The 229772-nt window shown below is 61.3% G+C and carries 213 protein-coding genes, 4 tRNA genes, 1 other RNA gene and 1 riboswitch (2 of these 219 only partly in view); of the genes, 98 read left to right on the top strand and 120 right to left on the bottom strand.

Annotated features, from left to right (window positions below):
* The 3 genes from TU75_RS05290 to TU75_RS05280 form a co-directional block, all read right to left on the bottom strand.
* Nucleotides 1-1060, bottom strand: the 5' portion of a protein-coding gene (locus TU75_RS05290) for an amino acid ABC transporter permease (RefSeq protein WP_004371888.1). It extends 38 nt beyond the left edge of the window; only the first 1060 of its 1098 coding nucleotides appear in the window; the start codon lies at nt 1058-1060; its stop codon lies beyond the left edge, outside the window.
* Between the two features lie 10 nt (nt 1061-1070).
* Complete coding sequence (locus TU75_RS05285; protein ID WP_004371890.1) at nt 1071-2252, bottom strand: amino acid ABC transporter permease; 1182 nt, start codon at nt 2250-2252, stop codon at nt 1071-1073.
* 72 nt (nt 2253-2324) lie between these two features.
* On the bottom strand, nt 2325-3356 hold the full coding sequence (locus tag TU75_RS05280; RefSeq protein WP_004371891.1) for an amino acid ABC transporter substrate-binding protein: 1032 nt from the start codon (nt 3354-3356) through the stop codon (nt 2325-2327).
* Nucleotides 3357-3702: 346 nt separating this feature from the next.
* Here TU75_RS05280 and TU75_RS05275 point away from each other — a divergent pair, with 346 nt between their 5' ends.
* Both TU75_RS05275 and rhlB read left to right on the top strand, forming a co-directional pair.
* On the top strand, nt 3703-4359 hold the full coding sequence (locus tag TU75_RS05275; protein ID WP_004371893.1) for an alpha/beta hydrolase: 657 nt from the start codon (nt 3703-3705) through the stop codon (nt 4357-4359).
* 96 nt (nt 4360-4455) lie between these two features.
* The gene (gene rhlB / locus TU75_RS05270) at nt 4456-5901 is read left to right on the top strand and encodes an ATP-dependent RNA helicase RhlB (RefSeq protein WP_173664770.1); all 1446 of its coding nucleotides are present in this window, start codon (nt 4456-4458) and stop codon (nt 5899-5901) included.
* A 137-nt stretch (nt 5902-6038) separates the two neighbouring features.
* Here rhlB and moaE read toward each other — a convergent pair whose 3' ends face one another.
* The 5 genes from moaE to TU75_RS05245 all read right to left on the bottom strand — a co-directional run bounded on the left by moaE (nt 6039) and on the right by TU75_RS05245 (nt 10174).
* Nucleotides 6039-6488, bottom strand: coding sequence for a molybdopterin synthase catalytic subunit MoaE (moaE, locus tag TU75_RS05265; RefSeq protein WP_004371896.1), 450 nt, complete (start codon nt 6486-6488; stop codon nt 6039-6041).
* Between the two features lie 2 nt (nt 6489-6490).
* Complete coding sequence (gene moaD, locus TU75_RS05260) at nt 6491-6733, bottom strand: molybdopterin converting factor subunit 1 (protein ID WP_004371898.1); 243 nt, start codon at nt 6731-6733, stop codon at nt 6491-6493.
* On the bottom strand, nt 6730-7203 hold the full coding sequence (moaC, locus tag TU75_RS05255) for a cyclic pyranopterin monophosphate synthase MoaC (protein WP_060548360.1): 474 nt from the start codon (nt 7201-7203) through the stop codon (nt 6730-6732). The genes moaD and moaC overlap by 4 nt, the downstream gene beginning before the upstream one ends.
* 104 nt (nt 7204-7307) lie before the next feature.
* Nucleotides 7308-8702: a PhoH family protein gene (locus tag TU75_RS05250; protein ID WP_004371901.1), complete on the bottom strand. Its 1395-nt coding sequence runs from the start codon at nt 8700-8702 to the stop codon at nt 7308-7310.
* Between the two features lie 347 nt (nt 8703-9049).
* The gene (locus TU75_RS05245; RefSeq protein WP_032870564.1) at nt 9050-10174 is read right to left on the bottom strand and encodes a polysaccharide deacetylase family protein; all 1125 of its coding nucleotides are present in this window, start codon (nt 10172-10174) and stop codon (nt 9050-9052) included.
* A gap of 398 nt (nt 10175-10572) precedes the next feature.
* On the opposite strand from TU75_RS05245, the gene yaaA reads away from it, so the two are divergent.
* From yaaA to TU75_RS05145, 20 genes are all read left to right on the top strand, one after another.
* On the top strand, nt 10573-11352 hold the full coding sequence (gene yaaA, locus TU75_RS05240) for a peroxide stress protein YaaA (protein WP_060548359.1): 780 nt from the start codon (nt 10573-10575) through the stop codon (nt 11350-11352).
* Between the two features lie 814 nt (nt 11353-12166).
* Complete coding sequence (locus tag TU75_RS05235) at nt 12167-13483, top strand: nucleotide sugar dehydrogenase (protein WP_004371908.1); 1317 nt, start codon at nt 12167-12169, stop codon at nt 13481-13483.
* 83 nt (nt 13484-13566) lie between these two features.
* The gene (alg8, locus tag TU75_RS05230) at nt 13567-15048 is read left to right on the top strand and encodes a mannuronan synthase (protein ID WP_162276117.1); all 1482 of its coding nucleotides are present in this window, start codon (nt 13567-13569) and stop codon (nt 15046-15048) included.
* Between the two features lie 36 nt (nt 15049-15084).
* On the top strand, nt 15085-16251 hold the full coding sequence (locus tag TU75_RS05225; protein WP_004371911.1) for an alginate biosynthesis protein Alg44: 1167 nt from the start codon (nt 15085-15087) through the stop codon (nt 16249-16251).
* Between the two features lie 8 nt (nt 16252-16259).
* Nucleotides 16260-17786 (top strand): alginate biosynthesis TPR repeat lipoprotein AlgK, encoded by a 1527-nt coding sequence (gene algK, locus TU75_RS05220; protein WP_268977512.1) that lies wholly within the window; start codon nt 16260-16262, stop codon nt 17784-17786.
* Nucleotides 17783-19270: an alginate export family protein gene (locus tag TU75_RS05215; protein ID WP_004371916.1), complete on the top strand. Its 1488-nt coding sequence runs from the start codon at nt 17783-17785 to the stop codon at nt 19268-19270. Before algK ends, TU75_RS05215 begins: the two co-directional genes overlap by 4 nt.
* On the top strand, nt 19270-20838 hold the full coding sequence (gene algG / locus TU75_RS05210; protein ID WP_032870568.1) for a mannuronan 5-epimerase AlgG: 1569 nt from the start codon (nt 19270-19272) through the stop codon (nt 20836-20838). The genes TU75_RS05215 and algG overlap by 1 nt, the downstream gene beginning before the upstream one ends.
* A gap of 11 nt (nt 20839-20849) precedes the next feature.
* Nucleotides 20850-22298, top strand: a complete 1449-nt coding sequence (locus TU75_RS05205) for an alginate O-acetyltransferase (RefSeq protein ID WP_015371218.1) — start codon at nt 20850-20852, stop codon at nt 22296-22298.
* An 8-nt stretch (nt 22299-22306) separates the two neighbouring features.
* Nucleotides 22307-23416, top strand: coding sequence for a mannuronate-specific alginate lyase (locus TU75_RS05200; RefSeq protein WP_004371922.1), 1110 nt, complete (start codon nt 22307-22309; stop codon nt 23414-23416).
* Nucleotides 23417-23652: 236 nt separating this feature from the next.
* Nucleotides 23653-25185, top strand: a complete 1533-nt coding sequence (locus TU75_RS05195) for an MBOAT family O-acyltransferase (protein ID WP_015371217.1) — start codon at nt 23653-23655, stop codon at nt 25183-25185.
* A gap of 11 nt (nt 25186-25196) precedes the next feature.
* Complete coding sequence (locus tag TU75_RS05190) at nt 25197-26375, top strand: alginate O-acetyltransferase (protein ID WP_060548358.1); 1179 nt, start codon at nt 25197-25199, stop codon at nt 26373-26375.
* Between the two features lie 16 nt (nt 26376-26391).
* On the top strand, nt 26392-27048 hold the full coding sequence (locus TU75_RS05185) for an alginate O-acetyltransferase AlgF (protein ID WP_004371929.1): 657 nt from the start codon (nt 26392-26394) through the stop codon (nt 27046-27048).
* A gap of 187 nt (nt 27049-27235) precedes the next feature.
* Nucleotides 27236-28687, top strand: a complete 1452-nt coding sequence (locus TU75_RS05180) for a mannose-1-phosphate guanylyltransferase/mannose-6-phosphate isomerase (protein ID WP_004371931.1) — start codon at nt 27236-27238, stop codon at nt 28685-28687.
* Between the two features lie 275 nt (nt 28688-28962).
* Nucleotides 28963-29427, top strand: a complete 465-nt coding sequence (locus tag TU75_RS05175) for a hypothetical protein (protein ID WP_060548357.1) — start codon at nt 28963-28965, stop codon at nt 29425-29427.
* A gap of 14 nt (nt 29428-29441) precedes the next feature.
* On the top strand, nt 29442-30254 hold the full coding sequence (locus TU75_RS05170; RefSeq protein WP_015371216.1) for an SDR family oxidoreductase: 813 nt from the start codon (nt 29442-29444) through the stop codon (nt 30252-30254).
* Entirely contained in the window at nt 30255-30656 is a 402-nt protein-coding gene (locus tag TU75_RS05165; protein WP_004371943.1) for a hypothetical protein, read from the top strand.
* 156 nt (nt 30657-30812) lie between these two features.
* Entirely contained in the window at nt 30813-32264 is a 1452-nt protein-coding gene (locus TU75_RS05160) for an efflux transporter outer membrane subunit (RefSeq protein ID WP_231982023.1), read from the top strand.
* A complete protein-coding gene (locus TU75_RS05155) occupies nt 32264-33394 on the top strand; it encodes an ABC transporter permease (RefSeq protein ID WP_060548355.1) in 1131 nt (376 codons plus the stop codon). The genes TU75_RS05160 and TU75_RS05155 overlap by 1 nt, the downstream gene beginning before the upstream one ends.
* 7 nt (nt 33395-33401) lie before the next feature.
* On the top strand, nt 33402-34154 hold the full coding sequence (locus TU75_RS05150; RefSeq protein WP_004371951.1) for an ABC transporter ATP-binding protein: 753 nt from the start codon (nt 33402-33404) through the stop codon (nt 34152-34154).
* A complete protein-coding gene (locus TU75_RS05145; protein ID WP_060548354.1) occupies nt 34151-35053 on the top strand; it encodes an HlyD family secretion protein in 903 nt (300 codons plus the stop codon). Before TU75_RS05150 ends, TU75_RS05145 begins: the two co-directional genes overlap by 4 nt.
* A gap of 200 nt (nt 35054-35253) precedes the next feature.
* Here the strand turns inward: TU75_RS05145 and TU75_RS05140 are convergent, their stop codons facing one another.
* Genes TU75_RS05140 through TU75_RS05125 form a run of 4 tightly spaced genes read right to left on the bottom strand, consistent with a single transcriptional unit; the run spans nt 35254 to nt 39913 of the window.
* Nucleotides 35254-36123: an efflux RND transporter periplasmic adaptor subunit gene (locus tag TU75_RS05140; RefSeq protein ID WP_060548353.1), complete on the bottom strand. Its 870-nt coding sequence runs from the start codon at nt 36121-36123 to the stop codon at nt 35254-35256.
* 10 nt (nt 36124-36133) lie between these two features.
* Complete coding sequence (locus tag TU75_RS05135) at nt 36134-36334, bottom strand: DUF1656 domain-containing protein (protein ID WP_060548352.1); 201 nt, start codon at nt 36332-36334, stop codon at nt 36134-36136.
* Nucleotides 36324-38459: an FUSC family protein gene (locus TU75_RS05130; protein WP_060548351.1), complete on the bottom strand. Its 2136-nt coding sequence runs from the start codon at nt 38457-38459 to the stop codon at nt 36324-36326. Before TU75_RS05130 ends, TU75_RS05135 begins: the two co-directional genes overlap by 11 nt.
* Nucleotides 38456-39913 carry an efflux transporter outer membrane subunit gene (locus tag TU75_RS05125; protein WP_060548350.1) on the bottom strand — a complete coding sequence of 486 codons (1458 nt, stop codon included), beginning with the start codon at nt 39911-39913 and terminating at the stop codon, nt 38456-38458. The genes TU75_RS05130 and TU75_RS05125 overlap by 4 nt, the downstream gene beginning before the upstream one ends.
* 182 nt (nt 39914-40095) lie before the next feature.
* Between TU75_RS05125 and TU75_RS05120 the strand changes: the two genes are divergently transcribed.
* The 5 genes from TU75_RS05120 to TU75_RS05100 all read left to right on the top strand — a co-directional run bounded on the left by TU75_RS05120 (nt 40096) and on the right by TU75_RS05100 (nt 44716).
* The gene (locus TU75_RS05120) at nt 40096-41064 is read left to right on the top strand and encodes a LysR family transcriptional regulator (RefSeq protein ID WP_004371963.1); all 969 of its coding nucleotides are present in this window, start codon (nt 40096-40098) and stop codon (nt 41062-41064) included.
* A 325-nt stretch (nt 41065-41389) separates the two neighbouring features.
* Nucleotides 41390-42364, top strand: a complete 975-nt coding sequence (locus TU75_RS05115; protein ID WP_060548349.1) for a 2-hydroxyacid dehydrogenase — start codon at nt 41390-41392, stop codon at nt 42362-42364.
* Nucleotides 42365-42475: 111 nt separating this feature from the next.
* Nucleotides 42476-43378, top strand: a complete 903-nt coding sequence (locus tag TU75_RS05110; RefSeq protein WP_004371965.1) for a chemotaxis protein CheV — start codon at nt 42476-42478, stop codon at nt 43376-43378.
* 3 nt (nt 43379-43381) lie between these two features.
* A complete protein-coding gene (locus TU75_RS05105) occupies nt 43382-43864 on the top strand; it encodes a GNAT family N-acetyltransferase (protein WP_060548348.1) in 483 nt (160 codons plus the stop codon).
* Nucleotides 43865-43972: 108 nt separating this feature from the next.
* A complete protein-coding gene (locus tag TU75_RS05100) occupies nt 43973-44716 on the top strand; it encodes a YkgJ family cysteine cluster protein (RefSeq protein ID WP_004371967.1) in 744 nt (247 codons plus the stop codon).
* A gap of 9 nt (nt 44717-44725) precedes the next feature.
* Here the strand turns inward: TU75_RS05100 and TU75_RS05095 are convergent, their stop codons facing one another.
* From TU75_RS05095 to TU75_RS05085, 3 genes are all read right to left on the bottom strand, one after another.
* Nucleotides 44726-45883: a transporter substrate-binding domain-containing protein gene (locus tag TU75_RS05095; protein ID WP_060548347.1), complete on the bottom strand. Its 1158-nt coding sequence runs from the start codon at nt 45881-45883 to the stop codon at nt 44726-44728.
* Between the two features lie 187 nt (nt 45884-46070).
* Nucleotides 46071-46898, bottom strand: a complete 828-nt coding sequence (locus tag TU75_RS05090; protein WP_060548346.1) for a transporter substrate-binding domain-containing protein — start codon at nt 46896-46898, stop codon at nt 46071-46073.
* A gap of 133 nt (nt 46899-47031) precedes the next feature.
* A complete protein-coding gene (locus TU75_RS05085) occupies nt 47032-47265 on the bottom strand; it encodes a hypothetical protein (protein WP_004371970.1) in 234 nt (77 codons plus the stop codon).
* A 216-nt stretch (nt 47266-47481) separates the two neighbouring features.
* Here TU75_RS05085 and TU75_RS05080 point away from each other — a divergent pair, with 216 nt between their 5' ends.
* The 6 genes from TU75_RS05080 to TU75_RS05055 all read left to right on the top strand — a co-directional run bounded on the left by TU75_RS05080 (nt 47482) and on the right by TU75_RS05055 (nt 56778).
* The gene (locus tag TU75_RS05080; RefSeq protein ID WP_004371971.1) at nt 47482-48648 is read left to right on the top strand and encodes an efflux RND transporter periplasmic adaptor subunit; all 1167 of its coding nucleotides are present in this window, start codon (nt 47482-47484) and stop codon (nt 48646-48648) included.
* Complete coding sequence (locus TU75_RS05075) at nt 48645-51731, top strand: multidrug efflux RND transporter permease subunit (RefSeq protein WP_060548345.1); 3087 nt, start codon at nt 48645-48647, stop codon at nt 51729-51731. The genes TU75_RS05080 and TU75_RS05075 overlap by 4 nt, the downstream gene beginning before the upstream one ends.
* Before the next feature lie 9 nt (nt 51732-51740).
* On the top strand, nt 51741-52418 hold the full coding sequence (locus TU75_RS05070) for a heavy metal response regulator transcription factor (protein WP_004371973.1): 678 nt from the start codon (nt 51741-51743) through the stop codon (nt 52416-52418).
* Nucleotides 52408-53772 (top strand): heavy metal sensor histidine kinase, encoded by a 1365-nt coding sequence (locus TU75_RS05065; RefSeq protein WP_060548344.1) that lies wholly within the window; start codon nt 52408-52410, stop codon nt 53770-53772. Before TU75_RS05070 ends, TU75_RS05065 begins: the two co-directional genes overlap by 11 nt.
* A gap of 105 nt (nt 53773-53877) precedes the next feature.
* The gene (locus TU75_RS05060; RefSeq protein ID WP_060548343.1) at nt 53878-55194 is read left to right on the top strand and encodes an OprD family porin; all 1317 of its coding nucleotides are present in this window, start codon (nt 53878-53880) and stop codon (nt 55192-55194) included.
* Nucleotides 55195-55281: 87 nt separating this feature from the next.
* On the top strand, nt 55282-56778 hold the full coding sequence (locus tag TU75_RS05055) for a sensor domain-containing diguanylate cyclase (RefSeq protein WP_015371202.1): 1497 nt from the start codon (nt 55282-55284) through the stop codon (nt 56776-56778).
* 44 nt (nt 56779-56822) lie between these two features.
* On the opposite strand, the gene TU75_RS05050 is transcribed toward TU75_RS05055, so the two are convergent.
* The 20 genes from TU75_RS05050 to rsmI all read right to left on the bottom strand — a co-directional run bounded on the left by TU75_RS05050 (nt 56823) and on the right by rsmI (nt 78815).
* Nucleotides 56823-57890, bottom strand: coding sequence for a hypothetical protein (locus TU75_RS05050; protein WP_231982025.1), 1068 nt, complete (start codon nt 57888-57890; stop codon nt 56823-56825).
* Between the two features lie 164 nt (nt 57891-58054).
* Nucleotides 58055-59071: a hypothetical protein gene (locus tag TU75_RS05045; protein WP_060548342.1), complete on the bottom strand. Its 1017-nt coding sequence runs from the start codon at nt 59069-59071 to the stop codon at nt 58055-58057.
* 257 nt (nt 59072-59328) lie between these two features.
* On the bottom strand, nt 59329-60240 hold the full coding sequence (gene lpxC / locus TU75_RS05040) for a UDP-3-O-acyl-N-acetylglucosamine deacetylase (RefSeq protein WP_003171886.1): 912 nt from the start codon (nt 60238-60240) through the stop codon (nt 59329-59331).
* Nucleotides 60241-60352: 112 nt separating this feature from the next.
* Entirely contained in the window at nt 60353-61549 is a 1197-nt protein-coding gene (gene ftsZ / locus TU75_RS05035; protein WP_004371979.1) for a cell division protein FtsZ, read from the bottom strand.
* Nucleotides 61550-61624: 75 nt separating this feature from the next.
* A complete protein-coding gene (ftsA, locus tag TU75_RS05030) occupies nt 61625-62887 on the bottom strand; it encodes a cell division protein FtsA (protein ID WP_004371980.1) in 1263 nt (420 codons plus the stop codon).
* A gap of 15 nt (nt 62888-62902) precedes the next feature.
* A complete protein-coding gene (locus TU75_RS05025; protein WP_004371981.1) occupies nt 62903-63772 on the bottom strand; it encodes a cell division protein FtsQ/DivIB in 870 nt (289 codons plus the stop codon).
* Nucleotides 63773-63775: 3 nt separating this feature from the next.
* Nucleotides 63776-64732, bottom strand: a complete 957-nt coding sequence (locus tag TU75_RS05020) for a D-alanine--D-alanine ligase (protein WP_004371982.1) — start codon at nt 64730-64732, stop codon at nt 63776-63778.
* Nucleotides 64729-66153, bottom strand: a complete 1425-nt coding sequence (gene murC / locus TU75_RS05015; RefSeq protein WP_162276126.1) for a UDP-N-acetylmuramate--L-alanine ligase — start codon at nt 66151-66153, stop codon at nt 64729-64731. The genes TU75_RS05020 and murC overlap by 4 nt, the downstream gene beginning before the upstream one ends.
* A 13-nt stretch (nt 66154-66166) precedes the next feature.
* Complete coding sequence (murG, locus tag TU75_RS05010; protein WP_004371984.1) at nt 66167-67237, bottom strand: undecaprenyldiphospho-muramoylpentapeptide beta-N-acetylglucosaminyltransferase; 1071 nt, start codon at nt 67235-67237, stop codon at nt 66167-66169.
* Nucleotides 67227-68450 carry a putative lipid II flippase FtsW gene (ftsW, locus tag TU75_RS05005; protein ID WP_004371985.1) on the bottom strand — a complete coding sequence of 408 codons (1224 nt, stop codon included), beginning with the start codon at nt 68448-68450 and terminating at the stop codon, nt 67227-67229. The genes murG and ftsW overlap by 11 nt, the downstream gene beginning before the upstream one ends.
* Nucleotides 68447-69793 (bottom strand): UDP-N-acetylmuramoyl-L-alanine--D-glutamate ligase, encoded by a 1347-nt coding sequence (gene murD / locus TU75_RS05000; RefSeq protein WP_060548340.1) that lies wholly within the window; start codon nt 69791-69793, stop codon nt 68447-68449. Before murD ends, ftsW begins: the two co-directional genes overlap by 4 nt.
* A gap of 5 nt (nt 69794-69798) precedes the next feature.
* Nucleotides 69799-70881, bottom strand: a complete 1083-nt coding sequence (gene mraY / locus TU75_RS04995; protein WP_004371987.1) for a phospho-N-acetylmuramoyl-pentapeptide-transferase — start codon at nt 70879-70881, stop codon at nt 69799-69801.
* Nucleotides 70881-72251 carry a UDP-N-acetylmuramoyl-tripeptide--D-alanyl-D-alanine ligase gene (locus tag TU75_RS04990; RefSeq protein WP_060548339.1) on the bottom strand — a complete coding sequence of 457 codons (1371 nt, stop codon included), beginning with the start codon at nt 72249-72251 and terminating at the stop codon, nt 70881-70883. Before TU75_RS04990 ends, mraY begins: the two co-directional genes overlap by 1 nt.
* Nucleotides 72244-73707, bottom strand: a complete 1464-nt coding sequence (locus tag TU75_RS04985) for a UDP-N-acetylmuramoyl-L-alanyl-D-glutamate--2,6-diaminopimelate ligase (protein WP_060548338.1) — start codon at nt 73705-73707, stop codon at nt 72244-72246. The genes TU75_RS04990 and TU75_RS04985 overlap by 8 nt, the downstream gene beginning before the upstream one ends.
* Nucleotides 73707-75449, bottom strand: a complete 1743-nt coding sequence (locus TU75_RS04980; RefSeq protein ID WP_163000907.1) for a peptidoglycan D,D-transpeptidase FtsI family protein — start codon at nt 75447-75449, stop codon at nt 73707-73709. The genes TU75_RS04985 and TU75_RS04980 overlap by 1 nt, the downstream gene beginning before the upstream one ends.
* Entirely contained in the window at nt 75449-75742 is a 294-nt protein-coding gene (gene ftsL, locus TU75_RS04975) for a cell division protein FtsL (protein WP_004371991.1), read from the bottom strand. Before ftsL ends, TU75_RS04980 begins: the two co-directional genes overlap by 1 nt.
* On the bottom strand, nt 75739-76686 hold the full coding sequence (gene rsmH / locus TU75_RS04970) for a 16S rRNA (cytosine(1402)-N(4))-methyltransferase RsmH (protein WP_004371992.1): 948 nt from the start codon (nt 76684-76686) through the stop codon (nt 75739-75741). The genes ftsL and rsmH overlap by 4 nt, the downstream gene beginning before the upstream one ends.
* Nucleotides 76683-77138, bottom strand: coding sequence for a division/cell wall cluster transcriptional repressor MraZ (mraZ, locus tag TU75_RS04965; RefSeq protein WP_004371993.1), 456 nt, complete (start codon nt 77136-77138; stop codon nt 76683-76685). The genes rsmH and mraZ overlap by 4 nt, the downstream gene beginning before the upstream one ends.
* A gap of 354 nt (nt 77139-77492) precedes the next feature.
* An RNA gene (rnpB, locus tag TU75_RS04960) (RNase P RNA component class A) lies at nt 77493-77846 on the bottom strand.
* A gap of 96 nt (nt 77847-77942) precedes the next feature.
* A complete protein-coding gene (gene rsmI, locus TU75_RS04955) occupies nt 77943-78815 on the bottom strand; it encodes a 16S rRNA (cytidine(1402)-2'-O)-methyltransferase (protein WP_060548337.1) in 873 nt (290 codons plus the stop codon).
* 207 nt (nt 78816-79022) lie between these two features.
* On the opposite strand from rsmI, the gene TU75_RS04950 reads away from it, so the two are divergent.
* The 4 genes from TU75_RS04950 (at nt 79023) to TU75_RS04935 (ending at nt 82469) form a co-directional block, all read left to right on the top strand.
* On the top strand, nt 79023-80834 hold the full coding sequence (locus tag TU75_RS04950; protein ID WP_015371195.1) for a penicillin-binding protein activator: 1812 nt from the start codon (nt 79023-79025) through the stop codon (nt 80832-80834).
* The gene (locus tag TU75_RS04945) at nt 80834-81205 is read left to right on the top strand and encodes a YraN family protein (protein ID WP_004371996.1); all 372 of its coding nucleotides are present in this window, start codon (nt 80834-80836) and stop codon (nt 81203-81205) included. The genes TU75_RS04950 and TU75_RS04945 overlap by 1 nt, the downstream gene beginning before the upstream one ends.
* 92 nt (nt 81206-81297) lie before the next feature.
* The gene (locus TU75_RS04940) at nt 81298-81891 is read left to right on the top strand and encodes a phosphoheptose isomerase (protein ID WP_007904374.1); all 594 of its coding nucleotides are present in this window, start codon (nt 81298-81300) and stop codon (nt 81889-81891) included.
* The gene (locus TU75_RS04935) at nt 81888-82469 is read left to right on the top strand and encodes a BON domain-containing protein (protein WP_004371998.1); all 582 of its coding nucleotides are present in this window, start codon (nt 81888-81890) and stop codon (nt 82467-82469) included. Before TU75_RS04940 ends, TU75_RS04935 begins: the two co-directional genes overlap by 4 nt.
* Before the next feature lie 68 nt (nt 82470-82537).
* Here the strand turns inward: TU75_RS04935 and TU75_RS04930 are convergent, their stop codons facing one another.
* Nucleotides 82538-83311, bottom strand: a complete 774-nt coding sequence (locus TU75_RS04930) for a YiaD family glycine zipper/OmpA-like lipoprotein (RefSeq protein WP_015371194.1) — start codon at nt 83309-83311, stop codon at nt 82538-82540.
* A gap of 373 nt (nt 83312-83684) precedes the next feature.
* On the opposite strand from TU75_RS04930, the gene TU75_RS04925 reads away from it, so the two are divergent.
* Nucleotides 83685-84155 carry a helix-turn-helix domain-containing protein gene (locus tag TU75_RS04925; protein ID WP_004372003.1) on the top strand — a complete coding sequence of 157 codons (471 nt, stop codon included), beginning with the start codon at nt 83685-83687 and terminating at the stop codon, nt 84153-84155.
* Nucleotides 84152-85423: a type II toxin-antitoxin system HipA family toxin gene (locus TU75_RS04920; protein ID WP_004372007.1), complete on the top strand. Its 1272-nt coding sequence runs from the start codon at nt 84152-84154 to the stop codon at nt 85421-85423. The genes TU75_RS04925 and TU75_RS04920 overlap by 4 nt, the downstream gene beginning before the upstream one ends.
* Here the strand turns inward: TU75_RS04920 and TU75_RS04915 are convergent.
* The 5 genes from TU75_RS04915 to TU75_RS04895 all read right to left on the bottom strand — a co-directional run bounded on the left by TU75_RS04915 (nt 85420) and on the right by TU75_RS04895 (nt 94374).
* Nucleotides 85420-88149, bottom strand: a complete 2730-nt coding sequence (locus TU75_RS04915) for a winged helix-turn-helix domain-containing protein (protein WP_060548336.1) — start codon at nt 88147-88149, stop codon at nt 85420-85422. The genes TU75_RS04920 and TU75_RS04915 overlap by 4 nt on opposite strands.
* Nucleotides 88150-88313: 164 nt before the next feature.
* Complete coding sequence (locus tag TU75_RS04910) at nt 88314-89678, bottom strand: DUF1329 domain-containing protein (RefSeq protein WP_004372014.1); 1365 nt, start codon at nt 89676-89678, stop codon at nt 88314-88316.
* Nucleotides 89679-89722: 44 nt separating this feature from the next.
* Nucleotides 89723-91582: a DUF1302 domain-containing protein gene (locus TU75_RS04905; RefSeq protein WP_004372017.1), complete on the bottom strand. Its 1860-nt coding sequence runs from the start codon at nt 91580-91582 to the stop codon at nt 89723-89725.
* A 331-nt stretch (nt 91583-91913) separates the two neighbouring features.
* Nucleotides 91914-93596: a fatty acid--CoA ligase gene (locus tag TU75_RS04900; RefSeq protein ID WP_060548335.1), complete on the bottom strand. Its 1683-nt coding sequence runs from the start codon at nt 93594-93596 to the stop codon at nt 91914-91916.
* Between the two features lie 145 nt (nt 93597-93741).
* Nucleotides 93742-94374 carry a LysE family translocator gene (locus TU75_RS04895; RefSeq protein ID WP_004372020.1) on the bottom strand — a complete coding sequence of 211 codons (633 nt, stop codon included), beginning with the start codon at nt 94372-94374 and terminating at the stop codon, nt 93742-93744.
* An 88-nt stretch (nt 94375-94462) separates the two neighbouring features.
* On the opposite strand from TU75_RS04895, the gene TU75_RS04890 reads away from it, so the two are divergent.
* The 3 genes from TU75_RS04890 (at nt 94463) to TU75_RS04880 (ending at nt 97298) form a co-directional block, all read left to right on the top strand.
* Nucleotides 94463-95425 carry a 2-hydroxyacid dehydrogenase gene (locus tag TU75_RS04890; protein ID WP_060548334.1) on the top strand — a complete coding sequence of 321 codons (963 nt, stop codon included), beginning with the start codon at nt 94463-94465 and terminating at the stop codon, nt 95423-95425.
* A 31-nt stretch (nt 95426-95456) separates the two neighbouring features.
* Complete coding sequence (locus tag TU75_RS04885; protein WP_060548333.1) at nt 95457-96455, top strand: methyltransferase; 999 nt, start codon at nt 95457-95459, stop codon at nt 96453-96455.
* A gap of 50 nt (nt 96456-96505) precedes the next feature.
* Nucleotides 96506-96626, top strand: a riboswitch (yybP-ykoY riboswitch).
* A gap of 87 nt (nt 96627-96713) precedes the next feature.
* Nucleotides 96714-97298 (top strand): TMEM165/GDT1 family protein, encoded by a 585-nt coding sequence (locus tag TU75_RS04880; protein ID WP_004372026.1) that lies wholly within the window; start codon nt 96714-96716, stop codon nt 97296-97298.
* 126 nt (nt 97299-97424) lie between these two features.
* On the opposite strand, the gene TU75_RS04875 is transcribed toward TU75_RS04880, so the two are convergent.
* From TU75_RS04875 to TU75_RS04860, 4 genes are all read right to left on the bottom strand, one after another.
* On the bottom strand, nt 97425-98243 hold the full coding sequence (locus TU75_RS04875) for a M48 family metallopeptidase (RefSeq protein ID WP_004372028.1): 819 nt from the start codon (nt 98241-98243) through the stop codon (nt 97425-97427).
* Between the two features lie 125 nt (nt 98244-98368).
* Complete coding sequence (locus TU75_RS04870; protein WP_004372030.1) at nt 98369-98989, bottom strand: SOS response-associated peptidase; 621 nt, start codon at nt 98987-98989, stop codon at nt 98369-98371.
* A 36-nt stretch (nt 98990-99025) separates the two neighbouring features.
* On the bottom strand, nt 99026-99286 hold the full coding sequence (locus TU75_RS04865; protein ID WP_004372032.1) for a putative signal transducing protein: 261 nt from the start codon (nt 99284-99286) through the stop codon (nt 99026-99028).
* A gap of 11 nt (nt 99287-99297) precedes the next feature.
* Nucleotides 99298-99480: a CPXCG motif-containing cysteine-rich protein gene (locus TU75_RS04860; RefSeq protein ID WP_004372034.1), complete on the bottom strand. Its 183-nt coding sequence runs from the start codon at nt 99478-99480 to the stop codon at nt 99298-99300.
* Between the two features lie 133 nt (nt 99481-99613).
* On the opposite strand from TU75_RS04860, the gene TU75_RS04855 reads away from it, so the two are divergent.
* Complete coding sequence (locus TU75_RS04855; protein ID WP_173664751.1) at nt 99614-100777, top strand: 1-acyl-sn-glycerol-3-phosphate acyltransferase; 1164 nt, start codon at nt 99614-99616, stop codon at nt 100775-100777.
* A 110-nt stretch (nt 100778-100887) separates the two neighbouring features.
* Here the strand turns inward: TU75_RS04855 and TU75_RS04850 are convergent, their stop codons facing one another.
* Nucleotides 100888-101145 (bottom strand): hypothetical protein, encoded by a 258-nt coding sequence (locus TU75_RS04850; protein WP_004372038.1) that lies wholly within the window; start codon nt 101143-101145, stop codon nt 100888-100890.
* 183 nt (nt 101146-101328) lie between these two features.
* On the opposite strand from TU75_RS04850, the gene TU75_RS04845 reads away from it, so the two are divergent.
* Nucleotides 101329-101538: a hypothetical protein gene (locus TU75_RS04845; protein WP_004372040.1), complete on the top strand. Its 210-nt coding sequence runs from the start codon at nt 101329-101331 to the stop codon at nt 101536-101538.
* Between the two features lie 60 nt (nt 101539-101598).
* On the opposite strand, the gene TU75_RS04840 is transcribed toward TU75_RS04845, so the two are convergent.
* Complete coding sequence (locus TU75_RS04840) at nt 101599-102186, bottom strand: YajG family lipoprotein (protein WP_004372041.1); 588 nt, start codon at nt 102184-102186, stop codon at nt 101599-101601.
* 181 nt (nt 102187-102367) lie between these two features.
* Here TU75_RS04840 and TU75_RS04835 point away from each other — a divergent pair, with 181 nt between their 5' ends.
* Nucleotides 102368-102601 (top strand): hypothetical protein, encoded by a 234-nt coding sequence (locus TU75_RS04835; RefSeq protein WP_004372043.1) that lies wholly within the window; start codon nt 102368-102370, stop codon nt 102599-102601.
* 729 nt (nt 102602-103330) lie between these two features.
* A complete protein-coding gene (gene mqo, locus TU75_RS04830; protein ID WP_060548331.1) occupies nt 103331-104830 on the top strand; it encodes a malate dehydrogenase (quinone) in 1500 nt (499 codons plus the stop codon).
* A 52-nt stretch (nt 104831-104882) separates the two neighbouring features.
* Here mqo and TU75_RS04825 read toward each other — a convergent pair whose 3' ends face one another.
* The 3 genes from TU75_RS04825 to TU75_RS04815 all read right to left on the bottom strand — a co-directional run bounded on the left by TU75_RS04825 (nt 104883) and on the right by TU75_RS04815 (nt 106264).
* Nucleotides 104883-105170 carry a PA4642 family protein gene (locus TU75_RS04825; protein WP_004372049.1) on the bottom strand — a complete coding sequence of 96 codons (288 nt, stop codon included), beginning with the start codon at nt 105168-105170 and terminating at the stop codon, nt 104883-104885.
* 65 nt (nt 105171-105235) lie between these two features.
* Nucleotides 105236-105703: a WbuC family cupin fold metalloprotein gene (locus tag TU75_RS04820; protein ID WP_004372052.1), complete on the bottom strand. Its 468-nt coding sequence runs from the start codon at nt 105701-105703 to the stop codon at nt 105236-105238.
* A 3-nt stretch (nt 105704-105706) separates the two neighbouring features.
* A complete protein-coding gene (locus TU75_RS04815; RefSeq protein ID WP_004372053.1) occupies nt 105707-106264 on the bottom strand; it encodes a hypoxanthine-guanine phosphoribosyltransferase in 558 nt (185 codons plus the stop codon).
* 164 nt (nt 106265-106428) lie between these two features.
* On the opposite strand from TU75_RS04815, the gene upp reads away from it, so the two are divergent.
* A complete protein-coding gene (gene upp / locus TU75_RS04810; protein ID WP_004372055.1) occupies nt 106429-107067 on the top strand; it encodes a uracil phosphoribosyltransferase in 639 nt (212 codons plus the stop codon).
* Nucleotides 107068-107069: 2 nt separating this feature from the next.
* A complete protein-coding gene (locus tag TU75_RS04805; protein ID WP_004372057.1) occupies nt 107070-108344 on the top strand; it encodes a uracil-xanthine permease family protein in 1275 nt (424 codons plus the stop codon).
* Between the two features lie 65 nt (nt 108345-108409).
* Here TU75_RS04805 and hisC read toward each other — a convergent pair whose 3' ends face one another.
* The 10 genes from hisC to TU75_RS04755 form a co-directional block, all read right to left on the bottom strand.
* The gene (hisC, locus tag TU75_RS04800; RefSeq protein WP_060548330.1) at nt 108410-109462 is read right to left on the bottom strand and encodes a histidinol-phosphate transaminase; all 1053 of its coding nucleotides are present in this window, start codon (nt 109460-109462) and stop codon (nt 108410-108412) included.
* 3 nt (nt 109463-109465) lie between these two features.
* On the bottom strand, nt 109466-110785 hold the full coding sequence (gene hisD, locus TU75_RS04795) for a histidinol dehydrogenase (RefSeq protein WP_004372061.1): 1320 nt from the start codon (nt 110783-110785) through the stop codon (nt 109466-109468).
* Between the two features lie 128 nt (nt 110786-110913).
* Complete coding sequence (hisG, locus tag TU75_RS04790; RefSeq protein WP_003188599.1) at nt 110914-111549, bottom strand: ATP phosphoribosyltransferase; 636 nt, start codon at nt 111547-111549, stop codon at nt 110914-110916.
* A 282-nt stretch (nt 111550-111831) separates the two neighbouring features.
* The gene (murA, locus tag TU75_RS04785) at nt 111832-113097 is read right to left on the bottom strand and encodes a UDP-N-acetylglucosamine 1-carboxyvinyltransferase (RefSeq protein ID WP_004372068.1); all 1266 of its coding nucleotides are present in this window, start codon (nt 113095-113097) and stop codon (nt 111832-111834) included.
* 23 nt (nt 113098-113120) lie between these two features.
* Entirely contained in the window at nt 113121-113360 is a 240-nt protein-coding gene (locus tag TU75_RS04780) for a BolA family protein (protein ID WP_003188597.1), read from the bottom strand.
* A 114-nt stretch (nt 113361-113474) separates the two neighbouring features.
* Complete coding sequence (locus TU75_RS04775) at nt 113475-113780, bottom strand: STAS domain-containing protein (protein ID WP_004372071.1); 306 nt, start codon at nt 113778-113780, stop codon at nt 113475-113477.
* The gene (locus tag TU75_RS04770) at nt 113777-114424 is read right to left on the bottom strand and encodes an MlaC/ttg2D family ABC transporter substrate-binding protein (protein WP_004372074.1); all 648 of its coding nucleotides are present in this window, start codon (nt 114422-114424) and stop codon (nt 113777-113779) included. The genes TU75_RS04775 and TU75_RS04770 overlap by 4 nt, the downstream gene beginning before the upstream one ends.
* Nucleotides 114425-114435: 11 nt before the next feature.
* Complete coding sequence (mlaD, locus tag TU75_RS04765; RefSeq protein WP_003171814.1) at nt 114436-114903, bottom strand: outer membrane lipid asymmetry maintenance protein MlaD; 468 nt, start codon at nt 114901-114903, stop codon at nt 114436-114438.
* Nucleotides 114903-115700 (bottom strand): lipid asymmetry maintenance ABC transporter permease subunit MlaE, encoded by a 798-nt coding sequence (gene mlaE / locus TU75_RS04760; protein ID WP_004372077.1) that lies wholly within the window; start codon nt 115698-115700, stop codon nt 114903-114905. The genes mlaD and mlaE overlap by 1 nt, the downstream gene beginning before the upstream one ends.
* The gene (locus tag TU75_RS04755) at nt 115700-116509 is read right to left on the bottom strand and encodes an ATP-binding cassette domain-containing protein (protein WP_003216128.1); all 810 of its coding nucleotides are present in this window, start codon (nt 116507-116509) and stop codon (nt 115700-115702) included. The genes mlaE and TU75_RS04755 overlap by 1 nt, the downstream gene beginning before the upstream one ends.
* Nucleotides 116510-116815: 306 nt before the next feature.
* Here TU75_RS04755 and TU75_RS04750 point away from each other — a divergent pair, with 306 nt between their 5' ends.
* The 10 genes from TU75_RS04750 to TU75_RS04705 all read left to right on the top strand — a co-directional run bounded on the left by TU75_RS04750 (nt 116816) and on the right by TU75_RS04705 (nt 123815).
* Complete coding sequence (locus TU75_RS04750; protein WP_015371180.1) at nt 116816-117790, top strand: KpsF/GutQ family sugar-phosphate isomerase; 975 nt, start codon at nt 116816-116818, stop codon at nt 117788-117790.
* Nucleotides 117791-118315 (top strand): KdsC family phosphatase, encoded by a 525-nt coding sequence (locus TU75_RS04745; RefSeq protein WP_015371179.1) that lies wholly within the window; start codon nt 117791-117793, stop codon nt 118313-118315.
* An 8-nt stretch (nt 118316-118323) separates the two neighbouring features.
* Nucleotides 118324-118896, top strand: coding sequence for an LPS export ABC transporter periplasmic protein LptC (gene lptC / locus TU75_RS04740; protein ID WP_004372088.1), 573 nt, complete (start codon nt 118324-118326; stop codon nt 118894-118896).
* Entirely contained in the window at nt 118883-119416 is a 534-nt protein-coding gene (lptA, locus tag TU75_RS04735) for a lipopolysaccharide transport periplasmic protein LptA (protein ID WP_032870591.1), read from the top strand. The genes lptC and lptA overlap by 14 nt, the downstream gene beginning before the upstream one ends.
* Nucleotides 119416-120141 (top strand): LPS export ABC transporter ATP-binding protein, encoded by a 726-nt coding sequence (gene lptB, locus TU75_RS04730; RefSeq protein ID WP_004372092.1) that lies wholly within the window; start codon nt 119416-119418, stop codon nt 120139-120141. Before lptA ends, lptB begins: the two co-directional genes overlap by 1 nt.
* Before the next feature lie 184 nt (nt 120142-120325).
* Nucleotides 120326-121819: an RNA polymerase factor sigma-54 gene (locus tag TU75_RS04725; protein WP_015371176.1), complete on the top strand. Its 1494-nt coding sequence runs from the start codon at nt 120326-120328 to the stop codon at nt 121817-121819.
* Between the two features lie 76 nt (nt 121820-121895).
* A complete protein-coding gene (gene hpf / locus TU75_RS04720) occupies nt 121896-122201 on the top strand; it encodes a ribosome hibernation-promoting factor, HPF/YfiA family (RefSeq protein WP_003171804.1) in 306 nt (101 codons plus the stop codon).
* Between the two features lie 9 nt (nt 122202-122210).
* A complete protein-coding gene (gene ptsN / locus TU75_RS04715) occupies nt 122211-122666 on the top strand; it encodes a PTS IIA-like nitrogen regulatory protein PtsN (RefSeq protein WP_004372099.1) in 456 nt (151 codons plus the stop codon).
* Nucleotides 122667-122668: 2 nt separating this feature from the next.
* Nucleotides 122669-123526 carry an RNase adapter RapZ gene (gene rapZ, locus TU75_RS04710; protein ID WP_004372101.1) on the top strand — a complete coding sequence of 286 codons (858 nt, stop codon included), beginning with the start codon at nt 122669-122671 and terminating at the stop codon, nt 123524-123526.
* A 16-nt stretch (nt 123527-123542) separates the two neighbouring features.
* Nucleotides 123543-123815 carry an HPr family phosphocarrier protein gene (locus TU75_RS04705; RefSeq protein ID WP_004372103.1) on the top strand — a complete coding sequence of 91 codons (273 nt, stop codon included), beginning with the start codon at nt 123543-123545 and terminating at the stop codon, nt 123813-123815.
* Between the two features lie 26 nt (nt 123816-123841).
* Here TU75_RS04705 and TU75_RS04700 read toward each other — a convergent pair whose 3' ends face one another.
* From TU75_RS04700 to pmbA, 6 genes are all read right to left on the bottom strand, one after another.
* The gene (locus TU75_RS04700; protein ID WP_015371175.1) at nt 123842-124735 is read right to left on the bottom strand and encodes a ZIP family metal transporter; all 894 of its coding nucleotides are present in this window, start codon (nt 124733-124735) and stop codon (nt 123842-123844) included.
* A gap of 33 nt (nt 124736-124768) precedes the next feature.
* Nucleotides 124769-125380 (bottom strand): superoxide dismutase, encoded by a 612-nt coding sequence (locus TU75_RS04695; RefSeq protein WP_004372107.1) that lies wholly within the window; start codon nt 125378-125380, stop codon nt 124769-124771.
* Nucleotide 125381: 1 nt separating this feature from the next.
* Nucleotides 125382-125810 carry a DUF2753 family protein gene (locus TU75_RS04690; RefSeq protein ID WP_060548329.1) on the bottom strand — a complete coding sequence of 143 codons (429 nt, stop codon included), beginning with the start codon at nt 125808-125810 and terminating at the stop codon, nt 125382-125384.
* A 27-nt stretch (nt 125811-125837) separates the two neighbouring features.
* Nucleotides 125838-127214: a class II fumarate hydratase gene (locus TU75_RS04685; RefSeq protein WP_060548328.1), complete on the bottom strand. Its 1377-nt coding sequence runs from the start codon at nt 127212-127214 to the stop codon at nt 125838-125840.
* A complete protein-coding gene (locus TU75_RS04680; RefSeq protein WP_060548327.1) occupies nt 127207-127602 on the bottom strand; it encodes a hypothetical protein in 396 nt (131 codons plus the stop codon). Before TU75_RS04680 ends, TU75_RS04685 begins: the two co-directional genes overlap by 8 nt.
* Nucleotides 127603-127751: 149 nt before the next feature.
* Nucleotides 127752-129098 (bottom strand): metalloprotease PmbA, encoded by a 1347-nt coding sequence (gene pmbA, locus TU75_RS04675; RefSeq protein ID WP_060548326.1) that lies wholly within the window; start codon nt 129096-129098, stop codon nt 127752-127754.
* Nucleotides 129099-129206: 108 nt separating this feature from the next.
* Here pmbA and yjgA point away from each other — a divergent pair, with 108 nt between their 5' ends.
* On the top strand, nt 129207-129728 hold the full coding sequence (gene yjgA, locus TU75_RS04670; protein WP_004372117.1) for a ribosome biogenesis factor YjgA: 522 nt from the start codon (nt 129207-129209) through the stop codon (nt 129726-129728).
* A gap of 45 nt (nt 129729-129773) precedes the next feature.
* Here the strand turns inward: yjgA and tldD are convergent, their stop codons facing one another.
* From tldD to mreB, 8 genes are all read right to left on the bottom strand, one after another.
* On the bottom strand, nt 129774-131216 hold the full coding sequence (tldD, locus tag TU75_RS04665; protein ID WP_004372119.1) for a metalloprotease TldD: 1443 nt from the start codon (nt 131214-131216) through the stop codon (nt 129774-129776).
* 16 nt (nt 131217-131232) lie between these two features.
* Entirely contained in the window at nt 131233-132081 is an 849-nt protein-coding gene (locus TU75_RS04660) for a carbon-nitrogen hydrolase family protein (RefSeq protein WP_060548325.1), read from the bottom strand.
* A gap of 46 nt (nt 132082-132127) precedes the next feature.
* A complete protein-coding gene (locus TU75_RS04655; RefSeq protein ID WP_060548324.1) occupies nt 132128-135943 on the bottom strand; it encodes a YhdP family protein in 3816 nt (1271 codons plus the stop codon).
* A gap of 76 nt (nt 135944-136019) precedes the next feature.
* On the bottom strand, nt 136020-137477 hold the full coding sequence (rng, locus tag TU75_RS04650) for a ribonuclease G (protein WP_004372126.1): 1458 nt from the start codon (nt 137475-137477) through the stop codon (nt 136020-136022).
* A gap of 70 nt (nt 137478-137547) precedes the next feature.
* Entirely contained in the window at nt 137548-138144 is a 597-nt protein-coding gene (locus TU75_RS04645; RefSeq protein ID WP_004372128.1) for a Maf family protein, read from the bottom strand.
* Between the two features lie 51 nt (nt 138145-138195).
* Nucleotides 138196-138684 (bottom strand): rod shape-determining protein MreD, encoded by a 489-nt coding sequence (gene mreD, locus TU75_RS04640; protein ID WP_004372130.1) that lies wholly within the window; start codon nt 138682-138684, stop codon nt 138196-138198.
* The gene (gene mreC, locus TU75_RS04635) at nt 138684-139778 is read right to left on the bottom strand and encodes a rod shape-determining protein MreC (RefSeq protein ID WP_080627528.1); all 1095 of its coding nucleotides are present in this window, start codon (nt 139776-139778) and stop codon (nt 138684-138686) included. The genes mreD and mreC overlap by 1 nt, the downstream gene beginning before the upstream one ends.
* 138 nt (nt 139779-139916) lie before the next feature.
* A complete protein-coding gene (mreB, locus tag TU75_RS04630; protein WP_002555108.1) occupies nt 139917-140954 on the bottom strand; it encodes a rod shape-determining protein MreB in 1038 nt (345 codons plus the stop codon).
* A gap of 210 nt (nt 140955-141164) precedes the next feature.
* Between mreB and gatC the strand changes: the two genes are divergently transcribed.
* The 6 genes from gatC (at nt 141165) to TU75_RS04600 (ending at nt 146394) form a co-directional block, all read left to right on the top strand.
* Nucleotides 141165-141452, top strand: a complete 288-nt coding sequence (gene gatC / locus TU75_RS04625) for an Asp-tRNA(Asn)/Glu-tRNA(Gln) amidotransferase subunit GatC (protein ID WP_004372213.1) — start codon at nt 141165-141167, stop codon at nt 141450-141452.
* 16 nt (nt 141453-141468) lie between these two features.
* Nucleotides 141469-142920 carry an Asp-tRNA(Asn)/Glu-tRNA(Gln) amidotransferase subunit GatA gene (gene gatA, locus TU75_RS04620; RefSeq protein ID WP_015371171.1) on the top strand — a complete coding sequence of 484 codons (1452 nt, stop codon included), beginning with the start codon at nt 141469-141471 and terminating at the stop codon, nt 142918-142920.
* Between the two features lie 10 nt (nt 142921-142930).
* Nucleotides 142931-144376: an Asp-tRNA(Asn)/Glu-tRNA(Gln) amidotransferase subunit GatB gene (gene gatB / locus TU75_RS04615; RefSeq protein ID WP_004372217.1), complete on the top strand. Its 1446-nt coding sequence runs from the start codon at nt 142931-142933 to the stop codon at nt 144374-144376.
* Nucleotides 144377-144537: 161 nt separating this feature from the next.
* Nucleotides 144538-144909 carry a septal ring lytic transglycosylase RlpA family protein gene (locus TU75_RS04610; RefSeq protein ID WP_004372219.1) on the top strand — a complete coding sequence of 124 codons (372 nt, stop codon included), beginning with the start codon at nt 144538-144540 and terminating at the stop codon, nt 144907-144909.
* Nucleotides 144910-144967: 58 nt separating this feature from the next.
* Nucleotides 144968-146014, top strand: coding sequence for a calcium/sodium antiporter (locus TU75_RS04605; protein ID WP_082630287.1), 1047 nt, complete (start codon nt 144968-144970; stop codon nt 146012-146014).
* The gene (locus TU75_RS04600; RefSeq protein ID WP_004372225.1) at nt 146011-146394 is read left to right on the top strand and encodes a carboxymuconolactone decarboxylase family protein; all 384 of its coding nucleotides are present in this window, start codon (nt 146011-146013) and stop codon (nt 146392-146394) included. The genes TU75_RS04605 and TU75_RS04600 overlap by 4 nt, the downstream gene beginning before the upstream one ends.
* 37 nt (nt 146395-146431) lie before the next feature.
* On the opposite strand, the gene TU75_RS04595 is transcribed toward TU75_RS04600, so the two are convergent.
* The 13 genes from TU75_RS04595 to rplM form a co-directional block, all read right to left on the bottom strand.
* Entirely contained in the window at nt 146432-147373 is a 942-nt protein-coding gene (locus TU75_RS04595) for an AEC family transporter (protein ID WP_060548322.1), read from the bottom strand.
* A gap of 162 nt (nt 147374-147535) precedes the next feature.
* Entirely contained in the window at nt 147536-149089 is a 1554-nt protein-coding gene (garD, locus tag TU75_RS04590; protein WP_060548321.1) for a galactarate dehydratase, read from the bottom strand.
* 11 nt (nt 149090-149100) lie between these two features.
* Nucleotides 149101-150465, bottom strand: coding sequence for an MFS transporter (locus tag TU75_RS04585; RefSeq protein ID WP_015371168.1), 1365 nt, complete (start codon nt 150463-150465; stop codon nt 149101-149103).
* 178 nt (nt 150466-150643) lie between these two features.
* Entirely contained in the window at nt 150644-152089 is a 1446-nt protein-coding gene (locus TU75_RS04580; RefSeq protein ID WP_060548320.1) for an aldehyde dehydrogenase family protein, read from the bottom strand.
* Nucleotides 152090-152143: 54 nt separating this feature from the next.
* Nucleotides 152144-153055: a 5-dehydro-4-deoxyglucarate dehydratase gene (gene kdgD, locus TU75_RS04575; RefSeq protein ID WP_015371166.1), complete on the bottom strand. Its 912-nt coding sequence runs from the start codon at nt 153053-153055 to the stop codon at nt 152144-152146.
* Nucleotides 153056-153373: 318 nt separating this feature from the next.
* Nucleotides 153374-154123 carry a FadR/GntR family transcriptional regulator gene (locus tag TU75_RS04570; protein WP_004372242.1) on the bottom strand — a complete coding sequence of 250 codons (750 nt, stop codon included), beginning with the start codon at nt 154121-154123 and terminating at the stop codon, nt 153374-153376.
* A gap of 158 nt (nt 154124-154281) precedes the next feature.
* The gene (locus TU75_RS04565; protein ID WP_004372245.1) at nt 154282-154701 is read right to left on the bottom strand and encodes a ClpXP protease specificity-enhancing factor; all 420 of its coding nucleotides are present in this window, start codon (nt 154699-154701) and stop codon (nt 154282-154284) included.
* A 17-nt stretch (nt 154702-154718) separates the two neighbouring features.
* Nucleotides 154719-155336, bottom strand: coding sequence for a glutathione S-transferase N-terminal domain-containing protein (locus tag TU75_RS04560; protein ID WP_004372247.1), 618 nt, complete (start codon nt 155334-155336; stop codon nt 154719-154721).
* Nucleotides 155337-155485: 149 nt separating this feature from the next.
* Nucleotides 155486-156265 carry a cytochrome c1 gene (locus TU75_RS04555; RefSeq protein ID WP_004372249.1) on the bottom strand — a complete coding sequence of 260 codons (780 nt, stop codon included), beginning with the start codon at nt 156263-156265 and terminating at the stop codon, nt 155486-155488.
* Nucleotides 156265-157476: a cytochrome b gene (locus TU75_RS04550; RefSeq protein ID WP_060548319.1), complete on the bottom strand. Its 1212-nt coding sequence runs from the start codon at nt 157474-157476 to the stop codon at nt 156265-156267. Before TU75_RS04550 ends, TU75_RS04555 begins: the two co-directional genes overlap by 1 nt.
* Nucleotides 157476-158069, bottom strand: a complete 594-nt coding sequence (petA, locus tag TU75_RS04545) for a ubiquinol-cytochrome c reductase iron-sulfur subunit (protein WP_060548318.1) — start codon at nt 158067-158069, stop codon at nt 157476-157478. Before petA ends, TU75_RS04550 begins: the two co-directional genes overlap by 1 nt.
* A gap of 268 nt (nt 158070-158337) precedes the next feature.
* The gene (rpsI, locus tag TU75_RS04540) at nt 158338-158730 is read right to left on the bottom strand and encodes a 30S ribosomal protein S9 (protein WP_003216038.1); all 393 of its coding nucleotides are present in this window, start codon (nt 158728-158730) and stop codon (nt 158338-158340) included.
* 14 nt (nt 158731-158744) lie between these two features.
* Nucleotides 158745-159173, bottom strand: coding sequence for a 50S ribosomal protein L13 (rplM, locus tag TU75_RS04535; RefSeq protein ID WP_003171742.1), 429 nt, complete (start codon nt 159171-159173; stop codon nt 158745-158747).
* A 249-nt stretch (nt 159174-159422) separates the two neighbouring features.
* On the opposite strand from rplM, the gene TU75_RS04530 reads away from it, so the two are divergent.
* Nucleotides 159423-160463 (top strand): NADP(H)-dependent aldo-keto reductase, encoded by a 1041-nt coding sequence (locus TU75_RS04530; protein WP_004372264.1) that lies wholly within the window; start codon nt 159423-159425, stop codon nt 160461-160463.
* A gap of 252 nt (nt 160464-160715) precedes the next feature.
* The gene (locus TU75_RS04525; RefSeq protein ID WP_169895159.1) at nt 160716-161636 is read left to right on the top strand and encodes a GlxA family transcriptional regulator; all 921 of its coding nucleotides are present in this window, start codon (nt 160716-160718) and stop codon (nt 161634-161636) included.
* A 137-nt stretch (nt 161637-161773) separates the two neighbouring features.
* Here the strand turns inward: TU75_RS04525 and zapE are convergent, their stop codons facing one another.
* From zapE to TU75_RS04510, 3 genes are all read right to left on the bottom strand, one after another.
* The gene (gene zapE / locus TU75_RS04520) at nt 161774-162868 is read right to left on the bottom strand and encodes a cell division protein ZapE (protein ID WP_004372268.1); all 1095 of its coding nucleotides are present in this window, start codon (nt 162866-162868) and stop codon (nt 161774-161776) included.
* A gap of 79 nt (nt 162869-162947) precedes the next feature.
* Nucleotides 162948-164303, bottom strand: coding sequence for a tryptophan--tRNA ligase (locus tag TU75_RS04515; RefSeq protein ID WP_060548317.1), 1356 nt, complete (start codon nt 164301-164303; stop codon nt 162948-162950).
* A gap of 24 nt (nt 164304-164327) precedes the next feature.
* On the bottom strand, nt 164328-164957 hold the full coding sequence (locus tag TU75_RS04510; protein ID WP_060548316.1) for an alpha/beta hydrolase: 630 nt from the start codon (nt 164955-164957) through the stop codon (nt 164328-164330).
* Between the two features lie 147 nt (nt 164958-165104).
* Here TU75_RS04510 and TU75_RS04505 point away from each other — a divergent pair, with 147 nt between their 5' ends.
* A complete protein-coding gene (locus TU75_RS04505; RefSeq protein ID WP_004372274.1) occupies nt 165105-165542 on the top strand; it encodes a Z-ring associated ZapG family protein in 438 nt (145 codons plus the stop codon).
* A 185-nt stretch (nt 165543-165727) separates the two neighbouring features.
* On the opposite strand, the gene TU75_RS04500 is transcribed toward TU75_RS04505, so the two are convergent.
* From TU75_RS04500 to TU75_RS04490, 3 genes are all read right to left on the bottom strand, one after another.
* Nucleotides 165728-167452 carry an ABC transporter ATP-binding protein/permease gene (locus TU75_RS04500; RefSeq protein WP_060548315.1) on the bottom strand — a complete coding sequence of 575 codons (1725 nt, stop codon included), beginning with the start codon at nt 167450-167452 and terminating at the stop codon, nt 165728-165730.
* A 98-nt stretch (nt 167453-167550) separates the two neighbouring features.
* Nucleotides 167551-168111, bottom strand: a complete 561-nt coding sequence (locus tag TU75_RS04495; protein WP_004372278.1) for a response regulator transcription factor — start codon at nt 168109-168111, stop codon at nt 167551-167553.
* Nucleotides 168104-169366, bottom strand: a complete 1263-nt coding sequence (locus TU75_RS04490) for an ATP-binding protein (RefSeq protein WP_060548314.1) — start codon at nt 169364-169366, stop codon at nt 168104-168106. The genes TU75_RS04495 and TU75_RS04490 overlap by 8 nt, the downstream gene beginning before the upstream one ends.
* A 248-nt stretch (nt 169367-169614) precedes the next feature.
* Between TU75_RS04490 and TU75_RS04485 the strand changes: the two genes are divergently transcribed.
* From TU75_RS04485 to TU75_RS04440, 10 genes are all read left to right on the top strand, one after another.
* Nucleotides 169615-170328: an SIMPL domain-containing protein gene (locus TU75_RS04485; RefSeq protein ID WP_015371160.1), complete on the top strand. Its 714-nt coding sequence runs from the start codon at nt 169615-169617 to the stop codon at nt 170326-170328.
* Nucleotides 170329-170419: 91 nt separating this feature from the next.
* Nucleotides 170420-172021: an ABC transporter substrate-binding protein gene (locus tag TU75_RS04480; RefSeq protein WP_060548313.1), complete on the top strand. Its 1602-nt coding sequence runs from the start codon at nt 170420-170422 to the stop codon at nt 172019-172021.
* A gap of 258 nt (nt 172022-172279) precedes the next feature.
* Nucleotides 172280-173908: an ABC transporter substrate-binding protein gene (locus TU75_RS04475; RefSeq protein WP_004372286.1), complete on the top strand. Its 1629-nt coding sequence runs from the start codon at nt 172280-172282 to the stop codon at nt 173906-173908.
* 305 nt (nt 173909-174213) lie between these two features.
* Entirely contained in the window at nt 174214-175818 is a 1605-nt protein-coding gene (locus TU75_RS04470; RefSeq protein ID WP_060548312.1) for an ABC transporter substrate-binding protein, read from the top strand.
* Between the two features lie 171 nt (nt 175819-175989).
* A complete protein-coding gene (locus TU75_RS04465; protein WP_004372289.1) occupies nt 175990-177384 on the top strand; it encodes an OprD family porin in 1395 nt (464 codons plus the stop codon).
* 79 nt (nt 177385-177463) lie between these two features.
* Complete coding sequence (locus TU75_RS04460; protein ID WP_004372291.1) at nt 177464-179059, top strand: ABC transporter substrate-binding protein; 1596 nt, start codon at nt 177464-177466, stop codon at nt 179057-179059.
* Nucleotides 179060-179135: 76 nt separating this feature from the next.
* The gene (locus TU75_RS04455; protein ID WP_003171721.1) at nt 179136-180146 is read left to right on the top strand and encodes an ABC transporter permease subunit; all 1011 of its coding nucleotides are present in this window, start codon (nt 179136-179138) and stop codon (nt 180144-180146) included.
* A gap of 10 nt (nt 180147-180156) precedes the next feature.
* On the top strand, nt 180157-181068 hold the full coding sequence (locus TU75_RS04450; protein ID WP_004372295.1) for an ABC transporter permease subunit: 912 nt from the start codon (nt 180157-180159) through the stop codon (nt 181066-181068).
* A 10-nt stretch (nt 181069-181078) separates the two neighbouring features.
* Entirely contained in the window at nt 181079-182047 is a 969-nt protein-coding gene (locus tag TU75_RS04445; RefSeq protein WP_004372297.1) for an ABC transporter ATP-binding protein, read from the top strand.
* Nucleotides 182047-183018, top strand: a complete 972-nt coding sequence (locus TU75_RS04440) for a peptide ABC transporter ATP-binding protein (RefSeq protein ID WP_004372299.1) — start codon at nt 182047-182049, stop codon at nt 183016-183018. The genes TU75_RS04445 and TU75_RS04440 overlap by 1 nt, the downstream gene beginning before the upstream one ends.
* A 102-nt stretch (nt 183019-183120) precedes the next feature.
* Here TU75_RS04440 and TU75_RS04435 read toward each other — a convergent pair whose 3' ends face one another.
* Both TU75_RS04435 and TU75_RS04430 read right to left on the bottom strand, forming a co-directional pair.
* Complete coding sequence (locus TU75_RS04435) at nt 183121-183366, bottom strand: hypothetical protein (protein ID WP_060548311.1); 246 nt, start codon at nt 183364-183366, stop codon at nt 183121-183123.
* Between the two features lie 344 nt (nt 183367-183710).
* Nucleotides 183711-185294: a peptide chain release factor 3 gene (locus TU75_RS04430; protein WP_004372303.1), complete on the bottom strand. Its 1584-nt coding sequence runs from the start codon at nt 185292-185294 to the stop codon at nt 183711-183713.
* Nucleotides 185295-185623: 329 nt separating this feature from the next.
* Between TU75_RS04430 and TU75_RS04425 the strand changes: the two genes are divergently transcribed.
* The 6 genes from TU75_RS04425 (at nt 185624) to TU75_RS04400 (ending at nt 193336) form a co-directional block, all read left to right on the top strand.
* Complete coding sequence (locus TU75_RS04425) at nt 185624-186340, top strand: ABC transporter permease (RefSeq protein ID WP_004372306.1); 717 nt, start codon at nt 185624-185626, stop codon at nt 186338-186340.
* A gap of 20 nt (nt 186341-186360) precedes the next feature.
* A complete protein-coding gene (locus tag TU75_RS04420) occupies nt 186361-187254 on the top strand; it encodes a glycine betaine ABC transporter substrate-binding protein (protein WP_004372308.1) in 894 nt (297 codons plus the stop codon).
* An 11-nt stretch (nt 187255-187265) separates the two neighbouring features.
* The gene (locus TU75_RS04415) at nt 187266-187919 is read left to right on the top strand and encodes an ABC transporter permease (protein WP_004372310.1); all 654 of its coding nucleotides are present in this window, start codon (nt 187266-187268) and stop codon (nt 187917-187919) included.
* Nucleotides 187916-189073, top strand: a complete 1158-nt coding sequence (locus tag TU75_RS04410) for an osmoprotectant ABC transporter ATP-binding protein OsmV (RefSeq protein WP_004372312.1) — start codon at nt 187916-187918, stop codon at nt 189071-189073. The genes TU75_RS04415 and TU75_RS04410 overlap by 4 nt, the downstream gene beginning before the upstream one ends.
* Before the next feature lie 447 nt (nt 189074-189520).
* Nucleotides 189521-190684, top strand: a complete 1164-nt coding sequence (locus TU75_RS04405) for a type III PLP-dependent enzyme (protein WP_004372314.1) — start codon at nt 189521-189523, stop codon at nt 190682-190684.
* Between the two features lie 126 nt (nt 190685-190810).
* Nucleotides 190811-193336, top strand: a complete 2526-nt coding sequence (locus TU75_RS04400; protein ID WP_060548310.1) for a PepSY domain-containing protein — start codon at nt 190811-190813, stop codon at nt 193334-193336.
* Here the strand turns inward: TU75_RS04400 and TU75_RS04395 are convergent.
* The 4 genes from TU75_RS04395 to ptsP form a co-directional block, all read right to left on the bottom strand.
* Nucleotides 193315-194889, bottom strand: coding sequence for an alkaline phosphatase D family protein (locus TU75_RS04395; protein WP_004372318.1), 1575 nt, complete (start codon nt 194887-194889; stop codon nt 193315-193317). The genes TU75_RS04400 and TU75_RS04395 overlap by 22 nt on opposite strands.
* Nucleotides 194890-195016: 127 nt before the next feature.
* Nucleotides 195017-196723, bottom strand: a complete 1707-nt coding sequence (locus TU75_RS04390; protein ID WP_004372320.1) for a PTS fructose-like transporter subunit IIB — start codon at nt 196721-196723, stop codon at nt 195017-195019.
* A gap of 11 nt (nt 196724-196734) precedes the next feature.
* The gene (gene pfkB / locus TU75_RS04385; protein WP_060548309.1) at nt 196735-197655 is read right to left on the bottom strand and encodes a 1-phosphofructokinase; all 921 of its coding nucleotides are present in this window, start codon (nt 197653-197655) and stop codon (nt 196735-196737) included.
* A complete protein-coding gene (ptsP, locus tag TU75_RS04380; protein WP_060548308.1) occupies nt 197656-200514 on the bottom strand; it encodes a phosphoenolpyruvate--protein phosphotransferase in 2859 nt (952 codons plus the stop codon). It lies immediately after the preceding gene.
* Nucleotides 200515-200808: 294 nt separating this feature from the next.
* On the opposite strand from ptsP, the gene cra reads away from it, so the two are divergent.
* Nucleotides 200809-201804 (top strand): catabolite repressor/activator, encoded by a 996-nt coding sequence (gene cra, locus TU75_RS04375; RefSeq protein WP_004372326.1) that lies wholly within the window; start codon nt 200809-200811, stop codon nt 201802-201804.
* A gap of 2 nt (nt 201805-201806) precedes the next feature.
* Nucleotides 201807-202583, top strand: a complete 777-nt coding sequence (locus tag TU75_RS04370) for a TatD family hydrolase (protein ID WP_004372328.1) — start codon at nt 201807-201809, stop codon at nt 202581-202583.
* Here TU75_RS04370 and TU75_RS04365 read toward each other — a convergent pair.
* The 4 genes from TU75_RS04365 to TU75_RS04350 form a co-directional block, all read right to left on the bottom strand.
* Nucleotides 202530-202967 (bottom strand): hypothetical protein, encoded by a 438-nt coding sequence (locus TU75_RS04365; protein ID WP_004372330.1) that lies wholly within the window; start codon nt 202965-202967, stop codon nt 202530-202532. The genes TU75_RS04370 and TU75_RS04365 overlap by 54 nt on opposite strands.
* 662 nt (nt 202968-203629) lie before the next feature.
* Nucleotides 203630-204466 (bottom strand): regulatory signaling modulator protein AmpE, encoded by an 837-nt coding sequence (ampE, locus tag TU75_RS04360; protein ID WP_060548307.1) that lies wholly within the window; start codon nt 204464-204466, stop codon nt 203630-203632.
* On the bottom strand, nt 204463-205026 hold the full coding sequence (gene ampD, locus TU75_RS04355; RefSeq protein WP_060548306.1) for a 1,6-anhydro-N-acetylmuramyl-L-alanine amidase AmpD: 564 nt from the start codon (nt 205024-205026) through the stop codon (nt 204463-204465). Before ampD ends, ampE begins: the two co-directional genes overlap by 4 nt.
* Nucleotides 205027-205101: 75 nt before the next feature.
* Nucleotides 205102-207252, bottom strand: coding sequence for a DUF1631 domain-containing protein (locus TU75_RS04350; RefSeq protein ID WP_060548305.1), 2151 nt, complete (start codon nt 207250-207252; stop codon nt 205102-205104).
* A gap of 235 nt (nt 207253-207487) precedes the next feature.
* Between TU75_RS04350 and nadC the strand changes: the two genes are divergently transcribed.
* Nucleotides 207488-208336, top strand: a complete 849-nt coding sequence (gene nadC / locus TU75_RS04345; protein ID WP_060548304.1) for a carboxylating nicotinate-nucleotide diphosphorylase — start codon at nt 207488-207490, stop codon at nt 208334-208336.
* A gap of 50 nt (nt 208337-208386) precedes the next feature.
* Here the strand turns inward: nadC and TU75_RS04340 are convergent, their stop codons facing one another.
* Entirely contained in the window at nt 208387-208692 is a 306-nt protein-coding gene (locus TU75_RS04340) for a DUF6388 family protein (RefSeq protein ID WP_004372341.1), read from the bottom strand.
* A 261-nt stretch (nt 208693-208953) separates the two neighbouring features.
* On the opposite strand from TU75_RS04340, the gene TU75_RS04335 reads away from it, so the two are divergent.
* Complete coding sequence (locus tag TU75_RS04335) at nt 208954-209949, top strand: hypothetical protein (RefSeq protein ID WP_169794342.1); 996 nt, start codon at nt 208954-208956, stop codon at nt 209947-209949.
* A gap of 10 nt (nt 209950-209959) precedes the next feature.
* Nucleotides 209960-210511 (top strand): LbetaH domain-containing protein, encoded by a 552-nt coding sequence (locus TU75_RS04330; protein ID WP_004372345.1) that lies wholly within the window; start codon nt 209960-209962, stop codon nt 210509-210511.
* A 10-nt stretch (nt 210512-210521) separates the two neighbouring features.
* Here the strand turns inward: TU75_RS04330 and TU75_RS04325 are convergent, their stop codons facing one another.
* Entirely contained in the window at nt 210522-211928 is a 1407-nt protein-coding gene (locus tag TU75_RS04325) for an O-antigen ligase family protein (protein WP_060548303.1), read from the bottom strand.
* 3 nt (nt 211929-211931) lie between these two features.
* On the bottom strand, nt 211932-212345 hold the full coding sequence (locus TU75_RS04320) for a pilin (RefSeq protein ID WP_060548302.1): 414 nt from the start codon (nt 212343-212345) through the stop codon (nt 211932-211934).
* 201 nt (nt 212346-212546) lie between these two features.
* On the opposite strand from TU75_RS04320, the gene TU75_RS04315 reads away from it, so the two are divergent.
* The 6 genes from TU75_RS04315 (at nt 212547) to TU75_RS04290 (ending at nt 217569) form a co-directional block, all read left to right on the top strand.
* Nucleotides 212547-213755 carry a type II secretion system F family protein gene (locus tag TU75_RS04315; RefSeq protein WP_060548301.1) on the top strand — a complete coding sequence of 403 codons (1209 nt, stop codon included), beginning with the start codon at nt 212547-212549 and terminating at the stop codon, nt 213753-213755.
* Complete coding sequence (locus TU75_RS04310; RefSeq protein WP_060548300.1) at nt 213752-214618, top strand: prepilin peptidase; 867 nt, start codon at nt 213752-213754, stop codon at nt 214616-214618. The genes TU75_RS04315 and TU75_RS04310 overlap by 4 nt, the downstream gene beginning before the upstream one ends.
* Nucleotides 214615-215238 carry a dephospho-CoA kinase gene (gene coaE, locus TU75_RS04305; protein ID WP_004372354.1) on the top strand — a complete coding sequence of 208 codons (624 nt, stop codon included), beginning with the start codon at nt 214615-214617 and terminating at the stop codon, nt 215236-215238. Before TU75_RS04310 ends, coaE begins: the two co-directional genes overlap by 4 nt.
* Nucleotides 215235-215435: a DNA gyrase inhibitor YacG gene (gene yacG, locus TU75_RS04300; RefSeq protein ID WP_004372356.1), complete on the top strand. Its 201-nt coding sequence runs from the start codon at nt 215235-215237 to the stop codon at nt 215433-215435. The genes coaE and yacG overlap by 4 nt, the downstream gene beginning before the upstream one ends.
* 55 nt (nt 215436-215490) lie before the next feature.
* On the top strand, nt 215491-216120 hold the full coding sequence (locus TU75_RS04295; RefSeq protein ID WP_004372358.1) for a DUF1780 domain-containing protein: 630 nt from the start codon (nt 215491-215493) through the stop codon (nt 216118-216120).
* Between the two features lie 150 nt (nt 216121-216270).
* Nucleotides 216271-217569: an NAD(P)/FAD-dependent oxidoreductase gene (locus TU75_RS04290; RefSeq protein ID WP_060548299.1), complete on the top strand. Its 1299-nt coding sequence runs from the start codon at nt 216271-216273 to the stop codon at nt 217567-217569.
* 190 nt (nt 217570-217759) lie between these two features.
* Here the strand turns inward: TU75_RS04290 and TU75_RS04285 are convergent.
* The 7 genes from TU75_RS04285 to rluD form a co-directional block, all read right to left on the bottom strand.
* A tRNA-Pro gene (locus tag TU75_RS04285) sits at nt 217760-217836 on the bottom strand.
* Between the two features lie 94 nt (nt 217837-217930).
* Nucleotides 217931-218006: transfer RNA gene (locus tag TU75_RS04280), tRNA-Lys, on the bottom strand.
* A 5-nt stretch (nt 218007-218011) separates the two neighbouring features.
* Nucleotides 218012-218088, bottom strand: a tRNA-Pro gene (locus tag TU75_RS04275).
* A 9-nt stretch (nt 218089-218097) separates the two neighbouring features.
* Nucleotides 218098-218173: transfer RNA gene (locus tag TU75_RS04270), tRNA-Asn, on the bottom strand.
* Nucleotides 218174-218469: 296 nt separating this feature from the next.
* The gene (clpB, locus tag TU75_RS04265) at nt 218470-221034 is read right to left on the bottom strand and encodes an ATP-dependent chaperone ClpB (protein WP_004372369.1); all 2565 of its coding nucleotides are present in this window, start codon (nt 221032-221034) and stop codon (nt 218470-218472) included.
* 131 nt (nt 221035-221165) lie between these two features.
* Complete coding sequence (pgeF, locus tag TU75_RS04260; protein ID WP_060548298.1) at nt 221166-221891, bottom strand: peptidoglycan editing factor PgeF; 726 nt, start codon at nt 221889-221891, stop codon at nt 221166-221168.
* Complete coding sequence (gene rluD, locus TU75_RS04255; RefSeq protein WP_015371141.1) at nt 221888-222850, bottom strand: 23S rRNA pseudouridine(1911/1915/1917) synthase RluD; 963 nt, start codon at nt 222848-222850, stop codon at nt 221888-221890. Before rluD ends, pgeF begins: the two co-directional genes overlap by 4 nt.
* 149 nt (nt 222851-222999) lie before the next feature.
* On the opposite strand from rluD, the gene TU75_RS04250 reads away from it, so the two are divergent.
* Complete coding sequence (locus tag TU75_RS04250; RefSeq protein ID WP_015371140.1) at nt 223000-224025, top strand: outer membrane protein assembly factor BamD; 1026 nt, start codon at nt 223000-223002, stop codon at nt 224023-224025.
* A gap of 127 nt (nt 224026-224152) precedes the next feature.
* Nucleotides 224153-224386: a PP0621 family protein gene (locus tag TU75_RS04245; protein ID WP_004372376.1), complete on the top strand. Its 234-nt coding sequence runs from the start codon at nt 224153-224155 to the stop codon at nt 224384-224386.
* Here the strand turns inward: TU75_RS04245 and thiO are convergent.
* The 5 genes from thiO to pilV all read right to left on the bottom strand — a co-directional run bounded on the left by thiO (nt 224373) and on the right by pilV (nt 227672).
* The gene (gene thiO, locus TU75_RS04240) at nt 224373-225482 is read right to left on the bottom strand and encodes a glycine oxidase ThiO (protein WP_060548297.1); all 1110 of its coding nucleotides are present in this window, start codon (nt 225480-225482) and stop codon (nt 224373-224375) included. The two genes, TU75_RS04245 and thiO, sit on opposite strands and share 14 nt — an antisense overlap.
* A gap of 62 nt (nt 225483-225544) precedes the next feature.
* Complete coding sequence (locus TU75_RS04235) at nt 225545-225946, bottom strand: type IV pilin protein (protein ID WP_004372380.1); 402 nt, start codon at nt 225944-225946, stop codon at nt 225545-225547.
* An 11-nt stretch (nt 225947-225957) separates the two neighbouring features.
* Nucleotides 225958-226488 (bottom strand): PilX N-terminal domain-containing pilus assembly protein, encoded by a 531-nt coding sequence (locus tag TU75_RS04230; RefSeq protein WP_060548296.1) that lies wholly within the window; start codon nt 226486-226488, stop codon nt 225958-225960.
* Between the two features lie 6 nt (nt 226489-226494).
* Entirely contained in the window at nt 226495-227202 is a 708-nt protein-coding gene (locus tag TU75_RS04225; RefSeq protein WP_060548295.1) for a PilW family protein, read from the bottom strand.
* The gene (gene pilV, locus TU75_RS04220) at nt 227199-227672 is read right to left on the bottom strand and encodes a type IV pilus modification protein PilV (protein ID WP_060548294.1); all 474 of its coding nucleotides are present in this window, start codon (nt 227670-227672) and stop codon (nt 227199-227201) included. The genes TU75_RS04225 and pilV overlap by 4 nt, the downstream gene beginning before the upstream one ends.
* Before the next feature lie 206 nt (nt 227673-227878).
* On the opposite strand from pilV, the gene TU75_RS04215 reads away from it, so the two are divergent.
* Nucleotides 227879-228460, top strand: a complete 582-nt coding sequence (locus TU75_RS04215) for a GspH/FimT family pseudopilin (protein ID WP_060548293.1) — start codon at nt 227879-227881, stop codon at nt 228458-228460.
* Here TU75_RS04215 and ispH read toward each other — a convergent pair.
* On the bottom strand, nt 228414-229361 hold the full coding sequence (gene ispH, locus TU75_RS04210) for a 4-hydroxy-3-methylbut-2-enyl diphosphate reductase (RefSeq protein WP_004372390.1): 948 nt from the start codon (nt 229359-229361) through the stop codon (nt 228414-228416). The two genes, TU75_RS04215 and ispH, sit on opposite strands and share 47 nt — an antisense overlap.
* Nucleotides 229362-229525: 164 nt before the next feature.
* Nucleotides 229526-229772: the 3' portion of an FKBP-type peptidyl-prolyl cis-trans isomerase gene (gene fkpB / locus TU75_RS04205; RefSeq protein WP_004372392.1), read on the bottom strand. 191 nt of this gene lie beyond the right edge of the window; only the last 247 of its 438 coding nucleotides appear in the window; its start codon lies beyond the right edge, outside the window — the gene reads right to left on this strand; the stop codon is at nt 229526-229528.

Below are 229772 nucleotides of genomic sequence, written 5' to 3'. Positions count from 1 at the left end.
GAATGGAATAGCGCGACATACCAAAACAGAAAATCCAGAACACCAGGGCGGCGAACACGTAGCCCTCGGTGGCCATACCCAACCATTTCGGGTCGGCGGCAGCTTGCTTGACGCTGTTGAGCAGGTCGAACAGGCCGATGATGATCACAAGGCTGGTGTCCTTGAACAACGCGATAAACGTGTTGACGATGCCGGGAATCACCATCTTCAGGGCTTGCGGCAAAATCACCAGGCCCATGCTGCGCCAGTAACCCAGGCCCATCGCCGCAGCGGCTTCGTACTGACCTTTAGGGATCGCTTGCAGACCGCCGCGCACCACCTCGGCCACGTAGGCCGACTGGAACAGGATCACGCCGATCAATGCCCGCAGCAGCTTGTCGATGCCCATGCCTTCAGGCAAAAACAACGGCAGCATCACCGAGGACATGAACAGCACCGTGATCAACGGCACGCCGCGCCAGAATTCGATGAAGGTCACGCAGACCACCCGAATCGCCGGCATGTTCGAGCGTCGGCCCAAGGCCAGCACGATGCCCAGCGGCAACGCGCCAGCAATGCCGACGGTGGCGATCACCAGTGTCAGCATCAGGCCGCCCCATTGGCTGGTCGCCACGTTGGTCAGGCCGAAAGCGCCGCCGTGCAGCAGGAAGAACGCAATGATCGGGTACAGCACCAGAAAGCCCAGGCCGTAGATCGCCTTGCGCGGAAAACGCGAGATGAACAACGGCGCCACGCCAACGATGGCCAGCCACACGGTGAGGTCCACGCGCCAGCGCAGGTCGCCCGGGTAGTAGCCATACATGAACTGCCCGAAGCGCTGTTGGATGAACACCCAGCAGGCGCCCTCCTTTGTGCAATCGGCGCGAGTCGTACCCACCCAGTTGGCGTCAAGGATGGCCCAGTTCAGGATCGGCGGGACCACCAGATAGATCAGGTAAAACGCCAACAGCGTCAGCAGGGTATTGAGCCAGCTGGAGAACAGGTTGGCGCGCATCCATGCCATCGGCCCGAAGACTTTGTTCGGCGGCGGCATATCAGGTTTGAACGTATGCGAACTCATGCAGGTTTCCTCACCGCTCGATCAGCGCAATGCGCTTGTTGTACCAGTTCATCAGCAGGGAAATGCTGATGCTGATCGCCAGGTACACGCTCATGGTGATGGCAATGACTTCAATCGCCTGGCCAGTCTGGTTGAGCACCGTGCCGGCAAACAGCGAAACCATTTCCGGGTAACCGATACCGGCGGCCAGTGACGAGTTTTTCGCCAGGTTCAGGTATTGGCTGGTCAGCGGCGGAATGATCACCCGCAGCGCCTGTGGAATGATGACCTTGCGCAGCGTCGGCCCAGGGCGCAGGCCCAGGGAGCGGGCGGCTTCGGTCTGGCCGTGGCTGACGGACTTGATGCCCGACCGCACGATCTCGGCGATGAACGCCGCCGTATAGACCGTCAGCGCCAACGTCAGCGCCAGCAGTTCGGGGATCAATACCCAGCCGCCAACGAAGTTGAAGCCTTGCAGTTTTGGCATTTCCCAGTGCAGCGGCGCGCCGAAGATCAAGGCGCACAACGCCGGGATCACGATGAACAGCGCAAGGCCGGCCCAGAACTTGTGGAACGGTACGCCCGTGGCCTCGAAGCGCTTGTTGGCCCAGCGCGCCATCAACACGATAGCAACGATGGCGAGCACCACACTGATCACGAACGGCCAGAACCCGTCGGCGGCCAGCGCCGCCGGCATGTTCAGGCCCCGGCTGCTGACGAAGAAGGTATCGCCGAAGTTATGGCTGTTGCGCGGCCCCGGCATGGTCAGGAACACCGCGAAGTACCAGAACAGGATCTGCAGCAACGGCGGGATGTTGCGGAACACTTCCACATACACCGTCGCCAGCTTGTTGATCATCCAGTTGGGCGACAGGCGCGCCACGCCGATGATGAAGCCCAGCAGGGTCGCCAGGACCACGCCGATCACAGTCACCAGCAAGGTGTTGAGCAAGCCGATCACAAACACCCGGGCATAGCTGTCCGATTCGGTGTAGTCGATCAGGTGCTGCGCGATGCCGAAGCCGGCACTGCGCTCAAGAAAGTCGAACCCCGAGGTGATGCCCCGGTGCTGAAGGTTGGTCTGCGTATTGTTGAAGAGGTACCAGCCCAGGGAGACCACCGCCACAATCGTGATGATCTGGAAGAGCCACGCACGCACTTTGGGATCGCTGAAGCTGAGCTTCTGCTTGGGTGCGCCGATTTGATTTTGCATGAAGTGCCCCGAAAAGAATGGAACAGAACATCACCCGGCGGTTGGCCCACCGGGTGACAGAACCATCAGCGATCAGCGCACAGGGGGTGCGTACTGGATACCGCCGTTGTTCCACAGTGCGTTCAGGCCGCGGTCGATTTCCAGCGGGGTGCTCTTGCCCAGGTTGCGCTCGAACACTTCGCCGTAGTTACCGACTTGCTTGACGATCTGCACGACCCAGTCTTTCTTCACTTTCAGGTCTTTGCCGTATTCGCCGTCGGCACCGAGCAGACGTGCAACGTCCGGGTTCTTGGTGGACTTGGCTTCAGCTTCAACGTTTTTCGAGGTGATGCCGGCTTCTTCAGCGTTGAGCATGGCGTAGCCAACCCAGCGCACGATGGCCAGCCACTCGTCGTCGCCGTTACGCACGACCGGGCCCAGCGGCTCCTTGGAAATCGTTTCCGGCAGAACCACGTAGTCCTTCGGCGAGGCCAGCTTGCTGCGCTGGGCGAACAGTTGGGACTTGTCGGAGGTCAGCACGTCGCAACGCCCGGATTCCAGCGACTTGGCGCTTTCATCGGAGGTGTCGAAGGTGATCGGGGTGTATTTCAGACCGTTGCCACGGAAGTAGTCGGAAACGTTCAGCTCGGTGGTGGTACCGGCCTGGATGCAGATGGTTGCACCGTCCAGTTCCTTGGCACTTTTAACGCCCAGCTTGTTGTTTACCAGAAAGCCGATGCCGTCGTAGTAGGTGATGAAGCCCGGGAATTTCAGGCCCATGCCCGCGTCGCGAGAGCTGGTCATGGTGGTGTTGCGCGACAGAATGTCCACTTCGCCCGATTGCAGCGCGGTGAAACGCTCCTTGGCATTCAACTGGCTGAACTTGACCTTGGTCGCGTCGCCAAACACGGCGGCGGCTACAGCACGGCAAACGTCAGCATCGATCCCGAGGATCTTGCCGCTGGCATCCGGTACCGAGAAACCCGGCAGGCCGTCACTCACGCCACATTGCACAAAGCCTTTCTTCTGCACGGCGTCCAGGGTGGCGCCGGCTTGGGCAAAACCACTGACACCCAATACAGCGGCCGCGGTCACGATAGCCAGGGTGGATTTCAATACCTTCATTCAAACCTCCAGTTTTGCTCTTGTTGTGTCGGAGCTCGAACCCCACCGCACCCTTTTGAGGCGACTTTGACCCGTGTTGGCTTTTTTTGGGGTCAAACGGTTTGAGGCTGTCGCTATAAGTCCAGTTGCTATCCCACAAGCGGCGTCACTGATAGTGTTACCGACGTGGAAGAGACCTGACATCGCTGTGTGCATAGCAAGCGCCGTACCAGAGTGACGACTGAGTCGATTCAGCACACGGTCAAGAGCAAAAGATTCAACCTTGCGACACTTTATTAACAAATCCACCCGTTACGCACCGTTCCGACGCACTCAATCGGAGCGCCCGCACATTTATGGAGCAGACATGACCGACCCCTTGATTCTTCAGCCCGCCAAGCCCGCAGACGCCTGCGTTATCTGGCTGCATGGCCTGGGCGCTGATCGCTACGACTTCATGCCGGTGGCCGAAGCGCTGCAGGAAACCCTGCTGTCGACCCGCTTTGTCCTGCCCCAGGCACCGACCCGTGCGGTGACGATCAACGGCGGTTACGCGATGCCCAGCTGGTACGACATCAAGGCCATGAGCCCTGCGCGCTCGATCAGCCTTGAAGAGCTGGACGCGTCCACGCACATGGTCACGGACCTCATCGAAGCGCAGAAGAGAACCGGAATAGACGCCTCGCGGATTTTTCTCGCAGGGTTTTCCCAGGGCGGCGCGGTGGTTTTTCACACCGCGTATCTGAACTGGCAGGGGCCACTGGGTGGCGTGATTGCGCTCTCTACCTATGCGCCCACTTTCGACAATGAGCTGCAATTGTCTGCCAGCCAGCAGCGCATTCCGGCGCTGTGCCTGCACGGTCAGCACGATGAGGTGGTGCAGAACGCGATGGGCCGCAGCGCCTTCGAGCATTTAAAGAGCCGTGGTGTCACCGTGACATGGCAGGAATACCCAATGGGCCACGAAGTGTTACCTCAGGAGATCCACGACATCGGTGCCTGGTTGCTCGCACGGCTGAGCTGAAGCCGGCGTTTATGTAGCCGTATGACAGACGCACTACGCCGCGCCCGATTCTTGCATTACACTGGCCGGCGTACATTCCTTAACCCATTTAATGAGATCACCGTGCTCAAAGCACTCAAGAAGATGTTCGGCAAAAGCGAGGCTGAGCCGCTCGCGCCAGTTGCCAGTGCGCCTGCCCCTGCCGCCCCCCGCCGCACCGAGGCTCAGCAGCCAGCGCGCAGCGCACCGGCTGCCCGGCCGCCTGAACCTGCCGCACCGGTGGAACCCGTCGCCGCTGCCAGGCCACCTCGCGAACGTGCGCCCAAGCCCAAACCGGTAGTGATCCCCTGGAAACTCGAAGACTTCGTCGTCGAGCCCCAGGAAGGCAAGACCCGCTTCCACGACTTCAAGCTCGCTCCGGAACTGATGCACGCCATCCAGGACCTGGGCTTCCCGTACTGCACGCCGATCCAGGCGCAAGTGCTGGGCTTTACCCTCGCCGGCAAGGACGCCATCGGCCGCGCCCAGACCGGCACCGGCAAGACCGCCGCGTTCCTCATTTCGATCATCACCCAGCTGTTGCAAACGCCGCCGCCCAAAGAACGCTACATGGGTGAACCGCGCGCGCTGATCATCGCCCCCACCCGCGAGCTGGTGGTGCAGATCGCCAAGGACGCCGCCGACCTGACCAAGTACACCGACCTCAATGTCATGACGTTCGTGGGCGGCATGGACTTCGACAAGCAGCTCAAGCACCTCGAAGCGCGCCACTGCGACATCCTTGTGGCCACTCCGGGACGCCTGCTCGACTTCAACCAGCGCGGCGACGTGCACCTGGACATGGTCGAAGTGATGGTGCTGGACGAAGCCGACCGTATGCTCGACATGGGCTTCATCCCGCAAGTGCGGCAGATCATTCGTCAGACTCCGCCGAAAAACGAGCGCCAGACCCTGCTGTTCTCCGCGACCTTCACCGAAGACGTGATGAACCTCGCCAAGCAGTGGACCACTGACCCGTCCATCGTCGAGATCGAAGCGCTGAACGTCGCCAGCGAAAACGTCGAGCAGCACATCTACGCCGTGGCCGGTGCCGACAAGTACAAGCTGCTCTACAACCTGATCAACGACAACGGTTGGGAGCGCGTGATGGTGTTCGCCAACCGCAAGGATGAAGTGCGCCGCATCGAAGAGCGTCTGGTGCGCGATGGCGTCAACGCCGCGCAACTGTCGGGCGACGTGCCACAACACAAGCGCATCAAGACCCTGGAAGGCTTCCGCGAAGGCAAGATTCGCGTGCTGGTGGCCACCGATGTGGCCGGGCGCGGGATTCACATCGACGGCATCAGCCACGTGATCAACTTCACCCTGCCGGAAGTGCCGGACGACTACGTGCACCGCATTGGCCGAACCGGTCGTGCGGGCGCCGCAGGCGTGTCGATCAGCTTTGCCGGGGAAGACGACTCGTATCAGTTGCCGTCGATCGAAACGCTGCTGGGGCGCAAGATCAGCTGTGAAACGCCGTCGACGCATCTGTTGCGAGCCGTCGAGCGCAAGCGCCCTTAAGCGTTGGAATGCAGTCAAAAATGTGGGAGCGGGCTTGCTCGCGAATGCGGTCTGTCAGTTAAAAATGTACTGACTGATCTACCGCTTTCGCGAGCAATCCCGCTCCCACATTTAGATCTCCATTGACCTTGAACCATTTACTTCCAGCGATCCGCTGCCGCGTGATCACTGCTGCGCCCTTCCACCCAGCGTGGCCCGTCCGGCGTGTTTTCCTTCTTCCAGAATGGCGCCCGGGTCTTCAGGTAATCCATCACAAACGCACAGGCATCGAACGCGGCCTGGCGATGGGCACTGGCGGCCGCGACAAACACAATCGGCTCGCCCGGCTCCAGCGCGCCAATGCGGTGCAGCACTTCCAGCTTGAGCAACGGCCAGCGCTGCTCGGCCTCCACGGCGATTTTGGCCAGGGCCTTTTCGGTCATGCCGGGATAGTGCTCGAGAAACATCCCCGACACGTCGCGCCCATCATTGAAGTCGCGCACATAGCCGACAAAACTGACCACCGCGCCCACACCGGCATTGGCCGCGTGCATCGCATTGACTTCGGCGCCCGGATCAAAGGCGTCGGCCTGCACACGAATCGCCATGTTCAGCCTCCCGTCACGGGGGGGAAAAACGCCACTTCATCACCGGCCTGCACGGGCTCGTCCAGCGAGCAGAGCTCTTCGTTGCGCGCACACATCAGACTGGACTCATTGAGCACTGCAAACTCCGGGTCACTGGCCAACGCCAGGCGCACTGCATCGACGGTGGCGAAATCACCTTCCATCTCCAGCGAATCAAAGCCCACCGCTTCGGCGTAGCGCGCAAAAAACAGCACGTTGATACTCATTGCTCCTCCGCCTTGAAGTGCCCGCTCTTGCCACCGAGCTTTTCCAGCAGGCGCACACTTTCGATGGTCATGCCGCGATCCACGGCCTTGCACATGTCGTAGATCGTCAACGCCGCGACACTCGCGGCGGTCAACGCTTCCATCTCCACGCCGGTCTGCCCGGAGAGTTTGCAGCGCGCCACGATGCACACGGTATCCACGCCTTCGGCGCTGAGTTCGACCTTGACGCCGGTGAGCATCAGCGGGTGGCACAAGGGGATCAAGTCACTGGTTTTTTTCGCCGCCTGGATCCCGGCGATGCGGGCCACGGCAAACACGTCGCCCTTGGGATGGGCGCCGTCGACAATCATTTGCAGGGTGGCCGGCAACATGCGCACCCGCGCTTGGGCCATCGCCTCACGGAACGTCACGGACTTGTCGGTGACATCGACCATATGGGCGCGACCTTGGGAATCGAGATGAGTCAGCACAGCGTTACTCCTGAACAGGAGCACCGATTGTAAACCTTACACACAATAAATGTGGGAGCCGGCTTGTGTGGGAGCTGGCTTGCCAGCTCCCACATTGACCGCGTTTATAGGTGAGATTCGGCGTATTCCGCCAGAATCGACCGTGGTACCCCTTGCAGCGCAATATGCACGCCGTTCGGGAAGTCCTTGAAGCGTTCCGTCAGGTAAGTCAGCCCGGAGCTGGTCGCGGACAGGTAAGGGGTGTCGATCTGTGCCAGGTTGCCCAGGCACACCACTTTGGAACCGGCGCCGGCACGGGTGATGATGGTTTTCATCTGATGCGGCGTGAGGTTCTGGCATTCATCGATCAGGATCAGGCTCTGCTGGAAGCTGCGACCTCGAATGTAGTTGAGGGATTTGAACTGCAACGGCACTTTGCTGAGGATGTAGTCGACGCTGCCATGGGTGTTTTCGTCATCCATGTGCAAGGCTTCGAGGTTATCGGTGATCGCCCCCAGCCACGGCTCCATTTTTTCCGCCTCGGTGCCGGGCAGAAAGCCGATCTCCTGGTCCAGGCCCTGCACACTGCGGGTCGCGATAATGCGGCGATAGCGCTTGGTGACCATGGTCTGTTCAATGGCCGCCGCCAGGGCGAGGATGGTTTTGCCCGAGCCCGCGGCGCCGGTCAGGTTGACCAGGTGGATGTCCGGGTCGAGCAACGCATACAGCGCCAGGCTCTGGTAGATGTCACGCGGTTTCAGGCCCCAGGCTTCCTGGTGCAACAGGGGCTCCTGATGCAGGTCGAGGATCAGCAGCTTGTCGACCTGAATCTCTTTGATCCAGCCCACAAAGCCCTGCTCGTCGACGATGAATTCGTTGATGTGCACGGAGGGCAGATTGTCGATCAACTGCACCTGGTGCCAGGTACGGCCATGATCCTGACGGGTCTCGACCTTGGCGACCAGGTCCCAGAACGAGCCCGGCACCGTGTGATACCCGCGCGAGAGCATCGAGACGTCGTCGACCAGTTGATCGGTGCTGTAATCCTCGGCCGCGATCCCGCATGCACGGGCCTTGAGGCGCATATTGATGTCTTTGGTCACCAGCACCAGGCGCAGGTCCTTGTCGCGCGCGTGCAGGTCGATCAATTGATTGATGATCTTGTTGTCGTTGAGGTTTTCCGGCAGCAGGCTGTTGGGCTCGCCGCGCTTGCTCATCAGGATCGACAGCAGGCCCTTGGGTCCGCTTTTGCCACGCTGGATCGGCACGCCCACTTCAACGTCTTCAGGCGAAGCTTCGCCCAGCGTCTTGTCGATCAGGCGAATGGCCTGGCGGCATTCGGCGGCCACGCTGTGGTGCCCGCTTTTGAGTTTGTCGAGTTCCTCAAGCACGATCATGGGGATGGCGACGTGATGTTCTTCGAAGTTAAGCAGTGCGTTTGGATCGTGGATCAGTACGTTGGTATCAAGCACATAAAGGATTGGCTGGTCGGAAGAAGGGTTACGTCCATGATCATCCATACTCGGTCACCTTTGTGGGAGCCATTCGACGCAATACCTGAGCGGTGCTGCGCCTCGATTCGACCACCGCACACACCTGAGTGACGTCAAGTGCATTGCCCACAGGAGGAGTCTTGGAAGACGCCACCTGTGTTGCAGGGTTCGGCGGTCTGACTTCGTAATACCGCAAAACCCATGACAGAAAAAAGCACTTTGACGTTTTTTTGAAGTTTATTTTTCAGGATGACGAATAGCACTAGCCGAGTGCCACCTACCCCGCTAAAGTCGGAAGTCCGCCTGCCTTGAAATGCTTTGAAAAATCGCCCCAAAAACGCCTGATCCCCAACAGGGCCGGGCACTTGCGCTTTTCAGCGAAACGCCTCCCGACAGTCCTGCCAGCCCAGCCCGCTCTGCGCCGTTTCATGCAGCAACATCGGCAATGCCAGCCGCGCCCGGTCCTGGGTGTCGTGGAATACGATCACGCCTTTGCGCCATAACAGCATCAGGGTGAGCACCCGCTGCGCGGACTCATCGGCCTTGAGCTTGCCCGGCTCGTCCTGGGAATCGATATCCCACAACGCCACCTGCAAACCCTGTGACTGGAAAAACCCCTGGCTGTCGGCACGGCGCTGCCCATAGGGCGGCCGGAACTGCGGCACATAGTTTTCCGGCATCAGGTTCTGCGCCAGCGTGGCGCTGCGGGTGATAGAGCTTTGCCAGTCGACCCAGTGACTGTGGGAACGGTACTGCCAACCCTGAGTCCCCACGCACTGCCCCTGATACAACGCCTGCACGTCGCTGGCCGAGCTGCGCTCCACACGGGTTTGCAGACTGCTGCCGAGCACGAAGAAGGTTGCGTTCATTTTCTGTTTGCGCAGGTAGTCGGCAAGCCAGTCGGTATTGCCGCCGACCGCAGCCGGCCCGCCATCGAAGGTGAGCAGGAACACGCGGTCGTTGAACTCGTCGCCATTGCGCTCATGGTCGCCGAAGCGCGCGACTTCGCTGCTGATCTGCGGGAACAGGGCCGCCTTGCGCAGCAGCTCGTCCAGGTAACGCTCATGGAAGGCATGGCTCGGGGCGGCCCACCCTATATAGAAGGAGTCTTCGCTGAGCTCAAGCTTGCCGGCCTGCTCGCGCAGGTCGTCCATGCTCTCCACCAGGTAGCAGAACGAGGCATCTTCCTCGCAGCTCTGCTGGGCGAAGATGTAGTTTGCCAGCAGGCGCTTCCACAGTTGGCGGCGCAGGTCGTCGATGGCGGCCAGGTTGATGATCTTCAAGCCTAGGCGCTGTTTGAGCGAGGGTTCGTCAAGGGACTCGCTGGCCAGCAGGCTGCGGGAGAACATCAGGATTTCGGCGCGTGAGGCTACGTCGAACAGCGCCGGGCTGCCGAGCTTTTCGGGCCAGGTGCCGCGGTCCAGGCTGGCAACGTCAGCGGGGGCAGCTTGGGCGTTCAGGCATAGCAGGCATGCAGACAATAAAAGTGCTAATCGCACAGGGGGACTCCCTTCCTGAATGGTTGGGCACTATAGCTGATCGACTCGTGGGATTGGGGTGGGCAGGCCGCTTGAGATCAAGATCAAAAGCCAGAGCAAAAGCAGTGTGATGTCCATCAGACAAGTGGAGATCCAAATGTGGGAGGGGGCTTGCTCCCGATGAGCTGGGTCAGTCAGCTTATTTGTAGCTGACCCACTGCTATCGGGAGCAAGCCCCCTCCCACATTTTGATAGCGTTCGGCAAACCATTCCGGTCGGCTTTAAGGCAGTCGCGCTCTTGATCTTGATCTGGGGCGCGCCGCAAGGGCGCAACCCATATCAGCCATTACCGCAGCAACGGATATACACCCAATCCCCTCAACCCCCTACAATCCTCCAACGACTATAGGAGCCAACCCATGCTGACGGTCATTTCCCCCGCCAAAACCCTGGACTTCGAATCCCCCCCGGCCACCCCGCGCTTCACCCAGCCGCAATACCTCGACCATTCCCAGGAGCTGATCGAACAACTGCGTGAACTGACACCGGCGCAAATCAGCGAGTTGATGCACGTCTCCGACAAGATCGGCGGTCTCAACGCCGCGCGCTTCGGCAGCTGGACGCCCTCCTTCACCCCCGAAAACGCCAAGCAGGCGCTGCTCGCGTTCAAGGGCGACGTCTACACCGGTCTCAACGCCGACACCTTGAGCGACGCCGATTTCAGCTACGCCCAGGACCACCTGCGCATGCTTTCAGGCCTCTACGGCCTGCTGCGTCCGCTCGACCTGATGATGCCGTACCGCCTGGAAATGGGCACTAAACTCGCCAACGCCCGTGGCAAGGACCTGTACGCTTTCTGGGGCACGCGCATCAGCGAGTGGCTCAACGAAGCGCTGGCCGCACAAGGTGATGACGTGCTGCTCAACCTGGCTTCCAACGAATACTTCTCTGCGGTCAAACGCACGGCTTTGAACGCCCGGATCATCAATACCGAGTTCAAGGACCTGAAGAACGGCCAGTACAAAATCATCAGCTTCTACGCGAAAAAAGCACGGGGCATGATGAGCCGCTTTGTCATCGAAGAGCGCATCAACGATCCGGCCAAACTCAAGCAGTTCGAGATGCAGGGTTATCGCTTCAATGCGCAGCAGTCCAAGCCGGACACGCTGGTGTTCCTGCGCGATCATGCACCGGAATAAAGCCTGACACACATTGAGCGCTCAAAGACGGGAGCGGGTACCTTCCCGCCCTCCTCCCGCATCTCCCGCCGCAAAAAACGCTGTCTTTTTGACGTCAAAAAAAATTCACATGAAATCCTGAAAAATCTTTCACTCGACATTCGTCGATTTTTTTCGTAGTGGCACCCATTTTCCAAAACACTAGTGGCACAAAACCATCTCCGCGCATGATCTCCCCACAACTACTGGCTTAGATAGCAAGTGCTATCAATATAATACCAGTGCCATCTTTTCTAATATTTCAAGAAATTTCCAGAAACAGGATGAGCGGCCAGGAACTTCATCTCAAAGCACCGCTCATACCACCGGTAACGAAATTCTATGTTTCTGTAGGAGATGACTTACATGGCAGACCAACGGAAGTAGCGAAGTTGTCTTAATAACTTTCGCTCAGGGGTCAGAACACCAACCCACTAGTTAAGAGCGGCGATAAGGATGCATTGCCACACACTATAAGGCCAAGGCCGAGCTTCCCCTGATGGGTCAGTGAGACAACCCAAGCCATTGATAATTAAAGGCTTATAGCCACTATCAAGGTCTTGCGGCACTGGCGCCACGTCCTTCTCCCAGGAAGGCTGGCTGCATTTGAGGGCAAGCCCCAATAACAAGGCCACGTTGCGCACAACTTGAGTGCAATAGTTAGTCACTCGTTATTCAACATGCCTGCATGCGGCAAGTCGGCGTCTATTCGCCTAACTTTCGCGGCATTAGTGACGCTTGCAAACATGAACTCCGGCCATCCAATGGCAATGATTTAAATACAGAGGTAATTGCGATGCGCATCAGCATATTTGGTTTGGGTTACGTTGGCGCAGTCTGTGCCGGTTGCCTGTCTGCCCGTGGCCACGACGTGGTTGGCGTAGACATTTCCAAGGACAAGATCGACCTGATCAACGCTGGCAAATCGCCCATCGTTGAGCCTGGTCTGGGCGAGCTGTTGAGCCAGGGTATCCAAACCGGCCGACTGCGTGGCACCACCAACTTCGCCGAAGCGATTCGTGACACCGACCTGTCGATGATCTGCGTCGGCACGCCAAGCAAGAAAAACGGCGATCTGGAACTGGATTACATCGAAGCCGTGTGCCGTGAAATCGGTCTTGTGCTGCGTGACAAGACCACCCGTCATACCGTGGTGGTGCGCAGCACCGTATTGCCAGGCACCGTGGCCAATGTGGTTATCCCGATCCTGGAAGACTGCTCCGGCAAAAAGGCCGGTGTCGACTTCGGCGTCGCGGTCAACCCGGAATTCCTGCGTGAATCCACTGCCATCGCCGACTACGACCTGCCGCCGATGACCGTCATTGGCGAGTTCGACAAAGCCTCCGGCGATGTCCTGCAATCGCTGTACGAAGAACTCGACGCACCGATCATCCGCAAGGACATCGCCGTTGCCGAAATGATCAAGTACACCTGCAACGTGTGGCACGCCACCAAAGTGACCTTCGCCAACGAGATCGGCAACATTGCCAAGGCTGTCGGTGTCGACGGTCGCGAAGTGATGGAAGTGGTGTGCCAGGACAAGACCCTCAACCTGTCCCAGTACTACATGCGCCCGGGCTTCGCGTTCGGCGGCTCGTGCCTGCCAAAGGACGTGCGCGCCCTGACATACCGCGCAGGTTCCCTGGACGTGGAAGCGCCGCTGCTCAACTCGCTGATGCGCAGCAACGAATCCCAGGTGCAGAACGCCTTCGACATCGTTTCCAGCCACGACAAGCGCAAAGTCGCCCTGCTGGGCCTGAGCTTCAAGGCCGGCACCGACGACCTGCGCGAAAGCCCGCTGGTGGAGCTGGCCGAAATGCTGATCGGCAAGGGCTACGACCTGAGCATCTACGACAGCAACGTCGAGTACGCCCGTGTCCACGGTGCGAACAAGGACTACATCGAAGGCAAGATCCCGCACGTGTCGTCCCTGCTCAACTCGGACTTCGACGACGTGATCAACAACTCCGACGTGATCATCCTCGGCAACCGCGACGAAAAATTCCGCGCCCTGGCGCAGAACGCACCGCACGGCAAGCAAGTGATCGACCTGGTGGGCTTCATGTCCAAGGCGACCTGCACGACAGGTCGTACCGAAGGCATTTGCTGGTAACAGCAACGGCAAGTTCCGCGCTGCACCTGTCCTGCTCCCCCAGCAGGTGCAGCCGGAGCCTTCTTCACCTTCGGATGACGCTTATGTCCAAGTTAAAACACGTACTGCTCCAATCCGCCGGCTGGCTGTTCTTTCTGAGCCTGCTGATGGGTCTCGCCCTGCTGTTGCCGGCGAGTACGTTCGACTCCGAGTCGAAGAATTTTATTTTCCTGATTGGCGCCGTGGGTATCTGGCGCTACTCGATGGGTGCGACGCACTTCTTTCGCGGCATGCTGTTTCTGTACGTGGTGTACCCGCACCTGCGCCGCAAAGTGCGCAAGCTGGGCAAGGCTGCCGACCCGTCCCATGTGTTCCTGATGGTCACCAGTTTTCGTATCGATGCGCTGACCACCGCACAGGTCTACAGCTCAGTGATCCGCGAAGCCATCGAATGCGGCTTCCCCACCACCGTGGTGTGCTCGCTGGTGGAAATGTCCGATGAGCTGCTGGTCAAAAGCCTTTGGGAAAAGATGAACCCACCCGAGCATGTGAAGCTCGACTTCGTGCGCATCGCCGGCACCGGCAAGCGCGACGGCCTGGCCTTTGGTTTTCGCGCCATCTCACGTCACCTGCCGGATGACCGCGCCGTGGTGGCCGTGATCGATGGCGACACCGTGCTGGCCGAAGGCGTGGTGCGCAAGACCGTGCCGTGGTTCCAGCTGTTCGGCAACGTTGGCGGCCTGACCACCAACGAATTCTGCGAAGTACGCGGCGGCTACATCATGAGCGAATGGCACAAGCTGCGCTTCGCCCAACGCCACATCAACATGTGCTCCATGGCCCTGTCCAAGCGCGTACTGACCATGACCGGACGCATGTCGGTGTTCCGTGCCCGCGTGGTCACCGACCCGGGCTTTATCGCCGACGTGGAAAGCGACTCGCTGCAACACTGGCGCCTGGGCCGCTTCAAGTTCCTCACCGGTGATGACAAGTCCAGCTGGTTCAGCCTCATGCGCCTGGGCTACGACACCTTCTACGTGCCGGACGCCGCGATCAACACCGTGGAACACCCGCCGGAAAAGAGCTTCATCAAGGCCAGCCGCAAGCTGATGTTCCGCTGGTACGGCAACAACCTGCGCCAGAACTCCCGCGCCCTGGGCCTGGGTGTTCGCCGCCTGGGCCTGTTCACCAGCGTGGTGCTGTTCGACCAGCGCGTGTCGATGTGGACCTCCCTGCTCGGCCTGACCGTGGCAATCATCGCCACCTTCAAGTACGGCGGCGCCTTCATCCTCGCGTACCTGCTGTGGATCGGCATCACCCGCCTGATCCTCACTCTGCTGCTGTCGTGCTCCGGCCACACCATCGGCCCGGCTTACCCGGTGATTCTCTATTACAACCAGATCATGGGCGCGCTGGTGAAGATCTACGTGTTCTTCCGCCTTGATCAACAGTCCTGGACCCGCCAGGACACCAAACTGACCCGCGATTTGGCCAGCTTTCAACGTTGGTTCAACACCTGGTCGTCTCGGACCATGACCTTCTCCGCCGGCAGCATTTTCGTCGCCGTGCTCTTGATGATGGTCTGACCCTGCCAAGCCTGAATTAACCTAGGAATTACACCGATGAATAGCCAAGTAAACGCCAACGTTGTCCACGAATCCGAAGCCCAGCGCCAACATGCCCGGGTCAAGATCCCGGCCAAGCTGCGCTTTTTCAACACCGACCGCACCCAGACCGAAGCACGGGTGATCGACCTGTCCGCCGGCGGCCTGGCGTTCACCGCCACCCAGCCGTTGACCGTCGGTGAGGTGCACAAGGGCCGTCTGCAATTTGTGATCGACAACCTCGGCCTGGCGATGGACGTGGAGCTGCAGATCCGCTCCTACGACCGCCAGACCGGCCGCGCCGGTTGCCAGTTCCAGAACCTCGACGCCCAGGATATTTCCACCCTGCGCCACCTGATCACCTCGCACCTGTCCGGCGACATCGTGACCATGGGCGACGTGCTCGCCACCCTGCAGCGCGACAACTTCACCAAGGCGCGCAAGGTCAAGGACGGCGGCAGCGGCATGACCGCGTTCGGTCGCCTGCGCGCCGTGGTGTTCAGCGCCGGTATCTTCATCGTCGGCCTTGCTGCGTTCGGTTTCGTCTTCAAATCGGTGTACGGCATGTACTTCGTCAGCCACGCCCAGGCCGGCCTGGTCAGCGTGCCCGGCATGAACGTGACCATGCCGCGCGACGGCACTGTGCAGAGCCTGCTCAAAGGTGACGCTGTCGCCGCCAAAGGTGCGCCACTCGCCACCTTCAGCACCAGCATGCTCGACGTACTCAAGGGCCATCTGGACGAAGACCAGCTGCAACCGGCCAAGGTTGAGGAACTGTTCGGCAAGCAGATGACCGGCACCCTGACCTCGCCGTGCGATTGCGTGGTTGCCCAGCAAATGGTCGCCGACGGCCAGTACGCCAGCAAAGGCGATGTGATCTTCCAACTGGTGCCACGCGGTGCCCAGGCCAACGTGGAAGCGCGCTTCACCTATCGCCAGTTCGGCGACGTGCGCCCAGGCACCCCGGTGACGTTCCAGGTGGCCGATGAAGAACAGGTGCGCACCGGCACGATCGTCAGCAGCTCCAGCCTGAACAGCGCCGACCTGTCCTCCGACATCCGCGTGCAGATCAAGCCCGATGCACCACTGGACAGCGCCTACGCCGGCCGCCCGGTGGAAGTCACCAGCGACCGTGGCCCGTCGCTGAACTGGCTGATCGACAAAGCCATGGCTCACGGTCTGTAAGCGAGGACATGCCTGTGAACCCTATTTTAAGAACAACACAGAACTCCGTGGGAGCCGGGCTTGCCCGCGATGCAGGCAACTCGGTGTCCCTGACAAACCGTGCCGATGCCATCGCAGGCAAGCCAGCTCCCACACAAAGCAGATCCCATTCCACTTTGGCCTACTGCGCTCTGGCACTGGCTGTCAGCCTCGCCGGTTGCGCGGGCCTGCCCGACCAGCGCCTGGCCAACGAAGCCCTCAAGCGCGGCGACACCGCCACCGCCCAGCAGAATTACCAGCAACTGGCCGACCTGGGTTACAGCGAGGCCCAGGTGGGTCTGGCTGATATCCAGGTGGGCACCCGGGATCCTGCGCAGATCAAACAGGCCGAAGCCACTTACCGGGCCGCGGCCGACACGTCGCCGCGCGCCCAGGCACGCCTTGGTCGCCTGCTGGTGGCCAAGCCCGGCGCCACCGAAGCCGAGCACCATGAAGCCGAAGGTCTGCTGAAAAAAGCCTTTGCCAATGGCGAAGGCAACACCCTGATCCCGCTGGCCATGCTGTACCTGCAATACCCTCACAGCTTCCCGAACGTGAACGCCCAGCAACAGATCACACAATGGCAAGCCGCCGGTTACCCGGAAGCCGGCCTGGCCCAGGTGCTGCTGTACCGCACCCAGGACACCTACGACCAGCATCTGGATGACGTCGAGCGCATCTGCAAGGCCGCGCTCAACACCACCGACATCTGCTACGTCGAACTGGCCACCGTGTACCAGAAACAGGCCGCGCCGGAAAAACAGGCCGAGTTGCTCAAGCAGCTGGAAGCCGGCTACAGCCGTGGCACGGTCACTGCCCAGCGTGTCGACAGCGTCGCCCGCGTCCTCGGCGATGCCACCCTCGGCACCCCGGATGAAAAAACCGCCCAGGCGTTGCTGGAAAAAATCGCCCCCGGCTACCCGGCCTCCTGGGTCAGCCTGGCGCAACTGCTTTACGACTTCCCCGAACTGGGCGACGTCGACCAGATGATGCAGTACCTGGACAACGGCCGCGCCGCCGACCAGCCGCGCGCCGAACTGCTGCTGGGCAAGCTCTACTACGAAGGCAAGTGGGTGCCGGCGGACGCACAGGCCGCCGAAGCGCATTTCGAAAAAGCCGTGGGCAGGGAAGTCGCAGCCGACTACTACCTCGGCCAGATCTACCGCCGTGGCTACCTGGGCAAGGTCTACCCGCAAAAAGCCCTCGACCACCTGCTGACCGCTGCGCGCAACGGCCAGAACAGCGCCGACTTCGCCATCGCCCAACTGTTTTCCCAAGGCAAGGGCACCAAGCCCGACCCATTGAACGCCTATGTCTTCAGCCAGCTGGCCAAGGCCCAGGACACCCCGGAAGCCGTTGAGCTGGCCACCCAGCTCGAAGCACCGCTGACGCCTGAGCAACGCGCCGAAGGCCAACGCCTGGTGCAACAGGAACTGGCCGCTCGCGGCACCCTGGCCCAGAGCACGTTGCAATTGCACGCCCTGGATGAAGAAGACGACGGCGAGGAATCCCTATGAAGCTCAACCCATTCGTCAAGGCCGGTATCGGCCTGACCTTCGCCCTGCTGTGGTCGTGCCCGACCCTGGCCGCGCTCACCGAAGCGAAGAACTTCGGCCTGGAAGTCAAAGTCACCGGCCAGTCCGAGGATGACCGCGACCTGGGCACCCAGAAAGGCGGCGACGTCAACGGTATCGGTATCGACCTGCGCCCGTGGATCTACGGTGAAAGCGGCAACTGGAGCGCCTACGCCATGGGCCAGGCGGTGGCCTCCAGCGACATCATCGAGACCGACACCCTGCAACAGTCGGCCGATGACGAGAACCAGCAAACCAGCAACAGCGACCGCAAGACCAAAAAAAATTACCTGGCGATGCGCGAGTTCTGGGTGGCGTACGGCGGCTTCACGCCCTACCCCGGCGAGATCCTCAAGTTCGGTCGCCAACGCCTGCGCAATGACGACGGCCAATGGCGCGACACCAACATCGAAGCGCTGAACTGGACCTTCGACACCACCCTGCTCAAGGCCAATGTGGGCGCCGCCGAACGTTTCAGCGAATACCGCACCGACCTCAAGGAACTGTCCCCGCTCGACAAGGACCGCCAACACCTCTACGCCGACGCCGCCTACCAGTGGACGCCGGGGCAGTGGATCGGCCTGCGCGGCCACCACACCCATGACAACGGCAAGCTCGACTTCCCGGAACCGGGCGTGGCCACCGACTCGCTGGACAAGCGCGAAAACGGCGACCTGACCTGGCTCGGCATCGAAGCCAACAGCGACGCCTATAACTGGCGCAACACTAACACCGTCAACTACTGGGCCAGCGTCACCGGCATGAAAGGCGACCGCGACACGGTCAACGCCCTGAACGCCGACGGCAGCCGCCCTGCCACCGCCAAGCGCAGCGACAACATCAGCGGCTGGGCCACCGACCTGGGCGTGCGTCTGCGCCTGGACCCGCAGTGGCAAGTGGGCGCGGCGTATTCGCGTGCCAGCGCCGAGTACGAGCAGAACGGCCTGCAGAGCAACCGTTCGAACTGGACCGGTACCCAGTCCCGCGTGCACCGCTTCGGCGAAGCGTTTCGCGGTGAGATGAACAACATGCAGTCCATGAGCCTGTTCGGTTCCTGGCAACTGCGCGAGGACTACGACGCCAGCCTGGTGTACCACAAGTTCTGGCGTGTGGACGGCAACAAGCCGGTGGGCAGCAACGGCATCGACGCGGTGCAGAACAACACCGATGACGTGACCGGCGCGATCCTCTCCAGCACCTCGCTGCCTCTGGAAGACGGCAAGAAAGACCTGGGCCAGGAGATGGACCTGGTCGTCACCAAATACTTCAAGAAAGGCCTGCTGCCGGCCGCGCTCAGCCAGTCGATTGACGAGCCGTCAGCGCTGGTGCGCTTGCGTGCCGGTGTGTTCAAGCCGGGTGATGCCTATGGCAGCCAGGTCGACTCGTACATGCATCGCGCCTTTGTCGACGTGATCTGGAAGTTCTGATGGGAGCCTGCGCAATGAATGCTCAAAGCCTACTCGTCGCGGCAATGCTGATGGCCAGCGCCACGGCCTTTGCCGACACGGCGGCCAAGGCGCCGACCATCGCCAAGGAACTGCAACAGGCCAAGACCTACACCATTTCCAGCCCGCCCACCGCGCCGCTGGAAATGGCCAAACCGGCGCTGCCCGACCTGTCGGGCTACACCGCAGCGGCGATGGAAAAGAAGATCGTGCGCAACAAGCCGGGCAAGGTCAGCATCCGCCGCATGATGCAGGAAGACGCGCTCAAGGACTTTATCGGCGGTGACAACAAGATGGCCGAATGGGTGGTGCGCCAGCACGGCATTCCCCAGGCGATCTTTGTCGACGACGGCTATATGAACCTCAAGGACCTGTTGGCCAAAGTGCCCAAACAGTACCTGAGCGAAACGTCACCGGGCGTATTCCTGGCCAAGCTGCCGATCGTGGTGGGCCGTCAGGGCATCCTTGAAATCGACGGCAAAACCCAGGAGCTGCGCCTGTCCCAGCAAGCCGGTTCGTTCCTGATCAACGACGGCCAGCTGTTTGTGCGCGACACGCGGATCACCGGTTGGGATGAGAAAGCCAACGGCCCGGCGCTGTTCAAGTCGCCCAAGGAATTTCGTCCGTTCCTGCTGGCCTGGGGCGGCACCCAGACCTACATCGCAAACAGCAAGATGGCCAGCTTCGGCTATGCCAACAGCAAATCGTACGGGGTGAGTATTTCCCAGTACACGCCGAACATGGCCAAGGTGCTCAAGCGCCCTCAACCAACCGGCTGGATCGTCGATTCCGAGTTCTCGGACATGTGGTACGGCTTCTACTGCTACGAGACCACGGGCTTCGTGATCAAGGGCAATACCTACAAGGACAACATCGTCTACGGCATTGACCCCCATGACCGTTCCCACGGCCTGATCATCGCGGACAACACCGTGTACGGCACGAAGAAGAAGCACGGCATCATCATTTCCCGGGAAGTGAACGACAGCTTCATCTTCAACAACCGCAGCTACGACAACAAGCTGTCGGGCCTGGTGATCGACCGTAACAGCGAGAACAACCTGATCGCCGACAACGAGATCTACCGCAACCACACCGACGGCATCACGCTCTATGAGAGCGGCGACAACCTGCTGTGGGGCAACAAGGTGATCGCCAACCGTCGCCACGGCATCCGCGTGCGTAACAGCGTGAACATCAAGCTGTACGAAAACACCTCGATGGCCAACGGCCTGACCGGCGTCTACGGCCACATCAAGGATCTGACCGACACCGACCGCGACATCGCCCTCGACCCGTTCGACGCCAAGGTGTCGCTGATCGTGGTCGGCGGTGAACTGGCAGGCAACGGCAGCGGGCCGCTGTCGATCGACTCGCCGTTGAGCATCGAGCTGTACCGCGTGTCGATGCTGGCACCGACCAAAACCAGTGGCATCAGCTTCTCCGGGATTCTCGGTGAACGCCAGGAAGAAATTCTCGACCTGCTGGTGCGCCAGCAGAAAGCCGTGCTGATCGACCCTGTCGAACGCCAGACCGAAATGCTGGACTGAGGATGACCCTTATGCACCCACACATGATCAAACTGCTGAGCCTTTCGGGTCTGACCCTCGGCCTGCTGGCGGCCAGCCAGGGCGTGCGCGCCGATGAAGTGAAGGCGCCGACCTTCACCGCCGAACCATGCTGCAGCCTGTGCCCGGCCGCCCATGACGCGAAGAACTACACCACGCGCTACCAGCAGAACTTCACCACCCTGGTGCAAGCCCAGGGCGACTGGCTGTTCCGTACCCAGGAAGACCTGCGCACCGAATTCGACACCAGCCCCGCTGGTTACAAGCGTCTGCAACAACTGCACGATGCGTTCAAGGCCAAGGGCGTGGAACTGGTGCTGGTCTACCAGCCGACCCGTGGCCTGGTGAACCGCAACAAGCTCAACCCGGCAGAAAAAGCCTCGTTCGATTTCGACAAGGCGCTGGGCAATTACAAGACCATGCTCGGCCGCTTTGCCAAGATGGGCTACGTGGTGCCCGACCTGTCGCCGCTGACCAATGAGCAACTGCCGGATGAATTGCCGGCCCACGATTTCTACTTCCGCGGCGACCAGCACTGGACCCCATACGGCGCCCAGCGCACCGCGAAGATCGTCGGCGCCAAGGTGCGCGCACTGCCCGAATTTGCCGATATTCCCCGCCAGGAATTCGAAACCAAGCGCTCCGGGCGCATGGGCAAGACCGGCACCCTGCACAACATGGCCGGCCAGCTGTGCGGCACCAGCTACGCGATCCAGTACATGGATCAGTTCACCACCGAGCCCAAGGGCGAAGCGGGCGACGGCGACCTGTTCGGCGATTCGGGCAACCCGCAGATCACCCTCGTGGGCACCAGCCACAGCGGCAAGAACTACAACTTCGCAGGCTTTTTGCAACAGGAAATCGGTGCCGACATCCTCAACGTCGCCTTCCCTGGCGGTGGCCTGGAAGGCTCGATGATCCAGTACCTGGGCAGCGAAGAATTCCAGAAAACCCCGCCGAAAATCCTCATCTGGGAATTCTCGCCGCTGTACCGCCTGGACCAGGAAACCATCTACCGCCAGATGATGGCGCTGCTCGACAACGGCTGCGAAGGCAAGCCCGCGCAGATGAGTGCCAGCACCACGCTCAAACCCGGCAAGAACGAACTGATGGTCAACAGTTCGAACAAGGACCTGCGTAACGTGAACCACCAGGTCGATATCCGCTTCGCCGATCCCTCGGTGAAAACCTTGCAAGCCACCCTCTGGTACATGAACGGGCGCCACGAGGACATCAAGATCGAGAAACCCGAAACATCCGATACAGACGGGCGTTTCGCCTTTGAACTGCGCACCGATGAAGACTGGGCCTCGCAGAACCTGCTGGCCGTGGAAGTGCAGGGCCCCGAAGCGGGCGCTGCTGCGCAGAAAGTCGAAGCGAAAATTTGCACACGCAACGTATTTCCAGGCGGTGGTCAGCAGACCGCCCAACTCGGGAAGTGAGGTTACTTATGCAAAAGTTATTGATTCCATCGTTGCTCGGCCTGGCGATCTTCGCCGGCGCTGCCAACGCCGCCGCGCCGCTGCGTCCGCCCCAGGGCTATTTCGCACCGATCGAAGCGTTCAAGACCGGCGACTTCAAGGAAAACTGCGACACCATGCCCGCGCCCTACACCGGCCCGTTGCAGTTTCGCAGCAAGTACGAAGGTTCGGACAAAGCACGCTCCACGCTGAACCTGCAGTCGGAAAAAGCCTTTCGCGACAGCACCGCCGACATCACCAAGCTGGAAAAAGACACCAGCAAACGCGTGATGCAGTTCATGCGCGACGGCCGTCCGCAGCAGCTTGAATGCACGCTGAACTGGCTGGTGTCGTGGGCCAAGGCCGACGCGTTGATGTCCAAGGACTTCAACCACACCGGCAAGTCCATGCGCAAATGGGCGCTGGGCAGCATGGCCTCGGCCTATGTGCGCCTGAAGTTCTCCGACTCGCACCCGTTGGCCAATCACCAGCAGGAATCGCAGTTGATCGAAGCCTGGTTCAACAAGCTGGCCGACCAGGTGGTGAGCGACTGGGACAACCTGCCGCTGGAAAAAACCAACAACCATTCCTACTGGGCCGCCTGGTCGGTGATGGCCACGTCCGTCGCCACCAACCGTCGCGACCTGTTTGATTGGGCGGTTAAGGAATACAAGGTCGGCGTGAACCAGGTCGACGACCAGGGCTTTTTGCCCAATGAATTGAAGCGCCAGCAACGCGCCCTGTCGTACCACAACTACGCCCTGCCGCCGCTGTCGATGATCGCCAGTTTCGCGCTGGTCAATGGCGTGGACCTGCGCCAGGAAAACAACAGCGCGCTCAAGCGCCTGGGCGACAAGGTGCTGGCCGGGGTCAAGGACCCGGAGATCTTCGAGCAGAAGAACGGCAAAGAGCAGGACATGAAGGACCTGAAAAAGGACATGAAATTCGCCTGGCTCGAACCCTTCTGCACCCTCTACACCTGCGCCCCGGACGTGATCGAGCGCAAGCACGGCATGCAACCGTTCAAGACGTTCCGCCTGGGGGGTGACTTGACCAAGGTCTACGACCCGGCGCATGAAAAAGGCAACAAAGGCAGCTGATACATAGCTCCCGGTTGGACTCGGTCCAACTGTGAGAGCTGGCTTTATGTGGGAGCTGGCTTGCCTGCGATGCAGACACCTCGGTGATTCAGACAATCCGAGTTGATCCCATCGCGGGCAAGCCCGGCTCCCACATAAGCCAGCTCCCACACTGAACGCGTACACCCTCCCGAAATCGTGGGGGGGTTTGGGGGGGCTTCGGCCCTTGACTGTTGGTTAAACATGGAGAGATCGGGATGGTTTTCTCGTCCAATGTGTTCCTGTTCCTGTTCTTGCCGATCTTTCTCGGCTTGTATTACTTGAGCGGGCAACGCTATCGCAACCTGCTGCTGCTGATTGCCAGCTATGTGTTCTACGCCTGGTGGCGAGTGGACTTCCTGGCGCTGTTCGCCGCCGTCACGCTGTGGAATTACTGGATCGGCCTGAAGGTCGGTGCCGCCGGCGTGCGCACCAAGCCGGCCCAGCGCTGGCTGCTGCTCGGCGTGGCTGTCGACCTGTGCATCCTCGGCTACTTCAAGTACGCCAACTTCGGCGTCGACAGCATCAACGTGATGATGAAGTCGGCGGGCCTGGAGCCGTTCATCCTCACCCACGTGCTGTTGCCGATTGGCATCTCGTTCTACATCTTCGAGTCCATCAGCTACATCATCGACGTGTATCGCGGCGACACCCCGGCCACGCGCAACCTGATCGACTTTGCCGCATTCGTGGCGATCTTCCCGCACCTGATCGCCGGCCCCGTGCTGCGTTTTCGCGACCTGGCCGACCAGTTCAACAACCGTACGCACACCCTCGATAAATTCTCCGAGGGCTGCACGCGGTTCATGCAGGGTTTCATCAAGAAGGTATTCATCGCCGACACCCTCGCGGTGGTGGCCGACCATTGCTTCGCCCTGCAAAACCCCACCACGGGTGACGCCTGGCTCGGCGCGCTGGCCTACACCGCGCAACTGTATTTCGACTTCTCCGGCTACAGCGACATGGCCATCGGCCTGGGCTTGATGATGGGTTTTCGCTTCATGGAAAACTTCAAGCAGCCGTACATCAGCCAGTCGATCACCGAGTTCTGGCGCCGCTGGCACATCAGCCTCTCCACCTGGCTGCGTGACTACCTCTACATCACCCTGGGCGGCAACCGCAAAGGCACACTGACCACCTATCGCAACCTGTTCCTGACCATGCTGCTCGGTGGCCTGTGGCACGGCGCGAACATCACCTACATCGTGTGGGGCGCCTGGCACGGCATGTGGCTGGCGATCGAAAAAGCCATCGGCCTCAACACCGCGCCGCGTAGCTTCAACGTGGTGCGCTGGGCCTTCACCTTCCTGCTGGTGGTGATGGGCTGGGTGATCTTCCGCGCCGAAAACCTGCACGTGGCCGGTCGTATGTACGGCGCCATGTTCAGCTTTGGCGAGTGGTCGCTGTCGGAACTCAACCGTTCCAGCCTCACCGGCCTGCAAGTGGCAACCCTGGTGGTGGCCTACGCAACCCTGGCGTTCTTCGGTCTGCGCGACTTCTACACCAACCGCCCTGCGGATAAAGCCAAACCGGCCGACCCGAGCCTGATCAAGGCCGTACCGGGCGACAACCCCGGCAGCATCCATCAGCCCGGTTTCAGCGTGGGTCGCGATGCGGCCGTGCAACCGGCCTACTGGACCGCTGACTGGCCACGCTACGCCATGCGTGCGGCGGTGCTGCTGCTGTTCGTGGCGTCGATTCTGAAACTGTCGGCGCAGAGTTTCTCGCCGTTCCTTTACTTCCAATTCTGAGGGAGCCGACCATGACCCGTTCATTACGCGTCCTCTATATCAGCCTGTTCCTGGCGCTGCTGCTGGCGCTGGGCGCCTGGTCGCTGCGCAGCTTCATGGGCTTTAGCACCAACGCCGATGCGACTGTGCTCAACGGTCGCTGGACCAAGGCCGTCGAGACCCATTACGACAAAGAGTTCCCGATCAAGCGCCTGGGCACCAACCTGTGGGCGGCGCTGGACTACAAGCTGTTCAACGAAGGCCGCACCGGCGTGGTACTGGGTCGCGATCACTGGCTGTACAGCGATGAGGAATTCAACGCCATCGCCAACCAGGACCAGAACCTGCAAGACAACTACGCGCTGGTCGAAGGCGTACGCCAGAAGCTCAAGGCCCGTGGCATCCAGTTGGTGATGGCGATTGTGCCGGCCAAGGTGCGCCTGTACCCGGAGCATCTGGACGAGGTGAAACCGGCGAGCATCCACGCCAACCTGTACCAGGACTTCCACGCCCGTGTCGCCGCCGACAAGATCGTCGCGCCGGACCTGCTGGAGCCGCTGCAACAGGCCAAGCTGACCGGCACGCAAGTGTTCCTGCGCACCGACACCCACTGGACCCCGGACGGTGCGGAAATCGCAGCCAAGCAATTGGCCAAAACCATCTCCGAGCAGACGCCATTGAGCGGCGAGCCGCAGCGCTTTGTCACCGAGGCGGAAAAAACCGAGCCGCACAAAGGTGACCTGCGCCTGTTCCTGCCGCTGGACCCGCTGTTCGAAAACCTGATGCCGCCCAAGGAGCCCCTGCAAAAACGCGTGACGCACCTGGCGCAGGACAAAGGCGAAGACGCCCTGTTCGCCGACAGCGAAACCCCGGTGGCCCTGGTGGGCACCAGCTACAGCGCCAATCCCAACTGGAATTTTGTCGGCGCGCTCAAGCAGGCCCTGCACAGCGACGTCATCAACTACTCCGAAGACGGCCACGGCCCGATTCTGCCGATGCTCAGCTACCTGAAAAGCGATGACTTCAAGAACACCCCACCGCAAGTGCTGATCTGGGAGTTTCCTGAGCGTTATCTGCCTGTGAACAACGAAATCGGCGACGCCGACCCCGACTGGGTTGCGCAGCTCAAACAAGCCGGTATGCGCCAGCAAGACCTGGCGTCGAACAACCCCCTTAAAAAATCCGAGACGCCCGACCGGGCGCACAACTGAAAGAGAGGTAACTCACATGACTTTCACTACAACTGCGCGCCATCTCACCAAGACTCTGGCCATCGCTGCCGGCTTGAGCTTCGTATCGATGTCCGCCTTCGCCGGTGGTGACGCCGCCCTGTACGGCCCCACCGCACCAAAAGGCTCAAGCTTTGTGCGTATCTACAACGCCAGCAACCAGGAAGTCAGCGCCACTGTGGGCAATACCAACCTCAATGAGGTTGCGCCACTGGCCAGCAGCGACTTCAGCTTCATGCCCGGCGGTGACTACAGCGCCAAAGTCGGCAGCCAGACCGTACCGGTCAAGCTGGCCGCCGACCACTACTACACCCTGGTCAACAGTGGCAGCGGCCAGCCGCAGCTGATCGAAGAGCCGCCGTTCAAGAACAAACAGAAAGCGCTGGTGCGTGTGCAGAACCTCAGCGACAAGGCCCTGACCCTGAAAACCGCCGATGGCAAGACCGATGTGGTCAAGTCGGTGGCCGCCAAGGGCCGTGGCGAGCGTGAAATCAACCCGGTGAAGGTAAGCCTGGCGTTGTATGACGGTGACAAGAAAGTCGGCGATGTGAAGCCGGTTGCGTTGGAACGTGGTGAAGCGGCGGTGCTGTATGTCACCGGTTCTGGTTCGAGCCTGTCGCCAGTGTGGGTGAAACGCCCCGTGTCGACCCGCTGATGATTTCCCTGAGTTGACACGCCCCCTTGTGGGAGCTGGCTTGCCTGCGATGGCGGTCTTGAAAACGCCATCGCAGGCAAGCCAGCTCCCACACTGAACGGGTTTCAGCTCAGGACCGAGACAAAAACAAGAGTGAAACGACAAACCTTCGTAGCTCTGACCCAAACTGATTCAAGGAGAAACACCCATGATCCCAGTAATCCTTTCCGGTGGTAGCGGCTCACGTCTTTGGCCGCTTTCGCGTAAACAGTTCCCTAAACAATTCCTGGCCCTGACCGGTGAGCACACCCTGTTCCAGCAAACCCTGGAGCGCCTGGTGTTCGAAGGCATGGACGCGCCGATTGTGGTGTGCAACAAGGACCACCGCTTCATCGTCAACGAGCAGTTGAGCGCTCGCAAGCTCGAGTGCCAGCGCATCCTGATGGAACCCTTCGGCCGCAACACCGCGCCGGCCGTGGCGCTGACCGCGATGATGCTGGTCAACGAAGGCCGTGACGACCTGATGCTGGTGCTGCCGGCCGACCACGTGATCGACGACCAGAAAGCCCTGCAACGCGCCCTGGCCCTGGCCACCGTGGCGGCCGAGCGCGGCGAGATGGTGCTGTTCGGCGTTCCGGCCACCCGCCCGGAAACCGGCTATGGCTACATCAAGTCCGCCAACGACTCGCTGCTGCCCGAAGGTGTCAGCCGCGTCGAACAGTTCGTGGAAAAACCCAACGAGAAGCGCGCCGTCGAGTTCGTCAAAAGCGGCGGCTATTTCTGGAACAGCGGCATGTTCCTGTTCCGCGCCAGCCGCTTCCTCGAAGAGCTGAAAAAGCACGATCCGGACATCTACGACACCTGCCTGCTGACCCTGGAGCGCAGCGAGCAGACCGCCGACACCGTGACCTTCGACGAAGCCACTTTCGCCTGCTGCCCGGACAACTCCATCGACTACGCCGTGATGGAAAAAACCCAGCGCGCCTGCGTGGTGCCGCTGAGCGCTGGCTGGAGCGACGTGGGCTGCTGGGCCTCGCTGTGGGCGGTCAACGATAAAGACGCCAATGGCAACGTGAGCAAGGGTGATGTGGTCATCCAGGACAGCCGCAACTGCATGGTGCACGGCAACGGCAAGCTGGTGTCGGTGATCGGCCTGGACAATATCGTGGTGGTGGAAACCAAGGACGCGATGATGATTGCCCACAAGGACAAGGTCCAGGGCGTCAAGCAGATGGTCAACACCCTCAACGAGCAGGGCCGCAGCGAAACCCAGAACCACTGCGAAGTCTATCGTCCGTGGGGTTCCTACGACTCGGTGGACATGGGCGGCCGCTTCCAGGTCAAGCACATCTCGGTCAAGCCGGGCGCGTGCCTGTCGCTGCAGATGCATCACCACCGCGCCGAACACTGGATCGTGGTGAGCGGCACCGCCGAAGTCACCTGTGACGAGAACGTGTTCCTGCTCTGCGAGAACCAGTCCACCTACATCCCGATCGCCTCGGTGCACCGCCTGCGCAACCCGGGCAAGATCCCGCTGGAGATCATCGAAGTGCAATCGGGCAGCTACTTGGGCGAAGACGACATCGAGCGCTTCGAAGACATCTACGGTCGCTCGACGCCGATTGAACGTGGCGTGTCGGTGAAAACTATCGCGCAGTAACACGGTCGTAGAACAAGCCCCCACCCGGCCCACTGCGTCCCCTATCCGCAGTGGGCCGGGTGGGGGCTTTTTTTCGGATGGTTGGTGGTGACTGTACGGGCCTCATCGCAGGCAAGCCAGCTCCCACAGTTGACCGCGCATCCACTTTAGAATGCGGTCGAACGTGGGAGCTGGCTTGCCTGCGATGGCGTCCGTGCGGCCCACACACTGCTCAAGGTAACCAATCCCACCTCAGCTTAAGTTAGGATGCTGGTTCCCTATTCGAGGTGGTCTCCATGTTCTTCGGCGTTCTCCTGATCATCACCTGGCTGATCCTGCTGGTGCGCTACCCGGCCAGGGCCTTGCCGGTGTCCCTGGCCGCCGCCGCAGGCCTGGGCCTGGTCGCGGTGTGGGTGGTGTGGCTCGACAACCGCGAAGCCTCGCAATTGGCGCGCCTTGAACTGCGCATCACCTACTCGCCTCAGGAATGCCCCGCCGACCGCCCACTCAAATTGACCCTGAACAACGGCAACGACGTCCCCCTCACCGAACTGCGCTGGCGCGTCGCCGCCTACGCACCGGGCGACAGCGTCAACCTGGCCGACAACGTCTACGCCGCCCCCCGCTATCGCGGCCCCGGCGAATTGCAGGCCGGTGCCACCTGGGACGATTGCCTGCCCACCCCGCCGCTGCGCCCCGGTTACCGCGCGCAAACCCTGGAATTTCGTGCCGAGCACCTGCAAGGCAGTTTCTCGGACTGACAAAGGATTGACCCATGCCCAACGTACTCATCACTGGCTGCTCCAGCGGCATCGGCCGCGCCCTGGCCGACGCGTTTAAAGACGCAGGTTTCGACGTGTGGGCCAGCGCCCGCCGCGCGGACGATGTCGCCGCCCTCGCCGCCGCAGGCTTGCGGGCCGTGCAACTGGACGTCAACGACAGCGCCGCTCTGCAGCACCTGGCCGAGCAACTGGGCGAGCTGGATGTGCTGGTCAACAACGCCGGCTACGGCGGCATGGGGCCGCTGCTCGACGGCGGCACCGAGGCCATGCAGCGCCAGTTCGAAACCAACGTATTCTCCATCGTCGGCGTGACCCAGGCGCTGTTCCCGGCCTTGCGCCGCAGCAAGGGGCTGGTGGTAAACATCGGCAGCGTCTCCGGCGTGCTGGTCACGCCGTTTGCCGGTGCCTACTGCGCCTCCAAGGCCGCCGTGCACGCGCTGAGCGACGCCCTGCGCATGGAACTGGCGCCGTTCGGCATCCGCGTGATGGAAGTGCAACCCGGCGCGATCGACACCCACTTCGCAAAAAATGCCGGCGCCCAGGCCGAACGCCTGATCCACGAACAATCACCCTGGTGGCCCCTGCGCGACGGCATCCGCGCCCGCACCCAGGCCTCACAGGACAAACCAACCTCCGCCAGCGTCTTCGCGGTGGATGTGCTCAAGGCCACGCAACGGCAAAAGCCCCCGCGCTTGCTGCGTTCGGGCAATGGCAGCCGGGCGTTGCCGCTGATGGCAGCGTTGTTGCCCAAGGGCTTGCTGGAGAAAGTGTTGAAGAAGCGTTTTGGCTTGAATGGGAGTTTATAAATGATCGACTACAGCGACTTTTTCGAAGAAGTGATCCAGACCCACATCGAGATCGAGCAATGGTTTGCCGGTGTGGCACCGGAAGGTACGCTGCAACAGTTGCTGGCGCGCTTTTCGCCGGAGTTCACCATGATCGCGCCGTCCACCGGCACGCGCATGAATGCGGCCGGGGTCAATTACCTGTTTACGCGGCTCGGCGGGCAGCGGCCGGGGTTGAAGATTACCTTGAGCGAGCTGACCGGCATTGATCGGCATGCGCGCGGGGCCATCGTCAGTTACCGCGAGCATCAGGTTGATGACAGCGGCACCCAGACAGACCGCCGTGCCACGGTGGTGTTCGAGAAGCTGGCCAGCGGCGCCCTGCTGTGGCGCCATTTGCACGAAACCTACTGCCAGGCCTGATCGGCCACCTTCCCCATGGCAGACGACTGCGCGTGCGGTCGTCTGCCCCTTCATTTGCCCGCAATACAATTTCGCAACAGAACTGAACGGACGCTATGGGTACAGTCGCGCCCTGAATCCTGACTCAGCATCCTCAGACCCCTATCGCGTTTGTCGTTGATCGTAGTCCGCATCGATCCCATCACGCCCTGGGTGACCCCTATCAAGCTTTTCAGCAGATCGCGCTCGTGTCGTACGCTGTGCACCCTGTCCCTGGTGTTGGTCGCCGGCTGTTCGGTAGCCCCGCTGCCCGCCTTGAAACCGTCCACGCCGCAGGCATGGCGCAATACGCCGGCTGCCCTGGCGGCGCACAAGCCCGATTTGAATCAGTGGTGGCACGCCTTCAACGATCCCGAACTCGATGCCCTGGTGGTGCGCGCCCTGCACAACAATCTGGAGGTCGGCGCGGCCATCGAGCGGTTGCGGGCCACCCGCGTGCTCAGCCGCAGCGCGCAGGCGCCCTACCTGCCGTCGCTGGGCGTGAAGACCCACGATGCAATCAGCCCCGACACCAGCACCTCATACTTTCTGATCGGCTTCGATGCGCAGTGGGAATTACCGCTGTTCGGCGCCCGGCAAAGCGCCGAGCGCCTGGCCCAGGGTCATGAAGCGCTGGTGCAGGCCGATGTGCGCAGCGTGCAGGTGTCACTGGTAGCCGAGGTTACCCGGCAGTGGCTGGAACTGCGTTCGGCGCAACAGGCAGAGCTCAGCCTGACCCGCCTGCGCGACACCCAGCAGGAAAAACTGGCGCTGCTGCGGGTGCGCGAGCACCTCGCCCTGGCCTCGCCCGCCGAAGTCTGCGCCGCTGAAGCGGAACTGGCGCAGGCCGAGATGAGCCTGAGCGCGCCGCGTCAGTTGATCAACCGCCACGGGCAACAGTTGGCGCTGCTGGCGGGCCAACCCGAACCTGACCCGCGCTGGCTGCAACCGCGACCGCCGCCTACCCTGGGCCCGTGGCAGCTCGGCACCCTGCCGGCGGACCTGTTGCGCACGCGCCCGGACATCGCCAGCGCCGAGGCCCAGGTGCTGGTCGCCGCCGGGGAGCTGGGCATGAGCCGCGCCGACCTGTACCCACGCCTGAGCCTGGGCGCGTCGTTGCAGTGGTCGGTGAACATCGCCAGCAACCGCAAACGCACGCCCAGCGGCAACGGCATTTTCTCGGCCGGGCCGGGCATCAGCATTCCGTTGTTCGACTGGGGCCAACGCGCCAGCGCCGCTCGCGCCAGCGACCACCTGCTACAAGCCGCCCTGCTGGATTATCGGCAGGCCGTTTTGCAAGGCGTCTCCCAGGTGGAAACGGCGCTGGGGGATCTGCAACAAACACGGCTGCGTGAGCAGGCGGCCCGCCAGGCACAGACGGCAACGCAAGCACGCCTGCACGCCTTGCGACAGCGCGCGCAGCTGGGGTTGATGAGCACGCTGGCGCTGGCGGACGCCGAGATGCGCGCGCAACAGGCCCTGCAACAGGCGGACGCTGCCAGTACGGAACGAGGTATCGCCTACATTGCGCTGTACAAGGCGCTCGGTGGCGCACCGTTGCCAGCGGGCGCAATCAAGGAAGCTGACTGATGGTCGCCCTTGCCCGCCTGACCCTGATCCATGAATGGCGCCGCTTCCTGCCGGCAATTATCGCCGTGGGCTTCGCCGGGTTGCTGCAATTGCTGCAGGCTGCGCTCGTGCTGGGCATCTTTGGCAGCGCCAGCGTGTATATCACCGGCTCCACGGCCGACCTGTGGGTTGGTTACCTCGGCACCCAGAGCGTCAACCTCGGCAGGCCCATCGACGCCGGCGTGGAGATGCGTTTGCGCATGGACGCCGATGTGGTACGGGTGGAACCGTTTCGCTGGGTCGACGCCGATTGGCGCGGCGCCCGGGACACTGGCGGCGTGTCGGTGTTTGTGTCGGGTATCGATGCCGGCCCGCAAGGCCTGATGTTTGAACGCGTGCTGCCGACCGCGCTGCGCGCACGCCTGGATGAACCCGGCGCAGTGATCGTCGACCGCGCCGACCTCGACAGCCTGGGCGTCAACCTGGGGGACGCCGCGACCATCAACGGCCATCGCGTGCGCGTGGTCGGCATCACCAACGGCCTGCGCGCGCTGGGCGGGGTGAACGTGCTGGCGTCGCTGGCCACCGCGCGACAACTCGACACCACCGCGCCCGCAGACCGCATTACCTACCTGGTGGCCAAGGTGCGCGACCCCGCCCAGGCCGAGGCGGTTGCCGCGCGCCTGGGCGACGGCGCCGCGTTCGGCAGCTACGCGGTATGGACGGCACAACAGTTCGCCCAACGCTCGCAGCTGTACTGGATGTTCGACACGGGCGCCGGGGCCGGCGTGCTGTTTCTGGCGGCGATCGTGTTTCTGGTGGGCGCCGTGATCACCAGCCAGACGCTGGTGGCTGCAGTCGTCGGCTCGATCCGCGAATACGCGACCTTGAACGCCCTGGGCGTTGGCGTCACGGCCCTGCGTAAAGTGGTGATGGAGCAGGCGTTCTGGGTCGGGGCCCTGGGCCTGCTGGGGAGTTCGGTGCTGGCCGGGCTGTTCTTCGCGCTGGCCGGCTACTACAACGTGCCGTTGCAGCTCTCGCCCATCGCAGCGCTGGTGTGCCTGCTGCTGAGCATGACCCTGGCCCTGGTGTCAGGCCTGGCGGCCATCCGCACCCTACGTCACGCCGACCCGGCGAGTCTTTTGAGATGAACCGTCCATGAGCGTTCTGACCTCGGCATCACCCATCACCCTGCACGCCAGCGGGATCAGCAAAGCCTTCACTTCGGGACGGGTGGTAACCCCCGTGCTGCACGACATCACCCTGGCGATACGCCCTGGCGAACTGACCCTGATCTCCGGCCCGTCCGGCTGCGGCAAAAGCACCCTGCTCGCGATTCTCAGCGGCCTGCAACGGCCAGACCGGGGCAGCGCCTGCGCACTTGGGCAAGACCTGGGCAGCCTCGACGCCCGCGCTCTGGAGCAGTTTCGCCTGCGGCACACCGGCTTTGTGTTCCAGGGCTTCAACCTGTTTCCGGCGTTGACCGCGCTGCAACAGGTGGCGCTGCCCTTGGGCTACCTCGGGCTGCCGGCCAGGGAAATCCGGCAACGCGCCATCGAAGCGCTGGAAGAGGTCGGCCTGGGTGCGCGCCTGAAACTGCGCCCGGCCGAATTGTCCGGCGGCGAAAAGCAGCGCGTCGCGATTGCGCGGGCGGTGGCCAAGGCGCCCGAACTGCTGTTCGCCGACGAACCGACCAGTGCGCTGGACGCCGCCAACGGCCACATTGTGATCGACATCCTGCACCGCATCGCCCGCACCCGTGGCACCACGGTGCTGTGCGTCAGTCACGACCCGCGCTTGATCAGCAATGCCGACCGGGTGCTGACCATCGAAGACGGCCGCATCCTCAACGACACCCCTTTTCCCTTCCAGCCGGCGACAACCGCCGGTGCCCAGGAACCCTGCGCATGAACCCACGTCTGTTTCGCCCCTGGCTGTTGTTGAGCAGCGCACTGCTGGTGCTGAGTGCCTGCTCCCGTGAAGACGTCCCGGCCAGGCCCGCTGCGGCGCCCCCGACCTACCTCGCAGTGGCGCGCGGCCGCATTGACGTGGAAGGCGGTTTGCTCAGGCTCGGTGTCACCCGTGACGGCGTGGTGGCCGAGATCAAGGTCAATGAAGGCGAAGCCGTCAAGCAGGGTCAACTGCTCGCCACACTGGACAGTGAACCGGCGCAACTGGCGGTGGCTGCCGCACTGGGTGAGCAGCAGCAGGTGGAGGTTCAGGCCAGGCAACTGGCCAGGCAGCTCACGTTCGCCGAGCAAACGGCCACGCGCCTGAGCACTGCTGCCGCCGCCGGTGCCGGCGATAGCCAGAGCGCCGACGAGGCCCGCGAGAGCGCCGCGCGGTTACGCGACGCGCTGGAAAAAAATCAGGGCGACGCCCAGGCCGCCGCAAGAAAGCTGACGGCGGCCCGCTACGAACTGACCCGGCGCAGTCTGCGTGCACCCATCGACGCCGAGGTGGTGCGCCGCCTGATCCAGCCTGGCGCCGCCGTCTCCGCACAATCGGGCGCGGCATTCGTGTTGCTGCCCAACCAGCCACGCATCGTGCGCGCCGAGCTGAATGAGTCATTCACCAGCGTGGTCGTCCCGGGGATGAAGGCCGAGGTCACGGACGACAGCGTCAACGGCTCCACGCCGCTGATCGCCCACGTGGTGCGCATCAGCTCAGTGCTGGGCAGCAGCACCCTGGAAGACGACCCCCAGGTCAGGGCCAATATGCGCACGGTCGAATGTATCCTCGCGTTCGACCAACCACCGCCAGCATCACTGCGGGTGGGGCAGCGCATGCTGGTGCGGTTTGGGCCGTAGCTATCGGCAAATGCTGCCCTGTGACAGGCGGGCTACTGTGGCAAGCCCGCTACTGTGGCGAGCAGGCTTGTCCTGCGTTGGGCTGCGCAGCAGCCCCAAAACCAGGCGCTGAGCCGTATCAGGTACACCGCATTTTGCTGGATTGGGGGTGCTTCGCACCCCAACGCGGGGCAAGCCCGCTCGCCACAAAAGCCCGCTCGTCACAGCCTGCTCGCCACAGGTGGCTTCACGATCACGGTGCAGGTGATCCCGGCCGCCAACAAAACACCTTCCGGTACCTGATCAATATGAATCCTCACCGGCACGCGCTGGGCCAGCCTCACCCAGTTGAAGGTCGGGTTCACATCCGCGATCAGCTCGCGACTTTCGGGGTTGTCGCGGTCATAGATGCCGCGCGAGATGCTTTCCACATGCCCCTTCAAGGTCTCGCCGCTCATCAATTGCATATCGGCGCTGTCGCCCACCTTCACATGGGGCAGCTTGGTTTCTTCAAAGAAGCCGTAGACCCAGAACGAGTTCATGTCCACCACGGCCATTTTGGCTTCGCCGATGCGCGCATAGTCGCCGCGATGCACGTTGAGGTTGGTGACGTAGCCGTCGACCGCCGCGAGCACTCGGGTGCGTTTGAGGTTGAGCTCGGCGGCGTCCAGTTGCGCCAGGGCGTGCTGGTAATCGGCCAGGGCCGCGTCGGCGATGTTGCTGGCGTCGTCGCGGTTTTCCCTGGAGATCACCAGCGCGTCGAGGTCGGCGCGGCGGTGAGCGTTGACTTTGCGCATGTCCCAGGTGGCTTTGCGTGAGGCCACCAGAGACTGCGCCTGCTTGACCGCAATGCGGTAATGCTCGGGGTCGATCTGCATCAGCAGGTCGCCTTTTTTGACCAACTGGTTATCGCGCACGGGCACCTCGACCACCTCGCCGGTCACGTCGGCCGCGACATTGATGACGTCGGCGCGCACACGGCCGTCGCGAGTCCATGGCGTGTCCATGTAATGCACCCACAGCGCGCGGCCAATCCAGATCGCCAACGCCAATACCAGCAAGGTGGCGAAGAGGCTGAAAAACTTTTTCATCGGGGCATTCTCAACGGTAAATGCAGAGCGCCAGGGCGCCGAACAGGCAGACGAACAGGCTCAGGCGCAGCAACGCCGGGTGCCAGAAAAAACGGTACAGATCAAACCCTGCGATACAGCGATCCAGCGCCCAGGCAAGGGTCGCCGCGATCAGGAACATCAGGGTGATACTCGGCAGGTAGAGGCCGTGGAACGCGATTTCACGAGGCATGCAACGGTCCTTGCGGGTCGAGCAATGAGGTGCGGATAAAGTGCAGGTAGCTTTTGACCCGACGCAGGGCCGAGGTGTCGAAGTGCGGGGCGAAGGGTTCGTCGGTGGCCTGCACGCGGCTGATCGCGTGGTCGACGGCGATCAACCCGCGCTCCAGGTTGCAGGCGTTGGGTTGCAGAAACAGGCGCATCAGCGCACGACCCATCACGCGGATGGCCTGGCGCCACGGCTGGGACTCGGCGTAGGCCGGGTGCACCGGCAGCATTGCCTGCTCGTTGCGCAATTCGATGATCGCGTGGCCGACTTCCTGCACCTGCAGCATCCAGCGCAACAGGTCGCGCTGCACCTGCGGCTGGGCGACGGCGAGGCCGTAGGCCTGGTGCAGGAGATCGCGTGTACGGCTTTCAAACCGTGCGGTCAGGCCCTTGAGCTTGCCGCCGATGGCATACACCACTTGTTCGCGCAGGTCCTGCTCCAGGCGCCGCCACAGCCAGCGGCTGTTGGGCGGCAGGATGATCGCCCCGGCCGCCGCGCACACCAGCATGCCGATCACCATGGCCAGGTAGTCGTTGATGAAGGTGTAGGGGTTGTAGACCGTGAGGTTGTCCGGCACCGAGCCGGTGCCGAAGAAAATCAGCAGGCCAAGCCCCACCCCGGCGTACTGCGGGCGTGAAGCGAGGAAGGTGCCAAGGACGATCACTGGCGCAAGCATCACGCACAGCAACGGAAAACCGTCGATCCACGGGAAGATGAAGAACATCTCGACAAAGCCCACTAGCGCGCCGAGCAAGGTGCCGCAGGCCATCTGAAAGGCCATGCGTTTGGGGTTGGGCGTAGCCGCGCAAAGGCCGACCGTCGCGGCGGCGATCAGCGTCATGGTTGCGCCGCTGGGCCAGGCAGTGGCCACCCAATAACTGCCCAGAACAATCAGGATGAACGCCGCGCGAATGCCTGAAGCGGCGCAGGCCAGCCAGTTGGTTTTCGGCGTGTAGGGTTCGTTCCCCTGCTCCCGCGCATGGCGGTGATCGGCCAGGGACGCGTGGGTGTGCGCGTAGCTGTGCAGGTCGTCGACGAAGCGATAGAGCAGCTCGCAGGCGGTATGAAAATCCAGGTGCTCGGCGCCGCCGGAACTGCCCTGCTCAAAGTGCGCGCGCAGGCTGCGCAGTGTGGTGGGCAAGTCTTGCCTATAGGCGCTCAGTTGCTCGGCAAGGTGTGCGGCGTCAGCGCTGGTGAGGGCGCGGTTCGAGAAACCATCGAGCAATTCTGCGAGGTCCTGCAGGCCCGGTTTGATCGCATCCGCCCCCTCATTGGCACCGCCCGCACGCAGTCGCACCAGCAACTGATGCAGGGCGTTAAAGCGCGTGGTGAGGCTCATGAATTCGCTGTTGAGGCGGTTGAGTCGACCGCTGCGCCGGCGCATGTGCGGGTCTTCGAACACCGTGACGCTGCGCAGCCCTTCCAGGCCCACGGCCTCGGCCATAAAACGCACGTTGGCGGCTTCGAACCCCTCGCGTTGACTGCGCCCGCGCAGGCCGTCGGTGACAAACAGCGCGAACACGCCAAAACGCTGATACAGCGCATTGCGCATCGCGGCGCTGGCGGTTTGCGGCAGGATCGCAGCGCTGACCAGCGTGGAACACACAATCCCCAGGGAGATTTCCAGCACGCGCCACACCGCCGCCATAAAGGCGCTGTCCGGGTGCGACAGCGCCGGCAAGCCGACCATCGCCGCCGTGTAGCCGGCCAGCACACAACCATAGGCGCGAAAGTTGCGATAGCGCGTCGCGCCCGCCGTGCACAGGCCCACCCAGATTGCCAGCGCACCGAGGAACAGTTCGGTGTTCTGCGCAAACAAGGCGATCAACAGCACCATCACCGCCGAGCCGGCCAGGGTGCCCAGCAAGCGGTAAAAACTTTTGGCCAATACCTGGCCGCTCTGCGGCTGCATCACGATAAACACGGTGATCATGGCGGTGCGCGGTTGCGGCAATTCCAGGCGCATGGCCAGCCACAGCGTGAGGAACGCGGCGATCAGCACCTTGAAGATATACACCCAGGTCACGCCGTCGCTGCGCGCCCAGTCGAAGAAGCCCCGGCGCCATTCAAGGGACTGCAGGTATTTCATTGCGGCACGTCCTGCCCGGCTTCGACGCCGCCGCCCAGTGCTGTCACCAGTTCGGCATGGGCACTCAGGCGTGCGGCCTGCACCTGCTGCTCGATCTGCTGTTGGCGAAACAGCAGCGTTTGCGTGCTCAGCACAGTGAGGTAGTCAGTGAGGCCGCGCTGGTAGGCGATGGTCGCGATGTCATGGGTTTTCTGCGCTGACGCCACGGACTGCGCGGCGAAAGAGGCTTGCTTGTCCATGGATGCGCGGCGGATCAACTGGTCGCTGATGCCCTTGAGTGCATTGACCAGAGTCTGGTTGTAGTGCGCCACGGCGATGTCATATCCGGCGCTGGCTTCACCCAGCTCGGCACGCAATCGCCCACCGTCGAAGATCGGCAAGCTGATCGCCGGCCCGACGTTGTAGTTGAATTTTTTGCCGGCCATGAAGGCCAGCAAGCCGCCGCCGGTGGCCATGTAGCCAAGGCCGCCGACCAGGTCGACATTGGGGTAAAAACCGGCCTGCGCGACATCGATGCCACGTGCCTGCGCCACGACCTGCCAGCGGCTGGCGACCACGTCCGGGCGCTGGCCGAGCAACTGCGCGGGCAGGCTCGATGGCAACTTCAGCGGCGCGGCGAGCGACAACGTCGGGCGCTGTAACTGCGCGCCCTCACCGGGTCCTTTACCGGCGAGCGCCGCCACTTGGTTGCGCCCCAGGGCGATGTCTTCGTCGAGCGCGTCCAGTTGGCGATGGGTTTCAGGCAATGAGCTTTCAGCCTGGCTGACCTCCAAATGCGTACCGATGCCGGCGTCCAGTCGCTTATTGGCCAGGTCGAGCATTTGCTGTCGCTGGGCCAGCGTGGCCGCCACGATATCGCGATTGGCGTAGTGCAACGACCACTGGATATAGGCGCGCACCACGTTGTTTTGCAACTCGAGTCGAGCCTGGCGCGCCTCGGCCGCGCGCATATGGGCCAGGTCGACGGCACGCTCGAAGGCCTTGCTTTCACGACCCCACAGGTCAAGGGGGTAGCTCAGGCTCAGGGATGAAGTGTTGTCCCAGGTGGTCGACCCGCTTAGCTCGCCGGGGCCATAGAACTGATCCTTCGGCCAATGGTGGCGCTTGAGAGTGTTGGCGCTGTTGATCTGCAGGGATTCGGCCGACTCGGCCATCCCGGCCAGCGCCCGAGCCTCACGCACCCTGGCGGCGGCCATGGCCATGCTCGGACTGCCTTGGGTGGCGAGCTCGACCCAGCGGTTGAGCTGCGGATCGCCATAGGCCTGCCACCATTGCGCGGTGGGCCAGTGCGCGTCTTGGGCGGCGTGCTGGATAGCCGCATCGGTGGCCAGGTTATTGGCATTCAAGGGCTGGCCTTGGGGGGCGATGCCGCCGGTTCCGATACAGCCGCTGATTGCTAACGATAAAGCCCAAACACTGAGAGTCTTCAGCTCTCTGCTGATGCGACGCGGCACGGCAAGCGAATTCCTGATGGGTAGGTGCGGGAGAGGCGGCGCAATTCTAGGCGGGGCGCTGGAGGAGGATAAGCTGGCATTCCTGTGAATCTTTGTTACCGTTCACGCGACAATCCGTTGGTAGGGATCACTGGACGGGGCCACTTTCTGTCACAATTTGTCATCTCCCCTGAGAACTCTCCATGGACACTTTGCAAAACATGCGCGCGTTCAGTTGCGTGGCCGAAGCCGGCAGCTTCACCGCCGCCGCCGTGCAACTGGACACCACCACCGCCAATGTCTCGCGCGCGGTCTCCAACCTTGAGGCCCACCTGCAAACCCGCTTGCTCAACCGCACCACTCGCCGCATCGCCCTCACCGAAGCCGGCAAACGCTACCTGCTGCGCTGCGAGCAGATCCTGGCCTATGTCGAGGAAGCCGAGGCCGAAGCCAGCGACGCCCATGCCCGCCCCGCCGGGCAACTGAAAGTGCACACCATGACCGGCATCGGCCAGCATTTCGTGATTGATGCCATCGCCCGCTACCGCCGCACGCACCCGGACGTGACCTTCGACCTGACCCTGGCCAACCGCGTGCCCGATCTGCTCGACGAGGGCTACGACGTGTCCATCGTGCTGGCTAGCGAGCTGCCGGACTCGGGCTTCGTCTCCCAGCGCCTGGGCATCACCTACAGCATTGCCTGTGCCTCGCCGGATTACGTCAAGGCCAAGGGCTGCGCCCATCGCCCCCACGACCTGCTCAACCACGCCTGCCTGCGCCTGGTCAGCCCGGTGATCCAGCTGGACAAATGGATCTTCAACGGCCCCGAAGGCCAGGAAAGCGTGGCGATCAACACCTCGCCGTTTCTGGTGAACTCGGCCGACGCGATGAAAACCGCCATCACCAGCGGCATGGGCATCGGCCTGCTGCCGGTGTATGCGGCCATCGAGGGCCTGCGCAACGGCACGCTGGTGCGGGTGATGCCCAACTACCGTTCCCAGGAGCTGAACCTGTACGCCATCTACCCATCGCGCCAATACCTGGATGCGAAGATCAAGACCTGGGTGGAATACCTGCGCGGTTCGTTGCCGGAGATTCTGGCGGCGCATCAGGCGGAGCTGGTGGCGTATGAGCTGAGTGGCAGCCTCAGCGGGGCGCGGCTGGCGAACTGAGCTGTCCGCTATTTCAGGTGCCCAGATCGCTGTGGCATAAGGGCCTGTTGTGGCGAGCAGGCTTGTCCTGCGTTGGGCTGCGCAGCAGCCCCAAAACCAGGCGCTGAGCCGTATCAGGTAAACCGCGCTTTGCTGGACTGGGGGTGCTTCGCACCCCAACGCGGGGCAAGCCCGCTCGCCACAATAAGCCCACACATTTTCCTTAACTGAACGGCATTGGGCTTGCCACAACAAAGCCCGCTCGTGCTGGCTGCGCGGCCTGACAATTGTCAGTGGGGATGTTAGCGTGCCTGGCATTCTTCCGTAGTCGATGAGCCCGCCTGCCATGAAAAAGACTGTCCTCGCCTTCAGCCGTATCACCGCGCCCATGATCGAACGCCTGCAACAGGATTTCGAGGTGATCGCACCCAATCCCAAGCTCGGTGACATCAACGCGCAGTTCAATGAAGCCCTGCCCCATGCTCACGGTTTGATCGGTGCGGGGCGCAAACTGGGCCGCGAGCAGTTGCAGGGCGCGAGCAAACTGGAGGTGGTGTCCAGCGTGTCGGTGGGCTACGACAACTACGACGTGGCGTACCTCGATGAGCGCGGGATCATGCTCACCAACACTCCGGATGTGCTGACCGAAAGCACCGCCGACCTCGCTTTTGCGCTGCTGATGAGCAGCGCACGCCGGGTCGCCGAACTGGACGCCTGGACCAAGGCCGGGCAGTGGAAAGCCAGTGTCGGCGCAGCGTTGTTTGGCTGCGATGTGCACGGCAAGACCCTGGGCATCGTCGGCATGGGTAACATCGGCGCCGCCGTGGCCCGGCGTGGGCGCCTGGGTTTCAACATGCCGATCCTGTACAGCGGCAACAGTCGCAAGACCGCCCTCGAGCAGGAGCTGGGCGCGCAGTTTCGCAGCCTGGAGCAACTGCTGGCCGAGTCGGACTTCGTCTGCCTGGTGGTGCCGTTGAGCGACAAGACGCGTCATCTGATCAGCACCCGGGAGCTGGCGCTGATGAAGTCCAGTGCCATCCTGATCAACATATCCCGAGGCCCGGTGGTGGATGAACCGGCGTTGATCCAGGCCTTGCAGAACCAGACCATTCGCGGCGCCGGGCTGGATGTGTACGAGAAGGAACCGCTGGCCGAGTCACCGCTGTTCCAGTTGAGCAATGCGGTGACCCTGCCGCACATTGGCTCGGCGACCGATGAAACCCGCGAAGCCATGGCCGACCGCGCCCTCGACAACCTGCGCAGCGCCCTGCTGGGCCAGCGCCCGCAGGATCTGGTGAACCCGCACGTGTGGAAGGGCTGACAGCACACCCTGTGGCAGGGGCTCCAGCAGACACAAAATCCGGTTAAAGCCTGGCTCTGCGAAGTCGATAACCTTCCATAGACTGTCTTCCCTGATCCACAGAAGGTTTTTATGCCCACCACCAAAGCCCGCGCAGACTCACTCTCACTTCTGCTCTTTACCTTGCGCAGCGGCAAGCTGATGGCGATCAACCTGCTCAAGGTCAGCGAAATCATCCCCTGCCCGCCGCTGACCAAGCTGCCGGAGTCGCACCCGCACGTCAAAGGCATCGCCACGCTGCGCGGTAACTCGCTGGCGGTGATCGACCTGAGCCGGGCGCTGGGTGAAATGCCCTTGGCGGACCCTGACGGTGGCTGCCTGATCGTCACCGATGTAAGCCGTTCCAAGCAGGGCCTGCATGTGCAAGCGGTGAGCAAGATCGTGCATTGCCTGACCACCGACATCCGTCCGCCGCCCTACGGTTCGGGCGGCAATCGGGCGTTTATCACCGGGGTGACCCAGGTGGAAGGCGGCCTGGTACAGGTGCTGGATATCGAGAAGGTGATCCACGGCATCGCGCCGGCACCCATTGAAGCGGCGCCCACCGACTTGACCATGGACGAAGCCGAAGTGCTCGGCAACGCCCGCATCCTGGTGGTGGACGACAGCCAGGTGGCCCTGCAGCAATCGGTGCACACGCTGCGCAACCTCGGCCTGACCTGCCACACCGCGCGCAGCGCCAAGGAAGCCATTGATGTGCTGCTGGAACTGCAAGGCACCGCCGAGCAGATCAACGTGGTGGTGTCCGACATCGAAATGTCGGAAATGGACGGCTACGCCCTCACCCGCACCCTGCGTGAAACTCCGGACTTCCAGCAACTCTACGTGCTGCTGCACACCTCCCTGGACAGCGCGATGAACAGCGAAAAAGCCCGCCTGGCCGGAGCCGACGCGGTGTTGACCAAGTTCTCCTCGCCCGAGCTGACCAAGTGCCTGGTGATAGCCGCGCAGGCCGTGGCGCAAAAGGGCCTGTAAAGGGTGACCGAGTATTACCAGTTACTGCGGCGCGACCTCACGGGCAACCTGCCCGCGCCGCAGTGGCCACAGGCTATTCGGTTGGAGCCTTACCGCGACGAGCTGGCGCCGGACATTCATGCGCTGTTGCGCCTGACCGAAGACCAGGGCGGTGGTCGTGTCGCCAGCCTGGCGCAATGGCGCCAGTCATTTTTCACCGATGCCGAGTTCGATCCTGCGTTGTGCCTGGTGGTCAGTCGCGCGGATTGCGTTCTCGGCGTGGCGCACTGCTGGACCAGCGCGTTTATCAAGAACCTGGCGGTGCATCCCGATGCTCAGGGGCAGGGGCTCGGTCGAGCGCTGTTACTGCACGCGTTTGCAGTGTTCAAGCAGCGCGGCGAACCCTGTGCCGATCTCAAGGTGCGCGAGAGTAACCAACGCGCCCGGAACCTGTATGAAAGCGCCGGAATGAGATTTGTCCTACGCGACGTGGTGCCTGACGTCTGACAATCACTGGCGCATAACTTGCTTTCAGAGAACCTAAACGCTGGGTAGCGGTAAAAAACCGCCGCCGTTCAAGAGCGCCCTCTGACCTTGCCTGGTGACAGATACGCCATGAACACTCACTTTTCCTGCGTCGGTTGCGGCAAATGCTGCAGCGACCATCATGTGCCCCTCACCCTCGCCGAGGCCCGCCAGTGGGCGGCCGACGGCGGCAATATCATCATTCTGGTGGAAGCTTTTCTCGGCAACGGCCTGGGTCTTCCCGTCAACCAGCGCGAGCATGCCGAACGCCGTTCGGTGGTGGTGCCCAGCGGCACGGCCGAGGCGTTCGTGGCGATCACCTTTGCCGCCTACAACGCCGGGCGCTGCCGGAATCTTGACGAAGACAACCGCTGCGGCATCTATGAGCGTCGTCCACTGGTGTGCCGCATCTACCCGATGGAAATCAACCCGCATATTCCGCTCAGCACCGCTACCAAGGACTGCCCGCCGGAATCCTGGGAACAGGGCCCGGCATTGATCGTCGGCGGTGAACTGGTGGATGCGCAATTGGCCGAGCTGATCAGGCGTTCACGCCAGGCAGACCGCGATGATGTGCAAACCAAGGAGGCGGTGTGCGCGCTGCTGGGCATCTGCACCACGGCGCTCAAAGGTGATGGATTTACCGCGTACCTGCCGGACATGAACGCCTTTGCTCAGGCGATCGAATTGGCGGTGCAGCAGCCGACAGCGAGCAACGAGTGGGTGTTTCATGTGTCTGCGATGGACGTTGCCGAACAAATGCTCGATGCCGGCGCCCGAATCGCCACCCAGGTGCCGGCCAATTACGCCTTTATTTCATTGCGCGCGTCCTAGCGCGCCAGTTCACAGCCCGGCCAGGCATTCGATTTCTATGCGGGCATTGTCCAACAGCTTGCCGGCGGCGAACGTGGTACGCGCCGGCAGGCGGTCAGAAGGAAAATAGCGGGTATAAACGCTGTTCATCGCCGAAAAATCGTTGATGTCGGCAAGAATCACCGTGCATTTGGCCACCCTGTCCATTCCCACGCCTCTGCTCTTGAGCGTGTTGCGCAAGGTCTCAAGGGCCTGGGCCGTTTCTGCGCGGATGCCGCCGCGCACGAGCTTGCCACTTTCATCCTGCCCCAGCAGCCCGGAGAGGTAGAGCGTTTGCCCCAGTTGCACGGTTTGCGAAAACGGCAAACCAGCGCCTGCCGGAACGTGAACCATTGTGGCCGGCTGTGGCTCTGCGGCCACCGGCGCCAGGTACGACTGGGTAATCGCCGCGTACTTGCCATTGTCTTTCAGGCGTTGCAGGGCGCGATTCAGGGCGGCCGTCAACGTGGGGTCGCTCTTGCGCGTGGCAATCGCAACGCCGCCGCCGAGCATTTCATCGACGATGCGGGGGCCCGCAAAGGCAAATGCAGCGCCTTGCGGGGTGTTCAACAAGGCTTCGGTGATTTCGATGGTGTTCTGCAGGGTCGCGTCCAGCTCGCCTTTCAACAGGCTGGCGATCAGCTCTGCATTGAGGTTGAAACTGCGTATCACCACGCCCTGGGGCGCCCAGCGTGCCTTGGCAAAGGCTTCGCGGCTAGTGCCGGCCAACACGCCGACACGCTTGCCCTTGAGCGATTGCGCCTCGGGCAGCAGATTGGCCCCGGTGCGGGCGACCAGGCGGCTTTCCAACGGATAGAGCAGGTCGGTGAAGTCGAGGTTTTCGCGTCGAGCCGGGGTCGGCGTCATCGGCATGATTGCGTCAAAGCGCCCGCCCTGCAGCGCCTCGATATTGCTGGCATAGGGCTGATCGACCCACACGCAGCGCGCGTTGAGCTCGGCACACAGCGCGTTGCCCAGTTCGATATCCAGCCCTTTGAGCTCGCCTCGCTCATCCCGGTACTCAAATGGTTTTACATCGGCTTCGACGCCAAAACGTATCTCGCTCCACGACGCCGCAGGCGGCGGGGGAACCGCACATCCGCTCCCGGCAAACAATGCCAGGCTAAGCGCCAGTATTCGTCTAGTCATACAAACTGTCCTGTGCAAAGAGGGTGGGAGGCGTCCCGACTCAATCACTCAAGCCCGACCGCACTCAACTTTCCAACAGGCCACTTTTTAGCAGGCACTCGACCCTGTCTAAGCGCGACATGTCCGCTTGGCGCGTAGGTAATTTCCCAAAGGCACTGAACGGTATGGGGCGTTTATCACAGATCGGTCAGCCATCACTGCGGGGAGCGAGCATATCCAGTCGGTAAGGCTGGACGATCCGCTGGTATTCGCCGTTGTGCATCAACTGCTCAAGCGCGCCATTAAGATCGCGCCGCAACGCGGTATCGGACTTGCGCACCGCGATCGCCACGCTGTCGCCAAGAAGGGGCGACGAGACGACTGGGCCGAGAAAATCGAAATCCTGGCCGACGGCGGTGTCGAGCAGCACGTCGCGAATTTCTACGGTGCCTTGCAATGTGGCGTCGATATCCCCCGCCACCAGTGCGCGAACCAGTTGATCGTTGAGCCAGTAGCTCTTGATCCGAACTCCCCTGGGAGCCCATTCGGCCAAGGCGAAGGCCTCGCGGTTGCTGCCCAGCAAGACGCCCACGCACTTGCCCCTGAGCGCGCGCGCGGTGGGCATCAGGCCGGAGTTTTTGCGCGCAACCAGGCGCGTGGTGAACGGATAGAGGTCGTCGGTGAAGCTCACCTCTCGGCGCCGCTGCGGTGTCGGGGCGATGCCCATGATCGCGTCGAATTGCCTGGCCTCAAGGCCCGAGAAATTTTCTGATAACACCTGGTCGACCCAGGTGCACCGCACATTGAGCTGCTGGCACAAGGCCCTACCCAGTTCAATATGCAGCCCGACCAACTGGTCCTGCTGATTGCGGCTTTGGAAAGGTGGAAATTGTGCGACGACGGCAAAACGGATTTCGTTTCGTGGCGAGTCATCCGCCAGGGCGAAGGGAAAAATACCAGTCGACAGCGCTAAGGCAAACACTACGCAGACGCGTATCTGGGCCACGGGAACGTCCTTTTCCAGAAAAATCGACATGGCCGACGGACCCTTTCAGAGGGGGCCGTGGGCGAATGCCGTGCAAGCTTTCAAGAAACGGACGTAGACCTACAAGCGGAAATATCAGCCAGCTTTGTAGGCAAAGGCCGATACAGCACTCAACTGAATACTCTCAACGTTTGCCCATTGACCGACGCGTACCCGGCGGCGCCATGCCCGGCGACTTGGTGTGACCGTTCCTGGCACCGTTCTTGTACCAGGGCTGGGCAGTTTGCTTCGCGCCAGCCAGTTCACCCGGTTTGAACGGGAATTTGAACGCCGCAATCTCGGTTTTTTCAACGCCGTCAGCGCTGGCCGGATCGGCGAGATCAGTCGCCTCAACAGGGGGTTGTGTCGGGGAAGTCATGAAAGCTCCGGCGCTGCGATGGGTGTGAGGGCGCCAGTATAGCGGGGCCGGAGGGGCGAGCGGTAAGCTTCAAGCGGCAAGTTGCAAGCGCCAGCTGTCACGGCTGTCAGTTTGACGTCACGCTGCTGACCGGATGCCACCGCTATAACGCTCACTATAACTATCCACTTGCAGCTTGCGGCGCCGCGCCCGCAACTGCGCTTCTGGCGCTCGCCCATGCTCATTCAACGCAAAACCGCTCTTATCGTTGGCGTCCTCGTGGTGCTGGCCGTTACCGCCTGGGCCTTGACCCGCCCGGCCAAAACCCGGCTGGCAGCGCCGAGCGCCATACCGGTGCGAGTGGTGAGCGTGGCGCAGCAGGACGTCCCGCGCTTTGTCAGCGGCATTGGCACAGTGCTGTCGTTGCACAGCGTGGTCATTCGCCCCCAGGTGGACGGCATTCTCACCCAATTACTGGTCAAGGAAGGCCAACGGGTCAAGGCCGGCGACCTGCTCGCCACCCTCGACGACCGCTCGATCCGCGCCAGCCTCGCCCAGGCCAGGGCGCAATTGGGCGAGAACCAGGCCCAGTTGCAAGTGGCGTTGATCAACCTCAAGCGTTACAAGGAGCTGAGCATCGATAACGGCGTATCGAAGCAGACCTATGACCAGCAACAGGCCCTGGTCAACCAGCTCAAGGCCACCGCACAGGGCAACCAGGCCGCGATTGATGCGGCTCAGGTGCAGCTTTCCTACACGCAAATTCGTTCACCGGTCAGCGGTCGCGTAGGGATTCGTAGCGTCGACGAAGGCAACTTCCTGCGCACAAGCGACACCCAGGGGTTGTTCTCGGTCACCCAGATTGACCCGATTGCCGTCGAGTTTTCCCTGCCGCAACAGATGCTGCCAACCCTGCAGGGCCTGATCGCAGCCCCCGACAAAGCCAGTGTCGACGCGTATCTCGGTGCCGACACCGACGGCCAGACCGGTGACCTGCTCGGCGCGGGCCACTTGAGCCTGATCGACAACCAGATCAGCTCCACCACCGGCACCCTGCGCGCCAAGGCCGAGTTCGACAACGCTGCACAACGCCTGTGGCCGGGTCAACTGGTGACCATCAAGATCCAGACCGCCCTCGACAAAAATGCCCTGGTGGTGCCGCCCACCGTGGTGCAACGCGGGCTGGACACGCATTTCGTGTACCGGGTCAACGCGGGCAAGGTTGAAGTGGTGCCCGTGCAAGTCACCTATCAGGACAGCGACCTCACTATCATCCAAGGCGTGCAGGCCGGCGACGTGCTGGTGAGCGACGGGCAATCGCGGCTCAAGGCCGGTGCCCAGGTGGACGTGCTCAAGGAGCCGCCGCAGGTGATCCAGACCGTCGATGCCAAGGTGCAGCCATGAAGTCGCCTTCGGCCTGGTGCGTCGACCACCCGGTCGCCACCCTGCTGCTGACCTTCGCCCTGGTGCTGCTCGGGATCATTGCCTTCCCGCGCCTGGCTATCGCCCCACTACCGGAGGCGGAATTTCCGACGATCCAGGTAACCGCGCAACTGCCCGGCGCCAGCCCCGACACCATGGCCTCATCGGTGGCGACGCCATTGGAGGTGCAGTTCAGCGCCATCCCCGGCATGACCCAGATGACCTCCAGCAGCGCATTGGGCTCAAGCCTGCTGACCTTGCAGTTCACCCTCAGCAAGAGCATCGACACCGCTGCCCAGGAAGTGCAGGCGGCGATCAATACCGCAGCCGGCAAGCTGCCCCGCGACATGCCCAACCTGCCGACCTGGAAAAAGGTCAATCCGGCCGACAGCCCGGTGCTGATTCTCAGCGTCAGCTCCGCCAGCATGCCCGGCACCGAACTGAGCGACTACGTGGAAACCCTGCTGGCGCGGCAGATCAGCCAGATCGACGGGGTCGGCCAGATCAACATCACCGGCCAGCAACGCCCGGCGATTCGCGTGCAGGCCTCGCCGGACAAACTCGCCGCCATCGGACTCACCCTGGCCGACGTGCGCCTGGCCATCCAGCAATCGAGCCTTAACCTGGCCAAGGGCGCAATCTACGGCAAGGACAGCGTGTCGACCCTGTCGACCAACGACCAGCTGTTTCAACCCGAGGACTACGCCCAGCTGATTGTGTCCTACAAAAACGGCGCACCGGTTCAACTGCGTGACATCGCCAAAGTGGTCAACGGCTCGGAAAACGCCTACGTGCAGGCTTGGTCCGGCGATACGCCCGGCGTCAACCTGGTGATCTCACGCCAGCCCGGCGCCAACATCGTCGACACCGTGGACCGCATCCAGGCCGAGCTGCCGCGTCTGGAGGCGATGTTGCCGGCGTCGGTGCAGGTCAGCGTGTTGACCGACCGCACCAGGACCATTCGCGCCTCGCTGCATGAAGTGGAAGTGACCCTGCTGATCGCAATCCTGCTGGTGGTGGCGGTGATGGCACTGTTCCTGCGCCAGCTGTCGGCCACACTGATTGTGTCCAGCGTGCTGGGCGTGTCGCTGATCGCCAGCTTCGCGCTGATGTACCTGATGGGGTTCAGCCTGAACAACCTGACGCTGGTGGCGATCGTGATCGCCGTGGGCTTCGTGGTGGACGATGCGATTGTGGTAGTGGAAAACATCCACCGTCACCTCGAAGCCGGGCTGGGCCAGCGCGAAGCGGCGATCAAGGGCGCCGGCGAGATCGGGTTTACCGTGGTTTCCATCAGCTTTTCGCTGGTGGCGGCGTTTATTCCGCTGTTGTTCATGGGCGGCGTGGTCGGACGGTTGTTCAAGGAGTTCGCGCTGACGGCGACCTCGACCATCCTGATTTCGGTGGTGGTCTCGCTGACCCTGGCGCCCACCCTCGCCGCGCTGTTCATGCGCGCGCCCACGCACGCGGCCCACGACAAACCCGGCTTCAGCGAACGCCTGCTGGCCGGTTACGCACGCAATCTGCGTCGCGCGCTGGCCCATCAGCGCAGCATGGCGGCACTCTTTCTGGTGACGCTGGCGCTGGCCGTGGTCGGCTACGTGTTTATCCCCAAGGGCTTTTTCCCGGTGCAGGACACCGGCTTTGTGCTCGGCACCAGCGAAGCAGCGGCCGACGTGTCGTACCCGGACATGGTCGCCAAGCACAAGGCCCTGGCCGAGATCGTCAAGGACGACCCGGCGGTGCTGGCGTTTTCCCATTCGGTGGGCGTCACCGGCAGTAACCAGACCATCGCCAACGGCCGCTTCTGGATCGCCTTGAAAGACCGGGGCGAGCGCGATGTGTCCGCCAGCCAGTTCATCGACCGTATCCGTCCGAAACTGGCGAAGGTGCCGGGCATCGTCCTGTACCTGCGCGCCGGGCAGGACATCAACCTCAGCTCCGGCCCCAGCCGCGCGCAGTACCAATACGTGCTCAAGAGCAACGACGGTGCGACGCTGAATACCTGGACCCAGCGCCTCACCGAAAAACTGCGCGGCAACCTGGCGTTTCGCGACCTGTCCAACGACCTGCAACTGGGCGGCAGCATCACTCACATCAGCATCGACCGCCAGGCCGCCGCGCGCTTCGGGCTCACCGCCACCGATGTCGATCAGGCGCTGTACGACGCGTTCGGTCAGCGCCAGATCAACGAGTTCCAGACCGAGACCAACCAGTATCAGGTGGTGCTCGAACTGGACACCCGGCAACGCGGCAAGACCGAGAGCCTGCACTATTTTTACCTGCGCTCGCCGCTGACCAACGAGATGGTGCCGCTGTCGGCGCTGGCCAGCGTCGACGCGCCCACCGTCGGGCCGTTGTCGATCAGCCATGACGGCATGTTCCCGGCCGCCAACTTGTCGTTCAACCTGGCGCCCGGCGTGGCCCTAGGCGACGCGGTGATCATGCTCGAGCAGGCCAAGAATGAAATCGGCATGCCGACCACGATCATCGGCAACTTCCAGGGCGCGGCCCAGGCGTTCCAGAGTTCGCTCGCCAGCCAGCCGTGGCTGATCCTCGCGGCGCTGGTGGCGGTCTACATCATCCTGGGGGTGTTGTACGAAAGCTTCGTGCACCCACTGACGATTATTTCCACCCTGCCGTCAGCCGGGCTGGGGGCGCTGATCATGCTGACGTTGATGGGCCAGGACTTTTCGATCATGGCGCTGATAGGCCTGGTGTTGCTGATCGGCATCGTCAAGAAGAATGGCATCCTGATGATCGATTTCGCCCTGGAGGCGCAACGCGTGCGCGGCATGGCGCCGCACGATGCCATTTACGAGGCCTGTGTCACGCGGTTCCGGCCGATCATCATGACCACCCTCGCCGCCCTGCTCGGCGCCGTGCCGCTGATGCTGGGCGCCGGCCCTGGCGCCGAGTTGCGCCAGCCACTGGGTATCGCGGTGGTCGGCGGGTTGCTGGTGAGCCAGGCACTGACGCTGTTCACCACGCCGGTCATATACTTGTACCTCGAAAGGTTTTTCCACCGGCCCAAACCAGCTGCCGAGCTGGCGACCACACGCTGAGGCGGTGCCATGCGCGTCCTGATTATCGAAGATGAAGAAAAAACCGCAGACTACCTGCATCGCGGCCTCACCGAGCAAGGCTACACCGTCGACGTGGCGCGCGAGGGCGTCGAGGGGTTACACCTGGCGCTGGAGAACGACTACGCGGTGATCGTGCTCGATGTGATGCTGCCCGGCCTCGACGGCTTCGGCGTGCTGCGGGCGTTGCGCGCGCGCAAGCAGACGCCGGTCATCATGCTCACTGCCCGCGAACGCGTGGAAGACCGCATTCGCGGCCTGCGCGAAGGCGCCGATGATTACCTGGGCAAGCCGTTTTCATTTCTAGAGCTGGTGGCACGCCTGCAGGCGCTGACCCGGCGCAGCGGTGGTCACGAGCCGGTACAGGTGACGGTCGCCGACCTGTGGATCGACCTGATCAGCCGCAAGGCCAGCCGCAATGGCGTGCGCCTGGACCTTACCGCCAAGGAGTTTTCGCTGCTCAGCGTATTGGCCCGCCGCCAGGGCGAAATCCTCTCCAAGACGGCGATTGCCGAGATGGTCTGGGACATCAATTTCGACAGCGACGCCAACGTGGTCGAAGTGGCGATCAAACGTCTGCGCGCCAAGCTCGACGGGCCGTTCGAACACAAGCTGCTGCACACCATTCGCGGTATGGGGTACGTGTTGGAGAATCGCAGTGTCGGTTGACTCGATTGCCGTGCGTCTGAGCGGACTGTTCACCCTGGTGGCGGCGCTGATCTTCCTGTTGATCGGCGGCGTGCTGTACCAGCAGGTGGATCGCGGCCTGGGCCTGTTGCCGGGGGCGGAGCTGGATGCGCGTTACAGCGTGCTGGAGTCGTCGGTCAATCGTTTCGGTACGCCGGAGCATTGGGTGAAAATCCGCGCCAAGCTCAAGCTGCTGGGAGAGGAAGACAAGCGCATCCGCTTCTGGGTGGTCAGCAGCGACCCCAACTACGAGTACGGCGAACCGGACGCGCAGATTCGCGCATTCGCCCAGGGCCCGGTCGGTAAACGCGATTTGCGCCTGCCTGACCATGCCTATCCGTTCAAGGTGCTGGTGAGCCAGTTCGCGGCCAAGGATCAGCGCCCGCCCCTGCGTTTCATGATTGCCATCGATACCGAGAACTTCCGCGCCACCCAGCATCACCTGCTGGTGGCCCTGGTCAGTCTTGCGCTGGTCGGCGTGGTGCTGGCCTCGCTGCTGGGGTTCTGGGTGGCGCGCATCGGCCTCAAGCCGCTGGAAAGACTCTCCGGCGAAGCGCGCAAGCTGGCGCCGCCCAAGCTCTCCGGGCGCCTGCAACTGTCGCCGTTGCCGCCGGAACTGAGTCAGTTCGTCAACTCGTTCAACGCCACCCTCGACCGCGTCGAACAGGCCTATTCACGCCTGGAATCGTTCAACGCCGATGTGGCCCACGAACTGCGCTCGCCGCTGACCAACCTGATCGGTCAGACCCAGGTGGCCCTCACACGCGGGCGCTCGGCCGAGCATTACTTCGAGGTGCTGCAATCGAACCTGGAAGAACTCGAGCGCCTGCGCTCGATCATCAACGACATGCTGTTCCTGGCCAGCGCCGATCAGGGCAGCAAGGCCACCAAGCTGATCGAAAGCTCCCTGGCCGATGAAGTGGCGACCACGCTCGACTACCTGGACTTCATCCTCGAAGACGCCCAGGTCCAGGTACGGGTACAGGGCGACGCCCAGGTGCAGATCGAAAAAGCCCACCTGCGCCGTGCACTGATCAACCTGCTGAGTAATGCGGTGCAACACACCGCGCCGGGGCAGATCATCGAGGTGACTATCGAGGTGCAACAGCAGCAAGTGGCGATTGCTGTGACCAACCCCGGCGAGGCGATTGCCGCCGAGCACCTGCCGCGGTTGTTCGAGCGCTTCTATCGGGTGGACGCGTCGCGCAGCAACAGCGGGGCCAATCACGGACTGGGACTGGCCATCGTCAAGGCGATTGCGTTGATGCATGCCGGCGATGTGTTCGTACGCAGCGAGGGTGGCGCGAATACCTTCGGCATTATCCTGCCGCGCTGACAACTGTTGCGGTTTTGGCAACAGTCATTATCTTGTTACACTCTTCGATTCTCAAAGCCGCCGATCATCAGCGGCTTTTTTTTGCCATCCATAAAGGAGCCACCGGTGCAGACCTCGCTCACCCCGTTATTCCTCGCCATTGCAGCAACGATCAGCCCCCTCGCCCACGCAGCCGACACCCCTCACACCGACGGTTTCGTCGAAGGCTCCAGCCTCAAGCTCAATGCACGCAACTACTACATGAACCGCGACCGTCGCGACATTCACACCGATGACAGCAAGGAGTGGGGCCAGGGCTTTCTCGGCACGTTCGAGTCCGGCTACACCCAGGGCCCCGTGGGTTTTGGCCTGGACGCCCACGCCATGCTCGGCCTCAAGCTCGACGGCGGTGGCGGCACTGACGGTTCCAGCATCCTTCCCTACGGCGGCGGCAACGGCAAGGCGCCCGGTGCGTTCTCGACCGCTGGCGGCACCCTGAAGATGCGCGCGTTCGACACCGAGCTTAAAGCCGGCGACCTGTTCCTCAACAACCCGGTGATCGCCGGCGGCATGACCCGCATGCTGCCCCAGACTTTCCGTGGCATCAGCCTGACCAACCACAGCATCGACGGCTGGCTGTTCGAAGGCGGCCAGGCCAGTTTCACCAAGCTCTATAACCAGAGTGGTCACCGGCGCATCGGCACCAGTTACGGCGCACTCCCACTCAATACCGACAGCCAGCACCTGAACTGGGCCGGTGTCTCGTTCAGCGCCATTCCCAGCGTGACCAGCAACCTCTACGCCTCCGAACTCAAGGACGTGTGGCAGCAGTACTACTACGACCTGGACTACACCTATGTGATGAACGAGATGATCAGTCTCAATCCCGGCCTGCACTACTACCACACCCAGGACACCGGGCAGTCGCTGCTGGGGGCTATCGACAACAACACCTACAGCCTGCACTTCACCGTTGCGGCCGGCCATCACAGCGTCACTGCCGCGTACCAGCGTGTCAACGGCAACACCCCGTTTGACTACATTGCCCAGGGCGACAGCGTCTTCCTCGACAATTCCCAGCAATACTCGGACTTCAACGGGCCCAACGAACGCTCGTGGAAACTCAAGTACGCCTATAACTTCGGCGGCCTGGGCCTGCCCGGCCTGACCTCGGCCGTGTCCTACATCAGCGGCCAGACTGACCTGACCAAAGTCGACCCGCAGAGCCGTGGCTACAGCGCGTGGTACAGCGCCGACGGCAAGGACGCCAGGCACTGGGAACGCGATATCGACTTGAAGTATGTGGTGCAGAGCGGCAAGGCCAAGGACCTCGCCGTACGTCTGCAATGGGCGACCCACCGAGGCAGCAACGGCTACTCGGCGGTGGATCGGGACGTGGACGAGTACCGCATGATCCTCGACTATCCATTCGAAGTGTTCTGACGCGCCAAATCTTTCTTTTTAGCAGGGCATTCACTTTTCATCGGGTAGAACTAAACTGCCAGCATCTGCGCTGCTGAAGTCTGCCCGATGAATAAACGCTCTGGTCGCACCCCGCCTGCCCACCCGGAACTGTTGCTGATGCTGGGCAGCGGTCTCACCGTCGCACTGATTTTGATCATCGTCACGGCGCTGTTGATCCGTGAGCACGCCAGCACGCTGCTGGCAGCCACGCGCTCGACCACCAACATTGCCCAGTTGATCAATGCCGATGTGTTGCGCAACGTCGAGCTGTACGACCTGGCACTCACCGAGCTGATCGAGACCGGGCAACGTGAAAACTTGTCCGGGGTGGCTGCGGATATTCGCCATCGGCTGCAGTTTGATCTGTCCACCGCCGCGCCCTACAAGGGCGAAGTCCTGCTGCTGGACGCCAAGGGCGACGTGATTGCGGACTCTTCGGCCCTCAAACCCACGCCGCGTAATTTCGCCAACCGTGATTATTTCCAGGTGCACGCCAATAACGCACAGGCCGGGCTGTTCATCAGCCGGCCCTTCAGGATTCACTGCAACTGCGAGCAGGTCTGGCGCATGGCATTCAGCCGGCGTGTGTCGGGGCCCAACGGTGAGTTCGCCGGCGTCGCGGTAGCGACCATGCGTCTGGCGTACTTCGACCAGCTATTCAGCAGCCTGACCATCGGCAACGGCAGCAGCATCAACCTGTTGAGCAGCAAAGGCATCCTCTTGGCCCAGCAGCCGCTGCTGGAGCGCGAAATGATCGACAAGGACCTGAGCGACCGGCCCAACTTCAAGCGAATGCTGCGTGAGGGCATGGGCAGTTTTCAGGCGATTTCCGCCATCAGCGGCAAGGAGCGTCTGTATACCTTCACCAACGTCGGTGCACTGCCGCTGATTGTCGTGGTGGCGCTGTCCAGAGAGGATGTCTTCGCCCAATGGCACCGCGCCGCGCTGCTGACCGGCGGGGCCACCGGCATATTGTGCATTGGCGTGCTGTGGCTGAGCTGGATGCTGCGCCGCGAACTGCGCCGTCGTCATCGCGCCGAGCGCGTGCTGTCGGAACTGGCCGCCACCGATGCACTGACCGGCCTGCCCAACCGCCGCATCCTCGATGAGCGCCTGCGCCTGGAATGGGACCGCGCGCAGCGCTCCACCGAGTCGCTCACGCTGCTGATGATTGATGTGGACCACTTCAAGGCCTTCAACGACCGGCATGGCCATAACGGCGGCGATGAGGCACTGCGCAACGTGGCTCAGGTGATCGGCAGCAACATACGCCGCCCCGCTGACCTGGCGGCGCGCTATGGCGGGGAAGAGTTTGCAGTGGTGCTGCCGCATACCGACGCCAACGGCGCCTGGGTGATTGCCGAGCACATCCGCAGTGGTGTGGAGCATTTGCCGAGGGTGGCCGAAGATGGTCGCCCCATCACCGTGAGCATCGGCTTGAGCACCTGGAACAAGCGCAGTCGAACCTCCCTGGAGGCATTATTGCTCAGTGCGGACCAGGCGCTGTATGAAGCCAAGCACACGGGTCGCAACCGGATTGTGGATGCCGCAACCCTGGGTTGAGAAACGCCTGCCCATAAAGACAGGCGTGGTTTGGGCGTCAGCGTTCAAACCGTATAGCTGGCGTCCGCCGAGACCCTGACATAGGGCTGAGCCCCCACGGATGCGCTGAGACTGACAGGCCAGTCGCGAGGCAACAGTGACGCGCCGATAGCGAAGGACCCGTCCAACCGAACGCCAGACGATACGGACACTTCGGTCTTGGGTGGCGTCTTGCTTGCGAGGTCAGTGCTCAATGTCACTTTGTACTTAACCGTGACACCCGGTAAGACACCGGCACCGGCACTGACAGTAAGCGGACCGGCCTGGGCATTCGCATTCACGGATGTGCGCGGCAGGAAGCTGTAACTGTTGGAGATGGACACCGTTTTATCGACATTCTGCGTTATCGTCGGCTTTGAGCCAGGAATCATTTCGAACTTGACGCCGGGGCCGCCGAGTTTGAATTCTTGCTGCGTCTGATGCGTAAAAGCCTGATCCACCCCAGCACCGGCCCCCAATCCCGAAGATGAAACACGGCCCTGCAATCCACCATTCAAGCCAATACGCTGAGTGGTCGTCAGGGCAGGATTGAGATGGGCGCTTGCATTGAATGAAAGGTCCGGATTCAGATTGAAGCGGGCCTCTGGAGCATTGAACGTAAACCACTTGGACGCACTGCCACCGCCCCTGACGCCAATGCCGGTCCCAAGGATATTGGGGATACCCGCCGTCAAATCGGCGTTCAGTTGGAGCTGCATCTTTGGCGTCACGCTGACATTGAGACCGCCGGCGTCGTTAGGGCGCAAGACGATATCAGGCAGGAACCGCGCGGTCGCGCTTGCACCCACACTCGGACCGCCAGGCAGCGGCGTGATTCTGGCCGCAATCGTGGCATGCGTAGCGGGCGTGAAGGTGACAGTGGGAATCGGTTGAAACTTGGCCTCACCGCCGAACACTTTGGCGGTATAGGGGGCAGTGAGGGCGCGCGGAGGCTGTCGTTTATTCACCTCATCGTTGTTTTGCGGTGGTGGGGTGGGCGAACGATACAGCGGATTTGCAGAAATCTGGCTCATAGCTAATACACTCGCTTTATAAGTTTCGTGCAGCGCTTCATGAATTGACGAATAAACCATTCGAACTTGGCTTCATCGATGCGAATATCGTCATTCAACGGCTTCACGCTGACTTTGTGGGACAGAGCGAAGTAACAGTTCCTACAAGTACGGCGTAGGTAGTTTCAACAAATGTCAGCGAAGGGAGGGTGTGCTCCCTTTCACTGACACGGCTGTTTCAACCATTAGAGGGTGTAGCGCCCACCACCGGACACGGACACGCCCGGATTGAAGCCGACCTCAGCCGATATATTCAAAGGTGATCCACTGGGAAGCAGGCTCACCCTGAAACCGAAAGAGCCATCGACACTTACGCCTGATCTGGCTGAAAACTCATGCCTTGGAGGCGCTTTCCTTGCAGGGTCGGTGTTGAAGATAACGTTGTGTTCTATGGTAAATGATGGCCCCGCTCCCAAACTCGCACGGGCATCTACCTGACCGGCACTGATTTGCCCATTCAAATTGGCCTTGGGCGAAAAGGTATAACTGTTCGAGATCGATACCGTTCTATCCCAGTTGGTGGATATCTTCGGCTGACCGGTGGAACTCAACTGAAACTGGACACCAGGCCCGCCCGCTTTTATCTGCTGGCCAAGACTATGGGAAAAACTTTGATTCGCACCGACGCTGATGGCTCCCACACCAAATCCCGCGCCAATATTCGCGCTTACTGTTTGCTCACTGCCAAGCGTGGGATTTAAATCAGCATGGGCGCTGAATACGCCATTGGGTTCGAGATTGGCGCTGAATTGCGGCGCACCAAAGGTAAACTTCTGTGCACCACCCAGCCCCCCATTCACGCCCAGGCCAGTATTGAAGATATTCGTCAGGCCTGCGCGAACTGCGCCGCTTAATTCAACTTCCAGCCGTGGGGTGAAACCCACAGTGACGCCGCCAGTGTCCGTCGGGCTAACCCTGATCAACGGATCGAATCGTATAGTCTTGCTGGCGCCTGCGCTGACAAGACCAGGAATGAGATTGGCTGTCGCACTGAGCGTGAGATAAGTTTTCGGGCGAAACGCAAGCGTGGGGATTGGCTGAAATGAGGCCTGACCGCCCAACACATTGGCGGTATAGGCGGCAGTCAAAGCGCGCGGCCTTTGGACGCTATTGGGTTCTTGTTGCTGCTTTTCCATGCCACTCTGACTTGGTGGCTGAATATCAACGGAACGATAAGTTTGAGCTGCAGATACGCCATTCATAGCAAAATCTCTTGAGAGTAATCAAATAGTTAGTTCTACATAAACCTTATCCAATATTCATACTCCGTTCGAACTTGCTCCCTACTCGCATATTGGAAACTCGACGAGCTTACCTCTAGCTTGTGGTGTACCTGGAAGCATCAGTTCCCACGACACAAACGTCGCCCGTTACAACACATGTCATTTGCGCCGAATTTTTGGCAAAAAAAAGGCTACCCGAAGGTAGCCTTTAAAAACTAAAGAAAGAGAGTTGTTACTTACACCGCCGCAACGGGACGCATGTAAGAGATCGGTGCGGTGCTGGCATCTTCGAAGGTCACGACTTCCCAAGCGTCTGTCTGCTCAATCAACTTGCGCAGCAGCTGGTTGTTAAGGGCATGGCCCGACTTGAAGCCTTTGAACTCGCCTATCAGGCTATTGCCCAGCAGGTAGAGGTCACCGATTGCATCGAGGATCTTGTGCTTCACGAATTCGTCTTCGTAGCGAAGGCCGTCTTCGTTCAGTACACCATCCGCGTCGACCACGATGGCGTTTTCAACGCTGCCGCCGAGTGCGAGGTTGTGCTTGCGCAGGTACTCGATGTCACTCATGAAACCAAAGGTACGGGCGCGGCTGACTTCTTTTACGAACGAAGTGCTGGAAAAATCCACGCTTGCACTTTGGGTGCGGTCACGGAATACCGGGTGATCGAAATCGATCTCAAAGCTCACTTTAAAGCCTTCGAACGGGACGAAGGTGGCGCGCTTGTCGCCGTCTTCTACTGTCACTTCCCGCAGAATGCGTATGAACTTCTTCGCTGCGTCCTGTTCTTCCAGGCCGGCAGATTGAATCAGGAATACGAAAGGTCCAGCGCTGCCATCCATGATCGGGACTTCGGACGCGGAGAGCTCGACGTAGGCGTTATCGATGCCCAGACCGGCCATGGCCGAGAGCAAGTGCTCCACCGTGTCCACCTTGACGTCACCGTTGACCAACGTGGTCGACATGGTTGTTTCGCCAACGTTTTCCGCGCGCGCAGGTATCTGCACGACAGGGTCCAGGTCGGCACGCACAAACACGATGCCGGTGTCGACAGGTGCAGGCTTGAGGGTCAGGTAGACCTTTTCCCCGGAGTGCAGACCTACACCTGTGGCACGAATAATATTCTTCAGAGTGCGTTGTTTAATCATGGCTTGGACCGCTTCAGCGCAAATTGCGAACTGGTATCAACAAAGGCTGGCGATAATAGCAGACCAGACCTTTGCTGAACACCAATCACCTTCATAGCCCTGATACATTCCATTAATCGGCCTGACGACGCAGGAATGCCGGGATGTCTAGGTAATCCAGGTCATCTTGCGGATTCGGGCTACGGGACGCAGCAGCACCGGCCTGAGCCTGGTTGCGCATCACGGTCGGACGATCCAGGTCACGGTAGTTCACCGACGGCAGTTCCTGGCGCGCAGGCGCTGGAGCGGCAGCCGACTGGCTCGCCTGGCTGTTATGCAGGGTGTTGTCGATGACCTTCACAGGCTTCTCGATTTTGGCACCCAGGCCGGTAGCAACCACAGTCACGTGCAATTCGTCGCGCATGTCTGGATCGATAACGGTACCGACTTTGACCATCGCGTGCTCGGACGCGAAGGCTTCGATGATGCTACCCACGTCGGAGTACTCACCCAGGGACAGGTCAGGGCCGGCAGTGATGTTCACCAGAATGCCGCGTGCGCCTTGCAGGTTCACGTCTTCGAGCAACGGGTTGCGGATGGCCGCTTCGGTCGCTTCACGCGCACGGTTCGGACCGCTGGCGCAGCCAGTGCCCATCATCGCCATGCCCATTTCGCTCATCACGGTACGCACGTCGGCAAAGTCGACGTTGATCATGCCTGGGCGCTTGATGATGTCGGAGATACCGCGCACGGCACCGGCCAGTACATCGTCAGCCTTGGCGAACGCGGACAGCAGGCTTGCGTCCTTGCCCAGAATGGTCAGCAGCTTCTCGTTGGGAATGGTGATCAACGAGTCGACGCTTTCAGACAGCAGACGAATACCTTCGTCGGCGATCTGCATACGCTTGCGGCCTTCGAACGGGAACGGACGCGTCACCACAGCAACGGTCAGAATCCCCATTTCCTTGGCCACTTCGGCAATGATCGGAGCTGCACCGGTACCGGTACCGCCGCCCATGCCGGTGGTAATGAACACCATGTTGGTGCCTTGCAGCACTTCAGCAATACGCTCGCGGTCTTCCAGCGCGGCTTGACGGCCGACTTCCGGGTTGGCGCCAGCGCCAAGGCCCTTGGTCACGGCTGTGCCCAATTGCAGGATGGTCCGCGCGCCGATGCTTTTCAGCGCCTGGGCATCCGTGTTGGCGCAGATGAATTCAACGCCTTCAATGTTGCTCTTGACCATATGGTTGACAGCGTTGCCGCCGCCACCGCCGACACCGATTACTTTGATAACCGGGCTAGCGGGGATGTTGTCTACGAGTTCGAACATGTTCCCTCTCCTTTCATTTTCTCTAGTTTTTTCGCCTACTGCTTGTTACGGGTGTTGCGGTGTCACGGTAAGTCTTTAGAAATTGCCTTTGACCCACGCCTGCAGCCGCTCGAACAACGGCGCTTTCGCTTCGTCGTCGCTGCGGTAGCTGTCGCGAATACTCGGGCCCGACATGGAGATGCCGTCGGTCTGCTTTTGCAGCCCATACAACAGCAAGCCCACACCGGTGGAATAAATCGGGTTGCGCACGACATCGCCGAGGCCTTTGACGCCATGGGGCAAGCCCAGGCGCACTGGCATGTGGAAGATTTCCTCGGCCAGTTCGACCGCGCCTTCCATCTTCGAGGTGCCACCGGTCAGCACGATGCCGGCCGGGATCAGATCTTCGTAGCCGCTGCGACGCAGTTCAGCCTGGATCAGGGTGAACAGCTCGTCGTAGCGCGGCTCGACCACTTCGGCCAAGGCCTGGCGCGACAATTCGCGCGGTGGACGGTCGCCCACGCTCGGCACCTTGATGGTCTCGCCGGCACCGGCCAGCTTGGCCAGGGCACAGGCGTAGCGAATCTTGATTTCTTCGGCGTACTGGGTCGGTGTGCGCAGCGCCATGGCGATGTCGTTGGTGACCTGATCGCCCGCAATCGGGATCACAGCGGTGTGACGAATCGCACCCTCGGTGAAGATCGCAATGTCTGTAGTGCCGCCGCCGATATCGACCAGGCACACGCCCAGTTCTTTCTCGTCGTCGGTGAGTACCGAATACGCCGACGCCAGTTGCTCCAGAATGATGTCATCGATTTCCAGGCCGCAGCGGCGCACGCATTTTTCAATGTTCTGTGCAGCGTTGACGGCGCAGGTCACCACGTGAACCTTGGCTTCCAGACGCACGCCCGACATGCCCAGAGGCTCACGCACGCCTTCCTGGTTATCGATCACGTAGTCCTGCGGCAGGGTGTGCAGCACGCGCTGGTCCGCCGGAATTGCCACGGCCTGGGCGGCGTCGAGTACGCGCTCAAGGTCCGCCGAGCTGACTTCACGGTCGCGGATCGCCACGATGCCGTGGGAGTTCAGGCTGCGGATATGGTTGCCGGCCACGCCGACGAACGCCGAGTGAATTCGGCAACCGGCCATCAGCTGCGCTTCTTCGATGGCGCGCTGGATCGACTGCACAGTGGACTCGATGTTCACCACCACGCCCTTCTTCAGGCCCCGGGACGGATGCGTGCCAATACCGACGATCTCGATCACGCCGTCTTCCCCGACCTCGCCGACCAGCGCCACCACCTTGGAGGTGCCGATATCGAGACCGACGATCATTTTGCCGCTTTGCACGTTTGCCATGGGTCCTGCCTCTTCTTAATTCTTCGCGACAGCGGGTTTGTCTGTCGTCGGCGCAGCCGGTTCACGCCAGCCGACGGCCAGGCCGTTGGCGTAACGCAGGTCGACGCTCGCAATGTTCGTAATCTGTTCTTTCAAGGTCTTGTCGTAGATGGCAATGAAACGGCGCATCTTCTCCACCAAGCGGTCGCGTCCCAGCAACAACTCGATACCCGGGCCGGAACTGCCTGCCCCGGTCGTCAAAAACCAGCTGCCCCGCTCACGCAGTTCCAGGCGTGCAATGGAGAAGCCCAGCGGCCGCAGCATCTGGCTCAAGGCCTGGTACTGCTGCATCACTTGCTGCTGCGCCCGCTGCGGCCCGAACAGCTGCGGCAGGTGCTCATAGTTGGCCAGCTCACGCGGGGTGAACGCCTGGCCCTGGTTGTTCAACAGCGCCTCGTTACCCCAACGCGCTACCGGCAGTTGCTCTTCCAGACGGATAGTCACCTGGTCCGGCCATACACGGCGCACCTCGGCGTGAGCGATCCACGGCATCTGTTCCAGCTCCGAGCGCATCCCGGCCAGGTCGATGGTGAAAAAGCTCGCCGCCAGGTACGGGCCGATGCGCTGCTGTACCGCCTGCTGGCTGATGTAGCTCAAGTCACCCTGCACACTGATTTTGGTGATCGGCCGGTCGGCATACGGCAACAGCCGCTGCGCACCTTCATAAGTGCCAAAGCCCAACACCACCAGCAGCACCGGCCAGAACAGCGCCTTGAGGAAACCAAAATTGGCTTTCGGCAGGCGCGCCGACATCGGCTCTTTAGCCACCATGCGGCTGGCACCCCGTGGCACCGGCTTGCGGCTCGGTGCTTGGGAGGGCTGATGACGAAGCGATGCGCCTTTCATGTCTTAGCCTCTTGGCTCAATACTTTCGGCAAGAATCGCCAGCACCAACTGCTGAAAATCCAGACCGGCGGCACGGGCCGCCATGGGGACCAGGCTGTGGTCGGTCATGCCCGGCGCCGTGTTGACTTCCAGGAACCAGAAGTTGCCCTGGTCATCCTGCATCACGTCTGCCCGCGCCCAACCGGCGATACCCAGCGCCTCGCAGGCCTTGGCCGTGAGGTCCATCAATAGCTGTTCTTTGTCTGCGTCAAGGCCGCAAGGGATCCGGTACTGAGTATCGGAAGCCACGTACTTGGCGTCGTAGTCGTAAAAGGTGTGGGGCGTGCCCAATGCGATGGGCGGCAATACCTGGCCACGCAGGGTGGCGATGGTGTACTCGGGACCCTGGATCCACTGTTCAACCATCACTTGCGAATCGTAGGTACTGGCCGCTTTCCATGCGTCGATCAATTCGGCGGCCGAGTTCACTTTGGCCATGCCGATACTGGAGCCTTCATGGGCTGGTTTGACGATCAAAGGCAGGCCCAGTTCCTTGGCCGCCGAAATACAATCGTCTTCGCTGCGCAGCACACTGTGACGGGGCGTTGGAATACCCAGGCTGTGCCACACCTGCTTGGTGCGCAGCTTGTCCATGGCCAGTGCGGACGCAAGGATCCCGCTGCCGGTGTAAGGAATGCCAGCGCATTCCAACAGGCCTTGCATGCTGCCGTCTTCACCGCCACGGCCGTGCAGGATGATGAAGGCACGGTCGATTTTTTCGGCCTGCAGACGCGCGAGAAAATCATCGCCGACGTCGATACCAAAAGCATTCACACCGGCGCTCTGCAGCGCTTGAAGCACCGCGTTGCCGGACTTGAGCGACACTTCGCGCTCGGCGCTCTTGCCGCCGAACAACACAGCCACGCGGCCGAAGTCGGCAGGCGTGATGGTGGAGAACAGAGACGCGTAGTCGGTGATCATTTCGACACCCCCTTCTGCGCGGCAAACAGCGGGCTGGCGAGCAACTTGGGTGCAAGGCCACCGATGTCACCGGCGCCCTGGCACAGCAGGATGTCGCCGGCACGCAGCAGCGGCTTTACGATCGGTGCCAGGTCCACGCCACGCTCGATGTAGATCGGGTCCAACTGCCCACGCTGGCGGATGCTGTTGCACAGCTTGCGGCTGTCGGCACCCGGAATCGGCTCTTCACCGGCTGGATAGACTTCCATCAACAACAGCACGTTGGCATCGGCCAAGACATTGACGAAATCGTCGTACAGATCGCGGGTGCGGCTGTAGCGATGCGGCTGGTAGACCATCACCAGGCGACGCTCCGGCCAACCACCGCGCACGGCCTTGATCACGGCGGCCACTTCGGTGGGGTGGTGACCGTAGTCGTCCACCAGCATCACGTCGCCGCCGTCCACCGGCAGTTGGCCGTAGACCTGGAAGCGACGCCCCACGCCGGCAAAGCGTGACAGGCCTTCGACGATGGCTTCATCGCTGACGCCTTCATCGGAGGCGATGCAGATGGTTGCCAGGGAATTGAGCACGTTGTGGTTGCCCGGCATGTTGACCGAGACATCCAGCGGCTCGCGGTCGGGACGCAGCACGGTGAAGTAGGTCTGCATGCCTTCCTGGCGCACGTTGATCGCCCGCACGTCGGCGTCTTCGCTGAAGCCGTAGGTCACGGTCGGACGCTTGACCTGCGGCAGGATTTCACGAACCACCGGATCGTCCAGGCACAGCACCGCCAACCCGTAGAACGGCAGGTTGTGCAGGAACTCGACGAAGGTCTTCTTCAACTTGTTGAAGTCACCGTCGTAGGTGGCCATGTGGTCTTCGTCGATGTTGGTGACCACGGCGACCATAGGTTGCAGGTGCAGGAAGCTCGCATCGCTTTCATCGGCTTCGGCGATCAGGTAGCGACTGGTGCCGAGCTGGGCATTGGTGCCGGCTGCATTCAGGCGGCCACCGATGACGAAGGTCGGGTCCAGGCCACCGGCGGCGAACACCGAGGCGATCAGGCTGGTGGTGGTGGTTTTGCCATGGGTGCCGGCCACGGCGATGCCGTGACGGTAGCGCATCAGCTCGGCGAGCATTTCGGCGCGCGGCACCACCGGAATGCGACGCTCAAGGGCGGTGGCCACTTCCGGATTGGAGGTGTTCACGGCGCTGGACACCACCAGCACGTCAGCCTCGGAAGCGTTCTCGGCACGGTGGCCGATAAAGATCTGTGCACCGAAGGTTTTCAGGCGGTCGGTCACCGGCGACTCTTTCAAGTCCGAGCCGGACACCTGATAGCCCAGGTTCAGCAGCACTTCGGCAATACCGCACATGCCTACGCCGCCGATGCCGACGAAGTGGATGCGACGGATGCGGCGCATTTCGGGTTGTGGCATGGCTTTCTGATTCTCAACCACGGGCCACCTCCAGGCAGATATCGACCACGGTGCGAGTGGCGTCAGGTTTGGCCAGGCGGCTTGCGGTGCTCGCCATGCTGTTCAGTCGTTCCGGTTGCATCAAAACCTCGGTCAGGCGTGCGGCCAAATCGGCGGCGCCAGTCGTTCTTTGCGGCAGCAGGAAGGCAGCGCCCTCCCCGGCCAAATATTCGGCGTTGCGAGTCTGGTGATCGTCGATGGCATGGGGCAAAGGCACCAGCAAGGACGGCAGACCGGCGGCGGCCAGTTCACTGACAGTCAGCGCGCCAGCGCGGCAGACCACCAGGTCGGCCCAGCCATAGGCTTGGGCCATGTCTTTGATGAAGGGCTGCACATTGGCGTCCACACCGGCTTCGCGGTAACGCGTGGCGGTGACTTCATCGTGGTTCTTGCCGGCCTGGTGGAAGATCTCCGGGCGCAATTCCTCAGGGAGTTGCGCCACCGCTTCCGGCAGCAATTTGTTCAACGGCTCTGCGCCCAGGCTTCCGCCCAGGATCAGCAGGTGCGCCTTGCGCCCGGCCAAGGCCTGGCGCGCGATGTCCATAAACAGCTCGGTGCGCACCGGGTTGCCGGTGGTGCGGCGCTTGTCCGAGGCGGCAAACGTATTCGGGAAGGCTTCACACACCCGCGCGGCCAACGGCACCAGCAAGCGGTTGGCGGTGCCGGCGACGGCATTCTGTTCGTGCACGATCACCGGCACGCCGGCGAGTTTTGCCGCCACACCGCCAGGACCGGTCACATAGCCGCCAAAGCCGAGCACGCACACCGGCTGTAATTGACGGATAACCTTGCGCGCCTGCCACACTGCCTTGAGCAACACCAACGGTGCCTTGAGCAGGGACAATTTGCTCTTGCCGCGCAGGCCGGTGACGTTGATCAGATGCAGCGGCAAACCGGCGTTCGGCACCAGCTCGTTTTCGATGCCGCGCGGTGTACCCAGCCAGTGCACGCTGTAGCCACGGTTCTGGAATTCACGCGCACACGCCAGGGCCGGGAACACATGGCCCCCGGTGCCGCCCGCCATGATCAGCACATTAGCGCCCATGGGTCGGCTCCTCGGCGAAGTCGCTTTCGCTGAACTCCATCTCTTCGCTGCCCAGGTGGGTTCGACTTTCCCACTCGATGCGCAGCAACAAGCCCAGGCACGCACAGCAAATCACCAACGAACTGCCGCCGTAACTGAGGAACGGCAAGGTCAGGCCCTTGGTCGGCAGCAGGCCGACGTTCACGCCGATGTTGATCAGGAACTGGCCGATCCACAGGAACGACAGACCGTACGCCACATAAGCGGCGAAATATTGTTTGGCCTTCTCGGCCCACAAGCCGATGTACATGCCGCGCACACACACGAACACGAACAGCGCGACGGTGCACAACGAGCCGACCACGCCGAGTTCTTCGGCAAGCACCGAGAACACGAAGTCGGTGTGGGCTTCCGGCAGGTAGAACTGTTTCTGCACGCTGTTGCCCAGGCCCACGCCCAGCCACTCGCCGCGACCGAAGGCGATCAGCGCCTGGGTCAACTGGTAGCCGGAGCCGAATTGATCGGACCAGGGATCGGTAAAGGTAATCAGACGCGCCATCCGGTAGGGTTGCGCCTGCACCAGCACGGTGACCGCGGCCACCGCCAGCACCACCATCAAGGTAAAGCGGAACAGACCGACGCCGCCGAGAAACAGCATCGCCGCCGCCGCGCCCATCATCACCACGGTGGCGCCGAAGTCAGGCTCCATCAGCAACAGGCCGGCCATCGGCAGCAGCACGATGAACGGTTTGAAAAAGCCCATCCAGCTCTCGCGCACTTCTTTCTGACGACGCACCAGATAACCGGCGAGGTAGATGACCACGAACACCTTGGCGATTTCCGACGGCTGCACGTTGAACGCGCCGAAGCCGATCCAGCGCATCGAGCCGTTCACCTCGCGGCCGATGCCGGGCAGGATCACCATGATCAGCAGGCCAAATGCACCGATCAGCATCAGCCAGCCCAGGCGTTGCCAGGTGGCGATGGGAATCATCATGGTGACGATGCACGCGCCGAGGCCGATCACCAGGTACACCAGGTGACGGATCATCATGTAGAGGGTGTTGCCCGACTGCACGGCGGCCACTTCGGACGATGCCGAGGTGATCATCACCAGGCCCAGGCCCAGCAGCGCGAGGCAGCCGGCGAGCATCGGGAAATCAAGGTCAATGCCGCGCCCGGTGATGATCGGCGACGGATATGGCTTGATGATGTTTCTCAGGTTGAGGCTCATGCCAAAGCCTCCACGGCGCGAGCGAACAACTGGCCGCGCTCTTCATAGTTCTTGAACATGTCGAAACTGGCGCACGCTGGCGACAGCAGCACCGCATCGCCCGATTGGGCCAGGGCCTTGCACTGGGCAATCGCGTCGTCGAGGGAAGCGGCACGTACTTGCACCACGTCGTTACCGAGGGCGGCGGCGATCAGGTCCGAGTCACGGCCCATCAACACCACGGCGCGGCAATGGGCGGCGACTGGCGCCTTGAGGTCCTTGAAGTCGGCACCCTTGCCGTCGCCACCGGCGATCAGCACCAGCTTGCCGTCAATATCGGCGCCCAGGCCTTCGATGGCTGCCAATGCAGCGCCGACGTTGGTGGCCTTGGAATCGTTGTAATAGCTCACGCCGTCAAGGTCGCGAACCCATTGGCAGCGATGCTCGAGACCGCCGAAGGTGCGCAGGCTCGCCAGCATGGCGTCGAACGGCAGGCCCACGGCATGCCCCAGCGCCAGGGCCGCGAGGGCATTGGACTGGTTATGGGCGCCACGGATTTTCAGCTCGCGCACCGGCATCAGGTGTTCGAATTCGAAGGCCAGGTATTTCTCGCCGTTCTCTTCACGAATGCCGAAGCCCTTGAAGTCGGGTTTGCCCAGGCCGAAGGTCCAGCACGGCAGGCCTTCGCCCATCAACGGACGGCTCAGGGCATCCTGGCGGTTGACCACCACCTGCCGCGCACCGCGGAAGATCCGGTGCTTGGCCAAGTGATAAGCCGGCAGGCCGCTGTAGCGATCCATGTGGTCTTCACTCACGTTCAATACGGTGGCGACTTCGGCGCCGAGGTCGTGGGTGGTTTCCAGCTGGAAGCTCGACAACTCCATCACGTAAAGCTCGACGTCGTCGCTGAGCAGGTCCAGCGCCGGTACGCCAAGGTTGCCGCCGACCGCCACGCGCTTGCCGGCCGCAGCCGCCATTTCGCCCACGAGGGTAGTCACGGTGCTTTTGGCGTTGGAACCGCTGATGGCCACGATGGGTGCCTTGGCATTGCGCGCAAACAAGTCGATATCGCCGGACAGCTTCACACCACGTGCCGCCGCTGCTTGCAGGGCGGGAGTCGCCAGGGCCAGGCCGGGGCTCACGTAGAGCTCATCGGCGCGGCACAGGAACTCGACGTCCAGCTCGCCACAACGCACTTCCACCTGCGGGTAGTCACGGCGCAGCGTGACCAGCTCCGGTGGATTTTCCCGCGTGTCGGCCACGGCAAACGACGTGCCCCGGTTCGCCAGGAAGCGAACCAGGGACATGCCGCTCTTGCCGAGGCCGACAACGATGCGGAAGTGGTCTGAAGCGATCAGGGACACTCGTTCTACCTCAGTTTCAGCGTGGCAAGGCCGACCAGGACCAGAATCACGGTGATGATCCAGAAACGGACGATCACGCGTGGCTCGGGCCAGCCCTTGAGTTCAAAGTGGTGGTGAATCGGCGCCATGCGAAACACGCGGCGCCCGGTCAGCTTGAAGGACGCCACTTGGATGACCACCGACAGGGTTTCCATCACGAACACACCGCCCATGATGAACAGCACGATTTCCTGGCGCACGATCACGGCGATGGTGCCCAGTGCGGCGCCCAGCGCCAGTGCGCCGACATCGCCCATGAAGACCTGCGCCGGGTAGGTGTTGAACCAGAGGAACCCCAGGCCCGCACCGATAAGGGCGCCGCAGAACACAATCAGCTCACCCGCGCCCGGTACGTAGGGAATCAGCAGGTATTCAGCGAATTTCACGTTACCCGACAAGTAGCAGAAGATCCCGAGCGCGCCACCCACCATCACCGTCGGCATGATCGCCAGGCCGTCGAGGCCGTCGGTCAGGTTGACCGCGTTGCTGGAGCCGACGATCACGAAATAGGTCAGCACCACGAAGCCAATGCCCAGTGGAATGCTGGCGTCCTTGAGCATCGGGATAATCAGCGTGGTTTCCACAGCGCTTGGCGCGGTGGTGTACAGGAAGATCGCCGCGGCCAGGCCGAATACCGACTGCCAGAAGTACTTCCAGCGGCTCGGCAGGCCCTTGGAATTTTTCTCGATCACTTTGCGGTAGTCATCGACCCAGCCGATGGCACCGAACAACAGGGTCACCAGCAGCACCACCCACACGTAGCGGTTGTGCAGGTCAGCCCAGAGCAACGTGCTGATGCCGATGGACGACAGGATCAACGCGCCGCCCATGGTTGGCGTGCCGGATTTGGACAGGTGCGACTGCGGGCCGTCATTGCGCACCGATTGACCAATTTGCAGGTTCTGCAGGGTGCGGATCATCCACGGACCCAGAAACAGCGACAAGCACAACGCGGTCAGCACACCGAGAATCCCGCGCAGGGTCAGGTACTGAAAGACCGCGAAGCCTTTGTGAAACTGTTGCAGATACTCAGCCAGCAGCAGCAGCATTAATGTTTCTCCGTACTGGAACCGCACAAGGCTGCGACGACGTTTTCCATCACCGCGCTGCGCGACCCCTTGATCAAAAGGGTTGTCTGTGGATCTTGTTCAGCCGCCGTCAGGGCCTGGATCAGCTCGCCCTGGGTGGCGAAATGCTGCGCACCGTTGCCAAAGGCCGAGACCGCATGGGCCATGTTCGGGCCGACGGCGTAGAGGGCGTCGACTTTGCCGGCGGCATACGCGCCGACTTCGCGATGGCCCTGCTCGGCCCAGTCGCCCAGCTCGCCGATATCGCCCAGCACCAGCACCTTGCGCCCGGCAAAACCTTTGAGCAGGTCGACAGCGGCATTGATGGAGGACGGGTTGGCGTTGTAGGTGTCATCGATCACGCGCATGCCGTTACCGGCCAGTTGCGCGACCGTGCGGCCCTTGACCGGCTGCACCGCGCCCAGGCCGCTGGCGATACCGGCCAGCGAGACGCCCAGGGCATGGGCGGCGGCGGCGGCGGCCAGGGCGTTGGCGACGTTATGGTTACCCAGCAGATTCAGTTGCACAGGCGCGCTGCCTTGTGGCGTGTGCAGGGTGAAGGACGGGCAGCCACGGGCGTCGACGGCGATGTGGGAGGCATGAAAATCCGCCGCGGCATTGAGCACCGCGAACGTCAGCACCTTGCGACCGTCGGCGCGGATGCGCCAGGTCTCGAAAGCCTTGTCGTCGAGGTTCAACACGGCCGTGCCCGAAGCGTCCAGGCCTTCAAGGATTTCACCCTTGGCCTCGACGATCTTTTCCGGGCCGCCGAATTCGCCCACGTGGGCGGTGCCTGCGTTGTTGATTACGGCAACGTGGGGCTTGGTCAGCGCCACGGTATAGGCGATTTCGCCGACGCGCGAGGCGCCCAGCTCGATCACGGCAGCGGTATGTTCCGGGGCCAGTTCGAGCAGGGTCAGCGGTGCACCGAAATCATTGTTGAGGTTGCCACGGGTGGCGAGCACCGGGCCGCGAGTACGCAGCACGCCGGCGAGCAACTCCTTGACCGTGGTCTTGCCGCTGGAGCCAGTGATGGCTGCCACGGGTTTATCGAATGCGCAACGGTTCAGCGCACCCAACTGGCCCAGGGCCAGACGAGTGTCGGCGACCAGCAGTTGCGGCAGGGCAGCGCCCGCCACTTCGCGCTCAACCAGGGCACCTGCGGCGCCCTTGGCGGCCACGTCGTTCAGGTAGTCATGGCCGTCGAAACGCGGGCCGGTCAACGCCACGAACAATTGCCCAGGCGTAATGTTGCGGCTGTCGATACTGACACCGTCGAATCGGCAATCGCCGGACAGCATGCGCGCCGACAGGGCCTGGGCCAGTTCGTTGAACGTCATGGCTTTAAGCATGGGCGGCCTCCCAGGCAGTCAGGGCACGATCGGCCTCGACCAGATCGGAGAAGGCATGGCGTTCGCCGTTGATTTCCTGATAGTCCTCATGACCTTTGCCCGCCAGTACCACCACGTCGTCCGCGCTGGCACTGGCGATCAGTTGGGCAATGGCGGCGCCGCGCCCGGCGACGAAAGTCACGTTCGCGGTGTCTTTGAAGCCTTGGCGAATGTCGTCGAAAATCCGCGCGGGATCTTCGCTGCGCGGGTTGTCATCGGTCACCAGCACGCCGTCGGCCAGGCGCTCGACGATGCCGGCCATCAGCGGACGCTTGCCACGATCACGGTCACCGCCGCAGCCGAACAGGCACAGCAGCTTGCCCTTGGCATGCGGGCGCAGCGCCGACAGGACTTTTTCCAGCGCGTCTGGGGTGTGGGCGTAATCGACCACCACCAGCGGCTGCGCGCCGCCGCCCAGGCGCTGCATACGTCCGGCAGGGCCTTCGAGCATTGGCAGCACTTTGAGAATTTCGTCGAGGGCGTAATCCAGGCCGAGCAAGGCGCCGACAGCGGCGAGCACGTTGCTCAGGTTGAAACGGCCGAGCAAGGTGCTGCGCAGGTGGTGCTCGCCTTGCGGCGTCACCAGCGTGGCGCGCACGCCTTCGTCGTTGAATTGGGCCTGACGGCAATAAAGGTAGGCGCTCGAATCTTCCAGGCTGTAGGTGATCAGACGCGCTTCGCTGTGCTGCGCAGCCAGTTGCCGGCCGAAGTCGTCGTCCAGGTTGATCACGCGGCACTTGAGGTCGTTCCAGGCAAACAGCCTGGCCTTGGCGGCACCGTACGCCTCCATGGTGCCGTGGTAGTCGAGGTGGTCGCGAGACAGATTGGTCATCACAGCCACATCGAAGGCCAGCGCGGTGACGCGTCCCTGGTCAAGGCCGTGGGACGACACTTCCATGGCGACGGCTCCGGCCCCGGCCTTTTTCAGGTCGGCCAGGGTCGCCTGCACGGCGATCGGGTTCGGCGTGGTGTGCAGGCCGCTTTGCAGAGCGCCGTAAAAGCCGGTACCCAGGGTGCCGACGATGCCGCAGTTCTGGCCCAGCAGGTCAAGGGCCTGGGCGACCAGTTGGGTCACGCTGGTCTTGCCGTTGGTGCCCGTCACGCCGACGAGGTTGAGATGGCGGCTCGGCTCACCGTAAAAGCGCCCAGCGATATCCGACAGCTGCCTGGCCAGGCCCTTGACCGGAATCAGCGGCACATCGGTGATCGGCAGCACGGTGGCGCCTTCCACTTCATAGGCCACGGCTGCCGCACCGCGCTGCAAGGCATCGGCAATATGTTCACGGCCATCGAACTTGCCACCCGGCACGGCCAGGAACAGGTCACCGGCTCGCACATTACGGCTGTCCAGGGTCAGCTCGCGAATCAGCAGATCGCGGCCGGCGTGAGCAAAAATCTTGTTCAGGCTAAGAGACATCAGCCGCGCCCTCCATTGGCTTTGACAGCAGCGGCCGGAGGTGCGGCGTTGGCTTGCTGGGTCGGCGGCAGGTTGTCCGGGGTGATGTTCATCAGGCGCAGGGTGCCGGACATGACTTTGCTGAACACCGGCGCCGAGACCAGGCCACCGAAGTAGCCAGCCTTGCTCGGTTCATCGATCACGACGACGATCGCGTAGCGTGGGTCACTCATCGGACCGAAGCCGGCGAACAGCGAGCGGTAGGAGTTCTCGGCATAGCCCTTGGTGCCCACCGACGTTTTACGCGCGGTACCGGACTTGCCGGCCACGTGATACGCCGGCACCTGGGCGCGGAATACACCGCGCGGCGCTTCGATCACCTGTTGCAGCATGCCCTGCATGGTCTTGGCCACTTTCTCCGGAATTACCTGGGTGGCTTTCGGTGCCTCGTCAACGTGAATCAGGCTCAACGGAACCATGCGGCCGTTGTTTGCCAATACAGAGAAAGCGTGTGCCAGCTGGATCGCGGTCACCGACAGGCCATAGCCATAGGACAGCGTGGCGGTCTCGGCTTTTTTCCAGTCGCGGTAGTTCGGCAGGTTCCCCACGCGCTCACCGGGGAAGTCGAGGCCGGTGGGTTGACCCAGGCCGATCTTCTGCGCCAGGTGATAAATGGTTTCGCCGCCGATATCAAAGGCGACCTTGCTCATGCCGACGTTACTGGAGTTGATCAGGATACCGGTCAGGTCCAGCACCGGGCCTTCGGTGCGAGATACGTCGCGAATGGTGTATTTGCCCAACTGCAAGGTGCCGGGGTACACCTCGACCTTGTCGCTGGGCTTCCAGCGTCCGGTCTCCAGAGCGGCACTCATGGAGATGGCTTTCATGGTCGAACCCGGTTCGAACACGTCGATCATTGCGCGGTTGCGCATCATCGCCGGTTGCAGGTTGCGACGGTTGTTGGGGTTGTAGGTGGGCTGGTTGACCATGGCGAGGATCTCGCCGGTCTTCACGTCCATGATCACCAGGCTGCCGGCCTTGGCGCCGTTTTCGATGATCGCGTTACGTAGCTCGCGGTTGGCCAGGTATTGCAGGCGCAGGTCGATCGACAACGCCAGAGGCTTGCCGGCCTTGGCGTTCTTGGTGACCTGGACGTCCTTGATCAGACGCCCGCGACGATCCTTGATGACCTGGCGCTTGCCGGGCACGCCCGCCAGCCATTCGTCGTAAGCCAACTCGACACCTTCGCGACCGTGGTCGTCGATGTCGGTAAAGCCGACCATGTGCGCAGTGGTTTCACCGGCCGGGTAGAAACGACGAAATTCCTCGATGCCATAGACACCGGGGACTTTGAGGTCGAGTACCTGCTGACCCTGCTCGGGCGTGAGGCCGCGCACCAGGTAGATGAATTCCTTGTTGGCCTGGGCTTCAAGCCGCTCAGCCAGGGCTTTTGGGTCCTGACCCAGGGCAGCGGCCAGTTGCGGCCACTTGTCCTTGGCCACCTGCAATTCCTTGGCGTTGGCCCACAGGGTGGTCACCGGCGTACTCACGGCCAGCGGCTCGCCGTTACGGTCGGTGATCAGGCCGCGGTGCGCTGGAATCGGGATATGTCGCAGGCTGCGCGCATCACCCTGGCCAATCAGGAAGTCACGGTCGACCACTTGAAGATCGATGATTCGCCAGGCGATAGCGCCCACCATCAAGGCCAGCAGGCCGAGCATCAGGCGGAAACGCCATGGGTAGAGTGCGCCCTCGAGCTTCATCATGGCGCCACCATGCGAACGTCAGCCGCGCCGGGAATGTGCATTTTCAGCTGTTCGGTGGCCAGCACTTCGATACGGCTGTGGGCCGTCCAGGTGCTTTGCTCCAGAATCAACCGGCCCCATTCAGCCTGCGCTTTATCACGCACGCTCAATTCCCCGTACAGGGTATTGAGCAATTGACGGTTGTAGTGGGCGCTGTAAGACACCGCAATGGCGGAAACCAGCACGCCGACAAACAGCAGCAACATAAAGAAGCTGCCGCCCGGCAGGGGCTTGGCGAAAAGCTTGCTCACCGCAACTTCTCCGCGACGCGCATGACGGCGCTACGGGAACGTGGGTTGGCCTTGAGTTCGGCTTCGGAGGCGAACTGCGCTTTGCCATGGATCTTGATTTTCGGCACGAAGGCCTCGAACCGCACCGGCAGGTTGCGCGGCAGGTTGTCGGACTCGCCCTTGACGAGGCGGCGCATGAACAGTTTGACGATGCGGTCTTCCAGCGAGTGGAAGCTGATCACCACCAGGCGACCGCCCACTTCCAGGGCGTCCAGGGCGGCTTCGAGGCCGGCTTCCAGGTCGCCCAATTCGTTGTTGACGTGAATGCGCAGGCCCTGGAACGCACGGGTCGCCGGGTTCTTGCCTTTTTCCCAGGCAGGGTTGGCGACTTTCAGCACTTCGGCAAGATCTGCGGTGCGCTCGAACGGCTGGATCTCCCGGCGTTCGACCACGGCACGTGCCATGCGGCCGGCGAAGCGCTCTTCACCGTACTCCTTGAACACGCGGGCGATTTCTTCCACCGGGGCGGTGGCGATGAACTGCGCGGCGCTGACGCCACGGGTAGGGTCCATGCGCATGTCGAGTGGGCCGTCGTTCATGAAACTGAAGCCGCGCTCCGGGTCGTCGAGCTGCGGCGAAGACACGCCCAGGTCGAGCAAAACCCCGGCCACCTTGCCTGCCATGCCGCGCTCGGCCACTTCGGCACCCAGCTCGGCAAAGCTGCGCTGCACAACGACAAAGCGGCCGTCTTCGGCCGCTAGCGCTTGCCCGGTGGCAATCGCTTGAGGGTCTTTGTCGAACCCGAGGAGTTTACCGTCGGACCCGAGCTGGCTGAGTATCAGGCGGCTATGCCCGCCCCTGCCGAACGTGCCGTCCAGATAGCAGCCATCCGCGCGTACGGCGAGAGCCTCAACGGCTTCGTCAAGCAGTACGGTGATGTGGTTAAAGCCGCTATCAATAGTCACAGGATCAGATCACGCAGTTCGTCGGGCATGGCGCCCGGTTGTTGAATAGCCGCCAGGTCAGCTGCGGAAACAGCATCCCAGGCATCTTCGTCCCACAATTGGAACTTGTTCAGTTGGCCAACCAGCATTGCGCGCTTGTCGAGCCTGGCGTATTCGCGCAAACGCGGGGGCACCAGGAAACGACCACTGCCATCGAGTTCGAGGTCGACGGCATTACCAATCAGCAAACGCTGCAGACGGCGGTTTTCTTCACGCAATGAAGGCAAGGCACGCAGCTTGGTTTCGATCAACTCCCACTCATCGAGCGGGTAAACACACAAACAAGGATCTACGGCATCGATCGTGATGATTAATTGCCCGGAACTTCGCGAAATCAGCTCGTCACGATACCGGCTCGGCATAGCGAGACGGCCTTTTGCATCGAGACTGATTGCGTTAGCTCCGCGAAACACAGATGCGTTTCTCCAAATTTTAGCGTTTTACGTTCAAAAAACCCACTTTGTGCCACTTTCCGCCACTTGCGCACACTATAGGAATGCGCCCACCACACCGTCAAGGCGCGAATACACGGAAAAGCCTTACAGAACGGAGATTTACGAGCGTTAAGGGAGGAGAAATCAGAGTTTGACGGTACTTTTGGCTCATCAAGCGTAAATAGCTCAAAGAGCTATGGCTTAAAGTTAAAGTGATTTATTAAGAGTAAGATTTTTTTGGTATTACGAAGACGCATCTGCCAATGATTTGGCAGGGAGGGATTCTTGCGTTACTACCGGTTTTCTGTCCCGGAGTCGGACAGAAGGAAAAAGGTGGAGAGTCGATCTGTAAGCCGGGTTCTGTCTTGAACAGTCATTCGTCTATGATGGCCATCACTGGACATCTTTAGCAACCTACCCGGTCCCAGCGCGGGCCACGCCTTGGGACCCTATTTGGTCTTGCTCCAAGTGGGGTTTACCTAGCCACGAACTGTTGCCAGTCGTGCGGTGCGCTCTTACCGCACCTTTTCACCCTTACCGGCACCGAAGTGCTTAGGCGGTTATTTTCTGTGGCACTTTCCGTAGGCTCACGCCTCCCAGGCATTACCTGGCACTTCGCCCTATGGAGCCCGGACTTTCCTCCCCCCCCTAATTTTCATAGAGGGCAGCGACTGTCCAATCGACTCTCCGCCGAGAAGGTTAACGGCCCGGCGGCCTCAGGACAAGTATTAAAAGTGCAGCAATGCCATCACGTTCAGACGAAATGCCTGCTTACCCCCGGAACTATTCGGCCTTCTGTTTATCCAGCGCCACCTGATACAGGACATTCTTGCGCAGCCCGGTAATCTCTGCTGCCAGGGCTGCAGCCCGCTTGAGCGGCATCTCCTTGAGCAATAGATCGAGGATGCGCATGGCCTCGCTGCCGACCGCGTCTTCGCTCTCCGGTGCGGTCCAGCCCGCGACCAGCACCACGCACTCGCCGCGCTGCTGGTTACTATCGCCCTCAACAAACGCGCGCAACTCTTCGAGCGGCAAGCCCTTGAGGGTTTCGAATGTCTTGGTCAGTTCGCGCGCCAGCAGCGCCAGACGATCACCGCCGAATACCAGCTCCATGTCCTGAAGGCATTCAAGGATGCGATGCGGCGCCTCATAGAAGATCAGGGTGCGCGGTTCTTCCTTTACCGCCTGAAGACGGGCACGACGCCCCACCGTCTTGGCCGGCAGAAAACCCTCGAAGATAAAGCGGTCCGATGGCAGGCCCGCAGCAGATAATGCAGCAATCAATGCGCACGCTCCAGGAACAGGCACTACATTAATACCTGCGGCACGCGCCTGACGTACCAGGTGGTAACCCGGATCGGAGATCAGCGGCGTACCCGCGTCGGAGATCAGCGCAACATCATCACCCGCCAACAGTCGGGTGATAAACCGACTGCCTTCTTCCCGTTCGTTATGCTCGTGGCACGCGGCTAGTGGCGTGCTGATACCAAAGTGCTGCATCAACCGCTGCGAGTGCCGCGTGTCTTCCGCCGCGATCAATTTGACCTCGCGCAGGATTTTCAGCGCCCGGGAACTGATGTCATCCAGGTTGCCAATAGGCGTCGCCACGACAAAAAGCGCGCCTGCAGTGGAATTCAAAGGACCTGGAGCAGTCAAAACGCACACCTCTATGATTGGCAAATGCGCATTGTAGCGCGTAGAGGCCTTGAAAATGTGCCATCACCGAGAGTGCCTGCTCAGACTCCAGAGGTGGTGGAAACGCTTTGCACGACCTTATTCAATGCTTTAACGCCACTAACATCGCGCCTGGGCCAGTGCTTGGGTACACTTCCACGCTAATTTGATCGGTATCAGGACACTTACATGATCGCTTGCCTGCGGCTGCTCTCCGCCCTCTGCCTCGCCGCCTTATTGGCCGCGTGCGCCAGCTCGCCCTCGTCCAGCCTTGGCGACCTTCCACGGACCCCGGACGCCAGTATCGAGCAACTGCTCGAACAGGCCACCACCGCCAAAACGCCCGAACAGGCTGCGCTGCTGCGCCTGAGCGCGGCCGACCTGGCCTACAAGCAGAACAACCCCGGCCGCTCGGCGCAAATCCTCGCGCAGGTGCCTCTGGACGCCCTCAAACCAGCCCCGCAAGTCTTTGCCAGCACCCTGGCGGCCGAACTGGCCATGGCGCGCAATCAGCCCAAGGCTGCCTTGGCCGCCCTGAACCATCCAAGCCTGCAAAACCTCAAGCAGTTGCCAGCAGAGCAGCAGGTGCGTACCGGCACCGTGCATGCACGCGCTTATGAAGCCGACGGGCAAATCCTGGCCGCTGCGCGCGAGCGTGTGGCAATGGCGCCATTGCTCACAGGCGATGCCGCCAGCAGCAACCACGACGCAATATGGGCCCTGATTGCCGCGCTGCCGGCAGAACAGCTGCAAGCCACTGGCAATCCCACGCTGGACGGCTGGATCAGCCTGGCCAAGGCAGTCAAGGGCGCCGGCACCCTGGAGCAACAACAGGCGGCCATCGACACCTGGCGCGCGCAAAATCCTGGCCACCCAGCGGCCGTGCAGCTGCCGACGCCACTGACCAAGCTCAAGGAACTGGCCAGCCAACCCCTGAACAAAATCGCCGTGCTGCTGCCCCAGGATGGCCCTCTGGCCGCTGTCGGCAAGGCCCTGCGTGAAGGTTTCATGGCTGCGCACTACCAGGCTGAACAAGCCGGGCAGAAGCCACCGGTGATCGAGTTCTACGACAGCTCGCGCCTGACCTCCCTCGATGACTTCTACGCCAAGGCCCAGGCCGCCGGCGTGCAACTGGTGGTCGGCCCTCTCGAGAAGCCGCTGGTCAAGCAGCTCAGCGCGCGTCCCCAATTGCCAATTACCACCCTGGCGCTGAATTACAGCGAAACCGATCAAAACCCGGCGCAGTTGTTCCAGTTTGGCCTGGCGGCTGAAGATGAAGCCCGCGAAGTATCACGCCGCGCTCGTGCCGACGGCCTGCATCGTGCTGCCGCAATGGTGCCCCGTGGCGAATGGGGCGAGCGTGTCTATAGAGCCTTCCGTCAGGATTGGGAAGCCAATGGCGGCACGGTGCTGGGTGTCGAGTACGTCGATCAGCCGGTCGCCCTCGCCCAGCAGATCGCCGACCTGTTCCAGTTGCGTAAAAGCGAAGGCCGCGCCAAGAGCCTGCAAAACGCTGTAGGCACTGACGTCGCAGCCCAGCCTTCGCGCCGCCAGGACATCGAGTTCATTTTCCTGGCCGTGCCGCCACAACTGGCCCAGCAGATCAAGCCGACCCTGAACTTCCAGTACGCCGGCGATGTGCCTGTGTATGCCACGTCCCACGTGTTCAGCGCCAGCGGTGACAAAAACCAGTACCTGGACATGACCAACGTGATGTTCTGCGAAACGCCATGGCTGCTCAACACCACCGACCCCCTGCGCAACCAGGTGGCGGCGCAGTGGCCGCAAGCCAATGGCAGCCTCGGCCGTCTGTACGCGATGGGCGTCGATGCCTACCGCCTGGCGCCGCGTCTGGGCCAGCTCAAGGCACTGCCGGACAGCCGCATTGACGGCTTGTCGGGCAGCCTGGGCATCAGCACCAACCAACGCGTTGACCGCCAACTGCCATGGGCCAAGTTCGTCGGTGGCGAGGTCCAGCGCCTGCCCGATACCGCACGCTGATGCCTGAGCGGTCCAGCGCACAAAGCGGCAAGGATGCCGAACTGCAAGCTCTGAATTACCTGCAGCAACAGGGTCTGCGCCTGCTGGCGCAGAACTGGTTGTGTAAACGCGGCGAGCTTGATCTGGTCATGCTTGACGGCGATACAGTAGTATTCGTCGAAGTCCGCTACAGAAAACACGCACAATGGGGTGGCGCGCTCGCCAGTATCGACGGGCGCAAACGTCAGAAGCTGATACTCGCCGCGCAGTTTTTTCTGCTCAAGGAGCATCGCTGGTCCGACGCCCCCTGCCGTTTCGATGTGGTTGCCATAGAAAGCACACCGTCTGGCAAGGCTGATCTGAACTGGCTCAAAAGCGCCTTCGACAGCTGATTCGCCGGGCATCTTCACCCTACATTTTTGCTCTTTGCTTTGCGGGCTGCACATTTCTGTGCCAAACAGCCGCGCTACTTAAGGTCACACAGATGGACATGCAATCCCGAATTCGCCAGCTTTTCCAGGCCAGCATCGACACCAAGCAACAGGCGATGGACGTACTTGCACCGCACATCGAGCAAGCCAGTCAGGTCATGGTCAATGCCTTGCTCAACGAGGGCAAAATGCTTTCGTGCGGCAACGGCGGATCCGCCGGCGATGCCCAGCACTTCTCGTCCGAGCTGCTCAACCGCTTCGAGCGCGAGCGCCCGAGCCTGCCGGCCATTGCCCTGACCACCGATTCGTCGACGATCACCTCGATTGCCAACGACTACAGCTACAACGAAATCTTCTCCAAGCAAATTCGCGCCTTGGGCCAACCAGGTGACGTGCTGCTGGCGATTTCCACCAGCGGCAACTCGGCGAATATTATTCAAGCGATCCAGGCCGCACATGATCGCGAAATGATTGTCGTAGCATTGACCGGACGCGACGGTGGCGGCATGGCCTCGCTGTTGCTGCCCGAAGACGTCGAGATTCGCGTCCCGGCCAATGTCACCGCACGTATTCAAGAAGTCCACCTGTTGGCGATCCACTGCCTGTGCGATCTGATCGACAGTCAACTGTTCGGGAGTGAAGAATGACCGTTAAACGACTCAGCCTGGTGACTATTGCGCTGTGCCTCGGCATCAGCGGTTGCAGCACGGCCATCACCGCGACACGGGATACCCCCATCCAGGACGACAGGGGCACGCGTACCTTCGGCAGCACCATTGATGACTCGCTGATCGAAACCAAGGTCAAGGTCAACGTGGCCAAGGCCGCGACCGATCTGGGCAACGGCGCTTCGCGCATTGTAGTGACCAGCTTCAACGGCGTGGTACTGCTGGCAGGGCAAACGCCGCGCGCCGACCTCAAGGCCCAGGCCGAACAAGCCGCCTCGGCGGTGCAGCGGGTCAAGAAAGTACACAATGAGCTGCAGGTGATGGACCCGATCACGCTGCTGGCCATCAGCAACGACGCCCTGCTGACCACCAAGATCAAGGCGCAGATGCTCACCGACAACGCGGTGCCGGGCTCGCGGATCAAAGTGGTTACCGACAACGGTATCGTTTACCTGATGGGCCTGTTGACTCAGGCGGAAGCGACCCGCGCATCCAATCTGGTACAGGGCGTGTCCGGCGTGCAGAAGATCGTGAAGGTGTTCGAATACATCGACTGATCCAAACCGCCGCCATAAAAAAGGGCGCCGTGCATTGATTGCACGGCGCCCTTTTTAGTGGCCGGGGCTTATTGGTACTGCTGGTACGGGTTGCCCTGGAACTGGTTGTTTTGCTGTGGCGCCTGCTGCTGACCAGCCGGTTGGCCGTATTGCTGGCCAGGGATCGGGCCCAGGTTGACCTCGACGCGACGGTTTTGCGCACGGCCGTTCACGTCAGAGTTGCTGGCAATCGGGTTATCCGGGCCGGCACCGCGTGCGCTCAGGTTGGCTGGGCTGACGCCTTGGGAGGTCAGGTAATTGGCCACGCTCTGGGCGCGACGCTGGGACAGGTCCATGTTCAGTTGGCGGCTGCCAGTGCTGTCGGTGTAGCCGACGATCTGGATAGTGTTCTGGCTGAACTGCTTGAGCGAGCTGGCCAGGTTGTTCAGCGGCTGATAGAAGCTGCTGGCGATCGCGTCCGAGTTGGTGGCAAAGGTGATATTGCCCGGCATGATCAGCTTGATCTGATCGCCCTGACGCTGCACTTCAACGCCGGTATTGGCCATGCTTTCACGCAGTTTCTTTTCCTGCTGGTCGGCGTAATAGCCATAGCCGGCAGCACCGGCACCGGCAACTGCCGCCCCAATCAGCGCGCCCTTGCCACGGTGGTTATGGTCGATGGCAGCGCCAGCCAGGGCACCGGCCAGGGCGCCAAGACCGCCGTATTTGGCGGTCTTGCTCATCCCGCCCTCGGAACCATTGCTGGCCTGCCCCTGATTGCCGCTGTAGGGATTGGGAGAAGCGCAGCCGGACAACAGGGCTACGGCGGTGGCGACAACAAGCAGACGACGCGGAGTGAACATGAAGAGAGCTCCTACTTTTGCATTCTGTGATGCAGAGGACATTGGCAACTGGCCTGTGCCGAGTTTTGAACGCGACAAATGGTAAAGATTCCGTGGCGGCTAGCCGAGGGGCATCGAGGGCAACCCGTTCTTGTCGCTTTACAGACCGTAGCAGACCCAGGCTGAACGCGGCCTGCAGTTCCAGTGGAACGCTTCTCCAGACAGGACAGCCCGATTCCTCCAAGCCTCACCTATCCAACTGCGTGTTAACGGTGACATTGTGCTATTAAACTATAAGAAAGCGAGTTATTACGCCAGAATAATTGCACTTTTAAACAGAGTTTAAGGTGCTATTATTCTTTCATCAAAACTCAGAAAATGCAGGAATACTGGCATGGCAAAAAAAGTATCTCCCCTGTTGCCTGCTACTGAGCGTCTCCTCTCGGATTTCGGCGAACGCATAAGACTGGCGCGCATGCGGCGTAAAATTACCGCAAAACAGGCTGCTGAACGTGCAGGCATGTCGCAGATGACTTTGCGCGCGCTTGAGCGTGGCTCATCCGGAAGCACAATTGGCGCCTATCTGGCAGTCCTGCAAGTGCTGGGGCTTGAAACAGACCTTAACGTCGTTGCCGCAGAAGATGAGTTGGGCCGGCATCTGCAGGATGCTGCGCTGTTGGCCCGCAAAGCCGCTGTGTCTCATAGGGACGCCCGATTGAAGTCAGGGAAAGTTACAACAAAGAACGCTCCCATTCTTAACGAGCCGCTAGCCTCAACATTCGAACCCTCGCTTGAACAGGACACGCTCAGCAGCGATTCGCTTGCAGCGCTGATTCCGGCGCGAAAAAGGACAGACAGGCCATGACAATGATAGGGGTGTACGCCGACTGGGAAGGCATCGACGGCCCCGTGCGCCTTGGCTGGCTGCATACTCGAAAAACCCGTACAAGCGAAAAATTCGAGTACGAAACCGATCCGGCCTCTCTGCAAAATCCAACACTGAGCGCCATTCAGATCGATCCGAGTATCGGGCCTTTCGCGGGGGCGCAGTTCCCAGCGAATGGCCGGAACATGTTTGGCGTATTCAGCGATTCATGCCCTGACCGCTGGGGACGGCTCCTCATGCAGCGTCGACTGGAGCGCGATATACGAGAAGGCGCAGTCAGTGCAGACACTCGACTCGGGGAATCGGACTACTTGCTGGGCGTGCATGACCTCTATCGCGCTGGCGCTCTGCGCTACCGACTGAACGATAGCGGCAACTTCCTTGATGATCGGGACGCGGTTGCGGCGCCCCCCTTTATCGAGCTGCATGCCCTTGAAAGGGCCAGCCGCGCGCTGGAGAACGACCCGGAAAACCGTGCTCCTGAAGGACGGGAATGGCTGCGCATGCTGATCGCGCCCGGCGGCTCCCTTGGCGGCGCCCGTCCCAAGGCGAGTGTGTCGGACACAAACAGTCACCTGTGGATCGCCAAGTTCCCCTCCACCCGCGATACCTACGATGTGGGTGGCTGGGAACTGGTAGTCAATGCCTTGGCCAAAGGCTGCGGCTTACGCGTTGCCTCTGCGGTTGGGAGGCGCTATGCCAGTGATCACCATTGCTTCATGGTCAAACGCTTCGACCGAACCGCAGCAGGCGGCCGCCTCCATTTTGCCTCTGCCATGACGCTGACAGGACATGTAGACGGCGACGACGCGGGAAGTGGAGCGAGCTACCTTGAGCTGGCCGAAATACTGATGCGCCATGGCTCGAACACCGATAAGGATCTGAAGGAGCTGTGGACACGTATCGTGTTCAACATCCTCGCGTCGAACACCGACGATCATTTGCGCAATCATGGCTTTATTCTCGAACCCGGCAAGGGGTGGCGCTTGTCGGACGCCTATGACTTGAACCCAACGCCTGTCGGGGATGGATTGAAGCTGAACATCACGGAATACGACAACACTCTCGACCTTGAGCTCGCGAGGGAAGTCGCCGGATTCTTCCGAATCAGCCTCGCGGATGCCGATGAAATAATTGCAGACTGCAGCAATTCAGTCAGTCATTGGCGCACCGTCGCCAAAGCCATTGGCCTCTCGCAACGGGAACAGGAATACATGGCCAGCGCTTTCGAAAAAGCCAGCGCTTAACCAATCAACCTCAACGCCTGCGCCCGCGCCACGGCCTGCGTCCTGCGCTCCACCCCCAACTTGCTGTTGATGTGGCTCGCATGGGTCTTGACCGTGTGCAGGGAAATAAACAGCCGGTTGCTGATTTCCTGGTTCGAGCAGCCCTGGGCGATCAATTGCAGCACCGCCAGCTCCCGACTGCTGAGGGTTTCGTGGGCAAGCATGGTGTCGGGCGCCAGCGCTGCCGGCAGCAGGGCCAGCAAGCTTTGATTGAGCACGTCCTGGGCGTCTTTGCCCAGTTGCTCGCGCATCCACTCAGGGTACGCGTCCAGCAGTCGCTGGAACGGCAGCAACGCGCCGCCCGCCCCCGCTTGCAGTGCACGTGCCAGTACCGGGCGTGCCTTGGCTTCGTCGCCGCAGTCCAGCAGCAATTGCGCCTGCTGGGTCAGCGCCAGCAGGGCGATCATCTGGCGCCCGCTATCGTGGCCGTGTTGCGCCAGGTCGCCGAGACGTTGCAGCGCGGCAGCGGGCTGATTGCGAATGGCATCAAGGGCGGCCTGCTGCAGCTCGATATGCTGCGCCAGATGCGGGTGAAACTCTGGCGCAGCGGCCGCATGCTCGCCGTTGTAGGTCTGCGCTAGCCGCGCAAGCCACGCGTCCGCCAGTTCGGTGCGGCCCTGAGCCAGCCACAGCTCGCATTTGATCAGGGTAATCATTGCCAGGTAGTAGATCGGCGGCACGTCCCAGATATGCATCAGGCGCTCGGCCTCGGCCAGTTCGGCAAAGGCCTTGGCGAAGCCTGCGCGGCGTCCTTCAAAGCTGGCGATCACACAATGACCTATCAGCACGCTGATATCGCGGCACGCCCGGGCTTCGGCCAGGCCGGCGCGCAGACAAGCGATACCGGCGTCGGACTGATTGCGCATCAGCAGCAGATACCCTTCGTACAGCGACAGCCGCGCACGCACCGCATACAGACGCTGCGGCGCCAGGCCTTGCAGGCGCTGCAGGCCCTGGCGCACTTCATCAAGGGCACGCAGGATCTCGCCGCGCGCCTGCAATACCCGCGCGCGGTCGTAATGGGCCAGCGCCTCGAATAGCGGGTTGCCCACCCGTTGCGCCAGTTCCAGGGACTCACGGTTAAGACCACGGGCACGCCACAGGTCGGCGTCGACGATGGCCAGGTTGGACAGCGTCGACAGGCATATCAGGCGCTGGCCATAACGCCGCTGCGGCAGACTCTCCAACGCTTCGCTGCAGTAACGTTGGGTCAGCTCACGGTCGCCACGCCCCCGAGCGATGATCCCGCTCAACGCCAGCCACTGGGCCAGCATCGACCTTTGCGCAGTGGCCGACGGCGCCGGCAGAAAGCGGCTGAGATAGCTGGATAGTTCTTCCGCCGCATCCAGCTGGCAGGCCAGACCCAATGCCCAGCTGTACAGCACGATCAGGCGCGGCGTGCTGATCAGCAGGCTGTCGGGCAGGTCCATTTTCCAGCGCAGCAACATGCCGATATTCTGCTCGGCCAGCAGTTGCTCTTCGGACAAGTTCTGCACCAGATTGGCCGCCACATCCAGATGGCCGGCGCGCAGTGCCTGCTCCACGGCCTCATCGATCAAGCCCTGGGCATTGAACCAGCGACAGGCACGCAGGTGCAGGCTCGCCGCCGGCAGCACGGCGGCACTGGCGCGGCGGGTGCGCAACAGGTCGGAGAACAAATGGTGATAGCGGTACCAGTGGCCTTGATCGTCAAGCGGCACGAGAAACACCTGGTGCGCTTGCAGGTAGCGCAGGATTTCCGCGCTGTCGTGCGCCTCGCGCACGGCGTCGCACAGCTCGCTGCAAAAACGCTCCTGGGGCGCGGTGTCGAATAGAAAGGCCTGCACTTCAGGCGGCAGGCAGTCGATCACCTCTTCGAGCAGGTAATCGCGGATCAGCCCCTCGCCACCGTGCAGACTCTGCGGCAAAGCCTCTTCGCTGCCAGCCTCGGACGCGGCCAGCAACCAGAAACGCAGGCCGGCCACCCAGCCTTCACTGCGGCGAATCAGGTTTTCCAGCGCCTCGCCGCGCAGTGAGTTGCTGTGGTGGTCCAGTACCGCCAGGGATTCGGCGTGGGTCAGGCGCAGGTCCTGTTCGTTGAGTTCCAGCAGATGCCGGGACAAACGCAGCCGCGCCAGATGCCAGTCGGGACGCTGGCGACTGGTGACCAGTAAGACCAGGCCATCAGGCAGATGATTGAGGAAAAATTGCAGGCAGCGATCCAGCACCGGGCCCTGGGCCAGATGGTAGTCATCCAGCACCAGCAACAGTGGCGCACGGGTGGAAAGGTAAAGCGTCAGCTCGTCGAGCAGGCCGTCGAGCCATTCTTCGAAGGCAAAGGGCTGATGGCGCTGGCGCATTTTCAGCAGGCCCAGAGACTGGACGCCGATCTGCGGGAAATAGTGCTGCAAACCCTCGAGCAGCCGTTCGAGGAATCGCCCCGGATCGCTGTCCCTCGCACTCAAGCCCAACCACAGGCTCTGCCAATGGGCCGGCAACGCCTGGCAGAACTCCACCGCCAATGAGCTCTTGCCGAACCCTGCCGGCGCGCTGACCAGCAGCAACCGCCCTTCGAGCCCCGCGCTCAGCCGTTCGCACAAGCGGGGTCGCGGCACGTAGCCGTCAGGCAGCGGAGGCCTGTAGAAGCGACCTCCCAGAAGCGGCATGACCGCGCTGGCAGGCCCCTGGATTCGGGACAGATCAGTCATCGCCGGGCTCTTGTATAAGGCTGTTGTCGGCATTGCAGATGTCCGCAGACTAGCGGTAAAAGCAGCTGCCTTGTAGATCTTTGCAACATTTGCCTTAAAAAGAACTGCGACAAGAAATGTGGAAAGGGGGCTTGCCCCCTCCCCCAGTGTGGAACCCTTATCGCTTAGCGAACACCATCCTGACGCAGCGCCGCCGGGGTGAAGTCGCTGGTGCTGGCGGTGAAGCCGAAGTCATAGGCCTGTTTCTCTTCGTTCTTCATGCCCAGCGCCAGGTAGCGGCCGGACTGCAGGTCGTAGAGGGTTTCCAGGGCATACCACGGCACTTGCTTGTCGTAGTAGTTCTCGGCATGGGCTTCGGCGACACGCCACAGTTGACCACGACCGTCGTAATGGTCGATCACCGCCGCCTGCCAGGTGTCTTCATCGATGAAGAAGTCACGCTTGGCATAGATATGGCGCTGGCCTTCCTTCAAGGTGGCGACCACATGCCAGACACGGCGCAGTTCATAGCGCGTCAGGTCCTGATTGATGTGGCCGGCCTTGATGATGTCAGCGTACTTGAGCTTGGGGTCGTCGATCTTGTAGCTGTTGGAGGCGATGTAGATTTCCTTCTTGCCTTCCAGCTTCCAGTCGTAGCGGTCCGGGGCGCCGTTGTACATGTCGAGGTTGTCGGAGGTACGCAGGCCGTCGGCGGCGGTGCCCGGACCGTCATAGGACACTTGCGGCGCCCGACGCACACGACGCTGACCGGCGTTGTAAACCCACGCCGAACGCGGCTCCTTCACCTGGTCAAGGGTTTCGTGCACCAGCAGCACGCCACCGGCCAGACGCGCCGGCGCGGTCACTTGCTGCTTGAAGTAGAACAGCACGTTGCCCGGGTTTTTCGGGTCGAAGTCCTTCATCTTGTCGCGGAATACAAACTGGTCGCGAAAGTACACCAGGCTGTAGGAACCGTTGGTTTGCGGCGTAGCCTGGGTGACCAGACGCGTCACGCTGCCACCGCGATAGCGGGTGATGTGGTTCCAGATCACTTCAACGCCGGTCTTTGGAATCGGGAACGGCACGGCCGTTTCGAAGTTTTCCAGGCCATTGCCGCCAGACACCAGGTTGGTGGTGGTGGCGTTCTTCTTGATGGCTGCGAACACATCCGCCGGCACGGTGGCGCCGCGATGGGTCGGGTAGACCGGCATCTTGAAGGTGTCCGGGTAGCGCTTGAACATCGCGTACTGCCCCGGCGCCAGCTTGTCCTTGTACTGCTCGACGTTCTGCGCGGTGATGGTGAATTGCGGTTGTTCACTGGCATAAGGGTTGGCCAGGAAACCACGGGCATCGACCGCACCGGCGTTGGTGGGCATGGGTGACCATTTAGGAATGGTGCCGGCCGCGTTACCGGCCATTTCGGCGCCCATCGGCGTCAGGCTCGTGCCCAGTTTGGCGGCTTCATCCGCCGAGACGGCGGCCATGACGTGGCTCGCCATGATCGACAGCCCCAGCACACCGATATGCAACAGACTTTTGCTTATTTTCATGTTCTTGTTCTTCCTGAAAATGCATGTCGCTTGGAAAAGTGTGCTTAGAAGTTGGCGCCGAAGCTCAAGGCCACGAAGTCGCGGTCATCCACGGTGCTGAACTTGCCACCAAAGAAGTTGGTGTAGGCCAGGCTCGCGGTGTAGGTGTTCTGGTACTCGGCATCCAGGCCCAGGCTGACCGCCTTGCGGCCTTCTTCAAAGTTGCCGCCAGGGCCTGGGGAGTAACCCTTGACGTCATGGGACCAGGCTACGTTCGGCTTGAGGTTGACCCCGGCGAACACGTCCGGGTATTCCCAGATGGCGCGTGCGCGGTAGCCCCACGACGTTGCGGTGGTGTAGCCGTCGTTGCTGCAGTTGGTGTTCAGGCCGGCCGCATTCGGCAGACCGGCGCCGCTGGCGGTGGAAGCGTTGAGCGCATTGCAGAACCCGCCCGGCAAGGTGCCCGGACCGAAGACCGGATCGCGGCCGTAACGGGCCTGGGACTTGCTCTCCAGTCCGCCCACGTGGGTCACGCCGATTTCGCCGACGGTGGTCAGGCGGCTGGCCCCCATCACCTGGTCGAAGAAGTGCGTGAAGGTGGTCTGGAACTGCGTCACTTCCTTGCGGTTGTAACCATGCAGGTCCTGGCCCGGGCTGCCTTTGAGCACGGATGCGTTGCCGAAGCCTGGAATCGGCGTGACGCCGGCAAACAGGATATCGGTGGTGCTCAGTTGCACTGGCGCATTCGGACGGTAGCTCAGCTCACCGCTCCAGGCGGTGCCGGTAGGCAGCGTGGTGGAGAAGCTCAAGCCGTAGAGGCGGATATCTTCCGGATATTCGACGAAGTAGTTGGAACTGCCCGCCACGATCAGCGGACGCAGTGCCGCCAGCGGCCCTAGTGGTCGAGTGAATGCCGACGCCGGCGCACCCTGGGCACTGAAGATCGGCGCACGGCTGTGGTAGTTCATGAAGTACGCGCCGAACTCGGTGTCCAGCGGTTCGAAGTTGTAGTGCATGGCCATGCCGAACTGGCCGCTGTCGCGCGCATCACGGTCCGGCCCACGGCGCACCAGCACGCCCTCGCCGTTGACGTCCACGCCCAGCGCATTCAGGGTCGGCAACGCCGCGCCTGGAATGGTCGAGCGCTTGTTCAGCACCCGCAGGTTATTGCTGCAGCCGTCGGAGATCACGTCAGGCTGGGAGAAGAAGGTGCCGCAGTTATCGGTAACGGTCTGGTCCCATTCCAACTGGTAAAACGCCTCGGCCGACAGGTTGTCGGTGAGCGTCTGGGACACATAGAACATGTTGACCGGAATCAGGCCTTCCTTGATCTCGGCGCCCGGACGACGGAACGCGGACACGTCGATCGGGTTGATGGAGTTGATGCCGCCGCCGATGAAGGTACTTTCACCCCAGCTCACCACCTGCTTGCCGAATCGCACGTTACCGGGCTGATCGGCGATGCTGTAGTTGTGGTAGATGAACGCATCGAGAATCTGCCCGCCCGAGGATTTGGCACCCTCTTTGCGGTTGTTGTCACTGATGTCCTTGAACTGACGGCTTTCGTCTTTGAGCTCGAAGTCATACCAGTACTTGCCACGCACAAACACGCCGGTATCGCCGTATTTCAGCTCCAGGTCGTGAATGCCCTTGAAGATCTTCGAGAAGGTCTCGCCGCGCTTGAAGTTCAGGTGACCGTCGTCGGACGTCTGGGACAACCCTCGGCCGCCGTTGTTGGCGCCGATCAGGTCGCGGTTGGCCTTGGCAGTGGACCAACTGGCGCCCACGGACAGCGACGAGTCAAAGCTCCCTTCGATTTCACCGATATTGAAACTGACGCCGAATGCAGGCCCGGCGAGCGTAGAGGCGAGACTGACGGCCAGGGGCAGTTTTGCCCGGCGCCAGAACTGGTTTACTGAGGTCATCGACGCTACTCCATGTGCATTATTGTTATGGCAGTGAGTTTTTTCGGTGATGCGTGTAACGGCCGGAATACAACGATTCCAATGCCGTCCGGCAGCCAGGCCCCCATGGCCTGAAGTGCAACATCCTTGAAAAACTCTGTGAGTGACTATAGCCAGCAGGGCATACCGCTTGATCCCTCTAAAGTGTGATTTGCATCACCAACCCGTCTGCCACAGTCCTTTCGCCACGTCGGCGAAGGCCGACGCGGGAAGGATGGCTGAAATTCGGCAAATCACAAGTAAAGCCGCAAGATAGAGCATTGCCGTGCCCGAACGGGCACGGCGGACGGGCTCAGAGAGTGGACAGGAACGTGCTGTTGTTGGCCTGCCATTCGATGATGTCGACGCGGATACGTTTTTTGTCGAGCTTGCCAACGCTGGTCTTGGGAATTTCCGTAACAACGGCGATCTGGCTCGGAATCGCCCACTTGCTCAAGTGGCCCAACTCCACGAATGGCTTGAGGTGTTCCTTGAGTTCGCGCGCACCGATCTCATGGCCGTCGCGCACCACCAGCAACGCAAACGGGCGCTCGCCCCATTGCGGATCGGCGATGCCCACCACCGCGACTTCGCGCACCGACGGGTGGCGGCTGATCAGGTCTTCGAGGGCCAGGGACGAGACCCACTCGCCGCCAGTCTTGATCACATCCTTGATGCGGTCGCGAATGTCGATCACGCCAAAAGCATCCAGGGTGGCCACGTCACCTGTGTGCATCCAGCCACCGGCCCACAACTCGGCGCCCTTTTGCGGCTCGTTGAAATAGCCTTCGCTGAGCCACGGCGCACGTAACACCAGCTCACCCTGGGACTCCCCATCGGCGGGCAAAAAGTTGCCCTCGGCGTCGACAATCGCCGCGTCCACCAGCGGCCCTGGGACACCGGCCTTGATGCGATACGTGGTGCGCTCGTCCTCACTGCCGGCCATCAACTCATCGTTGAGGTGGGCGCAGGACACCAGCGGCCCGGTCTCGGACATGCCATAGGCGGCCGTCAGTTGAATGCCCCGAGCCTTGGCCGTTTCATACAGGGTGCGGTTGAGCGAACTGCCGCCGATGACGATTTTCCAGCCGCCAAAGTCCACGTCCTGGGCGGCCTTGGCGTTGAGCAGCATTTGCAGAATGGTCGGCACGCAATGGGAAAAGGTGACGTGCTCCTTGCGCCATAACGCCACCAGGTATTCCGGGTCGTAGCGGCCGGGATACACCTGTTTCAAGCCGAGCATGGTCGCCACGTACGGCAGGCCCCACGCATGCACATGAAACATCGGCGTGATCGGCATGTACACGTCATTGGTACCCAGCAGGCGCACGCTGTCGACGCTGCCCATGATGGTCGCCACGCCAATGGTGTGCAGCACCAACTGGCGATGGGTGAAGTACACACCCTTGGGGTTGCCGGTGGTGCCGGTGGTGTAGAAAGTGGTGGCGACCGAGTGCTCGTCGAAATCCTCGAAGTCGTACGTGGGGCTCGCGGCAGCCAGCAGGGTTTCGTACTCGCCCACCAGGTTGGGCAACTCGGCGGTGCTGGCGTCGTCGTCGGTGAGCAGCAGGGTCTTGTCCACCGTGGTGAGTTGCCCGGCGATGGCCTGATAGAGCCCGACGAACTCGCTGTTGACCAGCACGAGGCGGTCCCCGGCGTGGTTCATGGTGTAGAGAATCTGCTCCGGCGACAGACGCACGTTGATGGTATGGACCACCGCGCCGATCATCGGGATGGCAAACATGCATTCCAGGTAGCGGTGGCTGTCCCAGTCCATCACCGCGACGGTGTCACCGGCCTTGACCCCGGCTGCGGTGAGCACGTTGGCCAGCCGCGCGACGCGCTCGATCAAGGTGGGATAGGTGTAGCGCAGCCTGTCGCGGTAGACGATTTCCCGGGTCTTTTCGTAGCGGGTGCCGGACATCAACAGGCGCTTGATCAACAACGGGTATTGGTAAGCGCCTTCGGCGGGCGGGATAACACGGGTCTGCAACATACGAATCCCTTTTTATGACTGCACGGTCTTGGCTTGAAGACTTGCACTGTAGAGGCCTTGTGTTTCAACCAAATCAGCCAAAGGAATGATTTGCAGAGCGCTGCAAATGCTAGCTTTGCGCCAGCTTTTGAGAAACGCCAGCGGGTTATTTCATGCTGGTGAACGCCAGCTTCACGCCGATGGCAATCAACACGGCGCCCATGGTGCGATCGAACCAGTGCCCCATCCGCGCAAACCCGGCGCGCACGCGCTGCTGGCTGAACAGCATCGCCACCAGGCAGAACCACAACCCCGTCGCCACCGCCAGGTACACGCCGTAGCCGGCCTGCACCGCCAGCGGCGTGTGCGGGTTGATCACCACGGTGAACAGCGACAGAAAGAACAGCGTGGCCTTGGGATTCAGGCCGTTGGTGACGAACCCGGCAGTAAACGCCCCACGCGGCGTGCGCTCGCCCGCTTCACGCTGCAACTCGCCCTCGGCGAGCGGTTTGGCCGGCTGCGCGCGCAGAGCCTTGAAGCCGATGTAGAGCAGGTAGGCGGCTGCCGCCCATTTCAGCGCGTTGAACAGTACGATGGACTGGGACACGATCAAGCCGATGCCGAGCAACGAGTAGCCCACGTGCACGAAAATCGCCGAGCCGACGCCCAGCGCGGTCCAAGTCCCGGCGCGACGGCCGTGGGTGACGCTTTCGCGCACCACCACGGCGAAGTCAGGGCCAGGGCTGGCCACCGCCAACAGGTGAATGAGGGCCACGGTCAAAAACTCGGCGAGGTACATGTTCGCTCCCATTACGTAACGGATTATTTCATCTGATAGTCTCGGCAGATTACGCCTTCGAACTTCGCCGCAAAAGGTACAGTTGAGCATGAACAATCGCCACGCCGTCTTCCTCGATCACCCCTCCCTCGACCTTGGCGACCTCGACCTCAGCGGTTTGCAGGCCTGCTTCAGCGACCTGCAGCTGTGCGAGCAGACCACCGCGCAGAATGTGATCGAACGCCTGCAGGGTGCCCAGATCGCCATCAGCAACAAGATCGTGCTCGACGCCGACACGCTGGCAGCCTGCCCCGAACTCAAGCTGATCCTGGTATCGGCCACCGGCACCAACAACGTTGACCTTGCGGCCGCCCGCGCCCACGGCATCACCGTGAGCAACTGCCAGGGCTACGGAACGCCGTCGGTGGCGCAGCACACGCTGATGCTGCTGCTCAACCTGGCCACGCGCCTGCAGGACTATCAGCGCGACGTGGCCGCTGGCAAATGGCAGGAAGCCAGGCAGTTTTGCCTGCTGGACCATCCGATTGTCGAGCTGCAAGGCAAGACGCTCGGCCTGCTCGGCCATGGCGAACTGGGCAGCGCCGTTGCGCGGCTGGCCGAGGCCTTTGGCATGCGCGTGCTGCTGGGCGCGATTCCTGGCCGCCCCGCCCGCGCGGATCGGGTGCCGCTGGATGAGTTGCTGGCGCAGATCGACGCACTGACCCTGCACTGCCCGCTCAACGAGCACACCCGCGATTTGATCGGCGCCCGCGAGCTCGCACTGCTCAAGCCCGGCGCGCTGGTGGTCAACACCGCACGCGGCGGCTTGATCAATGAACAGGCGCTGGCCGACGCGTTGCGCAGCGGGCATCTGGGCGGCGCCGCCACGGATGTGTTGAGCGTGGAGCCGCCGGTCAATGGCAACCCGCTGCTGGCCGGTGATACTCCTCGGTTGATCGTCACGCCGCATAACGCCTGGGGCAGTCGCGAGGCGCGCCAGCGTATCGTCGGCCAACTGGCGGAAAACGCTCGGGGCTTTTTTAGTGGTGCCCCGCTGCGGGTCGTCAGTTGATAGACTGCGCCCCTTTTTCAAGGAGCTGACCATGGATCCGCGCAGTGAAGTACTGCTTCGCCAGCCCGAACTTTTTCAAGGCAACCTGCTGCTGGTGGGTTTGCCGGCCGACGACTTGCTCGGTCGCCTGCCCAATGCCCACGGCTGGTGCTGGCATGCCGGTGACCAGGCAGCGCTCGACGCACGCTTCCCGGAGCGCAGCGCGTTTGGCGTGAATGTGCCCGAGCGCCCGTTCGACGCGGCGGTGATCTTCCTGCCCAAGTCCAAGGACCTCACCGATTACCTGCTCAATGCGGTGGCCGCGCGCCTGCCCGGCGCCGAACTGTTTCTGGTGGGTGAGAAAAAAGGCGGTATCGAAAGCGCCGCCAAGCAGTTGGTCCCGTTCGGCAAACCGCGCAAGCTGGATAACGCGCGGCATTGCCAGCTGTGGCAAATCACCGTGGTCGATGCACCGCAGGCCGTTGAACTGGAAAGCCTGGCACAGGTGTTCGAGGTGCCGCTGGCCGAGGGCCCGCTGAAAGTGGTCAGCCTGCCGGGCGTGTTCAGCCACGGGCGCCTGGATCTCGGCACCGAGTTGTTGTTGGCGCATCTGGACAAGCTGCCGAGCGGCCATCTGCTGGACTTCGGTTGCGGCGCAGGTGTGCTGGGGGCTGCGGTCAAGCGGCGTTACCCGCACAACAGCGTGACGATGCTGGACGTAGACGCCTTCGCCACCGCCAGCAGTCGCCTCACCCTGGCAGCCAACGGCCTGGAAGCCGAGGTGCTGACCGGCAACGGTATCGACGCCGCGCCGATGGGATTGAACGCGATCCTGAGCAACCCGCCGTTTCATGTCGGCGTGCACACCGATTATTTCGCCACCGAAAACCTGCTCCGAAAAGCGGCGAAACACCTGGCAAAAGGCGGCGAACTTCGCCTGGTCGCCAACAGTTTCCTCAAGTATCAGCCGCTGATCGAAGAGCACCTGGGCATCTGTGCGGTGAAGGCCGAGGGCAACGGTTTTCGCATTTACCGCGCCAAGCGTCCCTAACGGGCGTTTGAAAAAGAAGGCTTGCCGAATGTGTCCTGGCTAGGCAGAATCCGCTCCGTCCTAGGGGAGTAGTCTCCCACGAGTTCAATCTCGTCCGGCATACGTCAACATACTTGGTCAACAGACCATGGCGTATGCGACCCAGGAGTCCGCACAGACGGACCGGGGTTTGACAAGACCTATGACACGCACACCTTACCCGGGGCGGGAGGGCTGTACGTGTCATAGCCGTGTCGACCCGCCCCTGGAACCTACCTGATGCTGGATTCTCTGCTCGTCCCCACCGCAATCGTTGCCTTGGCCGAAATCGGCGACAAGACGCAACTGCTCGCGCTCATCCTTGCCGCACGCTTTCGCAAACCCTGGCCAATCATCGCAGGCATCGTCGCCGCGACCCTGGCCAACCATGCGGCCGCCGGTGCCGTGGGCGCCTGGTTTGGCAGCTTCTTCTCGGACGCAGTGCTGCACTGGATTCTCGCCGCGAGCTTTTGTGCCACGGCCTTGTGGACGCTGGTGCCGGACAAGCTTGACGATGACGAGGCCAGCACGACGCGCAAGTTCGGACCGTTCCTCACTACGCTGATTGCGTTCTTCCTCGCGGAGATCGGTGACAAGACGCAGATCGCCACGGTGATGCTGGCGGCGCAGTATCCGGAGCTGTGGCTGGTGATTATCGGCACGACGCTGGGCATGTTGATTGCCAACGTACCGGTGGTGCTGGCAGGGAATTTTGCGGCGGAGAAACTGCCGCTGACCTTGATTCGCCGACTGGCAGCGACGGCGTTTTTCATCCTGGCCATCGTGGCGGTCTACAAGGCGATGCAAAGCAGCGGGTGGATCTAGCCCAGTTTAAAACTGTGGGAGCGGGCTTGCTCGCGAATGCGGAGTGTCAGTTACTGCATCTCTCTGATAGACCGCTTTCGCGAGCAAGCCCGCTCCCACACTAGATCCTCACCAGACTCAAAATTATCAGGATTTTTTGGCCTGTTGGTACAGCGGCATCACTTTCGGAATGGCCGCCTGCAGCGAGGCGATCCGGCTATCGGAGGCCGGGTGAGTGCTCATGAACTCGGGCGGTGCGCCTTCGGAAGCCTTGGCCATCTTGTTCCACAGCGTGATCGCCGCGTTCGGGTTGTAGCCGGCGCGGGCCGACAGTTCAAGGCCGATCAGGTCGGCTTCGTTTTCATTGCTGCGGCTGTTGGGCAAGGTCATGCCGTAGTTGGCCACGGTATCGGCCAGCGCCAGGCTGTCCTGGCCCAGGCCGAATATCGCGCCGGCGCCCTGTTTGGCCATCTGGATGCCATAGGCCTTGGACATGGCTTCACGGCCATGCTCGCGCAAGGCGTGGGCAATTTCATGACCCATCACTGCGGCGAGCTCGTCATCGGTGAGCTTGAGGTTGTCGATCAACGCGCTGTACACGAAGATCTTGCCGCCAGGCCCGCAGTTGGCATTCATCTCGTCGCTCTTGATCAGGTTCACTTCCCACTTCCACTGCGCCGCATCCGGGCGGAAAGTGGGCGCCTGGGCGATCAGCCGATTGGCAATGGCCTGCACACGCTTGGCGTTGGCGCTGGTTTTGTCCACCAGGCCCTTGCCACTGGCTTCGCCCAGCGTTTGCTGATAGGACTGGGCATACATCTGGTCGACTTCCTGACTCGACAGCATGCTGAACATGTATTGCTTGCGCTCAACCCCAACGGCGCCGCCGCTGGTGGTGTTGACCGACTGACACCCGGCCAGCAGCATGGCCGCCGCCAATACACTTACTGCCAATGACTTTTTCATGCGAGACGCTCCCTGAAAACATGGCGCGTATCGTAGGCCCTCGTGTGTATCCGCGCCAGATACACATGACGTTTAACGGCTGTATTTCCGATACATCCCACACGCGAGCAGCATTGGCGGCACTGTCAGGCCGGGGTCAGGCACTCCGGCCCGTTGAGCTTTGGATCGTTGACCATATTGGCCAGGACCCTTTCGCGCAACGCGGTGGGCTCGCTGGCCAGCAGCGCCTGCAGCACATGCAACGGGGTCTCGGGATCGAGCCACGCCGCCTGGCCCGCCGCATCGAGAATCAGCGGCCGGCGCTGGCTTTGCGCGGCCTGGGTAACCACCGCGGTGCTCAGCCATACCTGCTCCTGCACGGGATACGCTTCCCAGATCGCGGCAAAAAACAACGTGGAGCCCTCCCCCGGCGTCAACCAGTACGGGCGTTTGCGCTGGGTGCCGCGCCATTCGTAGAACCCGTTGGCCGGCAGCAGGCAGCGACGCTGGCGAAATGCCTCGCGAAACATCGGTTGCTCCGCCAGGGTTTCGGCACGGGCATGGGCCGGCGTGCGGGACAGGTCGGTCAGCCACGGCGGGGTCAGGCCCCAGCGCGCGCGCGCCAGGGTGCGCTGGCCTTCGTTCTGGCGCTGGATCAGCACCGAATCATTCGGGGAAATGTTCCACTGGGCCTGCTGGTCCGCCGGAAAACCCGGCAGGGCGGCAAAACCGGGGTTCCAGCGAAACAGGGCATAACGTCCACACATGGGGCAACACGACTCTTGGGTAAACCGACCGACAGCCTAACAGACCAGCACGTCGGGAAAGCTGTCGGGTTCGTCGCCGGGCAAGGGCTGCGCGCCGATATAGGCGGTGACCAGCTCACGGGCATAGGCCGCCCGGTCGTTGTCGACCTCCAGACCCAGCAGGCCGAAAATCGGCAACTCGCCGGCGCCACCGAGCAGATGGCGCCCTACCAGGTGCGCATCGATGCCCTCGCTGGCGAGCATCTGTTGCAGCAACTCGCCCTCCATCAGGTTTTCCGGTTCGTAGATGCGCTGCATGGGCGTGCCTGCTATTCGTTCTCGGCGTGGACTTCAAGCATCCATTCATGGCCATCCGTTTGCAGGATGAAATTAATCGGTCGGCAACAGACCGGGCAATCCTCGATGTACTGCTGATCACCACCGGACAGATCCAGCACCGCCTCTGCCGGCTCACCACAATAAGGACAATCATACGGTTCAGTTTCCAGCATCGCAGTCTCCCAGGTGACTTGTGCGTATAATCGCCGGTCTATTTACAGGGCTATTGATCGGCCGGGCCAATTACCCGCGCCGCACCCTGGTATTTCCTTTACTTACCCTAGCCGTTTCCAACAAGAGAGCATGATGGGCGAATTCGATACCATCCGACCTTACAACGACAGCGAAGTCCCGGCAGTGCTGGCACGCCTGTTCAGCGACAAGGCCTTTCTGGACATCCTGACCCACTTCCGCTTCCCCCGCTTTGCCGGCACCCTGGGCTGGCTGCTCAAGCCAATGATCGCCCGCAAGCTGCGCCGTGAATTCGCCGGCGTCACCACCGTGGCCACGCTGCAGGACAAGGTCGAGTATTACGTCGACCACACCATTGACCGAGCGACCGACGGCGTGACCTACACGGGCGTCGAACAACTCAAGTCCGGCACCGCCTACCTGTTCCTGGCCAACCACCGCGATATCGTGATGGACCCGGCCTTCGTCAACTATGCCGTGTACCACGCCGGCCTGCCGACGCCACGCATCGCCATCGGTGACAACCTGCTGCAAAAGCCGTTTGTCAGCGACCTGATGCGCCTGAACAAGAGTTTCATCGTGCACCGCTCGATCACGGGACGAAAGGAAAAGATGGCGGCGTATCATTTGCTGTCGGCCTACATCAATCATTCGATCCGCCACGACTGCCAGTCGATCTGGATCGCCCAGGCCGAAGGCCGCGCCAAGGACGGCGATGATCGCACCGAATCGGCGATCCTCAAGATGTTCCACGTGAGCCGCAAGGACGAACCGTTCGCCGAGGTGATCCAGTCGTTGAACCTGACGCCGGTGTCCATCAGCTACGAGTACGACCCCTGCGATACCGCCAAGGCGCGCGAGCTGTACATCCGCGCCACCACCGGCACCTACAGCAAGGCGCCGGGCGAGGACGATGTGAGCATCGCGCTGGGCATCACCGGTTACAAGGGCCGCGTGCACATCAACTTCGCACCGCCGATCACAGAGCGCTTCGAAGATACCAAACTGCTGGCCGTGGAAATGGACCGGCAGATTCTCGGCGGTTATCGGTTGTTCCCGGTGCATTACCTGGCGTATGCGCAGTGGGCCGATGCGGACCCGCAATTGCAGGTGCCGACTGCGGCCGCAGTGTTCCCGGCGGATGAGTTGGCCAAGGCGAAGGCAGAGTGGGAACGGCGTTTGAATGAGTGCCCGGCGGAACACCGGCCATACCTGATCACGCAATACGCGACCCCAGTGCGTAACCAATACCGCGTCAAGGCCGGTATCCCGCTTTAAGCGCCGCTCCAGATGTGGGAAGTGCTTGTTCCCGATGACGGTGAATCAGTCGATACCTGTATTGGCTGAAATACCGCTATGGGAGCGACCACATGGGTTTTGCAGCGCTTTTAGAAGTGAGTGCCGAGCCAGGACAAGACCAGCGCCAACCCTAGACCTGCAAACCCTATACGGTAAGCCAGGCGGTGCGCCCGTTCAGTGCGTACATCCAAAAACAGCATCGGCTGATCGATTGCGCGCTCTTCGCTCTGCGCGCTGAGATCGGCCATCGCACGTTGTTCGTGCAGGCGAGTGATAAACAGCAGCACCGCCGCAAGGCAGGCCATCAACAGGGCAACAGCATTGATCAACAGTGCGGGCAGTGCCATCGCAAACCTCGGTGAATCGAAAACCTGGTATCCATTCAGATACGTACCTGGGCGTCTGTGGCCTCCTGTGCCCAAAAAGCTCCATGCCCCGTGTACGTTTAATGTATCCAGTAATTTACGACGTCACCTGAACGTCACCTTAACAAGCCATTCTGTTGCCCTTCGAACGCCCGGGAGCTTGTCATGTTGCACGCGCAGAACCAGGACCGGTTGTATCTGGTCGCCCAAAGTGATGAACAGGAGGCGCTGATCGGCAGCCTGGCGTTCAACGTTCAGGACCGCCACTGGCTGGTGTATTGCGCCTTGGGCGGGCATCAGCATGCGGATTGGCCGGAGATGGATCTGCTCACGGGCGTAAGCATGCTGGACTTCCACGTCCACAGCGCCGCGTGAAGAAACGCCGGGCGAAAAAAAACCGGGCTCAGCGATGAGCCCGGTTTTTTTGTGAACGGCTTACTGCTGCGAGCTGAGCAACTGGCCGATGCTTGGGTCCTTGAACAGGCGGGTCAGGGCGTCGCTGAGAACGTCGCTGACCAGCTTGGTGTTGGTCTCCTGGTTTGGCGACATGCCAAAGCGCTGATTGAGCGAAGCCGCATAACGGCCGCTGTAACGACGGGTACCGGCGCTGACATCGGACTTGAACGTGGCGCCGATGGAGGCTTCAGTCACGTACAGGCCTTCCTTGGGTGACTGGTATTTCAGTTCGGCCAGGGTGACCGTCAGTTGAGGCGCGCCCGGCGAAGTGGTCGGCGTGAACCCCAGCAGGCGCACAGCGGCTTCAGCCTGGGCCTGCAGCTTGGGCAGCACGTCCTGACCATTCACCGAAATCAGTGCAGTCTCCGGGTACAGGCCGCCGCGCGAGCCCAGGGTTGGCGATGGACGGCCGTCCACCACACGCACCGACACCGGCTGGCCATGCCCCACCGGCGCCAGCTGCGTGGTGATCTTGGGTTGCGGGCTGAGTTGTTGCGGGCTGTTGGCGCAGCCAACCAGGGTCAAACTGGTCACAGTGATCAAACCGAACAACAGGCGTTGCAACATACTCATTTCTCCAGGACTAGATGCAAACAGGCCGCCAGTATAACGGTGCACGCGCGCCACTCACCAGCGATCCTGAACGGCAGCTGAAGCCACGGCGAAATTACAATTTCGCATAAATTCGTCATTCCAGTGTCATGGCAGACTGGCAACCTTCAAGCATGTAACACAACCGGTACACGCCATGCGCCTGCTCAAATCGTTGTTCATGTCACACACCCGTCATCGCCAGTTCGCGTTGCTCGACGTGAAGGGCCATTGCCTGGCCTTCAAGCAATGCAGCCTGCCACCTGTCGGCGAAGGCTGGGTGGAAGTCACCGAGACGCGTCTGTGCTGGATGCACCGCCCACTGCCCGCAAACGCTCGGGTTCGGCCGCAGGTCACGCACGCACATTCGCGCCAGGCGTTGGCCTCCTGACCACAAACCTAATAAAAGCCATAAAACACGCCCATTTCTGCGGCGTTCTTCGCTACAATCTCCCCCCGATTATAAGGACGTCTCCTGATCGGGCCTCGCAGCATCGTTAATGCCTCGGCATTAACCCAAGAATCGCCCACAGAGAGCCGCCCACACAGATCGAGTGAAGCTGGCGTGCTTGCTGTTTTCCTTGCAAACCACCCCGCCTTTACCGGATCTGCCAGAGCTGCCATTGCGCTCGGCCACTTGAGTTGTTTGCCCGTTTTGCCGCATGTCGGCAAAAGTGTTTCGGGCCAGGTGCCAGGCTGAGGCAGCCCTTTTTTGAGGTTCACGTCTTCAAAAGAGCGTGAAAAAACGGGTTTTCACAACTTCACAAGAGTGTGGCGAGCAAATGAATAGTTTGGCGTTTGTACAAGCACCATCAGCGTCTGGAACAGCCCAACCCCGCAGGACCAACTACGCGTCAACCACCGGAGCTTGAGCCTGTCCGCGACGGATTGATTGCACGAATCGCACGCTTTGACCATAAGTCGAATTGCCACAGGCGCCCATGAATGCGTTCATAGGCAGATCAGCCCGGCAGCAAGCGTGCGCTGGAAGTTGCAAGAAAATTGCGAAACGGACATGGCGATCCTGGCCATGGGTTACCTGGGGCAACACGTGAACCGCCCCGTCACTCCTGGCAGCCATGCCGTCAATTTGGTGCTGCAGATTTTGGAGACGCGTTAAATGGCGCATAACGAAGCAGTCGACGTAGTACTGGTAGGGGCCGGCATCATGAGTGCCACCCTGGCCGTGCTGCTCAAAGAGCTCGACCCCGGCCTCAAGCTGGAAGTCGTTGAGCTGATGGACTCGGGTGCCGCGGAGAGTTCCAACCCGTGGAACAACGCCGGTACCGGCCACGCCGGCCTGTGTGAGTTGAACTACACGCCACAGGCCGCCGATGGCTCCATCGACATCAAGAAAGCCGTGCATATCAACACCCAGTTCGAAGTGTCGAAGCAGTTCTGGGCGTACCTGACCCAAAAGGGCACCTTTGGCTCGGCCAAATCCTTTATCAGCCCGGTGCCGCACCTGAGCTTCGTGCAGGGCGAAAGCGGCGTGGCGTTTCTCAAGAAGCGCTTTGACACCCTCGTCCAGCACCATGCGTTTTCGGACATGCACTACACCGAAGACCGTGGCGAAATGGCCGAGTGGATGCCGCTGATGATGCCCGGTCGTCCGCTTGACGAAAAAATCGCAGCCACCCGCGTGATGAACGGCACCGACGTCAACTTCGGCGCCCTGACCAACCAGTTGCTCGGTCACCTCACCAGCACGCCGGACGCCCAGGTCAAATACTGCAAGCGTGTCACCGGGCTCAAGCGCAACGGTGCCGGCTGGACCGTGAGCATCAAGGACGTCAACAGCGGCGAAAGCCGCGATATCGACGCCAGGTTCGTGTTCCTTGGCGCCGGTGGTGCGGCTCTGCCGCTGCTGCAAGCATCGGGCATCGAGGAAAGCAAAGGCTTCGGCGGTTTCCCGGTGAGCGGCCAGTGGCTGCGTTGCGACAACCCGGACGTGGTCAAGCATCACCAGGCCAAGGTCTACAGCCAGGCAGCGGTGGGCTCGCCACCGATGTCTGTGCCGCACCTGGATACCCGCGTGGTGGATGGCAAGAAGTCCCTGCTGTTCGGCCCATACGCCGGCTTTACCACCAAGTTCCTCAAGTACGGTTCATTCCTCGACCTGCCGATGTCGATTCGCGCCGGCAACATCGGCCCAATGCTGGCCGTGGCGCGCGACAACATGGACCTGACCAAATACCTGGTCAGCGAAGTGCGCCAGTCCATGGAACAGCGTCTGGAATCCCTGCGCCGCTTCTATCCAGAAGCCAACGCTGCAGACTGGCGCCTGGAAGTGGCCGGCCAACGGGTGCAGATCATCAAGAAAGACCCGAAGAAAGGCGGCGTGCTGCAGTTTGGCACCGAGCTGGTCTCAGCTAAAGACGGTTCGCTGGCGGCATTGTTGGGCGCGTCTCCAGGGGCGTCGGTGACGGTTTCGATCATGCTGGAACTGATCGAGCGTTGCTTCCCGGAAAAAGCTGCCGGCGAATGGGCGGCCAAGCTGCACGAGATCTTCCCGGCGCGGGAAAAAGTGCTGGAGACCGATGCGCAGCTTTATCGCAGGATCAACACGCACAACAACATCAGCCTGGAGCTGGTTGACGAGGCTGAAAGCTACGCTTGAGGTCCGAGCAATAAAAAACGCCCTTCGGGGCGTTTTTTTATGGCCTGAATAATCAGCCGCGGGCTTTTTCAATCAGTTCGATGTACTCAGACGCGTGGCGCTGGTCCTTGATCAGGTCGACAAAAGTCTGGCCCTGCTCGTCCTTGCCATCCAGGTCCAGGCCGGCCTCTTTGAAAAAACCGAGGAAGCGCTCGAAGTCATCGATACGCAAGCCACGGTAGGCCTTGATCAACTTGTGCAGGGACGGTGAGGTCGCGTCAACCGGTTCGAAATCCAGGAACAACTTGATCTGGTCGTCGCCGATCTCGTCACCAATCACCTGTTTCTTATCTTTACGCATTACCGACTCCAGCCTGCAGACATTTTCACGGGGATTGAAGTCTACCTGTGCAAGCGGTGAAGAGCCTAGTCGAACTGGGCCAGCATCCACTCTTGATAAGCCGCCACCTCGGCATCGCCTTCACGCGGCGCCCAACTAGCCAGTTCGCCCTCGCCCACCGGACGATAAGGGCCAGCCTTGCACTCGAACATCACCGTGTCGGGCTCCAGCACTACCAGCCCGTGGAATACCCCAGGCGGCAAGTCGACACCCGCGCACTCGCCACCGGCCTGCATGACCCGCCTGGCGATCACGTCACCGCTGTCGTTGAAGATCAGCAAACCCAGACTACCCTTGAGCACCAGCAAGGTTTCTGCCTTGTCTGCGCTCAAATGCCGATGAGGCGGCACATAGGTGCTGGGCTGCAGGCCGACGGCCATGCGGTGGCACGGATCCTCCATCTGATGAAAGTTATGGTGGTGCCTGCCACGAGGGCTGGCCTGTGCTTTCTCGGCCAATTCGGTAAACAGAGTCTGATCAAGAAAGCGGGTCATGACTTACATCCCTTTGACGGCGTAGATGCCATTAGCGTTGCGCCAGTAACCTTTGTAATCCATGCCGTAACCGAAGATGTAGCGGTCGATGCAAGGCAGGCCGACATAATCGGCTTTCAGGTCCGGGCGCGCCTTGCGGTCGTGATCTTTGTCGATCAACACGGCGGTGTGCACTTTACGCGCACCGGCGTGTTTGCAGAAGTCGATGATTGCGCCCAGGGTGTGACCTTCATCAAGGATGTCGTCGATGATCAGCACGTCGCGGTCGATGAACGAAACTTCCGGTTTGGCCTTCCAGAACAGGTCGCCGCCGCTGGTTTCATTGCGATAGCGGGTGGCGTGCAGGTAGGACGCTTCGAGCGGGAACTGCAAATGGGTGAGCAGCTTGCCGGCGAAGATCAGGCCACCGTTCATCACGCAGAACACCACCGGGTTGCTGTCGGCCAGTTCGCGGCTGATGTGCGCACCAACCTTGGCGATCGCCTCTTCGACTTGCGCTTCGCTGTACAGGCAGTCAGCCTCGCGCATGATTTGACGGATATGCTCGAGATCAGCGGACATGGCGCTCTCCAAGGGGTGCTGTGGCAAGAAAAGCGGGCAAAGGTACGCATGTGAGCGGCAACGTTCAAGCCTTTATGGACTAACGTACTTGATTGTCTATAGGACATCACCCTCGGATAGATTAATCTAGGCCGGTTTTTTTGCCCGCCGCCGGAGCCTTTCCCATGCCCACTCGCGAGATCCGCCACCCGCTGATCCAGCACAAGCTCGGCCTTATGCGCCGCGCTGACATCAGCACGAAGAACTTCCGTGAGCTTGCTCAGGAAGTCGGAGCGTTGCTCACTTACGAAGCCACCAAGGATTTACCCCTGGAAACCTACGAGATCCCCGGTTGGGCCGGTCCCGTCCAGGTGGAGAAAATCGCCGGTAAAAAGATCACCGTGGTGCCGATCCTGCGCGCCGGTATCGGCATGCTCGAAGGCGTGCTCAGCCTAATCCCGGGCGCCAAAGTCAGCGCCGTGGGCGTGGCCCGCAATGAAGAAACCCTGCAGGCCCATACCTACCTGGAAAAACTCGTTCCGGAAATCGACGAGCGCCTGGCGATGATCATCGACCCGATGCTCGCCACCGGCAGTTCCATGGTCGCCACCATCGACCTGCTGAAAAAGGCCGGCTGCAAAGACATTCGCGCCATGGTGCTGGTCGCCGCGCCCGAAGGCATCGCCGCCGTCGAGAAAGCGCACCCGGATGTGCAGATCTACACGGCCTCCATCGACGAGCGCCTCAACGAACACGGCTACATCATCCCGGGCCTGGGCGATGCCGGGGACAAAATCTTCGGCACCAAGCAGAAGGACGCGTGACCATGCAGGATGAATTCAACGACCCGCTTTGGCGCCAGATCCTGTCTGGCGCACAGATGCTCTTCGTGGCATTTGGCGCGCTGGTGTTGATGCCGCTGATCACCGGCCTTGATCCAAACGTCGCACTGTTCACCGCTGGCCTGGGCACGCTGTTGTTCCAGGTGGTGACCGGGCGACAGGTGCCGGTGTTCCTGGCATCGAGCTTTGCGTTCATCACGCCGATCATTCTCGCCAAGGGCCAGTTCGGCCTCGCGGCGACCATGGGCGGGGTGATGGCGGCCGGTTTCGTGTACACCTTCCTCGGCCTGGCCGTGAAGATCAAAGGCACCGGTTTTATCGACCGCCTGCTGCCGCCGGTGGTGATTGGCCCGGTGATCATCTCCATCGGCCTGGCCATGGCGCCGATTGCAGCGAACATGGCGATGGGCAAGTCCGGTGACGGTGCCGAGCTGATTCATTATCAGACGGCAATGATGATCTCGATGCCGGCGCTGCTGACCACGTTGATCGTGGCGGTGTTCGGCAAGGGCATTTTCCGCCTGGTGCCGATCATTTCCGGCGTACTCGTGGGCTTTGCCATGGCGTTCTATTTCGGCGTGGTCGACACGGCCAAAATCGCCGCCGCGCCCTGGTTCGCCCTGCCCCACTTCACCGCGCCGGAGTTCAACTGGCAGGCAATCCTGTTCATCGTCCCGGTGGCCCTGGCCCCGGCGATCGAACACATCGGCGGTGTGATTGCGGTGGGCAGCGTGACCGGTCGCGACTACCTGAAGAAGCCCGGCCTGCATCGCACCCTGCTGGGTGACGGCATCGCCACCACGGCCGCCGGCCTGTTCGGCGGCCCGCCGAACACCACCTACGCCGAAGTGACCGGCGCGGTGATGCTGACCAAGAACTACAACCCGAAGATCATGACCTGGGCGGCGGTATTCGCCATCAGCCTGGCGTTTATCGGCAAGTTCGGCGCCCTACTGCAGAGCATTCCGGTGCCGGTGATGGGCGGGATCCTGTGCCTGCTGTTCGGCTCGATTGCCGCGGTGGGCATGAACACATTGATCCGTCACAGGATCGACCTGGGCGAGGCGCGCAATCTGGTGATTGTGTCGGTGACCCTGGTGTTCGGAATTGGCGGCGTGCTGGTCGGCACCGGCACCGGCCCGGACGACTTCGGCCTCAAGGGCATCGCCCTGTGTGCCGTGGTGGCAATTGGTTTGAACCTGCTGCTGCCGGGCAATGATGGCTGGAAGCACAAGAAGCCGGATGAGCCGCTGCTGTAACTGACTAAACGCAAATCAGTGTGGGAGCTGGCAAGCCAGCTCCCACATTTGATTTTCAGCGTCTGTCAGAGTTCGCCGAGCCCATCGATCAGCGCCTGGTTCTGCTCAGGCGTGCCAATGCTGATCCGCAGGAACTGGGCAATCCGCGCCTGCTTGAAGTGCCGCACGATCACCCCTTGCTCACGCAGCTTCGCAGCCAGACCAGCCGCATCATGCCGGGGGTGACGGGCGAAGATGAAGTTGGCCGCCGACGGCAACACTTCAAAGCCCTTCCCTTCCAATTGCGCCACCAGCGTCTCACGGCTGTCGATCACCAACTGGCAGGTCTTGTCGAAATACTCACGGTCCTTGAACGCCGCCGCCGCGCCGGCAATCGCCAGGCGATCGAGCGGGTAGGAGTTGAAGCTGTTCTTGACCCGCTCCAGCGCCTCGATCAAATCCGGATGGCCCACGGCAAGGCCCACGCGCAAACCGGCCAGTGAGCGCGACTTGGACAGGGTCTGTGTCACCAGCAGGTTCGCGTAGCGATCTACCAGGCTGATGGCGGTGTCGCCGCCGAAATCGATATAGGCTTCATCGACCACCACCACCGAGTCGGGGCTGGCCTTGAGGATCTGTTCCACGGCGTCCAGGGCCAGCACGCAGCCGGTCGGGGCGTTCGGGTTGGGGAAGATGATCCCGCCGTTGGGCCTGGCGTAATCCGCCGCGCGAATCTGGAACTGTTCGTCCAGCGGCACCGGGGCCGACTGGATGCCATAGAGGCCGCAGTACACCGGATAAAAGCTGTAGCTGATATCCGGGAACAGCAGCGGCATGTGGTGTTGGAACAGACCGTGGAAGATATGCGCCAGCACCTCGTCGGAGCCGTTGCCGAGGAACACCTTGCCGGCATCGATCTGGTAATAGTCGGCCACGGCCTGCTTGAGCAGGTCGCTGTTGGGGTCCGGGTACAGGCGCAGATTGTCGTTCAACTCGGCCTGCATCGCCGCCAGCGCCTTGGGCGATGGACCGTAGGGGTTTTCATTGGTGTTGAGCTTGACCAGTTTGGTCAGCTTGGGCTGTTCGCCGGGCACGTAAGGCACCAGGTCCTTGACGAAGGGGCTCCAGAATTTGCTCATGGGTTATTTCCCCTCTTCAAGGATGCGGTATTCGGCGCTGCGCGCGTGGGCGCTCAGGGATTCGCCACGGGCCAGTACCGACGCGGTCTTGCCCAGTTCGGAGGCGCCTTGTGGCGAGCAGAAGATGATCGACGAGCGCTTCTGGAAGTCATACACCCCCAGCGGCGACGAGAAACGCGCCGTGCCGGAGGTGGGCAGCACGTGGTTGGGACCTGCGCAGTAGTCGCCCAGCGCCTCGCTGGTGTGGCGACCCATGAAGATCGCACCGGCATGACGAATCGACGGCAGCCAGGCTTGCGGATCGGCCACGGACAGCTCCAGGTGCTCCGGCGCGATGCGGTTGGCCACTTCGATGGCTTGCTCCATGTCGCGCACCAGGATCAACGCGCCACGGCCATTGATCGACTTCTCGATGATCTCGGCGCGCTCCATGGTCGGCAGCAGCTTGGCGATGCTGGCGGCGACCTTGTCGAGGAACTCTGCGTCCGGGCAGACCAGGATCGCCTGGGCGTCCTCGTCGTGCTCGGCCTGGGAGAACAGGTCCATGGCAATCCAGTCCGGATCGGTCTGGCCATCGCATACCACCAGGATTTCCGAGGGGCCGGCGATCATGTCGATACCGACCTGACCGAACACATGGCGCTTGGCGGTGGCCACATAGATGTTGCCGGGGCCGACCACCTTGTCGACCTTCGGCACGCTCTCGGTGCCATAGGCCAGGGCCGCAACCGCCTGGGCGCCGCCAATGGTGAACACGCGGTCGACGCCAGCGATGCAGGCCGCTGCCAGCACCAGCTCGTTGATTTCGCCACGCGGGGTCGGCACCACCATGACCACTTCGGTCACGCCCGCCACTTTGGCCGGAATCGCATTCATCAATACCGAAGACGGGTACGACGCCTTACCGCCCGGCACGTACAGGCCGGCACGGTCCAGTGGCGTGACCTTCTGGCCGAGCACGGTGCCGTCGGCCTCGGTGTAGCTCCAGGAATCCTGCTTCTGCTTTTCGTGGTAGCTGCGCACCCGCGCCGCCGCCACTTCCAGGGCTTCGCGCTGCGGGCCGGTGATGCGTGTCAACGCAAGCTCCAGGCGCTCGCGGGGCAGGATCAGGTCGGCCATGGACTTGACGTCCAGGCCATCGAACTGGCGGGTGAAGTCCACCAGTGCCGCGTCACCGCGCTCGCGCACGGCCTTGATGATGTCCAGCACTCGCCCGTTGACCGAGTCGTCGGACACGCTTTCCCAGCTCAGCAGATGATCCAGATGATGGGCGAAATCCGGGTCGGCAGCGTTGAGTCGGGCAATTGCAGTGGACGTGGTCATAGCGAGGGCCTCAATAGAATTGGCAAAAACTCAGGCGCCCTAAACTAGCAGTCGTTTCCGCTTGGGCACCTGAGAATTCTGGCTATGAGGCGGATAGACGGGCGCAGCCGTTGGGCTACGCGGGTGAGTCAACCGCGGTGTCGCGACTCCACTGCCTTGCGCAGGGTATCGATCAACGCCTGGATACGAGCATGCTGCATCTTCATGGAGGCTTTGTTGACGATCAGCCGGGAGCTGATGTCGGCAATGAAATCCTGGGGTTCAAGCCCGTTGGCACGCAGGGTGTTGCCGGTGTCGACCACGTCGATGATCTTGTCGGCCAAGCCGATCAGCGGCGCCAGCTCCATGGAGCCGTAGAGCTTGATGATATCGACCTGGCGGCCTTGTTCGGCGTAGTAGCGCTTGGCAACGTTGACGAACTTGGTGGCGACCCGCAGACGGCCTTTCGGCTCGACATCACCAACACGGCCGGCGGTCATCAGCTTGCACAGGGCAATGCGCAGGTCCAGCGGCTCATACAGGCCCTGGCCACCGTACTCCATCAGCACGTCCTTGCCGGCAACGCCAAGGTCGGCCGCGCCATGCTCGACGTAGGTCGGCACGTCGGTTGCCCGCACGATCAACAGGCGCACGTCGTCCTGGGTCGTGGGGATGATCAGCTTGCGGCTCTTGTCCGGATTCTCGGTCGGCACGATGCCCGCTTCAGCCAGCAGCGGCAACGTGTCGTCAAGGATGCGGCCCTTGGACAGTGCGATGGTCAACATGGAAACGTCAGTCCTTCATCAGGCGATTGCGGTCTGGTCGCAAAGGGCGCCAGACACAGATCGAGGCCATGACAGCCCCGATTTGAAACAAATTCAGCACACCGGCCACATAACGGCAAGCACCTGCCTGTGGCGAGCGAGGTTGCACCGCGCTGGGTTGCGTAGCGACCCAAAAACGGGACTGCTGCGCAGTCCAACGCGGGGCAAGCCCGCTCGCCACACAAGCCCGCCAGCCACATAAAACCTGCTCGCCGGAGCAGTGACGGTGTTAATGCGCCAGGGCTAGCCCGGTACGCGGCGGATTTTCGCGCCGAGCATCTGCAGTTTTTCTTCGATGCACTCGTAGCCACGGTCGATGTGGTAGATACGGTCGATCAGGGTGTCGCCGTCAGCGCACAGTGCCGAGATCACCAGGCTGGCCGACGCACGCAGGTCGGTAGCCATCACTGGCGCGCCTTTGAGCTTGTCGATACCGGTGACGATGGCGGTGTTGCCTTCGACCTGGATCTTGGCGCCCATGCGGTGAAGCTCGTACACATGCATGAAGCGGTTTTCGAAGATGGTCTCGATCACCGCGCCGGTGCCTTCGGCAATTGCGTTCAGGGAAATGAACTGCGCCTGCATGTCGGTCGGGAACGCCGGGTACGGAGCGGTACGCACGTTGACGGCCTTTGGCCGCTTGCCGTGCATGTTCAGCTCGATCCAGTCTTCACCGGTGGTGATTTCAGCGCCGGCTTCCTTGAGTTTTTCCAGAACCGCTTCAAGGATGGTCGGATCGGTGTCCTTGACCTTGACGCGGCCACCGGTAACAGCGGCTGCAACCAGATAGGTGCCGGTCTCGATACGGTCCGGCATCACTTTGTAGGTGGCCGAGTGCAGACGCTTCACGCCGTCGATGGTGATGGTGTCGGTGCCGGCGCCACTGATGTTGGCACCCATGGCGATCAGGAAGTTGGCCAGGTCGACCACTTCAGGCTCACGCGCGGCGTTTTGCAGGACGCTGCGGCCGTTGGCCAGGGCAGCGGCCATCATGATGTTTTCGGTGCCGGTCACGCTGACGGTATCGAAGAAGAAGTTGGCGCCACGCAGGCCGCCTTCAGGCGCCTTGGCCTTGATGTAGCCGCCTTCGACGTCGATGACCGCGCCCATGGCTTCAAGGCCACGGATGTGCAGGTCGACCGGACGCGAACCGATGGCGCAACCGCCAGGCAGGGCCACTTCAGCCTCGCCGAAACGGGCAACCATGGGGCCCAGCACCAGGATCGACGCACGCATGGTTTTCACCAGTTCGTACGGAGCGATCAGGGTCTTGATGGTGCGCGGGTCGATTTCGACCGAGAGTTTCTCGTCGATTACCGGCTCAATGCCCATGCGACCGAACAGTTCGATCATGGTGGTGATGTCGTGCAGGTGCGGCAGGTTGGCCACGGTCACCGGGCCATCGCACAGCAGGGTCGCTGCCAGGATCGGCAAGGCAGAGTTTTTCGCACCGGAGATACGGATCTCGCCGTCAAGGCGGGCACCGCCGGTAATAATCAATTTATCCATAAGAATCTCGACGCCTTGGGGGCTCAGGTGCGCTCGGCCCAGGCCGCGCGGCTGAAAAATTTCATAGTGACCGCATGGATGCTGCCATCGGTGATCCATGGGTTCAAATGGGCATAGATCTGCTGCTGACGCTTGACCGGGCTGAGTGCCGCCAGTTCATCGCTAATCACGTTCAGCTGGAAATTGCAGCCTTCGCCTTCAACCTCTACGGTCGTTTCCGGCAGCTTTCCTTCGAGAAAGCTCTTAACTTCTAGGGCCTGCATGTTCAACCTCTATCGGCGCCCAGTGCGCACGGGTCGCACATCATACAAAAAAGCCCCGCGCCTGCGAACCCCGCATAGCAGGACTCTGACGGGGGGCTTCTGTAATAACGTGTATTAAGGATGCGCCAACAGCTCGGTCAGACCGGAAACTTCGGCGATCTCGCGCATGTCCTCAGGCAACGCACGAATGCTGAATGGCTTGTTGGCCGCTTCGGCATCACGCATGAAGCACAGTAGCAAGGACAGGCCCACGCTGCTCGACTTGGTCACCGCCGAGCAATCAAGCACCACTGCAGGTGCGTCGCTGGCCTTGATCAGCGCCTGGCCCTGCTTGCGCAGGTCAGGCCCGGTGCGGTAATCCAGCACACCACTGAGGAACAGCTCGCCGGCAGCGCCGATACGAACAGCCGACTCGGTCATTGCGCAGACTTCCCGGCTTCCTTGTCGGAAGTTTCCTTGGCCTTGGCCACTTCACCGGCCCAGCCATTGATGGTCTTGTCCAGGTCGTTGCCATTGCGCTGCATCGCGTCGGCGAACTGGTCACGGAACAGTTTGCCAATGTTGATGCCATTGATGATCACGTTGCGCAGCTTCCACTCGCCCTTGACCTTCTCCAGCGTGTACTGCACAGGGTAAACCGCGCCGTTGTTGCCCTTGACGCTCATGTTGACGCTGGTGCGGTCACCCGATTCGTCGCCGGCCGGGGCCACGGTGATGCCCTGGTTGTTGTACTCGAGCAAGGCGTTACCGTAGAACTGGAACAGCCCGCGCTTGAAGTTTTCCTGGAAGGTCTGCATCTGCGCCGGGGTGGCCTTGCGCGAATACTTCACCGTCATGATGCTGCGGGAGATGCCTTCGGCATCCACCACGGGGCCCACGATGGTATTGAGCGCGTTGTAAAACTGGCTCGGGTCCTGTTTGTACTTTTCTTTGTTGGCCGTCAGGTCAGCCAACATCTTGTTGGTCGTGTCCTGCACCAGGTCGTGGGCAGAACCTGCCGCGTTTGCCATCAGCGGCAACGCTGCAAGCAGTACCAGCAGGCCACGTCGCAAGGTAGAGATCATGAACAGATTCCTCATTTGGCGTCTTTATTGACCGTGTTGAGCAGGAACTTACCGATCAGGTCTTCAAGCACCAGCGACGACTGCGTGTCGTGGATGGTCGAACCATCCTTGAGCAGGGCTGTTTCCCCACCCACGCTGACACCGATGTACTTTTCGCCCAGCAAACCCGCAGTAAGGATAGATGCCGTGGAGTCAGTCGGCAGGTTATCCACCTTCTTGTCCAGTTGCATCGTCACTCGCCCGGTGAAGCTGTCGCGGTCCAGATCGATTGCCGTGACCTTGCCGATGGTGACACCGGCCATGGTCACTTTAGCTCTGACCGTCAAACCGGCGATATTGTCGAAGTATGCGTAAAGTTTATAGGTATCGGCGGTGGGGCTGGCCGAAAGACCGCTGACCCGCAGGGCCAGCAACAGTAAAGCCAGGATGCCAGCCAGCAAGAAAAGGCCGACACCGATTTCCACAGTGCGGTTTTGCATCAGAAGTCTCCAAACATCAAGGCGGTCAAAATGAAGTCAAGGCCCAGTACCGCCAGCGAGGCGTACACAACGGTCTTGGTGGTGGCACGGCTGATCCCCTCGGATGTGGGCTCACAGTCATAGCCTTGGAATACGGCAATCCAGGTCACGACAAACGCGAAGACAATGCTCTTTATGATGCCGTTGAGCACGTCACCCGTGAAGGTCACGCTGTTTTGCATGTTGGCCCAGTAGGAACCGTCATAGACGCCCAGCCAGTCCACCGCCACCCACGAACCGCCCCAGATACCCACCACGCTGAAAATCATCGCCAGCAACGGCAGGGAAATGAAGCCGGCCCACAGGCGCGGGGCAACGATGTACTTGAGCGGGTCCACGCCGATCATTTCCAGGCTGGACAACTGCTCGGTGGATTTCATGTTGCCAATTTCGGCGGTCAACGCAGAACCTGCGCGCCCGGCAAACAGCAGCGCGGTAACCACCGGCCCCAGCTCACGCAACAGCGTCAGGGCAACCATCTGGCCCACCGCCTGTTCCGAGCCGTAGCTTGAAAGGATGTTGAACCCTTGCAGCGCCAGCACCATGCCGATGAACACCCCGGACACCACGATGATGACCAGCGACATCACGCCCACGGCGTGCAATTGCTTGATCAGCAGGCCAAAGCCCCCGCCGATGCCACCGCGCCCCAGCAGGGCATGGAACAGGAAAATGGTCGAACGACCCAGCACTTCGATGATATCGATGCCGGACCGACCGAAAAGGCGGACCTTCTCGATGAGAGATGTCTTGCGCATCAACGCTTCCCCAGAAGGTCTGAGCGGTAATCCGCTGCCGGAAAATGAAAGGGCACCGGACCGTCGGGATCACCGGTCATGAATTGACGAATGCGCGGGTTGTCGGCGTTCATCAGCTCTTCGGGCGTGCCCTGCCCCAGCACCTGACCATCGCCGACTACATACAGGTAGTCGGCGATGCTCGCGGTTTCGGCCAGGTCGTGGGACACCACGATACTGGTGATGCCCAGCGCATCGTTAAGCAGACGGATCAGACGCACCAGCACGCCCATGGCGATCGGGTCCTGACCAACGAAAGGCTCGTCGTACATGAGGATCTGCGGATCCAGCGCAATGGCTCGCGCCAGCGCGACACGGCGCTTCATGCCGCCGGACAGTTCGTCGGGCATCAGGTCGATGGCACCGCGAAGGCCGACGGCCTGCAGTTTCAACAACACGATGTCGCGAATCATCTCGTCGGACAGCTGGGTGTGCACCCGCAGCGGGAAGGCCACGTTCTCGAAAACGTCCAGGTCCGTGAACAGCGCGCCGCTCTGGAACAGCACGCCCATGTGCTTGCGCGCGTCGAACAGATCGCTGCGCGACAGCGTCGGCAGGTTCTGGCCGTTGACCCACACTTCGCCCGCGCTGGGCCGCAACTGCATGCCCATCAGACGCAACAGGGTGGTCTTGCCGCAACCGGAAGGCCCCATGATGCCCGTGACCTTGCCGCGGGGAATGCGAATATCGACGTTATTGAAGATGCTGCGCGTCCCGCGCTTGAAGGAAAGGCCCTTCAGCTCGACCGCGTAGGCGTTATCGGCACTCATCTAAACTCCTTGGGATGCGGACTCACACTCAGACACCACGTGAACGACAAACGTTTGCACGCTTGCGCAATATAAATAGCCGCGTGCACTGGGCGGGCCGAACAAGCGGCGAACTATATCACCGCTGGTGCAGAGCCCCCAAGGCCGGAACATCGCTCGTTCAGAATCAGGACAGCGAAAAAAACGCGAGGTATGTAACTGAGTGTAAATTTGAGCCCATCGAATAAAGCCTGACGAACTAGCGTGAGGGAATTGTTCATTACCGCTATAATCGCCGACTTTTCGTCAGGCTATACGACTTCAGACATGAGCCAATCCAGCGACCTCATTCAATCCGCACAACGTACGATCCGCCTGGAGCTTGAGGCCGTAGAAGGCCTGCTGGCCCATATCGACGCGGATTTCGTACGCGCCTGCGAGCTGATTCTGGCCAGCAAGGGCCGCGTTGTGGTGGTCGGCATGGGCAAATCCGGCCACGTTGGCAATAAAATTGCCGCCACCCTGGCAAGCACCGGCACCACTGCGTTTTTCGTGCACCCGGCTGAAGCCAGTCATGGCGATATGGGCATGATCACCCGCGACGACGTGATCCTGGCCCTGTCCAACTCTGGCACCACCAACGAAATCGTGACCCTGCTGCCGCTGATCAAACGCCTGGGCATCCAGATGATCAGCATCACCGGCAACCCGGAGTCGACACTGGCCAAGGCTGCCGAAGTCAATCTGAACGTACACGTGACCCACGAGGCCTGCCCGCTCAACCTGGCGCCGACGTCTTCCACCACCGCCACCCTGGTGATGGGCGACGCGCTCGCCGTGGCGCTGCTCGAAGCGCGCGGGTTCACCGCCGAGGACTTTGCATTTTCCCACCCCGGTGGCGCCCTGGGCCGCCGTCTGCTGCTCAAGGTGGAAAATGTGATGCATTCCGGGGATGAATTGCCCCACGTCCAACGCGGCACGCTGCTAAAAGATGCGCTGATGGAAATGACGCGCAAGGGCTTGGGCATGACCGTTATTCTTGAAGCGGACGGGCGACTGGCCGGCGTGTTCACTGACGGCGACCTGCGCCGCACCCTGGACCGCACCATTGATATCCACACGGCCACCATTGACGACGTGATGACACCCCACGGCAAGACGGCACGCCCCGAGATGCTGGCAGCCGAAGCGCTGAAGATCATGGAAGACCACAAGATCGGCGCGCTGGTGGTGGTCAATGCCGACGACCGCCCGATTGGCGCCCTGAACATGCACGACTTGCTGCGTGCGGGAGTGATGTAAATGAGCGACGACCTGCTGCAACGCGGCAAGCACATCAAACTGGCGATTTTCGACGTAGACGGCGTGCTGACCGACGGCCGCCTGTACTTTCTCGAAGACGGCAGCGAATTCAAGACGTTCAACACCCTCGACGGCCAGGGCATCAAGATGTTGATGGCCGCAGGCGTGCAAACGGCCATTATCAGTGGTCGAAAAACACCGGTTGTGGAACGCCGCGCACAAAACCTGGGGATTCCTCACCTGTATCAGGGCCGTGAGGATAAACTGGTGGTGCTCGACGAGCTTCTTGGCCAACTCAACCTAAGCTATGAGCAGGTCGCCTACCTGGGTGATGACTTGCCGGACCTGCCGGTGATTCGCCGGGTGGGTCTGGGCATGGCTGTCGCCAATGCTGCCGCGTTCGTGCGTGAACACGCCCATGGCATCACGACCGCACGCGGCGGTGAAGGCGCCGCCCGCGAGTTCTGCGAGTTGATCCTGCGTGCCCAGGGCCGCCTTGAAGCGGCCCACGCCGCCTACCTATAGAGCGTTTTATGCTGAGCAAAAAGATTCGCAACTTCCTGTTATTCGGGGTCATTGCCGCGCTGTTTCTCGCGGTAGGCTACTGGAATATCAGCCCGGAGCGCTTTCTCGACCAGCCTGTTGCGCAGGTTGACGAAGGGGTTATCGACTATTACGCCACCAACGCCTACAGCGTGCAGTTCCTGCCCGATGGCAAGGTGCAATACGAGATGACATCGGACAAGGTCGAGCATTTGAAGGCTTCCGAAGTCACCCTGCTGACCAACCCGGACCTGAATTTGTACCGTGGCACCGAGTTCCCGTGGCACGTGACCAGCAAGCGTGGCGAGGTCAACCCGGACGGCACCGAGGTGGAATTGATCGACTCGGTGCGCGTCGCACGTACTGACGCACAGAACCGCGACACCATCATTACCAGCAGTCGCATGACCGTATTCCCACAAAGGCAATATGCGCAGACCGAGCAAGACGTTAGAATCGACGGCGCTGGCGGTGTATCGACTGGCAAGGGAATGAAAGCGTATTTGAAAGAAAGCAGGATACACCTGCTATCGAACGTAAGAGGACAGTATGAGGCTCGTTAAAACTCTCCCTATTTTGCTCGGTCTGGGCGCAGCACTGGGAAGCGTGAGCGCCTGGGCTCTGCCGAACGATAGCCAGCAACCGATCCATATTTCGGCTGACGATGCTCAGCTCGATGACAAGCAAGGCGTCGCGACCTACACCGGCGGCGTCATCATCACCCAGGGCTCGATGAAGATCACCGGCAACACGGTGACCCTCACGCGCACCCCGGCTGGCGACATCGACGTGGTGACGTCGGTGGGCAACCTGGCCTACTTCGAACAGAAGCAGGCCCCTGCCGATACCGGCCCGATGAAGGGCTACGGCAAGACCATCCAGTATCACGCCCAGCAGAATCGCATTGTGCTGATCGACCAGGCCAAGGTGCTGAGCCCCGACGGCAACTCCACGGAAGGTGAAAAAATCACCTATGACACCGTGAAGCAGATCGCCAACGCCGGCCGCGCCAATGGCTCCAAGGTCACTGCACCGCGTCCGCGTATCGACATGGTTATCCAGCCGAAGAAGAAGGCCGAGTAATGGCAACCCTGAAAGCCCAGCATCTGGCCAAGGCCTACAAAAGCCGTCAGGTCGTGCGCGACGTCAGCCTGTCGATCGACAGCGGCCAGATCGTCGGCTTGCTCGGCCCCAACGGCGCCGGCAAGACCACCTGCTTCTATATGATCGTGGGTTTGGTCCAGGCCGACCAGGGCCGCGTGCTGATCGACGACCTCGATGTCAGCCACCAACCCATGCACGGTCGTGCACGCGCCGGTATCGGTTATCTGCCACAGGAAGCGTCGATCTTCCGCAAACTGTCGGTGGCCGACAACATCATGGCGATCCTCGAGACCCGCAAGGAACTCGACCGCGACGGCCGCCGTCAGGAGCTCGAAAGCCTGCTGCAGGAATTTCACATCAACCACATTCGCGACAACCTCGGCATGAGCCTGTCCGGTGGCGAGCGTCGCCGCGTGGAAATCGCCCGCGCACTGGCCACTGCGCCCAAGTTCATCCTGCTGGACGAACCGTTTGCCGGCGTCGACCCGATCTCGGTCGGCGATATCAAGCAGATCATCCATCATCTGAAGGCCAAGGGCATCGGTGTGCTGATCACTGACCACAACGTCCGTGAGACCCTCGATATTTGCGAAACCGCCTATATCGTCAACGATGGCCAACTGATCGCCGAAGGCGATTCGGCGACTATCCTGGCCAACGAACTGGTCAAGGAAGTGTACCTGGGTCACGAGTTCCGCCTGTAGACACGGTGGTATCCGGGCGTTCGCCAACGAGCGCGCGAGTCAATGAAGACCTCGGTATTTTTATTGTCATCGCGCTCTAGGCAAAGCACCCGATATCAGGCATATAATTTGCTTATGTTTGGCGCTCGCGCGCCCTGTCGTGGATGGCGCATTGCGCCGGCGAATAAGGTGTTAAGCCCCTGCCATGAAACCATCGCTAGTCCTGAGAATGGGCCAGCAGCTGACGATGACACCGCAGCTGCAACAGGCCATCCGCCTGCTCCAATTGTCGACCCTGGACCTGCAACAGGAAATCCAGGAGGCTCTGGAGTCCAATCCGATGCTCGAACGCCAGGAAGAAGGCGACGACTTCGATAATGCAGACCCACTGGCCGACAACATCGAGCAAAAACCCAACCCGGACGTGCAGGAAACCTCCTATCAGGAAACCGCACCCACGGTGGACAACCTCGAGGAAGGCGACTGGAACGAACGCATTCCCAACGAACTGCCCGTGGACACTGCCTGGGAAGACGTCTATCAGACCAGCGCGAGCAGCCTGCCCAGCAATGACGATGACGAGTGGGACTTCACCACCCGCACGTCCGTGGGCGAAAGCCTGCAGAGCCACTTGCTGTGGCAATTGAACCTGGCGCCGATGTCCGACACCGATCGCCTGATCGCCGTCACCCTGATCGACTGCATCAACAACCAGGGCTATCTGGACGAGACGCTCGACGAAATTCTGGAAGCCTTCGACCCGGAACTGGACATCGAGCTGGACGAAATCGAAGCCGTCCTGCATCGCATCCAGCAGTTCGAGCCCGCCGGCATTGGTGCGCGCAACCTCAGTGAATGCCTGCTGCTGCAATTGCGTCAATTGCCCGCCAAGACGCCATGGCTCACCGAAGCCCAGCGCCTTGTCACCGACTACATCGACTTGCTGGGCAGCCGTGACTACAGCCAGTTGATGCGTCGCATGAAGCTCAAGGAAGATGAGCTGCGCCAGGTCATCGAGCTGGTGCAGAGCCTCAACCCGCGTCCGGGCTCGCAGATCGAGTCCAGCGAAGCCGAATACGTGGTCCCCGACGTGATCGTCCGCAAGGACAACGAGCGTTGGCTGGTTGAGCTTAATCAGGAATCCGTGCCCCGGCTGCGGGTCAACCCGCAATACGCCGGCTTTGTACGCCGCGCCGACACCAGCGCCGACAACACCTTCATGCGCAACCAGTTGCAGGAAGCCCGCTGGTTCATCAAGAGCCTGCAAAGCCGCAACGAAACCCTGATGAAAGTCGCCACCCAGATCGTCGAACACCAGCGCGGCTTCCTGGAGTACGGCGACGAGGCGATGAAGCCGCTGGTATTGCACGATATCGCTGAAGCGGTGGGCATGCACGAATCGACGATTTCACGAGTGACCACCCAGAAATTCATGCATACCCCGCGGGGTATATATGAGCTGAAATACTTTTTCTCCAGCCACGTCAGCACCTCCGAAGGCGGCGAATGCTCGTCCACGGCAATTCGCGCGATCATCAAAAAACTGGTTGCTGCGGAAAATCAGAAAAAGCCATTGAGTGACAGTAAGATCGCTGGTTTACTGGAAGCACAAGGCATTCAGGTCGCCCGTCGAACCGTCGCCAAGTATCGCGAATCCCTTGGGATTGCGCCTTCCAGCGAGCGTAAGCGTTTGATGTGACGGGCGAGCCACAGCGTTCCAGTGGCAGGCGCTTTTCGCCTGTCGCTTTATGCACTGGCAACGAAGGAGAAGCTGTATGCAAGTCAACATCAGTGGACACCAGCTGGAAGTCACCAAGCCCCTGCGTGAATACACCGAGAGCAAGCTGAACAAGCTTGCGGGGCATTTCGACAAGATTACCAACGTGCAGGTCATCATGGAGGTCGACAAGCTCAAGCAGAAAATCGAAGCCACCCTGCACGTACCGAATGCCAAGCTCGTCGCCAATGCGGAACACGAAGACATGTACGCGGCGATTGACTCGCTCTACGACAAGCTCGACCGCCAACTCATAAAGCATAAGGAAAAGAATCTGCACCTGATGCAAGGTACAGGTCGTTAACGCCTCCCCATGATCCGACTTGAAACCATCCTGACCCCCGGCCGTTCCCTGGTGAACGCGCCGGGTGGCAGCAAGAAAAAAGCCCTCGAACACATTGCCAACCTGATCAGCCGTGAAGTGCCCGAGCTGGATGAGCAGGTCGTGTTCAAGGCCCTGATCGACCGTGAAAAGCTGGGGTCCACCGGCTTTGGCAACGGCATCGCCATCCCTCACTGCCGACTCAAAGGCTGCGACACCCCCGTCAGCGCCTTGCTGCACCTGGAAAGACCCATCGATTTCGACGCCATCGACGGTGCCCCGGTCGACCTGCTCTTCGTTTTGCTGGTCCCGGAAGCGGCCACCGATGCTCACCTGGAACTGCTTCGGCAGATCGCCAGTATGCTCGACCGCAAGGAAGTACGTCATAAACTGCGCAACGCCAGCAGCAATGAGGCGTTGTATCAGGTTGTGCTGGACGAGCAATAACCATGCGCCTGATCATTGTCAGTGGCCGCTCCGGCTCGGGTAAGAGCACCGCACTCAACGTGCTTGAGGACAGCGGCTTTTATTGCATCGATAATTTGCCCGCCGGGCTGCTGCCGGAACTGGCCGAACGCGCGCTCATCCACACCGAACTGGCGCAACCTCTGGTCGCCGTCTCGATTGACGCCCGCAACCTGCCCAGCCACCTTTCGCGCTTCCCCGAACTGCTCGAAGAGGTGCGCGGCAAGCATATTCATTGTGACGTGCTGTACCTGGACGCGGACGAAGAGACGCTGCTCAAGCGCTTCTCCGAAACCCGCCGGCGCCACCCGCTGAGCAGCCCGAACCGTTCGCTGGCCGAAGCCATAGAGGACGAAACCAAGCTGCTGGGACCAATCATTGATCTGGCCGACCTGAAGATCAACACCACCAATCTGAACCTGTACCAGCTGCGCGACGCGATCAAGCTGCGCCTGCTCAATCAGCCTGAGCCTGGTACGGCCTTTTTGGTCGAGTCATTTGGCTTCAAGCGCGGCATGCCGGTGGATGCCGACCTGGTGTTCGATGTGCGCTGCCTGCCCAACCCTTACTGGAAGCCGGAGCTACGTGAACAATCCGGGCTGGATCAGCCAGTGATCGATTACCTGGCCGCCCAACCGGATGTGGAAGATATGTTCCAGGACATCTCCACCTACCTGCTCAAATGGCTGCCGCGCTTTGCCGCGAGTAATCGCGCTTATGTCACCATTGCCATTGGCTGCACCGGCGGCCATCACCGCTCTGTCTACCTGACCGAACGCCTCGGCCAGGTGCTGCAGCAAACCCTCAAGAACGTTCAGGTCCGCCACCGCGACCTAAGCTGAAAGGAACACCTGCGCGATGCCCGCTCTGGAAATTGAAATTATCAACAAGCTGGGCCTGCACGCCCGAGCTTCGGCAAAATTCGTCGGCGTTGCCGGGCAGTTTCCTTGCCAGATCCGCGCCGGGCGCACGCCGGAATCGATGGTCGACGGCAAAAGCATCATGGCAATGATGATGCTGGCTGCGGGCAAGGGCACCAAAATTCATCTGAACACCGAAGGTGAACAGGAGGATGAAGCAATGGCCGCACTGGTGGAGTTGATCAACAACAAGTTTGACGAAGGCGAATGACCCCAACGGGTGAGCAGGATCAGACCTTAACCCAGCGCAGTGTCCATCACCATCATCAAGCAGAACCCCAGGCACAATCCCAGACTGGCAAGCTTGTCGTGACCATTGCGCCGCGATTCCGGAATGACTTCGTGAGTCACCACCAGCAGCATCGCACCCGCAGCCAACGCCAGGCCCAGCGGCAACAGCACCTCGGCCAGGGTGACCAGCCAGGCACAGAGTACGGCGAACACCGGCTCCACCAGGCCTGAAGCGGCACCGATCAGAAATGCCTTGACCCGCGACATGCCTGCCCCCGCCAACACCAGCGCGATCACCAATCCTTCCGGTACATCCTGCAGCGCGATGCCCATCGCGAGGCTGTCGGCATCCGGCATGCCGCCACCGGCGGACACCCCCACGGCCATGCCTTCCGGAATGTTGTGGGCGATGATGGCAAATACAAACAACCAGATTCGAGGCGGAATGACCGGTTTATCCGGGGTGCCCACCAGCATCTCCGGGCTGGCACCGGAAACCTTGCGATCCACCAGATATAACCCGAATGCGCCCAGCATGATGCCGAAACTGATCAGGCCACCAGCGCCCCAGGGCGACAGCCCCAGGCTTTCGGCAGCGGAAATTCCCGGCACCACCAGCGAAAAGGCGGTCGCGGCCAGCATGACCCCCGCCCCGAAACCTAACAGCGTATCGCTCAAGGCCACCGGCATGCGCCGGATCACCAGTACGGGCACCGCGCCCAAGGCTGTGCCGAGCGCGCAGATCGCACCGCCCTGCAAGGCCCTCAGGATGCGCGGCTCCAGGTCCAGCCAGGCCAGGCCGTGGGCCACCAGCAATGCAGTTCCTGCCAGTAGCAGCAGCGAGCCAAACGCATAGCGAAACAATCGCACGCTGCTGATCGCCAGTGTTCCAGTACCCATAGTCGGCCTTAGGTCTTGTTGTGGAGATAAATGTCAGACCACAGCGGCCTGGTAGCGTGCAGAAACTTCAGGCCAGTTGATAACGCTGTAGAAGGCGTTGATGTACTCCGGGCGACGGTTCTGGTACAGCAGGTAATAAGCATGTTCCCAGACATCCAGACCCAGGATCGGGGTATTGCCGTTCATCAGAGGGCTGTCCTGGTTACCACTGCTTTCCACCACCAGGGTCTTTTGCGGAGTAACGCTCAGCCAGGCCCAACCGCTGCCGAAGCGGGTCAACGCCGCTTTGGTGAATGCGTCCTTGAAGCTGTCGAAGCCGCCCAATTGCTCATCGATCGCCTTGCCGAGTGCGCCTGCGGGCTTGCCGCCACCTTTGGGCGACATGACGGCCCAGAACAACGAGTGGTTGGCATGACCGCCGCCCTGATTGATCACCGCGGCGCGCAATTTCTCGGGCAACTGCTGGACACTGGACACCAGCTTTTCAATCGGCCAGTCGGCAAACTCAGTGCCCTCAACCGCAGCGTTCAGGTTGTTGATATAGGTCTGGTGGTGCTTGGTATAGTGGATTTCCATGGTTTGCGCATCGATGTGCGGCTCCAGGGCATCGTAAGCGTAGGGCAAGGCAGGCAAGGTATAGCTCATATCAATGTGCTCCGTATTGAGACGGGATCGGTTGCACCGCGGTACCGCCCAGCAGGCGGTGGGTGCGTGGGTATTCACCGTGATCGCTGATGAAATTCAGCAGTTCGACGTAGGTTTTGCTGCTTTGGCGCAACGCCGCCTCGCGCAATTGCGGTCGCAGACGCGGGTCCTGCATGGTCTGCAACAGGCGCTGGTGGACGGCACAGAGGTATTCAGCGCTTTCCTCAGGCTGGTTTAGCCGCAGGTGCAGGTCCGCCAGGTTGTGATGGGAAATGACGCAGGCGGCCACCGCTTCGTCGGCATCTGCCCAGCGTTCGAACAGCACTTGCGCCAGGGCCAGGGCTTGCAGGTAGGCCTCGCGAGCGTCCACCAGTTCACCTGCCATAAAACAGCGATTGGCCCGTTCGATCGTGCGTTTCCAGTGCTCCATGATGAGCCTCCAAAGCGGGGTCGGTGATTACACGCCGCCGGCCGTGAGTTTTTCCGGGTCCAGCAGGACCTCCAATTGGCTGCGCGGCAAGTCAGTGTGTTCAAGGGCGACATCGATCACCGGGCGACCTTGCTGATAGGCCTTCTTGGCAATTTCCGCCGCCTTCTGGTAACCAATGATCGGGTTGAGTGCGGTCACCAGGATCGGGTTGCGCGACAACGCTTCCTTGAGCCTGGCTTCGTTGACCTTGAAGCCGGCAATCGCCTTGTCTGCCAGCAGACGGCTGGAATTGCCCAGCAGCTCGAGGCTGCTGAGCAGGTTCTGGGCGATGATGGGCAGCATCACGTTGAGTTCGAAGTTGCCCGACTGGCCGGCGATGGTGATGACCGTGTCATTGCCGATCACCTGCGCGGCGACCATGGCCGTCGCCTCGGGGATCACCGGGTTGACCTTGCCGGGCATGATCGATGAGCCCGGCTGCAAGGCTTGCAATTCGATTTCGCCCAGGCCGGCCAATGGGCCGGAGTTCATCCAGCGCAGGTCATTGGCGATTTTCATCAGCGACACGGCTGTCGCCTTCAGTTGGCCCGACACGGCAACGGCGGTGTCCTGGGAGCCGATCAGCGCGAAAAGGTTCTTGCCGGGAGCGAACTTCACGCCGGTCAGGCTGCTCAGTTGCTGACTGAAGCGCACGGCGAATTCAGGATGTGCGTTGATGCCAGTGCCAACGGCAGTGCCGCCCTGGGCCAGGGCCTGCAGACTGGGCAGCAGGTCCTGCAGATGCCCGATATTGGCCTTGAGCTGCTGCGCCCAGCCATTGAGCACCTGGCTCATGCGTACCGGCATGGCGTCCATCAGGTGGGTGCGGCCGGTCTTGATGAACGGATGCACCTGCTCGGCTTTCTGCTCGATCACCTGCACCAGATGCAGCAGCGCCGGCAACGTTTGCTCATGCAGCACCATTGCCGCGCTGACATGGATAGTGGTGGGGATGATGTCGTTGCTGCTTTGACCGCAGTTGACATGATCATTGGGGTCGACCCTCTCACCCAGCAGACGGCTGGCGAGGGTGGCGATCACTTCGTTGGCGTTCATGTTGGAGCTGGTGCCGGACCCGGTCTGGAAGATATCCACCGGGAAGTGGCGCATGAAGTCGCCTTCGAGCAGACCCTGGGCGGCATCGACGATGGCCTTGCCCTGCCCTTCGCTGAGCTGTTTGAGCTCGACATTGGCTTTGGCGGCGGCCGCCTTGGCCAGAATCAGCGCGCGAATGAAGGTCGCCGGCATGCGCTGGTGGCTGATCGGGAAGTTGTCCACGGCGCGCTGGGTCTGGGCGCCATAGAGCGCTTCGGCCGGTACGTGCAGTTCGCCCATGCTGTCGCGTTCGATACGGGTGTTACTCATCGGAGGATCCTTGCGCCAGGTCAGAAACAGAAAGGGAGGGGCGCAATTGGCAGGTCGCCAATTGCCAGGCAAACGCCTGCCAGCGCTTGAGGCGACAGGCACAGCAGGAGAGTTTTTCCAGATCGCGCAGGGGGCGCCAGGCCTGGTCCAGGCACAGGGATCGCCAGTGCCACGGCAGGGCGATATCGCTGGCAGTGTCGATCAGCAAGCGGAATGAAGTTTCAGCGATTGTCCATGGGTGAGTCGCCGTACAGCACGCCAGGTATCGACCTTCGTTGAGGTAATGCTCGATCAGGCGCGGCTCGTTGGGATCGAGGCCGCAGCGAATCTGACGGCTCATCCAGCGCCAACTGTCGAGGTAGGGATCTTCATGCAGGACGGAGCTCATGATCCACACTCATTCGGTAATGATATTTATTATTAAATGATAATCATAATCAACGCAATGCCGGCAGAGTGACCCGCCGGCAATCCAGGCATAAAAAAAGCGCGCTATTCGTGTGAATAGCGCGCTTTTTTTTTGCGTTTGCGAGTAGGTCAGCTGCCCGCCACTGTCATCCGCTCAATCAATACCGAACCCGTTCGAATGTTGCTGCGCAGTTCCAGATCATTCCCGACCGCCACTATCTGCTTGAACATATCGCGCATGTTGCCGGCGATGGTGACTTCCTGGACGGCAAACTGAATCTCGCCGTTCTCTACCCAAAAACCTGCGGCACCGCGCGAGTAGTCGCCGGTCACCATGTTCAGGCCATGCCCCATCAATTCGGTCACCAGCAGGCCACGCCCCATGCGCCGCAACAGCGCCGCCTGGTCTTCATCGCCATGGCTCACGAAAAGGTTATGCACGCCGCCCGCGTTGGCGGTGCTGGGCAGGCCGAGCTTGCGAGCGGCGTAAGTGCCCAACACATAGGACACCAGCTCCCCCTGCTCGACGAACGGCTTGGCATAGGTGGCCAAGCCATCGCCATCGAACGATGAACTGCCCATGGCGCGCATCAGGTGTGGACGCTCATCGATGGTCATCCACTCCGGGAACAGCTTTTGACCGATGGCCCCCTCAAGGAACGAGGATTTGCGGTACAGGTTGCCGCCGGAAATTGCCCCCAGGAAACTACCGAACAGGCCCCCGGCCAGCTCTGCGGAAAACAGCACCGGCACTTCACAGGTTGGTACCGGCCGCGCACCCAGGCGGCTGGCAGCACGCTGTGCCGCCCGCTGGCCGATGCTGACCGGGTCGGCCAGCAACTCGCCCTGGCGGTTGACGTCGTACCAGTAATCACGCTGCATCTGGCCATTGGCTTCGGCAATCATGACGCAGCTCAGGCTATGGCGGGTGGACGCATAACCACCGATAAACCCATGGCTGTTGCCGTACACGCGGCAACCCTGGTGAGTGCTCAACGTGGTGCCATCGGCGTTCTTGATGCGTGTATCGGCGTCGAACGCCGCTGCCTCACACGTCAACGCCTGTTCGATGGCCTGCTCCGGGGTGATGTCCCAGGCGTGAAACAGGTCGAAATCTTGCACGTCCCTGGCCATCAGCGCCTTGTCGGCCAGGCCCGAGCTTTCATCCTCGGACGTGTGCCTGGCAATGGCCAGGGCGGCAGCGACGGTCTCGCGTATGGCGTCCGGGCCACTGGCCGAAGTGCTCGCCGAGCCTTTGCGCTGACCGACATACAGAGTGATGCCAAACCCCTGGTCACGGTTGAACTCGACGGTTTCCACTTCCCGCTGACGCACCGAAGTCGACAGCCCCTGCTCAAGCGACACCGCCACTTCACAGGCACCGGCCCCCTGGCGCTTGGCCTCGGCAAGGATCTGCTCGACTTGTTCCTGCAGTGCCGGTAACGCTTGCGGACCGACGCTTTGGGCTGCACTCATGGTTTTCTCCACTCAAAATCTGCTTTCGGTTAAGGCCATCGAGCGACCGGGCCGGACAAGCGGCCCCCGACTGGTTATCATGGCGGCGTTTCTTTGCGGACTGCCACCATGGTTGATTCTTACGACGACTCCCTCGATGGGGAGAAAAGCAAAACCCAGGTCAAACGCGAGCTGCATGCGCTGGTTGACCTCGGCGAGCGCCTTACAACGCTCAAAAAAGACTTGATTGCCAAACTGCCACTGACCGACGAAATGCGTCGGGCGCTGGCCGATGCGCCCAAGCACAGCGCGAATATCGCGCGTAAACGGCACATCATGTTTATCGGTAAATTGATGCGCGATCAGGATATTGACGCCATCCTGGCCCTGCTTGATCAAACCGATGCCTCCACTCGCCAGTACAACGAACGCTTCCACAACCTGGAACGTTGGCGTGACCGCCTGATCGCGGGCGATGACGCCGTGCTGGAGAAATTCGTGCTGGACTACCCGGACGCGGACCGCCAGCAACTGCGCTCCCTGATCCGTCAGGCCCAGCATGAGCAGGCGCACAACAAGGCGCCGGCCACCAGCCGTAAAATCTTCAAGTACATCCGTGAGCTGGACGAGACTCAACGCGGCCTGCGCTGATTCTCTTCCCCGGGTGGCGGTCTGCGCCACCCGAAGCTCCATCCCTTACGACCCCGTGCCACCCACGGTGATCGCATCAATCTTCAGCGTTGGCTGGCCGACACCCACCGGCACCGACTGCCCATCCTTGCCGCATGTGCCCACGCCGCTGTCCAGCGACAGGTCATTACCGACCATCGACACCTTGCTCATCGCTTCCGGACCGTTGCCAATCAAGGTCGCGCCTTTGACCGGTGCGGTAATTTTGCCGTCTTCGATCAGGTACGCCTCGCTGGTGGAGAACACGAACTTGCCACTGGTGATATCGACCTGGCCACCGCCCAGGTTGGCGCAATAGATCCCGCGCTTGACCGACGCAATGATCTCCGCCGGGTCGCTTTCGCCGCCGAGCATGTAGGTGTTGGTCATGCGCGGCATCGGCAGGTGCGCGTAGGACTCGCGACGACCGTTACCGGTACGCGCCACACCCATCAGGCGGGCATTGAGCTTGTCCTGCATGTAGCCCTTGAGCACGCCGTTTTCGATCAGGGTGGTGCACTCGGTCGGAGTGCCCTCATCGTCGACCGTCAACGAGCCACGACGACCGGCCAACGTGCCGTCATCGACAATGGTGCACAGCTTGGACGCAACCCTCTCGCCCATACGGCCGCTGTAGGCCGAACTGCCCTTGCGATTGAAGTCACCTTCCAGGCCATGGCCCACCGCTTCGTGAAGCAGCACGCCGGACCAACCGGAGCCCAACACCACCGGCAACGTGCCCGCCGGCGCCGGAATCGCTTCCAGATTGACCAGCGCCTGGCGCAACGCTTCACGGGCATACCCCATGGCGCGGTCGTCGGCGAGGAAATACCGGTAGTCGGTACGCCCGCCGCCGCCATGCCCACCGCGTTCGCGGCGGCCGTTCTGTTCGACGATCACACTGACATTGAAGCGCACCAGTGGGCGTACATCCGCTGCCAGGCTGCCGTCGGTGGAAGCCACGAGAATGCGCTCCCACACCCCGGCCATGCTCACGGTGACGCGCTGGATTCGCGGGTCCAGCGCACGGGTGGCGGCGTCGACGCGCTTGAGCAGCTCGACCTTTTCCGCACGACTGATCACCTCCAACGGGTTATCCGGGGCGTACAACTGGGCCACATCCTGGGTACTGAACGCCTGCACCGTGCCATTCTGGCCGGCACGGGAGATCGAACGCGCAGCGCGCGCGGCTTGGCCCAGCGCTTCCAGGGTGATCGCGTTGCTGTAGGCAAAGCCGGTCTTTTCGCCGGATTGCGCACGCACACCCACGCCTTGGTCGAGGTTGAAACTGCCCTCCTTGACGATGCCGTCTTCCAGCGACCAGGACTCGGAAATCTGCCCCTGGAAGTAAAGGTCGGCCGCATCGATGCCTGGCCCGGCCAGATCACCGAGCACGGTTTGCAAGCTTTCGATGGTCACGCCACCGGGTGCCAGGAGGTGTTCACTGACTGAGGACAACAACTCGCTCATAGGTTTGGCCTTAAATTCATCGTTCTGAGGCAGGTCGCTGCGCGCCCTGCGAGAAAAAGCGTCGGTGATTCACCACCGGCATGCGCGCCCGTATCGACGCCTGTTCAGTACTGTCGCGCGCGGCTATCAACACCGCTTCGCCTTGATCCTGTTGCGCCAGCACGCGACCCCAAGGGTCGACGATGGCAGCATGTCCATGAGTTTCCCTTGGGCCTGGGTGCACGCCACCCTGAGCCGCCGCCAACACATAGCACTGGGTTTCGATGGCCCGCGCCCGTATCAGCACGTCCCAATGCGCAGCGCCAGTAACCGCCGTAAAGGCCGAGGGCGCGCTGATCAGCTCAGCCCCCGCCGCACGCAACTCGCTGTACAACTCCGGGAAGCGCAGGTCGTAACACACCGTCAACCCCAATCGCCCGACGGGCGTGTCAGCCACTATGACATTGCTGCCAAAAGCATAGTCGTCGGATTCACGATAGCGACCCCGGGCATCCGCCACGTCGACGTCGAACAGGTGCAGTTTGTCGTAACGGGCAACCACCTCTCCACGATCATCAATCAGCAACGAGCACGCCGTGGACTTGGCATTCGGTTGATCCCTGGGCGGTAACGGCAATGTGCCGGCCACTATCCATAAGGTGAGGTCGCGGGCCGCCTGTTTCAACCACGGCAGGATGGGGCCTTCGCCCAAGGCTTCGGCGCGGCCGATATCGGCCGCATCGCGACGGCCCATGGCGGCGAAGTTTTCCGGCAACACCGCAAGCCGGGCACCGCCCTCGGCGGCCTGTTCCAGCAGGCGCCGGGCCTCGGCCAGGTTGGCCAGCACGTCGCTCTGGCTGACCATCTGAATTACCGCAAACGTCATGGCCAATACTCCACAGAAGAATAGCCACAGGCTACTCCATCAAGTCTCACTTGGCCTTTTCGAAAGGCTTGTCGAAGGTAATCTTCGGATCCTTCCACGGGCCCTGCACGGTGTATTGCACGCTGGCGAAGCGCGAAACGCGGTCACCGATCAGCTTGTCGATCAGAAACAGCGCGCCACCGATGGCCGGCGCGCCAACAATCAGTGCCGCAATCGGCAGGTTATTGGTCACCGGCAGGGTCACCAGCAGCTTGGCATCCACGCGGTCGGCCACCAGGTCCAGGGTGCCATTGAGCTCCAGGTTGGTCGAAGGCCCGGTCATGGTGATCGGCTCTCGCGTCACAAACACGCCATCGCTGGCCGCCAGCAAGCCTTTGACCCGGTCATAGCTCAAGCCCTTGCCGAGCAGGTCGGAGAAGTCCAGGCGCAGGCGACGGCCGATGGAGTTGAAATTGAGCAGGCCAAACACGCGCAACGCCTGGGCACCGCCCTCGACTTCGACAAACTGACCCTGGCGGAAATCGGCATCGAGCATCCCGGAGAACCGTTTGGGCCCGACCCACGCCGGCGAGCCCGGCCAGCGGCCGTCCACATCGAGGTGGAATTCCTGACTGGTCACGGTAGGCGCAAAGCCCCAGCCCTTAAGCACATCGGCGATGTTCTTGCCGTCCAGGCGCCCTTTGTACCAACTGCTGCTGTCGCCAGTCGTGCCTTCCCAACCGCCAGCGCCCTTGAGCTGCAAGCCCTTGAGGCCCAGGTCCAGGCTGTTGAAAGCCAGGCCCTTGGCCGTCGGCCGGATTTTCAGCGACCATGCACCCACCAGATCCGGGCCCTGGAACAGTTGGTCGATGTTGATATCCAGCGCCGGAATGTCCTTGGGATCGATGTCGGCCAGCGGGTCCGGCGCGTTTTCATCCGCCTGCACCGTCGGGTCAACCGCAGGCAGTTTCACGTACTGCAGGTTGATTGCAATGGGGGCGCCCTTGGCATCCGGCAGGTTCACCGAACCTTTGGCCTGCTGGCTGTCGAGCTGCAGGCCCCAGGCCGCAGGTTTGCGGTCCAGCAGCAGGCTGACCTGATCGAACTGCTTGCCAAAGCCGGTCAGCTTGCCGACCTTGAAATCCGCACCACTGAGCAGTTGCTTGGCGCTGCCACCCGGGTCGTTGCCGGCGTAGCGCCCAACCAGTTTTTTCCACGGATCGATATCCAGCTCCGACAACACACCGCGGATGCGCAGGCCCTTCGCGCCCGGCAGCACGGCATCGCCATCGCCAAGGAACAACTCGCCGCGCCCCTCATTGAAGTTGTCGGGCGGTGCGGCGAACGTGAAGTTCGCCAGCTCCCCGTAATCAAACCAGTAGCGCCGTTCAGCGCCCTGAAGGGTCATGCGGAACGTGCTGTCACGGCCCTGGCTCGCTGGCATGCCAAACGGCGCCGGCAGATCCACCGCCACGCCCTTGAGGTCGGAATTGACCATCAACTGACTGTCTGCCCCATTGAGGATCACTTGCAACTGGTAAGGGATATCACCGGACACCGGCAGCGGCTGGGTGACATTCAGCCAGTCAGTCAGCCGCTTGACCGTGACCTGACCCTTGGCCACCACACGAGTGCTGATGGCGCCCGGCCTGCCCTCGGCGAAGATCTGGGCGCTGATGGGCCGATCGAACGCCTGGGCGCTGATTTGATCGCCGCTCAACCCCTTGGCGCTGTCGAAGCGGAAATTCCCCTTCAGTTGGTTGAGGTCCAGGGTCGGGTCGGCTAATTGCAGGCGAGCCTTGTCGGTCTGGAAGTCCACCACGATCTTCGGCTCGGTGCCCTTGGCCAGCGGCACATCCAGGTCCAGCTTGCCTTGCAGGTCGCCCTCGCCTTTCCAGCCGGCAAAGGTCGACGCCGTACCAATCGGCGCCTCCTGCAGAATCTTCAGGCCATCGCCCAGGCCACCGGAAAAACCACCGGTCAGCAACAGGTGGCTGTCCTTGCCCGCAGGGGCGTGGGGAATATTGACGTAGACGTCCTTGACCTTTGTGTCGAGCAACTGGCCCTTGCTGGCCAGAATGCGCACGCCGCTTTCCTCGACAAATACTTCGCCGTTGACCTTGCTCACATGGGGCCAGCCCGGCTGGAATGCCAGCTCGGCGTCATGCACCTTGAAGAACAGGCTGATATTGCGCGACGCCGGCAGCGCGTTATGACTCAACGAACCCTGGTACTGGAAGAAGCCCTGGTCGACAGCGCCCTTGAGAATTGCCGTGCGCAGCCACTCATCCAGGGCCGGGCTCAGCACCGCCGGCAAGTACTTGGGCGTGAAGCGCCCATCGCCATCGACCATGCCCACCCGCAGGTCCATGTAGTCTTCCTGGCTGTGATCGAAATGCAGGCGAATCAGGAAGTCGGCGGCCACCTTGCCTTCTTCGCCCAGCACCTTGATATAGGGAGCGATCAGGGTGAAGCCTTGTTTATCCAGCTTCCAGGTCAGCCGAGCATTGGCCTGGATGTACTGCCAGGGCTTGGCGAAGATCGGGTCCAGGTGCAGGGAAAAATCCTTGCTGTCCATGCGCAACTCGCCCTGACCCAGGTCGCCACTGATGCTGCCGGACACATTACGGGCAGCCGGCGCACCGGAGTAGGCATCGAAACCCACGCGCTCAAGATTGGCGGCGAAACTGAGTTTCTGGTCGGTGCTGTCCTGGGGACGGAAATCCACCAGCACATTGCGCAACACGCCGGTGACCTTGAGATGTTCGATGGTTTTGGCGAAGCCTTCCGGCAGCGGCGCCAGGGCATTCAACAGGGGGGTAATCGGGGTCAGGTCCAGGCGATCGGCCTGCAACTTCCAGGTTTCCGGGCTCTTGTCGGTCGCCAGCGCCTGCTGCAATTGCAGGTGCGATTCCCAGCGGCTGTCGCCGAGGTTCATCGCCAGCGAATCAAACAGCACCTTAAGGCCCGTGTCGCTGCGCTGCAGGTACGCCGTAAGGGCAAAGTTCTCGATATGCACCGGCTTGCGCGCGGCATAGCTGCCTTTTATCTCAGGCGCGTTGAGGCGCGCAGCCGCGCTTTGCACGGCGCCCTTGGCCCAGGTCAGCCAGAGTTCTCCGCCGGCCTTGAGCTCTGTGAGTTTCCATTGCTGGGTGAGCCGGGCGGGAATCCACTTGGCCCAATCGCTCTGAGGCAGACTCAGGTAAGCCCGGACTTCGCCGTCCTGCCACTGGCTCGCGCGGATGCGCGTACGCAGGTTCAGGGCCAGCGGCTGACCATCGGGGAGGGTCATACGCGCATCCAGCCGCTGGCGATCGGTGCCGGTGTGCAGGCTAAGACCGACATAGGTGAGGGTCGCCGGCGCCTGATCGAAGGGTTGCAGGGTAACCTGACTGTCGAGCACCGACACGCGCTGGACCCGCTGCATGCGCTGGAGCAACTGCTGCGGGTCCAGCGGCTGGTCGTCCGGCAGCGGCAAGCCCTGCAGGGCCCAGTGGCCGTCCTTGTCTTCCTTGACGCTCAGTTGCAGGCCGCTGACTTCCAGATGCGCCAGACGCACTTCACGGGCGATCAGGCTGGCCCAGATATCCGGTACCACTTCGACCTGATCCAGGCGCAAGGCGCTGTTGCCCTCGCCGACCATCACATCGTGAGCCAGCAACACCGGGGCAAAGCCGCTCCAACGCCCTTCCAGGCTGCCAATACGCAGAGGCATGCCCACCGCCGCCTGGGCCTTGGCTTCGATTTCGGCGCGGTATTCGGCCACTAACGGAGTCAGTTCACGCCCCAGGCTCACGTACACCGCCGCCAATACCAGCAGCAGCGCACACAGGCCCAGGCCCCAGCGGGTCAAAGCGGCAAAAAAGCGTATCAGACGCTCCATGTCAGGCGACCCTCAAGGCGGCAGGCGGACGGCAGATAGAGGTCTGCCGGGCTAGAAGAAAACAGGCGATTGGGGATCAGAGCAGCACCACGTCGTATTGTTCCTGGGAATACATGGTTTCGACCTGGAAGCGAATCGTGCGCCCGATAAACCCCTCCAGTTCAGCGACGTTGCCGGACTCTTCGTCCAGCAGCCGGTCGACCACTTTCTGGTTAGCCAGCACTCTATAACCTTCAGCCTGGTAGGCCCGCGCCTCTCGGAGGATTTCCCGGAAAATCTCGTAGCAAACCGTTTCCGGGGTTTTCAATTTACCGCGTCCCTGGCAACTGCTGCAGGGCTCGCACAGCACCTGTTCGAGGCTTTCGCGGGTGCGCTTGCGGGTCATCTGCACCAGGCCCAGCTCGGTGATGCCGATGATGTTGGTCTTGGCGTGATCGCGCTCCAACTGTTTCTCAAGGGTGCGCAGTACCTGGCGTTGATGCTCTTCATCTTCCATGTCGATGAAGTCGATGATGATGATCCCGCCCAGGTTGCGCAGGCGCAGTTGGCGGGCAATCGCCGTGGCCGCCTCGAGGTTGGTCTTGAAGATGGTCTCTTCCAGGTTGCGGTGGCCGACGAATGCCCCCGTGTTGACGTCGATGGTGGTCATGGCTTCCGCCGGGTCCACCACCAGATAGCCGCCGGACTTGAGCGGCACCTTACGCTCAAGGGCTTTCTGGATCTCGTCTTCGACGCCATACAGGTCGAAGATCGGTCGCTCGCCTGGGTAATGCTCAAGGCGGTCGGCAATTTCCGGCATCAGTTCGGCCACAAATTGCGTAGTGCGCTGGAAGGTTTCCCGCGAGTCGATGCGAATTTTCTCGATTTTCGGGCTGACCAGGTCGCGCAGGGTACGCAGCGCCAGGCCGAGGTCTTCATAGATGACGCTGGGCGCGCCAATGGTCTTGATCTGCTCGCCGATCTGCTCCCACAGGCGTCGCAGGTAGCGGATATCCATGAGGATTTCATCGGCGCCGGCGCCCTCGGCGGCGGTGCGCAGGATAAAGCCGCCGGCTTCCTTGATGCCTTCGGCCGCCACGCAGTCGCTGACCACTTTTTTCAGGCGTTCGCGCTCGCCTTCGTCTTCGATCTTCAAGGAAATGCCGACATGGGCCGTACGCGGCATGTACACCAGATAACGCGAAGGAATCGACAACTGTGTCGTCAGCCGCGCACCTTTGGAGCCGATGGGGTCCTTGGTGACTTGCACCACCAGGCTCTGCCCCTCATGCACCAGGGCGCTGATACTCTCGACCGCCGGCCCTTCACGCAGCGAGATCTCAGACGCGTGAATGAATGCCGCACGGTCCAGGCCGATATCGATAAATGCTGCCTGCATCCCCGGCAGCACGCGCACCACTTTGCCTTTATAGATGTTGCCGACAATCCCGCGCTTCTGGGTGCGCTCGACGTGCACTTCTTGCAGAACACCGTTCTCTACCACCGCCACGCGCGATTCCATCGGCGTGATATTGATCAGAATCTCTTCACTCATGGCTGGGTCTCGTTCTGGCGTTTTCACAATAGTGACCGATCGCTCAAGGCTTGGCGCTGTAATACGGCGTTCAGCGCGCGGTAAGGTTTTGCCAACAGGGTATGCCGAATCGGCCGAGCAGTTGCGCGGTTTCGCACACCGGCAGCCCGACCACAGCGGAATAGCTGCCATTGAGCCCGGCAACGAACACCGAACCCAGGCCCTGGATAGCGTAGCCACCCGCCTTGTCCTGGGGCTCGCCACTGTGCCAGTAGGTGGTGGCTTCTTCGACGTCAATCTCGCGAAACCGTACAAGACTGCTTACACATAAAGTTTCGCAGCGCTGACCATCCGTCAGGGCAACGGCGGTCAGCACCTCGTGTTCACGGCCTGCGAGGGCCATCAACATTGCCAGGGCATCGGCCTGGTCCACGGGTTTGCCGAGGATGCGGCCATCGACAATCACAGCGGTGTCGGCGCCCAGCACACAGCCATTGGAGGGTGACTCAACCACGGCGAAACCCGCCGTCGCCTTGCCGCGCGCAAGACGCTCGACGTAGGAAACAGGCGATTCATCGGTAAGAGGCGTTTCATCAATGGCGGCGCTGACCACGGTGAAGGGCACACCGATCTGGGTCAGCAGTTCACGCCGCCGGGGAGAACCCGAGGCCAGATAAAGCGAATTCATTGCAGACTCTCCCTGTGGGGTTCGATAACCAGGCAGAGCCTCGCAATCCATTCAATTTATTTTGTAACGGCGACGCAGCCCACGCAGGCCGAAACTGATCCAGGGCCACAGCAGCGCACTGACCAGGGCCGGCAATACCAGCGCCAGCGTTGGCTGGCGGTTGCCGGTCAAGGCGCTGAGCCAGAGTTGAACCAGTTGCGCCAGGCCGAAAATCACCAGGATCACCAGGCACTGCTGCCACATCGGGAACATGCGCAAACGCTGCTGCAACGACAGCACCAGAAAGGTAATCAGGGTGAGGATCAGCGCGTTCTGGCCAAGCAAGGTGCCATAGAGCACATCTTCGGCCAAGCCCAGAAACATCGCGGTGACCATGCCGACCCGGTGTGGCAGGTGCAGCGACCAGAACGCCAGCAGCAGGGCCAGCCACAACGGACGAAGGATTTCCATGAACTGCGGCAGCGGCGACACGCTAAGCAACAAGCCGACGGCGAACGTCAGCCAGACCACCCAGCCATTGCGCGAATGAGTACTGGCCATTATTCCTCCCTCTGCCGCGTGGTGGACGCAGCGCCGGCAGGCGGCTTAGCGGCAGGCGTGGTGCTGGCTGCGGGTTTTGCCGGGCGTGCGCTGTGCGTGGCGGGCTTGGCGGGTGTCGCAACCGGCGCCGTCGCTGCCGGAAGATTCGCCGGTGCCGGTGGCCCCACAAAGGCCGGCTTCGGCACGATGGCGGGCGTGACCGGCAGCGTGCCGTTCTGCTTGTCTTCCGCTTCCTGGGCCTGCGCGGCATCGTTGGCGCGCTCTTCCGGGGTACGGTTGTCGCTGAACACCAGCAGAAGGTAACGGCTACGGTTGAGGGCGGCCGTCGGTACGGCGCGCACAATGGCGAATGGCTGGCCGGAATCGTGGATCACTTCCTTGACCGTCGCCACCGGGTAACCCGCCGGAAACCGCTGACCAAGTCCGGAGCTGACCAGCAGGTCGCCCTCCTTGATATCGGCGGTATCGGCCACGTGGCGCAACTCCAGGCGCTCTGGATTGCCGGTGCCGCTGGCAATCGCCCGCAGGCCGTTGCGATTGACCTGCACCGGGATGCTGTGGGTGGTGTCGGTGAGCAACAGCACGCGGGAGGTGTAGGGCATCAGCTCAACCACCTGCCCCATCAGGCCACGCGCATCGAGCACCGGCTGGCCGAGCACCACGCCGTCGCGCTCACCCTTGTTGATGATGATGCGATGAGTGAAGGGATTGGGGTCCATGCCGATCAGCTCGGCCACTTCGACCTTCTCGTTGACCAGCGCCGAGGAGTTGAGCAACTCGCGCAGCCGAACGTTCTGCTCGGTGAGGGCCGCCAGCTTTTGCATGCGTCCCTGCAGCAGCAGGTTTTCAGTCTTGAGTTTTTCGTTTTCGGCGGCAAGCTCGGTGCGGCTGCCGAATTGGCTAGCCACGCCCTGATAGAGCCGTTGCGGCAAGTCGGTGATCCAGTAGGTCTGCATCAACACCAGCGACATCTGGCTGCGCACGGGCTTGAGCAGCGCAAAGCGGGCATCGACCACCATCAGCGCGACCGAAAGCACGACCAGCACCAGCAAGCGCACGCCCAATGAGGGGCCTTTGGCGAAAAGCGGTTTAATAGGCCGCTCCTCCCGGGCAAATGTTCTCTTTATTCATACGGCATCAAACCGGCCTGGATGCAGATTGAAGAAGATAAACGCCGACAGGCAGCACTGCAAAGTGCTGCCTGCGGGCGAATCATGGCGCGACCAGCGATCTTATTCGCTGGAGAGCAGGTCCATGGTGTGTTTATCCATCATTTCCAGTGCACGACCACCGCCACGGGCCACGCAGGTCAACGGGTCTTCGGCGACGATCACCGGCAAGCCGGTTTCCTGGGCCAGCAGCTTGTCGAGGTCACGCAGCAGCGCGCCACCACCGGTCAGCACCAGGCCACGCTCGGCGATATCGGAAGCCAGCTCCGGCGGCGACTGCTCCAGGGCACTTTTCACAGCCTGAACGATGGTCGCCAGGGACTCTTGCAGAGCTTCCAGCACTTCATTGGAGTTCAGGGTGAAGGCACGTGGCACGCCTTCGGCCAGGTTACGACCGCGTACATCGACTTCGCGCACTTCGCCGCCCGGGTAAGCGGTGCCGATTTCCTGCTTGATGCGCTCGGCGGTGGATTCGCCGATCAGGCTGCCGTAGTTACGACGCACATACGTGATGATCGCTTCGTCGAAGCGGTCGCCGCCTACGCGCACGGATTCGGCATACACCACACCGTTCAGGGAAATCAGGGCGATCTCGGTAGTACCACCGCCGATATCCACCACCATCGAACCACGTGCTTCTTCCACCGGCAGTCCGGCACCGATCGCGGCAGCCATTGGCTCTTCGATCAGGAACACTTCACGGGCACCGGCGCCAAGGGCCGACTCACGGATGGCACGACGCTCAACCTGGGTGGATTTGCATGGAACGCAGATCAGCACACGAGGGCTGGGCTGCAGGAAACTGTTTTCGTGAACCTTGTTGATGAAGTACTGCAGCATCTTCTCGCAGACGCTGAAGTCGGCGATCACGCCGTCTTTCATCGGACGAATGGCGGCAATATTGCCAGGTGTTCGGCCGAGCATGCGCTTGGCCTCGGTGCCGACGGCAACGACACTTTTCTGATTACCATGGGTCCGAATGGCCACAACCGATGGCTCATTCAGAACGATACCGCGCTCGCGCACGTAAATAAGGGTGTTGGCAGTGCCCAGGTCAATGGAAAGATCGCTGGAAAACATGCCACGCAGTTTCTTGAACATGGGGAAAGGACCCTAGGCAACGCGTGGGTAAAAAAGTGCGGCAAACTCTAACAACGACAGGGATTTTGGGCAAGGCGCCAATGTGCTAAATTGGCCGACTTTCTGTGCACCAACCCCCACAATCGCGGCCTTATGACCGTAGAAATGCGGTAGTGTTCCGACAATCTAACACACGGACGCTCTCCGTTCCGTTTTCCACTGGAGATTCCCATGGCGCTTGAACGCTCCGACGTGGAAAAAATCGCGCATCTGGCCTCGCTTGGCCTCAATGATGCCGATCTTCCACAGACCACCGCAGCCCTGAACAGTATTCTGGGGCTGGTTGACCAGATGCAGGCCGTCAATACCGACGACATCGAGCCCCTGGCTCACCCGCTGGAAGCCAGCCAGCGCCTGCGCGCAGACGTCGTGACCGAACGCGATAATCGCGAGGCCTACCAGTCCATCGCGCCAGCGGTCGAAAACGGCCTGTACCTGGTTCCGAAAGTCATCGACTAAAGGGAAAGAGCCTTTCATGCATCACATGACTCTGGCCGAGATCGCCCGCGGTCTCGCCGAAAAAAAGTTTTCCGCTGAAGAACTGACCAAAACCCTGCTTGCGCGCATCGCCGAGCACGATCCCAAGGTCAACAGCTTCATCAGCCTCACCGAAGAACTGGCCCTGAGCCAGGCCAAGGCCGCCGACGTGCGTCGCGCCAACGGTGAGAACGGCGCCCTGCTGGGTGCGCCAATCGCCCACAAGGACCTGTTCTGCACCCAGGGCATTCGCACCAGCTGCGGCTCGAAGATGCTCGACAACTTCAAAGCGCCCTACGACGCCACCGTGGTGTCCAAGCTGGCCGCCGCCGGCGCGGTCACCCTGGGCAAGACCAACATGGACGAATTCGCCATGGGTTCTGCCAACGAGTCGAGCTACTACGGCGCGGTGAAAAACCCCTGGAACCTCGAACACGTGCCGGGCGGCTCGTCCGGTGGTTCGGCCGCTGCCGTGGCCGCGCGCCTGTTGCCGGCCGCCACGGCCACCGACACCGGCGGTTCCATTCGCCAACCGGCTGCCTTCACCAACCTCACCGGCCTGAAGCCGACCTACGGTCGCGTGTCGCGCTGGGGCATGATCGCCTACGCGTCGAGCCTCGATCAGGGCGGCCCGCTGGCGCGCACCGCAGAAGACTGCGCAATATTGTTGCAAGGCATGGCCGGCTTCGATGCGCAGGACTCCACCAGCATCGATGAACCGGTGCCGGACTACAGCGCCAGCCTCAACACCTCGCTCAAGGGCCTGCGCATCGGCGTGCCGAAGGAATACTTCAGCGCCGGTCTCGACCCGCGTATCGCAGAGCTCGTGCACAACAGCGTCAAGACGCTGGAAGGCCTGGGCGCCGTGATCAAGGAAATCAGCCTGCCGAACAACCAGCACGCGATTCCCGCCTACTACGTGATCGCGCCGGCAGAAGCCTCCTCCAACCTGTCGCGTTTCGACGGCGTGCGTTTCGGCTACCGCTGCGAAAACCCCAAGGACCTCACCGACCTGTACAAGCGCTCCCGTGGCGAAGGCTTCGGCGCCGAAGTGCAACGGCGCATCATGGTCGGCGCCTACGCGCTGTCGGCCGGCTACTACGACGCGTACTACCTCAAGGCGCAAAAAATCCGTCGCCTGATCAAGAACGACTTCATGGCTGCCTTCGAAGAAGTCGACGTGATCCTTGGCCCAACCACGCCGAACCCGGCCTGGAAGATCGGTGCCAAGACCGGCGACCCGATTGCCGAGTACCTCGAAGACCTCTACACCATCACCGCCAACCTCGCAGGTCTGCCGGGCTTGTCCATGCCGGCCGGCTTCGTCGACGGTCTGCCGGTGGGCGTGCAATTGCTCGCACCGTATTTCCAGGAAGGCCGCCTGCTCAATGTGGCGCACCAGTACCAGTTGAACACTGACTGGCACACTCGCACCCCAACCGGCTTCTGAGGAGAACACTATGCAATGGGAAGTTGTGATCGGGCTGGAGATTCATACCCAGCTCGCCACCCAATCGAAGATTTTCTCCGGCAGCGCCACCACGTTCGGCGCAGGGCCCAACACCCAGGCCAGCCTGGTCGACCTGGGCATGCCCGGCGTGCTGCCGGTGCTGAACCAGGAAGCGGTGCGCATGGCGGTGATGTTCGGCCTGGCGATTGACGCCGAAATCGGCCAGCACAACGTGTTCGCGCGCAAGAACTACTTCTACCCTGACCTGCCCAAGGGTTACCAGATCAGCCAGATGGAATTGCCGATCGTCGGCAAGGGCTACCTGGATATTCCGCTGGAAGACGGCACCATCAAGCGCGTCGGCGTGACCCGTGCGCACCTTGAAGAAGATGCGGGCAAGAGCCTGCATGAAGAATTCAACGGCGCCACCGGCATCGACCTGAACCGCGCCGGTACGCCGCTGCTGGAAATCGTCTCCGAGCCGGACATGCGCAGCGCCAAGGAAGCCGTGGCCTACGTCAAAACGATCCACGCGCTGGTGCGTTATCTGGGCATTTGCGACGGCAACATGGCCGAAGGCTCCCTGCGTTGCGACTGCAACGTGTCGGTGCGCCCAAAAGGCCAGACCGAGTACGGCACGCGCTGCGAGATCAAGAACGTCAACTCGTTCCGTTTCATCGAAAAGGCGATCAACACCGAAGTACGTCGCCAGATCGAACTGATCGAGGACGGCGGCAAGGTGATCCAGCAAACCCGCCTGTACGACCCGAACAAAGATGAAACCCGCGCCATGCGCAGCAAGGAGGAAGCCAACGACTACCGTTACTTCCCCGACCCGGACCTGCTGCCGGTGGTCATCGAGGATTCGTTCCTCAATGACATCCGCGCCACCCTGCCGGAGCTGCCGCCGCAGAAACGCGAGCGCTTCCAGGCGCAGTTCGGTCTCTCGGTGTACGACGCCAGCGTACTGGCCTCCAGCCGCGAGCAGGCCGACTACTTCGAAAAGGTCGTGAGCATTGCCGGTGACGCCAAGCTGGCGGCCAACTGGGTCATGGTCGAGTTGGGCAGCCTGCTGAACAAGCAAGGCCTGGAAATCGACGAAGCGCCGGTCTCGGCCGAGCAACTGGGCGGCATGCTGCTGCGCATCAAGGACAACACCATCTCCGGCAAGATCGCCAAAACGGTGTTCGAAGCGATGGCGACAGGCGAAGGCAACGCTGACGAGATCATCGAGAAACGCGGCCTCAAGCAGGTCACCGACAGCGGCGCCATCTCGGCCGTACTCGATGAAATGCTCGCGGCCAATGCCGAACAGGTCGAACAATACCGCGCGGCGGATGAAGCCAAACGCGGCAAGATGTTCGGTTTCTTTGTCGGCCAGGCGATGAAAGCGTCCAAAGGCAAGGCCAACCCGCAACAGGTGAACGAGCTGCTGAAAAGCAAACTCGAAGGCTAAACGCGGTGAAATGGTCGGAGCAGGACCTCACGTCCAACTCTGACCCCTTGTGGGAGCGGGCTTGCTCGCGAATGCGGTGTGTCAAGCAACGAATCTGCTGACTGATCCACCGCTTTCGCGAGCAAGCCCGCTCCCACATTTGTAATGGGGGAACCTTGAACATGAAGCGTCTACTCGGCCTGCTGGCCCTGTTCTCTCTGCTTGCCGGCTGCGCCAGCGGCCTCATCGACCCCAATGGCTACGACGAAACCGGCACCGCCTCTTATTACGGCGCCAAACACCATGGCAACCGAACCGCCAGCGGTGAACCCTTCAACCAGAACGCCCTGACCGCCGCCCATCGGCGCCTGCCCTTCGGCACGCAGGTCAAGGTGACCAATCTCGACAATAACCGCTCCGTGATCGTGCGCATCAATGATCGCGGCCCGCATGCCCGTGGGCGCCTGATCGACCTTTCACGCAAGGCTGCCGCGCAATTGGGCATGCTGAGCAGCGGTACTGCGCCGGTTCGCGTGCAGGCCATGAGCAATTGAAGAAGGAGCACCGGTCATTTCCGCACTAACCGCCCTCTCGCCCTGGAGCCTGCTCGAACTGGTCAGCGGCCTGCTGCTGCTGATCCTCGGCGCCGAAGTCCTGGTGCGCGCCGCCGTACGCCTGGCCGCGAGCCTCAAGGTGCGCCCGCTGATCATCGGCCTGACCATCGTCGCCTTCGGCAGCAGCGCGCCGCAGATGACCGTCAGTCTGCAGGCCACGCTCGCCGGCAACACCGATATTGCCGTGGGCAGCGTGATCGGCAGTAGCATCTTCAACGTCCTCGTCACCCTGGGCCTCGCGGCACTGATCATCCCGCTGCGGGTGTCGCGCCAGTTGGTACGCCTGGACATCCCGGTGATGATCGTCGCTGCGCTGCTGGTGTTCACCCTCGCCGCCAATGAGGAACTGACACCGCTCGACGGCCTGCTATTGCTGGTCGCCCTGCTGGCCTACCTCGGCGTGCTGCATTACCAGACGCGTCACTCACGCCGCCCGCGCACCCTCGACACCGTGGCCCGGGCACCATGGCTGAGCAGCGTATTGCGCATCTTTGGCGGGCTGCTGGTGCTGGTACTGGCCGGGCATCTGCTGCTCGGTGCGGCAGTGGACGTGGCGGGCGACCTGGGCCTGTCGGAGCGTATCGTCGGGCTGACACTGATCGGCGTCGGCACCTCCTTGCCGTGCCTGGCGACGTCACTGATTGCCGCCCTGCGCGGCGAGCGCGAGATTGCCGTGGGCAACGTGATCGGCAGCAACCTGTTCAACCTGCTCGGGGTGCTGGGGCTCACCGCCCTGCTCGCGCCGACGCCACTGTCGGTGTCGCCCAATGCCGTGGATTTCGACCTGCCGGTGATGCTCGGCGTGGTGTTACTGTGCCTGCCGGTGTTCTACAGCGGCTACCGCGTGACCCGCGCCGAAGGCCTGGTGATGCTGGGCCTGTATCTCGCCTATGGGCTGCATGTGATGGCGTTCACCACTGGCATGCCCCTGGCCGGCAAGCTTGAACACCTGATGCTGTATTACGTCCTGCCGACGCTGGTGGCTTTTCTGCTGTTCAGCACGCTGCGCGCCTGGCGCCGCCAACACAAGAGGGAACCGCAATGACCGATCAGAAGAAACCCGGCGTCGCCATGCGTCGCCAAGTGATGGGCGATGTGTTCGTCGACCGAGCCCTGGGTAATGCCACCGCGTTCACCCAGCCGTTGCAGGACTTCGTCAACGACCATGCCTGGGGCAGTGTGTGGAATCGCGAAGGGTTACCGCTCAAGACCCGCAGCCTGATCACCCTCGCCGCCCTCACCGCGCTCAAGTGTCCGCAGGAACTCAAGGGTCACGTGCGCGGCGCGTTGAACAATGGCTGTACCGTGGAAGAGATTCGCGAGGCACTGCTGCATTGCGCGGTGTATGCCGGCGTGCCGGCAGCGATTGATGCGTTTCGGGCGGCGCAGGAAGTGATTGAGGTGTATCAGGCAGAGCAGCAGTGATCTTCAGGTAGGCATCGCAGGCAAGCCCACCGCAACCTCAGATCCAGCCACCTGCCTGCAACACGAAAATCCCGATATTGGTGGTCACCGCCGCCATTAGCGTGGTGATCACGATAATCGCGGCCGCCAACTCGTGGTTGCCCTCGGCCGCACGGGCCATCACATAACTGGCTGCGGCGGTGGGCGCACCGAAGTACAGAAACAGAATCCCCAGCTCCGGCCCGCGAAAACCCAGCAGCCACGCTCCCAGGGTTGCGACGATCGGCAGCCAGACCATCTTCATCAGGCTCGCGCTGAGCGCCATGTTGCCGCTCTTGCGCAGCGCCGCCAGGGACAAGGTGCCGCCGATGCAGATTAGCGCCAATGGCAGCGTGGTGTCGGCCAGGTACTGCATGGATTTTTCCAGCCAGCCGGGCACGCCGAGCTGAAAGTAGGCGAACGGCGCGGCGACGATCACGCTGATGATCAGCGGGTTGGCCAGCACACTCTTGCAGATGCTCCATGGGTCGGACTTGATCACCGGGCTGTACACCGCCAGCACGATGGTCGACAGCGTGTTATAGAGCAGGATCACCAGCGCCGCGAGGACGGCGCCCAGGGAGATGCCATAGTCGCCGTACATGCTGGCGGCCAGCGCCAGGCCGATCACCCCGTTGTTGCCGCGAAACGCGCCCTGGGCATAGATACCCCGGTCTGCCGGCTTGCAGCGAAAAATCGCCCAGCCCCAGGCAAAAGCGAAACTCAGTACGGTGGCGACGGCAAAATAGATCAGCAAGCCCGGCTGGAGCGCGGCATGCAGGTCGGCGTGCAGGATGCCGAGAAACAGCAGCGCCGGCATGGTGACGTTGAACACCAGGGATGAGGCGGTGTGGATAAAGTTGTCGTTGATCCAGTTGATGCGCTTGAGCAGCACACCGAGAAACAGCATGGCAAACACCGGCGCGGTGATGGTGAGGGTAGTTAGGAAGATAGCCAGCATGCCGGGGAGAACCTTTGCGCGTCGTCAGAGGGCCAATGATAAGCCATGCGGCGCGGTGGCGTCTGGTAGGCCGCTATCGGGAGCAAGCCCCCTCTCACATTGTGAACTGTGAATGCAGTCAAATGTGGGAGGGGGCTTGCTCCCGATGCAGGCGACGCGGTCTCAGGTAATCGGCGCCGGGTTGAACAGGGTGATGTCGTTATGCAGCTTGTGATGCTCGGCCCACGTCTGTTTCTTGCCGCTGGCCACGTCCAGGTAGAAGTGAAACAACTCCCAGCCCAGCTCCTCGATACTCGCCCGCCCGGTGGCGATACGTCCGGCGTCGATGTCGATCAGGTCCGGCCAGCGCTGCGCCAGCTCCGTACGCGTCGACACCTTCACCACCGGCGCCATCGCCAGCCCGTAAGGCGTGCCGCGCCCGGTGGTGAACACATGCAGGTTCATACCCGCCGCCAGTTGCAAGGTGCCGCACACAAAGTCGCTGGCCGGCGTCGCGCAAAAGATCAGGCCTTTGCCCTTGAACCGCTCGCCGGGGCCCAGCACGCCGCTGATCGCGCTGCTGCCGGACTTGACGATGGAGCCCAGGGACTTCTCGACAATGTTCGACAACCCGCCCTTCTTGTTGCCCGGCGTGGTGTTGGCGCTGCGGTCCGCCTCGCCCTTGGCCAGGTAGCGGTCGTACCAGTCCATTTCCCGCACAAGCTCTTGGGCAATTTCCTTCGTTTGCGCGCGCGACGTCAGCAGGTAGATGGCATCACGAACTTCGGTCACTTCGGAAAACATCACCGTGGCCCCGGCCCGCAACAGTAGATCCGAGGCATAGCCCAGCGCCGGGTTGGCGGTGATGCCGGAAAACGCATCGCTGCCGCCGCACTGCATGCCCAGGATCAGCTCGGACGCCGGTACGGTTTCGCGGCGACGCTGGTCGAGTTTTTTCAGGCGGGTTTCGGCCAGCGCCATGATCTGCTCGATCATTTCGGTGAAGCCGTGGCTGGAATCCTGTAGCCGATACAGCCACGGCTCGCTCAGGTCGACCGAGCTGTCGTTCTCATGCATCACCTGCCCGGCCTGCAATTTCTCGCAGCCCAGGCTGATCACCAGCGCTTCGCCGCCCAGGTTCGGGTTGCGTGCCAGGTTGCGCACCGTGCGGATCGGGATGTAAGCGTCAGTCGCGGTGATCGCCACGCCGCAACCGTAGCTGTGGGTCAGCGCCACCACGTCATCGACATGCGGGTATTTGGGCAGCAATTCGTCCTTGATGCGCTTGACCGCATGGTCCAGCACGCCGGTGACACACTGCACCGTGGTGGTGATGCCGAGGATATTGCGCGTGCCCACCGTGCCGTCGGCGTTGCGATAGCCCTCGAACGTGAACCCTTCCAATGGTGCCTGGGCTTCAGGCACCTCGGTGGACAGCGGCAGGCTGTCCAGCGGCGGCGCGGTGGGCATGCGCAGTTGGTCTTCCTGCACCCAACTGCCGCGCGGGATCGGCGCCAGGGCGTAACCGATGGTCTGGCCGTAGCGAATGATCTGACCGCCTTCGGGAATATCTTCCAGCGTCACCTTATGGCTCTGTGGGATGAAATCCACGGTGACCAGGCCGTCCGGGAACTCGGTCCCGGCCGGGACGCCCTGGTCATTGACCACGATCACCACGTTGTCGCGCTCGTGCAAACGGATCGAGCGCGGCGAGTCGGCATGTTCAATCAATTGCATCACGGGGCCTCTCAGGAATGCGCTTCGGTTAGGTTGGTCAACGATGGCCCCTTGCTTGGCGGCTCTTTGAGGACTACACGCTTGATCGGACCAACGATGACCAGGTAGCTGAACACCGCCACCAGCGCGTTGGCACCGACGAACACCAGCGCCCATTTGAACGAGCCGGTGGTGCTGATGATGTAACCGATCACGATAGGCGTGGTAATCGACGCCAGGTTACCGAAGGTGTTGAACAAGCCGCCACTGAGGCCGGCGATCTGTTTGGGCGAGGTGTCGGACACCACCGCCCAGCCCAGTGCGCCAACGCCTTTGCCGAAGAAGGCCAGGGCCATGAAGCCCACCACCATCCATTCGATATCCACGTAGTTGCACGCCACGATGCTGCTGGAGATCAGCAGGCCGCCAATGATCGGCGCCTTGCGCGCGAAAGTCAGCGAATGCCCCTTGCGCAGCAGGTAATCGGAAATCACCCCGCCCAGCACACCGCCGATAAAGCCGCAGATGGCCGGCAACGAGGCGATGAAACCGGCCTTGAGGATGGTCATGCCACGGTCCTGAACCAGGTACACCGGAAACCACGTCAGGAAGAAATAGGTGATGCCGTTGATGCAGTACTGGCCCAGGTACACGCCGAGCATCATGCGGTTGGTCAGCAACTGGCGGATGTAATCCCACTTCGGACCGTCGGTTTTCTTGCCCTTGCCCTTGTCCTGATCCATGTCGACCATCGCGCCATTGGCCGCGATGTAATCGAGTTCGGCTGCGTTGATCATCGGGTGCTGGCGCGGACTGTGGATAACTTTCAGCCAGATCAGCGAGAAGACGATGCCGATCACGCCCATCACGATGAACACGTGCTGCCAGCCGAAGCTGTAGACGATCCAGCCCATCAGCGGCGCGAACAACACGGTGGCAAAGTACTGCGCCGAGTTGAAGATCGCCGATGCCGTGCCGCGCTCGGCCGTGGGGAACCACGCCGCGACGATACGGGCATTGCCAGGAAACGACGGTGCTTCGGCCAGGCCCACCATGAAGCGCAGCATGAACAGCGCAACCACGGCGGTGGAGATACCGAACTCTCCGACATAGCCTTGCAGCACGGTGAACAGCGACCAGGTAAAGATGCTCAGGGCATAGACTTTCTTCGAGCCGAACCGATCGAGCAGCCAGCCACCGGGAATTTGCCCGGCCACGTAGGCCCAACCGAATGCAGAGAAGATATAACCGAGGGTGACCGCGTCGATGCCGAGGTCTTTTTGCAGGCTGGAGCCGGCGATGGCGATGGTGGCCCGGTCGGCGTAGTTGATCGTGGTCACCAGAAACAGCATGAGCAGGATCAAATAGCGGACGTGGGTCGGCTTGGTCGCTTGCATGTAGAAGTACTCCCACTAATTATTTTTTTTGCGGGTCATCAAGTTGTGCTGCGGACAACGCTTTCTGTAGGAGCCGGCTTGCCTGCGATAGCATCACCGTGGAGTGATTGACACTCCGAGGTGACTGCATCGCAGGCAAGCCAGCGCCCACAGACAGCGTTGCCACAGGTGTTGCGTATTACGAACCGATATAGCTGGTCTTCACCACGGTGTAGAACTCTTGCGCATAGCGGCCCTGCTCGCGCGAGCCATAGGACGAGCCTTTACGGCCACCAAACGGCACGTGATAGTCGACGCCGGCGGTGGGCAGGTTGACCATCACCATCCCGGCCTGGGAGTGGCGCTTGAAGTGGTTGGCGTATTTCAGGGACGTGGTGGCGATGCCCGCCGACAGACCGAACTCGGTGTCGTTGGCCATCGCCAGCGCCGCCTCGTAATCCGCCACGCGCACCACGTTGGCCACCGGGCCGAAGATCTCTTCACGGCTGATGCGCATCGCCGCTTCGCTGTCGGCAAACAGCGTTGGCGCCAGGTAGTAGCCTTCGGTGTCACAAGTCACCAGGCCGCCGCCACTCACCAGCCGCGCGCCTTCGCTTTGGCCGATGTCGATGTATTTCAGGTCCTGGTCCAGTTGGGCCTGGGACACTACCGGGCCGATGTCGGTACCGCTTTTGAGGGCGTGGCCGACCTTGATCGACTTCATGCGCTCGGCCATCGCCGCGACGAACTGGTCGTGAATACCGGCGGTGACGATCAGACGGCTCGACGCGGTGCAGCGCTGGCCGGTGGAGTAGAACGCACTCTGCACCGACAGCTCGACAGCCTGCTTGAGGTCGGCGTCATCGAGAATGATCTGCGGGTTCTTGCCGCCCATTTCCAACTGCACCTTGGCCTGGCGCGACACGCAGCTGACAGCGATCTGGCGCCCGACGCCCACGGAGCCGGTGAAGCTGATGCCATCCACTTTCGGGCTGTTGACCAGCACGTCACCGACCACGCGACCGCTGCCCATCACCAGGTTGAACACACCGGCGGGGAAGCCCGCGCGCGAGATGATCTCGGCCAGGGCCCAGGCGCAGCCGGGTACCAGCTCAGCCGGTTTGATCACCACGCAGTTACCGTAGGCCAGGGCCGGGGCGATTTTCCAGGCGGGGATGGCGATCGGAAAATTCCACGGGGTGATCAGGCCGACCACGCCCAATGCTTCGCGGGTGACTTCGACGTTGACGCCCGGACGTACCGAGGGCACGTAGTCGCCGGACAGACGCAGGCATTCACCGGCGAAGAACTTGAAGATATTGCCGGCGCGGGTCACTTCACCAATGGCCTCGGGCAGGGTCTTGCCCTCTTCCCGCGCCAGCAGGGTGCCGAGTTCTTCGCGGCGGGCGAGGATTTCGCTGCCGACCTTATCCAGCGCGTCATGGCGAGCCTGGATCCCGGAGGTGGACCAGGCCGGGAACGCAGCGCGGGCGGCGTCGATAGCAGCGTTGACCTGGGCGACATCGGCCTTGGCGTATTCACCAATGACATCGGACAACTCCGACGGGTTGAGGTTGGTGCAGTAGTCGGCACCGGCTACCCATTCGCCATTGATGTAGTTTTCAAAACGCTTTGCTTGGGACACGAATCTTCTCCTGACGCAAAAGGCCGCTGATTGCTCAGCGGCCTTGTTGATAAGTTATTGCGGGCCTTGCTTGTCGATCAGCGCGGCCAGGGCTTCGTACTCTTCCGGCAGCAGGTCGGTCAGCGGCGTGCGCACCGGGCCTGCGTCGTAGCCAGCGATTTTCGCACCCGCCTTGACGATGCTCACGGCGTAGCCGGCTTTGCGGTTACGGATATCAAGGTACGGCAGGAAGAAGTCGTCGATGATGTTGGCCACGGTGGCGTGGTCGTCTTTGGCAATCGCGTGGTAGAAGTCCATCGCGGTTTTCGGGATGAAGTTGAACACCGCCGAGGAGTACACCGGCACGCCCAGGGCCTTGTAGGCAGCGGCGTAAACCTCTGCAGTCGGCAGGCCGCCGAGGTAGCTGAAACGGTCACCCAGACGACGGCGGATCGACACCATCAACTCGATGTCACCCAGACCGTCCTTGTAGCCGATCAGGTTCGGGCAGCGCTCGGCCAGGCGTTCCAGCAGCGGCGCAGTCAGGCGGCAAACGTTGCGGTTGTACACCACGACGCCGATCTTGACCGATTTGCACACGGCTTCAACGTGGGCGGCAACCCCGTCCTGGCTGGCTTCAGTGAGGTAATGCGGCAGCAGCAGCAGGCCCTTGGCACCGAGGCGCTCGGCCTCCTGGGCGTATTCGATGGCCTGGCGCGTCGCACCGCCCACACCGGCAAGAATCGGCACGCTGGAGGCGCAGGTATCGACTGCGGTTTTCACCACCTGGGAGTATTCGCTGGCCGCCAGGGAGAAAAACTCACCGGTGCCGCCTGCGGCGAACAGGGCCGTGGCGCCGTACGGGGCCAGCCACTCAAGACGCTTGATATAGCCCGCCTGGTGAAAGTCACCCTGGGCGTTGAAATCGGTCACCGGGAAAGACAGCAGACCGTGGGAAAGGATGGACTTCAGTTCTTGTGGATTCATTATTCGAACACCCTGGGCGAAAACTTTCTGTCGAAAGGTTATTGTTGGTTGTGATGATGTCGTACGTCATCGTACAACTATAAAAGGATTCGTCAACTGCAATTCATCGCAACGGGTGTGCAGCAGGATTTTCCAGACGATGGAAATCAATGTGGGAGGGGTTTGCTCTGATGCCAGTCAGTTAAGCGCAGATCCCCTGTGGGAGCGGTGGTGCGACTTGTTCGCGAAAGCGTCGATCCATCAAACATTGATGTTGACTGACCCACTGCCTTCGGGAGCAAGCCCCCTCCCACATTTTGACCGCGTGCAACCTCTGCTTCAGTTGCGCTGCGCCTCTGCCTCTTCATGGGCATGGCGCAGGCGCTCGCGGCTGTTGGTCAGGTGCAGGCGCATCGCGGCGCGGGCCGCGTCCGAATCCTGGCGGGCGATGGCGTCGTAGATTTCTTCGTGTTCGCGACTCAGGCGGACCATGTAGTGCTGCTGGTCGTCATGGGCCAGACGCGCCGAATTCAGGCGGGTTCGCGGGATGATGCTGGTGCCCAGGTGAGTCATGATGTCGGTGAAGTAACGGTTGCCGGTGGACAGGGCGATTTCCAGGTGAAACGCAAAGTCCGAGGCAACCGCGTCGCCGGCGTGGGCGGCGCTTTCGTTGAGGGCGTCGAGGGCGGCGCGCATGGCGGCCAGTTGCTCATCACTGCGGCGCAAGGCAGCCAGGCCCGCCGACTCCACCTCCAGGCTGATACGCAGCTCGAGGATCGCCAATACGTCACGCAGGGTCACCACGGTGGCCGGGTCAATGCGAAAGCCGCTGGGGCTTGGCGTATCGAGCACAAAGGTGCCGATGCCGTGGCGGGTCTCCACCTGCCCCGCCGCCTGCAGGCGCGAGATGGCTTCGCGCACCACCGTGCGGCTGACCCCATGGGCGTCCATGATCGCCGACTCGGTGGGCAACTTGTCACCGCGCTTGAGCTGGCCGTCACGGATCTGCTCGGACAACACCGTGACCAATTCCTGGGCAAGGCTGCGGCGCTTGCGGGGAAGACGAGGGGCGGTGCTGGCGTTTTCCATGATGAATCATCTTTCTCGGTGAGCTTGAACACGCATCATAGCCCATGGTGGTTGTACGATCACCGTCCAGGCGCGACTTTCACCCCTATCCTGCGCGCAAAAAAATGCCCCGACACAGGTCGGGGCATTGATTGGGAGCGTCCGCAAGGACAAACCCTTTACTTCACCACTTTCAAGCTCGGCCGGCCGCTGGGGCGCGGTGGCTCCGAATCCGGCGGCGGCAGATCATTACCGCCGTCGTCTTCGATGGATGGCTCGTCCTCGAAAGGCGATTCGAGATCAAACACCATGCCCTGGCCATTTTCCCGGGCGTAGATGCCGAGGATGGCGCCAATCGGCACGAACAGCGTATGCGGCACACCGCCGAAACGGCCTTCGAAGCTGACGGCTTCGTTGTCCATGTGCAGGTGGCGCACGGCACTGGGTGATACGTTCAGCACAATCTGTCCGTCACTGGCAAAACCCTGAGGTACATCCACCTTGGGGAATTCGGAATTGACCAGCATGTGCGGGGTGCAATCGTTGTCCACAATCCACTCGTAGAGGGCGCGGACCAAATAGGGTCGACTGGAGTTCATCAACGGCTCCTTAAGCCTTAGCGCATGTCGCGTTCGACGCCAGACAGACTCGCCTGGAAAGCCTCACGCGCAAATTGGCGATCCATGTAATCAAGCAGCGGCTTGGCCGGCCGTGGCAATTCAATGCCCAGGATCGGCAAGCGCCAGAGTATGGGTAGTAGGCAGCAATCCACCAAACTTTGTTCCTCGCTGAGGAAAAAAGGTTTATCCGCGAACAGCGGCGAAACGCCTGTCAGGCTCTCGCGCAATTCCTTGCGCGCCACGACACGGGCTGCCTCTTTGCTGCGCGAATCGAGGATCACATCCACCAGCCCGCACCAGTCGCGCTGGATCCGGTGAATCAACAGGCGGCTGTTGGCGCGCGCCACCGGATACACCGGCAGCAAGGGCGGATGCGGGTAACGCTCATCCAGGTATTCCATCACCACGGTCGACTCCCACAACGCCAGGTCACGATCGACCAGGGTGGGCAAGCTGCCGTAAGGGTTCACTTCGATCAGCTTCGGCGGATGACGACCCGCTTCCACACTGATGATCTCGGCGCTGACACCCTTCTCTGCGAGCACGATACGTACTCGGTGGGAATAGTGGTCGGCGGGGTCGGAGTAACAGGCCAACCGGTTGGTCACGCCCATGGCGGTCCTCCTCGCTTGTTGAAATTATCGAAAGCTCAAAAACGAGCGCGCCCAGGGCGCCTCTCTGCAGCACCCGGTTCAACCAGGTCGCCGTGTAGTCAGAGAAGCCGCTGGGCGCGCAAGATTAACAGCAATTGCTTACGGTTGGATCAATGCACATCTTTCCAGTATTCACGTTTGAGCAGATAGGCGAATACAAAGAAGAAAGCCAGGTAGAGCAAGACGTACGTACCGATGCGCTGATGCTGCAATTTGACCGGGTTGGCCGAGTAGGCCAGGAAGGTCACCAGGTTTCTGACCTTCTCGTCAAACTGCTCTTCGTTCAGCGTACCGGTGTTGGGCAGGATGGTCAGTTGATCACACGCTTGATGGGTCAGCGGCGTACCGGTCAACGGGTCATATTGCTTCTTGCCATCTTCAACGGCCTGAACCTGCGTGCATCCTACCACTTGGCGACCCTGCAGGCCGACCAGAACGTTCGGCATGCCCACATTCGGGAAGACCTTGTTGTTCACGCCCCATGGGCGGGCCGGGTCTTCGTAGAACGACGTGAGGTAGCCGTACAGCCAATCGTTGCCGCGAACCCGGGCCACCAGGGTCAGGTCGGGCGGTACCGCGCCGAACCAGGCCTTGGCATCCGCAGGTTGCATGCCAATGTCCATGTGGTCGCCGATTTTGGCGCCGGTGAACACCAGCTTCTCCAGCATCAGCGCGTGAGGGATGCCCAGGTCGTCGGCCACGCGCTCATAGCGCTGGTACTTGGCGCTGTGGCAGCCCATGCAATAGTTGACGAAGGTGCGCGCGCCGTCCTGCAGGGCGACCTTGTCGGACACGTCGATGTCGACGTGCTCCAGCGGTGCGTCATGCTCGGCGGCGCAGGCCAGCAGTGGCAGCGCAGCCAGCATTAATGCCACACATAGTTTTTTCATCAGCCCGTCACCCTTTGCGGAACCGGTCTGGTCTTCTCGATCCGGGTATAGAACGGCATCAGCATGAAGTAGGCGAAGTACAGGAAGGTGCAGACCTGCGACAACACCGTGCGCCCAGGCGTCGGCGCCAGTAGCCCCAGCACGCCCAGCGTCACGAACGACATGCAGAACAGCCACAGCCAGAGCCTGCTCAGCCAGCCCTTGTAGCGCATTGACTTGACCGGGCTACGGTCGAGCCAGGGCAACACGAACAACGCCGCGACAGCGGCACCCATGGCGATCACGCCCATGAATTTGTCGGGAATGGCGCGCAGGATCGCGTAGAACGGCGTGAAGTACCAGACCGGGGCAATGTGCTCGGGCGTCTTGAGAGGGTTGGCGGGTTCGAAGTTGGGTCTCTCGAGGAAGTAACCGCCCATTTCCGGGAAAAAGAACACGATCGAGCAGAACACGAATAGAAATACCACCACGCCGACAAGGTCTTTCACGGTGTAGTAAGGGTGGAATGGAATACCGTCCAGCGGAATGCCGTTCTCATCCTTGTGCTGCTTGATGTCCACGCCATCCGGATTGTTGGACCCCACCTCATGCAGCGCCAGGATGTGCAGCACCACCAGCCCCAGGATCACGATCGGCAGGGCCACGACGTGCAACGCGAAGAAACGGTTCAGGGTGATGCCGGAAACCAGGTAGTCACCCCGGATCCACTGGGCCAGGTCGTTGCCGATCAGCGGAATTGCGCCGAACAGCGAGATGATCACCTGGGCGCCCCAGTACGACATCTGCCCCCATGGCAGCAGATAGCCCATGAAAGCTTCTGCCATGAGCGCCAGGTAGATCAGCATGCCGAACACCCACACCAGCTCGCGGGGCTTCTGGTAGGAACCGTAAAGCAGGCCACGGAACATGTGCAGGTAGATGACGATGAAGAACATCGAGGCGCCCACGGCATGCAGCGTTCGAAGGGTGGCTCCATGGTTGACGTCACGCATGATGCCTTCAACGGAGGCGAACGCTTCCTCAGCCGTGGGCGTGTAACTCATCGTCAGCCAGACGCCGGTAATGATCTGGTTGAACAGCACCAGCAAGGCCAGGGAGCCGAAGAAGTAGAAGAAGTTGAAATTCTTCGGCACGTAGTACTTGCTGAGGTGGCCTTCCCACAGTTTGGTGGCGGGAAAGCGCGCATCGATCCAGTCCATGAACTTGCTCATCATCCGTTCTCCTGGTCGAGGCCAATGACAATTACGTCGTCCGTTTCGTAGGAATGCGGCGGCACGGGCAGGTTCAGCGGTGCAGGCTGGGATTTGTAGACGCGCCCGGCGAGGTCGTAATGGGACCCGTGGCACGGGCAAAAGTAGCCGCCAACCCAGTCCTTGCCCAGGTCGACCGGTGCGACTTCAGGGCGAAACGTCGGTGAGCAACCCAGGTGCGTACACAAACCGACCAGCAGCAGAATCTCGGGTTTGATCGAACGCACTTCATTCCTGGCATAGGCGGGCTGGTCGGAGTTCTCGGAGCTGGGGTCAGACAAACGGGCTTCGAGGCTTTTCAGATTCCTCAGAATTTCCTCGGTACGACGCACAATGAACACCGGCTGGCCGCGCCACTCGACAATCATCTGCTGCCCAGGCTCGATCTTGCTGACATTCACCTTCACCGGCGCGCCCGCAGCTTTCGCCTTGGCGCTGGGGAACCATGACCCCACGAACGGGACCGCAGCCCCCACCGCTCCAGCAGCACCCACCACAGAGGTGGCTGCTACCAGGAAGCGACGCCAGCCTGCATTCACGCCGTCATTGCTCATTCAATCCTCCCCCCCATCAGCTCTATAGCCCGCTAAATCAGGCGCCTGCTCAGTGTTGAATCTCTGCCTGTAAAAGCGTTGTCGGATGGTAGTTAAAAGCCACATCCGTGAAAAGGGAGTCCCCCTGAGCCTGGCCAACAGCCCTTGAAGTATAAGGACTATACGGACGTGGCATGTTGTCACCGAGGAAAATACGCACGAATCCCGAGCAATAAAAAACGCCCAGCTCCGTGAGGAGACTGGGCGTTTTTGTGGAACGTAAAGCGAATTAACGCTTCGAGTACTGCGGACGCTTACGCGCTTTACGCAGACCGACTTTCTTACGTTCAACTTCACGGGCATCGCGAGTCACGAAGCCAGCTTTGCGCAGAGCGCCACGCAGGGTTTCGTCGTACTGCATCAGAGCGCGAGTGATACCGTGGCGGATTGCGCCAGCCTGACCACTTACACCGCCACCGATAACGGTGACGTAGATGTCGAACTTTTCAACGGTCTCGGTCAGTTCCAGCGGCTGACGAACTACCATGCGGGCAGTTTCGCGACCGAAGAAGTTTTCCAGAGTGCGGTTGTTGATCGAGATGTTACCAGTGCCCGGACGCAGGAAAACGCGTGCGGTTGCGGTTTTGCGACGGCCAGTGCCGTAATTTTGAGTCGCCGACATAATGAACTATTCCGTTAAAACTTCAGTTCTTGGGGCTGCTGAGCAGCATGAGGGTGTACAGCGCCCGCATAGACTTTCAGCTTGCGAAACATATCGCGACCCAGTGGGCCCTTCGGCAGCATGCCTTTGACCGCGATTTCGATCGGGGCTTCAGGCTTCTTGGAGATCAGGCCTTCAAAGTTGGAAGACTTGATACCGCCTGGGAAACCGGAGTGACGGTAGTACATTTTGTCTTGCGCTTTGTTGCCGGTAACACGTACCTGCTCAGCGTTGATGATCACGATGTAGTCACCGGTATCAACGTGAGGGGTGTACTCAGGCTTGTGCTTGCCACGCAGACGGCTGGCGACTTCAGTGGCCAGACGACCCAGGGTCTGACCAGCGGCGTCGACGACAAACCAGTCGCGCTGAACTGTTTCCGGTTTTGCAGTAAAAGTTGTCATTCTTTAATAGCCTCAGGGGCCGCCCTGTAAATTAGACGGCGGATCTTACTGAATAGTGCGTACTTTGACAAGTCAAAGGCAGCCGGATACAGACGCTATCGGGGGCTCGGGTCGGCGCGTCCGTTCAACGGCAAGATTCTTCGGCAGACGGCGCATCACTTCCACTGCAGAAAGAGGTGGGCAATTATGCAGATTGCGAAAAAAAATTCAACCTGCTTTTATGATTGTTTTCCCTGCAAGGAGTACCCGATGGATTATCGACAGCTGGGCCGTACGGATCTGAACGTGAGCGCGATAGCCCTGGGCACCATGACCTGGGGTGAACAGAACAGCGAGGCAGAGGCTTTCGCCCAGATTGAACGGGCCAAGGCAGCCGGAATCAATTTCCTCGATACCGCCGAAATGTACCCCGTGCCGCCCAAGGCCGACACCTATGCCACCACCGAGCGGTATATCGGCAACTACTTCAAAAGCCGCGGCGACCGTGCCGACTGGATCCTGGCCAGCAAGATCGCCGGCCCCGGCAACGGCATCGACTATATCCGTGACCGCAACCTCAAACACAACCGCACCCACATCGTGCAGGCGCTGGACGCCAGCCTCAAGCGCCTGCAAACCGACTGGATCGACCTCTACCAACTGCACTGGCCGGAGCGCAACACCAACTTCTTCGGCAAGCTGAGCTACCAGCACGAGGATCAGCCAGACATCACCCCACTGGAGGAAACCCTCGAAGCGCTGGACGAGCAGGTCAAGGCTGGCAAGATCCGCCACATCGGCCTGTCCAATGAAACGCCATGGGGCACCATGAAATTCCTGGCCCTGGCCGAAGCCCGTGGCTGGCCGCGTGCGGTGTCGATCCAGAACCCCTACAACCTGCTCAACCGCAGCTTTGAAGTGGGCCTGGCGGAAGTGGCGATTCGCGAACAGTGCGGCCTGCTGGCCTACTCGCCGCTGGCGTTCGGCATGCTCAGCGGCAAATACGAAAACGGCGCCCGCCCGGCCAAGGCGCGGCTGACGGAATACAGCCGCTTCAGCCGCTACTTCAACCCGCAGTCGGAAGCGGCCTGCAGCCGCTATGTGGCGCTGGCGCGGGAGCATGGCCTGGACCCGGCGCAGATGGCCCTGGCGTTCGTCACGCAGCAGCCGTTCGTGACCAGCAATATCATTGGCGCCACAAGCCTGGCGCAACTGGACAGCAACATTGCCAGTGCCGAGCTGAAGTTGTCCAGGGACGTGCTGGACGGCATCGAGGCGATTCAGAAGGAGCATCCCAACCCTGCACCTTGATGGGTGTGTAAACCGCTATCGGCAGCAGGCGCCCTCCCACACTTGATCGGTAAACACCGTTGAATGTAAGTGGGTGCTCGCTCCCGACAGCGTCACAGGGGGCTGGACACGGCTGGCGAAAAATAAGACGATCCAGCCGTCTGGTGACCACTTTCCCCTATAAGAATAAATGAAATCATGTCCAACCAAGCCTCCACGCTGTTGCGGCGCGTCAGCATCCTGGCCATCGACCGGGTGTTCGCGTCCACGCTCATGCAAGCCAAGGATTTTTTTCACCTCGCCAGCCTGCGCTACGGCAAACAGCAGGGCCTGGGCCTGAACCCGGGCTTCGAAACCCGCCTGGTCAGCCCCGACGGCCAACCGGTGCGCAGCTTCAGCGACGTGATCATGCCGGTTGACGGCGGCCTGGAAGACGCCGACATCATCGTGTTACCGGCCTTCTGGGACGACTTCGAAACCCTGTGCACCCGCTACCCGCAAGTGCTGCCATGGCTGCGCGAGCAACATGCCCGTGGCGCCGTACTGTGCGGCGAAGCCACCGGGGTGTTCTGGCTGGCCGAAGCCGGCCTGCTTGATGGCAAGGAGGCCACTACTTACTGGCGCTTTTTCACGGCCTTCAGCGAGCGCTTTCCCCAGGTTCACCTCAATCAGGACAAGCACCTGACCGACGCCGATAACCTGTACTGCGCCGGCGGCACCACCTCGGCCTGCGACCTCTACATCTACCTGATCGAACGCTTCTGCGGCGCCAACATCGCCCAGGCCGTGGCCCGTGACATCCTCTATGAGGTGCAGCGCAGTTACTCGCCGGGACGCATCGGCTTCGGCGGACAAAAGCTGCACCAGGACGTCATCATCCTGCAGATCCAGCACTGGCTCGAAGAGCATTTCGCCGACAAGTTTCGCTTCGAAGACGTGGCCCGCGAGCACGGCATGAGCATTCGCAACTTCATGCGCCGCTTCCAGACCGCCACCGGCGACAAGCCGCTGCACTACCTGCAACGCCTGCGTATCGAGACGGCCAAGGGCCTGCTCTCGGGCAGCCGCAAGAGCATCAAGACCATCAGCTATGAGGTGGGTTATGACGATGCGAGTTTCTTCGCGCGGTTGTTCAGGCAGCACACCGAACTGTCACCGAACCAGTACCGCCAGCAATTCCAGCAAGCCGCATAAACCAAGCAAACACAAACCCATGTGGGAGCTGGCTTGCCTGCGATAGCGGTGTATCAACTAGCAGATTAGTTGCTGACACACCGCTATCGCGGGCAAGCCCGGCTCCCACACTGAACCTCCATTGCTCTGCAGATTGCTTACGGCTTGTGCCCGCGCGACAGGAACTCGTGGGACTGCATCTCCAGCAACCGGCTCAACGTGCGCTGGAACTCGAAGTTCAGGCGACCGCCGGTGTAGAGGTCCTTGAGCTCGACTTCCGCCGAGATGATCAGCTTGACGTTACGGTCGTAGAACTCATCGACCATGTTGATGAACCGCCGCGCGATATCGTCGGTGGTCACACTCATCTGCTCCACGCCGCTGAGGATCACCGCATGGAAGATCTTGCCCAGTTCGATGTAGTCGTTCTGGCTGCGCGGGCCGTCGCACAGCTGGCGGAACTCGAACCAGGCCACGTCGTCGCAGGTACGCAAGGCGATGATTTCGCGGTTCTCGATCATCAGCTTGTCGTTTTCCACCGCCTGGGTGCATTCCGGCGTCAGAGCGCGGAAGCTTTTTTTCAGGCTTTCGTGGGCCGCCTCGTTCAACGGAAAGTGGAACAGCTCCGCCTGCTCGAGATGACGCAGGCGGTAGTCGACGCCGCTGTCGACGTTGACGATCTCGGTATTCTGCTTGATCAACGCGATGGCCGGCAGGAAGCGCGCACGCTGCAGGCCATCCTTGTACAAGCCGTCGGGCACGATGTTCGAGGTGGCGACCAGGGTCACGCCGTTCTTGAACAGCTCTTCCATCAAGGTGCCGAGAATCATCGCGTCGGTGATGTCGGAGACAAAGAACTCATCGAAGCAGATCACCCTGGCCTCGTCGGAAAAGCGCTTGGCGATGATGGTCAGCGGGTTTTTCTCACCCGGCAGGGTTTTCATCTCTTCGTGCACGCGCTTCATGAAGCGGTGAAAGTGCGTGCGCACCTTTTCCTTGAACGGCAGCGCTTCGAAGAAGGTGTCCACCAGGTAGGTCTTGCCCCGGCCAACGCCGCCCCAGAAGTACAGGCCTTTGACCGGCGTCTGGTCTTTCTTGCCAAACAGCTTGCTGAACATACCGGGCTTGTTCTGCGAGGCCGCGACGAGGTCGTCGTACAGGCGCTGCAAATGACGCACGGCATTTTCCTGCGCCGCATCATGGAAGAATTCAGGGCGTTTCAGATCAGCTTGATATCGTTCTAGGGGCGTCATAATTTCGTTAGCAAGGCAACAAAAACGGGCCGTCACTGTAGCGGCGGCCCTGGGGAATGGCAATCAACCCTTGGTCGGGTTAATCCTCGGTTGGGGTCAACGCGACGCGCAAGGCGACGATGGCGGCATCGCGGCTCGCGTTATCGGCGAACTGAGCGCTGTCGGCGACTGCCGCGCCGTCCAGCCACACGCTGAAACCCAGAGCTTCAGGACGCACGTCCAGCATCACGCCACTTTGCAGCTGTTTGGTCACCGCACCCGCGGCTTTACCGTCGGCGAAGTTGCGCGACAGCAGCAGTTGCTCGCCATCGGCAGCCAACAAGCGGAAGCGGAAGCTGCCGTCGTCTTCACGGAAGCTCACGAAGCGCGCGGCTTTGGCGGCTTTCTTCTTGGCGCTGACGGGAGCAGCAGCCTGCTCGACGAATGAACGCAAGCCCACCGCCTCACGCAACTCGGCAAGGAACGGCGCCGCCACGGCGCGGGCCTTCCTGGCGCCGACCATCAGCAGGTCTTCCATGTCCGCCGGGCGCGACATCAACTGGTGATAGCGCTCGCGAGCTTCGCCGAGCTGGCCGTCGAGCAGGTTGAACAGGCGGCTCTTCGCCTCGCCCCAGCCCAGGCCTTGCAACAACTCAGCGCGGAACTCTTCTTCCTGGGCCTTGGTGGCGAACGCCTGGTAAAGCGTGAACAGGTGCGAATTGTCCGGGTCCTTGGCTTCGCCCGGGGCGCGGGAGTCGGTGACGATGCGCGAGATCGAGTCCTTCATGTCCTTGGCGCTGGTGAACAACGGGATGGTGTTGTCGTAGCTCTTGGACATCTTGCGACCATCCAGGCCCGGCAAGGTGGCGACGCTTTCTTCGATCAATGCTTCGGGCATGGTGAAAAACTCCTTGCCCTTGCCGAACAGGTGGTTGAAGCGCTGGCCGATATCCCGGGCCATTTCCACGTGCTGGATCTGGTCGCGACCGACCGGCACCTTGTGCGCGTTGAACATCAGGATGTCCGCCGCCATCAGCACCGGGTAGCTGTAAAGGCCCATGCTGATACCCGCGTCCGGGTCTTCGCCGGTTTCCACGTTCTTGTCCACCGACGCCTTGTAGGCATGCGCGCGGTTGAGCAGGCCCTTGGCCGCCACGCAGGTCAGCAGCCAGGTAAGCTCGGGAATTTCCGGAATGTCGGACTGGCGATAGAACGTCACCCGGTTCACATCCAGGCCACCGGCCAGCCAGGTCGCGGCGATTTCCATGCGCGAGCGCTGGATGCGCTGCGGGTCATCGCACTTGATCAGGGCGTGGTAGTCGGCCAGAAAGTAGAAGGAGTCGGCATTGGCGTCTTCGCTTGCCAGGATCGCCGGGCGAATCGCACCGGCGTAGTTGCCCAGGTGCGGCGTGCCGGTGGTGGTAATGCCGGTGAGGATACGGGTACGAGTCGTCATGGGTAATCGCTTGTCAGACTGCTGTCAATTCGAGAGGCGCGGCAACACCAGATCCTTCAGATCGGTGAGCTTGCCATGAAAAAAGTGCCCGCATTCTGCCACTTTCAGCAGCTCATGGGGGCGTTTCAAGGCGGCGGACCAGTCGTAGACGATTTGCGGGTCGACGACTTCGTCGGTTTCCGGCTGGATCACGGTCAGCGGGCAGCCCTGCGGCAGTACATCGGTATCGCGCATGCGCATCACCGCAGCGGCGACCATGAACAGATGCGCAAGTTGCTCGCCCTTTGCTTCCAGGCGACCGCCGAGGCTGGCGGCCACATAACCGCCGAAGGAAAACCCCAGCAGGGTGATCGGCAGGTCAGGGTGTTTTTCCCTCAGCCAAGTGGCGGCCGCTTCGGCATCGTCGACTTCACCGGTGGCCATGTCATGGGTGCCGGCACTGGCGCCGACGCCACGGTAATTAAAACGCAGCGTAATCAAACCGGCATCGCGCGCGGTGCGCTGCAGGGTCGAAACGACTTTATTAAGCATGGTCCCGCCCTGCACCGGGTTGGGATGGCAGATCAGCGCCAGGCCGCGTGGCTCGGGGTGATCCAGGTACAGGGCTTCCAATTGGCCCACCGGGCCATCGATCAAAACGGGGGTTTCACGCATGAGCAAGAGATGAACTCCGTGACCTCTCAAAGGGTCGACTCGTCTAGCTAAAAGTCTGTGCATGGCATCATTGCGAGCTTAATCGCGGTATACAGCGCAGGTCCGAGCCGTTAACGTAAAGCAAAGCCGTTTATAGAGGAAGGACTCGTGGAACACTCGCTCTTAGTTTGGTTGTTGCCGACTCTTGCCCTGGTTGCCGGTGTCGCCATTGGATTCCTGGTTGCTCGCCTGCTGCCGAATGCCGCGCCTAACCGCACGCAGCGTCAGCTGGATGACATTCAGGAACGTTTTGACAGTTATCAGAACGAGGTTGTTACCCACTTCAACAGCACCGCGACCCTGGTCAAGAAACTCACCCAGAGCTACCAGGATGTACAGGACCATCTCGCCGATGGCGCCAACCGCCTGGCCCTGGATGACATCACCCGCCAGCGCCTGCTGGCCGCGCTGCATTCCGATGCACCGCAAGCCCCCCGGGAGCGACTGACGCCACCTCGGGAAAACCAGGAGCCACCACGGGACTACGCGCCAAAAACGCCGAATGCCCCCGGCATGCTGGATGAGCATTACGGCTTGAAGAAGTAAGTCTTTTCAGGCACGACAAAAAGCCCGGCTGATCAATGATCAGCCGGGCTTTTTGTTTGAGCCTCACGTCTCGTCAAAATGTGGGAGGGGGCTTGCTCCCGATTGCAATGTTTCAGTCAGCTCACCGGTAACTGGCAGACCGCTATCGGGAGCAAGCCCCCTCCCACACTGACCGCATCCAATGCTCAGGAAACGGGCTGCTCCTGCAACCAGCCACCCTCGATCCGTACATGCCGTCCGTGGAAGCGCTTGAGGCTGCTGCGGTGACCGACGCTGACAATGCTCAGCCCCGGCAGCTCATCGATCAGGGCTTGGTACAAGCTGGCCTCATCCTCCTCGTCCATGGCCGAGGTCGCCTCGTCCATGTACAACCACTGCGGCGCGAACAACAAGGCGCGGGCAAAGGCCAGACGCTGCTGCTCGCCGGGCGAAAGCATGCGCTGCCAATGGTTGGCCTCGTCCAGGCGCGCCACCAGTTGCGGCAGGCGGCAGGTTTCCAGCACCTGTGCATAACGTTCGGCCGTGTAGGCGCTGTCGTCCTGTGGATAACTCAACACCGCTTTCAACGTGCCGATCGGCAGGTAGGGTTTTTGCGGCAGGAACAGATAACGCGCCGCCGGCAGGCGAATGCTGCCATGACCCGTTGGCCACAAGTGGCCCATCGCACGCAGCAGGGTGCTCTTGCCGCTGCCGGAGCGACCGCTGAGCATCAGGCGCTGGCCCGGTTCGACAATCATGTTCGCATCGGTAAGCAAGTGACGGCCATCGGCCAGGTTCATGCCCAGGCCCTGCACCATCAAGCGCTCGCCTTCGGCATTCACCTCGATGGAGGGCGGTCGTTGCTCGTTGTCGGTCATGGCTTGCTGGAAGCTCAACAAACGGTCACTGGTGGCGCGCCAGGCGGCGAGGTCAGTATAGGCACTGATAAACCAGCTGAAGTTGCCCTGCACGTTGCCGAACGCCGAGTTGATCTGCATCAGCTCGCCCAGCTCGATCTTGCCGGCAAAGTAACGCGGGGCCGCCACGATAAACGCGAACACGATCGCGATCTGCTCGTAACCGGCGGTAAAAAAGGTCAGGCGCTTGGACACTTTCATGATGTCCCAGTAGTTGTGCCACACCCGGCCGAAACGCGTCTTCAGCCGCTGATTCTCGTTGGGCTCGCCGTTGTACAGAGCGATGCTTTCGGCATTCTCGCGCACCCGCACCATGGAGAAACGCAGGTCGGCTTCGAAGCGTTGCTGCTGGTTGCTCAAGCCGATCAGACGACGCCCGATCAGATGGGTCAGCCAACTGCCGACGCCGGCATACACCAGTGCACACCAGAACATGTAACCCGGGATGGTGATGCCAAATACCTCGATACTGCCCGACACACCCCACAGGATCACGGAAAACGACACCAGGCTGACGACGTTGCGCAGCAGCCCAAGGCCCAGGCCCAGGGTGTTGGAGGTGAAACTGTTGAGGTCTTCGGAAATCCGCTGGTCGGGGTTGTCGGTGTAACCGCCCTGCTCCAGCTGGTAGTAGTTCTTGTGGGCGAGCCAGCGCGCGAAGTGTTTTTCGGTCAGCCAGGCGCGCCAGCGGATGGTCAGCATCTGCGTCAGGTAAAGGCGGTAGACCGCGCCGAGAATGGCCACCGTCGCGATCCCGCAAAAATAGCCGATCAGTTGCCAGAATGCGGCGGTGTCCTTCTTCTCCAGCGCGTTGTAGAAATCCTTGTACCAGTGGTTGATCCACACGGAGATCGCCACGCTGAACAGTGACAGCGCAATCACTGCGGCCAGCAGCAGCCACGCCCTGCCCTTCTCCTCACTGCGCCAGTACGGTGTGATCATCGCCCAGGTTCGACGGAAGAATTGCCCATGCACGGCGTCATTGACCGCGGAATACTCTGCGTTCTGGTTCATCGTTCAGGCTCTGTAGGAAAAATGGCAGGCGTTTGAACCGATCATAAGGGATCGGTTCAGGGCTCCGTGCGGCCTGAGACGGGTCGTTCAGCTTAGGTTCAGCGGCGCACCGGACGCTTTTGCAGCTTGCGTTGCAAGGTGCGGCGGTGCATGCCGAGGGCGCGGGCGGTGGCCGAGATATTGCCTTCGTGCTCGGTCAGCACGCGCTGGATGTGTTCCCACTGCAGGCGGTCCACCGACATCGGGTTTTCCGGCACCAGGGTGTCGAGGTCGGCGTGCTCGGAGAGCAGCGCCGCCAGCACGTCGTCGGCGTCCGCCGGCTTGCACAGGTAGTTGCAGGCGCCGCGCTTGATGGCCTCGACGGCGGTGGCGATGCTCGAGTATCCGGTAAGGATCACCACGCGCATTTCCGGGTCGAGTTCCAGCAGCTTGGGCAGCAGCACCAGGCCCGAGTCGCCGTCCATTTTCAGGTCGAGCGCGGCGTAGTCCGGCAGGTCGGCTTGGGCGATGCTCAAGCCTTCTTCGGCGGAGCCTGCGGTGCTCACGCGAAAGCCGCGACGGCTCATGGCGCGCGCCATCACCCGGGTAAAGGTGGCGTCGTCATCTACCAGCAACAGATGCGGCAGCTCTTCGCCTTCGACTTGGATCTCGTCACTCATCGCTATCTCCTCGTGCGGCACGGGGCAGGCGCAGCTCGGTGAGCGTGCCACCTTCCTCATGACTGTAGAGTTTCACTGAGCCGCCCGCGCGGGTCACGCTGGCCTTGCTCAAAAAAAGGCCCAGGCCGAAGCCTTTGCCCTTGGTGGTAAAGAAGGGCTTGCCGATCTGCTCGGCAATGGCCAGTGGCACGCCGGCGCCGTGGTCACGGATGCTGAGGGTGACGTGTTCGGCGTCCCAGTCCAGCTGCACGCCAAGACCTTCAGGGCAGGCGTCGGCGGCATTGTTCAACAGGTTGAGCAATGCCTGGGTCAGGTCAGGCGGTGGCGCCATGCGCGGCACGCTGCCCTGGCCCAGCAGGGTAAAGCGGTAACTGGCTTCGGGACGCATCAGGTGCCAGCGATTCAGGGCTTCGTCGATCCATTGGGTCACGTCCTGCATCTCCACCGCCAGGCGGCGATTGGCTTCGGCGGCGCGCACCAGTTGCTGCAGGGTCAACTTGCACTGCTTGACCTGTTCCTGAAGCACGCTGAGGTCATCCTGCAGCGTCGGGTCGTGATGGTCCTGGGTCATTTCCTTGAGCAATACGCTCATGGTGGCCAATGGCGTGCCGAGTTCGTGGGCCGCACCGGCGGCCTGGGTGGCGACGGCCAGCAGTTGCTGGTCGCGCAGGCCCTCTTCGCGGCGAATGGCGCGCAGTTCCTCCTGGCGGCGCAGCTCTTCGGCCATGCGTGCGGCAAAAAAGGTGATGACCGCCGCCGACAGCGCAAAGCTCAACCACATCCCGTAGATCTGCAGGTTTTCACGCGCGATGGGGAAAGTTTGCAGCGGATAGAACTGGGCCAGCAGCAGGGTGTAGAGGGTCAGCGCGATCCCCGACAGCACCACCGAATAGCGCCATGGCAAGGTCACCGCGGCGATGGTCAGCGGCACCAGATAAAAGGAGACGAACGGGTTGGTGGAACCGCCAGAGAAATAAAGCAACACACTGTGGATAAACAGGTCACAGGCCAACTGCAGCGCATATTCCAACTCGGTAACCGGCCAGGTGGTACGCAACCGGATCACGGTGAACACGCACAACACCGTGGAAAACCCCAGCGTCACGCCCAGCGGCAGCCAGGGCAGCGGTAGCAGATCGAACCAGTAGGCGAGCCCGACGGAGCCGGCCTGTGCGGCCAGTACCAGGGTGCGGATAAACGTCAGGCGCCAGAGGTTCTGGCGGGTGGCGGAAGTCAGTTTTACGGCGGCGAGCATGGGCTCTCCCGATGAGCGCTGCAGGCGGATCGGCAGGAGTATAAACGAAGCAGCGTCTCGGGCACCGGATGTGTGGCTCTTTGCCGCAGCCGGCACTGCCGCTACGAGCCGCACATTGAAAGCTGCAAGTTCGCCACGCATTCACTTGCAGCTTGTGGCTTGAAACTTTTTTTTCTAATTCGTAAACCCGAAGAACCCGACACCAACGTCTACAGTCATACCCAACACCACTGTCCCAAGGAGCTTCCATGTCTCGTTTCACTCGCAGCGCCGCCCTGCTCACCCTCGGCGCTAGCACTCTGGTCAGCCTGCCGGCGCTGGCCGCCGAGGAGCTGCATTACAACCAGATCTCCCTGCGCGCTGAAGTCAGCCAGGAAGTCGCCCGCGACAAGATGATCGTCACCCTCTATACCGAATCGCAGAACAGCGACCCGGCCAAGCTCGCCGCCGAAATCACCAACACCATGAACACCGCGCTCGGCCAGGCCCGCGAAGTCAAGGCCGTGACCCTGCGCCAGGGCAGCCGCAACAGCTACCCGATCTACGACAACAAGAACCAGAAGATCACCGGCTGGCGCGAACGCGCCGAACTGCGCCTGGAAAGCGCGGACTTCCCGGCGCTGTCCAAGCTCACCGGCGAGCTGCTCAACACCCTGAAAATGCAGAACATGGACTTCGCCATCGCCGACACCACGCGCAAGGCCAGCGAAGACGCGTTGCTCAAGGACGCGGTGGCCGCCTTCAAGGCCCGTGCACAACTGGCGACGGACGCACTGGGCGGCAAGGGTTACAAGATCGTCAACCTGAACTTCAACAGCAATGGCTACCCGATGCCCTATGCCCGTGGCGCGATGATGATGAAATCGGCGATGGTCGATTCAGCGCCGACGCCCGAGGTGGAGGCTGGCACCAGCCAGGTCAATATGAGCGCCGATGGCGTGATCGAAGTGCAGATGCAGTAACCCCTACCTGACACACCTAAACGGCGGTAACCTCGGTGACCGCCGTTTTCGTTTGGGCAGCGTTTATATGCCTGCCATCTAAGGGGTCTACATGGAAAGAATCGCCATCAAACCACTGCTCCTCGCTGCAGGCCTGCTGGCATTCATGCCGATGGCCCAGGCGGCTACCACCCTGGTTTACTGCTCCGAAGCCAGCCCCGCCGGTTTTGATCCCAGCCAGTACACCAGCGGCACCGACTTCGATGCCTCGGCCGAAACCGTGTTCAACCGCCTGACCCAGTTCAAGCGCGGCGGCACCGAAGTTGAACCTGGCCTTTCAACCAGCTGGGATATTTCCAAAGACGGCCTGGCGTACACCTTCCATCTGCGCGATGGCGTCAAGTTCCACACCACCGACTTCTTCACCCCCACCCGCGACTTCAATGCGGACGACGTGCTGTTCACCTTCAATCGCCTGCTCGATGCCGAGAGTCCGTTTCGCAAGGCCTACCCGTCCGAGTCGCCCTACTTCACCGACATGGGCTTGAACACCACGATCAAAAGCGTCGAAAAGCTCGACGACCACACCGTGCGTTTCAACCTCAACAACGTCGACGCCTCGTTCGTGCAGAACCTGGCCATGAGCTTCGCCTCTGTCCAGTCCGCCGAATACGCCGCGCAGTTGCTCAAGCAAGGTAAGGCCGAAGACATCAACCAGAAGCCGGTCGGCACCGGTCCGTTTGTGTTCAAGCGTTACCAGAAGGATTCGCAGATCCGCTATGTGGCCAATAAACAGTATTGGAAGCCCGAGGATGTGAAGCTCGACAACCTGGTGTTCGCAATCACCCCGGATGCGGCCTCGCGCCTGCAAAAACTCAAGGCCGGTGAATGCCAGGTCAGCGGTTATCCGCGCCCGCAGGACATTGAAGTGATCAAGCAGGACCCTAACCTGCGCGTGCAGCAGCAGGCGGGGTTCAACCTGGGCTTCCTCGCCTACAACGTGACCCACCCACCGCTGGATCAGCTCAAGGTGCGCCAGGCGCTGGACATGGCCATCGACAAGCCGGCGATCATCAAGGCTGTTTACCAGGGCGCCGGACAATTGGCGCAGAACGCCCTGCCTCCGGCGCAGTGGTCCTATGACTCGACGATCAAGGACGCGCCCTACGATCCGACCAAGGCCAAGGCGCTACTCAAAGAAGCAGGTATCGCCCCCGGCACCACGATCAACCTGTGGGCGATGACCGTTCAGCGCGCCTCCAACCCGAACGCGCGCATGTCGGCGCAGATGATCCAGCAGGACTGGGCCAAGGTCGGCATCAAGGCCAATATCGTCAGCTATGAGTGGGGCGAATACATCAAACGCGCCAAGAACGGCGAACACGACGCCATGATCTACGGCTGGACCGGCGACAACGGAGACCCGGATAACTGGCTGGGTGTGCTCTACAGTTGTGCCGCGGTCAAGGGCAGCAACTACGCCAAATGGTGTAACCCGGCCTACGACAAGCTGGTACAGCAGGCCAAGGTCAGCAATGACCGCGAGCAGCGCATCAAGTGGTATCAGCAGGCACAGAAAATCCTTAAGGAACAAGTGCCTATAACGCCTATTGCAAACTCGACGGTTTTCCAGCCACTGCGCAAGGAAGTGCAGGACTTCAAGATCAGCCCGTTTGGGCTGACACCGTTCTACGGCGTGAGTCTGGAGAAGTAACACAAGCGCCCCAACCGAGTGCGCCAGACGCCTCGGCCGGGCGTTTCTGGTGCGCCTTATGCACCGAAAAAACGCTCTAAATATATGCATTTATGTCAAAACTTTCATAAATGCGACATTCCTGTACGTTCGTACCACACTTTGAGCCTTGCAGCGGTTCAGCGTCTTGCAATGGGTATGGCGCCTGCATAAGTATCCGCAGGCCGACTCACGAGGTCGCCCTCACCACCAAAAATGACAACAAATCATGAGGCCAACATGCTCAAACACGCAGTCCTTCCGTTATTAGTGAGCGCGGGCCTAATGGCCGCCGCCCCTGCAGCCCTTGCGGCAACTAACCTGGTGTTCTGCTCCGAAGGGAGCCCGGCCGGTTTCGATCCAGGCCAGTACACCACCGGAACAGACTTCGATGCCTCGGCCGAAACCATGTTCAACCGTCTGAGCCAGTTCGAACGTGGCGGCACCGCCGTGGTACCCGGCCTGGCCACCAGCTGGGACGTGTCCCCGGATGGCCTGACGTACACCTTCCACCTGCGCGAAGGCGTCAAGTTCCACACCACCCCGTACTTCAAGCCGACTCGTGAATTCTCGGCAGACGACGTACTGTTCACGTTCAACCGGATGATCAATAAAGACGATCCATTCCGTAAGGCCTACCCCACCGAGTTCCCGTACTTCACGGACATGGGGATGGACACCAACATCAAGAACATCGAGAAAGTCGATGACCACACCGTCAAGTTCACCCTTGGCACCGTGGACGCGGCTTTCATCCAGAACCTGGCCATGAGCTTCGCCTCGATCCAGTCCGCCGAATATGCCGCTCAGCTGTTGAAGGAAGGCAAGCCTGCCGACATCAACCAGAAGCCTATCGGTACCGGCCCGTTCGTGTTCAAGAGCTACCAGAAAGACTCGAACATTCGCTACACCGGCAACAAGGACTACTGGAAACCTGAAGACGTGAAGATCGACAACCTGATCTTCGCCATCACCACCGACCCGTCGGTGCGTATCCAGAAGCTCAAGAAAAACGAATGCCAGATCACCCTGTTCCCACGTCCGGCCGACCTCAAGGCGCTGGGCGAAGACAAGGACCTGAAACTGCCGCACCAGGCCGGTTTCAACCTGGGCTACATCGCCTACAACGTCATGCCGGTACTCAAGGGCCAGACCGCAGCCAACCCGCTGTCCGACCTGCGCGTACGTGAAGCACTGGACATGTCGGTGAACAAGCAGCAGATCATCGACTCCGTTTACCAGGGCGCTGGCCAACTGGCCGTCAACGCCATGCCGCCGACCCAGTGGTCCTACGACACCACCATCAAAGATGCCAAGTTCGACCCTGCCAAAGCCAAGGAATTGCTCAAGGAAGCCGGCGTCAAGGAAGGCACCGAGATCACCCTGTGGGCCATGCCGGTACAGCGTCCATACAACCCCAACGCCAAGCTGATGGCCGAGATGCTGCAGAACGACTGGAAACAGATCGGCCTGAAGGTCAACATCGTCAGCTATGAGTGGGGCGAGTACATCAAGCGCTCCAAAGGCGGCGAGAACCAGGCCATGATCATTGGCTGGAGCGGCGACAATGGTGACCCGGACAACTGGCTGAACGTGCTGTTCGGCTGCGACTCCCTGGCCGGCAACAACTTCTCCAAGTGGTGTGACAAGAAATTCGACGGCATCGTGAAAGAAGCCAAGGCTACCTCGGATGTCGCCAAACGCACCGAGCTGTACAAGCAGGCGCAACATATCCTCAAAGATGCAGTACCGATGACACCCATCGCGCACTCGACGGTGTATCAACCCATGCGCAACACCGTGCAGGACTTCAAGATCAGCCCGTTTGGCTTGAACTCCTTCTACGGCGTCAGCGTAAGCGGCAAGTAAACATCACTGACGGCGACGTTTCATAACGTCGCCGTTATTGTTTCCGCCCGGACCGTAGGGAAAAGACTACATACGCATCCACTGCGTCCTACAGCAGCGGACTGCGATATGTGCATCCACTGCCTACATGGTCCATCCGATTTTGCGCATTTACTGCGAAGTCCGCGAACCATAACGTCGCAGGACAGCACAGAGGCTGCGTTCGGAAAGGCACTTGCTGTGTGTGGGATCAGTAATGTCACCCTGGCAGGACACCAGGGTGATTGCTTGCTGATCGATAACTACAAACAAGGATTGGGATCGTCATGCGCCATACCACCGTTCTATCCGCGATTTTCGGCACCAGCCTGCTGGCTGCGGCCACGCTGGGCCAGGCCGCCGACAAGAAGAGCCTGGTGTTCTGCTCCGAAGGCAGCCCGGCAGGCTTCGACACCGCGCAATACACCACGGCCACCGACAACGACGCGGCCGAGCCGCTGTACAACCGCCTGGTCGAGTTTGAAAAGGGTGAGACCAATGTGGTGCCTGGCCTGGCGACCAAGTGGGACATTTCCGAAGACGGCCTGACCTACACTTTTCACCTGCGCGAAGGGGTGAAATTCCACAGCAACAAGGAATTCAAGCCGACGCGGGATTTCAATGCCGACGACGTGTTGTTCACCTTCAACCGCATGCTTGACGCCGAGCATCCGTTCCGCAAGGCCTACCCCACCGAGTTTCCCTACTTCAACGGGATGAGCCTGAACAAGAACATCGCCAAGGTCGAGAAAACCGGCCCGTACACCGTGGTCATGACCCTGAATACGGTCGATGCCGCGTTCGTGCAGAACATCGCCATGAGCTTCGCCTCCATCCTCTCGGCCGAATACGCCGAGCAGCTGCTCAAGGAAGGCAAGCCCAGCGACATCAACCAGAAGCCGATCGGCACCGGCCCGTTCGTGTTCCAGCGCTACCAGAAGGATTCGCAGATCCGTTATGTAGCCAACAAGCAGTATTGGGACCCAAGCCGGGTCAAGCTCGACCAATTGATCTTCGCCATCAACACCGATGCGTCGGTGCGTGTGCAAAAGCTCAAGGCCGGCGAATGCCAGGTCACCCTGCACCCGCGCCCGGCCGACGTCGACGCGCTCAAGGCCGACCCGAACCTGCAATTGCTGACCAAACCTGGCTTCAACCTGGGCTACATCGCCTACAACGTGCGCCACAAACCGTTCGACCAGCTCGAAGTGCGCCAGGCGCTGGACATGGCGGTGAACAAGCAGAGCATCCTCAACGCCGTGTACCAGGGCGCGGGGCAACTGGCGGTCAACGCCATGCCGCCCACGCAGTGGTCCTACGACGACAGCATCAAGGACGCTGCCTACAATCCTGAAAAAGCCCGGGAACTGCTCAAGGCCGCCGGCGTGAAGGAAGGCACCGAAATCACCCTGTGGGCCATGCCGGTGCAACGTCCCTACAACCCCAACGCCAAGCTGATGGCTGAAATGCTGCAGAACGATTGGGCCAAGATCGGCCTGAAAGTGAAGATCGTCAGCTACGAATGGGGGGAATACATCAAGCGCACCAAGAACGGTGAGCACGATGTGAGCCTGATCGGCTGGACCGGTGACAATGGTGATCCGGACAACTGGCTGGGCACGCTCTACAGCTGCGACGCCATCGGCGGGAACAACTACTCCATGTGGTGCGACCCGGCCTACGACAAGCTGATCAAGCAAGCCAAGGTCGTCACCGACCGCGAACGACGCACCGTTTTGTACAAACAGGCGCAGATATTGCTTAAAAGCCAGGTGCCGATCACGCCAGTCGCCCACTCGACGGTCAATCAGCCGTTAAGCACCAAAGTCGAAGGTTTCAAAGTGAGCCCCTTCGGCCGCAACGTGTTCTCGGGCGTCAGTATCAACCCATAAGAAACTAACCGGATTGCAGAGAGCGAATCGGGCTCTCGCGCAGACGTGCGGCTTTTTGTAGCGAAATTTCCTACAGCAAACGTTTGCAACAGCTTGAACGAGTTACACACCCAATAGCCGGTTCACCTAAAAAGACCGGCATAAAAAAAGAGAACCAAAGGAGCTCCACCCATGAAACTGAGCAACAAAGCGCTTCTGGCCCTGGCCATCAGCAGCATCACGGCAACCGCCTTCGCCGACACGCAAAGCCAGGACTTCGTTCCTACCACACTGGCAGGCACCAGCGCCCAAAGCGAAGCCAAGGGTTTTGTCGACGGCGCAAGCCTGGGCGGTACCACCCGTAACTGGTTCTCCAACGAACAACGGTTTCGTGGCGGCAAGTTCACTTACCAGAAGCACGGTGAAGCACGCACTGACGCCTACCGTACCAACTGGGTACAAGGCACCATCCTCAACCTGAGCTCGGGCTTTACTCAGGGCACCGTGGGCGTAGCTACCGAAGTGGCGGCCTACAACGCAATCGTGCTGGACCGCAGCAAACGTGACATCAAGGGTGGCTCCAACCGTACCCTGGCCGACTCCGACGGCGACGCAGTCGACCAGTGGAGCAAACTGGGCCTGGCCAACGTCAAGTTCCGTGTCTCGAACACCACCTTGACCGCCGGCCGTCAAAACTTCAGCAGCGGCATCGTCGACACCATCGGCAACCGTGCGCTGCCGTCGAGCTTTGAAGGTTTTTCCCTCAACAGCGAAGAGTTCAGCAACCTGTCGTTCCAGGGCGCTTACTTCGACCGCGTATCGCCACGTACCGAGCAGAGCCTGTCGAAATTCCGTACCGAATACGGCAACGGCCAGGAAGCCGACCACGTCTACACCGCAGGCGTGAACTACCAGCCGTTCAAGAGCCTGAAAACCAGCTTCTTCGGCGCTCAGGTCAAAGACTTCTGGAACCAGTACTACTTCGGCGCTACCCATGAACTGGGTGACAGCCAGCAACTGAGCCTGACCACCGGCCTGAACTACTACAAGACCGTCGACGAAGGCAAAAAGTTGATGGGCAAGATCGACAACGATACTTACTCGCTGTCGCTCGGCCTGACTCACCAGGCTCACAGCCTGACCTTCTCGTACCAGCAAGTGAACGGTAACGAGTACTTCGACTACCTGCACGAAACCAACGGCATCTACCTGGCCAACTCCTTGACCTCTGACTTCAACGGTCCGAACGAGAAGTCCTTCCAGGTTGCCTATGGCATCAACATGGCCGAATACGGCGTGCCAGGCCTGAAGTTCAACATCTACTCGGCTCGTGGCTGGGGCATCGACGGCACCCACTACACCGGCGACGGTGGCGTGAAAGGCTTCGCTTACAACGGCATCCAGTCCCAGAACGGCGAGCACCACCAGGAATACGGCGTTGGCAGCTCCTACGCCATCCAGAGTGGCCCTCTGAAAGCCACCACCCTTCGCGCTACCTACGTGACTCACCGCGCCAGCGAAAACCAGTCTGACGGTAACCTGCGTGAATTCCGCCTGGTCACCACCATCCCGTTCAACATCCTTTAATTAGCACCAGGTATACGGCGGGCTCCCAGGAGCCCGCCGTATACGTTTGTCTGGTCCCATCGATTGCAGAGGGCTCTGAATGAAAATGCTCCCGCTACAAGCCGCCATTGCTGCTGCGCTGTTGAGCGTTGCGATCGGCGTTTCGGCCAAACCGCTGGTGGTCTGCACCGAAGCCAGCCCGGAAGGTTTTGACCCGGTGCTGTACACCACCGCCGTCACCGCCGACGCCGCGGCCGAAACCATGTTCAACCGCCTGGTGGACTTCAAGCCCGGCACTACCGAGATCGTGCCCGCGCTCGCCACCTCCTGGGAAATCAGTGAGGACGGTCTGACCTACACGTTCCATCTGCGTGACGACGTCAAGTTCCACACCACCGACTACTTCAAACCCACGCGCAACATGAATGCCGATGACGTGCTTTGGAGCTTCCAGCGCCAGCTGGACCCGAAACACCCGTGGCACAACAAGTCCAACGTGGGCTACCCGTACTTTGAAAGCATGGGCTTCAAGGATCTGCTCAAGAGCGTAGAGAAGACCGACGACCACACCGTGGTCTTCACGCTGACGCGCCCTGAAGCACCGTTCCTGGCCGATGTTGCGATGCCGTTCACCGCCATCCACTCCGCCGAATACGCCGACAAGCTGCTCGCTGCCGGCAAGACCGACGAGCTCAACAGTAAGCCGATCGGCACCGGACCGTTCATCTTCACCCGCTACCAGAAAGACGCCCAAGTGCGCTTCAAGGCCAACCCGGAGTATTTCCGTGGCAAGCCTCCAGCCGACCCGTTGATCCTGGCCATTGCGGTCGACAACAACGTGCGCCTGCAAAAGCTCAAGGCCAACGAGTGCCAGATCGCGCTGTATCCCAAGCCCGATGACCTGCCCAGTATCAAGAACGACCCGAACCTGAAGGTCGCTGAACTGGCGGCAATGACCACCGCCTACACCGCCCTGAACACCACCCACAAGTACATGAGCGACGCACGGGTGCGCCACGCGATCAACATTGCGTTCGACAAAAAGGGCTACAACGAATCGCTGTATGGCAAAGGCAACGCCGTCGACGCCACCGGCCCTTACCCGCCGACGCTGCTGGGCTTCAGCGACAAGCTGAAAAACCCGCCTCGCGACCTCGACAAGGCCCGTGCCCTGCTCAAGGAAGCGGGCGTGCCGGAAGGCACCGAGTTCACCCTGTTCACCCGTAACGGCGGCGGCCCGACCAACCCCAACCCGATGCTCGGCGCCCAGCGCATGCAGGCGGATCTGGCGCAGATTGGCCTGAAGCTGAATATCAAAGTTATGGAATGGGGCGAAATGCTCAAGCGTGCTAAAAACGGCGAGCACGACATGGTTTCCGCCGGCTGGGCCGGTGACAACGGTGACCCGGATAACTTCCTCACGCCCAACTTGAGTTGCGATGCAGCCAAAAACGGCGAAAACTACGCCCGCTGGTGTAACAAAGAGTTTCAGGACTTGATCGACAAGGCGCGCGCAATCTCTGAACCCGCCCAGCGCGCCGCACTCTATGAACAGGCCATGGACGTTTTCGACAAGGATCAACCCTGGATTCCCATGGCCTACCCGAAAATGTTCACCGCCATGCGTAAAAACGTCGAGGGTTATATCCAAAGCCCTCTGACCACAAATAACTTCGCCACCACCCAGGTGAAGTAAATAAGAGAAACGCTCGGCACCGTCGACATTGACGGTGCCGAACCTGCCTAACCGGCTGATTGAGGTAAACGACAAGATGTTTAGTTTTATTGCCCGCCGACTGGGGTTACTGATCCCCACGTTCTTCGGCATCACGTTGCTGACGTTTGCGTTGATTCGCATGATCCCCGGCGACCCCGTAGAAGTCATGATGGGCGAACGCCGCGTCGACCCCGAGATGCACGCACAGGCAATGGAGCGCCTTGGCCTTAACAAGCCCCTGTATGCGCAATACCTGGACTATGTCGGCAAGCTCGCCCAGGGCGACCTTGGCGAATCGCTGCGCACGCGCACCAGCGTGTGGACCGAGTTCACCGCTCTCTTTCCCGCGACCCTGGAACTGTCCATGGCCGCCCTGTTGTTCGCCGGCATCCTGGGCCTTCTGGCCGGGGTGATCGCGGCACTCAAGCGAGGATCCCTGTTCGACCACGGGGTGATGGGCATCTCCCTGGCGGGATATTCGATGCCAATCTTCTGGTGGGGCCTGATCCTGATCATGTTCTTCTCGGTAAGCCTGGGCTGGACTCCGGTGTCCGGGCGTATCGACCTGCTCTACGACATCGAGCCGCGCACCGGTTTCATGCTGATCGACACGCTGCTGGCTGACGAGCCGGACGCGTTCTGGGATGCGCTGCACCACCTGATCCTGCCCGCCATCGTGCTGGGTACCATTCCGCTGGCGGTGATCGCGCGGATGACCCGTTCGTCCATGCTCGAAGTGCTGCGTGAGGACTACATCCGTACCGCCAAGGCCAAGGGCCTGTCGCCGGCGCGCGTGGTGTTCGTCCACGGCCTGCGCAACGCGCTGATCCCGGTGCTCACCGTGGTTGGCCTGCAAGTCGGCACGCTGCTGGCCGGTGCGGTCCTGACCGAAACCATCTTCTCGTGGCCCGGCATCGGCAAATGGCTGATCGAAGCCATTGGCGCGCGGGACTACCCGGTGGTGCAAAACGGCATCCTGCTGATCGCCTGCCTGGTGATCCTGGTGAACTTCGTGGTGGATATCCTCTACGGCTTCGCCAACCCACGCATCCGTCACCAGCGCTGAGATCATGACCATGACCACACCTACACAAGCGTCGGCAGTCGATCAAAGCCTGCTGTACCCGTCCCCGTACAAAGAATTCTGGCAAGCCTTCTCCAAAAACAAAGGCGCGGTTGCCGGCCTGGCATTCATGCTGCTGATCGTGTTCTGCGCGATCTTCGCCCCCTGGGTTGCGCCGCATAACCCCAGCGAGCAGTACCGTGACTTCCTGCTGACCCCGCCGTCGTGGCTCGAAGGCGGGCAGATCCAGTTCCTGCTCGGCACCGATGAGCTGGGTCGCGACCTGCTCTCGCGCCTGATCCAGGGCTCGCGCCTGTCGCTGCTGATCGGCCTGTCGTCGGTGGTGATGTCGCTGATCCCGGGCATCCTGCTGGGCCTGTTCGCCGGGTTCTTCCCGCGCTTGCTCGGGCCGACCATCATGCGTCTGATGGACATCATGCTGGCCCTGCCGTCGCTGCTGCTGGCCGTTGCCATTGTCGCGATCCTCGGCCCTGGCCTGATCAACACCGTGATCGCCATCGCCATCGTCTCGCTGCCGTCCTATGTGCGTCTGACCCGCGCGGCGGTGATGGGCGAACTGAACCGTGACTACGTGACCGCCGCGCGCCTGGCCGGTGCCGGTTTGCCACGCCTGATGTTCATCACCGTATTGCCCAACTGCATGGCGCCGCTGATCGTGCAGGCCACGCTGAGCTTCTCCTCGGCGATCCTCGACGCAGCCGCCCTGGGCTTCCTCGGCCTTGGCGTGCAACCGCCAACCCCGGAGTGGGGCACCATGCTGGCCTCGGCCCGTGACTACATCGAACGCGCCTGGTGGGTCGTGAGCCTGCCGGGTCTGACCATTTTGCTCAGCGTGCTGGCAATCAACTTGATGGGCGACGGCCTGCGCGATGCGCTGGACCCGAAACTCAAGAACGCCGCCTGAGGAGATTTCCATGTCACTGTTAGAAATCAAGAATCTCAATGTGCGCTTCGGCGACAAGACCGCCGTACCGGTGGTCGACGGCCTCGACCTTTCGGTCGACAAAGGCGAAGTACTGGCCATCGTTGGCGAATCGGGCTCGGGTAAATCCGTGACCATGATGGCGCTGATGGGCCTGATCGAGCACCCCGGCATCGTCACCGCCGATGCGCTGACCTTCGACGGCAAGGACATGCTCAAGCTGAGCAACCGCCAGCGCCGCCAGATCGTCGGCAAAGACCTGGCGATGGTGTTCCAGGACCCGATGACCGCGTTGAACCCCAGCTACACCGTGGGTTTCCAGATTGAAGAAGTGCTGCGCCTGCACCTGAAAATGTCCGGCAAGCAAGCCCGCAAACGTGCCATCGAGTTGCTGGAAAAAGTCGAGATCCCGGGCGCCGCCAGCCGTATGGACGCCTACCCGCACCAACTGTCCGGCGGGATGAGCCAGCGTGTGGCAATCGCCATGGCGATTGCCGGCGAGCCCAAGCTGCTGATCGCGGATGAGCCGACCACTGCGCTGGACGTGACCATCCAGGCACAGATCATGGAACTGCTGCTGGCCCTGCAGAAAGAGCAGAACATGGGCCTGGTGCTGATCACCCACGACCTCGCGGTGGTGGCCGAAACCGCCCAGCGCGTCTGCGTGATGTATGCAGGCCAGGCCGTGGAAGTCGGCCAGGTGCCGCAACTGTTCGACATCCCGGCGCACCCCTACAGCGAAGCGCTGCTCAAGGCGATCCCCGAGCACAGCCTTGGCGCCACGCGCCTGGCCACCCTGCCGGGCATCGTGCCGGGCCGCTATGACCGTCCACAAGGCTGCCTGTTGTCGCCGCGCTGCCCGTACGTGCAGGACAACTGCCGTACCCAGCGCCCGACACTCGACCCTAAAACCAACAGCCTGGCGCGCTGCTTCTACCCCTTGAACCAGGAGGTGGCGTAATGGCCGTCGTTCTTACCGCCCGCGACCTGACCCGTCACTACGAAGTGTCCCGTGGCCTGTTCAAGGGCCACGCGCTGGTACGCGCGCTCAATGGTGTGTCGTTCGAACTGGAAGCCGGCAAGACCCTCGCCGTGGTAGGCGAGTCAGGTTGCGGCAAATCCACCCTGGCCCGCGCTCTGACGCTGATCGAAGAGCCGTCTTCGGGCTCGCTGCAAATCGCAGGGCAAGAAGTCGCCGGCGCCGACAAGGCCCAGCGCAAGCAACTGCGCAAAGACGTGCAGATGGTGTTCCAGAGCCCATACGCCTCGTTGAACCCGCGCCAGAAAGTCGGTGACCAGCTCGGCGAGCCGCTGCTGATCAACACTGATCTGTCCGCCGCCGAGCGCCGCGAGAAAGTGCAGGCGATGATGAAGCAGGTGGGCCTGCGCCCCGAGCATTATCAGCGCTACCCGCACATGTTCTCCGGCGGCCAGCGCCAGCGTATCGCCCTGGCCCGCGCCATGATGCTGCAACCCAAGGTGCTGGTGGCGGACGAACCGACCTCGGCGCTCGACGTCTCGATCCAGGCCCAGGTGCTCAACCTGTTCATGGACCTGCAGCAGGAGTTCAACACCGCTTACGTGTTCATCTCCCACAACCTGGCGGTAGTGCAGCACGTTGCCGACGACGTGATGGTGATGTACCTCGGCCGCCCGGTTGAGGTGGGCCCCAAGGAAGACATCTACGCGCGTCCGCTCCACCCGTACACCCAGGCACTGCTCTCGGCTACCCCGACGATCCATCCGGACCCGAACAAGCCGAAGATCAAGATCGTCGGCGAGCTGCCCAACCCGCTGAACCCGCCGTCCGGCTGCGCGTTCCACAAGCGCTGCCCGTACGCGACAGCACGGTGCAGCACCGAGGAGCCGATGTTGCGCCCGCTGGATAATCGGCAGGTGGCTTGCCACTACGCAGAGCAATTCGTGGCCTGACCTCCTGCAGGAGCAAGCTCGCGCCTACAGTAAACCGCGTTCTACAGCCCTTCCCGTCAGGTTGCGCATCAGCCTGGCAGGAGGGGTTTTTTATTGCGTGACTCAGGTTTCCCCGTCGTCAAAGGTTTCACTGTCTTCGCCTTCGTTGATGGGATTTTCCGGGTCCTTGATGTCTGTGGGCTGAGACTGCGGTTTCCAACTGCCTGAGTTGACCTCGTTCTGCTTTCTCTTTGTGACGGGGCCGGTGTCTTTCCATTGGGGAACACCCAGCTCCGCCGACGCGGGTAAAGCCGTCAAGCCGAGCGCTGCCACCAATACCAAAGGGATGGCGTAATGAACATTTCGCACAGTGGTCTCCTTTACAGTCGATGGGTACACGCTAGACCCGATGTGGGGTTAGCGCCAATCGCTGGCTGGTCAGGAGGGGGTTGTGGTGTACATATCCGTTGCTGCGGTAACGGCGGCTCGGTGTGCCCGCACCCCGGCCCGCGTGGTTGACGGGGCGCTTCAGATCAAAAGCCAAAGCAGAGCAAAAGCAGTGTGATATCCATCAGACAAATGGAGATGCACATGTGGGAGGGGGCTTGCTCCCGATAGCGGAGTGTCAGTCAGCTTATACGTAGCTGACCCACTGCTATCGGGAGCAAGCCCCCTCCCACATTTAAAGCGTACGCGGGGTTAGCGCGCAGACCTTAGTGATGCTCACGCGTTGCGCGGAATTTCACGTCCGGCCATCGCTCTTCCATCAATGCCAGGTTAACCCGCGTCGGCGCCAGATACGTGAGGTGCCCACCGCCATCCACCGCAAGGTTCTCCACCGCCTTGTTGGAAAACTCTTCCAGCTTCTTCTTGTCACCACACTCAATCCAGCGCGCCGAATACACGGTGATCGGCTCATAGGAGCACTCCACCTTGTATTCCTCTTTCAAACGGCTGGCGACCACGTCGAACTGCAGCACCCCCACGGCGCCGAGGATGATGTCGTTGCTGCGCTCGGGGAAGAACACCTGGGTGGCGCCCTCTTCCGCCAACTGCTGCAGACCCTGGCGCAGTTGCTTGGACTTGAGCGGGTCACGCAGGCGTACGCGGCGGAACAGTTCCGGGGCGAAGTGCGGAATGCCGGTGAAGCCCAGCGCTTCGCCTTCGGTGAAGGTGTCGCCGATCTGGATGGTGCCGTGGTTGTGCAGGCCGATGATGTCGCCGGCGAACGCTTCTTCCAGTTGCTCACGCTCGGAGGAGAAGAACGTCAGGGCATCGCCAATGCGCACGTCCTTGCCGGTGCGCACGTGGCGCATCTTCATGCCTTTCTCGTACTTGCCGGAGCAAATGCGCATGAAGGCAATACGGTCGCGGTGCTTGGGGTCCATGTTCGCCTGGATCTTGAACACGAAGCCTGTGAATTTCTCTTCCACCGGCTCCACGGTGCGCTCGTTGGCGACACGGGCCAGCGGGCGCGGAGCCCAGTCGACCACCGCGTCCAGCACGTGATCGACACCGAAGTTACCCAGCGCGGTACCGAAGAACACCGGGGTCAGTTGGCCGTCGAGGAACTCCTGCTGGTTGAACTCGTGGCAGGCGCCCTGCACCAGTTCCAGCTGATCGACAAAACGGTCGTACTCGTCACCCAGGTGGGCGCGGGCTTCGTCCGAGTCGAGCTTCTCGATGATCTTGGTTTCGGTGCGCTCATGTCCGTGGCCGGCGGTGTAGACAATGATGTAGTCGTCGGCCAGGTGATACACGCCCTTGAAGTCGCGGTAGCAACCGATCGGCCAGGTGATCGGCGCAGCCTTGATCTTCAGGACCGCTTCGATTTCGTCGAGCAGCTCGATGGGGTCGCGGATGTCGCGGTCGAGTTTGTTGATGAAGCTGACGATCGGCGTATCACGCAGGCGGCACACGTCCATCAGCGCGATGGTGCGTGGCTCGACGCCTTTACCGCCGTCGAGCACCATCAGCGCCGAGTCCACGGCGGTGAGGGTGCGGTAGGTGTCTTCGGAAAAGTCTTCGTGGCCGGGGGTGTCGAGCAGGTTGACCATGTGGTCGCGATACGGGAACTGCATGACCGACGTGGTAATGGAGATACCCCGTTGCTTTTCCATTTCCATCCAGTCGGAGGTGGCATGGCGGTCGGATTTGCGCGATTTCACCGTGCCGGCCACCGCGATTGCCTTGCCCATCAGCAACAGCTTCTCGGTGATGGTGGTCTTACCGGCATCGGGGTGGGAAATAATAGCGAAAGTGCGGCGTTTCGCGACTTCGGCGGCCTGGTGGGTCATGGGAAATCGCCTGGCAGGTGAGTCAAAAAAGGGGCGCGAGTATAGCGCAAACCCCACGGTTCGGACCACCGTTCACCCGATCAGGGGTGGCTAAATGCTGCCAAGTGTGGAACCTTTTAAAAGGTGGAGACGTCCATTCCCCTGCTATCGCACTCGTAACAGGGCTGAAAAATCAGCAAGTTAGCCTGACGGGGCTGCGCTCATGGCTCGATACATACCGCGTTGCCGGTATCGACGAGCTGCTTTTCGCGAACGCTTTCGCCGACAGCCAGCAATGGCATTGCCGCAGCAGAATGTGTTCGCCGACAAAAGAAAAAAGGAGTCCGCCTGTGGCTATTCGCTATGGCAAAGGGCTGATAGGAGGTGCGGTTGTCGTCGCGCTCCTGGCCCTGCTGGTCCACTGGATCGGCATCAACACGATCGAACTGTACCGCGACGATTTGTTGTTTTACCTGCAAGCTCATCTGATTCTGGTTTTAGTCTCCATGCTGGCCGCCCTTATTGTGGGCATCCCCGCCGGCATCCTGCTGAGCCGACCGAACATGGTCGGGCGCGCCGAGCGCTTCATGCAGATCTTCAATATCGGCAACACCGTCCCTCCCCTGGCCGTACTGGCCATCGCCCTCGGCGTTCTCGGCATTGGCAGCGGCCCGGCCATCTTCGCGCTGTTTCTCGCCTCACTTCTGCCTATCGTGCGCAACACCTATGAAGGTCTGAAGAATGTGCAGGGCTCACTCAAGGAAGCCGCCACCGGCATCGGCATGACCCCGCGCCAGGTGCTGTTTCGCGTGGAATTGCCCAACGCCGTGCCGATCATCATCGGTGGCGTGCGTGTGGCCCTGGCGATCAACGTCGGCACCGCGCCGCTGGCCTTCCTGATCGGCGCCAACAGCCTGGGCAGCCTGATTTTCCCCGGCATCGCCCTGAACAATCAGCCGCAACTGTTGCTCGGCGCCGCGTGCACCGCGCTGCTGGCGTTGCTGCTGGACGGTCTGGTGACCATGGCCAGCCGCCTTTGGCTGGAACGCGGGTTGCGTCCGTCTTGAGGTTGGGTAAAGGAATTCACATGAAAAAGCTGACATTGATACTGAGCTGCGTCCTGCTGTGCGCGGGGTTTGCGCAAGCCGCCGAAAAACCGGTGATTCGCATCGGCGCCCGGGTGTTCACCGAACAGACCCTGCTCGCCGAAATCACCTCTCAATACCTGCGCACCAAGGGCTACGACACCCGCGTCACCGGCGGTCTGGGCAGCAACCTGGCGCGCAGTGCCCAGGAAAGCGGGCAACTGGACCTGCTCTGGGAATACACCGGCGTGTCGCTCGTGGCCTACAACCACATCGACGAGAAACTCGACAGCGCACAGTCCTACGCCCGGGTGAAAGAACTCGATGCGAAAAAAGGCCTGGCCTGGCTGTCGCCGTCGCACTTCAGCAACACCTATGCGCTGGCGCTGCCGGACAAGGTGGCCAGGGAACATCCTGAAATCAACAACATCAGCGACCTCACCAAAGCCATGGCGGCAGATACCCGGGAACACCGCCTGGTGGCGCTGGACACCGAGTTCGCCAACCGCTCCGACGGCCTGGCCGGCATGGTCAAGCTGTACGACATGAACCTGACCCGCAAGAACACCCGGCAGATGGACGCGGGCCTGGTGTACACCGCGCTGCGTAACGGCCAGGTGTTTGCAGGGCTGGTCTACACCACCGACGGTCGCCTCAACGCCTTCAAATTGAAGCTGCTGGAGGACGACCTGCACTACTTCCCGGACTACACGGCCGCGCCGGTGATCCGCCAGGAATACCTCGACCAGCACCCGCAACTGGCTGCCGAACTCAAGCCGCTGGCCGACCTGTTCGACGATGCAACCATGCGCCAGCTCAACGCGCGGGTCGATGTCGACCATGAAAGCCCGTCCGCCGTTGCCGCAGATTTCCTGCGCCAACATCCCATCAACTAAGAGGAGAAGACATGGAATTCCTGAACGCCTTTTCCCATCTTGATTGGGCCCAGGTGCTGCAACTGACCTGGCAGCACATCACCCTGGTCGGCATTGCCGTACTGCTGGCAATCTTCATTGGCGTGCCCCTGGGCGTACTGATGACGCGCTTCCCGACGCTCGCCGGTCCCTTGCAGGCCAGCGCCACGGTGCTGCTGACCGTGCCGTCGATTGCGCTGTTCGGCCTGCTGCTGCCGTTCTACTCCAAATTCGGCCAGGGGCTGGGGCCAATGCCGGCAATCACCGCCGTGTTCCTCTACTCCCTGCTGCCGATCATGCGTAACACCTACCTGGCCCTCACCGGCGTGGAACCGGGCATCCGCGAAGCCGCCAAGGGCATCGGCATGACCTTCGGCCAGCGCCTGCGCATGGTCGAGCTGCCGATTGCCGTACCGGTGATCCTCGCCGGCGTGCGCACCGCCGTGGTGATGAATATCGGTGTCATGACCATTGCCGCCACCATCGGCGCCGGTGGCCTGGGTGTACTTATTCTGGCTTCCATCAGCCGCAGCGACATGTCGATGCTGATCGTCGGCGCCGTGCTGGTCAGTCTCCTGGCCATCTTCGCCGACCTGCTTCTGCAATGGCTGCAACGCTCGCTGACTCCAAAAGGACTGCTCAAATGATCGAACTTCAAAACCTGACCAAGACTTTTCAAAGCAACGGCAAAACTGTCTCCGCCGTGAACGACGTAAGCCTGACCGTCAATGAAGGCGAAATTTGCGTATTCCTCGGCCCCTCGGGCTGCGGCAAGAGCACCACGCTGAAAATGATCAACCGCTTGATCAAGCCCACCTCGGGCAAGATTCTGATCAATGGCGAAGACACCACCGACCTGGACGAAGTGACCCTGCGTCGCAACATCGGCTATGTGATCCAGCAGATCGGTCTGTTCCCGAACATGACCATCGAGGAAAACATCGTGGTGGTGCCCAAGCTGCTGGGCTGGGACAAGCAGAAATGCCACGACCGCGCCCGCGAGCTGATGAGCATGATCAAGCTCGAACCCAAGCAGTATCTGCACCGCTACCCACGTGAACTGTCGGGCGGCCAGCAACAGCGCATCGGCGTGATCCGCGCACTGGCGGCCGACGCACCGCTGCTGCTGATGGATGAGCCGTTCGGCGCGGTCGACCCGATCAACCGCGAAATGATCCAGAACGAGTTCTTCGAGATGCAACGCGCGCTGAACAAGACCGTGATCATGGTCAGCCACGACATCGACGAAGCCATCAAGCTGGGCGACAAGATCGCGATCTTCCGCGCCGGCAAGCTGCTGCAGATCGACCATCCGGACACGTTGCTGGCGCACCCGGCTGACGAGTTCGTGAGCAACTTCGTCGGCCAGGACAGCACCCTCAAGCGTCTGCTGCTGGTGAAGGCCGAAGACGCGGCGGACAACGCCCCGTCGGTGAGCCCGGAAACCCCGGTGGCCGATGCCCTGGAACTGATGGACGAGCATGACCGCCGTTATGTGGTCGTCACCTGCGCCGAGAACAAGGCGCTGGGTTATGTACGCCGCCGCGACCTGCACCGCCAGGCCGGTACGTGCGGCCAGTACCTGCGCGAGTTCAACGCCACGGCAGCCTATGACGAGCACCTGCGCATCCTGCTGTCGCGCATGTACGAGTTCAACCGCTCGTGGCTGCCGGTGATGGATGCCGAGCGGGTGTTCCTGGGGGAAGTCACCCAGGAGTCGATTGCCGAGTACCTGAGTTCAGGCAAGTCGCGTGGGGGCAAGACCAGTATTGTCTCGCCTGCCGAAACTGCTTTGGCCTGATAGATTGCTATCGCAGGCAAGCCAGCTCCCACAGGGGAATGCATTCCAGCATAAGAATGCAGTTCAAATGTGGGAGCTGGCTTGCCTGCGATGAATACACCGCAAATCCATCTGATTGGCCCCATCCGGGGAACATCAATCCGTCACACCTGTCGGTTACATAAGTAGCTGCACGCGGTAGCGCGACGAACGCGTGCAAAAACGCGACATTTTTAGTTGATCCCACGCCCATCAAGCCCTAAAGTTCGCGCCGAACGTCCATGCTGGAAACGATCCATCCGGCTCAAGTACTGACGACGAGACAGCAAGGCCAAGGGAAGCGGTACATCCCATGGCCTTTTTGCTTTCGGCGACATGCCTTGGGAAGTAGGCGAACCAAAGTGGGGATACGGAGGACGTTCATTTGCACCCATGGCTAATTTTAGTTTGCCCCTAGGAGTTCCCAGCATGTCGATCCAGGTCGAAGATTATTTCGCGCGCGCCACCTTTGACAAAATGAAGGCGTTCGCCGACAAGCAAGAAACCCCGTTCGTGGTGATCGACACCGCGATGATCAGCCAGGCCTACGATGACCTGCGCGCCGGTTTCGAATTCGCCAAAGTCTATTACGCCGTCAAGGCCAACCCCGCCGTCGAGATCATCGACCTGCTCAAGGAAAAAGGCTCCAGCTTCGATATCGCCTCGATCTACGAGCTGGACAAGGTCATGGACCGCGGCGTCAGCGCCGACCGTATCAGCTACGGCAACACCATCAAGAAATCCAAAGACATCCGCTACTTCTACGAGAAAGGCGTGCGCCTGTTCTCCACCGACTCCGAAGCCGACCTGCGCAACATCGCCAAGGCTGCACCGGGTTCGAAGGTGTACGTGCGCATCCTCACCGAAGGTTCGACCACTGCCGATTGGCCGTTGTCGCGCAAATTCGGCTGCCAGACCGACATGGCCATGGACCTGCTGATCCTCGCCCGCGACCTGGGCCTGGTGCCTTACGGCATCTCCTTCCACGTCGGTTCGCAACAACGCGACATCAGCGTGTGGGACGCGGCCATCGCCAAGGTCAAAGTGATCTTCGAGCGCCTGAAGGAAGAAGACGGCATCCACCTCAAGCTGATCAACATGGGCGGCGGTTTCCCGGCCAACTACATCACCCGCACCAACAGCCTGGAAACCTACGCCGAAGAAATCATCCGCTTCCTCAAGGAAGACTTCGGCGACGAATTGCCGGAAATCATCCTCGAACCAGGCCGTTCGTTGATCGCCAACGCCGGCATCCTGGTCAGCGAAGTGGTACTGGTGGCGCGTAAATCGCGCACCGCCGTCGAGCGTTGGGTGTACACGGATGTGGGCAAATTCTCCGGCCTGATCGAAACCATGGACGAAGCCATCAAGTTCCCGATCTGGACCGAGAAGAAAGGCGAGATGGAAGAAGTGGTCATCGCCGGCCCTACCTGCGACAGCGCCGACATCATGTACGAAAACTACAAGTACGGCCTGCCGCTAAACCTGGCCATCGGTGATCGCCTGTACTGGCTGTCGACCGGTGCGTACACCACCAGCTACAGCGCGGTTGAGTTCAACGGCTTTCCGCCATTGAAATCGTTCTACGTGTAACCCCTGCCCGATCAAAAAGCCCACGCCTTGTCGTGGGCTTTTTGCATGTAAAAAGGAATGTTTCTCGACAACCCACGGCATAATGCGCGCCGTCAATCCCTATCCAGTTCTGCGAGGCCGTACGACGTGTTGAAGAAAACCCTGTTCCAGTTGCACTGGTTCTTCGGCATCACGGCCGGGCTGGTACTGGCCCTGATGGGGATCACCGGGGCAGCGGTGTCGTTTCAGGATGAAATACTCAGGGCGCTCAACCCCCATGTATTGAGCGTTGAAAAGCGCGACGCCGGCGTGCTGCCACCCGCCGAACTGGTGCGCAAGCTGGAGGCCACCGAAGGCAAGACCGTGTCGATGCTGTGGGTGGAAAGCGACAGCGGCAACGCGGCGCGCGTGTTCTTCAGCGCGCCACCGGGTGAGCGACGGGGGCAGATGCGCTACTTCGACCCCTACACCGGCGACTACAGTGGCGATGCGACGGGTCAGGAGTTCTTCGGCTTTATCCTGCAGGTGCATCGCTTCCTCGCCATGGGTGAAACCGGTCGGCAGATCACCGGCGCCTGCACCCTGATTCTGCTGTTTTTCTGCCTGTCCGGCCTGTACCTGCGCTGGCCGCGCCAAGTGAAGAACTGGCGTGCCTGGCTGACGCTGGACTGGCGCAAAAAAGGCCGCAGTTTCAACTGGGACCTGCACTCGGTGTTCGGCACCTGGTGCCTGCTGTTCTATCTGTTCTCGGCGCTTACCGGCCTGTACTGGTCCTACGACTGGTACAACAAGGGCCTGACCCAATGGCTGTCCGACGCACCACAGAACGAACGGGTACGCACGCGTAACCCGGCGCCCGCAGACACCCTGCCTGTGGCCAATTACGACGCGATCTGGAGCAGCGTCTACAGCAGCGCCGGCCCCGGCCTGAGCGCCTATAACATCCGCATGCCGACCGTCGCCGGGCAGCCGGCCATCGTCTATTACCTGCTGCGTGACGCGTCCCATGACCGCGCGCTGAACCAGATCAACCTCGACCCCGCCACCGGCGAGGTCAAAGCCCATGAGCGCTACGCCAGCAAAAGTCTCAAATCGCAGCTGCTGACCAGCATTTATGCGCTGCACACCGGCAGCTACTTCGGCATCGTGGGGCGGGTCATCCTCACTGTCAGCGCGCTGTGCATGCCGTTGTTCTTTATCACCGGTTGGCTGTTGTACCTCGACCGCCGCCGCAAAAAACGCCAGGTGCGCGATGCCCGCAACGGCCTTGCGAACAACCACAGCCAAGCGCCGGCCTGGCTGATCGGCTTTGCCAGCCAGAGCGGCTTTGCCGAACAACTGGCCTGGCAGACCGCCGGGCAATTGCAGGCCGCCGGCCTGCCGGTAAAGGTGCAGCCCCTGGGCAGTGTCAGCCAGGATGAGTTGAGCCAGGCGCAAAACGCACTGTTCGTGGTCAGCACCTTCGGCGATGGCGAAGCACCCGACAACGCCCGTGGTTTCGAGCGCAGCGTGCTGGGCCAGGATGTGTCCCTCGCGGGCTTGAACTACGCGGTGCTGGCCCTGGGTGATCGCCAGTACGAACACTTCTGCGGCTTTGCGCGGCGCCTGCAGTTCTGGCTGACCCAACAGGGCGGCAACCTGCTGTTCGCCCCGGTGGAAGTCGACAGCGGCGACACCGCTGCGCTGCTGGACTGGCAACAGCAACTGGGCCAACTCACCGGCCAGGCGCCGGCAGCGGCCTGGCCGGTGGCGCAGTATGAACAGTGGACGCTGAGCCAGCGCACACTGCTCAACCGTGACAGTGCGAGCACGCCGGTGTACCTGCTGGGTCTGACGTCAGCGGCGCCCCACGCCTGGCTGGCCGGTGACCTGGTGGAAATCCTGCCGTGCAATGGCCAGGACGCCATCGAACAGCTTCTCCAGAGCCTTGGCCTGAACGGCAGCGACGATGTGCTGATCGACGGCCTGGCGCAACCGCTCGCTCGGGCTCTGGCCACACGCCAGTTGCCGGCCAAGCTTGCACACCTGGTCGGCTTGCACGCCCAGGCGGTGGTGGATGCATTGGTGCCGCTGGGCATGCGCGAATACTCCGTCGCCTCGATTGCCAGCGACGGCGTGCTGGAACTGATCGTACGCCAGGAGCGCCGCCCAGACGGCAGCCTGGGCCTGGGCTCCGGCTGGCTCACTGAACACGCCGCGATCGGCTCCGCCATCCGCCTGCGCCTGCGCCGCAACACTGGTTTCCATCTGCCAGAGATGCCCGTGCCGCTGATCCTGCTGGGCAACGGCACCGGCCTCGCTGGCCTGCGCAGCTTGCTCAAAGCGCGCATCGCCCTGGGCCAGCAGCGCAACTGGCTGTTGTTTGGCGAACGCACGCGCCAGCATGACTTTCTGTGCCAGGACGAACTCCACGGCTGGCTGGCCAGTGGCGACCTGGCGCTACTGGACCTGGCGTTTTCCCGCGACCAGGTAGAAAAAATCTACGTGCAGGACCGTCTGCGCGAATCAGCCGACGTGCTGCGCAAATGGCTGGCCGAAGGCGCGGCGATCTATGTGTGCGGGAGTTTGCAGGGCATGGCGACAGGGGTGGATCAGGCGCTGGTGGACATACTGGGCAGTGAGGCAGTGGAGCGGTTGATTGAGCAAGGGCGTTATCGGCGGGATGTGTATTGATGTGCCGAACGCTGTGCAGGCTGCAACCTCTGCTCAAACACAGAAACCCCATCCAGGTCGCGCAAAATCACCGTCAACTCCGCCGTCTGCCCGTCAATCTGTACCTCGCCAAAAAACTGAAATCCGGCGAACGGCGAGGTGTTCTGCGCCGGCGGTGCTTTCTCGAACACCACTTCCGGGCCAAAGGTTTTATCCAGCGGGTTAGGCCCGAAACTTCCGGCATTCAAAGGCCCGGCGACAAACTCCCAGAACGGTTCGAAATCCTGAAACGCCGCCCGGTCGGGGTGGTAGTGATGCGCTGCGCAATAGTGCACATCCGCCGTCAGCCACACGTGATTGCGCACCTGCTGGGCGCGCAGGAACCCAAGCAGTTCGGCGATTTCCAGCTCGCGGCCCTGCGCCGGGCCCGGGTCGTTGTTGGCAATGGCTTCCCAGCGCGCCACGCCAGGGCTGACTTCACCGTCGGGCACACCGAGGCCGATGGGCATGTCGGCCGCAATGACTTTCCACTGGGCCGTCGAGGCCTTGAGTTCGCGCTTGAGCCAGTCCAATTGTTCGCGCCCGAGAAAAGGTTTTTCACCGCCCAGGTTGTCATCATTGGCGCCGCGATAACTGCGCATGTCGAGCACGAACACGTCCAGCAACGGGCCGTAGGCGAGCTTGCGGTAAATCCGCCCGCCAGCATCGGCGCCCTGCCGGCGCATCGGTGAATACTCCAGCCAGGCCTGGCGCGCACGGCCGACCAGGGTATTGATGTCCTTGACCTTGTAACGCTCGTCGAGCTGCTTGCCGGGCGACCAGTTGTTCACCACTTCGTGGTCGTCCCACTGCCAGATCTGCGGCACCTCAGCGTTAAAGCGCCGCACGTTTTCGTCCAGCAGGTTGTAGCGATAGTTGCCGCGATAGTCGTCGAGGGTTTCGGCGACCTTGCTCTTGGATTCGGTGGTGAGGTTGCGCCAGATGCGCCCGCCTTCGGTGGGCAGTTGCGCCGGCACCGGGCCGTCGGCGTAGATGGTGTCGCCGCTGTGGATAAAGAAGTCCGGCAGGCGCAGACGCATGGCTTCGTAGATGCGCATGCCGCCGATGTCCGGGTTGATGCCAAAGCCCTGGCCGACGGTGTCGCCGCTCCACACAAAGCGAATGTCGCGGCGCTGCTGCGGCACGCTGCGCAGGTGGCCGAACCACGGCTCGCTGGCGACGCCGCTCTGAGCGTCCTCGAAATGCACGCGGTAGAAAATCGCTTGATCGACCGGCAAGCCGGTGAGCTCGACGCGAGCGGTGAAATCGCTGCGGCTGTCGGCCAGCGGCGAGACAAACCGGCGCGGGTTGCTGAACACGCTGCGGGTGTCCCACTCCACCACCATGCGCGCGGGGCGGTCGCTGCGGCTCCAGATCATCGCGCGGTCGCCCAGCAGGTCGCCGGACTGCACACCGTCGGTGAGCTGAGGCCGGTCCTTGACCGACGCGATCACCGCCGGGGCCAGGCCAGGCAACAACAGGCCGGCGCCGACGACTTGCATCACGCGGCGACGGCCGAGATCGAAGTGGCTCATGCGGGGGTGCCCTCTGGGTATCGAAGAGGCCACTAAACCATGCCGATATGACACCGACCTTACAGCCAATAAAGCGCTGAATGTGGGAGCAAGCCCCCTCTCACAGAAAGCCTCTCTGCCACATCTTCTAGGCGGGCGCGACTGCCAGCTCTACCGCCTCCGGGCGTTTGATCAGCGCATACACCACGCCGGTCACCACGCTGCCGGCCACAATCGCCAGCAAATACAACAGCGCGTGATTCATCGCATTCGGAATGATCAGCACGAACAACCCGCCGTGGGGCGCGGCCAGTTTGCAGCCGAAGTACATCGACAGCGCACCGGTCAACGCGCCGCCGGCGATGCTGGCCGGGATCACCCGCAGCGGGTCTTTGGCCGCGAAAGGAATCGCGCCTTCAGAGATGAAGCACATACCCAGAATCATCGCCGCCTTGCCGGCCTCGCGCTCGGTCTGGGCAAACTTGCGCCGCGCCAGAAAGGTGGCGATGCCCATGCCGATCGGCGGCACCATGCCGGCGGCCATGGTCGCGGCCATCGGCGCCCCGCTGGAGGCCGCCAGCAGGCCGACCGAGAACGCATACGCGGCCTTGTTGATCGGGCCGCCCAGGTCGACGCACATCATGCCGCCGAGCAGGATGCCGAGCAGCACGGCGTTGGTGGTGCCCATGGTGCTGAGAAAGTCCGTGAGGCCGGTCAGCAGTCGCGCCACGGGCGGGCCCACCAGGTAAATCATCGCCAGACCGGTAAACAGGCTGGCCAGCAGCGGAATGATCAGGATCGGCTTGAGGGCTTCCAGACTCTGGGGCAACTTCACCGCGCGGGTAATCAGCTTGACGCAGTAGCCGGCGAGAAAACCGGCGAAAATCCCGCCGATAAACCCCGCACCCAGGGTGCCGGCCAACAGGCCGCCGATCATGCCGGGCGCGATGCCGGGACGGTCGGCAATCGAGTAGGCGATATAGCCTGCGAGCAACGGCACCATCAGCATGAAGGCCTGGTCGCCGACGCTCTTGAGGGCCGCCGCCAGGGTGCCCTTTTCTTCGAAGGCATGAATGCCGAACACGAAGGACAAGGCGATCAACAAGCCGCCTGCCACCACCATCGGCAACATGAACGACACACCGGTCAGCAGATGCTTGTAGACCCCGGTTTTTTCCTGTTTGGCCACCGCGCCGCTGGCGGCGCTTTCCACCACACCTTCGGCCAGCGCCTTGTTGAGGGTCGCTTCCGATTGTTTGAGGGCAATGCCGGTGCCGCAGCGGTAGATCTTCTTGCCGGCAAAGCGCTCGGTGGCGACTTCGATGTCCGCTGCCAGCAACACCACATCGGCCTCGGCGATGGCCTGCGGACTCAATGGCGTGCGCGCGCCGACCGAGCCCTGAGTCTCCACCTGCAGGTCGTAACCCAGGCGCTTGGCCGTCTGCTGCAAGGCTTCGGCGGCCATAAAAGTGTGCGCCACGCCGGTGGGGCAGGCGGTGATCGCGACGATACGCGGCGCCTGGCTGGCCGCTTGTTGCGTGGCGACGTACACCTGAGCCTCTTCGGCCCCACGGCGCAATACCGCCTCGACATCGGCCAATGCCTGGGCCGGCGTGCTCTGGAACACACGCTTGCCGATAAACCGTTGCATGTCCACCGGCGTGCTGCTGACCAGCAAGACCCACTCGGCATCGTTGAGGATCGCTTCGGACAACTGACGTTCTGGGTGCTGCACATCGATCACTTCGACGCTGGTGCTCCACCCCTGGCGCTGCGCGGCGGCGTCCAGCAAGCGGGCGCACAGCACACTGGTGACCATGCCGTTCGGGCAGGCGGTAACAATGGCTAATTTCATCACAAACCCTCTTATTGTTCTGTCAGCGCGCGCACTTGGACGCCGCTCTGCAAAATATCCAGCTGTGCGTGGTCGCTGATGCCGAAACCGACCTGCGTCACCGCCATCGCGGCAATCGCCGTGGCGCGGCTCAGGGTCTGTTCCGGCGTATCGCCACTGAGCAGACCGTGGAGCATCCCGGCCAGCAGCGAATCACCGGCGCCCACGGTACTGGCCACCGTTACGTTGGGCGGCGTGGCGTGCAGGGCGCCGCCGGGGCGGTACCAACTCACGCCTGCAGCACCGTCGGACACCACCACATGTTCCACACCCAGCTGATGCAAACGGCTGATGGCATCCGGGGCATCGCCCAGGGCTTCGGCCAGTTCTTCGGTATTGGGCTTGACCAGCCAGGGTCCGGCCTGGAGCCCGGCGCTCAGGGCTTCGCCGCTGGTGTCGAGGGCGACTTTCAAGCCTTGCGCCTTGAGCGTCTCCAGCAACGCCTGAAACCACTGCGGGCTGACGCCGCGCGGCAAGCTGCCGGCGATCACCACCGCGTCGAACCGGGGGCCGATCTCTGCCAGCAGTGCGAGCAGTTGCGCTTGCGCCTGCTCGGTTACCTGCGGCCCCGGTGCATTGATATCGGTGACGCGGCCATTGTGTTCGGCAATCTTGATATTGCTGCGGGTTTCGCCCGGCACGCGAACGAATGCGTCGACGAACCCACAGCGGCTGATCAGCGCATCGAAGGCCTGCGGGTTGGCGTCGCCGAGAAAGCCACTCACGCTCAGCTGATGGCCCAGATCGGCCAGCACTTGGGCGACGTTCACGCCCTTGCCCGCCGCATGGGTGAGCATGTTTTCGCTGCGGTTGACCTCCCCCGGCTCAAGGCGCGGCAGCTGTACCGTGAGGTCCAACGCCGGGTTCAGCGTCAGGGTCAGAATCTTCGCCATTTAAACGGCCTCCACTAAGGCTCGCACTTCGGCGGGCGAACCCACCGCCAGTGCTTTTTGCGCCAGGCTTTGGGCCTCGCTCAGGCTGAATTCACGCACCCGCGCTTTGACTTCAGGAATGCTGCGGGCCGACACGCTCAACTCGTCCACCCCCAGCCCCACCAGCACCGGCACAGCCAACGGGTCAGCGGCCAGTTCGCCGCACACACCCACCCATTTACCGTGGGCATGAGCCGCGCGCACGGTGATGTCGATCAGTTGCAAAACGGCCGGGTGCAGGCCGTCAGCCTGGGCGGACAGCGTCGGGTGGCCACGGTCGATGGCCAGGGTGTACTGGGTGAGGTCGTTGGTGCCGACGCTGAAGAAGTCGACTTCCTTGGCAAGTACCGGCGCCAGCAGCGCGGCCGACGGCACTTCGATCATGATGCCCAACTGCAAGTCGGCCACCGGGATTTCCAGGCGCAGGCGCTCGGTCATGTCACGGGCCGCGCGCCACTCATCGACGCTGCCTACCATAGGGAACATGATGCGCAGCGGGCGGTTGTCCGCCGAGCGCAACAGGGCGCGCAGTTGCGCTTCCATGATCTGCGGGCGTTGCAGGGTCAGACGAATACCGCGTACGCCGAGGAAGGGGTTTTCTTCTTCGGCAATCGGCCAATACGGCAGCGGTTTGTCGCCGCCCACATCCAGGGTGCGCACCACCAGCGGGCGACCGTCGAGGCCGTCCAGCACGCGACGGTATTCGGCTTCTTGAGTGGCTTCGTCCGGGGCTTGCGAGTGGGCCATGAAAATCAGTTCGGTACGCAGCAGGCCGATGCCTTCGGCGCCCTGCTCCACCGCGCTGGCCACGCCGGCGCTTTCGCCGATGTTGGCGAACACTTCCACCGAATGACCGTCGCGGGTGCGCGCCGGCTCGTGGCGCTGAGCCGAAGCGGCTTGCAGACGCTGCTCACGGGTGTCGCGCTCCACGGTGGCACGTTGCAGCGTAGCGGCATCGGGGTCGACGTGCAGGCGACCGCGCTGGCCATCGAGCAGCAACGGTGTGCCCGCAGCCAGCAGCAACACGGCCGGCCCGGCGCCGACCAACGCGGGAATACCGAGGGCACGGGCGACGATGGCGCTGTGGGCCGTGGCGCCACCGCGGGCGGTGAGGATGCCGGCCACGCGAGCCGGGTCCAGGCGCGCGACGTCCGAAGGGCCGACTTCGTCCATCACCAGAATGTAAGGCTCGCTCGGCTCCTGGGCGCTTTCGACGCCGCACAGTTGCGCCAGCACTCGGCGGCCGATGTCGCGCAGGTCGGCGGCGCGCTCGGCGAGCAAGGCATCCTGCAGCGACTCCTGCTGTTTGGCAGCGCTTTCGATCACGCTCATCCACGCCGCCTGCGCGCTTTCGCCCTGCTTGAGGCGCGTGTCGACGTCATCGGTGAGTTCCGGGTCGTCGAGCATTTCCTGGTGGGTGATGAAAATCTCGCGGATCGCCTTGGCCTGGCTGCGCTCGATCAGGCCCTGGATGTCGCGGCGCACATCGGCCAGCGCATCCTGCAGGCGCTGACGCTCAATGGCACAGGACTCGCCGCGCAGCGGGTAATCAAACACCTGTTGCACCTGGACATGCGCAGGACCGATGGCGATGCCCGGCGCGGCAGCGATGGCCTGGCTCTGGCTGCCGGCAAGCGGCGCGCTGATGACGGGTTCGATCTCGACGGGTGTGAGCTGCTCGCTCACCGTCGGCAGCGGTTCGACCTCTTCGCCGAGGCCCTGCTCGACGGCGGCCAACAGGGCGGGCAAGGCGTCGCCGGCAATGGTGGGTTCGGCGACAAACTCCAGCACCTGACCGCGACGCGCGCCGAGGCTGAGCAGCTTGCTCAGGCTTTTGGCCGACACGGCGCCCACCGGCCCATCGACGATGCGCAGGCGGATATCGCCGTCAAAGCTTTTTGCCAATTGCGCGAGGATCTTCGCCGGACGCGCGTGCAGGCCGTGAGCGTTGGCCAGGGTGACGCGCGCGTTGGGCCAGTCCGGCGGCAGTTCGCCGCCGAGCACTTCGAGCACCGCGCGGCTGCTGGTGGCGCGGCCCAATTCCTGGCCACGTCCTTCGATCAACAAGGCACACAGGCGTTCGAGCAAGGCCTGATGCGCTTCGCCCAGGCTCGCCAGGCAGAACAGGCCATTGAGCGGCTGGCCAAGGTAGCGCATGGGTTTGTCCGGGGTGACGAACGCCAGGCCCGGGCTTTTCACCGTTTGCTCGCTGTGCAGCCACCACAGGCCATCGCCCAGGGGCAGCGCTTCGACCTGCTGCAGCACGGCGGCGAAACCATTGCTCACGCAGTCGGCCTGGCGCAGCAGGCGTGCGCCGCGCCAAACCAGCTCTTCAAAATCATCGGCGGACACGCCCAGGCTGATCATCTGGGCGTCCAGCGCCAGTTCCTGCGGCGCGCCTTGCAACAGTTTCAACAGCGCTTCGGCGCTTTCAGCGCGGCGCAGCGCCTGGCCCAAGTCGGTTTCACCGAGGGCGCGGGTCAAGAGTTGCAGCAGGCGCAGGTGTTCATCGGACTTGGCGGCAATGCCGATCGCCAGGTAGACGATCTGGCCGTCGCCCCAGTCCACCCCTTCGGGGAACTGAAGCAGGCGCACGCCGGTGGAAAATACCTGATCGCGGGTTTCCGGCGTGCCGTGGGGAATGGCGATGCCTTGGCCGAGGAAGGTCGAGCCTTGGGCTTCACGGGCTTGCAGGCCACTGAGGTAGCCCTCGGCGACCAGGCCGTCGGTCACCAGTTTGTCAGCGAGCAGTTGCAAGGCAGCAGATTTATCCACAGCCAATTGGCCCATGGATATCTGCTCTACAGTGAGCTCAAGCATGCCGTTCTCCTAGTTAGTGCGCGCAACGCACTAGGTATTGTTTTGAATAAAACAGTGTAAGCGTGTTTATGAACTAAACGGCTGATGGTCAATTGGCAGTAGCCAGTCAGTCGCGAACGTCGTAAAAATACGCTGGCTGAAACGTTTAATCTAGAATTTATGGCAGATTACGCGTTAATTGCGCAAGCTTGAAGGACCACTCGGCACTTGAGCTTGGACATTAGTCGCATGCAGGAATCGGTTACGATTGGACAAAATGTCGGGGCAAGCTCCAAAAAACAAGGAAATCCCGCTTTGAAACTCAGCGATATCGCACGTTTGGCCGGTGTGTCAGTGACCACCGCCAGCTATGTCATCAACGGCAAAGCCGAACAGCAACGCATCAGCAGTGCAACGGTCGAGCGGGTGCGTGCCGTGGTGCAAGCCCATGGTTTTACGCCCAACCCCCAGGCGGCAGGGCTGCGCAGTCGGCATACGCGCACCTTGGGCTTTATCTTGCCGGACCTGGAAAACCCCAGTTACGCACGCATCGCCAAGCTACTGGAGCAAGGCGCGCGGGCGCGTGGCTATCAATTGCTGATTGCCAGCTCCGACGATGACGCCGACAGCGAGCGTCAACTGCTGCAACTGTTTCGCGCGCGGCGCTGCGATGCGCTGTTCGTCGCCAGTTGCCTGCCGGCAGGCGATGACAGTTACCGCGAACTGCAAGCCAAGGGCCTGCCGGTGATTGCCATCGACCGGGTCATGGAAGCCGGGCAGTTCTGTTCGGTGGTCAGCGACGACCGCCAGGCGTGCCAGCAACTGACCAGCAGTCTGCTGCGACCGCTGCCCGGGCAGATTGCGCTGATCGGCGCGCGGCCCGAGCTGAGCATCAGCCAGGAACGCGCCGCAGGCTTTCACCAGGCGCTGCAAGACTTTACCGGCGAGGTGATTGTTGAACAGGGCGAGGCCTTCAGCCGTGAATGCGGCCGACAGTTGATGGAGCAACTGCTGCAACGCCTGGGGCATTTGCCTGACGCGCTGGTGACGACGTCCTACGTGCTTCTGCAAGGCGTGTTCGATGCGCTGCACGATTACCCGCTCAAGTCGCAACCGTTGCGCCTGGGCACCTTTGGTGACACCCAACTGCTGGACTTCCTGCCGCTGCCGGTCAATGCCATGGCCCAGCAACATCAGTTGATCGCCGACGCGGCGTTGAGCCTGGCCCTGGCCGCCATCGAAGAGGAACACTACCAGCCCGGCGTGCACGCCATTGGCCGCACCTTCAAGCAGCGCATTCACGAGGCCTGAGCGTGGAGCTGATTGACACCCACACCCACCTGGATTTTCCGGACTTTGACGCCGACCGTAGTGAAGTGCTCGCTCATAGCCGACAGCTTGGCGTGCAGCGCATGGTGGTGCTCGGGGTGTATCGGCAGAACTGGCAGCGGGTGTGGACGTTGGTGCAGGCGGATGAAGGCCTGTTCGCCGCCTTCGGCCTGCATCCGGTGTACCTGGAGCAACATCGCCCTGCCGACCTGACTGAACTCGGCGACTGGCTGACACGCCTGCACGGCCATCGGCAATTGTGCGCCGTGGGCGAGATAGGTCTGGATTACTTTCTTCAAGAGCTGAACCGCGAGCGCCAGCAACCGCTGTTCGAGGCCCAGTTGAAGTTGGCCGAGGACTTCCGGTTACCGGCGCTGGTGCATGTGCGTCGCAGCCATGCCGCCGTTATCGCCACGCTCAAGCGTATCCGCCTGTCACGGGGCGGCATCATTCACGCGTTTGCCGGCAGCCTGGAAGAAGCCCGCGAATACATCAAGCTGGGCTTCAAACTCGGCCTGGGCGGAGCCGCCACCTGGCCCCAGGCCCTGCGCATGCACAGGGTGCTTGCTCAATTGCCGCTGGAGGCCGTGGTGCTGGAGACGGATTCGCCGGATATGGCGCCGGCCATGTACCCAGGCCAGCGCAACAGCCCGCAGCACTTGCCTGCCATATGTACTGATTTGGCAGAGCGCATGGGCATCAGCCCCCTAGTGCTGGCTGAGACGAGCACACGCAATGCGCGCGAGCTGTTCAATTGGTAGCACGTGGGCCGGGTTGACCACTTGCAGCTCCAGGGTCATCTGCTGCCGGTAACGAACATGACGCAACACCAGCACGTGCACCAGCGCCGCGCCCAGCGATACGCTCAGTTGCTCAATGAGGCCGATGAACCCGATCCATTGCGCCACCTGCGCCGCGATCAGCGTGGCACAGGTCAGCACAATCATGCCCGGCCGCATCAGGGCCCAGTGGTCCAGGGCCTTGAACCGGCGCAACTGCCTGGGGCAACTCAGGTGCAGAATGCGCTGGCAATACGGGCAGTCGAAAGGCTCCTGGATCGCGATGGCGTTCAGTTGCCAGGGCTTGAGTTCAAAGGTGATGTCGCAATGGGCGCAGTGCCCCTTGATGCCGATTGCAGCCGTCATCGTCGTGCCTCCATTGGAACGTGAGTGAATGATATGAATTCTCACTCATCCACGTCGGCAGAAAGCGCCACGCGAGGAAATCAGGATATGCACCACAACCGCGAACGAAACACCCTACAACCTTCTCTCACATACAAAATATGGAAAGCGCCGCCAAGCCTTCGACCTGGCTTTTGTCACGCAGCAAACAGAGCTCCTGTGGCAAGCGGGCTTGCCCTAATGCCGTTCAGTTAAGCGTAAATCCCCTCTGGGAGCGGCGCTGCGACTTGCCCGCGGAAGCGGTGGGTCAGTCGACCTCAATGTTTGCTGGGCCGACGCCTTCGCGGGCAAGCCCGCTCCCACATTTGATCGCGTTCACATTCCCCATTCCGGTCGGCTCTCAGGCCACCGCGCTCTTGATCTTGATCTGAGGCGCCCCGTCAAACACGCTGGCCGAACGCAGGTTTAACTGAACGGCGTTGGGGTGCGAAGCGCCCCCAATCCAGCAAAACGCGGTTTACCTGATACGGCTCAGCGCCTGGTTTTGGTGCGCAGCCCAACGCTGGACAAGCCTGCTCGCCACAGGGAATCTGCGCTTAGCTGAGCGGCATTAAGGCAAGCCCGCTCGCCACAGCAATGTGGTTGACTGACTCAGCTCATGCCCCACCCAAAGAGGCAATTGATCAAGGCAACACGGTCCAGATGGCGAAGCCGGCATACCAGAGCACGGCGGCACGCAGCAGCAATTCCCACAGGCGATCCAGGCTGTTGATGCCTTCCGCCCCGACGACCGGCGGCGGGATTTCAGCGGCGGCCAGGCCGACCTTTTCCACCAGTTGCGCGGCGCTGATGTCCCAGTTCAGCAGTTCGTGCAGCATCACGCGGCCAACCGCGACGAAGTTGCCTACGAGGGCAAAGCTCGCGGCCAAAAGGCGCACGGGCACCCAGTCGAATGCATGCCGCAGTTGCCCGGAGCGCTCGGCCACCTGGGGGTTCTGGCTGTGTTCATTGGCCAGGGCCAGCAGGCGATAAGCCAGTGCCGCGACCGGGCCCAGCAGGAAATACCAGAAAATCACCGCAAAAAAGCTCTGGTAGGCCTGCCATAGCAGGTGGGCCTGGACGCGTTCCAGCAACTGCTCGCCGTTGTCGGCAGCCACGTTCAGGTCGCGCTCGGCCACGTGTTCGGCGGCCTGCAAATCGCCGCGCCGCCAGGCATCACGAAACGGACCGAGTGCCGTGAGCAGATCGCCACGCCCAAGGCTGTAAATCAGCACCAGCAAGTGCACCGGCAATGCCAGCAGGCCGTACGCCACGGGCTCCAGCACCAGCAACAGCAACGCCAGCAATGCCACCGGCAACAGCACCAGCACGGCCAGGACCAGCCAGGGCTGCTTGCCGAGCCGCGGGCTCGCTTCCAGCCTGGCCAGCTCGCGCAACCAACCGCCATCACGCTGCAACCGCTGGCGCAACGCCGAGAACTTTTCGATCCACACGGCCAATACCAACACCAGAAAACTCATTGTGCGTGTTCTCCTTGCTCCAGGGCGCGACGAAAGCGCGTCCAATCAAATGCAGGGCCCGGGTCGGTCTTGCGTCCCGGCGCGATGGCGCTGTGACCACAAATACGTTGAAGGGTGATGCCCGGGTAAGCCGCCAGCAACTGGCTCGTCAGCTCTATCAGCGATGCATACTGGGTATCGGTGTACGCCAGGTCGTCCGTGCCTTCCAGTTCGATGCCCAGGGAAAAGTCATTGCACGTCTCTCGCCCCTCAAAGCTTGAGACACCAGCATGCCAGGCGCGGTCGAGGCAGGACACAAACTGCGTCACGGCACCGTCGCGCTCAATCAGAAAGTGTGCAGACACGCGTAAGTCGGCAATCCCTTCAAAGTAGGGATGTTCCGTGACATCCAGTCGATTCTGAAAAAACGCCTGCACCTTGCCAGTGCCGAACTGCGCCGGCGGCAAACTGATGTTATGCACCACCAGCAGTGAGATTTCGCCTGAGGGGCGCTCGTTGAAGTTGGGCGAAGGGCAGTGACCAATGCCCTGGCACCAACCACTGGCGGGGTCCAGTTGCATGCAGGATCCTTGAACGTGACTAAGTGAACGTGACTAAGTGTGACCAGTATGCCGCGTTCCACCCCGCCGTTGCGATCACTTGCCGCGATTGAGTTGGCGCAGTTTGCCGGTCACTGCCGTCAACGCACGCTCGAACAGCAGGCCATCATCCAACGGGTGCAGAGCGCCACGCTTGAACGCAAGGGCCAGTTGGCCGACGCTTTTTTCCATGACCTTGAGCCCCGAGCGGTTGACGAACACGTAGCTACCCACAGGTGCCATGATCGCCAGCAGCTTGCAGCGCAGGGGGGCTGGCCGCTCATCCTGTAACTCGACCCAGCCGCCAATTCGCAGCTGCAGCGCTTTGAGCAGATCAGGATCGTCCGCCGCCAGGTCTTCGCAGGCATCGACTGCACCGGGGCCGAGTACACATGGCTCGCACACCTCAATCAGCGCCTCGACACTCTCCGCCGGTTGCAGATGCAACGCTTGCAGGCGCACAAAGAAATCGCGCGTGTCGAAGGGATCGACCGCTGCGCTGGTCAGGCCGTCACGCAATGCCTTGAGCAACCCCGGCAGTTGCTCCACCAGATGCCGACCGGCCTCGGCGTCGCGCTGCAGGCTGACGCTCCAGATCAGCTCGTCCATGGTGCGCAGCCCCGCCTGCCACTGCACCGACTGCTCACCATGCTTGAGGCTGGCCAATAACAACACCTGGCTCCAGGCCTGTTGCAGAAATTGCACCACGGCCTGCGGCAACACCTTGCCCAGCAGCCTTCGGTCAAGCACGTCAGCCACGTGTTGACGCGCCGCATCGGCACGAATGCGCCCATCCTCAGCGTCACGGGTGTGTTGTTCAATCAACTCGCTGCGCCGCTGCTCCTCGGCGCACGATGCGCTGAACTGCGCCAGCAACCGGGAAAAAATCGCCGGGTCGTCGACGTATTCATTGAGCAGGCACTGCACGACGTGTTCGATGCGCAGGTACAGACTGTCGCGCTGATAATCCTCGCACGGGTTCCAGCCCAGGGCCGAGGCGGCGATTTCATTGAGCAACTGCCGCGCGGGATGACTGGCGCAACTGAAAAGACGCTTGTCCAGCAACGCCACCTTCAGCAAAGGGATCTGCAAACGCGCAATCAACGCCTTGCAGGCTTCAGGCACCGCAGGGTCATTGAGCATGAATTCGAACAGCAGGGCGACCAGGTTGATCACGTCTTCGTCGGCGTCCTCCACCACGCGGGACTTGCCGCTCTTGACGCTGACGCGGGTCAATAGTTGTTCAAGCTGGTTACGCAGGTCGAAGTCGTCCTCGGCCTGGGGTTCCGGGACGTATTGCTGCAGATGGGAAAGCAGGCGCAGCAAGTCGCGGGTGGCAATCGGCTGGGGTTCGGCGCTGGCTTCCAGAGTGGGCGCCACACTGCCGCGCACGGCAGCGAGCATATGCTGCAGCGCGGCGAAGTCCTGCTGACCGTTTTCATCCAGGGTCTGGTCGGTGCCTGGCAAGCTGCCTGGCGGTGCAGGTTCGCTCGCCACACACCCAACACGACGACGGGAAGGCGCGCTTTTGAGTTCAGGTAAAACGCCGGTCGCCACCAGCAGCTGATTGGCCTCGCCGTACAACAGATCGGCGTCGCTGAGCACGTATTTTTCAAACAGCTTGAGCATGATCAGCTTGACGCGGATTTCCACGCCGAGACTGCGCCCGGCGCGCAGGAAAAATTCGCACAACAGGGCCGGGCCCAAGGGGTTTTCCCGCTCGTCCAGTTGCTTGCCAAGCAGGGCGTTCAGACGAGCGGTCAATTGCCCCAGGGCCAGGCCATCGCGGTGCCGCACCCGGCCGAGCATCGCCTCGAGCGCCACGGCTTTTTCGCGGGCATCGTCGGTGGTGACTGGCAGCGAATCGTAGGAGACCAGCGGGACCATTTTCGGCTCACCGCTGCTCGCTTGGCCGAGGTGGGCGAAGGCCTGGAACAGTTGCGCCATGAAGGCGCGTTCGAAATTCTTGCGCTTGAGCCGCAGGTCGCGCATGGCCTCGAAAAAGATATGGTGATCCGCGTTATTGCGGGCCTTGTCGGCCATTTCGAACAAGGTGTCGTCGGCGTTATCAAACAGCTCCTGCAAGCCCTGTTGCAACTGTTGGGCAGCCTTGTCGCGAACCTGCAGCAACACCACCGGCAGGCGCGCCAGCGGCGATGGCGTAGCCTGTGCCCTCTTGATGGACACCACCTTTCCGTCATTGTGCATCCTGGCCTCCTGAAACGGCGGTGTAGGGGGGTGGGACGATCAGGCGGGCGCCGCCGATATCCGATTGTCACCGGGACGTCAAAGCTATGACGCCAATTGCAAGGCGCGGGATTATCTTGCAAACAGGGGCCGTTACGCCAGCAAACTCTGAGTTTCACCGGCAAAAGAGCAGGTGGCGGTGGGTTCGGCCACGCAGTGCCCCTATAATCGGCGCACATTGTTTGTGGAGCCTGTTATGCCGAATCTCCGTCTTGCCGACATCACTGCCGAAATCGAAGCCAACGTGCGCCGCGCACTGCTGGAAGACATCGGCAGTGGCGACATTACCGCGCAGTTGATCCCGGCTGAACGGCTGGCGAAAGCCACGATCATCACCCGCGACGCAGCGGTTATCAGTGGCACGGCCTGGGTGGATGCCGTGTTTCGCCAACTGGATCCGCGGGTCGCCGTGCATTGGCAGGTGACCGATGGCGAGCGTGTCAGCCCCAATCAGGTGCTGTTTCACCTCGAGGGCCCTGCCCGCTCGCTGCTCAGCGGTGAACGGTGCGCACTGAATTTTCTGCAACTGCTGTCAGGCGTTGCCACGCGTGCCCAGTACCTGGCCGACTTCGTCGCCAGCACCCAGGTCAAATTGCTCGACACACGCAAAACCCTGCCGGGCCTGCGCCTGGCGCAGAAGTATGCGGTGACCTGTGGCGGCTGCCATAACCACCGCATGGGTCTATACGACGCGTTCCTGATCAAGGAAAACCATATCGCGGCCTGCGGCGGCATTAGCCAAGCGGTTGCCGCCGCGCACAAAATCGCGCCGGGCAAGCCAGTGGAAATTGAAGTGGAAAGCCTGGATGAATTGCGCGAAGCACTCGATGCCGGGGCCGATATCATCATGCTCGATGAATTGAGCTTGGACGACATGCGTGAAGCGGTGCGCCTGAACGGCGGCAAAGCCAGGCTGGAAGCGAGCGGCGGGATCAACGAAAGCACCTTGCTGCCCATCGCCGAAACCGGGGTGGACTACATTTCTATTGGTGCGATGACCAAGGATGTGAAGGCGGTGGATTTGTCGATGCGACTGAGTATCTGACACCGGATTAATGCAGGAGCGAGCAAGCTTGCTCCTGCAAAGGTTCGGGTTCAGACGACCAGGTTGTTCATCTCGCAGTACTCGTCCCATTCAACGCCCAGCACCTCGGCCGCCTCTTTGTGCAAGGCCAGGCGTGCGGTCTCGAATTCTTCCGGTGTCGAGGTGTACTTGAGGGTCAGCTCCCAAGGCTGGAGATTCTGGCTCTCGGCCTCATCCTCGAATGCCCACTGGATCTGGTCGCGCTGATCATCAGCACTCAGGTCCTTGATCTCTTCTTTGAGCTGCGGCGTGGCCTCAAGGTATTTTTTGAGGGCTTCTTCGTGCCGGGCTTCCTGGGTCAGTTCAGTCGTGGTCATGGTGTTCTCTCAGATCTGGGAATGGGGATGCATCTGGGTCATCAAGGTTGCGCAGATACGAAAGAGCGGGCGTGAATACCTGCTCGTCTGGCCTTCAGAACCATTCTTGGATCAGCTGAAAACAATATTGCCGTTGAGTCAGTTCGCGCATCGGACGCTCAGCCCGATACGCTGAACGATAATAGGCACTCTGCCGAAAGATCGCCACCCTCAGAAGGTGACGGGAGAAACCTCATTCGTTCGTTGACTGCCTGACGTTTCATGAGTGACGATCGAGCCAACATCCCTACGTGGAGAATGCATTTGCCCACCCCCCCGAAAACCTTCTCGCTTGCGCAGGTCCAGCAACAGCTACAGCAAATGGGTATCGCCTTCGTCGCCCATGGCACAGCTGCTCAAAGCGCCTTTGCATTCAAGAGCCTGCGTCAGATCGAGCAAGGCGGGATTTATTTTTTGGCGCAAGGCATTGGCCATCCGCCGCCGATAACCCATTCAATAGTCCTGCGCGAAGGGGCCGATGTGTGCGGCGAAGGCAATGTAATACTCCAGGTCGATCATCCACAGTTGGTGTTTTATCGCCTGATGGAAGCCATGGTGCCAGACCGAAAAAAAATTCAGGGCATCCACCCCACCGCCGTTATTGGCGAGGATTGCGAAGTCGACCCTGCGGCTTACATAGGACCTTTCTGCGTATTGGAGGACTGTGTTGTGAAGGCAGGTGCCAACCTTCACTCCCACGTGACCGTGATGCGCGGAACCACCATCGAAGAAGATGTCACCATTGAATCGCACTCCACCGTCGGCGCAACGGGGGCGGCCTGGATCTGGGACCCGACCACGCGCCAAAGAGTGGTTCAGCCGCAGATCGGCTACACCCGAATCATGCAAGGCACCTTCCTCGGTACCGATGTGACCGTGGTACGTGGCTCGGTCAACGAGACAACCACCGTTGGCCAGGGGTGCGTCATCGCACACGGCAGCAAGATTGGTCATGGCTCATTGATCGGCGACGAGTGTCACTTTGCCAATAACGTATCGATTGCTGGCAACGTCACCCTCGGCAATCAGTGCTTTCTTGGATCGGGTGCTATCGTAAGACCACAGACGCGCATAGCCGAGCGCACGGTGGTTGGTGCCGGAGCCGTGGTGGTGAAACACATTGAGGAGCCCGGACTTTTGGTGATGGGCATGCCAGCCAAAACGGTGAAGTCGGCAACTGACGATCTGTCGGGTGTCCCAAAATCATTGGAAAACTAAAAGTATCGAAATGAACAATTACTCAATCGTTTCAGACAAGGCGGTAATAGGCGATGGTGTTGTGATCGGCCGGTTCTGCATCATTGAAGATGATGTTGAAATCAAGGAAGGTGCTGTGATCGAAGACTATGCCATGGTGCTCAAAGGCGCCAAAATCGGCAGGCATACAAAAATCGGCACCTATACGAAAATTGGTCGCAATGCAGTGATTGGGGATGATTGCTCATTCACTTCCTACTGTGAAATTCGAGACAACTGTCAGTTGGGCAACCGCGTACTGATGGGCAGTCGCGGCACACTCTCCGCCAACACCATTGTTGAAGATGATGTGGTGATGAAATATGCATTCGTGGTCACCGATACGCCCGACCTCACCAAAAATGACGAAAAATGCGTAGGCACGCTCAAGAAAGGCTCACGCTTCGGCGCCAGCGTCGTGATCATGCCGTCTGTGACCATTGGGGAAAATGCCGAGATTGGCGCGTGCTCTCAGGTGCGCAAGGATGTGCCCGACAACCAGGTGTGGTTTGGCATACCGGCCAAGTACTATCGGGACGTTTGAACACGCAGGCTCAGAGCCTTGGCAGGGCTATCACGCCCTGGGCCCAGAAGCGCGGCTGCAAATGATCACCCCGCCCGTCCAGATAGACCTGCCGGGCGTGTTCCAGATGCGGAACGTCGCGGATTACCACATACACCAACAGCCCCACGGCGAGCACACTTGTCATCCTCCAAGCGCCAGCAGCCAGCGGCAGAGCAGGCTCAGGGGCTCGCCGCACATGCAACGCCATCAACCAGCCCACCACCAACGCCAGCCAAACCTGCGAGTTGGGCATCACGATCACGCCATCGACCATGGACTGCGTCAGTGCGCCGACCAGCGCCGCAAACAGGCATAAGCGCAGAAGATCGGCCCGCGTGGCAACCATGGCACGCTCACGGATCAGTCCAACGGTGGCCCAGCCGCCCCAGCCTGCCAGAACCGCCACGCACAGTGCCGACGGCACGCCCCATTCACTGGCCCATTGCAGCACGGCCTGGTGAGGGTGGGCGGCGATGGGATTGGCCACATCGGCGAAATGCATGGGCCCGAAGCCCAACCATGGGCGCTCGGCAATCATGTGCCAGCCCTGCCACCAGATCGGGCCGCGACCCGACAGCGACGTGGTGAGACGCTCACCGGCGGCACTGACAATCTCGTTGCCAGAATGGTGCGCCAGCAGCATGAACAAGCAGCCGTAAAGCAACAGGCCACCGCAAACACCCGCCAGTTGCCAGGCCACCCAGCGCCGCCCCCAGGGGCCAAGCCACACCAGCACAGCCGCCGCCACCGCCATGCCAAGCCATGTACCACGGGTGCCGCCGCTGATTGCAATCAGCCACCAGACGCACAACAACACCAGCGCGGCCGCGCGTGCGGGACGGGAGACCTTGGGGATCAGCAGGGACAGTGCCAGCAATGGCAGGGTGAAGGTCTGGAATTGACCGTAGAAGCGCTTGTTGGAAAATCCGGACAGCAGCAGGTCAAGGTTGAGCAGGCGCTGGCCACTGCCGAACGCGAGTATCAACGCGTACCCGTACTGAACGGACTTGATCACGCATAACATCAGCACGATCAACATCAGCGCGCTATCGATCGATTCACCGCCGTGGCGCCTGAGCGAGGTAACCGCCAGCGCAATCGCCGCACTGCAGATGAACAGCGCCATTTCAGTGAGTGCCCACAGGGGCTGATGCGCAAGCACCGAAGATACCAGGCCCAGTACCATAATCAGTGCCAAGCCTGCGGCGGCAGGCCGATTCACCGACCCCTCGCGCGAAGAGACCGACAACCCGTACAGCACCGCGCACAGCCCCAGGCAGATCTGTGTCCCGCGTTGCAGATCATGCCCGCTGAACGGCGCACAGATGCCGAGCGCCAGCAGGCACGCTGTGGCGATCAGAAACAGATTGTCGCGCTGAATGCGGGTTAACAACACGCTTTATGCCCCTGTGACGCCACATCCTTTGGCGACGTATTTCGCCTCGGCGGTGGTGACACACTTCCAGCCTTCGGTGGCGCTGCGTGTCAGGGTAATGCTTTTGCCAAGCACCGGCGCCGGGGCGTCGAGTATTTCGCAACTGATGGAGCCGATGCCGGTGGCAACGTCGCCTGTCACGTCGATCCTGCAGTTGGCGGTGGGGCTGGTGCCGCCGATCAAGGCGATGGTGGGTACGGTCCCCTGGTTCAGGGTGTCTTCGTAACCGGCCTTCAACGCGCTGATTTCAGCCAGCCCGGCCGTGAATTTGGCCTTGGCCTGGTGCGTGGTGTACATGGGCAGGCCGATGGTGGCCAGAATGCCGATAATTGCCACGACGATGAGCAATTCGATCAAGGTAAAGCCTTTTTGACGCATCACATTCACTCTCCAGAATAGAACCATGACAAGGCGCGTCCTGCGCCCCGTAGTTTGCAACGGCGCCAGTGTACTCATCCGCAGGCGCTCAATCGCGCCTTGGTCGCACATTCTGACATTTTGCCTCCCGGAGCGAGCCTGCCAGCATCATTCCTGTGACTAAGCTGGAAGTCTTCAACGACGTGAGTGCGGAACCGTGACATGAACAACGCTTCAACGACGTACGACTGGGAAGGCATCAATCGCAAAGGGCGCAGAGTGTCGGGGCAGACCACGGCGCACAACCCTGCGCTGGTCAAGGCACAACTGCGCCAGCAGGGAGTCAGCCCTGGCCGCGTGCGTAAACGGTATCCAGGGCTGCCTGGCCTCACCCAGCCGATCAAACCATCGGACATAGCGCTTTTTACCCGCCAGCTGGCCACGCTGCTCAAGGCCGGGATAGCGCTGTTACAAGCCTTCGACATCATCAGCGAAGGTTTTGAAAATCGGCAGATGCAGGCACTGGTCAAGGGTTTGAAACAGCAGGTTGCCGCCGGTAACAGCCTGGCGCAGGCATTGCGTAAACAGCCACGCCACTTCGATGACTTGTACTGCAACCTGATAGCGGCGGGCGAGCAGGCTGGCGCACTGGAAACGCTGCTGGAGCGCGTGGCCGTCCATCAGGAAAAGACTGAGCAACTCAAGGCCAGGATCAGGAAGGCGATGACCTACCCCATCGCAGTTATCGTGGTCGCCAGCGTCGTGTGCAGCGTGCTGCTGATCCACGTGGTGCCACAGTTCGAGCAGTTGTTCGCCGGGGTCGACGGCACGCTGCCTGGCTTTACCTTGCTGATCATCGCGTTGTCGGCGTTCATGCAGCAGGCCTGGTGGCTCATTGCGCTGGGGCTGGCGACGGTTTTTTTCGGGGTGCGCCACGCCTGCCTTAGCTCATCTGGATTTCGTCATCGGCTGGATGCCGGTGTGTTGAAGCTTCCCCTGGCAGGTACACTGCTGAAAAAATCCGCAGTCGCCCGCTATGCCCGCACGCTTTCAACCACCTTCGCCGCCGGTGTACCGTTGGTACAAGCCTTGGAGTCAGTGGCTGGCGCGGTGGGCAACGGGTTGTTCAAACAGGCGATAGAGCATATGCGTCACGATGTATCCACGGGCATGCCACTTCATCAGTCCATGGCGAGCAGCGGGCTGTTCCCGCGTATGTCAATCCAGATGACTGCCATCGGCGAAGAGTCCGGCACCCTGGACCACATGCTCGAAAAGGTGGCGAGCCACTACGAATCAGATGTGGATAACCAGGTGGACAACCTCACCAGCTTGATGGAGCCGTTGATCATGGTAGTGCTGGGCGGCATCGTCGGGGCGCTGGTGATCGCCATGTACCTGCCGGTGTTCCAGCTGGGTACCGCGTTTTGAACCTGCTGATGACTGAGCAGCCCTGGGCCTTTGTCGCCATGGCGGCGGTACTCGGCCTTGTCGTCGGCAGTTTCCTCAATGTGCTGGTGTGGCGCCTGCCAACGATGCTCGAACGAGACTGGCGCGAGCAGTCCCGCGAGATGCTTGGCATGCCCGCCGAACCGGCCGGGCCGACGTACAACCTGATGCACCCTAACTCCTGCTGTCCTCACTGCGATCATCCGATTCGGCCCTGGGAAAATATTCCGCTGCTGAGCTACCTGATGCTCAGGGGGCGCTGCGCCCGCTGTAGCCACCCGATCAGTGCGCGCTATCCGTTTACCGAGCTGGCATGCGCCGTGCTCTCGGCCATGGTCGCGTGGCATTTCGGTTTCGGTTGGCAGGCAGGCGCCGTGATGGTGTTGAGCTGGGGACTGCTGGCTGTGAGCCTGATCGATGTGGATCATCAATTGCTCCCGGACGTGCTGGTGCTGCCGCTGCTGTGGCTGGGACTGATCGGCAACAGCTTCGACCTGCTGGTGACACTGCCCGAGGCATTCTGGGGTGCGGTGTTTGGCTATATGAGCCTGTGGACTCTGTTCTGGCTGTTCAAACTGGCAACCGGCAAGGACGGCATGGGCTACGGCGACTTCAAGCTGTTGGCCCTGCTCGGCGCCTGGGGCGGCTGGCAGATCCTGCCGATGACGCTGTTGCTTTCATCGCTGCTGGGCGTGGCTGCGGGGCTGATCCTGATGCGCCTGAAGAACACACAGGCCTCCACGCCGATACCTTTTGGTCCGTATCTGGCAATTGCCGGCTGGATTGCGCTGCTCTGGGGTGGTCAAATAACCGACTTCTATTTGCAGTTCGTCGGTTTCAGATGACCCCTTCTGTCGCAACACCCTGGATTCTCGGCCTCACCGGCGGCATCGGCAGCGGTAAAAGCGCGGCGGCCCAACACTTTATCGACCTGGGCATCGACCTGGTCGACGCCGACCACGCCGCCCGCTGGGTGGTCGAGCCAGGCCGACCGGCGCTGGCACGCATCGCCGAACACTTTGGTGCCGGCGTGTTGATGCCGGACGGCAAGCTGGACCGTGCGGCATTGCGCAAGCTGATCTTTGAGGTTCCCGAGCAACGCCTCTGGCTGGAGGCCCTGCTGCACCCGTTGATCGCCGAGGAAATCCGCAGCCACCTGGCGCGTGCGCAGTCGCCCTACGCCATTCTGGTGTCGCCACTGTTGATCGAATCCGGGCAGTACAGCATGACTCAGCGCATCCTGGTGATCGACGTGCCGCAATCGCTGCAGATTCAGCGTACCCTGCAGCGCGACGGCATCAGCGAACAACAGGTGCAGGCAATTCTCAAGGCCCAGTCCAGCCGCGAAGACCGCCTGAACCATGCCGATGACGTGCTGGTCAATGACCAGGACCTCGCCTGGTTGCACGGCGAAGTCGAGCGACTGCACCACTTTTACCTTACTTTGCGTGGAGGCCGATCATGAGCCAACCCTTGACCGTCGACTGCCCAACCTGCGGCGCCCCCGTGGAATGGAAAGCGACCAACCTCAACCGGCCGTTCTGCTCGGACCGCTGCAAACTCATCGACCTGGGCGCCTGGGCTGCAGAAGAACACAAGATTCCGGTGGCGCCAGATGCCGAAGACGAGCTGTTCTCCGAGGATCTGACGCCGCGCCATTGAGGTCGCATAAAAGTGGGACTTCCTGCGGTCATCGTTTGAACGCTAAGCTGCAGGTATGGACGACTCAGATTATTTGCGCCTGCTCACCGTGGCGGCCGAACAAGCCAATGCTTTTCTGTCCAATGCACGCAAATGGGAGCGTGAGCGTTGGGTCTGCCAGCGCCTGCTGCAAGGCCTGAACGTGCCCTTCCGTGCCGAAGAGTTTCACGCCGCCGGGCAGGAGCCTCCGGACGTGCTGTTTCGTGACGCCAGTTTCGAGGTGTTCTTCGTGCTCGATCAGGGACGGCGCCTTAATGATGAGTGGCGCGATGAAGTACTGCGCCGGCGCAGTGCGTTTTCCCTCAGCCAATTGGTGCGGCGCGAGGCCAAGCCGCGACGCATTCCCGCCCATGAGTTCCTGCTGCGGCTGGCGCCGACACTGCGCAAAAAAGCGCTTAACTATAAAGAGCGCGGCATGGACCTGGGCGAGCTGGATATTGTCGCGTTCACCAGCCTCAAACGCGAAGTGCTGGACCTCAACAGCCACTTTCCTCCGCCAACCGAATACCTGCGTCAGGGCTGGCGCTCACTGTCGCTGGTGGGGCCGACATTTGCCCGCGTGCTGTTCGCCCACCCAGACGCCCCGGATTTCTTGCGCAACAATCTGGGGCGCAGCATAGTGTTCGATGTGGGCATCAGCCTCTGAAACCGCGCCTGTAACGTGGCGCCCATTTGCAACGTCTACCAGACGAGGCTTGTATGCCCATCTGCCTTTTTGAGTTACCTGACGCTATGAGCTGCCTGGCGCTCGCGAGGGTAACTGCTCCGATTTCCTTTAGCCTTGCGAGATATCCCCATGACCCATCGTATTATCATCGTCGGCGGCGGCGCCGGCGGCCTTGAGTTGGCGACCCGCCTGGGCAAGACGCTAGGCAAGCGCGGCACCGCCAGCATCACCCTGGTGGATACCAACCTGACCCATATCTGGAAACCGCTGCTGCACGAAGTCGCGGCCGGCTCGCTGAACTCTTCGGAAGACGAACTCAATTACGTCGCCCAGGCCAAATGGAATCACTTCGAGTTCCAACTGGGCCGCATGAGCGGCCTCGACCGTGAGCAGAAAAAAATCCAGCTGGCCGCCACCCTCGACGAAGAAGGTCGTGAGCTGGTGCCGGCACGCGTGCTGGGTTATGACAGCCTGGTGATTGCAGTCGGCAGCACCACCAACGATTTCGGCACCGAAGGCGCAGCGCAGCACTGCCTGTTCCTCGACACACGCAAACAGGCCGAGCGCTTTCACCAACAGTTGCTCAATCACTACCTGCGCGCCCATGCCGGGCAGACCGATGCCGTTGAGCAAATCAGCGTCGCCATCGTCGGCGCCGGTGCCACCGGGGTGGAGCTGGCGGCCGAGCTGCATAACGCCGCCCACGAACTGGCCGCCTATGGCCTGGACCGGATCAAGCCGGAAAACATGCACATCACCCTGATCGAAGCCGGACCGCGGGTATTGCCAGCACTGCCGGAACGCATCGGCGCGCCTGTGCATAAAACCCTGGAGAAGCTCGGCGTGACGGTGCTGACCAATGCAGCGGTAAGCGAAGTGACCGCTGACGCACTGATCACCAGCAGCGGCCAGGCAATTCCTGCGAGCCTCAAGGTGTGGGCAGCTGGCATTCGCGCACCGGCCTTTCTCAAGGAGATTGACGGGCTGGAGACCAACCGCATCAATCAGTTGCAAGTGCTGCCAACCCTGCAGACCACCCGCGATGAAAACATCTTCGCCTTCGGTGACTGCGCCGCCTGCCCGCAACCGGGCACCGATCGCAACGTGCCGCCGCGTGCGCAGGCGGCTCACCAGCAGGCGTCCCTGCTAGCGAAATCGCTGAAGCTGCGGATCGACGGCAAGGACCTGCCCCACTACACATACACCGACTACGGTTCGCTGATCTCGCTGTCGCGGTTCTCGGCGGTGGGCAACTTGATGGGCAACCTGACCGGCAGCGTGATGCTGGAAGGCTGGCTGGCGCGCATGTTCTATGTGTCGCTGTACCGCATGCACCAGGTGGCGCTGTATGGGTTCTTTCGTACGGCGATGTTGATGTTGGGCAGCAAGATCGGGCGGGGTACGGAGCCGCGTCTTAAATTGCATTAATAACCAGGTCTTGAAGGAGACCTGAGTGCAGAAGCGGGCTTGCTCGCGTATGCGCTGTGTCAGTCAGTACAGCTGTGACTGAACCACCGCATTCGCGGGCAAGCCCGCTCCCACATGTGCTTTGCAGCGAGCTCAGGATTCGCGCGCACAAAAAAAATCCCCGTATCTTTCGATACGAGGACTTTTAATATGGTCGGGGTAAGGGGATTCGAACTCCTGACATCCTGCTCCCAAAGCAGGCGCGCTACCGGACTGCGCTATACCCCGGTAAAAAAAAGGCGACCTTTCAGTCGCCTTCTTCGATCAGCGCTTTTGGCCTCTGATCTTAAGATTCGATTCCAGCGTTAACTGGTCTCAAAAATGGTGGGTCGTGTGGGATTCGAACCTACGACCAATTGGTTAAAAGCCAACTGCTCTACCAACTGAGCTAACGACCCAAATATGGTCGGGGTAGGGGGATTCGAACTCCCGACATCCTGCTCCCAAAGCAGGCGCGCTACCGGACTGCGCTATACCCCGGTTTGAAATTGGCTCCGTGACCAGGACTCGAACCTGGGACCCAATGATTAACAGTCATTTGCTCTACCGACTGAGCTATCACGGAACTGCATATTTCAAATTTTACTGCGATGTAACTTCCTCTTCAGCCCTGCCCGTATCGCTACGTTAGTGCCTCTGAGGCGCGCTATTCTACAATCTTAAAAACCTCTGTCAACCCTTTAAATTGCTTTCAAGACAAGGATTTGCGCTTCTTTCTGATTTCTTCCTGGGGGGAAGAAACCCGTGGGCTGACATTGCTGCGGGGCGCACTTTACAAGCCTTTGCCTTACAGTTCAACGCCCTATCGAAAAAAAAGGCCCCGCAATGCGGAGCCTTTCTTTATTTGCGTACGGGCCGGCCTTAATGGAAAACGATTTCGTCGTTCTCCACCGTTGCCTCGACGCTGGTGCCGGGCATGAAGCTGCCCGACAGGATCAACTGCGCCAGCGGGTTCTCGATCCAGCGCTGGATGGCACGTTTGAGCGGCCGCGCACCATACACCGGGTCGTAACCGACCGCGATCAGCTTGTCCAACGCCTCTCGGCTCAGTTGCAGCGACAGTTCACGCTCGGCCAGACGCCCACGCAGGCGACCCAACTGGATCTCGGTAATGCCGGCGATCTGATCCCGCGCCAATGGCTCGAAGATCACCACTTCATCGACCCGGTTGATAAATTCCGGGCGGAAGTGCGTGGTCAGAGCATCCATGACCGCCGCACGCTGGGCTTCGCGATCACCCACCAATTCCTGGATCTGCGCCGAGCCCAGGTTGGAGGTCATCACGATCACCGTGTTGCGAAAGTCCACGGTACGCCCGTGACTGTCGGTCAGGCGGCCGTCTTCGAGCACCTGCAGCAGGATGTTGAACACATCCGGGTGCGCCTTCTCCACCTCATCCAGCAGGATCACCGAGTAAGGCTTGCGCCGCACGGCTTCGGTCAGGTAACCACCCTCCTCATAGCCCACGTAGCCTGGCGGTGCGCCGATCAGGCGCGCCACCGAATGCTTCTCCATGAACTCGGACATGTCGATGCGCACCATGGCCTCTTCGGTATCGAACAGGAACTCCGCCAGTGCCTTGCACAGCTCGGTCTTCCCCACACCGGTGGGGCCCAGGAACATGAACGAGCCGCTCGGACGATTAGGATCGGACAACCCCGCGCGCGAACGCCGCACCGCGTTGGAGACCGCCACCACCGCCTCGTCCTGGCCAATGACGCGCTGGTGCAGCAGGGACTCCATCTTCAGCAACTTGTCGCGCTCGCCTTCGAGCATTTTCGATACCGGGATACCGGTCCACTTCGAGACGACTTCGGCGATTTCTTCCTCGGTCACCTTGCTGCGCAGCAACTGGTTCTCGGCCTTGCCATGTTGGTCGACCATCTGCAGGCTGCGCTCCAGGTCCGGGATCACCCCATACTGCAACTCGGCCATGCGGTTAAGGTCGCCTTTGCGGCGCGCGGCTTCCAGTTCCTGGCGGGATTGTTCGATCTTTTGCTGGATCTGCGCAGAGCCCTGCACCTCGGCTTTTTCCGAGGTCCAGATTTCCTCGAGGTCCGAATACTCGCGCTCCAGGCGCTGGATTTCTTCCTGGAGTTTTTCCAGGCGTTTCTTCGCCGCGTCGTCTTCCTCTTTCTTCAGGGCCTGGGATTCGACTTTCAGTTGAATCAGGCGCCGGTCCAGACGGTCGAGCACTTCCGGCTTGGAGTCGATCTCCATGCGAATGCGGCTGGCCGCTTCGTCGATCAGGTCGATGGCCTTGTCCGGCAACTGCCGGTCGGTGATATAACGATGGCTCAACTTGGCCGCCGCAATGATCGCGCCATCGGTGATCGCCACCTTGTGGTGCACCTCGTAACGCTCTTTAAGTCCACGCAGGATCGCGATGGTGTCCTCTTCGCTCGGTTCCTCTACCAGCACTTTCTGGAAGCGCCGCTCAAGGGCCGCGTCCTTTTCAATGTACTGGCGGTATTCGTTGAGCGTGGTGGCCCCGACGCAGTGCAACTCACCGCGCGCCAACGCCGGCTTGAGCATGTTGCCGGCGTCCATGGAGCCTTCGCCTTTGCCGGCGCCGACCATGGTGTGCAGCTCATCGATAAACAGAATGATCTGCCCTTCCTGCTTCGACAGTTCATTGAGCAGGGATTTCAGGCGTTCCTCGAACTCACCGCGGAACTTGGCGCCGGCAATCAGCGAACCCATGTCCAGCGACAACAGCCGCTTGCCCTTGAGACCGTCTGGCACCTCACCATTGATGATGCGCTGGGCCAGACCTTCGGCAATCGCGGTTTTACCCACGCCAGGCTCACCGATCAGCACCGGGTTGTTCTTGGTGCGGCGTTGCAACACCTGAATGGTGCGACGGATCTCATCGTCACGGCCGATCACCGGGTCGAGCTTGCCCTCTTCGGCGCGCTTGGTGAGGTCGACGGTGTATTTGTCCAGAGCCTGACGCGACTCCTCATGATTGGGGTCGTTGACCGCATCGCCGCCACGCAGGTTGTTGATGGCGTTTTCCAGCGCTTTCTTGCTCACGCCCTGGCCCAGCAACAACTTGCCGAGCTTGCTGTTCTCGTCCATGGCGGCGAGCAGCACCAGCTCGCTGGAGATGAACTGGTCGCCTTTCTGCTGGGCCAGGCGATCAGCCTGATTGAGCAGGCGCGCCAGGTCCTGGGACATATTCACGTCGCCAGTGGGATTCTGGATTTTCGGCAGTTGGTCGAGCTCTTTGCTCAACTCCTTGCGCAGGCTATTGACGTCAAAGCCTACCTGCATCAACAAGGGCTTGATGGAACCCCCTTGTTGCTCCAGGAGCGCCTGCATCAAATGTGCAGGCTCGATTGCCGGATGGTCGAGGCCGACCGCCAGGGATTGGGAGTCCGACAAGGCCAACTGTAATTTGCTGGTTAAACGATCAATACGCATTAGTCACCTTCCTTTTGAGCAGGCCGGAGCTGTAAACACATCCTGAATGAAGAAACCTGCCAGATGCCCTTATAGATGGGGTGGATTCTGGAAGATTCAAGCAGGTAACACCTGACGTGGATCAGGAGAGTCTAGCGTTCAAGCCAGATAAGGGAGGCGAACCGACCGGTGCGAGGGCTGCGGCGGTAAGAGAAGAAACGCGGGTCGGTCACCGTGCAGAAACCGCCACCGTAGACCGCTGTTACGCCACGCGCAGCGAGGCGCAGGCGGGCCAGCTGGTAGATGTCGGCCATGAACTTGCCGGAATTGCGACTGGGTACAAAGGCTCGTTCGGTGACAGGCAGTTGCTGCATGAAGGCTTCACGCACTTCCGGACCGACTTCAAAGGCTTGCGGGCCGATTGCCGGACCGAGCCAGACCAATACGTCGTCAGGTTCGGCAGCCAGGCTTTCGACCGCAGCTTCCAGTACCCCAGCCGCCAGGCCACGCCAGCCAGCATGGGCCGCCGCAACACGGGTGCCCGCGCGATTACAGAACAATGCCGGCAAGCAGTCGGCGGTCATGGCCGTGCAGGCGATACCCGGCGTACTGGTCCAACTGCCATCCGCTTCGACAATGCGGCCCGGGTCTGCCTTGACCACATTGACCCCATGGACCTGGCGCAACCAGGCCGGCTCGATAGCAAAGGCATGGGTAAGGCGGCGGCGATTTTCCAGCACGGCGTCAAGATCGTCGTCGACATGATCGCCCAGATTGAGGCTGTCGAACGGCGCCAGACTGACGCCGCCCGTCCGGGTGGTAACGCAGGCTTTAACCTGAGACGGCGCAGGCCATTCAGGAATCAGCCAGTCACTCATCCGACAAACGCCTCGCGATCCTGCTTGAGCAGCGACAACAACCAGACCAGATCGTCTGGAAGTGGCGATTCCCAGCTCATCCGCTTACCGCTCGTCGGATGATCAAGCTCCAGGAAGCGCGCATGCAATGCCTGGCGCGGAAAGGTTTTCAGCGATTCGACCATGGTCTGACTCGCCGCAGGAGGGATACGGAAGCGACCGCCATAGGCCGGATCACCGACCAACGGGAAGTTGATGTGGGCCATGTGCACGCGAATCTGGTGGGTACGCCCGGTTTCCAGCTTCACCCGCACATGGGTGTGGGAGCGGAAACGCTCCAGCACGCGGTAGTGGCTGACGGCCTGCTTGCCGCCCTCCATCACCGCCATGCGCTGGCGTTGCTGACCATGGCGACCGATGGGCGCGTTGATCTTGCCACCCGCCACCACCACGCCGATCACGATGCATTCGTAGATCCGGCTGACACTGCGGCTCTGCAATTGAGTAACAAGCTGCGTCTGCGCCTGGATGGTCTTGGCCACCACCATCAGGCCGGTAGTGTCCTTGTCCAGGCGGTGCACGATGCCGCAGCGCGGGACGTTGACGATGTCCGGCACATGGTGCAGCAGGGCATTGAGCAAGGTGCCATCAGCGTGCCCGGCAGCCGGGTGAACCACCAGGCCTGCGGGTTTGTTGATGACCAGGATGTCGTCATCTTCATAGACAATATCCAGCTCGATGTCCTGGGCGACCCATTCTCCCTGGGCTTCCTGCTCGGCAGTCAGCTCAAGAATCGCACCACCATGGACTATGTCTCGCGGGCGGATAACCGCTCCATCCACAGTCAGGCGGCCGTCTTTGATCCAGGCGGAAAGGCGCGAGCGCGAGTGCTCAGCGAATAATTGTGCGGCGACTTGATCGAGGCGTTGGCCGCCCAATTCGGACGGCACCTCTGCGCGAAGTTCAATTTTATCGGACATGCTCAGACTAGGCGTGGCACAGCCTTTGGTTTCGGCTGCGCGCTTGTGGTTAAATACGGCGTCTTTTGCCCCGAGGCTTTCAACGGGGCGCTCATCATAACAGGACGGCCCCGCCCAAGACAGCGGCCGTCATAGGGACGCAAGCCGCCATGCAAGTGAAACACCTGCTGCTGATCGCCATCCTCGCCATGACTGCTGCTTGCTCGTCAACAAAGGACGTCGTCGACGAAAACCTGAGCGAAGTCGAGCTGTACCAGCAAGCTCAGAAAGACCTGGACAATAATAGCTACACCAGCGCCACAGCCAAGCTGAAGGCCCTGGAGTCGCGTTATCCGTTCGGGCGCTACGCCGATCAGGCGCAGCTCGAGCTCATCTACGCGAACTACAAGAACGCCGAGCCGGAAGCTGCCAAGTCCGCAGCCGAGCGCTTCATCCGCCTGCATCCACAGCACCCGAACGTGGACTACGCCTACTACCTCAAGGGTCTGACCTCGTTCGACCAGGACGTAGGCCTGCTGGCGCGCTTCCTGCCGCTGGACATGACCAAGCGTGACCCCGGCGCTGCCCGCGACTCCTACAACGAGTTCGCCCAGCTGACCAGCCGCTACCCCAACAGCCGCTACGCGCCGGACGCCAAGCAGCGCATGATCTACCTGCGCAACCTGCTGGCGTCCTACGAGATCCATGTCGCCCACTACTACCTGACCCGTCAGGCCTATGTAGCGGCCGCCAACCGTGGCCGTTATGTAGTGGAAAACTTCCAGGAGACCCCTTCGGTGGGTGACGGCCTGGCGGTAATGACCGAGGCCTACCAGCGTCTGCATCTGGACGAGCTGGCCAACACCAGCCTGGAAACCCTGAAGCTCAACTACCCTGATCACCCAAGCCTGAAAGACGGCCAGTTCGTGCCTCAGGTGGCTGAAGCCGACAACCGTTCGTGGCTGAGCAAGTACACTCTGGGCCTGATCGACTCCCGTCCACCGTTGCCGCCAGGTGAAACCCGCGCCAACCAGGACGTGATCAAGCAGTACCAGGACGCCAAGGACGCCATTCCTTCCGAGCTCAAGCCCCATGACGAGAACGGTGATGTGATCGAGGAGCAGGAGCCACAGGCCCTTGGCAACAACGAGGACCGCTCGTGGTTCAGCTACATGACCTTCGGCGTGTTTGACTGATCTGTACGACGCAACGCAAAAAGGGAGCTCTGATGAGCTCCCTTTTTCGTGGGCGCCTATTTATGCACTGTGCGCCCGCCGCGTCCTTGGCTAAACTGCCGCATTCCCTGTCGAGAAACTGCCCATCATGGTTCGTCTACTGTTCTGGATTGCCGTCATTGCTGCCGCGGTATGGTTATGGCGCAAGTTCAAAAGCCCGGCGGCCCGGCAGCAACGTCCCGGTGAACCCGGCGCGGCGCTGATGGTGCGCTGCGCCCACTGCGGCGTGCATTTGCCGCAGGATCGCGCCATCAGCTCTCGTCAGGACTGGTATTGCACCCAGGCGCACCTGGAGCAGGGGCCGAAATCTATCCAGCGTTGAGTCGACCTGCGGGCGCATAGGGTGCGGGGTCGATGATCGGCCTCCGCTCAAGCAGCAAGTCAGCGAACAACTGACAGGATGCCGGGGCAAGCACCAGGCCATTGCGGTAATGCCCGCAGTTGAGCCACAGCCCCTTGAAGCCCGGCACCTCGCCGATATAAGGAATGCCCTCCGGCGAGCCTGGGCGCAAACCAGCCCAATGGCCAACCACTTCGGCATCCGCCAGCACGGGTATCAATTCCTCGGCCGAGGCCTTGAGGCTTTCCAACGCGTATTGGGTTGGCGTCTTGTCGAATCCAGCGTGCTCCAGGGTGCTGCCGATCAGAATGTGACCATCGCGCCGGGGAATCGCATAGCGCCCCTTGGCCAGCACCATGCTCGATAAAAAATCAGGCGCACATCTGTACAGAATCATCTGCCCCTTGACCGGCTCCACGGGCAGCGCCAAGCCCAGTTTGCCCAGTAGCTCCCCGCTCCAGGCACCTGCTGCGAGTACTACCTGATCACCCAGGATCGGCCCTGCCGGCGTGTTCACGCCCACCACCGCGTCACCGTCCAAAACGAACCCGTCGACCTCGCACTGTTCGTGAAGGGTCACACCGGGCAAGGCAAGCAAAGCAGCCTTGAGGGATTTGACCAGGCGCGGATTGCGCACATTGGCCACGTTTGCCATGTAAATGGCCTGGGAGTAACTGCCGCCCAATACGGGAACCGCATCATGCGCCGCCGAAACGTCGACTTTGCTCAACGGTCGATCTTCGCGGGCAGCCCAGGCCAGCGCTGCGTTTTCGTCATCCAGGTCCAGCCAGTACAAACCGGTGGTGTGCACCTCCGGATCGACGCCGGTTGCGGCAAATAATTGCGCTGCCAGCTGTGGATAAAAATCCTGTGACCAGTGGGCCAGCGCAGTGACTGCCGGGCTGTAACGCCACGGGTACAGCGGCGAAACAATCCCGCCCCCCGCCCAGGAGGACTCCTGGCCCAGACCCGCGCGGTCCAGCAGAGCCACCGCCAGCCCTTGAGTGGCAAGGTTGAACGCCGTCAGCAATCCAATTACACCGCCGCCGACAATCACCACTTGCTGTTGCTTAGCCATTATTTGATCCAGCCGATAAAAAGGGAAAGGCGCGCCCGGCGCCCAATCTTCCTGCACGCTCATCACTGCCCCCAGCATGTCTTGCGCGACATGTCGGGCATCGCCCCCGGGTTGGTGCGTTCCCCGGTGCTGGCGAGACCGAACGCTGCGCAGGGATCGGTCGCCATCACCGAGTCGGCGACAGGCGTCGCGAGCAGGCTGAATGCATGGAGGCCCAATGCAGCCGTGATTCTATAGCGATCATTGCCATCACTGACGCCGCTCGCATCAATAAAGGTGCCGTTCCGGCTGTAAAAGCGCTCCAGATGCTGCGCCTGATCTGTCAGCAACGCGACGATTTCTGCGCGATAGGCTTTTTTTACATGGCCGCTGTAGCCGGGATAGGCAATACCGGCCAGCAACGCGATGATCGCCACGGCGATCAGTAACTCGATCAGGGTGAAACCCCGGTTCTCCATGCCCATTACAGATCTCCTTAATGCAACTGTCGCCACAGGACCCGCCGATACCGCGCGCCCTGCCCCTCTCCCACCTGCGCGTACATGGCCTCCAGCACAGTGCGTACCTGTCCGCTGATCCCCACGGCCGTGATCCGATACAGTGCCGCCGGGGTGTGCGGCGGCAGATGCAGCAGGCCCTCTGCCGGCCCGAGCGACTGGATCCCATAAACACCGTCCGGCATGGCTATCCACTTCACTGTCGAAACAGGATGAGTCCCTGGCCCCATCACTGCGGACGACTCCTGCGGTGGCGCACAGGCCTTGACCGATGCACACACTGGCCATGCGGCAGCGGTTCGACGCAGACTCGACTCACCCAATCGCAGGCCACTTTCGGCACGTTGCAGCGATTGATTGCGATGCCATGCACTGCCCGCGCTTTTCTGCTGGGACACCGCACCCTGCATCGACGACAAACCGGCCAGTGACAACAGCAGCAGGAACACGAGGCTGATCAATAACACCATGCCCGCCTGCCGATGGTGAAGTGCGCGCTTACCTGCCATATCCCCTTACCCCAGCCGGTTACGCAACGCCGCAACGACGTTGTAGGTCTGGTCTTTCACGCGCCCGGTGGGGTCTTGCAGTGTCAAGCGAATGCGCACGCTGCGGATCAATGACTCGTCGGCCGGGCTCTTTTCATAACGCAACACATGCTGCGACTCGGATTGAGCCGCCACGCCAAAACTCAAGTCGAACGCCTGCACGCTATCCACCAACACCGTTTTTGCCGGGGCCGCCGGTGTGCTGACCTTCAACTGGCCCGACTCGAAGGTGTAGGTCAATTGCCGTATCGCGAAGCGTATCTGCCCAGGGGCTACCGAAGGAGGAGCTCCGGCAAAGGCTTGCGCATGGCCGGAACAGTCGGACAGCACCGTCCAATCCGGCAGGCCGTTGCCCTCTCCCACATCGGCCGTCACCAACGTCAGCGATCTGGAGCTGCCCGTTACGGCCCAACTGATCGGCCGATCAAACGCCAACGGCGCATCGGCGATAAACGCCCTGGACTGGCAACCAAACATGCCCACCTGCCGAATGTCCTGAATCATTTTGCTGAGCACGAAGCGTGCATCATCCTGCAACAGCATTGCCGCCTGCTGGCTGGCCTGGGACGCTCGGGCACTGATCGCCACATGACTGACACCCAGCGTCAACAGCAGGCCAACTGCCAACGCCAGCAGCATTTCCACCAGACTGAAACCTCGATCAGCACGATTCATGGCGCAACATCCGCGTCGCCGGTGATACGGCCGGTCAGGCTGAAGGTTTGCCGTGCCCCACTGACGTTCGAGCCCCGCGCGTCATCCCAACTGATACTGACGATTACTTCGCTACCGCGAAGGGTGACCGCCCCCTTGGCACTTTCACCGGCAAACGCGACGATATTGGCGTCGAAATCATGCAAGTCGAGGTCACGCACGCTGGCGCTGGAACTGGCCGGCGGCGCGTACTCGGTGCGTGCCCATGCGTAATCAGCCCCGACATTGGCGCGCATGCGGTCGAGCAGGTCGTAGGCGATAAAGCTGGCCTGGCTGATCATGCGCGCGCTGTCGGTGTACTTGAGCGCGTTGAGCTGGACCACCGCCGCGCCCAACAGACCGACGGTGAGCATGAGCATCGCCACCAGCACTTCGATCAGAGTCATGCCCGCTTGGCACTTGGGACAAAAGGAGGTTGGGCAGGCAGGCATTTACCGTCGTTATCCATGTCGAGGGCCGAAAAAACGCAGGAAACTCCTGCGGTGCGACCCAAGACTAGCGTCGCTTTTTCACCCCCGCCGCTGCGGGAACAAAGCGAAATACTTTGGACATTAAGGCCATCATTCAACGCAGGGACTTGAGCGCTATACCTGAACAGGCCACTTCAATACTCAGCCGGTCCATGGAGGGACGACTTATGAAACAACGGGGCTTTACCCTGATCGAACTGCTGCTGGGCTTGATCATGAGCGGCATCCTGGCGCATTTGGCCGTGCCAGGTTTCAAAGGTTTGCTGGATTCCCGGCACCGCCAGGAGGCCGCGCAATCCCTGGCCAGCGGCATGCGCTACGCGCGCACTGAGGCCATCGCGCGGAATCAGCCCGTAATCATTCACTCCGTGGACGACGATTGGAGCCGTGGATGGCGTGTGGTGGTGGATATAAACGGACGCGGTTATCAGGATGACGATAATCCAGTGTTGCGGGTACGCCAGGACAGCGCACGCGTGCCGATGGCAGGTAACAGTCCGGTTAGAAGCCAGGTGCGGTTCAGTGGGATAGGCGAGCCGGTATTTGTCGGCGGAGGGTTTCGTGCAGGCACTGTGCACGTGTGCGACGCGGATTTGGCGCTGAGCCTGTATCAGGTGGTACTGGCGCCCAGCGGACGCATCAGCCTGCGCAGCGACAGGGCCGAGCAGGCGTTGTGCCGGAGTAGCTCCGGCACCCTGGCAATCAAAGCAGCGAACGAACCCGCAGCTCCTTGGGCATGGAGAACGTGATGTTTTCTTCACGACCCGCCAGTTCGTCGGCACCGGTCGCACCCCAGGCATGCAGTTGCTGGATCACGCCGCGCACCAATACTTCCGGAGCCGAGGCGCCAGCGGTAATGCCGATGCGCTCAACACCGTCGAACCAGCTGCGCTGCAGGTCTTCGGCACCGTCGATCAGGTATGCCGGTGTCGCCATCCGCTCAGCCAGCTCGCGCAAGCGGTTGGAGTTGGAGCTGTTGGGGCTGCCGACCACCAGCACCACGTCGCATTCGTCGGCCAGTTGCTTGACCGCATCCTGGCGGTTCTGCGTGGCGTAGCAGATGTCGTCCTTGCGCGGGCCGCCAATGGCCGGAAAGCGGGTGCGCAAGGCATCGATGACACGGCTCGTGTCGTCCATGGACAACGTGGTCTGGGTCACGAAAGCCAAACGCTCGGGATTGTGCACCTGCAGGCTGGCGACGTCTTTTTCGTCTTCCACCAGATAGATGGAGCCGCCGTTAGTGGCGTCATACTGGCCCATGGTGCCTTCGACTTCCGGGTGACCGGCATGGCCAATCAGAATGCATTCCCGGCCGTCGCGACTGTAGCGCGCCACTTCGATGTGCACCTTGGTGACCAGCGGGCAGGTGGCATCGAATACTTTAAGGCCTCGGCCCGCCGCTTCGGTGCGCACGGCCTGGGACACCCCGTGGGCGCTGAAGATAACGATTACGTCGTCCGGCACCTGGTCGAGCTCTTCGACAAAAATGGCACCGCGTGCGCGCAAGTCTTCGACCACGAATTTGTTGTGGACAACTTCATGACGCACGTAAATCGGCGGCCCGAAGACTTCCAGGGCGCGGTTGACGATTTCGATCGCCCGGTCCACGCCGGCGCAGAAGCCACGGGGGTTGGCGAGTTTGATTTGCATGCTGTGCCTCGTGTCTTGCAGCCAGTTTGAGTCAGGTTTTGATGCTGGCCGAACTGCCTGTGGAAATCAAAGGTGGGAGGGGGCTTGCTTCCGACGGCGGTGGGTCAGTCAATTTTTCATACCTGACACACTGCTATCGGGAGCAAGCCCCCTCCCACATTTAGTTACAGCGCTTTAACGTCGATGATTTCAACGTCGAACGTCAAGGTTTTACCGGCCAGCGGGTGGTTAAAGTCGATGGTCACTTGCGCGTCATCGAAGGTTTTGACCACACCGGGCAACTCGGTATTTGCCGCATCATTGAAGATCACCAGCAAACCTTCCGACAGGTCCATGTCCTGGAACTGCGAACGCGGGATGATCTGCAGGTTTTGCGGATTAGGCTGGCCAAAGGCGTTCTCCGGCAGGATC

The organism is Pseudomonas poae, from assembly GCF_001439785.1.
Taxonomy (GTDB): domain Bacteria; phylum Pseudomonadota; class Gammaproteobacteria; order Pseudomonadales; family Pseudomonadaceae; genus Aquipseudomonas; species Aquipseudomonas poae.
Note: the sequence above shows the minus strand (reverse complement) of the source record. Positions and strands in the feature narration are given on the sequence as shown.

Coding starts and splice junctions, on each gene's coding strand:
- TU75_RS05285 (WP_004371890.1), bottom strand. CDS start 2,252: ATGCAAAATCAAATCGGCGCACCCAAGCAGAAGCTCAGCTTCAGCGAT.
- TU75_RS05280 (WP_004371891.1), bottom strand. CDS start 3,356: ATGAAGGTATTGAAATCCACCCTGGCTATCGTGACCGCGGCCGCTGTA.
- TU75_RS05275 (WP_004371893.1), top strand. CDS start 3,703: ATGACCGACCCCTTGATTCTTCAGCCCGCCAAGCCCGCAGACGCCTGC.
- moaE (WP_004371896.1), bottom strand. CDS start 6,488: ATGGCGATTCGTGTGCAGGCCGACGCCTTTGATCCGGGCGCCGAAGTC.
- moaD (WP_004371898.1), bottom strand. CDS start 6,733: ATGAGTATCAACGTGCTGTTTTTTGCGCGCTACGCCGAAGCGGTGGGC.
- TU75_RS05250 (WP_004371901.1), bottom strand. CDS start 8,702: ATGGATGATCATGGACGTAACCCTTCTTCCGACCAGCCAATCCTTTAT.
- yaaA (WP_060548359.1), top strand. CDS start 10,573: ATGCTGACGGTCATTTCCCCCGCCAAAACCCTGGACTTCGAATCCCCC.
- TU75_RS05235 (WP_004371908.1), top strand. CDS start 12,167: ATGCGCATCAGCATATTTGGTTTGGGTTACGTTGGCGCAGTCTGTGCC.
- alg8 (WP_162276117.1), top strand. CDS start 13,567: ATGTCCAAGTTAAAACACGTACTGCTCCAATCCGCCGGCTGGCTGTTC.
- TU75_RS05225 (WP_004371911.1), top strand. CDS start 15,085: ATGAATAGCCAAGTAAACGCCAACGTTGTCCACGAATCCGAAGCCCAG.
- algK (WP_268977512.1), top strand. CDS start 16,260: ATGCCTGTGAACCCTATTTTAAGAACAACACAGAACTCCGTGGGAGCC.
- TU75_RS05215 (WP_004371916.1), top strand. CDS start 17,783: ATGAAGCTCAACCCATTCGTCAAGGCCGGTATCGGCCTGACCTTCGCC.
- algG (WP_032870568.1), top strand. CDS start 19,270: ATGGGAGCCTGCGCAATGAATGCTCAAAGCCTACTCGTCGCGGCAATG.
- TU75_RS05205 (WP_015371218.1), top strand. CDS start 20,850: ATGCACCCACACATGATCAAACTGCTGAGCCTTTCGGGTCTGACCCTC.
- TU75_RS05200 (WP_004371922.1), top strand. CDS start 22,307: ATGCAAAAGTTATTGATTCCATCGTTGCTCGGCCTGGCGATCTTCGCC.
- TU75_RS05195 (WP_015371217.1), top strand. CDS start 23,653: ATGGTTTTCTCGTCCAATGTGTTCCTGTTCCTGTTCTTGCCGATCTTT.
- TU75_RS05190 (WP_060548358.1), top strand. CDS start 25,197: ATGACCCGTTCATTACGCGTCCTCTATATCAGCCTGTTCCTGGCGCTG.
- TU75_RS05185 (WP_004371929.1), top strand. CDS start 26,392: ATGACTTTCACTACAACTGCGCGCCATCTCACCAAGACTCTGGCCATC.
- TU75_RS05180 (WP_004371931.1), top strand. CDS start 27,236: ATGATCCCAGTAATCCTTTCCGGTGGTAGCGGCTCACGTCTTTGGCCG.
- TU75_RS05175 (WP_060548357.1), top strand. CDS start 28,963: ATGTTCTTCGGCGTTCTCCTGATCATCACCTGGCTGATCCTGCTGGTG.
- TU75_RS05170 (WP_015371216.1), top strand. CDS start 29,442: ATGCCCAACGTACTCATCACTGGCTGCTCCAGCGGCATCGGCCGCGCC.
- TU75_RS05165 (WP_004371943.1), top strand. CDS start 30,255: ATGATCGACTACAGCGACTTTTTCGAAGAAGTGATCCAGACCCACATC.
- TU75_RS05155 (WP_060548355.1), top strand. CDS start 32,264: ATGGTCGCCCTTGCCCGCCTGACCCTGATCCATGAATGGCGCCGCTTC.
- TU75_RS05150 (WP_004371951.1), top strand. CDS start 33,402: ATGAGCGTTCTGACCTCGGCATCACCCATCACCCTGCACGCCAGCGGG.
- TU75_RS05145 (WP_060548354.1), top strand. CDS start 34,151: ATGAACCCACGTCTGTTTCGCCCCTGGCTGTTGTTGAGCAGCGCACTG.
- TU75_RS05140 (WP_060548353.1), bottom strand. CDS start 36,123: ATGAAAAAGTTTTTCAGCCTCTTCGCCACCTTGCTGGTATTGGCGTTG.
- TU75_RS05135 (WP_060548352.1), bottom strand. CDS start 36,334: ATGCCTCGTGAAATCGCGTTCCACGGCCTCTACCTGCCGAGTATCACC.
- TU75_RS05130 (WP_060548351.1), bottom strand. CDS start 38,459: ATGAAATACCTGCAGTCCCTTGAATGGCGCCGGGGCTTCTTCGACTGG.
- TU75_RS05120 (WP_004371963.1), top strand. CDS start 40,096: ATGGACACTTTGCAAAACATGCGCGCGTTCAGTTGCGTGGCCGAAGCC.
- TU75_RS05115 (WP_060548349.1), top strand. CDS start 41,390: ATGAAAAAGACTGTCCTCGCCTTCAGCCGTATCACCGCGCCCATGATC.
- TU75_RS05110 (WP_004371965.1), top strand. CDS start 42,476: ATGCCCACCACCAAAGCCCGCGCAGACTCACTCTCACTTCTGCTCTTT.
- TU75_RS05100 (WP_004371967.1), top strand. CDS start 43,973: ATGAACACTCACTTTTCCTGCGTCGGTTGCGGCAAATGCTGCAGCGAC.
- TU75_RS05095 (WP_060548347.1), bottom strand. CDS start 45,883: ATGACTAGACGAATACTGGCGCTTAGCCTGGCATTGTTTGCCGGGAGC.
- TU75_RS05090 (WP_060548346.1), bottom strand. CDS start 46,898: ATGTCGATTTTTCTGGAAAAGGACGTTCCCGTGGCCCAGATACGCGTC.
- TU75_RS05085 (WP_004371970.1), bottom strand. CDS start 47,265: ATGACTTCCCCGACACAACCCCCTGTTGAGGCGACTGATCTCGCCGAT.
- TU75_RS05080 (WP_004371971.1), top strand. CDS start 47,482: ATGCTCATTCAACGCAAAACCGCTCTTATCGTTGGCGTCCTCGTGGTG.
- TU75_RS05075 (WP_060548345.1), top strand. CDS start 48,645: ATGAAGTCGCCTTCGGCCTGGTGCGTCGACCACCCGGTCGCCACCCTG.
- TU75_RS05070 (WP_004371973.1), top strand. CDS start 51,741: ATGCGCGTCCTGATTATCGAAGATGAAGAAAAAACCGCAGACTACCTG.
- TU75_RS05055 (WP_015371202.1), top strand. CDS start 55,282: ATGAATAAACGCTCTGGTCGCACCCCGCCTGCCCACCCGGAACTGTTG.
- TU75_RS05050 (WP_231982025.1), bottom strand. CDS start 57,890: ATGGTTTATTCGTCAATTCATGAAGCGCTGCACGAAACTTATAAAGCG.
- TU75_RS05045 (WP_060548342.1), bottom strand. CDS start 59,071: ATGAATGGCGTATCTGCAGCTCAAACTTATCGTTCCGTTGATATTCAG.
- lpxC (WP_003171886.1), bottom strand. CDS start 60,240: ATGATTAAACAACGCACTCTGAAGAATATTATTCGTGCCACAGGTGTA.
- ftsZ (WP_004371979.1), bottom strand. CDS start 61,549: ATGTTCGAACTCGTAGACAACATCCCCGCTAGCCCGGTTATCAAAGTA.
- ftsA (WP_004371980.1), bottom strand. CDS start 62,887: ATGGCAAACGTGCAAAGCGGCAAAATGATCGTCGGTCTCGATATCGGC.
- TU75_RS05025 (WP_004371981.1), bottom strand. CDS start 63,772: ATGAAAGGCGCATCGCTTCGTCATCAGCCCTCCCAAGCACCGAGCCGC.
- TU75_RS05020 (WP_004371982.1), bottom strand. CDS start 64,732: ATGATCACCGACTACGCGTCTCTGTTCTCCACCATCACGCCTGCCGAC.
- murC (WP_162276126.1), bottom strand. CDS start 66,153: ATGCCACAACCCGAAATGCGCCGCATCCGTCGCATCCACTTCGTCGGC.
- murG (WP_004371984.1), bottom strand. CDS start 67,237: ATGGGCGCTAATGTGCTGATCATGGCGGGCGGCACCGGGGGCCATGTG.
- ftsW (WP_004371985.1), bottom strand. CDS start 68,450: ATGAGCCTCAACCTGAGAAACATCATCAAGCCATATCCGTCGCCGATC.
- mraY (WP_004371987.1), bottom strand. CDS start 70,881: ATGCTGCTGCTGCTGGCTGAGTATCTGCAACAGTTTCACAAAGGCTTC.
- TU75_RS04990 (WP_060548339.1), bottom strand. CDS start 72,251: ATGCTTAAAGCCATGACGTTCAACGAACTGGCCCAGGCCCTGTCGGCG.
- TU75_RS04985 (WP_060548338.1), bottom strand. CDS start 73,707: ATGTCTCTTAGCCTGAACAAGATTTTTGCTCACGCCGGCCGCGATCTG.
- TU75_RS04980 (WP_163000907.1), bottom strand. CDS start 75,449: ATGAAGCTCGAGGGCGCACTCTACCCATGGCGTTTCCGCCTGATGCTC.
- TU75_RS04950 (WP_015371195.1), top strand. CDS start 79,023: ATGATCGCTTGCCTGCGGCTGCTCTCCGCCCTCTGCCTCGCCGCCTTA.
- TU75_RS04945 (WP_004371996.1), top strand. CDS start 80,834: ATGCCTGAGCGGTCCAGCGCACAAAGCGGCAAGGATGCCGAACTGCAA.
- TU75_RS04940 (WP_007904374.1), top strand. CDS start 81,298: ATGGACATGCAATCCCGAATTCGCCAGCTTTTCCAGGCCAGCATCGAC.
- TU75_RS04935 (WP_004371998.1), top strand. CDS start 81,888: ATGACCGTTAAACGACTCAGCCTGGTGACTATTGCGCTGTGCCTCGGC.
- TU75_RS04930 (WP_015371194.1), bottom strand. CDS start 83,311: ATGTTCACTCCGCGTCGTCTGCTTGTTGTCGCCACCGCCGTAGCCCTG.
- TU75_RS04925 (WP_004372003.1), top strand. CDS start 83,685: ATGGCAAAAAAAGTATCTCCCCTGTTGCCTGCTACTGAGCGTCTCCTC.
- TU75_RS04920 (WP_004372007.1), top strand. CDS start 84,152: ATGACAATGATAGGGGTGTACGCCGACTGGGAAGGCATCGACGGCCCC.
- TU75_RS04915 (WP_060548336.1), bottom strand. CDS start 88,149: ATGACTGATCTGTCCCGAATCCAGGGGCCTGCCAGCGCGGTCATGCCG.
- TU75_RS04910 (WP_004372014.1), bottom strand. CDS start 89,678: ATGAAAATAAGCAAAAGTCTGTTGCATATCGGTGTGCTGGGGCTGTCG.
- TU75_RS04905 (WP_004372017.1), bottom strand. CDS start 91,582: ATGACCTCAGTAAACCAGTTCTGGCGCCGGGCAAAACTGCCCCTGGCC.
- TU75_RS04900 (WP_060548335.1), bottom strand. CDS start 93,596: ATGTTGCAGACCCGTGTTATCCCGCCCGCCGAAGGCGCTTACCAATAC.
- TU75_RS04895 (WP_004372020.1), bottom strand. CDS start 94,374: ATGTACCTCGCCGAGTTTTTGACCGTGGCCCTCATTCACCTGTTGGCG.
- TU75_RS04890 (WP_060548334.1), top strand. CDS start 94,463: ATGAACAATCGCCACGCCGTCTTCCTCGATCACCCCTCCCTCGACCTT.
- TU75_RS04885 (WP_060548333.1), top strand. CDS start 95,457: ATGGATCCGCGCAGTGAAGTACTGCTTCGCCAGCCCGAACTTTTTCAA.
- TU75_RS04880 (WP_004372026.1), top strand. CDS start 96,714: ATGCTGGATTCTCTGCTCGTCCCCACCGCAATCGTTGCCTTGGCCGAA.
- TU75_RS04875 (WP_004372028.1), bottom strand. CDS start 98,243: ATGAAAAAGTCATTGGCAGTAAGTGTATTGGCGGCGGCCATGCTGCTG.
- TU75_RS04870 (WP_004372030.1), bottom strand. CDS start 98,989: ATGTGTGGACGTTATGCCCTGTTTCGCTGGAACCCCGGTTTTGCCGCC.
- TU75_RS04865 (WP_004372032.1), bottom strand. CDS start 99,286: ATGCAGCGCATCTACGAACCGGAAAACCTGATGGAGGGCGAGTTGCTG.
- TU75_RS04860 (WP_004372034.1), bottom strand. CDS start 99,480: ATGCTGGAAACTGAACCGTATGATTGTCCTTATTGTGGTGAGCCGGCA.
- TU75_RS04855 (WP_173664751.1), top strand. CDS start 99,614: ATGGGCGAATTCGATACCATCCGACCTTACAACGACAGCGAAGTCCCG.
- TU75_RS04850 (WP_004372038.1), bottom strand. CDS start 101,145: ATGGCACTGCCCGCACTGTTGATCAATGCTGTTGCCCTGTTGATGGCC.
- TU75_RS04845 (WP_004372040.1), top strand. CDS start 101,329: ATGTTGCACGCGCAGAACCAGGACCGGTTGTATCTGGTCGCCCAAAGT.
- TU75_RS04840 (WP_004372041.1), bottom strand. CDS start 102,186: ATGTTGCAACGCCTGTTGTTCGGTTTGATCACTGTGACCAGTTTGACC.
- TU75_RS04835 (WP_004372043.1), top strand. CDS start 102,368: ATGCGCCTGCTCAAATCGTTGTTCATGTCACACACCCGTCATCGCCAG.
- mqo (WP_060548331.1), top strand. CDS start 103,331: ATGGCGCATAACGAAGCAGTCGACGTAGTACTGGTAGGGGCCGGCATC.
- TU75_RS04825 (WP_004372049.1), bottom strand. CDS start 105,170: ATGCGTAAAGATAAGAAACAGGTGATTGGTGACGAGATCGGCGACGAC.
- TU75_RS04820 (WP_004372052.1), bottom strand. CDS start 105,703: ATGACCCGCTTTCTTGATCAGACTCTGTTTACCGAATTGGCCGAGAAA.
- TU75_RS04815 (WP_004372053.1), bottom strand. CDS start 106,264: ATGTCCGCTGATCTCGAGCATATCCGTCAAATCATGCGCGAGGCTGAC.
- upp (WP_004372055.1), top strand. CDS start 106,429: ATGCCCACTCGCGAGATCCGCCACCCGCTGATCCAGCACAAGCTCGGC.
- TU75_RS04805 (WP_004372057.1), top strand. CDS start 107,070: ATGCAGGATGAATTCAACGACCCGCTTTGGCGCCAGATCCTGTCTGGC.
- hisC (WP_060548330.1), bottom strand. CDS start 109,462: ATGAGCAAATTCTGGAGCCCCTTCGTCAAGGACCTGGTGCCTTACGTG.
- hisD (WP_004372061.1), bottom strand. CDS start 110,785: ATGACCACGTCCACTGCAATTGCCCGACTCAACGCTGCCGACCCGGAT.
- hisG (WP_003188599.1), bottom strand. CDS start 111,549: ATGTTGACCATCGCACTGTCCAAGGGCCGCATCCTTGACGACACGTTG.
- murA (WP_004372068.1), bottom strand. CDS start 113,097: ATGGATAAATTGATTATTACCGGCGGTGCCCGCCTTGACGGCGAGATC.
- TU75_RS04780 (WP_003188597.1), bottom strand. CDS start 113,360: ATGCAGGCCCTAGAAGTTAAGAGCTTTCTCGAAGGAAAGCTGCCGGAA.
- TU75_RS04775 (WP_004372071.1), bottom strand. CDS start 113,780: ATGACCGAGTCGGCTGTTCGTATCGGCGCTGCCGGCGAGCTGTTCCTC.
- TU75_RS04770 (WP_004372074.1), bottom strand. CDS start 114,424: ATGATCTCTACCTTGCGACGTGGCCTGCTGGTACTGCTTGCAGCGTTG.
- mlaD (WP_003171814.1), bottom strand. CDS start 114,903: ATGCAAAACCGCACTGTGGAAATCGGTGTCGGCCTTTTCTTGCTGGCT.
- mlaE (WP_004372077.1), bottom strand. CDS start 115,700: ATGCGCAAGACATCTCTCATCGAGAAGGTCCGCCTTTTCGGTCGGTCC.
- TU75_RS04755 (WP_003216128.1), bottom strand. CDS start 116,509: ATGAGTGCCGATAACGCCTACGCGGTCGAGCTGAAGGGCCTTTCCTTC.
- TU75_RS04750 (WP_015371180.1), top strand. CDS start 116,816: ATGAGCCAATCCAGCGACCTCATTCAATCCGCACAACGTACGATCCGC.
- TU75_RS04745 (WP_015371179.1), top strand. CDS start 117,791: ATGAGCGACGACCTGCTGCAACGCGGCAAGCACATCAAACTGGCGATT.
- lptC (WP_004372088.1), top strand. CDS start 118,324: ATGCTGAGCAAAAAGATTCGCAACTTCCTGTTATTCGGGGTCATTGCC.
- lptA (WP_032870591.1), top strand. CDS start 118,883: ATGAGGCTCGTTAAAACTCTCCCTATTTTGCTCGGTCTGGGCGCAGCA.
- lptB (WP_004372092.1), top strand. CDS start 119,416: ATGGCAACCCTGAAAGCCCAGCATCTGGCCAAGGCCTACAAAAGCCGT.
- TU75_RS04725 (WP_015371176.1), top strand. CDS start 120,326: ATGAAACCATCGCTAGTCCTGAGAATGGGCCAGCAGCTGACGATGACA.
- hpf (WP_003171804.1), top strand. CDS start 121,896: ATGCAAGTCAACATCAGTGGACACCAGCTGGAAGTCACCAAGCCCCTG.
- ptsN (WP_004372099.1), top strand. CDS start 122,211: ATGATCCGACTTGAAACCATCCTGACCCCCGGCCGTTCCCTGGTGAAC.
- rapZ (WP_004372101.1), top strand. CDS start 122,669: ATGCGCCTGATCATTGTCAGTGGCCGCTCCGGCTCGGGTAAGAGCACC.
- TU75_RS04705 (WP_004372103.1), top strand. CDS start 123,543: ATGCCCGCTCTGGAAATTGAAATTATCAACAAGCTGGGCCTGCACGCC.
- TU75_RS04700 (WP_015371175.1), bottom strand. CDS start 124,735: ATGGGTACTGGAACACTGGCGATCAGCAGCGTGCGATTGTTTCGCTAT.
- TU75_RS04695 (WP_004372107.1), bottom strand. CDS start 125,380: ATGAGCTATACCTTGCCTGCCTTGCCCTACGCTTACGATGCCCTGGAG.
- TU75_RS04690 (WP_060548329.1), bottom strand. CDS start 125,810: ATGGAGCACTGGAAACGCACGATCGAACGGGCCAATCGCTGTTTTATG.
- TU75_RS04685 (WP_060548328.1), bottom strand. CDS start 127,214: ATGAGTAACACCCGTATCGAACGCGACAGCATGGGCGAACTGCACGTA.
- TU75_RS04680 (WP_060548327.1), bottom strand. CDS start 127,602: ATGAGCTCCGTCCTGCATGAAGATCCCTACCTCGACAGTTGGCGCTGG.
- pmbA (WP_060548326.1), bottom strand. CDS start 129,098: ATGAGTGCAGCCCAAAGCGTCGGTCCGCAAGCGTTACCGGCACTGCAG.
- yjgA (WP_004372117.1), top strand. CDS start 129,207: ATGGTTGATTCTTACGACGACTCCCTCGATGGGGAGAAAAGCAAAACC.
- tldD (WP_004372119.1), bottom strand. CDS start 131,216: ATGAGCGAGTTGTTGTCCTCAGTCAGTGAACACCTCCTGGCACCCGGT.
- TU75_RS04660 (WP_060548325.1), bottom strand. CDS start 132,081: ATGACGTTTGCGGTAATTCAGATGGTCAGCCAGAGCGACGTGCTGGCC.
- TU75_RS04655 (WP_060548324.1), bottom strand. CDS start 135,943: ATGGAGCGTCTGATACGCTTTTTTGCCGCTTTGACCCGCTGGGGCCTG.
- rng (WP_004372126.1), bottom strand. CDS start 137,477: ATGAGTGAAGAGATTCTGATCAATATCACGCCGATGGAATCGCGCGTG.
- TU75_RS04645 (WP_004372128.1), bottom strand. CDS start 138,144: ATGAATTCGCTTTATCTGGCCTCGGGTTCTCCCCGGCGGCGTGAACTG.
- mreD (WP_004372130.1), bottom strand. CDS start 138,684: ATGGCCAGTACTCATTCGCGCAATGGCTGGGTGGTCTGGCTGACGTTC.
- mreB (WP_002555108.1), bottom strand. CDS start 140,954: ATGTTCAAGAAACTGCGTGGCATGTTTTCCAGCGATCTTTCCATTGAC.
- gatC (WP_004372213.1), top strand. CDS start 141,165: ATGGCGCTTGAACGCTCCGACGTGGAAAAAATCGCGCATCTGGCCTCG.
- gatA (WP_015371171.1), top strand. CDS start 141,469: ATGCATCACATGACTCTGGCCGAGATCGCCCGCGGTCTCGCCGAAAAA.
- gatB (WP_004372217.1), top strand. CDS start 142,931: ATGCAATGGGAAGTTGTGATCGGGCTGGAGATTCATACCCAGCTCGCC.
- TU75_RS04610 (WP_004372219.1), top strand. CDS start 144,538: ATGAAGCGTCTACTCGGCCTGCTGGCCCTGTTCTCTCTGCTTGCCGGC.
- TU75_RS04600 (WP_004372225.1), top strand. CDS start 146,011: ATGACCGATCAGAAGAAACCCGGCGTCGCCATGCGTCGCCAAGTGATG.
- TU75_RS04595 (WP_060548322.1), bottom strand. CDS start 147,373: ATGCTGGCTATCTTCCTAACTACCCTCACCATCACCGCGCCGGTGTTT.
- garD (WP_060548321.1), bottom strand. CDS start 149,089: ATGCAATTGATTGAACATGCCGACTCGCCGCGCTCGATCCGTTTGCAC.
- TU75_RS04585 (WP_015371168.1), bottom strand. CDS start 150,465: ATGCAAGCGACCAAGCCGACCCACGTCCGCTATTTGATCCTGCTCATG.
- kdgD (WP_015371166.1), bottom strand. CDS start 153,055: ATGAATCCACAAGAACTGAAGTCCATCCTTTCCCACGGTCTGCTGTCT.
- TU75_RS04570 (WP_004372242.1), bottom strand. CDS start 154,123: ATGGAAAACGCCAGCACCGCCCCTCGTCTTCCCCGCAAGCGCCGCAGC.
- TU75_RS04565 (WP_004372245.1), bottom strand. CDS start 154,701: ATGAACTCCAGTCGACCCTATTTGGTCCGCGCCCTCTACGAGTGGATT.
- TU75_RS04560 (WP_004372247.1), bottom strand. CDS start 155,336: ATGGGCGTGACCAACCGGTTGGCCTGTTACTCCGACCCCGCCGACCAC.
- TU75_RS04555 (WP_004372249.1), bottom strand. CDS start 156,265: ATGAAAAAACTATGTGTGGCATTAATGCTGGCTGCGCTGCCACTGCTG.
- TU75_RS04550 (WP_060548319.1), bottom strand. CDS start 157,476: ATGAGCAAGTTCATGGACTGGATCGATGCGCGCTTTCCCGCCACCAAA.
- petA (WP_060548318.1), bottom strand. CDS start 158,069: ATGAGCAATGACGGCGTGAATGCAGGCTGGCGTCGCTTCCTGGTAGCA.
- rpsI (WP_003216038.1), bottom strand. CDS start 158,730: ATGTCGGCGACTCAAAATTACGGCACTGGCCGTCGCAAAACCGCAACC.
- rplM (WP_003171742.1), bottom strand. CDS start 159,173: ATGACAACTTTTACTGCAAAACCGGAAACAGTTCAGCGCGACTGGTTT.
- TU75_RS04530 (WP_004372264.1), top strand. CDS start 159,423: ATGGATTATCGACAGCTGGGCCGTACGGATCTGAACGTGAGCGCGATA.
- TU75_RS04525 (WP_169895159.1), top strand. CDS start 160,716: ATGCAAGCCAAGGATTTTTTTCACCTCGCCAGCCTGCGCTACGGCAAA.
- zapE (WP_004372268.1), bottom strand. CDS start 162,868: ATGACGCCCCTAGAACGATATCAAGCTGATCTGAAACGCCCTGAATTC.
- TU75_RS04515 (WP_060548317.1), bottom strand. CDS start 164,303: ATGACGACTCGTACCCGTATCCTCACCGGCATTACCACCACCGGCACG.
- TU75_RS04510 (WP_060548316.1), bottom strand. CDS start 164,957: ATGCGTGAAACCCCCGTTTTGATCGATGGCCCGGTGGGCCAATTGGAA.
- TU75_RS04500 (WP_060548315.1), bottom strand. CDS start 167,452: ATGAACCAGAACGCAGAGTATTCCGCGGTCAATGACGCCGTGCATGGG.
- TU75_RS04495 (WP_004372278.1), bottom strand. CDS start 168,111: ATGAGTGACGAGATCCAAGTCGAAGGCGAAGAGCTGCCGCATCTGTTG.
- TU75_RS04490 (WP_060548314.1), bottom strand. CDS start 169,366: ATGCTCGCCGCCGTAAAACTGACTTCCGCCACCCGCCAGAACCTCTGG.
- TU75_RS04485 (WP_015371160.1), top strand. CDS start 169,615: ATGTCTCGTTTCACTCGCAGCGCCGCCCTGCTCACCCTCGGCGCTAGC.
- TU75_RS04480 (WP_060548313.1), top strand. CDS start 170,420: ATGGAAAGAATCGCCATCAAACCACTGCTCCTCGCTGCAGGCCTGCTG.
- TU75_RS04475 (WP_004372286.1), top strand. CDS start 172,280: ATGCTCAAACACGCAGTCCTTCCGTTATTAGTGAGCGCGGGCCTAATG.
- TU75_RS04470 (WP_060548312.1), top strand. CDS start 174,214: ATGCGCCATACCACCGTTCTATCCGCGATTTTCGGCACCAGCCTGCTG.
- TU75_RS04465 (WP_004372289.1), top strand. CDS start 175,990: ATGAAACTGAGCAACAAAGCGCTTCTGGCCCTGGCCATCAGCAGCATC.
- TU75_RS04460 (WP_004372291.1), top strand. CDS start 177,464: ATGAAAATGCTCCCGCTACAAGCCGCCATTGCTGCTGCGCTGTTGAGC.
- TU75_RS04455 (WP_003171721.1), top strand. CDS start 179,136: ATGTTTAGTTTTATTGCCCGCCGACTGGGGTTACTGATCCCCACGTTC.
- TU75_RS04450 (WP_004372295.1), top strand. CDS start 180,157: ATGACCACACCTACACAAGCGTCGGCAGTCGATCAAAGCCTGCTGTAC.
- TU75_RS04445 (WP_004372297.1), top strand. CDS start 181,079: ATGTCACTGTTAGAAATCAAGAATCTCAATGTGCGCTTCGGCGACAAG.
- TU75_RS04440 (WP_004372299.1), top strand. CDS start 182,047: ATGGCCGTCGTTCTTACCGCCCGCGACCTGACCCGTCACTACGAAGTG.
- TU75_RS04430 (WP_004372303.1), bottom strand. CDS start 185,294: ATGACCCACCAGGCCGCCGAAGTCGCGAAACGCCGCACTTTCGCTATT.
- TU75_RS04420 (WP_004372308.1), top strand. CDS start 186,361: ATGAAAAAGCTGACATTGATACTGAGCTGCGTCCTGCTGTGCGCGGGG.
- TU75_RS04415 (WP_004372310.1), top strand. CDS start 187,266: ATGGAATTCCTGAACGCCTTTTCCCATCTTGATTGGGCCCAGGTGCTG.
- TU75_RS04410 (WP_004372312.1), top strand. CDS start 187,916: ATGATCGAACTTCAAAACCTGACCAAGACTTTTCAAAGCAACGGCAAA.
- TU75_RS04405 (WP_004372314.1), top strand. CDS start 189,521: ATGTCGATCCAGGTCGAAGATTATTTCGCGCGCGCCACCTTTGACAAA.
- TU75_RS04395 (WP_004372318.1), bottom strand. CDS start 194,889: ATGAGCCACTTCGATCTCGGCCGTCGCCGCGTGATGCAAGTCGTCGGC.
- TU75_RS04390 (WP_004372320.1), bottom strand. CDS start 196,723: ATGAAATTAGCCATTGTTACCGCCTGCCCGAACGGCATGGTCACCAGT.
- pfkB (WP_060548309.1), bottom strand. CDS start 197,655: ATGGCGAAGATTCTGACCCTGACGCTGAACCCGGCGTTGGACCTCACG.
- ptsP (WP_060548308.1), bottom strand. CDS start 200,514: ATGCTTGAGCTCACTGTAGAGCAGATATCCATGGGCCAATTGGCTGTG.
- TU75_RS04365 (WP_004372330.1), bottom strand. CDS start 202,967: ATGACGGCTGCAATCGGCATCAAGGGGCACTGCGCCCATTGCGACATC.
- ampE (WP_060548307.1), bottom strand. CDS start 204,466: ATGAGTTTTCTGGTGTTGGTATTGGCCGTGTGGATCGAAAAGTTCTCG.
- ampD (WP_060548306.1), bottom strand. CDS start 205,026: ATGCAACTGGACCCCGCCAGTGGTTGGTGCCAGGGCATTGGTCACTGC.
- TU75_RS04350 (WP_060548305.1), bottom strand. CDS start 207,252: ATGCACAATGACGGAAAGGTGGTGTCCATCAAGAGGGCACAGGCTACG.
- nadC (WP_060548304.1), top strand. CDS start 207,488: ATGCCGAATCTCCGTCTTGCCGACATCACTGCCGAAATCGAAGCCAAC.
- TU75_RS04340 (WP_004372341.1), bottom strand. CDS start 208,692: ATGACCACGACTGAACTGACCCAGGAAGCCCGGCACGAAGAAGCCCTC.
- TU75_RS04335 (WP_169794342.1), top strand. CDS start 208,954: ATGAGTGACGATCGAGCCAACATCCCTACGTGGAGAATGCATTTGCCC.
- TU75_RS04330 (WP_004372345.1), top strand. CDS start 209,960: ATGAACAATTACTCAATCGTTTCAGACAAGGCGGTAATAGGCGATGGT.
- TU75_RS04320 (WP_060548302.1), bottom strand. CDS start 212,345: ATGCGTCAAAAAGGCTTTACCTTGATCGAATTGCTCATCGTCGTGGCA.
- TU75_RS04315 (WP_060548301.1), top strand. CDS start 212,547: ATGAACAACGCTTCAACGACGTACGACTGGGAAGGCATCAATCGCAAA.
- coaE (WP_004372354.1), top strand. CDS start 214,615: ATGACCCCTTCTGTCGCAACACCCTGGATTCTCGGCCTCACCGGCGGC.
- yacG (WP_004372356.1), top strand. CDS start 215,235: ATGAGCCAACCCTTGACCGTCGACTGCCCAACCTGCGGCGCCCCCGTG.
- TU75_RS04295 (WP_004372358.1), top strand. CDS start 215,491: ATGGACGACTCAGATTATTTGCGCCTGCTCACCGTGGCGGCCGAACAA.
- TU75_RS04290 (WP_060548299.1), top strand. CDS start 216,271: ATGACCCATCGTATTATCATCGTCGGCGGCGGCGCCGGCGGCCTTGAG.
- clpB (WP_004372369.1), bottom strand. CDS start 221,034: ATGCGTATTGATCGTTTAACCAGCAAATTACAGTTGGCCTTGTCGGAC.
- pgeF (WP_060548298.1), bottom strand. CDS start 221,891: ATGAGTGACTGGCTGATTCCTGAATGGCCTGCGCCGTCTCAGGTTAAA.
- rluD (WP_015371141.1), bottom strand. CDS start 222,850: ATGTCCGATAAAATTGAACTTCGCGCAGAGGTGCCGTCCGAATTGGGC.
- TU75_RS04250 (WP_015371140.1), top strand. CDS start 223,000: ATGCAAGTGAAACACCTGCTGCTGATCGCCATCCTCGCCATGACTGCT.
- TU75_RS04245 (WP_004372376.1), top strand. CDS start 224,153: ATGGTTCGTCTACTGTTCTGGATTGCCGTCATTGCTGCCGCGGTATGG.
- thiO (WP_060548297.1), bottom strand. CDS start 225,482: ATGGCTAAGCAACAGCAAGTGGTGATTGTCGGCGGCGGTGTAATTGGA.
- TU75_RS04235 (WP_004372380.1), bottom strand. CDS start 225,946: ATGGGCATGGAGAACCGGGGTTTCACCCTGATCGAGTTACTGATCGCC.
- TU75_RS04230 (WP_060548296.1), bottom strand. CDS start 226,488: ATGGCAGGTAAGCGCGCACTTCACCATCGGCAGGCGGGCATGGTGTTA.
- TU75_RS04225 (WP_060548295.1), bottom strand. CDS start 227,202: ATGAATCGTGCTGATCGAGGTTTCAGTCTGGTGGAAATGCTGCTGGCG.
- pilV (WP_060548294.1), bottom strand. CDS start 227,672: ATGCCTGCCTGCCCAACCTCCTTTTGTCCCAAGTGCCAAGCGGGCATG.
- TU75_RS04215 (WP_060548293.1), top strand. CDS start 227,879: ATGAAACAACGGGGCTTTACCCTGATCGAACTGCTGCTGGGCTTGATC.
- ispH (WP_004372390.1), bottom strand. CDS start 229,361: ATGCAAATCAAACTCGCCAACCCCCGTGGCTTCTGCGCCGGCGTGGAC.